The organism is Butyrivibrio hungatei (genome assembly GCF_001858005.1).
GTDB lineage: Bacteria > Bacillota > Clostridia > Lachnospirales > Lachnospiraceae > Butyrivibrio > Butyrivibrio hungatei.
Window position 1 is genome coordinate 745,344 of sequence record NZ_CP017831.1, and the last position, 230,686, is coordinate 976,029.

Consider the following 230,686-nt stretch of genomic DNA (forward strand, 5'->3'; position numbering starts at 1 on the left):
GACCTTGTAAAAGAAGCTTTTTTACAAGAAGAAGGTATGTTTATTACGAACATCGATGGGAAAAGTAAGCTTGTCTTTTGCGATAGGGTAAATAATGAGTGGTGCTCAATGATCATATTAGATCAAAGGGCTACCTTCAGAAATGCCAAGTATATCTACATGTCATCGGCCATAGCACTTATAGTCATTTTCCTTGCTTATTTTACAATAATCAATATTTATGATAGTAAGCAAAAAGAAGCAGGCCAGCTTCAAAGAGAGATAAGTGCCATAGGCGACATCTATACTTCTTTAAGCTTAGTTGATCTTGATAATCACACTATCAGAAAGCTCAGGGTCAGCGAGGCCTTGGATAAGGCCCTGGGCGGAAAGTATGAACTTCTTCTTGATCGTAATAGTGAATATATCAAAAAGCTTGTAGCAGAGCCTTTCCAGAATACCCTTATTGATTTCGCAGATCTTTCTACTCTTGAAGAGAGATTAAAAGACATCAAGGCTATAACCTGTGAATTTGCAGATATTCATGGCAAATGGAACAGAATGCAGTTCGTTGTTGCTCAAAGAGATGAAGAAGGAAAACTTCATCAGGTTTTATGGGCTATAGAGTCTATAGATGAAGCAAAAAAGAGACAGGAGCACTTTAAGAAGCTTGCTGAGACTGATGCACTTACAGGAATCCTTAATCGAAACGGTGGCGAGACCAGGATTTATGAGGCTATAGAAAAAGATAAGGTAGGAATGGTACTCCTACTGGATGCAGATCACTTCAAATTTGTAAATGATACCTATGGTCATGACATGGGAGATCAGGTAATCATAGCTCTTGCAAGATGCCTTACAGAGACCTTTAGAGATTCTGACGTAGTATTCAGACTTGGCGGAGACGAATTTGCAGTATTTGCAGAAGGAGTAGATGATAAAGAAATAGGAAGGCTAGTAGTAGACAGACTTTTTAAGAATATTGATAATATAGACTTCCCGGAAATGCCAGATTGGAGACTACAGGTAAGTATCGGAGCTGTATTTAGTAATGACTCTGAAAATGCATGTTTTAGCGACTTATATCAAAAAGCAGATAAAGCCATGTACGAGAGTAAACAGCACAAAGGCTCATATGTGACTTTCCATGAAGGATAAATAAAAGAATTTAATATAATAAGAAAAGCTTCCTACATGTTATAAGTAGGAAGCTTGTTTTTATATTATAGGAAATTGCTTCCTATTTTGAAATAGTATATTGTCTGATTATGGATCTGACAGTTGCCTCTAAGTGTGGCTTGAGGCTGTCCAGAGAAACCGGGTCATTGTACATGATGGAACTATAACCAGTAGAACCAACAAGCTCTATTATAAGGAAGAGCATGACCTCAGGATCTGAGAATTTAACTTCTGATTCCTCTACCATCTTTCTATAGATCTCAGCAAAATCAACGTCTTCATTTGTGAGCGGCGAAATGAGAGCTTTTTTGAATACTGCCCAGGAAAGATCTTTGTATATGAATGCTAGTAGACCTTTATTGGCTTCAAGCTCATCTAAAACGTGATTGACTAAAAAGACGATTCTATCTTCAAAATTATGGATATCTGACTCTTCTAGGGCTGTGTAAGCCTGCATAAAGAGCTGACTGGACTTGTGAGCAATGAGTCTGTTCCTTATATCATACTTGTCCTTAAAGTACAGATAAAAAGTTCCCTTAGCCACTCCAGCTTTATTTACTATATCCTGAATGGATGTCTTATTAATACCCTGAGAAGTAAATAATTCAAAGGAGGTATTAAGAAGATTTTCCATCTTCATTTTTTTATTTTCGGCTGCTTTTCCCATTGATTCACCTCTTATTTATAACATACCACAGATTGTTTGACCGGTGAGAAAAATTTTTAAATAAAAATATTGACCAACGGTCAGAAAAGTGATATACCATATTTAGAAAATGACTAACGGTCATAAATCAATTTCATAATTCATTATACGTTATTGAAAAAAATAATCAAGAAGCGTTTGAAACACTAGATTACAAGAGGAGGAACGATTATGAACAAGCTTTCACATTTAATCGTAAAGCTAAGGTATGTTATACTGATTGTGGCAATAGCACTTCTAATTCCTGCTGCAGCCGGATATTTTAATACAAGAGTCAACTACGATATCCTTACATACCTGCCAAAAGAAATTGAGACCATGCAAGGACAGGATATCCTGCTTGATCAGTTTGGTACCGGCTCTTTTGTCCTATATGTAGTTGAGGGCATGGAGGAAAAGGATGTTGCTAATCTTAAATCACAGATAGAAAAAGTGGACCACGTTGCAGACGTTGTCTGGTACGACTCAGTAATGGACCTTTCGGTTCCAATGGAGATGCTTCCAACAGAGGTCTACGATGCATTCAATTCTGATGACGCCACAATGATGTTCATCGTATTCGATGAAGGAACATCAGCGGACGCCACAATGGATGCCATCGAGAATATCAGAAAGATCTCTAACAAGCAGTGCTTCATGAGTGGCATGAGTGCCATCGTAACAGACACCAAGAATATGGCAATGGCAGAGACTCCTATATATGTAGGAATCGCCGTACTTCTTGCAGTGATCGTTCTTTCACTTACAATGGATTCTTACCTTATACCGGTATTTTTCCTGTTAAGTATTGGAATGGCAATTGTTTACAACATGGGTACCAACGTCTTCAAGGGAGAGATTTCTTTCATAACCCAGTCACTGAGCGCAGTACTTCAGCTCGGCGTTACCTTGGACTATTCAATATTCCTGTGGCACAGCTATCAGGAAGAGCTTGATAAGAATGATAACAAAATGGATGCCATGGCAAATGCGATATCAGCCACATTCCAGTCAGTTATCGGAAGCTCAATAACAACAGTTGCCGGTTTCGTAGCTCTTTGTTTCATGAGCTTTACACTTGGTCTTGACCTTGGCGTAGTAATGGCTAAGGGTGTTATCTTCGGTGTAATTGGTTGCGTAACAATTCTTCCAAGTATGATTCTTATATTCGACAACCTCATTGAGAAGACCAAGCACAAACCACTTATGCCAGAGTTCAATAGAATTCCCAAGTTTGTAGCAAGGCATTACGGAATCTTCTTTGCAATATTCCTTGTGCTCCTGTTCCCGGCAATCTATGGTAACAACCACACAAGCGTTTATTATGACCTTACACAGACACTTCCTGACAAGCTTGAATCTGTACAGGGTGCCAAAAAGGTTGATGAAGAGTTTGAGATGAACTCAGCATACATGCTTCTTGTAGACAAGAATCTTGATTCAGCCAGCATGAATCAGATGATAAAAGAACTTAAGAACACAGATGGTATTCTTTCAGTCCTTAGCACAGATTCACTTATAGGACCTGCATTCCCAAGATCATTTATTCCAGATGATCTTTTGTCAGATCTGGAAAGTGACCAGTGGAAATTAGTTCTTTTGACAACTGATTACAAGATAGCATCTGACGAGATCAACAACCAGATCGGGACAGTAAACACTATCGTAAAGAGCTATGATCCAAAGGCTATGGTAGTTGGTGAAGCTCCTTGTACAAAGGACCTTATCAATATTACAAATCACGATTTCCAGGTAGTTAATACAGTTTCAATCGGACTTGTATTCCTGATCATTGCATTCGTACTTAAGTCCGTATCACTGCCATTTATCCTGGTTGCAGTTATAGAGTTTGCTATTTTTGTAAATATGGGACTTCCATTTTATACACATACAACAATACCTTTCATCTCATCAGTAGTTATCGGAACTATACAGCTTGGTGCCACTGTTGACTATGCAATCCTTATGACAACAAGGTACTTAAGTGAGAGAAAGGCAGGACATGACAAGAAAGAGGCTACACTCATAGCTCTTTCAACAAGCATGAAGTCAGTAGTAGTAAGTGCCCTTTCATTCTTTGCAGCTACATTTGGCGTTGGACTTATTTCCAGCATTGATATGATCGGATCGCTTTGCAACTTAATGGCTAGAGGCGCCATCATCAGTATGTTCACAGTTCTTTTGGTGCTTCCTGCTATGTACATGATCTTTGACAAGCTGATCATGAGAACAACATTTGGCATGAACGTAGATACAGACCACAGACCTCATCTTGGAGACAGATTACACAGACATAAGGCTGCATGAGCAGAGTGTGAGAGTCCCATGAGCATATATATATTTAGGAGGAAAGAGAAATGATCAAGAAGAATTTGATGAAAACATTTTCAGTAATTATGGCCGCAATGCTTGCAATGATGACAGTTGCCTGCGGAGCAAATACAACAACAAGCGAATCAACTCAGGCTGTTGAAGAGACTCAGGAAGAACAGGATCTTGAAAACAGCATGATGGCTAGCAGCGCAATTGCTTCTTCTGAGGGAGAGGCTGGCAAGGTCGAGACAGTATATGTTAAGGCTGATGCAAACGGCGCAGTAAACGACGTAGTAGTTAGCGAATGGCTCAAGAATTCAGATGCTTCTACAGAACTTACAGATACAACAGACCTTAAGGACATCGTAAACGTTAAGGGTTCTGAGACATTCACAGATAACGGTGATGGAACACTTACATGGAATGCAAGCGGCGCTGATATCTACTATCAGGGCACAACAGACAAAGAGCTTCCTGTTAAGATGAAGATCACATATACTCTTAATGGAAAAGAGATCACTCCAGAGGAGCTTGCAGGTAAGAGCGGAAGAGTTACGATACGTTTCGAGTATGAGAACACAGAAAAGCAGACAGTAGAAGTTGATGGCAAGCAGATCGAAGTTTACACACCATTTGCAATGGTTTCAGGTATGATGCTTGATTCAGACAAGTTCACAAACGTTGAGATCTCAAATGGTAAGGTTATCTCAGACGGTGGCAATTACATCGTAATGGGTGTTGCAGTTCCTGGACTCAAGGAAAGCCTTAACATCGATGAAGACAAGTGGGAAGAGCTTGATACTGATGGAGAGCTTGAGAACAAGCTTTCAAACTACTTCGAAGTAACAGCTGATACAACAAATTTCGAACTTGGCATGACAATCACAATGGCAAGCTCAGATATCCTTTCAGATTTCGGCCTTTCAGATCTTTCAGATTCATCCAAGATTGATGATCTCAAGGATGACATGGGAGAACTCAATGATGGTTCAACTCAGCTCGTTGATGGAACACAGACACTCAAGAATGGTACTTCAGATCTAAAAGATGGTGTTTCACAGCTCTATGATGGAACAAAAGAGTTAAAGGATGGTACACAGAGCCTTTATGAGGGCGTTGTAAAATATACAGACGGTGTCAGCCAGGTAAATGATGGCGCAGCTAAGCTTGCACAGGGCGCAGCTACAGCAAAGGATGGTTCTGGCCAGCTCGTTAACGGTATGAAGGATGCAGATATCGTTGAAAAAGCTCAGAAGCTTGCAGATGGTGCCAAGCAGGTAAGTGATGGTGTCAATGTTCTTAGCGCAAAGCTTACAGGTATGTCAGATATGATGACTAAGCTTGAGGAGTATCAGACAATGCTTGGACAGATTCAGGCAGCTGAATCTTACCTTAAGGGTTCAGGTTCTTGGAGCGCAGATACAGCAACAGGATTTGGAATCATTTCTGATGGTAAGATTACAGATAAGGCTACAGCAGATGCTATTATCCAGGGTGCAAGTGCTACATCAACTGGTGTAACAACTCTTACTGGCGGCATCTCACAACTTGATGGTGGAATGACTCAGCTTAATCAGGGAATGACTACATTGACAACTACTGTTAATGGTCTTGCTAATTTTGAAGAAAATACTCTTGATTATGATTATGATGAGCTTAATAAAGATGATGATCCAGATAAGGTAACTACGCCAGTACCAGATCCAAATCCAGATCCAAATCCAAATCCAGATCCAAATCCTAATCCAGATCCAAATCCAAATCCAGATGGTGGCAATGGCGATGGTGATGACGACGATAACAATGGTGGAAATTCAGATGACCTAGACCTCTTCAATTCATTAAGACCGGGAAATGGTAACACTGATGCAACTGGTGATGACGATGAAGAAGTTTCTACAGCAGATCTTCTTGGTACATCACTTTTTCAGACTAATGATGATGGATCAGTAACACTTACTAAGGATGAGTATGATAAACTGCTTAAGCAGGCTAATGATAACGCTGAAAAAGCCGGAAAATATGATGTTCTTCATGAAAAACTTGGAGAACTTAACACAAGTGTATCAACAATGAGCAAAAGCGTTTCAGACATGAGCAAAAGCGTTACAACAATGAAGGATAAATCAGCTGTTCTTCCAGAAGGTATGATGAAAGCGGTTCAGCCATATTATCAGTTACTTGGCGCAGCACAGTCAGCAGAGAAAGTACTTACACAGGCTTTAGGAAGTGCAAGCGCACTTGCTGGAACTGGTTCATCATCAAATGGTGATTCAATGGCTGCTCTCAAGCAGCTCTCAGATGGTGCTAAGCAGGTTGCAGATGGTAACGCACAGCTTGCATCTGGCGTATCAACAATCTACAACGGAGCAGTTGCTCTTGATGAAGGTCTTGGACAGCTCAGCTCAGGTGCATCAGAGCTTTCAAACGGAACAAGCACACTTGCTTCTAATAATGCAGAGCTTGTAGATGGAACTAAGAAGTTAAATGATGGTGCAGGTGAATTAAATAACGGTGTAAGCGAACTCAACGATGGCGCTATCAAGCTTGATGATGGCGTTCAGGAACTCCTTGATGGTATGACAAAGCTTGATGAAGAAGGTATCAAGAAGCTCTACGAAGCATTCGACGGAGATCTTTCAGAGTTCTCAGACAAGATGCAGGCAATCCAGATTGCAGGTGAGAACTACACATCCTTCGGTGGTGCAAACACAGATGAAGACAGCAGCGTTAAGTTCATCATCAAGACAGACAGCATTAAATCTCTTTGATCCTATTTTATGGATGGAATAAAAAAACGCGGTAGCGAGAGCTACCGCGTTTTTTACTTTATTTTTATTGTAACAGTGTCATAACTCCTTGTTTTGTCTGGTTAGCCTGGGCTAGTACCATCTGACCTGATTCCATAAGGAGGTTATGAGTTGAAAGCCTTGATGACTCAGAAGCCATCTCGGTGTCACGAATTCTTGTTTCAGAAGCCTGAACATTTTCTCTTGTATTAGCAACGTTGTTGTAAGCGTGCTCTAGTCTATTCTGGTAACTTCCGAAGGTTGAGCGCTCTTTTGATACAGCATTAAGTGCGGTCTTGGCTTGTGTAATGGCTGATAGAGACGCGCTTGTAGTAAGGGTATTGGTTCCTGAAAGGCCAATAACACCAAGATTCATAGGACTCCACTGCATGATGACCTGCTGTACATCTGCTTCATTAGGAGAAGCCTGAATTACAATACCCTTTACAGGTGGAACAACAACTATATTGTTGAAATCGTGCTCTAGTACAGACTTACCGGAAGGCTGAGGGGTAAGTTCCCTGTAGGCACGACCGTTGAAATTAAGGTTTATAGCCACGCTGCCAGTTGATGCGCTATCAAGGTTTGAATAACTGATATTGTGTCTAAAGGTAAAGGCACTGTCAGCAGTGTAGTTTTCATCCATGTATTGCTGTGAGTGGCTTAGAACACCGCCTCCATTTGAAAGGTAAGTATTGCTGGATGAACTGTGACCTGAGTCAGCGGTAGTGTCTGTCTTAAAATTCTCATTAAAACTGGTTCCGGCAGCAGTAAGGTCTGCTATTTCTTCAGCAGTAAGGGCAGTTGCGTTTGTATATTCATATTCTGTATTTGTTCTGGTAAAGGTAGTTACAGTATCTTTATCATATCTAAGTCTTACAGGTTCAGCAGCGGTCTGTTGCATAGTGCTGTTTCCAAGAGAGCCGGAATACTTTACTTCATAATCCTTTGTCCAGCGATACTTGTCATCGGTACGCATGTTAAGATTTGTTACAGTTGTAGCCTGAGTGTATTTGTAATAGGTATCAGTAGCTGCGTCATGATAGTAATAATCAGCGTATGTTGTATTGCTAGATGATGAAACCGTACTAGTTACGGACGAAATAGGCGAGCTGTGATCAGTTTCTGAACCGTCAACATAGGTCTTTGTCCATGTGATATTTCCTGTCATGGGAGAAGAACCATCAAAATTTCTGCCATATTCCTTCTGCATGAGAAAAGAGTCTTTTCCATCCACTGCGATATTAGCATTAGTGATTGATAAGGATGAGCCATCACTTGGAGAAGTTGAAAAATAACCGCTATTATGTATCTCACCATCAAGCTTAGTGTTATCCATAGCCTCTATAACTTGAGACTGGCTGGATACGTCTGCCAGCTGAAAACTAAAGCCTACAGCCAGCGAGGAATCGGGGCTATCATAGCGGTAAACAGCTTCTGTATCAAAGGTGGTATCGGACTGACCATTAGAATCGTTGTCGATACCCCAGTCTACGATAGGATAGTTTGTATTGTGGGTATCAGATTCAAGGTGCGGGCCTTGGTGACTAAAGCTGCTCCATGGAGTAACACTTGTGGAGGTACCGGTAGTAGTATTTTTAACAGAGATACCTGTTGTATTGGTGCTTATTACGTAGTCATCCATGAAGGCATTTTTATTACTGTTAGTAGCATATACCTTATTGCTGGCTGGATAGCTGACAACGTCTCTTGAGCGTAAGTTTGAAACGGAAGTTGTCCAGTATGTTGGCTCCAGAAGTCCTTCACCTCGGATGCCTTTTATGATATCACTGCGGTCATCACCTTCTTCAACGTAAAAAGAGATATCCATACCGTGGAATTTAAAGCCATAGGTTCCGGCTGTAATTGCGCCACTGATACCCATATCCGTCCAGGTTGTTGCAAGGACCTCATTTACATATATGCCGGTTTCGTTGGCATTCCAGTTGTAGATTCTCTGGACCTTATCCAGCGTATCGCCTTTATTTAACTTGAGATGCACATTTTCGCCATCCCACAGCTTGAATTCGACGTCTATATCTGATTTTGCTTCGCCGGTTGGATCAAGGTCCAAGCCTTTAGTATTTAATTCTGAGATATTGTACCTTACATTGTTGAATTCAAGGCCGCCAAGAACACCTTCGCTGCTGTAAAAGATCTGCATATCATAAGGCTCAGGATCTCCACCAACTGAAGGAATATAAGGCGTATTAAAGATAGGTATTTCGTTGAAGGTAGCAACATGGAAAACACGTTCGATCTCGTTTTTTATCTGTTGTACTTCAGAATCAATATAAGAACGATCCTGGTCTGTCAGAGTATCGTTAGAGCCTTTGACAGCAAGTTCGTTAATTCTCTGGATCATATCATGGACTTCATTAAGATAGCCATCAGCAACCTGGCACAGACTTATGCCATCCTGGATATTGTCCATGTTTTGGGTAAGTCCTCGTATTTCACGGCGCATTTTTTCACTGATAGCAAGCCCTGCAGCGTCGTCTGCTGCACGGTTGATACGGTATCCAGAAGAAAGCTTTTCTGTAGATTTCTTTCTGTTATCAGTATTTATTTTTATCTGGCGCTGTGCGGAAATAGCGGCTATGTTGTGCTGTATTACCATTTTTTTACCCAAGAAAAATAATCAGTAAGTTACACTTTGTTTATCGTCACTTTTTGCTCAAGAAATAATAACTTTTTGAAATAATATATTATAATAAATAGGAAACATGAAATTAACTTGTCTATGCCTTGGTGGGGGTGTTAATATGGCTAGAAATCACGAAGTTACTAATTCTCATGCACTGTTAAATGGTCAGGGTGAACTGATAGAGCCTGGCTGGTCTAGATCTCTTTTGCAGATCTATGACAGGAACAAGATCAAGGCGCCAAAATGGCGTATCAAAGAGTGGGACTACTATCTTGTCCTTTCAGAAAAGTTTGCAGGAGCCTTCACAATCTCAGATGATGGTTATATTGGCCTTCAGTCCGTATCTCTTTTGGAATTCGGAGATGATCCACATGAACATACAGAAAGTGTTATAAATCTGCTTCCTATGGGCAAATTGGGATTGCCTTCAAGTTCAGCTAGCGGCGTGACAGCCTATGCTGATGACAGGCTTCAGATGCGCTTTGAAGCCCTTAATGGCAAGCGTCACATTGTCTGCCATTTTGATAGATTTAATGGGAAAAAGAGCTTTGACTGCGATATAGTCTTGGAGCAGCCACCGATGGAATCCATGGTCATCGCAACTCCATGGGATAAAAAGCATGCATTTTACTATAACCAGAAGATCAACTGCATGAGAGCTTCAGGCTACATGGAGTATGATGGCAAAAAATATGAGTTTGATCCAAAGACTGATTTTGGAACCCTGGATTGGGGCCGAGGCGTCTGGACCTATGATAATACCTGGCATTGGGGATCAGGTAACTGTGATATAAATGGCAAGTCTTTTGGCTTTAATATAGGTTATGGCTTTGGTAATACCACTGCAGCAACGGAAAATGTGATATTCTATGACGGAAAGGTCCATAAATTGGATGATGTCACCTTCCATATTCCTGCAAATTCATACATGGAGCCATGGAAGTTCACATCATCTGATGGAAGGTTTGAAATGGACTTTGTTCCTGTGCTTGATAGAGCGGCATGCCTTGATTTTAAGGTGATAGTATCTGATCAGCATCAGGTATTTGGTAAGGTGAGCGGAACTGCAATACTTGACGATGGTACCAAGATAGAGATAAGAGATGTTATGTGCTTTGCAGAGAAGGTGCATAACAGATATTAATAAGATTGTTAAAAAACGGGTAAAGAAATGTACAACAAGGAAGAAATTGAAAAAATAGTTGATGCACAAAGAGAGTTCTTTTTGAGAGGCGAGACTCTTGATGTTAACTGGAGGATCCAGCAGCTTAAGAAATTAAAAAAGGCTGTTATTGATAATGAAAAAGAGCTTGAAAAGGCTCTAGCTGATGACCTTGGAAGAGCTCCGTTAGAGGCATATTTTTGTGATATTGGAAGCCTTATTTTGGAACTCAATGAGACCATTAGAGGACTAAAGCGCTGGGCTAGACCGGAGACCCATTTTAGCGGTCTTCACTGCTTTCCAAGTATTGTCACAAAGGTTTACAAGATGCCTTACGGCGTTTCACTTATAATAAGCCCTTTTAATTTTCCGGTTCTTTTATCCCTTGGTGTCCTGGCAGCAAGCCTTGCAGGTGGAAATACAGCTGTGATCAAGACAAGTTCCAAGTCAGTTCATTGTACTGAGGTAGTTAAGAGGATAGTAGCAGATACATTTTCGCCAGAATACGTAACTGTCATAGATGGTGGACACGATGTTGCTGATATGTGCCTTCAGCAGCGTTTTGACAAGATCTTTTACACAGGATCTCCCAAGGTTGGCGTCCATGTACTAGAAGAAGCTGCCAAGAACCTTACATCTACAGCTCTTGAGCTTGGGGGCGAGACTGGAAACTGGGCAATAGTCAGGAAGGATGCTGATCTTAAGGATGCCGCCAGGAAGATTGCTTTTTTCAAGATACTTAACAGCGGCCAGATCTGCATTAACGTCAATCAGGTGGCTGTGGCTGAGGAAGTTAGCGAAGAGTTTGTAAAAGAGCTTAAAAATGCCTTTAATACTCAGATTGGTGAAAAGCCTACGACAAATCCGGAGTATCCACGGCTTATAAACGAAGGTGCTTACAAGAAGTGTTCTGATACTGCAGATAGATATAGAGACAGGATAGTTCTCGGTGGATATGGAGATGAAAAGACGCTTCGCTATGCGCCAACTGTCATATTCCCTGTGGATAAGGATGAAGAGGTCGTTCAAAGAGAGCTCTTTTGCCCGCTTCTTCCTGTGGTTACCTACAAGGATGCAGAGATTGACGGCCTTCTTGATACTATTTCAAGAAGAGAAAAGGGGCTTTCGTTATATCTTTTCACTAGGGATATTAAATGGGCCAAGAAAACCATGCAGCGCATGCAATTTGGCGGAGGTTGTATCAACGAAGTATGCCTTCATATGATGGTTAAAGGCGTGCCATTTAATGGTGTTGGTCATTCCGGAATGGGCGCATATCATGGAAAATGGGGATTCATGGAATTTACTCATCCTCAGACAGTGCTCATTGGCTCAAACAAGTTTAATCTGTCTATGAGAGAGCACCCTTATAACGCCGGATTAAAGGGTAAGTTTATCAGATTATTTGAAAAATAAAGAAAACATGCGGTTCTATAGGAGTTTTTGGTGATGGTAGTTAAAAACGGTCTGGTTTTTGTGGAAAACCTTGGATTTCAGAAAAAAAATGTGGAAATAAAGGATGGATTATTTACGAGGATCGTGGATGAGGATATATCTGGTGATGAGGTAATAGATGCCTCTGGATGCTATGTTATTCCCGGACTTGTGGACGTTCACCTTCATGCGGCTGTTGGACATGATTTTTGCGATGAGGATGACAAGGGACTTTCAGAGATCCTTAAATATGAGCTTAAGAGCGGAATCACAAGTCTTTGCCCGACTTCGATGACTTTTCCTGAGGATAAGCTCTCTGGAGTTTTTGAAACTATTGCTTGTCACAAGGGAGCTGATGATGAAGCTGATATCATCGGTATCAACATGGAGGGACCTTTTATTGCTGAGAAAAAGAAGGGCGCTCAAAAGGCTGATTATATCAGAAATCCTGATGTAGACATGTTTTTAAGACTTCAGGACAAAGCAAAGGGACTTATAAAGCTCTGCGATATTGCTCCTGAAAATCCTGGAGGAATGGAGTTTATAAAGGCTCTTAAAGACAAGGTTGTTATATCAATTGCTCACACTGATGCAGATTATGAGACTGCCATGGAAGCCTTCAAAAATGGCGCATGGCACGTTACACATTTATATAATGCCATGAACGGCTTCACCCACAGGGCTCCTGGAGTTGTGGGAGCAGTTAGTGACTGTGATGGCGTGTACGCTGAGCTTATCTGCGACGGCGTTCATATAAATCCTGCTTCTGTAAGAGCAACCTTCAAGATGCTTGGGGATGATAGAATCGTTCTTATCAGTGATTCTATGATGGCAGCAGGCCTTGAGGATGGCCAATATGAGCTGGGAGGCCAGGAGGTCTTTGTACATGGCAACAAGGCTACCCTTGCTGATGGCACTATTGCAGGCTCAGTTACTAACCTTATGAACTGTATGAAGACTTTGGTAAAAGAGATGGATATTCCCCTGGAGTCAGCTGTTAAGTGCGCTACGATCAATCCTGCAAGGTCTATTGGGGTAGAAGACAAGGTTGGCAGCATTGAGGCTGGTAAGAAGGGTGATCTTGTAATACTTGATAAGGATCTTGAGATCGTAAGAGTTATCAAATCTTGAGAGCTTGGATGTTCTTATTTTTGCTATGGAATGATATATATGTAGATTGCTAAAAATTGGAAAATTTGGGGAATTGTTTGGAGGAAAATATGCCGATACTGGGAGCGTTTATGGTGCCGCATCCGCCACTTATCGTGCCGGAAGTTGGAAAGGGCGGAGAAGCGCAGATAGCAGAGACTACAAATTCATATGAGAGAGTTGCAGAGGCTATTGCTGAGCTTGAGCCGGAGACAATAGTTATAACAAGCCCTCACGCCACTATGTATGCTGACTATTTTCATATTTCACCTGGAAATGCGGCCACAGGCTCTTTTGCAAGATTTGGAGCAGGGGGCGTCAAGTTCCTTGAGGAATACGACAGGCCTTTGATCAAAGAAATATGCAAGATTGCCGATAGCTTTTCTTTTCCCGCAGGAACAGATGGTGAGATAGATAGAGACCTTGACCATGGAACCATGGTACCCCTGTGGTTTATCAGAAAGAAATACAAGGGCGGCAAGATCGTGCGCATTGGCCTTTCTGGACTTCCATTGACTGATCACTACAGGCTTGGCCAGATCATCAAAGATGCCGCAGACAAGACTGGCAGAAAGGTAGTAGTTGTAGCAAGTGGAGACCTTTCGCACAAGTTAAAGGACTACGGTCCATACGGCTATGCCCCAGAGGGACCGGTATACGACCAGAAGATCATGGATGTGTGCGGAAGAGGGGCTTTTGGAGAACTATTTGACTTTGATGAGTCTTTTTGCGAGAAGGCAGCTGAGTGCGGCCACAGGTCTTTTGTCATAATGGCAGGAACCTTGGATGGCGTAAAGGTAAGTGCAAAGAGACTGTCCCATCAGGATATTACAGGCGTAGGCTATGGAATTTGCATGTTCTACCCTGTGGAGCCTGACAAAAAGAGGCGTTTTCTTGATTCTTTTTTTAAGAGAAAGGAAGAGGAAGTGGAGCAGAGTAGGAAAAAGGCAGATCCTTATGTAAAACTTGCTATAAAGTCTCTTGAAAGCTATATCCTAAGGCGTGAAGTCATCTCTATTCCAGACGACCTTCCTGAGGAGCTTTTGACCAGAAAGGCAGGAGCCTTCGTTTCAATTCATGAACACGGGCGCCTCAGGGGGTGCATCGGAACTATTGGCCCAACTCAGGACAATCTCGCCCTTGAGATCATCAATAATGCTATCAGTGCGTCCACAAGAGATCCTAGGTTCAGGCCTATTACTGCAGATGAGCTGGGCTTTTTGGAAGTAAATGTGGATGTTTTGTCTGAACCAGAATATATCAGTTCTATCGATCAGCTTGATGTTAAGCGCTACGGCGTTATCGTATCAAGTGGCAGGAAGAGAGGACTTCTTTTACCTGACCTTGACGGCGTAGATACTATCGAAGAGCAGATCACTATAGCAATGCAAAAGGGCGGAATCACCGAGGACGAAGAGGTTCAGCTCCAGAGATTCGAAGTTATTCGACATGTATGATGCCGAAGTGGACCTAGGGGACGGGGTTAGTGGTCCATTTTTGAAATGAACATAGGTATCGCAGGTTGTTGATGAGCCCTAGGGAGGTCGGTTAGGGCTCATTTTGGGGGAAATGTGATATGGCTAAGTGCGGAGTATGTTACAGGCAGTGCGAAATACCAGAGGACGGTAGAGGCTTTTGCGGTGTTAGAGGCTGTATAAACGGTACCATTAGGCCACTTAACTACGGCAAGATTACCAGCATAGCTCTTGATCCTATAGAAAAGAAGCCGCTTTCCATGTATATGCCTGGAAGCCTGATTCTATCTGTGGGTAGCTACGGTTGTAACCTTAGATGCCCATTTTGCCAGAACTACGACATTTCCTGGTCAGATTATGCTTACAAGCTTGAGGACGACGCAAGATTCATGTCTCCAGAAGAGCTTGCCGGCATGGCACGCATGTACAAAAATCAAGGCAACATCGGTGTTGCATTTACTTATAATGAGCCCCTGATTGGCTATGAGTATGTTCGCGATACCGCAAGGCTCGTTCATGACCGCAGTATGAAAAACGTCCTTGTAACTAATGGTATGGCTAGTCTTGATGTTCTAAAAGAGCTTATTCCACACATTGACGCTATGAATATTGATCTAAAGAGTTTTACTGATTACTTCTACGACGAGCTCATCCTTGGAAACCGCAAGATGGTCATGAATTTCATCAAGGAAGCTGTAAAGCATTGCCATGTTGAGCTTACAACGCTCATTATTCCTAGGGAGAATGACACAGTCCGCGAGATGGAGCTTTTATCTTCCTGGATCGCGTCCCTTGAGGATGTCTATGGCGGCAAGTCTGGCAAGGACATTCCGCTTCATATATCTCGCTTTTTCCCTAGATTTAACATGACTGACAGAGAGCCTACTTCTGTGGACCTAGTTTATAAGCTCGCTGACGTGGCAAGAAAAGAGCTTACGAACGTGTTCACGGGGAATTGCTAAAAATGAGCCCCAGGGACGGAGGTTGTGGCTCATTTTTGATGCTTGGGACGGCTGTTTGTGGCTTTTGGCCCGCCTCAGCCATGCAAGAATAGCTGATTTTACCTGCATTCGCTGGATATTGGTGATTGCAGGTATTATTTTGGGCATTTTTGCTGGGATATCCGGTAGTTTTTTACCTGCATTTACGCTGAGATTGAATTTGCAGGTATATAATTGCGCCTTAAGGTATTCTCAGATAAGAAATTCATTACCTGCATCAAGATAAAAACAAAACTTGCAGGTAATTATTTGAAAATGAGCCACAAACCCCGTCCCTATGGCTCATTTATTTTATTACAACAAATGTCTGAGCATCCATCTTGAGCTCTTCTCTGTCAAAAGACACATTACCAATCTTGTGGATGATCTCACCCTTTACAGGAAGCTTAAGTGATACAGCCTTATCTGAAGGATTGATTCCTATGATCAAATCTCCTCGCTTAAATACAAATGGGAACTGATCTTTCTGAGCAAATACAACTTCAAATGAGCCATCTGCCTGAAGGTCTGCATATTCATGACGGAGAGCGATAAGTCTTTTAACCTCTGATAAAAGAGATGTCTCGTCAGATAGCTGTGCCTCAACAGTTGGAGCATCTACGCTCTTATCCTGTGGGAGATAGAGCTTATCTTCAGAAGCATCTGAGAAGCCATAGTTCTTAGAACTATCCCACTGCATTGGAGTTCTGGTGCCGGTTCTGGTGTAACCGCCCTCCTTAGTAGGGATATCAAGATACTTCATTCCAATTTCATCACCGTAGTAAATAAATGGAACACCAGGAAGTGTCAAAAACATAGCATATGCTATCTTAAGCTCTGCAGGAGAAAGAGTTCTTGCAGGTCTTGGTGTGTCGTGGTTACAGGTAATGAAGCTGATGTAACCGTCGTCCTTGGTATCATTGTACTTTGGAAGATAGTCGTTCAAGAAGCGTATGATGTCGCCCTGACCATCTTTTTTGAGGAAGCTATGATCACCACCCTCTGTCTCGTAGTCGCGCAGAAGAGTATTGTAGCCATTTCCCTGATGATCAAGATAAAAGTCTGAGTGGAAGCCGTTTTTAAGAGCCTGCCAAGGATTTGACCACTCTGAAATAATGGCTGCTTCTGGATATTCCTTATCAAGCATCTCTCTGATGTTTCTCCAGATCTTTCCAGTAGCTGACTTGTTCTCATCATCGTCTTTTACCAGAGAATCAGCCATATCCACGCGGAAACCGTCGCATCCGTGGTCCAGCCAGAATCTCATGATGTCCTTCATGGCCTCTCTAGTCGCAATACATGCTGGGTGATCAGGTGGAAGCTGCCATTCCTCAGTTCTATTGAGAAAACCGTAGTTAAGAGCGGGCTGGCATTTAAAGAAATTGAGCATGTAGCAGCCATCTCTATCGGCCTCACCGCCAACATATGGGTGACCAGCTATTCCGTGGAACCAGCATTTTGTCCACACATAGCGGTCTGTATATTCATTTTCCTCAGCTTTTTTGCTCTCCTGAAACCATGGATGTTCCTCTGAAGTGTGTCCAGGAACAAGGTCAAGGAGCACATGAATGCCCTTCTTGTGAGCGACCTCAAAGAGTCTGTACGCGTCTTCATTAGTTCCATAGCGCTCTGCAACCTTCTTGTAATCCCTAATGTCGTAGCCACCGTCCTTAAAAGGAGAGTCGTAGATAGGATTGATCCAAAGTGCATTGCAGCCAAGATCCTTTACATAATCAAGTTTCTCAATGATGCCGGCGATATCACCGATACCATCGCCATTTGTATCTTTGAATGATTGAGGATAAATCTCGTAGAATACTGCATCTTTTAACCAGTTAGGCATAATTGTCCTCCCAAATACATTAAGTGCGGAATTTCTGCTATAATTGTGTTAAAAGAAATTCCGGTAACGTTTCCATTATAGAATATTACAGATGTTAGCAAAAATCAATCTATAATAGATCAGGGGATAAACAGGAAAAAAAGCAAGTGAAAAAGGACCTTGGCTTCTGGAGGTTGTTACCTGCAAATAAAGAAATCGGCGCCATGCAGGTAATAAAAACAAGTAAAAAAGGGTATTGGCTTCTGGAGGCTGTTACCTACAAATAAAGAAATCGGCGCAATGCAGGTAACAAAAACAAGTTAAACATTGTCTTACGACTTAAAAACATTACCTGAAATGCATTAAATTAGCGCAATGCAGGTAATAACAAGAGTTTACGCGCGACTAAGACCGTGACCAAGAGCGCAGGCATTAGTAAAATCAAGAGAAAAACAAGCACAAGGAGAATTACATCATGAGGAAAACGAGCAGAAGACTTACTATTAGGGCGGTATCAGCCATACTTGCGGGAATGCTGGCGATTACGGCTTGCGGAAGTGCTGGGAACAGTGCAGCAGCAGAACAAACTGAAAGTACCGATGAGAGCAAGCAGGAAGCCTCAAGCACCGCTTCATCCACTGAGCCTCAAGAACCCACACACCTCCCAATTCCCCAGGACTTTATAATGGGCATGGATGCTTCATCAGTTCTAGCCGAGGATTATAGCAACGTGGCTTATTTTAACTTTGACGGCATTTTATGTGACCCTTTTTATGTTCTTGCAGACGCAGGAATCAATTACATTCGAATCCGTGTGTGGAACGATCCTTACGACGAGAATGGCAATGGCTACGGCGGAGGCAATAACGACGTTGAGACAGCTATAGCCCTTGGTAAAAGAGCTACTGCAGCAGGCATGAAGGTTTGCATAGATTTCCACTATTCAGACTTCTGGGCTGATCCTAAGAGACAGCACGCACCAAAGGCTTGGGAAGGCAAGAGTGTAGATGAAAAGTGCAATCTGCTATCCGAATTTACTGAGGATGCCCTTAGCAAAATGCTTGATGAGGGCATAGACATAGGAATGGTGCAGGTTGGCAACGAGATCAACTACGGAATGAGTGGCGAGAGCAATATCAGAGACGTATTAAAGCTTCTTGATTCAGGCTGTAACGCTGTTCGCGGTGTGTCTGAAAAATATGACCAGGACATCAAGATAGCCATTCACTATACAAATATCAAGAAAAAAGGCGAAGTTGATAACCTTGTTCACAATCTGGTGGAAGCAAACATCGACTTTGACGCCATAGGACTTTCTTACTATCCTTTCTGGGACGGCTCTTTTGACAACATGAAATCTATGGTGTCCGCGATCCAGAAGCGCCACGGCAAAGAGGTATTTATTGCAGAAACATCCTATCCATACACCTTGGAAGATGGTGATGGCTTCCCTAACTCAGTTTCTAGCCCCAAAGACCTGATGGAAGGATATCCAGCTACAGTTGAAGGACAGAAAAGTATGATAGCAGATGTTATTCAAAATGCAAACGATGCAGGTGCTTTTGGGGTCTTTTACTGGGAAGGAACCTGGATTCCAGTAGGAAGTGACAGAAAAAGTAACGAAGAAATATGGGAAAAATATGGAAGCGGCTGGGCATCTAGCTATTCAAAAGATTATGATCCAGAGGATGCAGGTCTTTATTATGGAGGTTGCTCCTGGGATAATCAGGCCCTGTTTGACTTTAAGGGCAATCCCCTTGATTCACTTAAGGTATTTGGGGAACTAAAAAAGTGATAACAAAAATCCAGTGTAACCCCCTTGAAAAAATCTTCCGGAAAGTGTATGTTATACATGTCCATACAACTGGCGGATAAGTGGGTAACCACATGGGAGTATGGATGAATATATGTTGAGTCGACCGCCTGGGCAACCGCTTGATCAGTGGGATGCTCAGGCTTTTTATATTCCACAAACACTTTTTAAAAAGTTTCTAAGCATTCCCCAAGCACATCAAGCGAGAAATCATTTTTCGACCATAAAGGAGACGAATATGAAGGATTATCGTGCAGAGATTGGAAGTACATCTTACCCAGGTAGAGGTATTGTGATCGGTACTTCAACAGACGGAAAATACGCTGTTTGCGCATATTTCATCATGGGAAGAAGCGAGAACTCAAGAAACCGCGTATTTGTAGAGGAAGGAGAGGGCATTCGCACACAGGCTTTTGACCCATCCAAAATGGAGGATCCAAGCCTTATCATCTATGCTCCAGTTAGAGTTCTTGGCAACTCAACAATCGTAACAAACGGCGACCAGACAGACACAATCTACGACCTTATGAAGGCTGGCCAGACTTTTGAGCAGTCTCTTAGAACAAGAGAGTTTGAGCCTGACGCACCTAACTATACACCTAGAATTTCAGGAATCATGAATGTTGCTGATGGCAAGTATGATTTTGCTATGTCAATCTTAAAGAGTGACCACGGCGACGCAAGTCAGTGCATCAGAAACACATTCACATACGACAACCCTAAGGCAGGCCAGGGCTACTTTATCCACACATACATGGGAGATGGTAATCCACTTCCTAGCTATGAGGGAGAGCCTACACTTGTCAGCATCGAAGACGATATCGATACATTTACCAAGAATGTATGGGAAGCTTTGAACGCAGATAATAAGGTATCTCTTTTCACAAGATACATCGACATCGCAACAGGCAAGTACGAGAGTCGCATTATCAACAAGAACGCATGAAAAGAGCTATGGAGTAAGTAAAGGAGATTAAAATGAACGAGATTCAGCTTAAATACGGATGTAACCCTAATCAGAAGCCTTCACGTGTTTACATGGAGAACGGCGCAGATCTTCCAATCGAGGTATTAAATGGAAGACCTGGATATATCAACCTTTTAGATGCTCTTAATGGATGGCAGCTTGTTTCTGAGCTCAAAAAAGCTACAGGACTCCCAGCAGCTACATCATTCAAGCACGTATCACCTGCAGGTGCAGCAGTAGGCACACCTCTTACAGATATTGAGAAAAAGATCTACTGGGTAGAGGATCTTGGTGAGCTTAGCCCACTTGCTAATGCTTATGCAAGGGCAAGAGGCGCAGACAGAATGTCATCATTTGGAGATTTCATCTCACTTTCAGATGTTTGCGACGCGGATACAGCAAGACTTGTTAAAAGAGAAGTTTCTGACGGAATCATTGCTCCAGGCTATACAGATGAAGCTCTTGAGATCTTAAAGGCTAAGAAAAATGGAAACTATGCTGTTATCAAGATTGATGAGAACTATGTTCCTGAAGAGATTGAAAAGAAGCAGGTATTTGGCGTAACATTCGAGCAGGGCCACAACTTCATCGAGATCGGTGAGGACATGCTCACAAATATCGTAACTGACAACAAGGACCTTCCTGAGTCAGCCAAGATCGACCTTATCATCGCGCTTATCACACTTAAATATACACAGTCAAATTCAGTTTGCTACGTAAAGGGCGGACAGGCAATCGGTATCGGTGCTGGTCAGCAGAGCCGTATCCACTGCACAAGACTTGCTGGTTCTAAGGCAGATAACTGGTTCCTTAGACAGGCTCCACAGGTACTTAACCTTCCATTCCTTGATACAATAAAGCGTCCAGATAGAGATAACGCAATTGACCTCTACATCGGCGCTGATTACATGGATGTACTTGCTGATGGCAAGTGGGAGCACATCTTCAAAGAGAAACCACCTGTATTTACAGAGGCTGAAAAGAGAGCCTGGCTTGATAAGAACACTGACGTAGCCCTTGGTTCAGATGCATTCTTCCCATTTGGAGATAACATCGAGAGAGCTTATAAGAGCGGTGTTAAGTACGTAGCTCAGCCTGGCGGATCAGTTCGTGATGACAACGTTATCGAAGCTGCAAATAGCCACGATATGGTAATGGCATTCACAGGACTTCGCCTTTTCCATCACTAATTTAGTTTATTGTCTAGTTTTTGTTCTTGTTCATGTTTTGGCATATACAGTATGCTATAAAATAAAAAGCTTGTAACCCTGTTGTTACAAGCCTTTTATTTTATGGAACAAATCCAAGTAACACGTGGATGAATGGAAACTAAGCTACAAGAAACTAAGCTACAAGAAACTAAGCTACAATAATTTGCTGTAGTAGAGTTTGCTATGCACAAATTACCTGCTTTCATTCGTAAGTGGGCAATGCAGGTAAAAAATCTAAGCACGAGTTCGAGAAACTAAAGGTATGGTTACCTGCAATGCTCATAATGATGCTTATTCAGGTAACAAAAATGGATTTCAGAATCCAAAAGGATAGAATAAATTACCTGCATCTATGCAAAAAATTAGAATGCAGGTAACAAATCAAGAGAAAACTTGCTTTAGGGAAAGAAAACATTACCTGCATTCAAGTGCAAGAAAGGAATGCAGGTAACAAATCAAAAACTAGATTACTTTTGGTAAATAAAAAATTACCTGCATTCGACTTAAACTATCAAATGCAGGTAAAAAGCAAAACAAGTGACATCACTCAATATTCTAAAATAAAAAATCACATCAGATCTTCATCATATATCGCTCTCTGGCCGCCTACGTACTTAGGACGGTGACGAGCACATATTATAGGAGCTTCGCCAATCTTGCGAAGTGAGATTCTCATAGGAACTACTACGCTGTGCATGTGCATTCCGATCATTGTGCCTCCAATGTCGATACCTGCATCTGCTTTCTGATTTATTGATTCAACAAGTACGGGATCATCAAAACGCTCATAAGCTACTGTAGCAAGGGCTCCTCCTGCGTGATTTGGCTGAGGAATAGCGTTAACCTGCTCAAATCCGTACTTTTCCAAAACTTCTCTCTCAACTACAAGAGCTCTGTTTAAATGCTCGCAGCACTGAACTGCAGCATAGATGCCGTTTTCACGTAGTACAGGGATAATGCCGTCGTATACTGCATTTGCAGAGTCAAGATTAGTTGCAGTACCGATCTGGTCGCCCAAGATCTCGCTAGATGAACAGCCAATTACGAAGATATCACCCTTTTTAAGACGGGCCTTCTCCAAGATCTCGCAAACAGCCTGCTTGCTTTGGTTAGTTATTTCTTTACAATCCATTTTTGTAACTCCTTAAATATATGTCTGATATTATGAATTTAATCCCATTCTCTTATAGATATTGCCAAGTCCTGCCTTGAAATACAGGAAAAGTGAACCAAATACTCCAAGAAGAGCCTGAGCTATCTCATATGGGAGCTTGACCATAGCGTATTCAAAAGTGCTGTACACAAAAGTCTTACCAAGCGTGTAGCCAACAACCATTATAATACCACCGATCAAAGTTCCAATGAGCGAAAAAGTAAAATGCTTCTTTTTGTCTCCAAGGCCTTTACTTGCTATAACTGATACAACAACAGCCTGAAGTCCATGTGTTACAAGCGATACAAACATTGGAGCTGGATAAAAAAGGAAATCTCCAAGAAATGAACCGATTCCTCCAACTATAAATGCAGCAAGTGGATCAAGTAAAAGAGCAGCAGTACAAATGATGACATCACATAAATACAGGTGTCCTCCAGGAACAGGAATTCCAACGCTGGACATTATTATATTAAATGCCATAAAAAGAGCTGTGATAGCGATCCATTTTACTTTGTCAGTCTTACGTAGTGCGCTTATTGATGTGGTATCCATATTTTCTCCTCCGGTACGATGTTTTGTACAACTTTAGGTATGAATATACGCTTGTTTTGGTATTATTATAATACCCAATTCTATTATTTTTTTAAATACCAGTTTGCAACACTATCTTTTAAGACAACAATTTTTTTATCTCTTTTAACGCATCAGGTAAAAGAGCTATGTTCATATTTGAATAATCTATAATAAATTTACCCTGTGAAGCTGCATCCAATTTAGCATCAAAAGCATCCATATAGAAGTCAGAGATTGCAGAGATCTTGATACTTTTAGATAACAGTTGTTTTTCTATCTCGGCATCTTTATACCTGGTCTTTAGCTCCAAGATAAAGTGAAGACCAGAGTCATTTTCAACTATTTTATAACCTGAAGACTTCGATTCACTTCCCAGTACTTCTTCAAATATGCCAAGAACCTGTTCTCTTTTTCTGCCATATTGAAGTCTCATACGATTTATATGTTTTTCAAAATAGCCCTTTTCAATAAAAGATGCCAGTGTGAACTGATCGAATGTTGAGACTGTGCATGAATAAAATGACAGCTTGTCGTAAAAGAACTGCGCCAGGTGGGGAGGCAGTACCATATATGCGATTCTTATGGTAGAAGCAAGGGATTTTGAGAAGGTATTGATATAGATAACCTTGTCAAAAGAGTCCATTGTTTGGAGAGGCGGAATAGGAGTGCCCTTATGCCTGAATTCACTGTCGTAATCATCTTCTATGATGTACCTTGAGGAATCCTTTGAAGCCCAGGACAGTAGTTCTAGTCGCCTTGGAACAGGCATGGTAATACCTGTGGGAAAGTGGTGAGTAGGGCTAATATGTGCGATATCTGCTCCTGACCTATCTAGCTCTGAGACCAATAAACCATATTCGTCCATGCTTCCAAGGTAGTAGCTTACGCCTTCTGTTTCATATATCTGACTGATCTTTTTATAACCAGGATTTTCTATGCAGTATTTTTTATCTTTACCCAAAAGCTTTATCAGTAGTCCGTAAAGGTATTCTGTTCCAGCGCCAACAATGATCTGGTCAGGGTCAACACTCATTCCTCTGAAGGAAGATAAATGAGCTGCGATTGCAGATCTAAGCTCATAGATTCCGCTGTAATCAGATACTTTTAAAAGCTCATCACTATGTCCAGACACAGCCTCTCTGGTGAGTTTTGCCCAAACAGAAAACGGGAAACTATCAGCATCTGGCTTATTAGATGAGAAATCAAACGTTATGTTATTCCTAGTTTTTTCTTGAAATTTAGTTTGGATGAAGATTTCTTTTTACCTTTCACTTCAGGAAAAAGAATGCTTCCGGAAATCTGCGACACAAAATAGCCCTTTTTAGGAAGGGCATAGATGTAGCCTTCTTCAAGGAGCTGACCATAGGCATTATCAACAGTTACAGTACTTACTCCCATGTTTTCAGCAAGAGCCCTTCTTGATGGGAGCTTCTCGCCAGGAGTAAGCTTTCCATTTGAGATATCGCGTTTTATGTGCTGATAAAGCCTTGTATAAAGGGGACCTTCCCCGTTAGAGAGATTGTAAGTAAGCATAAGTTAAAGTTACCATATTGAAAAAATAAATCAAGTAAATATGAAAATTTGATAAAGCGTCAGAATAGTGTCAAAAATGCGGTAAAATAATGATACAATAAACTATGCGATATTGTGCATTTTCGTGTGTTTGACATGTTAGGTAAGTACGATGGATGAATGTGAGATCAATGAGATAGTAGAAAGTCGCCACCTTGATGAGTTGACTGGGCTTCATAATCTTACTGGGATTTTAGATCATCTTCAAGGACATGGGGAATTTTCTGCATCAGAAAAGTCAATAATCGTATATCTTAATGTGATGAATTTTAAGGCCTTTAACCAAAGATATGGCTTTCTTGGGGGAAATCAATATCTTAAGGGCTTGGCAGAAGAGATTCAAAGCATTTTTAAAGAAGAACTGGTAGCCAGAACTAGTGGAGATCAGTTTATTATCCTTGCGAATTCACTCGATGAAAAAAAGATATTGAAAAAACTTTCAGATCTGAGAGCTGGCGCGGTTAAGTACCAGAAGGGCCTTGTTATGCGCATAAAAGCCGGTATTTATAAGGCTGATGGCACAGAAAAAGACCCTGTTGTTATGGTGGACAGAGCCAAGATTGCCTGCGACGACATCATAAGAGTCTATGATAAGGATGACAATATCTATTCAGAAGAGTTAAATAAAAAGAATGAACTAAGGCAGTATGTGATCGATAACTTTGAAATTGCATTCAAGAAAAAATACTTCAAGGTTTATTACCAGAAAGAAGTTAGAGCACTTACAGGAAAAGTCTGCGGCTATGAGGCCCTTGCAAGGTGGAATGATCCTAAGTATGGAATAATATCACCTGGTATCTTTGTTGAGGTGTTGGAAAATGTACGCCTCATTCACAAACTTGATATCTATATGATAGAGCAGGTGTGCTCAGATCTAAGAGATGATATCGATAGCGGTTTTGCTGTGGAGCCTATTTCAATAAACCTTTCCAGACTTGATTTTGAATTATGTGACATAAAAGCTGAAATAGACAGATGTAGAAAGATATACAACATACCAAAGAATCTTTTGAATATTGAGATTACAGAAAGTGCCCTTACATCAGAAGATAATTTCCTTGGAGAGCAAATAAAAAAGCTTAGGAGATCGGGCTACCAGATCTGGATGGATGACTTTGGAACGGGATATAGTTCTTTTGGAAATCTTAAGTCTTATGACTTTGATATGATCAAGATTGACATGAGTTTTATCCGTGAATACGAGAAAAATAAGAAAACAAGAGTTATTCTAGCAGCTATCATCAGCATGGCAAAGGAACTTGGAATACACACTCTTGCAGAAGGTGTTGAGACCAAAGAACAGTACGAATTCTTAAGAAGAATTGGCTGTGAAAAGCTTCAAGGATATCTTTTTGGTACGCCAAAGCCTGTAGAAAGCTTTGTAAGGGAAGAAGATTGTAGCTTTGAAAACTGCGAAGATTTCGCATATCACTTGTATTATGACTCCATGGGTGATATTAACTTCCTTGGATCTACGCCACTTCGCCCCAAGAAAATGCAGGTGTTTAATAATGTGCCTATTGGAATATATGAGATGGAAGGTGATCATATCACATTCATCTATATTAACGATGCCTACAAGAATTTCCTCTCAAGTATCGGTGTTGCCAGCATGAAGCAGGCCAATAAGCGCAATAGAAATGCGGAAATCCCTGAAGTCAGAAAAATAGTTGAAGCGTCGCATAAAGCTGAGAAAGCAAGGGATAAACGTGGAGAGATCGATGTTATTGTTAATGGCTGCGTCATCAACTCCAAGGTAAGATTCTTGTCACGTCAGGGTAATAAGTCCGCATTTGCCATAGTATCCAGAAACGTCACGCTACATTCAGATGACAAGAAATCTGAAAATATTCAGGTTGCAATGGCGCATGTATTTAACCAGTACTTCAGAGTTGATCTTTATGACCAGGATGGTACTGTGGAGAATATCTTCCTTAACGGTGACCAGCTTGCAATCGCGGATAAAGAGATGGATGCCAAGGAAGCAGTTAAGATATATTCTGATAAGTATCTCATTAAGAAAGATAGAGCGAGATTTAGAAAATTCTATGATATCTCAACAGTACACGACAGACTTAAAGCTACAGGTGGCGATTATCTTGTAGATTATTATCATTCCGCTGTATCAACTGACAAAGGTAGAATGCAGATGTACATGATACTGCCTTTTTATTATAATGGTAGATGGAAATATATCTCATGCTGTAGATTTGCAGATGAGATAGATGACGAACATCTCTATTGATAATAGGTGGTATAGCATACACATGTTAAGGTTTTGTTTTGGGGCGTCTGGTTCGGGGAAAAGTACCAGACTTTACAATGAAGTAATCGAAAGAAGTATGAAGGATCTTGGAACGAATTATATCATCATAGTTCCAGATCAGTTCACGATGCAGACTCAGAAGGATGTAGTAAGGATGCACCCTTCCCATGCAATAATGAATATCGATGTTCTGAGCTTTGGCAGGCTTTCACATAGAATCTTTGAAGAGGCAGGCCTTAGCTCTTTTTCTGTGCTTGATGATCTGGGAAAGAGCCTTGTTCTAAGGCGCGTATCAGACATCCTGGGCGATAAACTCCCTATAATTGGCAAAAATATGCATAAACCCGGTTATATAGATGAGGTTAAGTCCACAATCTCTGAATTCATGCAGTATGGCATTGGAGATGAGGGACTGGCTATCCTTGAGGAAAAGAGCTCTAAAAAGGGCGCACTTAATGCCAAGATAAAGGATTTGAGGCTTCTCTATAGCGAGTTTTTGGCATATATAAAGGATAAATACATTACCACTGAGGAAACTCTGGATGTATTGTGCGGCGCCATACCATCATCCAAGATCCTAAAGGATAGTGTTATCGTGTTTGATGGTTTTACAGGCTTTACGCCTATCCAGTACAGAGTTATCAAGATGCTTCTTGCTGTCAGCAAAGAGGTAGTTGTTTCTTTGACTATAAGCCCAGAGGATGACCCATATACAGGCTTTTTTGAAGAGCAGGAGCTCTTTATGCTCAGTAAAAAAACTGTCTATGACCTTGAAAAGCTTGAATACAGCCTTCTTCAGGAACAGGGAGCCATCGGCGTTCCTTCATTTGAAGCATACAGAAATGCAAGAAATGAAGAAATGTCCAAAAACCCTAAGTCTGGGGATATATTCATAACAGACAAAACCGTTAAAAGACTTGAGAATAACCCTTCACTTGCTTTTCTTGAGCAAAATCTCTTTAGATATAATGCCAACAAGTTCACAGCTGATACCAGCGGAATAGAGATCTTCAGGGCTCAGACCATAAATGAAGAAGTAAGACAGGCTCTTATTAAGATTTCTGATCTTATAAGAGATGGTGGCTATGCCTATAGAGATATTGCCCTTGTATGTGGAAGCCTTGATAGCTATGCAGATATTATCAGTAATCAGGCACGTAAATTCGATATTCCAGTTTACATTGATAAGAATAGCAGTCTGCTTCTTAATCCTATTATCGAATATATTACAAGTGCTATAAATATCGTAATCTTAGGCTATAGATATGAAGACGTCTTCCATTTTATGCGAAGTGGAATGTCTGATTTTAGTCCGGAAGATACAGATCTTTTGGAAAACTATGTAAGGGCTCTTGGCATCAAAGGCAGAAAACAATGGGAAGACCGTTTTATGAGGCGTATGCCAAAGCGCTTTGCTACGGCTAGGAAGTCTGAGAAGGCTTCAGAAAAAGAACTAGAGCTTCTTCAAAAGCTTGACCAAATGCGAGATGCGATCAGTTCGTCGCTTAAACCACTTGCTGACTCCAAAAAGGGAACAGTAAAGGACATTACAAAGGCTCTTTTAACTGTAATTGAGAGTAATAATTCCAAAGAAAAGCTTGATGCTTACAGAGATAAGTTTAAGGCAGAGGGTGATCTTAAAAAGGCAAGAGAGTACGACCAGATCTACGACAAGATCATGACACTTCTATGTCAGATGGATGGACTTCTTGGTGATGAAAAGATAGATCTTTCTGAGTATAAAGAGATCCTATCCACAGGCTTTGCAGATATTGAGGTTGGAACCATACCTCAGGATGTCGACAGGATAATCGTGGGTGATATCGAAAGAACAAGACTTTGCGAAGTTAAGGTTTTATTCTTCCTTGGTGTCAATGACGGAAATATTCCTTCAAATGCTGGTGGCGGCGGAATCCTTTCAGATATCGATAGACAGTTCCTTGCTGATGCCACCTCAAATGTTGAGCTTGCACCAACTCCGAGGCAGCAAATGTACATCCAAAGGCTCTATCTGTACATGAACCTCACCAAGCCTACAGACAAGCTATATCTTTCCTTTGCAGAACTTACTTCTGATGGAAAGAGCTTGAGACCGGCGTATCTTATATCCAAGATAACGACAATGTTTCCTAATATCCATATCTCAAGACCTGAAGATGGAGATTTTGAAAGTCAGTCAGTTAAGCTTTTAGATAGCAGAGATAAGCTTTCGGATATGATGAGGGAATATGCAAATGGCTTCCTTCGCGGCCAAGATAAAAAGAACTTTTTGACACTTTATAAGACCATAAAAGATCTCCTTGCAGAAAATGGTGATAACAGCTTTATTGATAAGATCACAGATGCGGCCTTCAAGCAATATGAAAACAGACCCCTTGCCAAGGCTATAGCTCTTACTCTTTATGGAGCAACCCTTGAAAATTCAGTCAGCAGACTTGAGCAGTTTGCATCATGCTGCTATGCACACTTTATTCGCTATGGTCTTCACCTTGAAGAGAGAAAAGAATACGAGTTTGATGTTTCGGATCTGGGTAATGTTTTCCACGCTGTACTTGAGAAGTATACCTCAGAGATCATGAGCGGAGATATAAAGTGGAGAGACTTGCCAAAAGAGAAGTCTGAGGAAATATTAAATCGTGCTTTAACAGAGTGCGTTGATGGCTACGGAGAGACAATCCTTTTAAGTAACGCCCGTAATCAATTCATGATCGAGAGGATCAGAAGGATACTTTTAAGGACAGTAGACACCCTTCAATATCAGATTTCTAAAGGAAAATTCGAGCCTGCATTTGTGGAGATGGATTTCAGAGAAGCTGGTAATATTGATGAGATCAATATAGCTCTTTCAGAAGATGAGCAAAAGAATATCACTGAGAAGATGAAACTTCGTGGAAGGATTGACCGAGTTGATCTATATGAGGATTCGGATCATGTTTATGTGAAGGTAATAGATTTCAAATCCGGTAATCATAAATTCAATGTGGCATCTTTATATTATGGTATTCAGCTACAGCTGGTCATGTATATGAATGTTGCAACAGCTGCAAGCAGGAAAATGTCTAATGGAAAAGAAGTGCTACCTGCTGCAATCCTCTATTATCATGTAGATGATCCTATGGCTGAAGGAAAAAATGATTTACAACCAGATGTTATCAATGAAGAGATAAAGCAAAAGCTTAAAATGACTGGTGTGGTCAGTGAAAAAACAGATGTCATACAGATGCTTGATGACAGCATAAATGGTAAGTCTGACATCATTCCAGTTGAGTTTAAAAAGGACGGCAGCTTATCTTCCAGATCTTCAACATTAAGTGATGCTGACTATGGAGCAATCTCCAGATTCACAGAAAAGAAGATAAGAGAGTTCGGAAAGAGCATTCTAAACGGTAATATCGAGGTTAACCCTTATGAGATGGGAGACCGGTCATCCTGCACGTACTGCTCATACCGCTCTATATGTGGATATGATGAATCTATAAAGGGATATTCCAAGAGAAATCTTGATATTTCAAGTAGCGATGCAATGGAAATCATTAAATCTGAGGATAATTAATTCTAGATTTTAGAATTGGAAAAGAGACTATGGGAGTAAATTTTACTGAAGAACAACAGGCTGTTATTGATGCAAGAGACGCCAATATACTAGTATCTGCCGCAGCTGGCTCAGGTAAGACAGCTGTACTTGTAGAGAGAATAATTCAGATGATCAGCAGCGATATGGATATTGATCATCTGCTTGTTGTGACTTTTACAAAGGCAGCTGCTGCACAGATGAAGGAAAAGATCACTCTTGCAATTCAAGAAAAATTGTTGACTGATCCGGATAATAAGCACCTTCAAAAACAGGAGACACTTATTCACAATGCTCAGATCACAACTATAGATGCCTTTTGCCAGTATGTTCTTAGAAACAATTTTAATGTAATAGGACTTGACCCTTCATTCCATGTGGGAGATGACGGAGAACTGCGTCTTCTTCAGGAAGAAGTTATGAAACAGCTCTTTGAAGATGAGTATGCTCTTGCAAAAGAAAACGGCAATGAGGATTTCCTTTATTGCATGGACTATTTTAGTACAGGAAGTAACGATAAGAAGGTTGAAGAATACATTGGAGAGCTGTATCGCTTTTCTATGAGTATGCCCTGGCCGGAAGACTGGATCGCAAGTAGAGCATCAGACTATGACCTTGGAGATAGATCTTTTGACCAGGAAGAGTGGGTAAAAGACTGCGTTACATATATTAAGAGGTCATTAAAAGAGGCTTCTCAGAAGCTTGATACAGCCATCAGAATTACCAATGAGCCAGACGGTCCATATTACTATGGTGACAGGTTCCAAATTGAAAAAGACAGTATTGATGCGGTTTTACAATATGATACCTACGATGAGCTATTTGACAGGGTTCGCGGGATTACCTTCGACAGACTTCCAGGAAAAAAGGACCCTTCCGTATCTGAGGATAAGAAGGAATATGCTAAGAGCCTTAGAGACGAAGTAAAAGAGATCGTAAAAAAACTTGTGGAGAATTATCTTGCACTTCCATCAGAAACTGTAGTTTCTCAGATGAAACTCTGTGACAGGGCAGTAAAAGAGCTGTGTAGACTTACACTTGAATACAAGAAGCGTTACGATGCCAAAAAGCGTGAGGATCAGCTCATAGACTTTTCAGATATGGAGCACTTTGCTCTGCAGATATTAGTTGAGCATCCGGGAGACACTCCATCTGCTGTAGCCCTTGAATACAGGGACTATTTCAAGGAAGTTCTTATTGATGAGTATCAGGACAGTAATAACGTACAGGAATTGATCCTTAAGTCTATTGCAGGCGAAGAGGCTGCAAAGTCTGAGAGGTTCATGGTAGGCGATGTCAAGCAGAGTATTTATAAGTTCAGGCTTGCAAGACCTGAGATCTTCATGGATAAGCTCTCATCCTATGACAAGGAAAAGGGAGCCAAGAACCATAGAATCGACCTGCACAAGAACTTTAGAAGCAGAAAAGAGGTTCTTGAGATCACAAACTATATATTCAAGAAGATAATGGGCACTGACCTTGGAGGAGTAGCTTACGACAAGGACGCAGAGCTTGTTACTGGTGCTGATTACCCGGCTGAGACCTATGGTGTAACCCCGGAACTTATGCTGATCGATGGGGAAGAGGTCTATGACGGCTCAGTAGATATGACAGCTTATGATGCCAAAGAAAAAGAGGCTCTAGCAATTGCCGGCAGGATTCATGAGCTTATGAAGGAAGACCCTGATCTAAGCTTTAAGGATATGGTTATCCTTCTTAGAAGTAATGCTGGCTGGGATGATGTGTTTAAAAATACCCTTGAATCCCAGGGAATTCCAACATATATAGAGTCAAAAAGTGGATATTTTGATGCCTGGGAGGTATCTATACTTCTAAATCTCATTTCAATTGTGGATAACCCGCTTCAAGACATTCCACTTGTAAGTGTCATGCATTCTTGCATAGGTGGTTTTTCTGATGAGGAGCTTGCAAGCATCAGGATTGCCATAGATGGGGATGAAGAACTTAGTGATGGCGACTCTTTTTACAGAGGAATCAAGGGACTTGTGGAAAAGTCTGAGGATTCATATCCAAAATTAAAAACTTTTGTGGATATGATCGAAGATTTCAGGGAAAGATCTGTCTACACTCCTGTTCATGAGCTTTTGCAGTATATAGTGGATAAGACAGGATTTGACAGCTATATCACAGCTATGCCTGCAGGAGAAAAGAGAAGAGCTAATTTGAAGCTTCTTTTGACAAATGCAGCAAATTTCGAAAAGACAAGCTTTAGAGGATTATTTCACTTTGTAAGATATATCGAGCATCTTAAGGTTGTTCAGGTGGATTACGGCGAAGCTGGCATAATAGATGAAAATGCTAATGTAGTTCGCATTATGAGTATTCATAAGAGTAAAGGTCTTGAGTTCCCTGTTGTATTCGTTGCCGGCCTTTCCAAGAACTTTAACAGAATGGATACCAAGGGCGATATCGTAACAGACCTTGACCTTGGCATAGGCGTAAAGTGCGTAGATACTGAGCTTAGAGTAAAATACGATACTCTAAAGAGAATAATGATAGCAGATAAAATGAATACAGATAGCCTTGGAGAAGAGCTTAGAGTCTTATATGTTGCCCTTACAAGAGCCAAGGAAAAGCTGATCATGACAGCATATGTCAAGAAGCTTGCAGATACTCTTATAAAGGCTGCCCGTAATCTTCCGGTAATTGCTGAAAGCGGAGAGCTACTGCCATATTCAATGAGGCTTTCCTTTTCAAGCTATTTTGATTTTATTTTGGCTGCCCTTATCAGACATCCTCAGGTAAAAGAGCTGCTTTCAAAATATGAGATATCCTTTGACAGCGTGAACGCACATTTTGACGATGAAAAACAGGTTCCGGCACTTACTTTTAAGAGCCTTTCAGATAGTGATCTTGCTGCGATAATCGAAAGTCAAGGGGTAACAGGTGTTATCAGAAGAGCAGAGCTTGAATCAGATGCTGACTTGGAATTCGATAAAGATCTTTCAGACAGACTAAAGGAAAAATTCAGCGCCATGTACGCCTTCGAAAACCTTAAGGGTCTTTTCACCAAGACAACTGTTACAGAACTTAAAAAACACATGTTAGAGCAGGAAGGTGAGGTATTTACAAAGGATATAAGTCAGGAGAATGCCCCTGTATATGAAACTGTAGAAGGTAAGCTTTCTGGAGCAGAAAGAGGTACTGCATACCATAGGATCATGGAACTTTTGGATGAGGATATTTATGGAAATGCGACATTAGCTGATCTTTCCAGAAAAGAAATAGCACAGGAAGTTGAAAAATGGCTTACTAAGAAGACTACAGAAAAGGTGATCCCTTCAGAATATGAAAGCGCGGTCAATGAATGGGACGTAGCCACATTTCTTTTGACAGACCTTGGAAAAAGGATGGGTAGAGCCTATAGAAACAATGCTCTTATGAGAGAAAGACCATTTATGATGGGAATTGACGCAGGTAGGCTTGATGAGAAGTTTCCTGATGGAGAGATGGTGCTCATACAGGGTATCATTGATGCTTTCTTTGTTGAAGATGGTGAAATAGTACTGCTGGACTATAAGACAGACAAGGTCAGCGATGAAACTGAGCTTGTGAGTCGTTATAGGATCCAGCTGGACTATTACAAAGAAGCTTTGGAAGCTTCGACAAATATGAAGGTTAAAGAAATATATATTTATTCCTTCTCTTTGGGAAAAGAGATTCCGCTTAGCTTACAGTAACTGATCTTTTAAGTGTCTTTTCATTGAGCTCGAATTTCAGGCGGTTAAGACCTGTGTGCACTGCAGGGATTGCGACAACTGCAATTGTGATGATTGCTTCAACTGCAATATATGAGCCATTGTAAAGAACTGAGTAAAGAAGTGGTGACATACCTTCTGGTGCGTAATCTGCAAAGAAGATGACACCTGAAAGTGTTGAAAATACGAATCTGCCAAAGATTCCGACAAGGTAACCAATGTACATGCCGTGCTTCTTGTTATAAAAGAAACCAGCAAGTCCCAATGCTGTAAAAGCAAGGAAGTAATCACATACAAGCTGAGGAGCACTGATGATATAAGGATCAACGATAAGCTGGAGAAGTCCATAGGCAAAGGCTGCTGACAAGCTGATCCTTGCTCCGTAGAGATATCCGATATATGTGATAAAGAACATGCTAAGAAGTGTGACTGAACCGCCCATTGGTGCCTTGAAGAGCTTTACATTAGATAAAACAAATGCAAGAGCAAGGCAAAGAGCTGATGTTGTGAGCTGCTTGATGCTGATAGAACTTTTGCCATCTTTGTTAATGAAGAAACTTACAGATAGAAGCAGCAGAACACCGAGAACTACTCCGACGATATAGCCGGCTGTTGTAAAACCGTATGTTACATAGCCGTCATCAACAATTTTTTCAAATAATAGATTCATAAAAATACCTCCCTTTACCGCATAAAGGGAGGTTATTTGTACTCACATCTAATAAAAGATGTTATAATCAATCGTGCTTCCCTACGCTGGTACTAACCAGATCAGGTAATAAGGGTTAGACGTGCATTGCACGTACACTCTCAGCATTGCTCCCCTAGCGGTTAATATGTTTTTTTTCTAGTCTTATTAAACGCTTAGCCCAGGGGTTTGTCAATAGCTCCACGGAGGTAAAAAAGTGAAAAATACTATATATGAAAACATAAAACAAACTGCAAATCCAAGGGCTATCTTGGTTGGTCTTAATGTTAATAGAAGTGAATCAGACTTTGAGAGGTCTATGGATGAGTTAAAAGAGCTCACTAAGGCTATAGATATAGACGCGGTCTGTACTGTTACACAGGCTCTTCCAAGTCCAGACAGAAGTACCTACATTGGAAGCGGTAAGGTTGAGGAAGTAAGATCCTCTCTTGATGTATTTGATGCAAATATCATCATCTTTAATGATACTCTTTCACCAATGCAGCTAAGAAACCTTGAAAAGGCGCTGGATACAGAGGTTATAGACAGAACAGGACTGATCCTTCAGATATTTGCAAGACGCGCCAAAACAAGAGAAGCTAGACTTCAGGTTGAGTATGCGCAGCTCCAATACATGCTGCCTAGACTTGCTCATATGCGAAAAGCTCTTTCAAGGCAGGGGGGCGGTAGCGGAAGATTATCCAACAAAGGTTCTGGTGAGAAACAGCTTGAACTTGATAGACGTAGGATCGAGCATCGTATGGCTGAGCTTAGAAGGGAACTTGATGCTGTTGAAAAAGAGCGTGTGACCCAGAGAGGAAAGCGCATAAATTCAGGCATGCCGCGTATATCCCTGGTTGGATACACCAATGCCGGCAAATCAACGATCATGAACAATCTTTTAAGGCTCTATGGCGGTGATGCCTATGATGAGAAGCAGGTTCTTGAAAAAGACATGCTTTTTGCAACACTTGATACTTCAGTTAGAAAGATAGCAGCTCCGGGCCGTAGACCATTTCTTTTGGCAGATACAGTAGGATTTATAAGCGAACTTCCACATTCACTTGTTAAGGCCTTTAGATCTACCCTTGATGAAGCTAAGTTTGCGGACATTCTTTTGGAAGTGATCGACTTTAGTGATCCTGAGTACCGCTACCATATGGATGTGACAAAAGAGACTCTTACAGAGATAGGTGCTGGTGACATCCCAGTTCTTTATGTATTTAATAAGTCAGACGTGGTTCAGGAGCAGCAAAAAGATAATAGTCAGCTTGTTATGGATGTTCCAAGAATGATGGATGACAGGATATACATATCAGCCAAGGCTGACGACAGCTTGGATACACTTATTGAATTTATAGAAAAGAAACTTTCAGAAAGCGAAGCAGAGTATGAACTCATCCTTCCATATTCTGAAGGGGCTGTCCTTAGCTCTTTTAACGAGAGAGGAATAGTAAAGAGTACGGAATATCTTCCTGAAGGGATCAAGATAGTAGCTACGTTGAGCGCTTCAGATGCCACTAAATATCAAGAATTTTTTTCTTGCAATCTAGGCTAAAAAGATATTTAATTGAATATGAATATTTTAGTAAAGGAAAGCGTTAAAGAATATGGAAAACCTTAAAATTCCCAAGAACTACAAATCAGCTCTAGATCTGCATGATACTCAGGTAGGAATCAAGACTGTTAAAGATTTCTTTCAGGGTATGCTTTCAACAAGACTTAATCTTCAGAGAGTTACAGCACCACTTTTTGTAATTCCTGAGTCAGGACTTAATGACAATCTTAATGGCGTTGAGAGACCAGTTTCTTTCGATATCCTCAACGAGGGTGGTCGCGAGGCTGAGATCGTACATTCTCTTGCCAAGTGGAAGAGATATGCCCTCAAGAAGTACGGCTTTAATGTTGGGGAAGGTCTTTATACAGATATGAATGCCATCCGCCGTGATGAGGTTCCTGATAATATCCACTCAATCTTTGTAGACCAGTGGGACTGGGAAAAGGTTATAGATAAAAAGGACAGAAACATCGATTTCCTCAAGGAAACAGTTCAGAACGTATACAAGGTTCTCAGAAAGACTGAGAAGTTCATGTCCATTCAGTATGATTACATCGAAGAGATCCTTCCAGATGAGATCTTCTTTATTACAACACAGGAACTTGAAGATATGTTCCCTGAGTATTCACCAAGAGAGCGTGAGTACTATATTGCCAAGGCTAAGGGCGCTGTCTGCATTATGAAGATCGGAGATCTTCTTGCATCAGGTGAGAAGCACGACGGAAGAGCTCCAGACTATGATGATTGGGAACTCAACGCTGATATCATTGTTTATTATCCGGTTCTTGACATTGCTCTTGAACTTTCAAGTATGGGTATCCGAGTAGATGCCAAGTCTTTGGAGTCTCAGCTTGAGAAGGCTGGCTGCACAGAAAGAGCTAAGCTTCCATTCCAGAAAGCTATCCTTGATGGCGAGCTTCCATACACAATTGGCGGCGGAATCGGACAGTCAAGAATCTGTATGTTCTTCCTTAGAAAGGCCCATATAGGCGAAGTTCAGTGCTCTATCTGGCCTGACGAGATGGTAGAAGAAGCAACTAAAAAAGGTATACAATTGTTATAAAAAAATCCACATTCTTTTCACATAATGGACACAATTTCAAGATATATTGTTATGAGTCCTAAATGGAGAAAGGAAGTGGCTATTATGTTTGGCAAAAAGACAATTATGCTTAAACCTAGTCAGGTTCAGGACTTTGTTAATGCAGCTACTAAATGCGACTTTGATATAGACATTTATTACAATAGATATGTAGTTGATGCTAAGTCGATTCTTGGAGTTTTCGGACTCGACCTGACAAAAGCTCTCACAGTAGAGTACAACGGATATAACGAGGAATTCGAGCAGTATCTTCAGTCTCTCGCAATTGCTTGCTGATATCATTTAATTGAATGTTCATTGTAGTACGAATAAGCTCCATGGTATACAATATACCATGGAGCTTTTCTATTGCTCCAAATGCCTTGTTTATGAGGAAGATAGATGACTATAGAGATTTCAGTCCGCGGACTTGTGGAGTTTATCCTAAGAAGCGGAAGCTTAGACAATAGAATACAGGCTTCACCTGCAGATGCTATGCAGGAAGGCAGCAGGATACACCGCATGATCCAAAAGAGCATGGGGGCTGATTATCATGCGGAAGTACCACTTAAATATGTATATAGCACTGACAAGTATGACCTTGTAATCTCAGGAAGAGCAGACGGAATCCTCGATAAATACTTTGGTGAAACAGATGTATATGATGGCCAGGAGAACTTTATTGAGGGCAAAAAAGCCAATCCTTTGATAGATGAGATAAAAGGAACCTACAGAGACCTTAAAAAAATGCAGGATCCTGTTCCAACCCACCTTGCGCAGGCAAAGTGCTATGGCGCTATATATGCCAGAGAGACAGGCTGCCCTGAGATCAATATCAGGATGAGCTATTGCAACATAGAAACAGAGGAGATGAAGTATTTTGACTACAATTTCTCAGCAAAAGAGATCATTTCCTGGTTTGATGACCTTATAGGCAGATACAAGAAATGGGCTGACTTTGAATGCGACTGGCAGGACATCAGGACCGCCTCTATTAAGGCTGTTCAATTTCCATTCCCATATAGAGATGGACAAAAAGACCTGGCAGCAGGTGTATACAGAACTATCATCCACGGCAAAAAGCTCTTTTTGGAGGCTCCAACTGGAACCGGTAAGACCATTACTACTGTGTTCCCTAGTGTCAAAGCCATGGGCGAAGGAAAGATAACTAAGCTCTTTTACCTGACAGCCAAGACCATCACAAGGACAGTGGCAGAAGAGGCCTTTAATACACTTAGACAGTTCCAGGATCTCAAGATGAAGACTGTGACCATTACTGCTAGGGACAAGATATGCTTCCTTGGAGAAGAGGAAAGAAACTGTAATCCTGAGGCTTGTCCATATGCAAATGGCCACTACGACAGAATAAATGATGCAATCTATGACATGCTGACCCATGAAGACTCTTTTGACAGGGAAAAGATATTGGAATACGCGCAGAAGCACAAGGTATGCCCATTTGAAATGTCTCTGGACATGAGCCTTTGGGCAGATGCGGTAGTCTGCGACTATAATTATGTTTTTGATCCATTTGTCTATCTTAGGAGATTCTTTGCAGAGGGCACCAAGGGAGATTATGTCTTCCTTGTGGATGAGACCCACAATCTCCTTGATCGCGGCAGAGATATGTACAGTGCTGTCCTTAGAAAAGAGAGCTTTCTGGAATTGAAAAATAGCATCAAGGAGTTCCATCCTAGCATTGCCGGGCACCTTGATAAGTGCAATAAAGCTATGCTGGAGATGAAAAGAGAATGTGATGATTGCAGGATACTGACATCTATAGATAAGCTTATAAATCCGTTAAACAGACTTTCTGGCATTATTTCAGAATATCTTGAAAATCATTCAGAAGGCCCTGGAAGAGATGAAATACTGGAGTTTTACTTTGATCTGTCCAGATTTCTTACCATATATGACAAGGTGGATGATCACTATGTGATGTATAGCGAATTTGCAGATGATGGAAGCTTTTTGGTAAGGCTTAGTTGCATTGATCCATCAAGAAATCTTGCTGAGTGCATGGACAGAGGAAGAGCGTCAATATTGTTTTCAGCAACGCTCCTTCCTATCCAATATTATAAAAAACTTCTTGGTGGAACTGATGAGGACTTCGAGATCTATGCCAAGTCCATATTTGACCCGAATAAGCTGGGACTTTTTATAGGAACTGATGTTAGTAGCAGATATTCTATGCGAAGCGATGAGCAGTATTTCAGGATCGCAGAGTACATCAATAATGTTATCAGCACCAGGGGCGGCAATTATCTTATCTTTTTCCCGTCCCATCAGTTCCTTGATGAGGTACATGAGGCCTTTATAGATAACTTTTATGATGAAACTTCAACTGAGATCCTTGTGCAAAAGAGCTTTATGAGTGAGGAAGCAAGAGAGTCATTCCTTGACAGGTTTTCTATTGGAAACAATGTGGATCTTAATGAAGTTATCCACATGGACATAGAAGTTGTGGAAGACAAGAATATACTGGGATTTTGCGTAATGGGCGGCATATTTAGTGAGGGCATAGACCTTAAGTATGACAGCCTTATTGGTGTTATCGTTGTGGGACCTGGTATTCCCATGGTCTGCAACGAGAGAGAGATAATCAGGGCTTACTTTGATGATAAGGGCGTTGATGGCTACGATTATGCCTACAGATATCCTGGTATGAACAAGGTTCTTCAGGCAGCAGGCAGGGTTATCAGAACCGAGGAAGATACTGGTGTTGTAGCACTTTTGGATGACAGATTCATGCAGGGATCCTACAGATCACTTTTTCCACGAGAGTGGAAAAACTATAAGGTGGTTTCGACTAATACGGTCAAAAACGCTGTAAGCCAGTTTTGGAGCGAAATATAGAGGATTTTCACCTTATTTTGGAATGATGATAATAAAGATTCTCAATAATGGTTTACATAAAACTAAATTCTGCGATTTTATGTAATCCGAACAACCGTTCAAATTGTAGCAATTGAATGTTCAATTTGACGTTTTTACAAAAAAATGATGTAAAAGTTTTCGATAAATGACTAATGTGTCATGTGGATAACTCTGTGGAAATTGGGGATTAGTCGAAAAACAGTTTTAAAAATACCGCTAAAATAGGGCATTTAAAAAGGGTGACAAAAATATACGAATCCCGGTGTAAAAATATATCAATGACTGATTTAGTCAATAAATATATGTAAACCAAAGATATTAGTGACGCATGTGTCATATCGACTATTTGATTGCCATAGTGTACGTTATATTGTAAAATAGCTTTAATTCAACTGTTGTCTTTGTTTGGCTTAACCATGGGGCGAGTGCATGAACATTGAAAAGTACGACTATGAAGTTCAGACTTTGAATAATGAATTGCTCACCAATAGAGGGAGTATGTCCAACAGCTATATCAATGCCTGCAACCGTTTCCTTCGCAAGGCTAAGAGTGTTGATGATCCTTCTTTGCTTGGTTATGCCTATTATCATCTTGCAGATGCGTACTATCTTGTCAGTACGGATTATCGTAAATTCAACACCAATTTACTTAAGGCAATTGAATATTTGCAGTATTCTGGGGATAAAGAGTATCTTGCCAGATGCTACAATCTTCTTGGAATAGATTCTTTAAATCATGGAAGTCCTGACCTTGCGCTTGATTACTTCCTGACAGGAATCAAGTTTTGTGACGGCCTTGAGAATAGTGGAGTTCCGGGATTTTTGGAATTTAATATAGGACAGATCTACTATGAGAGCGGCAATATCAAACAGGCTCTTAAATCTATTCAGTCAGCGTACAAGAATATCAGAAGAAACGAAAAGGAAAGTCTCTATTATAGAAACATTCTCTATTGTTATTGCTTTGAAGCTGATTGCTATATGCAGCTTAATAAACCTGACTCTGTTAAGAAGTGCCTTATGGCAATAGACCGCCTTGAGCAAAATCCTAAGGTAAACCAGGAATATATAAGCGGTGATAGTGCTATAACTGCAGCAGATATCAGGGCAAGAGGCTATTATTTTATCGGAGATATGGTGAATTTCCAGAAATATGTCTCCAAGCTTCTTAAGATGATACAAAACAACAAGTATCCCCTTGATAACATGGAAGATATCTTTGGTATGTGCAGATTCCTTATCAGGATAGGCTGGGTAGATGAGGTAGTCCGCATAGTAAAAAATACAGAGAGATCTTTAAATGATTTAAATATCCACAATCTAAAGAAAGAGCATGCAAAATTAAAATGTGAGCTCTATGAGAGCATTGGAAACAAAGCGGAGAGAGTAAAGGCGCTGGAAGAGTTCTACAGATATTCTATTGAGCAGGAAAAAGAGAGACAGGCAAATTATAAGTTCTTTACAGAATTGCGATATAAGCTCAGCAACATGGAGAAGGAGAATATAACCCTTCAGAAGCAGGCTACCACAGATTCTCTTACAGGTCTTGGTAATAGATATGGGCTTAATAAGTATGCAGACTGCGCCTTTGAAAAAGCTTATTCAGAGGGAAAATCTCTCGCTGTTGAGATCATGGATGTGGATAACTTCAAGAATTTTAACGATACTTATGGACATCAGGCAGGAGATGACTGTCTTACTCATATTGCAGGTGTCATAAAAGAGCTTAGTGACAAAAACAAGAGTATTCATGGCTTTAGATATGGTGGTGATGAGTTTGTTATCATCTATGAAGATATGACAGATGATGAAGTAATGAATTATGCCAGGGTCATTAGAGAAAAGGTTATAGAGAAGCATATTGATAATAAGGATTCTGATCTTGGAATAGTGACTGTCTCTCAGGGTATCCGTAATTCCATACCCAGAAAGGCTAATAAGCTTTGGGATTACATGTATGCTGCGGATAATGCTCTTTATGAAGTAAAAAGAAATTCCAAGGGCGAAGTAGTCCTTCTTCATAAGGCTGTTATTTCCCAGAAATCACTTGATGATGCAACTCATATTTGACAATATCTTTTTTTGCTAATATTATATTTACTATTATAAGAATAAAGGTTATGAGAAAGAGGAGTACATATCATAACACTATTTAAAGAGAAAGTGTCTGTTGCCGTTGGCTTCGCTGAGAGGATGCTGGTAGTGATGATATGGAAGGTAGCTTTTGAACCGGACACTCAGAAATGATGGCTTTTATAGCAATTTATCAATAAGTGTCCCCGCGTTATCTGCGTTATCGGATAGAGTATTTAAGTTTATCTTAGATGCTTAATGAGGCAAAGAGTATATCTTTGTGAACTAAGGTGGTACCACGTTAATTACGTCCTTAGCAGCTAATAGCTGCTAGGGACTTTTTTATTTACATTTTAACCAGTCAAAAAACACATTTTTATAAAGGAGCGGATTATGAAGAAAGAACTTGCTAAGACCTATGATCCCAAGGGTATTGAAAGCCGTCTTTACTCAAAATGGGAAGAAAAGAAGTACTTCCACGCAGAAGTAGATGAAACAAAGAAACCTTTTACAATTGTGATCCCACCACCAAACATTACTGGTAAGCTTCACATGGGACATGCCCTTGATAACACAATGCAGGACATTCTTATCAGATATAAGAGAATGCAGGGCTACAATGCACTTTGGCAGCCAGGAACAGACCATGCTTCTATTGCTACTGAGGTCAAGATCATTGACGCTCTTAAGGCAGAAGGCATCGACAAGAGAGATCTTGGACGTGAGAAGTTCCTTGAGAGAGCATGGGAGTGGAAAAAGGAATATGGCGGAACTATCATCCAGCAGCTCAAGAAAATGGGCTCATCCTGTGACTGGGATAGAGAGCGCTTCACAATGGATGAGGGCTGTAACGAAGCTGTTACAGAGGTATTCTGCAAGATGCACGAGAAAGGCTATATCTACAAGGGAAGCCGTATCGTAAACTGGTGTCCTATTTGTAAGACATCTATTTCAGATGCTGAGGTTGAGTACGAGGAGCAGGCTGGACATCTTTGGCACATCAAGTATCCTATCATCAATGAGGATGGATCTGTTTCTAAGACAGAGTTCATCGAGTTTGCTACAACTCGTCCTGAGACAATGCTTGGTGATACTGCAGTTGCAGTTAACCCTGATGATGACAGATACAAGAGCTTCAAGGGTAAGAAGGTTCTTTTACCTATAGTAAACAGAGAACTTCCAATCGTAGAAGATTCTTATGTTGATATGGAATTTGGTACTGGTGTAGTTAAGATCACTCCAGGTCACGACCCTAACGACTTTGAGGTTGGTAAGCGTCATGGTCTCGAGGAGATCAATATCTTAAATGATGATGCTACTATCAATGCTAATGGCGGTAAGTTCGAGGGCATGGATCGCTATGCTGCAAGAGAGGCCATTGTAAAAGAGCTTGATGAGATGGGACTTTTAGTTGAGATTGAAGACTATTCTCACAACGTTGGTACACATGACAGATGTCACACAACTGTTGAGCCTATGATCAAGGCGCAGTGGTTTGTTAAGATGGACGAGCTCATCAAACCAGCAGTTAAGGCTGTTAAGGAAGGCGAGATCAAGCTTATTCCACCTAGAATGGAAAAGACATACTTCAACTGGACAGATAATATCCGTGACTGGTGTATTTCAAGACAGCTCTGGTGGGGACACAGAATTCCTGCTTACTACTGCGACAAGTGCGGAGAAGTTGTTGTTTCCAAGACAGCTCCTACAATTTGTCCTAAGTGCGGAGAAACTCACTTTACACAGGATCCGGATACACTTGATACATGGTTCTCTTCAGCTCTCTGGCCATTTGAGACACTTGGCTGGCCACATGACACCAAGGAACTTAAGTATTTCTTCCCTACAGATGTCCTTGTAACTGGTTATGACATTATCTTCTTCTGGGTAATCAGAATGATCTTCTCAAGTTACGAGAACATGGGAACATACCCATTCCACACAGTTCTTTTCCATGGACTTGTTAGAGATTCTCAGGGACGTAAGATGAGTAAATCTCTTGGAAATGGTATCGATCCTCTTGATATTATTGAGAATTACGGAGCAGATGCTCTTAGACTTACTCTTATTACAGGTAATGCACCAGGAAACGATATGCGTTTCTATAATGAAAGAGTGGAGAATAGTCGTAACTTTGCAAATAAGGTATGGAATGCTTCAAGATTCATTATGATGAACATGGCTGACGATGCTAAGAGTGCTATCCACCAGGATATGCCTGCAGGACTTGAGCCAGTTGATAAGTGGATCCTTTCTAAGCTCAACAACACTATCAAAGATGTTACAGAGAACATGGATAAGTACGAGCTGGGTATCGCAGTTCAGAAGGTTTATGACTTTATCTGGGATGAGTTCTGTGACTGGTACATTGAGATGGTTAAGCCTCGTCTCTACAATTCAGATGACAAGGCATCTCATGAGGCAGCTCTTTGGACACTCCAGACTGTTCTTATCAATGCGCTTAAGCTTCTTCATCCTTATATGCCATTCATCACAGAAGAGATCTTCTGCACTATGCAGGATGAAGAAGAGTCAATCATGATCTCTGACTGGCCTGTTTACAAGGATGAGTGGAACTTCGCTTCTGACGAAAAGGCTATTGAGACTATCAAGGAAGCGGTTCGTGGAATCCGTAACGTTCGTACACAGATGAATGTTGCTCCATCACGTAAGGCTAAAGTATTTGTAGTAAGTGATAAGGAAGACGTTCTTGATATCTTTAGAACTGGTAAGCTCTTCTTCGAATCACTTGCTTATGCATCTGAGTCTGCTTGCCAGAATGACAAGTCAGGAATCGCAGATGACGCTGTATCTGTAGTACTTGCTGATGCTACAGTATATATTCCATTCTCTGATCTTGTAGATCTTAGCGCAGAAATTGAGCGTTTAACAAAAGAGCAGAAGAAACTTGAGGGTGAGCTTAAGAGATCTCAGAACATGCTCAGCAACGAGAAATTCTTATCTAAAGCTCCTGCTGAGAAGATTGCTGAAGAAAAAGAGAAGCAGCAGAAGTATCAGCAGACTTACGATCAGATCACAGAAAGACTTAGCCAGCTTAAAGGCTGAGATAGATTTGATATGTCAAAGAATTTAGGCTGAGATAGATTTTGATTATTTCATAAGCACTTTATGCACGCTTTCGCTTCTTAAAAAACGTAGCAGTACTAATGCCATAAAAAACATGGCATAAGTACTGACGTTTTTTAAGAGCATAAAGATGTCTTATGAAATAACACAAAATCTTTTTTCTGCTACTTAACTTTTTACATTAGAAAATCTGTATATTTTTTTGTGATAAAATAAAACATAACTAGTATTTTAGTATTAAAGTTGTGTTGGGTTGAGGGGCTTAACTACGACGTATAGTAGGGATGGCTATGGAAGATATTGTTAGAGGGAAAGTGGAGGAGTTCATTTCACGCTTTGACAACGGAGAAAGTATCTCGTTGGATGAGTGTGAGTCTTTTCTCAATGAAATTCCCGGATTTACAGATAAACATACAATTGAAGATACCAGAGATTTTCTAGCATTTCTTGGAAATCCTGATGAGAATATGAAGATCATCCATGTGGCTGGTACAAATGGTAAAGGATCAGTATGCTGCTATGTGACTAATATCTTAAATGCAGCAGGATACAGCGTTGGAACCTTTACTTCACCGCATCTTGTCAGTATCACTGAGAGATTTAGCGTGGATGGCAAGAATATTTCCGATAAGATATTTCTGGAAGTATTTATCGAGCTTTTGAACAGGGTGCTTGAATATGATAAGGAAGATTATTTCCCTACATATTTTGAGTTTCTCTTTTTTATGGCTATGATCTTATACGATGTATATCCAGTGGATTACCTCGTTTTAGAGACAGGGCTTGGAGGCAGACTTGATGCTACCAATTCTATCAGCAGTCCTGTACTTAGCATCATCACTGAGATTGGCTTTGATCATATGCAGTATCTTGGTAATACCATTGAGGCTATTGCAGGTGAGAAGGCAGGAATCATCAAAAGAGGCGTTCCAGTAGTCTTTTTTGACAAACAAAAAGAAAGCTCAGAGACGATCAAAAACAAGGCTCTTGAACTGGATACAAGAGCAATAATGGTAGAAGATAAAAACATTGAAAATGTAAGCACTATCAGAGACGAATCAGGAAACAAATACATTGCTTTTTCATATAATTCCCTTTATGATAAATATGTTGACCTGAAATTATCAACAGAGGCTAGATATCAGGCTGAAAATGCGGCTTTAGCCGTGACAGCTGCTGAGCTTTTAAGGGATAGTGGTGCTAAGATCTCTGAACTTGATATCCGCGAGGGACTGCTAAGTGCCAAGTGGGAAGGCAGAATGGAAGAGATCCATCCAGGTATCTACGTTGATGGTGCTCATAATATAGATGGTATGGAGGCTTTCCTTGATACTGTCAAAGAGATTCCATCCGAAGGCAGAAAGCTCCTTTTATTTGGAATAGTTGGTGACAAGCAATACAGGGACATCATATGCAAAATACTCTTAAGTGGTGAATTTGATGCCATCTATGTGGCGGTCTTAGAGACTTCCAGATCAGTTTCAGTTGCTGATCTTAAGACAGCCTTCGAAGACTGCAAGGAGGAACATCATATCTTTGGCGTTCCGATCAAATATTATACCAATGTAAGAGATGCAATTACCGATATAGTAACAATGAGGAAATCAGGAGACATCGTGTTTGGCGCTGGATCACTGTATCTTGCAGGACAGATTAAAGCCATAATGTGATGCAGAGGATTTATCTATGCTTAATTTTGAAGAAGAATTAAAAAAATTCAAACCAAGTCTTGAGATAGAGGATGCTGAGGATATTATTTATAATCAGGATCTTGATGATATGTCTGATGTTTTGGTCAGACTCCTTAAGGACGCAGGACAGGGAACTGACAATCAAAGAAGGACAAAGTAATAATGAAATGTAATCGTTGTGGGACAGAGCTTAATAAGGGGGATATCTGCCCAGGATGTGGAGCAAATGTCAGGACTTATAGGAGACTTGTGAGTCTTTCTAACGTTTATTACAATGACGGTCTTGAAAGAGCCGGAGTTAGGGATTTAACAGGTGCTACAGAAGCTCTCAAGCAGAGCCTTAAGCTCGATAAGAATAATATAGATGCCAGAAACCTTCTGGGCCTTATTTATTATGAGACCGGGGAGGTTGTTGCTGCGCTTTCAGAATGGGTTATCAGCAAGAACTTAAAGGCAGAGGATAATATTGCTGATTATTACATGGATACTGTAAGAAACAGCCCATCCAAGTTAGATGATATCAACCAGACAATCAAGAAGTTTAATATTGCGCTTAATTATTGCCATCAGGACAGTCTTGACCTTGCTGTTATACAGCTCAAGAAAGTGCTGTCTCTTAATTCTGGCTTTATTAAGGCGCATCTTTTGTTGTGCCTTTTATACTTAAAGGGTGGTAACTGGGATAGAGCCAAGATTGAGGCTCAGAAATCACTTAAGCTTGATACAGGCAATGTTCTTGCCAAGAAATATCTTAAGGAAGCAGATAGTATGTTGCTTCCAGGTGAAAGTGGCAAGCTTGTTTCAGACATTGCCGCAGCTGATAGTGATGATGTTATCAGATACAATAGTGGCAATGAGATGATCATTCAGCCAGTCAAGAAGTCTGCCATTACCAGAACAGGCTCTATTTGGGGTATCGTTCTTGGAATAGTTCTTGGTCTTGCTGCTGCATGCTTTTTGATCCTCCCACAGAGAATCGTCAGCATTAACTCCAGCAACCAGCAAAAGATCACACAGATCAGTGAAGAATCAGATGCCAAGTCAGCCAAGATCAATGAGTATGAGCAGCAGATAGCTACTCTTCAGACTCAGATCGACACTCTTCAGACTCAGGTCACTGATTATGAGGGTGTTGACTCAACATCAGCAGCTATGAACAGTCTTATGAAGGCTGTAAGCATATATCTTGCAAATCCTTCAGATGTAGAAGGAATGGCAAAGGCCCTTTCTAAAGTAGACCTTGATGCCATTGGAGATGATGTATCTCCTGAGTTTAAGAGTCTTTATGACAGCTTAATGTCACTGGTAGGACCACAGCTTGCGACATCTTACTATAATACAGGATATGAAGCTTATAAGTTAGATGACTATGCGACTGCTATCGCCAACCTTTCTAAGGCATATCAGTACAACAGTGGTGATGTTAATACACTGTATTATCTGGCTAATTCGTACTATGCAAATGGGGATATTGACAAGGCAAAGGAATCTTATGACCTTGTAGTCAATAACTTCCCTAACACTCAGAGTGCTCAGGCAGCACAGACCAAACTTGCGGAGATCAACAACTCCGGTAATTGATGTAGTTTTTGATTTATATATAGGATTGATAGTGGGGAAATGATAAATTTTTCGGATTTAACTTTTATTTTTAGGTTTTTACCGGTTTTTCTTATAGCTTATTATCTGACTCCCATTACATATAGAACGTGGACACTCTTAATTGGTAGCCTTGCTTTCTATGCAGTAGGGGATATCAGATTATTTCCAGCTCTCTTGGGAGCTGTACTTGTTAACTATTTATTTGGCAGAGCAAATTTTGGTGAGAAGAAAAAGCTTCTTCTTGCCTTTGCTGTGTGTCTTGATGCATTGATGCTGATCGAGTTTAAGCTTATCGGTCAGTTCATCAATAATTCTTTTCTTCCAATAGGAATCAGCTTTTATACTTTCAAGATGATTTCTTATCAGGTGGATATTTACAAAGGCAAAATTGAAAAGGAGCCAAAGTTTGTAGACGTTGCGGCCTATTTCACCATGTTTCCACAGGTGACATCAGGTCCTATTATGCGTTATTCAGATTTTGAGGCATTAGAGCTCAAAGAGAAGTTTGGCGACATTTTAGAGCAGATTGAAGATGGCCTTAAATTCTTTGTTCTTGGATGTGGCTTTAAGGTTCTCCTTGCAGATCACTTTGCTATGCTCTGGAAGGATATCGGAACTATCGGCTATGAGAGTATCTCTACACCTCTTGCCTGGATTGGTGCCGTTACTTATTCACTTCAGCTTTATTACGATTTCTGGGGATATTCACTTATGGCAGCCGGATTAGGCGTTATGCTTGGATTCCCATTTATCACAAACTTTGACCAGCCTTATAGTTCAGGCAGTATTTCTGAGTTTTATCGCAGATGGCATGCTACTTTAGGTTCATGGTTTAAGGATTATATCTATATTCCTCTTGGAGGCAGCAGGAAAGGAACAGGAAGAACATTCCTTAATCTCCTTGTTGTTTGGCTTATTACGGGCTTTTGGCATGGAGTTACACTTAACTTCATTTTGTGGGGACTTATCCTTTTTGTTTTTATCGCTCTTGAGCATTTCGTGATAATGCCAAAGCTTCCCAAAACTCTTGGCAAGATCATAGGTAAGGTAAATGTATTAGTATTTATCCCACTTACATGGGTAATATTTGCAATAGCCAATCCTATGCAACTTCTTGAGTATTTCAAGAGACTGTTCCCATTCTTTGGAGAGGGAATCTCAGTCAACCAGAATGACTTTATCAAGAATCTTGGTATCTATGGCGGTTTCCTTACTGTAGGTATCATACTTCTTTTACCTGGTCTGTATAGATTTTTTGTAAAAAATAGAAAACACCCTGTTATAAATGTGTTTTTATTTATACTGTTCTGGGCATGCATATTTAGCTTGTCCAATGCAGCTGGCAATCCATTCATGTATTTTAAATTTTAGATAGGAAAGAAAAAATGTGGTTTAAAAAGAGCCCGCTTCTCATTGGAGTAGTGGTATTTACAATCTTAATATCGGGCATCTCTTTTGGACTTAAAGATACTGTGTATCAGGAGTACAGCATCAGCATGGGAGCTGACACGCCAATCCTTAGCCTTTTCTTTAAGGGACTTAGTGAGGGCGTATACCCATGGAGTAGCGCTCCTATAGAGGAACCTATTGAATTAGTAGAAGACGATGTTGAAACTGAGGACATTGCAGAGGTTGTAGAGGAACCTGTAGAAGAGCCTGTTACCGATGTTTCTGCTAATGATGTTTCAGGTAATGACGTATCTGGCAATTCAGAGGATGAAACATATGAATTTACAGAAGTAACAGATGACTATTTCTGTGATGCACTATTTATTGGAGATTCCAGAACTGTAGGTCTTTCAGAGTATTGCGAGGAGCTTGATTCTAGGGCAACTTTCTATGCTAAGGTTTCACTTACTATATTTACTGCAATGAACAAGGAATTTGTTAAGACAGAAGATGGCAGAAAGATCACAGTTGATCAGGCACTTTCAGAGCATCAGTTTGCCAAGATCTATATTATGCTGGGACTTAATGAGATTGGTACTGGTAATACAGAGTATTTCTGCAATAAATATAAAGAAGTTCTTGATAGGATCAGGGAACTTCAGCCAGATGCCATCATCTATATCCAGGGCATCATGCATGTAACAGCCCATAAGAGTGATAATGACAAGCATTTTAACAATACAAACATCAATGAGAGAAACGAAGCATTATCTCAGTTTGCTGATAACAAGACAATATTCTATATTGATATGAATGAAGCGGTTGACGATGAAAATGGAAATCTCTTGTCAGAACTGTCCTTTGATGATGTTCATTTAAAGGCTTCTTCTTACGAGAGATGGCACCAGTATTTGCTACAACACGCTATTGTTAAGTAATAAGAGAAGGTGATAAAATGGCTAGAGAAATGACATTTAAGATGGAACGACCGGGACTTTTACATGAAGGTGATCATGTAACTGTGACAGAAGGCGTTCTTCCCAGTAACTATTACTATACTATTGACCCTTCCCTTGCAATGTCAGGAAACTTCCCTTTCCGCGAGCGTATGCTGGAAAGAGAAGGTGTAGTGACCAAGGTTGAAGAAAACGCAAGAGGATTCTATGTAACTGCTTTGTTTGGTGAAAATCAGGCAGAGTAGAACGTATTATAAGGAGGAGACAAAATGGAGTACATTTCAACAGACAAAGCACCAGCAGCAATCGGACCATATTCTCAGGCTATCAAGGCAGGAGATTTCTTATATGCTTCAGGACAGATCCCTATCAATCCTGAATCAGGTGAGATTGATACTACGACTATTGCAGATCAGGCTGACAGAGTTTGCCGTAATATTGGTGAGATCCTTAAGGCTGCAGGAACTGATTATGAGCATGTAGTCAAGACAACTTGTTTCCTTGCTGAGATGAGTGATTTTGCAGCATTCAACGCTGTATATGAGAAGTATTTTACTGGCAAGCCAGCTAGAAGCTGTGTTGCAGTCAAGCAGCTTCCTAGAAACGTTCTTTGCGAAGTGGAGATCATCGCATATTTAGGAAAATAATAGGGGACATTTATGAAGCTTAAAACAGCGATCTGCGCTTTAGCTTTAACAATGATTCTTTCTGGTTGTGGAAGTTTGTCAGGGGGACACAATATCGATTCAGGTTTTGCATACATCGAGAGTCATCAGTATGATAATGCTCTCGAGAGTTTTAGTGTTGCCGAAGAGAAGGGTGAAGACGCCTGCCTTATCCACAGAGGAAGAGGTATAGCTTATCTTTATAAAAATGAATACGAGCTGGCAGTTAATGAGCTGCTGGCTTCTTTGGCTACTGACGAGGGAATAGTTGATGATATGGACTTTGACACCAATTATTACCTGGCAGAAGCCTATTACAAGCTTGGTGAATACAACAAGGCAAAAGAGGTTTATGATGCCATCATTGGTCTTCGCAGCAAGGATAGTAATGCTTACTATCTTAGAGGAACTGCGGAACTTGCAGCCGGTGACCATGACCTTGGGTATGCTGATTTTACCAAAGCAATCTCTTTGAATCCCAAAGATTATTCAATGATGATAATGATATGCAAATCTCTTGATGAGCAGGGCTATGGAGAAGAGGGCAGATCCATTTTGAGTAAAGCCATGGAAAATGGAAGCGACTTCATGTCCAACTATGAGAGAGGACAGATCTATTTTTATCTTGGGGACTATCAGAGTGCGGTCCAGTATCTTGAGACTGCCAGCAATGAAAGAGACCAGGATAAAGAACCTGTTATACTGATGCTTGGACATACTCTTGAGACTATGGGAGACTATTCAACTGCCTGCAGCAAATATTCTAATTATTTAAGGGATAATCCAAGTAGCGCAGTAGTCTACAATAGACTTGGCATGTGCCAGATAAAGCTTGCAGATTATGAGTCGGCGGTGGCTTCTTTTGAGGCAGGCATTGCAATAGATGATAAGGCTATGAATCAGGCTCTTACTCTTAATCAGATCACTGCATATGAATATATGGGCGAGTTTAATCTTGCTTCTTCACTTATGACCACTTATCTTGAGACATATCCTGAAGATGAGACTGCCATAAGAGAAAATATCTTTTTATCTACAAGGTAACAGACTTAGGGGAGAATATTATGAAAATATCTGTATATAACGATTGGGATCATGTGCCAAAGGCTGAGAGCGAAGGTCAGGACAATGTGGTACTTGCCTGGGATGGTGAATACAGAAAGGGCGATATCATCGAGTTTTCCGGCATTGAACCTGACAATTTTTATGTAGTCAAGGTTGACGCTGCCATTGATCCGGCACTTGTGTATATAACAGAGGAGACTGTGCTTTTTACAGTTCCCTTTTATGAGAAAAAGACCAGCTACAATCCTTTAGCTTTCTTTGGTAACAGACATTATGTCAGCATCAGAGCAGCTTTTTCTTTTGAAGTAGAAGGATATCGCAATGTAGCAGCTAATCCATTTGATCAGCACGAGGTATCAGGAGTTTATCCTCATGCCAGTGCCAATGTAGAAACAAGAGGGGAGGCAGTATTTGCAGCTAGAAATGCTATTGATGGCTGTATAGCAACTCTTTCTCATGGAGAATGGCCTTATGAATCCTGGGGCATCAACAGACAGGATGATGCAGAGTTTACCCTTGACTTTGGAAGAGAAGTAGACTTTGACCAGATAGTTCTTTATACAAGAGCTGATTTTCCACACGATAACTGGTGGGTAGAGGCTACATTTACCTTCTCTGATGGAACAACAGAAGTTGTTCAGATGGATAAAAAGGTGGCAGAACCACATGTTTTCCATATTGAGAGAAAGGGTATCACTTGGATCAAACTTGGCAAGCTTATCAAGGCTGATGATCCAAGCCCGTTCCCGGCTCTTACACAGATTGAAGTTTATGGAAGCGAATCCGCCGGGAGGTAATGGATTATGGAACACAGGTCCATAGTAGAGGAATATTTAAAAAAGACAAAGGGTGCAGGTCTTTATGACGTCTATCCTGATATATCAGATAGAGACAGGTGGGATGCACTTTCTGATACTCTTAAGACGAGTCTTATAAATGCTGGAGAAGAGGCTTTAAATGAGCCTTGGACCCAGCTTCTTATTTCTGACTTCAGAGAATTCACCAAAACTGGAAACAGAGTTCAGTTCGAGGATAAGTATTTTCCACGAAGAAGAAAACTAAATAAGCTTGTAATGGCTGAGTGTGTCGAGAATAAAGGAAGATTTCTTGATGCCATTCTGGATGGTCTGTATCTTATTCTTGAAGAGACCACCTGGTGTCTTCCACCTCATACAAGTTATGAGCGTGACGCTTCTCAGGAGACTATGCCGGACCCAACAAGACCTATCATAGATCTTTTTGATGCCGAGTCTGGTGCTGAGATAGCTGTTTGTGAGTATCTCTTAAGACCAGTTTTCCAGAAGATAAGCCCATATATCAGTCTCTATGTCAATGAGAGATTGAAGGAGCGCATCTTTGAGCCATATCTTAACCAGCACTTCTGGTGGATGGGCAATGGCAAGGAGCCAATGTGCAACTGGACTGTATGGTGTACTCAAAACGTACTTTTTTGTGCATTTACAAGACCTGAAGGCTTCTTTTCACAGGAGGTTATGAGAACTTTTCTTGATAAAGCAGCTCTTTCCTGTGACTATTTCCTTGATGAATACGGAGATGATGGTGGATGCGATGAGGGAGCACAGTATTACACTCACGCAGGACTTTGCCTTTATGGATGCCTTGAGGTTATGAGCGGTGTACTTGGAAAAGAGAGTCCTTTTACCGGAGTGTTTGCTGATAAGCTCATCAGAAATGTGGCAAATTACATCGTTAAGATGTATGTAGGAAACGGCTACTATGTCAATTTTGCTGATTGCAGCGCCCTTCCTGGAAAAAGGACTGCAAGGGAATTCCTTTTTGGAAAGGCAACAGGCGATGAAGTACTTTCAAGCTTTGCTGCGGAGGATTTTAAGACCGAGACTGCAGATCAAAAACTTATATCAGATGAGATAAATCTCTTTTACCATGTGTGGCAGGCTTTTGCCTATGATGAAATGGCAACTTATAAGAAAACTGAGGGCCTGGCTGAGGATACTTTCTTTGAAAGCGTGGGACTTTTAGTGGCAAGAGATGATACCTATGTACTTGCAGCCAAAGCTGGAGATAATGCAGACAGTCACAATCATAATGACGTAGGTTCTTTTACCGTGTATAAGGGAGGAAAGCCTTTCCTCATAGATCTGGGAGTTGGAACCTATACCAAGAAGACCTTCTCAGACCGAAGGTATGAGCTGTGGACCATGCAGTCTCAGTTTCACAATCTTCCAACATTTATCGACAGCGATGCTTTTGATGACAAGGTGGCCGGACTTGGAAGAGATTCGGAGTCTGACAGCCATGATGAGCACGTATATATGCAGCATGACGGGGAAAAGTATGCCGCAAGGGTTGTGAAATGTCTTTTATCAAAAAATACAAATAGTGGGATATCTTCACTTTCTATGGACATCGCAGATGCATACGAGAGCTGCAGGATAAAGAGCTACAAGCGAGATATCAGCCTTAATAAGGGCGCGAATATTGTGGTTAAAGATGAGTTTGAAGCTGACGCTGGCTGTATCTTGAGTCTTATGACCTATGAAAAGCCGGTTGTTTCTGGTGACAGATCAGTTATTTCTGTGGAAAACACAGGTAAGATCTCGATTGATGGTGGAAAAGTATTAGAAATTCAGGAATATCCAATAACGGATGAAAGACTTGCGCTTGCCTGGAAGCATGAGGTTTACAGAGTTTTAGTAAAGCCTTATGACAGAAAGCTTAAGCTTACAATAGAATAAGTCAAATTAATGCAAAAAGAGGTATGAGTAATGGGTTTATTAAATGCAGAAGATGAAAAGTGGGTCAAAGAAACCCTTAAAAAGATTGAAGATAAGATGGTTCCTGTAACTGAGAGAAACAGAAACAAGATTCCATATACAACCGATGAGAATGGCAGATTTGACGACAGAGCCGGCAAAAACGACATCTGCTGGTGGACAAATGGATTCTGGGGCGGCGAGATGTGGCAGCTCTATAAGCTTACAGGAAATGAGATGTTTAAAAAAGAGGCTCTCCAGGTAGAAGACAAGATGGATGCAGCTTTCCTTAACTACAACGGAATGGATCATGACGCTGGATTTAGGTGGCTTCCTACAGCTGTTATAAACTATAAGCTTTATGGCGGCGAAGAGTCCAAGAATAGAGGCCTTTTGGCAGCAGCTTCTCTTGCAGGCCGTTTTAACTTAAACGGTAACTTTATAAGAGCCTGGAACGACTGGGGAGATGGCAGAGATACCACAGGCTGGGCAATCATTGACTGCATGATGAATCTGCCTCTTCTATACTGGGCATCTGAGGAGCTTAAGGATCCTAGATTTAAAGAGATTGCCATAGCTCATGCCAATACAGCCATGAAGAACTTTGTAAGGGAAGACGGTTCCGTTAGACATATTGTGGGCTTTGATCCATTTACTGGTAAGTTTGACAGAGAGTACGCAGGACAGGGATATTCAGAAGGCTCATCCTGGACAAGAGGCCAGAGCTGGGGAATCTACGGCTTTACTCTTAGCTATATCTACACAGGTGATGAGAAGTATCTTGAAACTGCACAGAAGATCGCAGATTACATTCTTTCTGCAATGCCAGAGACCTTCCTTGTGCCTATCGATTACAGACAGCCAAAGGAAGATGATCTTGAGGATTCAACAGCTGCAGCCATTACTGCAGGCGGCTTTATAGAGCTTTCAAAGTGTCTTGATAAGCTTGGTGAGACTAACAAGGCAAAAGAGTACCTTGAGGCAGCAGTTAAGCTTCTTAAGGCTCTTGATGGACATAGCTGCGACTATACATTAGATAGAGACAACATCCTTACAAGAGGATCAGTTGATTACCATGGAAATGGCCACCACATTGCTATCATCTACGGTGACTACTACTATATCGAAGCACTTATGAAGCTTACAGATACTGCACTTACAGTATTTTGATGCAATTGGAGGAGATCATGAAATTCACACCAAGTCATACTAACTTTGAACTTAGCCCATATACAGGACTTGATAGAGATAGCTGGATAGAAGCTGCCCAGTACCTTTTAGCAGGTATCTTTAACAACATCAAGGATAGCGAAGCACCAGTAGTTATGCCAAGATATGAGACAGAGGTTACTTATCCTTCCAAGGATGCGCCTCTTTGGAGAATCAAGGCAGAGGTTTTTGAAGGACTTTGCAGATCATTTTTTATTTCTGCGCCACTTATTCATATTAAGCCGGATCTTGAGCTCAATGGCATAGGTGTCCGCGAATATTACAAGAAGCAGGTTCTTTACGCAGTTACTAAGGGCGAAAAGAACTATGTTCTCAATTACTCGGACATGAGAGAACTTGATAAGAGCGGTAATCCTGTGGCTGTTTATCAGCAGACCGTTGAGACAGCGGCACTTGTGATCTGCCTTTGGCTTTCTAAGGATGAGATCTGGGAGACCTATACCCAGGAAGAAAAAGATAGGATAGCAGCCTTTTTAACTGACTTTGCTCATGCCAATACAGTTCCTCAGAACTGGCGTCTTTTCAATATGCTTGATATGGCGTTTCTCTATATGAACGGCTACGACATCGATGAAGACATCATGAGAGACCACGCTCAGAACATCCTTGCTTATTATGCAGGTGATGGCTGGTATAGAGACGGTCAGTCTTTTGACTACTACTCATGTTGGGCATTTAACATGTACACAGCTATCTGGAATGAATGGTATGGCTATGAAAAAGAGCCTTATATTGCCCAGAAATTTGAAGATAACTCCAATGAACTTATGAAGACCTATCCTATGTTCTTTGACAGGGACGGCTTTACAAACATGTGGGGCAGAAGCGGTATTTACAGAAATGCTGCTACAAGTGCCTTTGACGGCAACCTTATGATGAAGAATTCCAGCATCAATCCTGGACTTGCAAGACGTATATGCTCAGGCTCACTTCTTCAGTTCTTTAGCAGGGATGATTTCCTTTGGAATGGAGTGCCAACTCTTGGCTTCTATGGTCCATTTGTGCCTCTGGTTCAGGGATATTCCTGCGCAGAATCACCTCTTTGGCTTGCTAAGGCTCTTTTATGCCTACATTTACCAGCTGACCACCCATTCTGGACTGCCAGGGAAGAGAACGGTATCTGGGATCAGTTAAAAGAAAGAGAGACTTTAGTTACAACTCTTAATGGGCCTGCCCTTTGCATGGCAAACCATGAAGCTAACGGGATCACAGAGCTTAGAACCGGTAAGATCGTTAAGCATAAAGAAGATGCCCACGGCATGTGGAATTACAGTAAGCTTGTGTTTAATTCAAAATTCCCTTGGGAATCAAGACCTTGCGAGGGAGTCGAATCTCAGCAGTATGTGATTACTTATCTTGACGAAGAGGGGGCAAAGGGACTTGCAGCTAATGCTACATTTTGGCATGGGGAGAAGGCTGATGTCCTTTACAGAAGACAGTTCTTTGAATATGAGACAGAGACAGAAACTCATTGGAGAACAGCACTTAATATTGCAGACTTTGCTGTTCCTTATGGTATTTTCCGCGCGGACAAGATACGTCTTTTCAGAAGACCTGTCCGCATAACTCTTGGAGCGTTTGGCTTTCCTGACAATGGAACAGAGGTCATAGAGAAGGAAAAAGACGGCTACAAGGCTGTGATACTGAAGGGGCACGATCATACAGGAAAAGAAAAACAACTTGCCTTTACAATTATGGACGGATGGGATAATATCCAAATAATAAAAAGTACTGATACAAATCCTGACAGTAAAAATTCCATAGTTCTTTTTGCAGATACCAGAAGAAACAAGCAGTATGGTTATGAGCCATATTTCCTGATCTCGCAGGTTATTACCAAGGAGAGCCTGGATGATTTTGACGAGAATGATATTTTCCCAGTTAAGGCTATTGAATATACAGACCCTCAGAAATGCGGAGGATACGGTCCAGTAACCATAACACTCAAAGATGGAACTGTAAGGACTATTGACTTTGACTTGATGGAGGGTAATTTGCAACTATGACATACCAGATCAGAATTGCTACACCTGAGGATGCTAAAGAACTTCTTGATATTTACAGGTATTATGTTGAAAACACAGCTATAACTTTTGAATATGATGTTCCTTCTGTGGAGGAATTCAGAGGCAGAATAGAACGTGTACTAAAAAAGTTCCCTTATTTAGTAGTAGAGGGAGAGGGCAAGATCTACGGATATGCCTATGTTAGTCCATTCAAGGAAAGAGCTGCTTATCAGTGGGCAGTTGAGACTTCTATCTATGTGGCAAAGGATGCCAGAAGAGATGGAATTGGACGCATGCTCTATGAGGAACTTGAAAAGCGCCTTAAAGAGATGGGAATTCTTAATCTTAATGCTTGTATCGGTTACCCAAACGGGGCTGAAGATGAGCACTTGAATTATGATAGTGTAAGATTCCATGAGAAGATGGGATATTCTATGGTTGGCGAGTTCCACCAGTGCGGCTACAAGTTTGGCAGATGGTACAACATGGTCTGGATGGAGAAGTTAATAGGAGAACATGTGAATGATCCAGCTTGCGATCGTTGAAGATGAAAATTCATATGCTGATCAGCTGATAGAGTTTGTAAAAAAATATCAGTCAGAGAGCGGAAAAACTTTCAAGATAACCAGATTTAAGGATGGTGATGAGATTACCAATGGATATCGTGGACAGTTTGATATTATCCTTATGGATATTGAGATGAAGCTCATGGACGGTATGACGGCAGCAGAGGAGATCAGAAAACTCGATCAGGACGTTATCATTATGTTTATTACTAACATGACTAATTACGCTATCAGGGGTTATCAGGTTGATGCCCTTGATTACGTACTTAAGCCAGTTAGTTATTTTGCTTTTTCTCAGAAGCTTGGAAGAGCTATATCCAAGATGAAGAATAAGAGTACCAAGACTATATCAATAGAGATGCAGTCTGGCGTAAAAAAACTCGATATAGACAATGTCTTTTACATTGAAAGTGAAGGACATAATCTTAACTTTTATACCAGTGGAGGGGAGTTTTCTATAAGGGGGAAGTTAAAAGACTTTGAAGAACAGCTTGTCCCCTACAATTTCTTTAGGAGTAACAAGGGATATCTTGTTAATCTTAAATATGTGGATGGCGTGGAAAATGGCAGTTGTCTCATTGCTGGCAAGCAGCTTCTTATCAGCAGAGCCAGAAAAAATGATTTTATGACTGCCCTGACTGAGTATATGGCTCAGTAATTTAAAGGAATTCACATGGAAAATATTTATCAGGATATACCACGATTATATACAGCCCTTGCCGAATGGCTGGCTTGTATGATCTATTGTCTGGTATTAAAAAGAAAAATTGGAAACAAGACCTTTATTATCTTTTCTGTGCTTGCTTTGATAGTACAGAGTGTATTTCTTGTATTTACCAAGAATCTACCGGTTATATTTTGGATCCCCTGTATGCTTATTGCGGTGGGATTTATGTACCTTTTCTTATATCTTACTTGTGACACCAGTAGAAATGTTGTTGGTTACTATTGCGCAAGAGCATTTCTTCTTGCAGAGCTTGCGGCTTCTCTTGAGTGGCAGCTTGCCTGCTTTTTCCTTACCAAGAATGATTCTTATGCCATTCAGATCCTTATCTTGGTATCTGTGTATGTGCTTGTGTTTACATGGGCTCATTACATGGAAGTCAGCATCACAAGAGGAATCTTTCAGCTTGAGATTAATTATCATGAGTTGTGGGCGGCTATTGCTATTGCAGCAGCCATCTTTGCTTTTAGTAATCTTAGCTTCATTGTTCAGAACACTCCTTTTTCAGCAGGAGTCACTGCGGATGTTTTTTATATCAGGACACTTGTTGATATTGCCGGAATAATGATATTATATGTTTATCAGAGTAGAATCTGTGAGCTTCTTGCAGAAAAAGAGCTTAGAAACATCCATTCCATGTTGAAGGCTCAGTATGATAAGTACAGAGGTTATCAGACGACTTTTGACATGATCAATATGAAGTATCATGACTTAAAGCATCAGATAGCTGGTCTTCGTTCTGAAATGAGTGATGAAGAGCGAAAGAAGTGGATCGATACTCTTGAACAGGAACTAGAGTCCTACAGTCCTGAGCTTCAGACAGGCAATAGTGTTCTTGATACTCTTATTGCAGGTAAAATGATGAACTGCAGAGCCAATAATATCAAGATCACCTGCGTAGCTGATGGCAATATCCTTGATTTCATGCATGTTGCAGATATCTGTACTGTATTTGGAAACGCTTTGGATAATGCTATCGAGAGTGTATCTCTTATAGAAGATCCAGAGAAAAGACTTATTCACATGGCGATTTCTCCTAAGAAAAACTTTGTTCTTATACAGATCAATAACTACTGCGAGAACCACATTACTATGAAAAACGGCTATCCTGTAACTACTAAGGCTGACAAAGGAAATCATGGTTTCGGCCTTAAGAGTATCAGATATACCCTGGAGAAATATCACGGAACAGTTAACTTTGACATCAAAGATAATTGGTTTGAGCTTAAAATGCTCATTCCTAAAGGAGGAGTTTCTTGAACATATTAGCAGTCGCAATTGCTGATTGTATGGGTTTTATATTACTGATTGCATTGCTGGTGAGCAGTCGTGTAAGGCGTGCGAAAAGAGACCTTGAACTCAAGATATTTACATATATAACTATTTTGACAATGGTTTCCTGTGTAGTAGATTTCTTCTCTTTTTACTCAGACGGGAAGCCTGGGAAGCTGTGGCATTTTATAAATGTTTTTGCCAATACCTTTTGTTTCATGTCAAATCCGGTCTTTATATCATGCTGGTGTCTTTATGAGGACATCAAGCTTTACAACAGCAAGGCAAGAGTAAAGAGAATCTATACCAAGGCCTTTATACCAGCAGTGATAATGGTGATCGTGGCATTTTTAAACATCTTTTTCCCTATTATCTTTTATATCGATGAGGCAAATGTGTATCACAGATTAAATGCAAACTATGCGTTTTATGTTGTTGATCTGGGATATCTTGTAATGAGCATAGTGATACTTATCTGCTATGAAAAGAGATATGGAAAAGCAAAGTTTTTCCCATTATATCTGATGATGGGACCGATCGTACTTGGTACTGGTATTCAGGCTATGTTCTATGGCGTTTCACTTATCTGGGTGTCTCTTGCCATAGGTCTTACTGCTATCTATATGTCTCTTCAGAATGAATTTTCTTATCTTGATACTTTGACAGGCTTGTATAATAGAGCTTATCTTGATTATCAGATGGACAATTTTCTTAAAGATAAGAATGCGGTTATCGGTGCGATAATGATAGACGTAGATTACTTCAAGAGTATCAATGATACCCTTGGCCATTCAGCAGGTGATGAGGCACTGGTAGATGTTGCCAGAGTTATTATTTTAAGTAAGCCTGATAAGGCAATCGCTACGAGATTTGCAGGCGATGAATTTATTGTACTTGTAAATAACACAAGTCATTATGAAATGCAAAATATTATCAGAAATATCAGGGAAGAGCTTAAGATCTTTAATGAGAATGAAGGTAGACATTACAAGCTTTCACTTTCTCTTGGTTATGCGATTTACGATGTGGCCAAGGATGATCGAGATGGATTCTTCCGCCGCATGGATGATAATATGTACGAAGAGAAAAAGCTCAAGCATAGTTGAGTGGCACCGGGGGGGGATTGGCCACCTGGAACTTTCTTGGCCTACGGACGTGTGAAGGCGCGGATGCTCCACTTTCGCTCTATAGTATTTTTAGCAGGATACAGAAGACATTCATAATCCCCAAATAGATTCATGTTATTCATAACATAAATCTATTTGGGGATTTTTCATGCCATTTACCTTCTTTAACAAAATTGCTCCAGTTAACCAGCTACACTCATGACATTGTTCAAGAAGGCGTAGATTACCTGCATCTGAAGGAAATATCAGAATGCAGGTAACAAAAAACTTGCATTAATAGGGTGTTGGAAGGTGTAGGTTACCTGCATCTGAAGGAAATATCAGAATGCAGGTAATAAAAAACTTGCATTAATGGGGTGTTGGAAGGCGTAGATTACCTGCATCTGAAGAAAATATCAGAATGCAGGTAATAAAAATTTGCATTAAAGGGGTATTGGAAGGTGTAGGTTACCTGCATCTGAAAGAAATATCAGAATGCAGTTAATAAAAAACTTGCATTAAAGGGGTATTGGAAGGTGTAGGTTACCTGCATCTGGAGAAAACAGCAGCTTGCAGGTAACAAAAACTTGCATTAAAGGGGTGTTGGAAGGCGTAGATTACCTGCATCTGGAGAGAACAGCAGCATGCAGGTAATCAGTGGTGGCAATCGCTACACCCCTATCCTTCCTTGGCTTAACTACTAACTATCGAAAAGGAAATGCTAGTCAACCATGCGCATCGCAGCATTGTGGTTGACTAGCCTTTTCTTTTTGATAGCGTAGTTAAAAGCCAAGGAAGGATATCCGGGAAATCAACACCCTTCCGGTATCACCCCCTCACAGTTCACAATTTTTTAATTTGTTTTTACTCCCGTTATCTGCTATGTTTGTTTTTATGAAAAAGAAGAAACTTGTTACTAACTTAATAATAGCTGTAGCCCTCATTTTACTGGCTATAGGAAGCTTGAATTTCTCATCATCTGCATCTACCAAGGCTTCCACCAAGAAATACCCTTACGGAGTCTTTATTGGTGCGGATTCAGATGCCATTAGCAAGATGAAAAGCTACGAAATCGTAGTCATTGATGCTCAGTACTTTACCAAGAAGGAGATTAGGCAACTTAAGGATAGCGGCTGCACAGTCTATAGCTATATTAACGTAGGCTCGATAGAGGATTTTAGACCATATTATGAAGATTACAAGCATCTGTCTCTTGGAGCTTATGAGAATTGGGAAGAGGAGAGCTGGATTGACGTTTCAGATAAGTCTTGGCAGAAGTTCATCACAGATAAGCTTGCAAAAGAGCTTGTAGCAAAGGAAATTGATGGCTTTTTTGTGGATAACACTGATGTTTACTACAATTATAAGACAAAGAAAATTTTTGACGGACTCACAACTATTCTCAAAGGTCTTAAGAAAACTGGTAAATATGTCTGCATAAACGGTGGAGATACTTACATCACAGAGTTTATTACCAAGAATGGATCAGCTGATGATGTAGCTGATGCAGTTAATCAAGAATCAGTCTTTAGTGAGATAGATTGGGACAATGATTCTTTTACCAAGAAATCGGCAGAAGATAGCAAGTACTTCAAGGAATATGTAGAACTTGCTGCTGGAAAGGGACTTGATATCTATCTTCTGGAATATACTACTGATAATAAGTTAATTGGACAGATCAAGAAGTACTGCTCAGATAATGATTTCAAGTATTACATATCTGATAGTTTAGAGCTTAAGTAATTAACAGGTCTGACATCAGATAGATATAAAACATAAAAGAGGAGAAAGGTTATGAAAGCACATTTTGCCGGGGGATGTTTTTGGTGTGTGACACCAATTTACAAGATGTATGGAGTTGACAAGGTTATCTGTGGCTATTCAGGCGGGGATGAGGTTAATCCCACCTATGAAGATGTAAAAGCTCAGAAAACCGGACATCGTGAGACTATAGAGCTTGTATATGATCCTGAAAAAGTGTCATATGATAAGCTCTTGGATATCTATTTTGCCAATGTGGATCCATTTGATCCTGAGGGACAGTTTATCGATAAAGGTTTCTCATATACACTGGCTATCTATTACAGCACAGAAGAGGAAAAACTTCGTGCCCAGAGCCACATTCACAAGCTTGAAGAGGAATCTGGCAAGAAGACTTATGTAGCTGTCGAAAAGTTCAAGAATTTCTACGAGGCTGAGGAGTATCATCAGGACTATTACCTTAAAAACCCTGAAGCTTTTGAAAAAGAAATGATAGAATCAGGAAGACGAACTAAATAACCATTAAAAAAGTATTAAAAAACCGTACATTCCTTTTTTTCTCAGACAATAAAAATATAATTAATATATGAGTATATGCGTTTTAAAGCCACTTTTTATGGAGGTAAAACTATGTCTGCAGAAAATAAGAATGCAAACGGAATAAAATTTGCTGACAGTATTAAGACTAAGCTTATTGGTATCATGATTCTTGTTGCGGCAGTTCCACTGGCTGTAGCAGTTATCGTAAGTTACAATACTTCAACCAGTAAGGCACTTCTTGATGCTGAAGATGCTGCTGAATGGCAGGTTTGGTATGTAGAATCCCAGTTTGAGAATGCTTGTAATACTAACCTGACGACCATCAAAAACATTGCTTCTAACCCAACGGTAGTGGCATATGTTAGTGGTGATACCAGCATACCATACGAAGAGGTTCAGGATATCGTCAGAAGAGCTGATGATGTCATGAATGATGGCGTCATTACATCTATTGCTGGTCCATCTGGAATGCAGGTAGTCAGGACAGAGGGTGACTTTATAGATGTATCAGAGAGAGAATATTTCCAGGAAGCTATCAAAGGTAATACCTATATTTCTAACGTAATGGTCAGCAAGACAACTGGAAAGAGAATGATCACATTCTCGACACCTGTCATGGATGGCAACAAGATAGTTGGTGTTGCACACAGAAACTACGACCTCAATAATTTTCACGAGCTTTTGGCAAAAGATACTACTAATGCATTTATGGTAGACAGAGAAGGTACTCTATGTGCTCATGCAGCTTATGTAGTAGGTGAAGGTGACAATACTAACGAAGACTTTTCTTATATGCAGTTCTTTTCTAATACCGAAGAAGAAGGCTTCTACCTAGAAAAAGCTTATGATGATTCTTACATAGCTTTTGCAAGGGATCCCAATTCAGGATTTGTCATTGCAACAGCTACAGCTAAATCAGAAGTGCTTGGAGCTGCTAGAAAATCAGCAATTATTGTCATTGCTGTTGGAGTGGGACTTCTTATTGTAGCGATGATCATTTCGATTCTCATGGCAAAGAGTTTTACAGAGCCTATAAAGGCAGTCCAGAGGTCGCTTGAAGCTCTTTCTGATGGAAGATTTAAAATGGTTGAAAAGCATGATGCCAGAAAAGACGAATTTGGACTTATTTCCAAAGCCACTAACTCCTTAATTGAAACATTAGATGGTATTGTTACCAATATAAAGAGATCTGCAGATAATGTGGGAAAATCATCTGAGGAACTTTCAGATATGGCTAATCAGATATCACAGACTGCAGAAGATGTTTCTAATGCAGTTCAGGAGATCGCATCAGGTGCAACACAGCAGGCTGATGAGATTCAGAGTGCTTCTGAGAATGTTGGTCGAATTGGTGATGCTGTAGGAAGTGTACAGAATTCTTCCGGAGATCTTACAAACCTTGCTGGTAAGATGAAAGAAGCTTCAGAGGTTTCAAGTAAATCTCTTCAGTCTCTTCAGGATTCATCCTCAGAGATGACAGCTAAGATTGATGATATTGCTAATACCATCCAGGCAACTAAGGATGCTGTTAATACTATAAGTGAAAAGGTAGAAGGCATCACCTCAATTGCAACTCAGACCAATCTCCTTTCACTCAATGCTTCGATTGAGGCTGCAAGAGCTGGTGAGGCAGGTAAGGGATTTGCGGTAGTTGCTGAAGAGATCGGTAAGCTTGCTGATGACTCTAAGGATATGGCAGATGACATCAGAAAAGAGATGGAGGTTCTGCTGGAACAGTCTGAAGCGGCCGTTCTTGCTGCAGAAGAGGTCAAGAAAGGAAACAGCGATCAGCAGATTGCTCTTGGAGAAACCCTTGAGGCAGTTAATGGCATGCTTGATGATATCGGAAGTACAGTTGGAGGCGTTCAGCTCATTTCTGAAGGAGCTGATACCTGCGAAACATCCAAGAATGCGGTTGTTGATACAATGAGTGCTCTATCAGCTATTTCAGAGGAAAATGCAGCTTCCTCAGAAGAGACAGGGGCATCGATGCAGGAACTTTCTGCTACCGTTACTACACTTGCTGGATCTGCTAATGGTCTTAAGGACATAGCAGAAAAGCTCAACGAAGAAATGAAGTTCTTTAAAGGTAGCACAGAGGTTGAAATATCGGAAGAAACTGCAGAGTAACGTAATTTAATAGGACAAAAAAGCTTTAATGCATTTCATGACAAAAATCGTGCAGTTTGTGACAAAAACGGCACGATTTTTTGTTTGTGATAATCTGAAAATGTAGTTACCTGCCAGTGACTCAAAATGGCAGGAAAACGTAGAAAGTAACTGCAGCCTGAACACCTGCAGTGCTAAATAAAAAGGGAGGTTCAAAATATGTTATCTATTAATATGGATGACGTCCTTAACGTCTTAACATCAATCAGATCATATTTGATCGCTATTGGTGTTATCATCGCTATCGCAGTCGTATTAATGATTGCAGTTATGAAACTTAATAAGCCTGTTAAAAAGCTTGTTAGGGGCACAGCTTTAGTAGCTATGCTGACTGGTATTGTGGTTTGTGTAAATATGATCTGTTCAGGTCCTATGAGTACAATGCTCGATCTTGTAAGTGGAAGTGGAACTATTTCCAAGACTACTTCTGACGAGACTACAGTTCTTGCACAGAATATCGCAAGAGAGGGTATTGTTCTTCTTGAAAACAATGACAATACACTTCCTGTTGCTTCTGGCAGCAAGTTAAATGTATTTGGATGGGCTTCAACAAATCCTATCCTTGGTGGAGCTGGTTCAGGTGCTCTTAACGATGCATATGATCAGATTTCACTTCTTCAGTCTCTTTCAGACGCTGGTATTGAAACTAACTCAGAACTTACACAGTTCTATACAGACTACAAGGCTGACAGACCTGTAGTTGGAATGTGGAATCAGGATTGGACACTTCCTGAACCTAACGTATCTCTTTATACTGATGAGCTTATGGCAAATGCAAAGAGCTTCTCAGATACAGCAATGATCGTTATCAGCCGTTCAGGTGGTGAGGGTGCTGACCTTCCTACAGATATGAATGCTGTAGTTGATGGTTCATATATGGACGGAACTACATACACAGCTGGTACATATGATGATACATTAAATGAAGGCAATGACTGGGATGCAGGTGATCACTATCTTCAGCTTACAAACAGAGAAGAAGAGATGATCGATCTTGTTTGCTCTAACTTCGACAAGGTAGTTCTTGTTTACAACGGTGCAAACGCATTTGAGCTTGGCTTTATAAAAGATCACCCACAGATCAAGTCAGTGCTTTGGGTTGCAGGCATGGGCCACGTTGGTATGGAGGCACTTGGTGAGATCGTAACAGGTGAGGTTAACCCATCTGGTAAGACAATCGATACTTATGTTTATGATATGGAAAAGACACCTTGGTGGAACAACTTCGGTGACTTCAACTATACAAACATGGATGAGTTTGCTTATACATCTACTGGATTCACAGGAAATGAATCTACAGCAGAGGTATCATTCATCAACTACGTAGAGGGTATCTATGTAGGTTATAAGTTCTACGAGACAGCAGCTCTTGAAGGACTTATCAATTATGATGAGATGGTTCAGTACCCATTCGGTTATGGACTTTCTTATACAACATTTGAGCAGACAATGGGTGACATCACAGAGGCAGATGGTAAGATCAGCTTCGATGTTACTGTTACTAACACAGGTTCTGTAGCTGGTAAGGATGTTGTAGAGGTTTACTACAATCCTCCTTATGAAAACGGTGGAATTGAGAAGGCTTCAACAAACCTCGTTCAGTTTGAAAAGACACAGCTTCTTGAGCCAGGTGCATCAGAGACTATCAATATCTCTTTTGCAGTAGAAGATATGGCATCATATGATTACCAGAACGCAAAGGCTTACGTTCTTGATGCTGGTGACTATGTGATCTCAATCAACTCAGATTCACACAATGTTATTGATTCTAAGACATACACTGTAGATTCTACAGTAACTTATAGCGGATCAAACTCAAGACAGAGCGATCTTGTTACAGCTACAAACGCTTTTGATTATGCAGAAGGTAATATTGAATACCTTTCAAGAGCAGATGGATTTGCTAACTACGCAGCAGCCACAGCAGCTCCAAAGAGCTATGAGATGGCAGCAGATGCTAAGGCATCTTTCTACAACATCAGCAACTATTTATCAGCAGAAGCTACAGCAGCTGATGAAGATGCAAATGCTGAGGCAGTTACAACTGGTGCTGAGACAACACTTAAGCTTGCAGACCTTAGAGGTCTTGATAAGAACGATCCTAAGTGGGATGAGCTTCTTAACAGCATGTCACTTGATGATATGAATGCTCTTATCTCTCTTGGTGGATATCAGACAAACTCAGTTGATTCAATTGGTAAGGTTCGTACAAATGACTGTGACGGTCCTGCTTCTATCAACAACAACTTCACAGGTGTTGGATCACTTGGATTCCCTGTTGGAGTAACAATTGCAGCTACTTACAACAAAGAGCTTGCTTATTCATTTGGTGATTACATCGGCAAGATGGCTGATGAGATGGATGTTTCAGGTTGGTATGCACCAGCTATGAATATTCACAGAACAGCATTTGCTGGACGTAACTTCGAGTACTATTCAGAAGATCCTATCCTTTCAGGATATGTTGCTTCTGAAGCTTGTAAGGGTTCATGGGCTAACGGAGTATATGCTTATATCAAGCACTTCGCTATGAACGATCAGGAAGAGAATAGATGTGATATGCTCTGCACATGGTCAAATGAGCAGGCTATCCGTGAGACTTACCTTAGACCTTTCGAGATCTGCGTAAAGAACGTTGATATGTGTGCTGTAATGTCATCATTCAACTACATTGGTAACCGTTGGGCAGGTGGTTCTGCATCACTCCTTAAGACAGTACTTAGAGATGAGTGGGGCTTTAATGGCTTCGTTCTTACTGACTACTTCGGAGTATATGGCTACATGTCATCTGACCAGGCCATCAGAAACGGTACAGACTGTATGCTTGTTAACTATCCAACAGCTACAAACAATGTACAGTTCAGAGATACAAACGGCGCTCAGCAGGCTATGAGAGAAGCTACAAAGAATATTCTTTATACTGTAGTCAACAGCCGTGCTTATGCACCTGAAAACCTCACAATGGGAATGGCTTCCTGGAAGAAGCTCATGATCGTACTTGATGTTATCTTTGGTGCTCTTATGGTTTGCCTCATGGCAATCTTCATCAAGAACTTCTTAAAGAGAAAGAAAGAAGAAGCACCTGCAGCAACATCAGCAGAGGAATAATTTTTTATGTGAGTCGGTGCCTGCTTTAATCAGCGGGCACCAGACTTACTTATTTAGTAAAGGGGAAAATAATGAAACATCAAGATATCATTGAGAAGATGACAATCGAAGAGAAGGCAGCTTTTTTAAGCGGCAAGGGGGAATGGCAGACCAGAGATTTTGAGAGGCTTGGAATTCCTTCTATTTTCTGTTCTGACGGACCTCACGGTATCAGGAAACAGGCAGGTGCAGGAGATCATCTTGGACTTAACGCATCATTGCCTGCAACATGTTTCCCTACAGCAGCAACTATAGCAAACAGCTGGGATGAAGAACTTGGAGAGACTCTCGGCGAAACTCTTGGTGAAGAGGCTATGTCAGAAGGGGTTAACGTTTTATTGGGACCTGGCCTTAACATCAAAAGAAGTCCACTTTGTGGCAGAAACTTTGAGTATTTTTCAGAGGATCCTTATCTTGCAGGTAAAATGGCGGCTTCCTATGTCAGAGGAATACAGTCACGAGGCGTTTATGCATGTCCAAAGCACTTTGCGGTAAACTCTCAGGAGCTTCGCAGAATGGCTATGAATGCAGTAATAGATGAGAGAACTTTAAGAGAGATATATCTTACAGGTTTTGAGATTGCTGTAAAAGAGGGAAAGGCAAAGACTATAATGTCTGCCTACAATGAGGTTAATGGTGTTTATGCCAACGAGAACAAGCATCTTTTGAATGATATTTTGAGAGATGAATGGGGCTTTGATGGAATTGTAATTACGGACTGGGGCGCTTCAAACGACCATGCTCTTGGAGTTGCAGCAGGTTCAAACCTTGAAATGCCAAATCCTGGTCTTGATTCAGCAAGAGAGCTCATTGCAGCAGTAGAGAGCGGCAAGATCAAAATGGAAGACCTGGACGCCAGAGTAGATGAGCTTTTAGATGCAGTTTTGACTCTTCATGCTAATGCTAAGGGCAAGAGTGATGAGTTTGACAAGAACGCACATCATCAGATTGCCAGAAGAGCAGCATCAGAGAGTGCAGTTCTTTTGAAAAACGAAGGAAATACACTTCCTCTTAAGGCTGGAACAAAGGTTGCTGTTATTGGTGATTTCGCATTTGTTCCTAGATATCAGGGTGCTGGATCTTCACTTGTTAATCCTACTAAGATCGAGACAATATCTGAGATGATCAGTTCCTATGACCTTCAGGTCGTTGGTATGAGCAGAGGCTATTCCAGAAACGGCGAAGAGGATGCAGTTACCAAAAAAGAAGCTCTTGATATAGCGGCTAAGGCAGATGTGGTTCTTTACTTCTTTGGACTTAATGAAGACAGTGAGTCAGAGGGAATGGACAGAACTCATATGAGGATTCCTCAGAATCAGATCAATCTTCTTCAGGAGCTTGGACAGGTTAATCCTAACCTTGTTGGCGTTATCAGTGCTGGTTCAGCTATTGAAATGCCATGGCATCACTATCTTAAGGCTATGCTTCACTGCTACCTTAATGGACAGGCAGGCGCTGGCGCAGTTCTCGATATCCTTATGGGCAAGGTAAACCCTTCCGGTAAGATTTCTGAGACTATTCCTAGAAGATTAGAGGATACACCTGCATATCGCTATTATCCTAGTCAGGAGAGAACTTCTGAGTATAGAGAGAGCCTTTATGTTGGTTATAGATACTATGACACAGCAAAGGTTCCAGTTCTTTATCCATTTGGATTTGGACTTTCTTACACAAGTTTTGAATATAGTGACATCAAGGTTACTGATGACAAAGTATCTTTTACTATCAAGAATACAGGAAACTGCGATGGAGCAGAGGTCGCTCAGCTTTACGTGGGACTACCAGATGCCAAGGTCTTCAGACCGGAAAAAGAGCTTAAGGGCTTTGCAAAGGTTTATTTGAAAGTCGGCGAGAGCAAGGAAGTTTCAATTGCTTTTGACGACAAGACTTTCCGCTACTTTAATGTAAAGACAAATAAGTGGGAAGTAGAAGATGGAAATTATCAGATCATGATCGGTGCAAGCAGTGCTGACATAAAGCTTACAGCCAGCATCATGAAGGCTAAGACAACAGATACTATGCCTTATGATAAGGCAGAGCTTCCTTCATACTATACAGGCAAGATCGAGTCAGTAGAGGCTTCTGAGTATGAGAAACTTCTTGGAAGAAGCATTCCTGATGGAAAGTGGAGCGGCAAGCTTGGACCAAACGATGCCATATGCCAGATGTATTATGCAAGGAGCGGACTTGCAAGATTTGCTTATGATCGTCTCACAGCCATGAAGAAAAAAGCTGATGAGAGCGGCAAGCCTGATCTTAACATTCTCTTTATCTACAACATGCCATTTAGAGCCATGGCCAAGATGACTGCAGGTGCTGTCAGCATGGAGATGGTCGACGGAATTGTAGAGCTTGTGAATGGTCGTTTCTTTGGTGGACTTGGCAAGATCATAGGTGGCTACTTTAGAAACAGTAAGAAAAACAAAGCCTATGAGGCGAAAATAAAAGAAGCTAAATAAGCTTATGTTTGATTGGAGGATTTATTATTATGAAGTGGTGGAATGATTTTGCAGAAAAACACCCAAAGGCAGCCCAGTGGATCAGAGAAGGCGGACTTTTCGTGATCGTATCTAACGTGATCACAGTGTTCAAATATCTTATCCTGCAGTTCCTGCCTTATGCATTTAGAGGACTTGGAGATAGAGCCTTTGGATGGCCAGGCATTCCAGTGAATTTATTTGGAGTTGGTTTTAAGTGGAACATTCTTGGTTATGATACAGCTCAGGGCGGCCTTGCTTATTTTGCAGCATACATGGTAGCTATGGTTATTGGTGAGGTTGTAAACTTCCCTATCCAGCGTAACTTCGTATTCCGCAGTAAGGGTAAGGTATGGTATCAGGCTATGTGGTACTTCCTTGCATTTTGTGTGATCACATGCATCGTTAATTCTATCAACTGCGTGTGGGTAGCTGTTGCAGGTCAGTTTGTACCTGACTTTGTTTACAATATCGGTACAACAGTCCTTAACGGCGGCGTAAGTATGGTGATCTTCTTCTTTGTTAACAAGATCATCTTCCCAGAAGGCGAAGCTAAAAAAGAGGCATAAAAATAAACTTTAGGCTGGCGGTCCCAACCGCAGGCTGTTAGGCAAAAAATCCTTGTATCTACGGGCTATTCCGTATGGTACAAGGATTTTGCATTAACAGGAAAAATCATATAAAATTGTAGGAACTAAAAATATGAAGGCGAGTTTTTGTTTATGGAATATAAGGCAAATATCAATGGTATAGATATTGAAGTTACTTATAGTCAGGAATCTATAGACAATATTTTTGTCCCTCTTTTGCATGAGCTTTCCAAGATGCATGATGACAAAAAGAGAAGGATACTGGTGATGCTTGCTGCTCCTCCAGGAGCTGGTAAGAGTACGCTGGTGAGCTTTTTAGAAGAGTTGTCAAAAGAGATAATTCCGGGCAAAAAGGTACAGGCCATAGGTATGGATGGCTTTCACAGGAGGCAGGAATATCTTTTGACACACAAGACCACCGTGAATGGCAGGATGATTCCTATGGTTGATATCAAGGGGGCACCTGTAACCTTTGACAGTGACGCACTTAGGAGCAAGATCCAGGAGGTCTGCAGGGAAAAGAGCTGCAAATGGCCGATCTATGACAGGCTCCTTCATAACCCTGTTGAAGATGCTATAACAGTTGATGGTGATATTGTACTTCTGGAAGGAAATTACCTTTTAGCTGATATTGATGGATTTAGGAATCTATCAGAGTTTGCTGATTATACCATTTCAATTTCTGCTGAGGAAGAGCTTCTGAGGAAAAGACTTATAGATAGGAAAGAGGCTAGTGGCAACACTAGGCAGAAGGCTGAAAAGTTCGTTGATTTTAGTGATATGGCCAATGTAAGACTTTGCCTTACTAAGACAAGGAAAGCAGATCTTGAGCTCCTGATTGACACTGATACCTGTGAATATAAGCTAAAATGATTTATAGAAAGATAGTTTATGAAGTTAAGAGATTTACTTGCGTTTAATGATATTGTGATCCAGTGCCATGATAACCCTGATGCAGATGCACTTGCTTCGGGATATGGACTGTATTTGTATTTTAAAGATCAAGGCAAAAATATTAGATTCATCTACAGAGGAAATAACAGGATAAAAAAGAGTAACCTGATGATTATGGTGGACGAGCTTCAGATTCCTGTTGAGTACGCCCCTTCTTTTGATGAAGAGGTGGAACTTCTTCTGACAGTGGACTGCCAATATGGTCAGCGAAATGTCACTATGACCAGGGCACAGACTATAGCAGTTATTGATCATCATCAAAAGACTGTGGAGCTTCCAGAACTTTCAGAAGTCAGAAGCAGTGTAGGAAGTGCTTCAACCATAGTGTGGGACATGCTTATGGATGAGGGCTATGAGATCGATATGAAGCTTTCCACAGCTCTTTATTACGGATTATACTGTGATACAAATAAGTTTTCTGAGGTTTCCCATCCTCTTGACAGGGATATGATGGATGAACTTGTGGTAAACAGAAGTCTCATTGTGAAGATGCGAAATTCCAATATGTCTCTGGATGAGCTCAAGATCACTGGAAAGGCCATACTCGGATATGAGTTTTTTGCCGAAAAGAAGTATCTTATCATAGAATCTGAGCCCTGCGACCCGAATATTTTAGGGGTCATGAGCGATTTTTCCCTTGAAACAGAAGGAGTTGACGTGTGCATTGCCTACTATGTAGGAAAGGATGAGATCAAGTTTTCAGTCAGAAGCTGCGCAAAAGAAGTGCATGCAAACGAGCTTGCATTCTTTCTTGCTGAAGGTGTTGGCGGTGGCGGAGGACATATCTACAAAGCAGGTGGCACCATGAGACCTGAGCTGGTGGCAGGCAAACAAACACAGGTCCAAGGCTCTTTTCAAGATGGTGCTGAATGGTACATAAAGCACAAGATGGAAGAGTACTTTGATAGCTATGATGTGATCATTGCAAGGAATACTTTGCTTGATACATCCTCCATGGACAGATATGTTAAGATCCCTTGTAAAAGAGGCTGTGCCAAGCTTACGGATATTTTCCCAGAGAATACCAGGGTTTCTATCAGAACCCTTGAGGGTGACATAGACATCACAGTTAATGATCAGCTTTATGTGATGATAGGAATAGAAGGCGAGATATATCCTATCGATGCCAGGAAGCTTAAGAGAAGCTATTCTTTGGCCAATGAGGGGTATGATGTGAATCTTGAGTACAATCCGACTATTAAGGATTGTGCTTCCGGTGAAAAGAAACAGATTTTGGCTTATGCCAGGACCATAATCCCAAGGGATGATCATTCTGTGATATTTGCTTCTCGGATAAAAAAGACTGTGAAGATCTTTACTATGTGGGATGAGGAAAAATATTATCTGGGAAATCCCGGAGATTATATTGCTTGTCGCGAAGACGACCTTCATGACATATATATCATCAAAGAAAGACTTTTTGATCAGCTCTATACTCGTAAAAAATAATATAGGGACGGCTTTTTGCCGTCCCTTTTGGTTTATCTTTTTATTTTATCCTATACCATACATAGCTTTCTTGTTTGCAGGCATTTCTGTATCTTGAATAATATTCTGGGCCTTATTTATAAGGTCCTCAGTTGTATAGTGCTTGAAGTATCCTATATATCTTTCCTTTGAATCAGAATAAGACGAAGTGATAAAGGTATCTGTAGGAATGTGGTGTCCAAGACAAGCCTCTATAACCGTTGTCTCATACCAGGAATTTAGATCTATGATATCTACGAGCTTATCCATTGTTACATAGAGGCAACCATTTTCCTGATCAAACTTGAAAGTCGCTTCAGATGAGTCATTTGCGTAGGTTGAGAGATCACTGGTTGCTATATAAGTACAGTCATTTGACATATATCTTGCAAGGGATCCGTTTGAGTACGCCACGAGGAGTGTTTCGCCCTGGTTGGGGTCATCATAGAATGTCATTCCAAGTGGTGGTACATGTTCACAGTCTATTTCTCCAAGGAGCTCGCCTTCGATACTTTTAACAATGATTACTTCATCATTAGAAAATGCTATCTTGTCCCCTTTGCTGGTTACAGCTATGCTTGTAGTTCCGCTCCATTCCTCAGGAAGAGTTATTTCAAAGCTCTTTTTATTTTCAAGATCGATTATGTAGTTCTTGTCGTCAGTATCGCCAATGAAATAAGCAAGGTGTGAGTTATCAAAGAACTGAAGCGATTTGCAGTAAGTTAGTTCTAGTCCCTCGATCGGGATCACTTCCTCTTTTCCTGTATCAAGGTCAAGTAAGTAAATTCCACATGACTTGTAATCTTCTGTCAAAAAGTACGCTATCTTATTGTCTACAAGACCACAGCAGATATCCATTGGAGTGTAATTATCTGTAAGCTCTTTTTCTTCTGTTTCCTTGGTCACAAGGTTATAACTTACTAACTTAAGATAATCTGCAGTGTTTCCTGAAATGTACTCATTATATACAACATAAAGAACCTTGTTATAAGTGCCTAATATCTTGAATCTGTATGGGGCTACGGTGTCGCTAAGTGTAATGGTGGTTTTGTAGGTCTTATCGTTTGGATCTAATATAGCAAGATCTGTTCCATCGCCGTTGTCATAGAGAAGGGCCAGCACATCATCATCTAAATAATGAGAAGAGCTAGGCGAATCAGTAGCCTCACAATTAGTAAATTTAGTCCAGTCCTCGTCGCAGACGTTTACACCATAGCTGATAATATCGTGGCTATAAGTCTGATGAGTGTAGTAAGCACCATTTACATGGACTTCATCAAGCTTGTCGGTAAATCTGTCTATTGAGGCTACACCCTTTGAACCTGATCCCAAAGTAGTTGGCATTACAGTAGCACCTGAGCGGACAACATAAAGAGGTACGCCATCTCCGTCGTTATCACTTGCATCAATGATAGAGTCTGTAAGATGGTGATTTTCGATCACTTCTCCTGTTTCACAGTCATAGATGCTTCCGGCATTACCAGCGTGATAGAGAACTGTGCCATTCGCAAGTGGGAGGAAAGAGCTGTCATATTCTACATCATCACAGACAAATTCCTGAGTCCATTTCTGAGTAAGGTCCTCAGAGGAGTAGCAATATATCTCAGAAAAGTCATCGGTAGTAAAGGTGTAATAATTGTATCTTGTGCTTCCATCACCAAAGTTACCTGTATGGCAGGCAAAGAAAATATTGTTATTACCATCGAAGGTGATACTTGTCAGACTACAATCTCCTATGAGTTCAGATTTTAGCTCTTTAGTCTCCATATCATATACACAGAGATAGTAATTATTGTTTTTAAAGACGTCATCCGATTTCTCTTCTTTTGGGGCACTCATGGAAAAGGCCAGTTTGGTCTTGTCATCAGAAAGAGTCAGCGATGAAGCATATTCTAATATATCTCTGTTCTCAAGAAAGGTTGAAGTGCTTATTTCTGAGCCGTCATCTATAGAACACTCCATTAATTCACCGCTTTTGAAAGCAATGAGGAGTGAGTTGTCAGTATATTTAAATACGGAAGGACCGTAGGAATCCTGGAGGTCTTTTTTCCACAGAAGTTCTCCAGAATTAAGGTCATAGAAATAGAATGCCTTGTCTGAATATATCGAGATCTTATCAGAGTTAAAAAACTCATAGGTAACATCATAATCGTCAAAGTTCAGTGAAAGTATCTGCTTGTGAGATGCTGTATCCCAGACTGTAATGCAACAGGCATCATCTACCGCTGCCAGCTTAGTTCCATCACGTGAGATCTTAAAGGATCTTACGATGTTAGGCATTGTGTAGTTCCAGTTGGCACTGATGCTTGATCCTGAAAGTGAAACGTAGGCATAGGATGCCTTGGTTATTGCCTTAACAGCTTCAGGAGTTACAGGCATTTCACTGTTTTCTTCTGTTGGAAGAGCAGCAAGTGCAAGATGTATAGCGTCGATTCTGTTGGCGTCACTGAATACAGTCGTGGACTGGGTTGCCAAGAATCTGGACTGGCTACGCAGAGACTCGATGTAGTTCTGGTGGATCAAAGTTCTGCTATAGAGCATATATCCTGAAAAACCGATCGTAAGTGCCATTGCGCCTGCAAAGATGGCTGTCATCCTGCGCATCTTGTACTGACGATGTCTGTTCATAAGTTCGTCATATGAGCAGCCGATAAGAGCAGCAGCCAGACGAGGAAGTTCTTCTGCTCTTGCTTTTTTAAGCGGAAGTCTGAAGTCGCAGGAAAGGGGCTCTAATGGAACTTCGATGGTTTTTGTCTCACCATTTTCGTCTACGACATTTCTTTTACCGGTTAAAAGCATTTTGGGAATAACGTCGTAAGGCTCACCATCTGCAAGTACAGTAAGGACCTGGTTCATTGTATGGTTTTGCAGGAAGGTCTCAATTTCTTTTTCTACCCAGGTTGATTTGCAGGTATTGGTTGAACAGATGACAATAAGATAATCAGCGTTTTTTAGAGCTTCTGAAATAGTGTCATTAAGGTCGTTTGTAATAGGAAGCTCATCCTTATCTCTGAAGATTCTGTCGATCTTTTTGATACCAGTCGATTTCTGGATCTTCTTTGGAATGTGATAATGCTCAAGACCACGTACGATCTCGGCGGCTACTTTGTTGTCGAGATCAGCGTGCTTGTAAGAAATAAAAGCGTTATAATAGTTGATCATGTTACTCCTCCCATAGGAATTTTGATGAAATTAATTGCAAAATTCCTTAAAGCGTTAGCTCGGAATATGATAGCATAAAGAGGAAAGTAATGAAAGAATTGTTATGCTAATTTAACATATGCAAATTTGCTATATTTTGCAAAATAAGGAATGGTCTATGACAAAGAAAAAACTGGCACTGGAAGTAATAGAGAGATTGAAAAAAGAATACCCTGATGCAGTGTGTACACTGGCTTATGACAAGGCCTGGCAGCTTCTTGTAAGCGTGAGACTTGCTGCTCAATGTACTGATGCCAGAGTTGATATGATAACACCTCTTTTATATAAAGAGTTTCCAACTGTTGAGGCTCTGGCAAAAGCTGATGTGGCTGATATAGAGAGGATCGTGCGCCCATGTGGTCTTGGCAATTCCAAGGCAAGAGATATATCAGCCTGTATGAAGATCATTCATGAGAAATATGGCGGAAATGTACCAGACAATATGGAGGAACTGCTGGCTCTTCCTGGAGTTGGAAGAAAGAGTGCCAACCTTGTTTTGGGAGATGTGTATGGTAAGCCTGCTATCGTTACAGATACTCATTGCATCAGGCTTAGCAATCTGATCGGACTTGTTGATAATATAAAGGATCCTGCCAAGGTGGAAAAAGAGCTTTGGAAGATCATTCCTCCAGAAGAGGGGAATGCGCTATGTCACAGATTTGTTACTCATGGAAGAGCTGTGTGCGTCGCCAGGAGACCTGACTGCGAAAAGTGTTGCCTTAAGGACATTTGCAAATATGGGAAAAATTTATAAATTTGTTTATAAAAAGGTTAGTTGACGTATCTACCCTCACTATTTACAATAATTGTAAGTATGGAACTATGTGTATTGTCCTTTTTCACAGGATTGCACAAGAAAGGTGCATTGCTTATGGATTCAAATGGACTTAGTGCTGAACAGCAAGCTTTATTAGCGAGCATCATGGGAAAGTCATCTCAGGCAGGTGGAGGTGGCGGTTTTTCTCCTGCGAATGTTCCTCCTGCAGGTGGAGCAGCTCCGGCAGCACCTTCTGGCGGTGATCCTGGCAAGATGCTCAGCCAGGCAGAGATCGATGCTCTTATAGCTTCTATGGGAAAGTGATCACACGGTATTATTTATAGTCAAAATGTATGCCCCCTTTACTATCCGGTAAAGGGGACTTTTGTGTGTGGGGCGTGGAGGGGGACGCCATGAACGGCCCCGTGGGTGTGGGAGGGGCGTGACGCTTATTTCAAGAGGGTGTGGGGACTCGTGGCATGTGATTAGGCGGTTTTGAGAATTTTACATGTCATTTTAGTTGATTTGAAAATAAAATAGCATGTCTTTTGATAAAAATATCAAAATAGACATGCTAATATAACAAATTATCTCAAAAAATGACATGTAAAAAAGAAAGTTCCACAAGTTTACATGCCGAAGCCTGGGCAAGAAAAGAAATAAATCATGCCGAAGCCCAGGTAATAAAAGAAATAGAACAAGTTCAAGTACAGAGCGTGGATAATTATCACATGGGCACGATTACAAGTTTTTGTGGATCGACATGTCTTGATTCACCCTTGCGTCCTCGGCATACTATGCCCTGTTCTATATTGATCAGTTCCGCATGAGCTTTCATTGCTTCCATGATTTGGCTTGCAGCTGCTTCGTAATCCTTGGCTTCCATTGGAATTACGTAATCATGATTAAGGTGTTCAGTTGATATGACAGCTGATTTATATCTTGTATCATATCTGATTCCCTGAAATGTGCATATTTCAGTATTCAACATTCCGTTACTATCAGCGCATTGCATGGCAATATACATAATTCACCTCATTTCTACAAAAGAAAAAAGTGTCTCTACTTATTAATGATAATACATCCGCGCTTAATTGACAAACACAATATCTTGCATTTTTGTAAAAAAATAATCCGGAAAAATACTAAATGATGAAAAATCTGAAGAGAAAGTAAGAGATTATTGAGCAATTTATTATAGGAGATAATTTTTGATCGTTGCCTGTATTATCCTTGAATCCAGAGGCTGTTTTGCTGTCTCAAAGGTGACGATCAGCTTTTTGCCAGGCATATATCCTTTAAGCTCATAATCTTGCAGCTTTGCGTAGTTCTTTCTAAGATATCCAATATCATCCATCATTCCAAAATGTTCCCATATAAATTGCTCGCGGGTGCGCTTGTTAAGGCACAGAAAGTCAGGGTATATAGTCTCATTGCGGATTAGCTGCATAGGAACTTCGTATTTGTAGGGGATATCATACTTATCAAGCATGTTCGCAATATTGACTTCACTTTTAGAGCGCACTCTTTCATTTTTATTTGTTAAAAAAACTGTCTCTTCAATAATACTTTTTTTTTCATAAGGGATTTCATTCCACATTTTGAAGTAATCAGAATCAGGTATTGCGTAGGGGTTGACCAATATTTTGCGGAAGCTGGGTAGTTTATCATAGATTGATTCTAGTGGAGTTTGATCAAGCTTTATAAGAGGATATAAAAGTTTTAATTCACGCTTTATCGTGGTTGATAATTTTTTTAGATAGCTCTTTTGAGCAAGAGATTTTGCAATGTCAATTTCACTTTCCTTAATATATTTGCGAATGACAGGCGAGCATTCATCGGCACTTTCAGGCTGATTCCAGTAATACTGATATTTGGAACCGTGCTTGGTTGAGCCAAGTGTACCTGCTGGCATTTTCTTCATGTGTACATTGCAATCATTCAGGATCGCTTCTAAATATTTGATACGCTCTCTCGCAAGTGCCTGTAATTGAGGCATGCTTTCCTTTGGAACAAGATTCTTGCCATTAAAAGAGCCGTAGTTAAAAGGCTGTTTGTTGGTTACTTTATTAGAATGGTATTTTCTATCCATTGATTCTCCTTTTTGTTGATAAGTTTGTGTTTTTCATTATCTTCTCCTTTTCGTTGATGAGTTTATGTTTTTCATTATTTTCTTTTTCATTGGGGCTTACTTTTTCAGTATTTGTTGTGACTTAGCTATCCTGTTTTGAGCATAGGATAGCAAGCTTTAGGATTATATGAAAACATGCAAACTAGCCTATATTCAAGTACCTACATGCCATTAGAGAGCACTAAATGCGCCAGATGGCATGTCTTTTCTCAAAAAAGAAAAAGACTACATGCTAGTTATAAAAAAATAAGTGGAAAATGGCATGTGTATGAGTGGAATTCATGAAAAATACATGCCCCAAGCTGTGAAAAGCCGTAAGATAAAATAGCAAGTCCCAAGCTGTGAAAAGCCGTAAGATAAAATAGCATATCCAAAGCTGCGAAAACCGCAAGATGAAATCGCAGGTCGCTAAAATATAAGAAACAAAATCCGAGCATTAACAAGAAGCGAAACCTCGCTGAGAAGTAAGTATACTTCATAGAATAAAAATAGTAAATCACTAAAAGTGTAATCCTCCTCATTTTGTTTGACATCAATTTCACTTGTGGTAAAATTTTGTAGTATATATGCTAACAAGAAAGAAGGATTAGGTTTATGTCAGAAGTTTATAACCATCATGCGATTGAGAAAAAGTGGCAGAAGTATTGGGAGGATCACGAAACATTTAAGACAGATGTTTGGGATTTTAGTAAGCCCAAGTATTATGCCCTAGATATGTTCCCATATCCATCAGGAGTAGGACTTCATGCTGGACATCCAGAAGGATACACCGCTACTGATATAATGTCTCGTATGAAGCGTATGCAGGGTTATAACGTTCTGCATCCTATGGGATACGATTCTTTTGGTCTTCCTGCAGAGCAGTATGCTGTTACAACAGGTAATCACCCTGCCGGATTCACACAGAAGAATATAGAGACATTCTCTAAGCAGCTTAGAGAACTTGGATTCGATTATGATTGGTCCAAGATGATAGCGACAAGTGATCCAAAGTTCTACAAGTGGACACAGTGGATCTTCAAGAAGTTATATGAGGCTGGATATGCCAAGCACATTGATATGCCAGTTAACTGGTGTGAGGAACTTGGAACAGTTCTTTCAAACGATGAGGTTATTGATGGTAAGTCAGAGCGTGGTGGATATCCTGTTGTTAAGAAGATGATGAAGCAGTGGGTTATCGATCAGCAGGCTTTTGCTGAGGAACTTCTTGATGGTCTTAACGAGATCGACTGGCCAGAGTCAACTAAGGAGATTCAGCGTAACTGGATTGGTAAGTCAACTGGTGTAGAAGTTGATTTCAAGATTGTAGGTGGCGGAGATTTCTCGATTTTTACTACATGTATTGAGACTATCTATGGTATTACATTCATGGTACTTGCTCCAGACGGAGATATCGTTAAAGGACTCATGGACCGTGTTGAGAATAAAGAAGAGGTTCAGGCTTATATCGATGAAACTCTCAAGAAGAATGATCTTGATCGTACAGACCTTAACAAGACTAAGTCAGGATGCCCACTTAAGGGAATCTATGCTATCAATCCAGTAAATGGTAAGGAAGTGCCAGTATTTATCGGTGACTTCGTACTTGCAAGCTATGGTTCAGGTGCGGTTATGGCTGTTCCTACTCATGACCAGAGAGACTTTGAGTATGCACAGGTTCACAACCTTCCACTTATTCAGGTTATTAATAACGCTGAGGGAACAGTTGATGTTTCTGAGCATGCATTCGAGAAGCAGGATTACCTTGGAAAGGGCTATATCCTTGAAAATTCTGAGGAGTTCAACGGCCTCACTGTTGAGGAAGCCAAGAAGGCTATCACAAAGAAACTCGTTGATATGGGCGTTGCAAGAGAAAAGGTTAACTACCACTTCCGTGAGTGGATCTTTGCTAGACAGCGTTATTGGGGTGAGCCAGTTCCTTGCGTATACAAGGAAGACGGCAGCATTGCATTCCTTGATGACAGCGAGCTTCCAGTAGTATTGCCTGAGCTTGAGGACTATAAGGGACGTAATGGTCAGGCTCCACTTGAGAATGCAACTGAGTGGAAGGCTTATAACAAGAACGGACTTAAGGGCACAAGAGAAACATCTACAATGCCTGGTTCAGCTGGATCATCATGGTATTACATGAGATATATCGATCCTGATAACGACAACGAGTTTGCAAATCAGGAGCTTTTAAAGCACTGGATGCCTGTTGACCTTTATGTTGGTGGCCCAGAGCATGCAGTAGGACACCTGTTATATTCACGTATTTGGAATCGCTTCCTTTACAACAATGGCCTTTCTCCAGTAAAAGAGCCATTTAAAAAGCTCGTTCATCAGGGAATGATCCTTGGTGAGAATGGAATCAAGATGGGTAAGCGTTTCCCAGAGTTCGTTGTTAACCCAAGTGATATCGTTCGTGATTATGGTGCTGATACTCTTAGACTTTATGAGATGTTCATGGGACCTTTGGAAGTTTCCAAGCCATGGAACTCTAACAACGTAGTTGGTGCTAGAAAGTTCATCAACCGTGTATACACATTCTTTACAGAACCTGCCAATATCACAGATGACAATAATGGCAACCTTGAGAAGGTTTACCATCAGACAGTCAAGAAGGTTACAAGTGATTTCGAATCTCTTGGTTTCAACACAGCTATTGCGCAGATGATGATATTTGTAAACGCTGTTTATAAGGAAGGCAGCTGCCCAAGAGAGTATGCTGAGAATTTCATCAAGATGCTTTCATGTATCTGCCCACACGTTGGAGAAGAAATATGGCAGATCCTTGGACATGACAATACTATTGCCTTTGAGCCATGGCCTACATATGATGAGTCCAAGTGCGTAGAGGATACAGTTGAGATTGCAGTTCAGATCAACGGTAAGGTTAAGGCTACTTTGAATATTGGCAAGGAAGATCCTAAGGATGAAGTAATTGCTAAAGGAAAAGAGCTCATTGCAGATAAGCTTGATGGCAAGACTATTGTAAAAGAAATCTATGTTCCAGGCAGAATCGTAAATATTGTTGTTAAGTAATAAGCATAGTTACTATGATAAAGATTAATTGTTAACTATATTTTAACAAACTTACTGCTACATATAGTAATCCAAATAATTAGCACACCAGATGAAGCTACATCTGGTGTGCTTTTGTGTATATATATGAAATATTAACAAATTAAAATCAAGATAAATCGTGTAATTACGACTAAAATTATTGCAGTACTTGTAACAATACGATATAATACAAATGTTTTATTTGGCAATTAAATTTCAATTTATATAGATTTCTTTGCAACATTTACAGAAGAGGGGACTGTATTAAGTGTAGAGAACTTGCTTTGTAGGAGGAGAACTACAGTGAACCGGGGACATAGGTCGCCTTTTTGTAAAGGTTTTATTTTGGTATGCGCTATACCAATCATATTATGGAGCAATTTTGCTACTGTCTTTGTATTGGCAGGAGAAAATGGCGGAGATCCAAATAATAATCCACCAATTGAAGAACCTGCTGATGACAAAAAAATAGAAAACCCAGAAGAAAAACCGGTAGAAAAACCAGTGGAAAAGCCTGTTGAGAAAACAGGAAAAGAAGAAAAAAAGGTAGAAGAACTGGAAGAACCAGAAAAAAAGCCTGAAGAAGAACCTGTTGTTGAGGATAAAGCTGCTCCAGTTATTTCTGATGTAAATTTTGGGAATGCCAGCTCTTTTACAGACTCACAGAGCCAGACAGTTTATTATGCCGATTCAAAATGCCCACTTGAGATTTTAGCCAAGGTAGAGGACCTTGAACCAGAAGATGAGTCTTATGATGCATCTGGGGTTGATGCAAACCAAGTTTATGTTGTCTTTGCTGATGACTCTGTTGCCCTAATGGAGGCAGAGGAAAATATAGAAGATACATATTCATGGGTTCCTGAAGAAAATGCATATCGTAACTACGAGATCAAAGGAATCCGTGCAACTGATAATGCTGGTAATACCTCAGAAATAACAGTAAATAGAAGAATCTGTTATTATAATGCGGAAGAGGATGCGGGTAATATAACTATTTCTGTTACATCGGACGGAGACTGGTATTCTGTGTCTGCTAATGGAGGAGCTGTTCCGGAGATCACTGTAACAGCGCAGACGGTAAGAGAACTGGATTCAGTTTGCATTTCAGACATAGATTCAAATGCGATAGATGTTCAGAAGTCTTATGAAAACGGAATCTATAAGCTCACAGCAAAAGCAAATGTTAAAAACATTGAAGGCAAATCTGATTATGTGGTAGCCTACAAGTTTTGCGGAGATGAAGCATCGCAGCAGATTGGAACTCTTAGCTGCAGTATTGATAACACCGCCCCAACAGCTGTTGTTACAGTTGAAGCAGAAACTGTAGAGAATGAAAAAAATCTACTCAAAAAACTGAGTAAAAAGGTAGTGAGCTTTTTTAACAGAAAAGTAGACGTTCTTATTTTTGTTCCTGCAAACTGCGATGATAAAGATGCTAACGGCGATTGTGCTACTCTTAGCGGCCTCAAATCTGTGACCTATACAGTAAATGGAACAGAAAAAGAGAAGTCTGTTAGCGAAGATGACCTTAGAACAGTTGATAATAAAAATGCAAAAGGATCCAGTCAGTACTATGTAATTACAGAGACACTGGATACCAGTGCAGAAACTGTATATGAATTGGAAGTCACAGCTCTTACTGATAATGCCGGCAATGTAGCCTACAGTTCAGAGGGCAAGATTGAAGATGGCAAAGGCGAATTTGTTATTGATAAGACAGGGCCTGTGATCGCAATCGACAATATCAAGAACCCGGACGCAGGTGAAGATTATGCGTTTTTCCAGGATGGAATTCAGGGAACAGTTACTATAACTGATTTTGACATAGATGAAGATTCTGTTTCTTTTGATAAGCCAGAAGGCGAAGAGCTTCTTTATGATGCTAAGATACTGGTTCCAACTATGACTGCAGAGTCTGAGGAATATCTTGCAAACCTAGGCAGCATGGATCTTGTTACTCGTTTGGAATACAGCTATAGCACTGATGAAGACGGCGTTTATGTTATTTATGCTTCAGCAAAAGACCTGATGGGACATGGAAATTCATGCAGGACAAAATATCTGGTGATAGATAGGACAGCCCCTGAAGTAAATGTAGAGTATAGTTTTGGTGATCCTGCAGGTGAAAATGAGACTTACGTTAATTCAAATGCAACTATCACAGTAAATATCAAGGACAGATGGCTTGATACTGAAAGTTCAGTAGTTAAGGTTAAAAAGATAAGCATTGACGGCAGCGAACAGACAACTGAACTTAAAGAGTTTGAGGGCGAACTGGGACAGGAAGATTGGAAACTTTCTTTTGTAACAGAGGGTGATGGCATATATCAGGTATCTGTAGAAGCTGTAGACCTTTGCGGAAATGGACCATCTACTGTAGAAGACCCGGGATTTACTGTTGATACAACAGCTCCAGATGTTGAGATGGAGATCGATAACAACGAGCCAATGAATGAGAAGTACTATAACAAGGCAAGAACAGCCAGGATTACAGTTACGGATCTTTCATTTGATCAGGAGGCTTCTAAACCTAAATTAGAGCAGAAGTATGGCACTGCCAACGAGAGCGAATGGGCACAGACTGGTACTTTTACTTATGAAAAGACAATTGAATTTAATAAAGACGGTGTCTACACCTTTGATATTGGATGTAGTGACAAGGCTGGCAATAGCTCAGAAGTTCTCCATGAAGATGAGTTTGTAGTAGATACGACAGCCCCAGAAATTAAGGTTACCTATGACAAGGAAGAAGGACATAACGAGAAGTACTTCAAAGACACCAGAATTGCTACAGTTGGAGTAAAAGATCTTTCATTTGACGGAAAGCTTGTAGAAGTGGGCATTCAGCCGGTTGAAGATGGCGGAACACTTCCAAAGATCACAGGATTTGCTACTACAGAAGATCTAAGCACTGGTTATATGACCTTTGACCAGGATGGAACATACGGATACACTATCAAGTGTACAGACCTTGCAGGAAACGTATCTGAGACTTATATGTCAGATGTTTTTGTGATCGATAAGACTGCTCCAGAAGTTTCTTTTGAAGGAGTAGCTAATTTCTCAGCTAATAATGGGACAGTTGCGCCTACAGTATCCTATGTAGACAAGTACATGGATATGGAAGCAACAAAGGTCACATTGACAGGTGCAAACAACGGACCGGTTCAGACAGGAAGTGTGGTAAAGCCTACAGAGAATGGATTTGTCGCATCATTTAGTGACTTTGCTCACGAAAAACAAATGGATGATCTCTACGTTCTTGAGGCAACTGTTGTAGATATGGCTGGAAATGAGACCAAAGAGGAACTTGTGTTTTCTGTAAACCGCTTTGGTTCTGTATTTGTTCTTGGTGATGGAACAAAAGTCCTCAATGATCAATACTACATTAATGATCCAAAGGATGTGACCATAACTGAGATCAATGTAGATACTCTTACATACAAAGATGTTAACTTAACTCGCGATGGAGATATCATCGAGCTTGCCAAGGATAGAGATTATACAGTTAGTCAGCAGGGTTCAGATACTACCTGGAAGACTTATACATACACAATTCCTAAGGAAAACTTTGAAGTTGATGGCGTTTATTCAGTAACAGTTTACACAGAGGATAGAGCTACCAATACTCAGGATAATAAGTCAAAAGATGCAGAGATAACCTTTGCTGTAGATAGAACAGCACCAAGTATTGTAACTGTTGGCCTTAAGGAAGGCGAGCAGTATAAAGAATCAGCTCATGAATTTTTAGTTGATGTAACTGATAATATGGGTGTTAAATCGCTGACGGTCTATATTGATGGACAGATTGTTCAGAATTATTCTGGCGAAGAGCTTGCTCAGGCAGGTTCAACAGTAAGCGCGACAATTAATGAATCAGATGAGACACATACTGTTACTATCATTTCTGAGGATATGGCAGGAAACAAGGAAACTCTTGTTTACAATGGAATTTTAGTTTCAACCAAGGAAACTATTGGCTCAGGAGATGACGGCAATGGTGGTCTGCCAGAAGTGCTGGGAGTGACCAAGGGTGCATATGTAGCATTGATTATTGTTCTTAGTACTACAGGCGCAGGACTTGCGACAGGCGCCGGAATATTGATGTTTAGAAAAAGATGACATCGGAAGGCTTTATGGATACAAAAATAAGCATCACAACAGATAAAGGCACAACTAAAGAGGTTAACCAGGATTCTACTATGGTTAAGGTGGCAAGTACTGCACAGTACGGCAAGATAGTTATGGGTGTTCTTTGCGACGGAATGGGTGGACTTACCCAGGGAGAAGTTGCAAGCGCAAAAGCCGTAGAACTCATGGGAAAATGGTTTGTTGAAGGGCTGCCTATGACCCTGTATCATAAAAATGTTACAGAAAGACTTGATAGAACAGAAACTCTTGATATAATATCTGAGATAATTCGTGGATGGCAAACTTTGGCGTTAGATATTAATGCCGAGATATTGGACTATGGCAATCAGCATAGATGCATGCTTGGAACTACCATGGTCGCCCTATTGGTCATTGGTGATGAATATGTCATCATGAACATCGGAGACTCCAGAGTTTATGGCTCTTCTAATGGAGAAACAGTTCTTTTAACCCATGATCAGAGCGTTGTTCAGGATATGATAGACAAAGGCATGATGACTGCTAAGGAAGCAGAGAATAGTCCACAAAAGAGTGTGCTTCTCCAGTGCCTTGGAGTATCAGAGAATGTAAAACCTCAGATGGTAAGAGGCAAGATAGAACGAGGACAGGAATTTGTTCTATGTTCAGACGGCTTTTGGAGAGGACTTACGCAAGGCGAACTTAACAGTTGCCTTTCTCATCCAGGTAGTGCCACAGAAGATGATATGAAAAAAAACCTCGATCGTTTAGTTGAGATACTCAAAAAAAGAGGCGAAAAAGATAATATTTCAGTTATAAACATTTGTATAGAATAAAGGAATGCTATGTTAGAGATTGGAAGTATAGTAGGCGGCAAGTACAAAGTGCTTAGTGTCATCGGGCAAGGTGGCATGAGTACAGTGTACCTGGCTATGAATGAAAGGGCTAATAAGCCCTGGGCTATAAAGGAAGTTAGGAAGGATGCAGTAGCTAATTACCAGACTGTCAGACAGAGTCTTATTACTGAGACAGATCTGTTAAAAGAGCTATCACATCCTTTTTTGCCCAGTATTGTGGATGTTATTGATGAGGATGGCGGATTTCTTATCGTAATGGATTATATTGAGGGTAATACTCTTGAAAAAGCGCTCAAACACATGGGTGCGCAACCACAGGAGTATGTAATCGAGTGGGGTATCCAGCTCTGCGAGGTTTTAGAGTACCTTCATACCAGAAAGACTCCTATCATCTACAGAGATCTTAAGCCTGGAAATATTATGCTCAGACCAAACGGTACTATCACGCTTATTGATTTTGGTATCGCAAGAGAGTATAAAGAGGCCAAGGCTGGAGATACATCATACCTTGGAACTCGTGGATATGCTGCTCCAGAGCAGTTTGGCGGAATGGGACAGACTGATGCAAGGACAGATATCTTTTGCCTGGGCGCAACACTGTATCATCTGGTAACAGGACACAACCCAAGTGAACCACCTTATGAGTTCTATCCAATCAGATACTGGAATCAGCAGCTCTCACCAGGACTTGAGTACATCATCAGCAAGTGCGTTCAGAGTAATCCTGATGACAGGTACAATTCCTGCGCTGAAGTCATGTATGATCTTCAGAACTACAGGGAACTTGAAAAAGGATATAAAAAGGAAGCTAAGATAAGTGTTCTCATATTTGCTGCAATTATTGTGCTTTCTCTTTTCACTGCAACACTTAGCGTTAATTTCCAGATAAAGAGCAGAAAGCTTGCTAACGCTTATTATCAGCATTATATTGCTGAGGCAAAGGGTACTGCTGATGAAAGCGAGGCGGCGAACCTGTATGCCAAGGCTATAGCAGAAAAACCAACGGATGTGGATGGCTATTTTGAGCTGATCGATAACCTTCTTTTGGCTGATGATATCCTTTCAAAGGAAGAGGATGAAGAGCTTAGAAAGATACTTATTTCACCTGTAGGCAAGACTACAGTAGAGGGTGCGCTATCAACAAACAAGCAGGCTTATTCTGAGGTGGCCTACAGACTTGGTATCGCATATTTCTATTGCTATGACGATGTTGGCAACAAGCAGCTTGCTGCAAAGTGGTTTCAGATCGTAAATGACAATGGTGGACTTTCAAAAGACAAGCAGGAAAGAGCTTTTAGACTTGGCAAGATCTGTCAGTACTATTCATCGATCGGTACTGAGTTCAAAAGTGGAGACAAGGTTATAAGTTACAGAGAATACTGGGATGATCTTGTGGCTATTTCTGATGGAAATATTGCAGAAGTGGATAACCCCACAACAGCCCTTGTGATCTATAGGGAGGTTGCTGCTCAGATATATAATAATGCTGCTAAGTTTATAGAAGCAGGTGTAACTTATGATGAGATGTCAAAAGAGATGGATACTCTTTTAGCACATATTGATGAGGATATTCTGACCAGATATGACCTGACTAATAGTACGAAGGAACTTGTAAGCAAGACACAGAGAAACTTCACGGCTGCAAAGCAGGCGCTGGATCAGGTAGGAAAGTGATCAGATAAGGAAAAAATATGAGTAATATTGAGTTTTACAATCTCATGTCAATTATAATGGCTGCAATGTCTCTTATTATGCTGGTATTGGCTATCGTTATGTGGATCAAGCTGGATATCAAGCACTATATCTCTGTCCTTACAGGATCAGAGGCCAGAAAATCCATTGAAAAGATAAGAGAGAATGCGCAAAACGGCGGAGTTCATGCAGATCTTTTTGGCAAGGATAACAAAGCAAAGATTTCATGGAATACTTCTGAAGGTCTGAGTGGTACCACAACTGAGACTCTTTTTAAGAACCTTGAGGATCAGGCACTTAAGGACAAAAGCTATGCAACTACTGCGCTTTTAAGTAGTTCCGATTATGCCACAACAGTGCTTGAAGCTATCAAGGATTCTGAATTTGTAGTTGAAAGAGAAATAGTAAATAAGGGCTGAGTTTTAATTACCTGTAATTATGGTATAATTAATTACGTTGAATCGTTTTATCATGGAGGAAATGATGTCAAAAAAGCGTAGTATAACAATTGGTCTTGTGACCTTTGTATTAGCTCTTATTGCCACAACTGTTATTGGTGTTATCTATCTGAGCTCAGTTGCTTCAACCAGAAGAGAAAGAGCTGCTTTTATGGCAGGAAATATTGCTAATCGTATAGAAGCTGAGATCAAGAATAGAGATTACATAACAAGACTCCTTGAGATTGAAGTTAAAAATGCTAACGGAGCCCTGACGCAGGAGAGATTCTACAAGGTTGGAGAAGCTTTATTTGACGATTATCTTGATGTTGTAGATATTTCCATTGCTCCTGGTGGAATCGTAACTTATGTATACCCACTTCAGAGTGCTTATACGGAGAGAAAGAATCTTTTCGATGATAATTTTGAAGGGGTGTATTTAGACAATAGCAAACAGACAGGTGTTGGAATAATACTGGCGCCTGTAAAACTTCCTGATGGCAGCTATGGCATCATCATCAGGAGGCCTATTTATCTTGGGGATGGCAGAAATAATGGGGACTTTTGGGGATTTGCCTCAGTTACCATTAGTCTTTCGTCCTTTCTTTCTGATGTGAATATTAGCGGAATAGCTGATGAAGGCTATGAGTACAAGCTGATCGGCAACGATGTCATCACAGGCGACAGCAGGATCATCATGGAGTATTCAGAAAAAGCTCTTGCGACCCCTGTTGAAGCTATGATCAGCACAGTAGGCGGTGGATATTGGACTCTTGAGCTGTCTCCTTTGGGTAACTGGATGGAGGCTTATGAGATATTGTCTGCCTTTGGAATCATTTTGATCATCAGCATTTTGTTTGCTCTTAATATGGCAGCATTCTCTTCACTTAAGGCTAATACCAAGGAACTTGAGGTTATGTCTTATAGAGATGCTCTTACTAATCTTTATAACCCTAGAAGTTATCAGGAGCACATGGAGGAATTATCCAAAAAGAAGCTTCCATATGGCCTGATCTTTATAGATCTGAATGATTTCAAAAAAGTTAATGATACCTACGGACATGAGACTGGCGATGCACTACTTAATATTGTAGCCAAGAGACTTCAGAACAGCATTAGAGAAAAGGACAGAGCATTTAGAATTGGCGGCGATGAATTTGTAGTAGTTATTCATGGAACCCATGACAAGAGATTTTATGAGAATGTTATTTCTCGTATGAGACAGAATGTGGCAAGAAATGTAGTAATAGGGGATATTACACTTCGTGGTTCCATAAGTGCGGGCTATGCACGCTGTCCAGAGGATGGAACAAAGTTTGAGGATGTAGTGAAAAAAGCTGATGATGCTATGTACAACAACAAACGACTAATAAAAGCATCAAGAAACGGGGCAGCTAATGGGCGGAACCTATGAAACCATCAACAGAATCTTTGATACCTTTGCTGTAACTTCAAGAAGTAGATATGTCTACGTTTTTGATATGGAAAAGAATATCTCCAGGTGGTCACAGAATGCAGTGGACTACTTTGGACTTACTGGAGAGTACATATACAATGCAGCTTCTGTGTGGGAAAACAGGATTCATCCTGATGACAGAGACAAGTATGCTGAGTATATAAAAGAGTTCTACTCAGGGGTTAAGACAGATCCAAATATCGAGTACAGAGCCAAGAACAAAAATGGCGAGTATGTGATCTGTGCCTGCAGAGGAGTTGTTATCAAGGATTATGCGGGCAAACCGGTTTTTTATGCATGTTCAATAATCAATAAGGGTATTGTGGACAATAATGATCCAATTACTCTTTTACCAAATCAATATGAAATGCTAAATGAGATGAGACAGTATAAGGCAGCAGGAACGCCTTATTCTATCCTTCTCATAAACTTTATAGATTTTAGTGATGTCAACAGACGATATGGATACATGATAGGTAACAGTATCCTTCGAGCTATGGCTACTAAGCTTACCCAGGAGGGAAATGGACGTGGTAAGGCTTACAGAGGCGAGGGTACTATAATTGCTTATGTCACCAGGCAGATGGACATCGAGGAGCTGAAAAAACTCTATGGCAGAATGAGGTCCTTTACCAGAGATTCTCTGAAGATAAATGGCAAGAAGGTTGGAGCTGAGATCGGCGGCGGAATAATATGCGCCACAGATACTACCGTTGATGAACATGCCATATACACCAGTGCTAAATATGCCCTTGACTATTCCAAGACGCAAAAACATGGCAATCTTATCATTTACAACAATGACCAGCTTGATACCAACAGGGGCAATATAGAGCTTGTTGATGCTATCAGAAATAGCGTGCTTAACGGTTTTGGAGGCTTTTTCCTTGAATATCAGCCCATTTTTTCAGCTGCAGGTAAGAATCTGGTTGGTATGGAAGTATTTGTCAGATGGGAAAGAGAGCCCTTCGGAGAAGTGGCACCTTCAGAATTTGTGCCATGGCTTGAGCAGGATCCGGTGTTCTTTTTACTTGGAAACTGGATATTGGAAAACGCACTTAAGGATGCACTCGAGATCAGACGAGGTAAAAGAGATTTTTTCCTAAGTGTAAACCTGGCCTTCATGCAGCTTGAAAGGTCAGAATTTAGAACTACACTGATCGACATTTTAAGAAAAATAGGATATCCGGCAACCGGCTTATATCTGCAGCTGACTCAGAGCAGCAGGCAGCTTGGAATGGAACATTTAAAGAGCCAGGTAGAATTTTTGAAGTCCTGTGGACTCAAGATCGGGCTGGATGTCTCGGATTTTGGAACTCTTGATCTTGTAAGGCATTTGCCTATTGACCTGATAAATATTGCACCTTCCCTTACAGGAGGAATGGAGGATAATCCTACCACCAAATACATGGTAGAGACTATTACAGGTTTCACTCACAGGCTTAATATCAGAACCTGCTTTTCTGGAATTGAGGATGAAGAGACGGAGAAGATGGCCAGTGCATATCCAATATCAGATGTGATGGGATATTACTTTGGCAGGCCTTGTAGAATACAAGAATTTATGGAGAAGTATCTTAAGTAATGAGCAGGACATTTCGCTACATTCAGAATGATGACGTGCTTAAGTCTTTCAAAGAGTTTAGAGATTCTATTCTTTCTGAAAGGCCTGTTGTTATTGCGCGTCATGGAGATTACTCTCTGTATTTGAGAAGCTTGTCTCATGACACATTGGGACTTACTATCGAAAATACAGCCAAGAAGATTGTAGTTGAAAGCCGCAATTACGAAGTCAAGAATACTACAGATGCGCTAGTTTCAAGAGGCGTCAGACATGCTATTCAGAAGATGGCTGAACTTAGCGACGAAGAGACCAACAGGAAGCGCTTGCAGATCTGGAAATGGTACATTATGGACTGGCAGCAAAAGAATCCTGAAAAGAGACAGGAAATGATGAACAAGGAAATGGAATGGAAGGATGATGATGCTGAAGCAAACGAAGAAATGCTTGATTTTGAGACCTTCCTTCACAGAGAGTATCTGAATCTTGGAAATACACTTGCACTGATAAATGAATATCTCAAGGAAGAGAAGTATAGAGAGATGTTCACTAAATTCGCTATCGAAGACATTATGGAGATGACAAGCGAAGATACTAGGGATAAGTCTATTGCAGAGGCTGAAAGGCTTGAACAGGCTGGCGGTCACAAGAAACATACCTATCAATTTACCGTTAGCGTTGAGGCAACCGACAAAGAACACGCAAGACAGGCGCTTTTAAACTACCTTGCTGGAGATGAGCGAATTAGAGTGCAAAAATAAACAATTAGAAATTAATTTTCAATAAATCAATTAATAAAAATTTAATAATTTAACTCGATAAAGTATCTACCATTTCATAGGGGTTAGGTATATAATGTACCCATTAAATGATTTTTTGGTTTCAGGACACAATAGGTTGAGGGGCCGTTATAAATTGTTCCTGGTTCGTCAGTTCATTTAATGAAAAAATATTTCTTATGAGATGGAGGAATTAAATAATGAGACGTTCCGCAAAGACTAAAACAGGCATGAGTCAGAGCTGCATAGAGATCATGACTGATGCTATCAAGGCAAAGGAGCAGAACTTATCATACGGCAAATTTAAAGCTCTTGATTTGCTCGGAGCTGATGGCCTGCGTGATGACGAGTATCAGTCAGAGTATACAGTTCATACAACTGACCTGGTACGCAGAAAAGAGCAAACAGAAGAAAAGAAAGCTGTTGCCTTTGTTAAGGTAAGAGTGTGAGATAAAAACTACAACTGAATATGGATAATAAGCTGTTAAGGATTAATTCTTTAACAGCTTTTCTTTGCTATTTTTTGATAAAAATATGGACTATTTTTTTGGAATATTTATGGTATACTAACTCATTGGCAAGAAGACAAGAAAGGAAATGTTATGAACATTCATTTATGTAAAGGTGATGAGACACTTGATCAGGCACTTGAATATATCAATGAGCATGATAGTGAAGGCAGGAGATACACCTTCGATAAAGAAGCTGACAGATGTTATATCGGCGATGAAGCTTTTGTAAATGCTCCAGTCATCATCAATTACAAAAACAATTACTGGGCACTGCATATAGCAGAGTAATTGATCATAAATTATTTAAGTAGAGGTTATATGAACAAAGTTAAAAAATTTTTGCGTGAGTATTTTGAGACTCCTGACTTTATGAAACGTCTTGTTGTTATGCTTATAGGCGTTTTTCTTATGGGATTCTTTCTTTCATTCCTTATTAAGGTTGACCTTGGAACAGATCCTTGTACTTTCATGAATCTTACTATTTCAAGAAAACTTGGAATCTTGTTTGGAACATGGCAGCTTGCATTAAATGCAGTATTATTTGTTATTGTTATTCTTTTTGGCAAGAAATGTATCGGATTCGGAACCATTGCAAACATGGTATTTATTGGATATATCGCCGACTTTTTTGGATGGCTTTGGGATAAGACTATACCAGAGCGTTATTTTACAGAATTTCCTTCAAGAGCAGTGATCTTTGCCCTGGCATTGCTTTTGTTTATCATTTCTGTTTCCTTTTATATCAATGCAGACATGGGAGTATCTCCTTACGATGCCATGCCACAGATCATTTCTGATCGTGTACTTACTAAAGTGCCTTATTACATTATCAGAATTGGTTATGATTTCCTTGTAATTGTTATTGGAATCATGTTTGGCGGAACACCAAATATCGGAATCATACTTATGGCATTGTTCCTGGGACCTATCATTTCAGTTGTAGGAAAATTCCTTGGAAAGCATGTGTTCCATTTGAATTAAAGATAGCTGTTGAGCTGATTGAAGCCCCTTGTGCTAGCGCGCAGGGGGCTTTTTTGTTGCACAAGACCGGCAAGCGAATGGATGCTTGCATACAAATTCATTTGCCGGTCGTAAGAACATGGAGCACTAAGTGCGGAATGTTCGTGTGCGAAATCGAGTAGGAGTCAGCCTACTCGATTTAGGGGTGAGGGCAGAAGTGTGTTTGTTTCGCGGTGGTCCTTGTTCTGCGTCAACTACTTTATCAGCCCTCCGGTGCTAGTCAACCCTGCGCTAGGCGCACCGCTTCGCGGCTTTGGGGCTGACAAGCCCCTCCCGGCTGATATGCAGTAGTTAAGCAGAACAAGGAGGCACTCTGCCGAGGGGCAGAGAGGGGATTTTAGGGCATGGGTTACCTGCAAGCAAGTATTATGAGAGGTTGCAGGTAAAGAAAGAGAGCCGGGGAGTGGTGGAGTAGCGGTAGTTGTTACCTGCAAACAAGTATTATGAGAGATTGCAGGTAAAGAAAGAGGACCGGGGCGTGGTGGAGTGGCGGTAGTTGTTACCTGCAAACAAGTATTATGAGAGATTGCAGGTAAAGAAAGAGGACCGGGGAGTGGTGGAGTAGCGGTAGTTGTTACCTGCAAACAAGTTTTTTGGAGAAGTGCAGGTAATAAAGGAGTGCAGGGAGGAAAAAGAAACTCGGGGGGAGGGACTGACGGCATGCTTATAGGGTTAAAAGTAGAAAAAGGCATGCCCAAAATTGACGTTTGAAGAAAAGAAAGCATGTGTATTTGTGAAATATGAGGATAAGGCATGCTGATAAGAAGAAAAAAACAAGATAATGGCATGTCTAAATGTGGAAATACGGAAAATGACATGCCGTGAGAGAAAACAAGAGGGAAAACAAGAGGGAAAACACCGCGGAAGCATACCGCAAAATAACAATAATGTGGATGTTTTTGTGTTCTCTATTATGATAAAATATTATTAGTGGAAACTTTGCGGTAAAAAGGAATTAGGTTAATGGTAGAGAAAGATATTGAGCAGCTTTTATGCGAAGTAAAGAACGGAGAAACTAGCATAGAAGAGGCTGTTCTCAAGTTAAAAGAAGCGCCATTTGAAGATATGGGATTTGCCAGACCGGATTTTCACAGGAGTCTTCGTCAGGGACAGGGTGAAGTGATCTATGGTCAGGGTAAGACTAATGAGCAAATAGTTGAGATTGCAAAAAAGCTCTTAGCTCATGGTCAGGAAAGAGTACTTATCACTCGCATGAGTAAGGAAGCTTCTGAATATTTCAAAGAGAATATGACAAGTGAAATAGAAGACTTCTCATATGACGAGCTTAGTAAGGTGGCCGTTGCAGGTAAGCAGGTAAATACAGCTGAAGGCATTGGCAGGATAGTTGTAGCAACGGGTGGAACAAGCGATATTCCTGTTGCAGAAGAGGCTGCAAAGACAGCTGAGTTTTTAGGAAATAAAGTAGTCAGGCTCTATGATGTTGGTGTAGCTGGCATTCATAGACTAATCAACAAAAAAGCTATGGATGAGATCATGAGCGCCAACGTGATCATAGCTATTGCAGGAATGGAAGGAGCTCTTGCAAGTGTGATCGGCGGACTTGCGGATTGCCCGGTTATTGCTGTCCCGACAAGTGTAGGTTATGGCGCAGCTTTTGGAGGACTTGCAGCTCTTTTATCAATGCTTAATTCCTGCGCAAGCGGAGTAAGCGTGGTGAACATCGATAATGGTTTTGGCGCCGGATATCTTGCAAGCATGATAAATCATAAGTAAGCATTGGAGCCAATAAGGCTAGAAATATAAAACATAACAAAAGAAACGAGTACATCAGGGTGAAAAAACTAATCAAAAAGGCTTTGCCAGTATTATTTTGGATCGTTATCTGGCAGCTGGTGGCAATTATCATACATAATAAGATCCTTATGGCAGGTCCGATTGAGACATTGCAAAAGTTAATTGAACTATCAGGAAGCGAAAACTTCTGGGCGTCTGTAGGCAGCAGCCTTGGACACATATTATTGGGATTTGTGATAGGAACAGTTCTTGGAATTGTATTTTCATTCCTTGCTTACAAGGAGGAGCTTGTAAGAGATTTTGCAAGACCAATCGTGGGGCTTTTAAAGACAGTGCCTGTAGCAAGCTTTGTTATACTTCTTCTCATTTGGCTTGGAAGCAGCAATATTTCTATCTTTATAAGTGCTATGGTGGTCTTTCCGATCATTTATGTCAGTACGCTTGAGGGATTTGATGCAACAGACCACAAGTTGCTTGAAATGGCACACACCTTCAGAATGCCTGAGGGGAATGTTATCAGATATATCTACTTGCCACAGCTCATACCGTTTTTTAAGAGTTCTTTTAAACTGGCAATTGGAATGGCGTTCAAGAGCGGAATTGCCGCTGAAGTCATCGGGCAGCCCCTTGAAACAATAGGAAATGGGCTTTACAACGCCAAGATATACCTTGAGACAGGTGAGCTCTTTGCCTGGACCATTGCGATAGTAGTTATCTCTTTTATCTGTGAAAAGATATTGCTACTGTTATTACATGTTATGGGAGGGCGCAAGGCATGACTATTGAGGTAAAAGACGTTACAAAGACCTTTGATGGCAGAAAGGTCCTGGATAACTTTAGTCTCGATATTGAATCAGAGCACAGCTACATTATCACGGGTCCTTCGGGTTGCGGTAAGACAACACTTATCAGGATAATCCTTGGACTTGATAAGCCGGATGAAGGAAGCGTGAAGCTCCTTGGTGATTACAAGTATCCTTATATCGTGTCAGGAACTGTATTTCAGGAAGACAGGCTTTGCGATGATTTTACGGCAGTTGAAAATGTGACAATGGTAAGTCACAAGATATTTAAGGAAACAGCAAGAGAAGAGCTTGAAAAACTTCTGCCGGCAGAGGTTTTGGACAAGCCAGTAAGAGAGCTTTCTGGGGGGCAAAGAAGGAAAGTAGCCATTGTAAGAGCTTGCTGTATTCCAAATGACATATTGATAATGGATGAGCCGCTTACAGGACTTGATGAAAAGAGTAAAGAAGAGGCCATCAGATATATAAGAGATAAACAGGGCTCTGGCCCTTTGGTTATTACGTCACATAGCGGCGAAGGCTTTGATTTTGGCAGAGTAGTTAATTTGTAAGAGAGCAGGGGGGTTCTTATGGTAACAAATGACGTAAGTATGAACAGGTTCAAGCATAATATCATGGAGCAGGTGTGCAGACTGGAGTGGGAAGGCAAAAACGATCCGGAGCACATCGAGGAACTTATCTTAAAGATAATTCCCGGACCTAAGCCTTCATACAGGTGCTGTATTTACAAAGAAAGAGAGATTGTACGGCAGAGGATCAGACTGGCTATGGCCAAAAGCCCGTCTTACAATCCGGATTCCACTAATATAGTGCAGGTTATAGATCCAGCTTGTGATGAATGCCCTATTGCAGCTTATTCAGTTACTGATAACTGCAGGTTCTGTATGGGTAAGGCTTGTCTTAACTCCTGTAAGTTTGGAGCCATCACTCCAGGTGATACCCATATGCACATTGATCCGGCTAAGTGTAAGGAATGTGGAATGTGTGCCAATGCTTGTCCTTACAGTGCTATTGTTCATTTGGAGAGACCTTGTAAGAAGGCATGCCCTGTTGGAGCTATTACTTACGACGAATATGGTTACTGTAAGATAGATGAAGAAAAATGTATTCAGTGTGGTCACTGCATTCACAGTTGTCCATTTGCGGCCATTGGAAGTAAGACATTCCTGGTTGATATCATAAAAGAGATAAAGGCAGGCAAGGAAGTAATTGCAATGTGTGCACCAGCTACGGAAGGTCAGTTTGGTGAAGATATCTCCATGGCTTCAATAAAGGTAGGACTTCAAAAGCTTGGCTTTGCTGATATGGTCGAGGTTGGACTTGGCGGAGATATGACGGCGGCCTATGAAGCTGAAGAGTGGAGCGAAGCATACAACAGCGGCCGCAAGATGACGACATCCTGCTGCCCAGCATTTATCAATATGCTAAAAAAGCATTTCCCAGAGCAGTACAGAGACAACATGTCCACAACAGTTTCACCAATGTGCGCTATTTCTAGATATCTAAAGGCTACAAGGCCAGGATGCGTAACAGTATTTATAGGACCTTGTATCGCTAAAAAGTCAGAGGCTCAGGATAAGTCAGTTCCTGGAAATGCAGATTATGTTGTGACCTACGGCGAACTTAGAGCACTGATGAGATCAAAAGATATCTCTTTTGAACCGATCACTGATGAATATCAGGAATCATCTATATGGGGTAAGCGCTTTGCCACAAGCGGCGGCGTTGCAAATGCTGTAATAGAGTGCATGCAGGAGAGAGGGGAAGATACTTCCGGAATAAAACTTCTTCGCGCAGCGGGAGGAGCTGAGTGTAAGAAGGCACTCACATTATTAAAGGTTGGCAAATTGCCTGAAGACTTTATAGAAGGTATGGTTTGCCCGGGAGGATGTGTAGGAGGACCATCAAAGCATAAAGATATTTCAGAAATAAATAAGGCAAGAGAAACGCTTCTTGCTAAGGCAGATGAAAGAAAAGTGTTAGATAACCTGAAAAATTACCCAATGGACAAGTTTTCAATGCACAGGGATGGACATTAAATGAGAAGAATGAAGAAAGTACCATTATCGGTTTATGTTCAGATATGCATGATAGGTGTCTCGTCTATTCTTACTATCTTTTATAGTAAGCACATTTTTCATGTAGAAGACATGAACCAGGCTTTTGCTGGTATATTCTATGCTTTCAAATACATACCGATCATAACGGTGACAGCTCTAGGCGGAGCTGTTCCCGGTATGGTCAGCGTGCTGCTGGTCTTTTTGTACAGATCGATCGTATACAGTAGCTTTTCATATCTTGTGTTCGTTTACCTTATTATGGCCTGTGTTGTGGATTTTTTGGCCAGAAAAAGATTCTTTTCAAATATTTATAAAACTCTATTGGTGTCTGTTATCTTGCAGCTCATCAGTGGAGATTTCTGGGGCATCCTCCTGTTTCTTTTATCGGGAATTGATGTGCCATCAGTTCCATTCCGTTATTATGTAACATACTTTTTTAATGAGGCACCAGGCTGTCTTATTGGCTGCATTATTGTTTATCTGACATTCAAAAAGCTTTCTCCGGAAAAGAAACTCCTTTTGGGAAATGGAAAGTTTTATGTTAGACCGGAGTTATTAAGTGAAGATGAAAGATACGAAGTTGAGCGCAGGTCCAAGATTGGATCAGTAGTGATGAGGATCATCGTTTTTGAGGCAATCATTCTTGGAATCTCAGCTGAACTTGCTTCTAATACACTTATTCCCACTATGAAGGTTGCTAATTCGACCATTAACAATTCTTTGGAAAAAAGATCCTGGGAACATGCTACAAACGCCGAAAAGCTCGAAAGTCTGGTCAGCATCGAGGTTCTGGAAGGCGGTACTGCCGATTCTGATGGCTTTGTTGAGCAGTTGGGAGATAGTGTTAATTATCAAGTCCTTAGCTCGGAATTTAGTGTAAAACTTGCTATGCTCATATCCATAATCGTTATACCTCTGGCGGTATTTGTAAATGGATATGCCCAGAGACGAATAGCAAAGCCTATAAGAACACTGTCTAAGGCAGTTTCTGATATCTATAATTCAAAAGATATAGATATTGATAAAAAAGTGCGTGAAGTACATGAACTTCAAATTGATACCAATGATGAGATCGAGGATTTGTATCATGCAGTAGATCTGACCTTTTACAGACTTATTGAATATATTGAACTTGTTAAAACAAGGCAGAACATTGAAGACCAGCTCAATATGGAAAAGAGCGCAAATGAGGCTAAGTCTAGATTTCTTTCTAACATCTCCCATGAGATCAGAACGCCTATCAACGCAGTTCTTGGCTTCGACGAGATGATCCTTAGAGAGAGCACCAATGAAAAGGTCCTTGAATACGCCAATGATATCCAAAGCTCTGGTAAGACTCTTTTGGCACTTATAAACGATATCCTTGATTTCTCCAAGATCGAAGCGGGCAAGATGGAGATCATACCTGTAGAGTATGATATAAGGTCTCTTATCAACGATATAATCAATATGGCCAGCATCAAAGCCAGCGAAAAGCACCTTGAACTCAAGCTCATTGTTGATGAGAATATTCCTCACATCCTGTTTGGAGATGAAGTCAGGATCAAACAGTGTATCATAAACCTTATAACAAACGCTATCAAGTACACTGAGCGAGGATCAGTTACCCTGGATATGAAGTATGAAAGAGTATTAGCTGAAAATCCTGAAGACTCCTATGAAGAGAAGATAGCTCTTGCTGTGAGCGTCACTGATACAGGCATAGGAATCAGAGAAGAGGATATGAAAAAGCTTGATCAGGCCTTTGAGAGGATTGATGAAAAGAGAAACAGGACAATTGAAGGTACCGGACTTGGAATAAACATTGTGAACAGCCTTCTTAACCTTATGGATTCAAAGCTTTCGGTTAAGAGTGAATATGGAATAGGTTCGGAATTTTCTTTTACCATAATACAGACAGTGGTGGATGCGGAGCCGGTTGGCGATATAGTAAAAGCCTTTGAAAATGCAGCAAAGAGCACCCATGAGTACCACGAGACCTTCCATGCACCGGATGCAAGAATACTGGTAGTAGACGATACTAGAACAAACCTTACAGTTGTTGAGGGACTCTTAAAACAGACACAGATAGTGGTGGATACAGCTACCAGCGGTATGGAGGCTCTTGAACTTGTCAAAAAGAATAAATACGACGTCATATTCCTTGATCACAGAATGCCTGAGATGGACGGAATCCAGACATTCCACACCATGGAAGAGATGCCGGAGAATTTAAACAAAAAGGTTCCAGTCATTGCCCTTACTGCAAATGCAGTATCTGGATCCAGAGAAATGTACTATAAAGAAGGCTTTACAAATTATTTGTCCAAGCCGGTAGAACCGATTAAGCTTGAAGAGATGATAATGAGCTATCTGCCTTCCTATAAGGTTACAAAACCTGGAGACAAGGATTACGTAGAAGATACAGCACCAAAGCAGGAAACAGAAAAAGAGGCAATGCAGGACATCCTTAAGATAAATGGCATTGATATTGAAACTGCTATTTCACGATGCGGTTCTCCTGAGGTGGCAAAAGAGGTAATGAAGGACTTCAGACTTGCCATAGACGAAAGATCCGGTCTTATTGAAAAATATTTTAATGAAAAGAACTACAAAAACTATACAATATATGTGCATGGCCTTAAGAGCTCTGCAAGAGCCATAGGAGCTTTGGATCTTGCCGATAAAGCAGAGTATCTGGAGGAATGCGGAAATAAAGAAGATGTAGAAATGATCGAGAAACTGACACCTTCGCTTCTCGAACAATACAGAAGTTATATCAATAAGCTTGACTCTTTGTTTGAAGAGGATAATAGCGATAAACCACTGATCGATCCTAAGGAGCTTGAGGGAGCATTCCTTTCTATGAAGGAATTTGTTGCTGCTTCTTATTTTGATAGTGCAGATGACATTATGAATATGCTTGATGAGTACCAGATACCTAAGGAATATGCCGACAAATACCACGATGTAAAACGTCTTTTGGCAGCAGTTGACAGGGATGGACTTTTAAGGATATTGTAATAATAAGTTCGGATTGTGAGGGATACCTAATGGAAAAAAGCGTACTTCTTATTGGTAAAGAAAAAAGCTTTATGGTAGGTGCTATAGTAAAGGGGCTAGAAAAGGAGAACTTTTCTGTAGTATGTGCTAGTCCACTGCCACAGTATGTTCAACAGATTGAAAATAAACCCAGGATCTATCTGCTTTATTTGGGCGATCTGACAAAAGATTATGTAGATCTTTTTAAATATCTTAATGAAGCTATAGACTCAGAACGTTTTATGCTATATCTTATAGGTAATAATGAAGAGCTCGAATTAGCTCAGACCTATATTGCCAAAGAAAAGGTTCAGGAGACGTACCTTCGTCCTCTAGATGTGCAGCTTCTTGCAGCACAGCTTGATTCTGTCATGGAATTTAGCGAAGTCGATGAAAATCTCAAAAAAAAGATTTTGATTGTTGATGATGATGGTGCTATGCTCAGAATGATGAGAACATGGTTGTCAGTTAAATACCATGTTTATATGGCTAGTTCCGGTAAGATCGCATTATCCTTTTTAGCACAAAATCCTGTTGATCTGGTGCTTCTTGATTACGAGATGCCAGTAATGAACGGACCTGAAGTGCTCAAGGAGATCCGCGAGAGCGAAAAACTTAAACACCTGCCGGTTATCTTTCTTACAGCCAAGGATGATAAGGAAAGTGTTATGAAGGTTGTCAGACTCAAGCCTGAAAAATACCTTCTTAAGTCCATGCCAAAGGAAAAGCTGACTACGGCAATAGATGATTTCTTCAGGAGCAGATCGAGCCAAGTAACATAAGGAAGGATACGTTTTAATGATCTCTAAGTTAGTAGACAAGATAGTTAATACAGGCGCACCTATTGTGGTGGGCTTAGACCCAAAGCTGGATTTCATTCCAGAAGCAGTTAAGACCAAGTGTTTCCAGGAAAAAGGAGAGAATTTAGAGGGAGCTGCAGAGGCGTTTTGGCAGTTCAACAAAGAGATTATCGATAATATTTATGACCTGGTGCCAGCAGTTAAGCCACAGATTGCAATGTACGAAGAACTTGGCATCCCAGGACTTATTACCTTCAAAAAGACTGTTGATTACTGTAAAGAGAAAGGGCTTTTAGTAATTGGTGATATCAAAAGAGGAGATATTGGCTCCACTTCAGAGGCGTATGCTGTTGGTCATCTTGGTAGTACCAAGATTGGTGACAAGGTTTACAGAGGATTTGACGAAGATTTTGCTACAGTTAATCCTTACCTTGGTTCTGACGGTGTAAAGCCTTTTATTTCTGTCTGCAACAAGGAAGACAGAGGTATTTTTGTACTGGTTAAGACATCAAATCCATCAAGTGGTGAATTTCAGGATAGAATAATAGATGGTCGCCCACTTTACGAGCACGTTGGTGAACAGGTTGAAAAGTGGGGACTTGAGTCTATGGACGGCGCATACAGTAATGTAGGAGCCGTTGTTGGGGCAACATATCCTGAGATGGGTAAAGTCCTTCGTGACATCATGCCACATGCGTACATCCTGGTACCTGGCTATGGCGCTCAGGGTGGAAAGGGCAAAGACCTGGTACACTTCTTCAATAAAGATGGACTTGGCGCTATCGTTAATTCTTCAAGAGGCATCATCGCAGCCTGGAAGAGTGAGAATTATAAAGAGTTTAATGACGGCAGAGTCGGTGAAGCAGCCAGATGTGCTGTTCTTGATATGAAAAAAGATATTGCAGATGCGCTTGCATCTAAGTAATGGGAGGGAGATAAAATGGAAAGATACAAGGAAGAATTTATTGAATTTATGGTGGACAGCAATGTCCTTAAGTTTGGAGAGTTCACTCTTAAGAGTGGACGTAAGTCACCATTTTTCATGAACGCTGGAGCTTATGTAACAGGCTCTCAGCTCAAGAAACTTGGCAACTACTATGCAAGAGCTATCCACGATACATTTGGCCTTGAGTTTGATGTTCTCTTTGGACCAGCCTACAAGGGAATTCCTCTTGCAGTAGCAACGTCAATGGCTATCAGCGAGCTCTATGGCCGTGAGATCAGATATTGCTCCAACAGAAAAGAGATCAAGGATCATGGCGATAAGGGTATTCTTTTAGGATCAAAGCTTAGAGATGGTGACAGAGTTCTTATCATTGAGGATGTTACAACATCAGGTAAGTCTATCGAAGAGACAGTGCCTATCATTCAGGAACAGGCAGATTGCGATATCGTAGGACTTATGGTATCACTTAACAGACAGGAAAAGGGTCAGGACAGTGATATGAGCGCTCTTGACGAGATCAAAGAAAGATATGGCTTTAGTGCTCATGCTATTGTTACAATGGATGATGTAGTAAGCTATCTTTATAACAGACCAATTGATGGTGAAGTTCTTTTGAACAAGGACATCAAGAAGGCTATTGACGAGTACTATGCTGAGTACGGTGCCAAGAACTGATATCAGGATAAGTAGGAGGTTTACGAATGGACGAGCATACATACAAAGTATTAGGTAGCACAGGCGCAGTTAATATCGCATTTGGTGTTATTTCAATAGTAGCAGGTATTGCTGCTGGAGTTCTTCTTATTATCAGCGGAGCAAAGCTCCTTGGAAGCAGGAAAAAGATTATTATATAATGAGCAAATTTAGATCTATTAAGTTGAAAATTAAAAAACTTGAGCCAGTACGTGACAGATATATGTTCACTGATAACAGGCACCCTGAAAAGGGTATCATGTCTACTGTATTGGGGATACTGTCTGTATTTGCACTGGCTCTGTCTGTTTTCTTTTCTTATCAGAATGGAGGACAGGCTAATATGAGATACGCCGCAGCGGCTTTTGTTGCGGCGATATTTTCGTGTATAGGATTAGTTTTAGGAATAATGGCAAGAACAGAGAAGGATATCTTCAAACTTTTCCCAAATCTTGGGATCATCCTTAACCTGATTGCCTTTCTTTTTGTGATCTTTATTATTTTATTAGGAATAGGTGTTTTATGAATAATGAATTGATGTTTGAATTTGAAACAGGCGGAGAGATACTCGATGAGAGATACGCTCTTGCCATAGAAAGAATAGCTGAGATAGCAAAAGAAGATCTTTCAAATGAAGTCTTTAGAGATTACTTTAACTTCGTGGCAAGATTTCTTTTAATGATAGATGATACCCTTGTGTGGGCAGCAAATGGAGGCAAGGAGAAAGACTCTCTATCAGACCTTCAAAAGAGAAATAAAGAGCTTTACAGTGATATTCTTCCAGAAAATTATCATAAGAGCTACGGTAATCCTAGCTTTGCAAAAGAAAAACTCGGTCAGGAATTTGGCCAGATTCTATCAACTCTCTATTTTGAAGAGAGATCCCTTATACCATGTGCATTTGAACAAGATAAGTTCAACATGGTGATCCGAATGGAACTTTTCCTTGAGATATACGGAGCATTTAGCGGCGCTCTTTCAGAAGATAAACTTCCAACCTATGAAGAAATCAAACAGATAATGTATTGGTTCTACAGTGACTATGCCGAAGATGAGCGTGTTATCCGCTTCGGACAGCTAGTTGATCCGGATAAGAGCTACTACAGAGACATTATCATGAACAGTGATCTTTCAGACCTTAGATATCTCTACAGATTTGGAGAGTATATAACAGATAATGAGCTAAAGGCAGCAGAGCATCTTAATTCTCTTTCTGAAGAAGAGATCGATAAGCTGGCAACAACCTTCACAGAGGGCTATCGCATTGGCTTTGAGATGACCGGCAAGGATATTTCCAAGAAAAAGACAGCTTCTATTCTTTATCAGCTTGGCTTTGAGAGGATTGTTCAAAAGGCAGTTAAGAACTTTGAAAGCATTGGACTTAAGTCCACGATATATGGCGCAATGATGTCCGCTTTTTACATGGGTGGAAGTGCAAGAAGAGGTGGATGCTACGGTGCTGTACCAAACAAGCAGTTTGACTATGATCACAAGGATGATGACGGACTTTTCCTCGATCCACAGCTTGTGAACAGACGACTTGAGGCAGTAAGGGCAGCAGGTGAAAAGTTTAAAGAAAAAGCTTATGTATATGGAGGACCTGCAGTCATCGAGGTTTTTGGCGAGAAGCCTTTTTCTCCAGAACCTAATAAGGATGCGGTTCATCTGGACAAGAATCAGCAAAAGCTCCTTAGTGAGTACAAGATCCAGTCAAGTATTATCGTAAATGATTACATCATCGGAAAAGAGAGAAGCTTTACTATAATAGCATTCCCTGTTCCTGAGATAGGTGATAATTTCAAGGAGATCTTTGACAGAGTAGTTGAGATCAATACCCTTGATTACAAGCTTTATCAGACTATTCAGCAGAAACTTATTGATGCACTTGATGAAGCTGAATATGTAGAAGTGACCGGTATGGGCGACAATCATACCAATATGAAGGTTGTGCTTCATGAACTCAAAGATCCAGCTCATGAAACAAACTTTGAAAATTGCGTGGCAGACGTTAACATCCCTGTTGGTGAAGTGTTCACATCACCTGTTTTAAAAGGAACAGAAGGTGTTCTCCATGTTACAGGTGTTTATCTTGAAGGACTGTTTTTCAAGAACCTTGAGATCACATTCAAAGATGGCTGCATCACAGATTACAAGTGTTCAAACTTTGATTCAGAAGAGGAGAATCGCAAGTACATAAACGATAACATCCTCTTTAACCACAAGACACTTCCTATTGGTGAATTTGCCATAGGAACTAATACAACTGCATATCAGGTTGCAAGGGATTATGGAATTGCTGATAAGCTTCCAATCCTTATTGCGGAAAAGACCGGACCACATTTTGCAGTGGGCGATACATGTTATTCATATGAAGAGGATAACGTGACTTACAATCCAGATGGTAAGAGCATTATTGCCAGAGAAAACGAGATCTCTGCAAAGCGTAAAGAAGATCCTGACAAGGCATATTTTAGCTGCCATACAGATATAACTATTCCTTATGATGAACTTGGACAGATCAAGGCTGTAAGGAAGGATGGTTCCAGCATCGTGATCATTGAAAACGGCAGGTTTGTACTGCCTGGAACCGAGGAGCTAAATAAGCCCATGAAGGGATAAAAAAGTGGCACAATATGTTGTGCTGTGCTATTATACAATGGACTAGAAGTTGTAATTGCAAAATGGAGGAATGAAATGGCTAAAGTTGGAATTGTAATGGGTAGTGACTCAGACATGCCCGTAATGTCGAAGGCAGCAGATATTCTGGAAGAACTTGGAATATCTTACGAGATGCGCATCATCTCAGCCCACAGAGAACCGGATGAGTTCTTTGAATATGCAAATACTGCAGAAGAAAAGGGCTTTAAGGTTATCATAGCAGGAGCAGGAATGGCAGCACATTTACCAGGCATGTGCGCAGCGATCTTTCCAATGCCTGTTATCGGAATACCCATGCATACAACTTCACTGGGAGGCCGTGATTCTTTATATAGTATTGTTCAGATGCCTACAGGTATCCCTGTAGCTACAGTAGCGATCAATGGTGGTGCCAACGCAGGAATACTGGCAGCCAAGATCCTTGCAACAAGTGACCCGGAGCTTCTTAAAAAGCTCAAAGACTATAAAGCATCTCTCAAAGACAGCGTTGTCAAAAAAGATGAGAAGCTTCAGGAAGTTGGATACAAGAACTACTAATTCGTAAACATTACAGGGTATTACTCTGGATAGTGAAAATATAAGAAATGAGGAGTTTATTATGGCACTGGATTACAAGAAGGCTGGCGTTGACATCGAGGCTGGTTACAAGTCTGTAGAACTTATGAAGGCTTATGTTAAGGAGACAATGAGACCTGAGGTTTTAGGTGGTCTTGGAGGATTCTCCGGAGCTTTTTCTCTTAGTAAGATCAAAGAAATGGAAGATCCTGTTCTTTTGTCTGGAACAGATGGTGTAGGAACCAAGATCAAACTTGCATTCCTTATGGACAAGCATGACACAATTGGTATAGATGCAGTTGCTATGTGTGTTAATGACGTTGCATGTGCTGGTGGCGATATGCTCTTTTTCCTGGATTACATCGCATGTGGCAAGAACATTCCTGAGAAGATCGCAGCAATCGTCAAGGGTGTAGCTGAAGGCTGCAAACAGTCGGGTGCAGCTCTCATCGGTGGTGAGACAGCAGAGCATCCTGATCTTATGCCAGAAGATGAGTACGATGTAGCTGGTTTTGCAGTTGGCGTCGTTGATCGCAAGAACATGATCGATGGAAGCACGATCAAGGCTGGTGATACACTTATTGGTGTTGCATCAAGCGGTGTTCACAGCAATGGTTTTTCACTTGTAAGAAAAGTATTTGATATGACAGCTGAAAATCTCAACACTTATGTTGATGAACTTGGTGCTACTCTTGGCGAGACTTTATTAACTCCTACCAGAATATATTGCAATATGATGAAATCCCTTAGAGACGCAGGCGTAACAGTTAAGGGCTGCAGCCACATTACAGGAGGAGGCTTCTATGAGAATATTCCTAGAATGCTTCCTGAGGGAATCACAGCAGTAGTCAAGAAAGACAGCTATGACATCCCACCTATCTTTAAGCTCATGCAAAAGAAAGGCCAGATTGAGGAACAGATGATGTACAACACATTCAACATGGGACTTGGTATGGTTCTTGCTGTTGACCCTTCACAGGTTGATGCAGCTCTTAAGGCAATCGAGGCAGCTGGAGACAAAGCCTTTATTGTAGGTGAGACAAAGTCTGGTGAAAAGAAAGTTGAGCTTATCTGATGAAGATTGCAGTTATGGTGTCTGGAGGCGGAACAAACCTCCAGGCAATTATTGATGGAATTGCAGGTGGACAGATCACCAATACTGAGATCTGCCTGGTATATAGTAACAATCCTAACGCTTATGCTATAGAGAGAGCCAAGAAGGCAGGCATTCCTTATGCCGTTAAGAGTCCCAAAGAATTTGAAAAAAGAGAAGATTTTAACGAAGCTCTTTTGAAGATCCTTACTGACGCTGCGCCTGATCTCATCGTGCTCGCCGGATGCCTTGTAGTGATTCCGGAAGCAGTTGTTAAGGCTTTCCATAACAGGATAATAAATATTCACCCATCTTTGATACCATCATTTTGCGGAACTGGATTCTATGGACTTAAGGTTCATGAGAAGGTTCTTGAAAGGGGAGCAAGGGTATCAGGAGCTACAGTTCATTTTGTTGATGAAGGAACAGATACAGGTCCTATCATACTTCAGAAGGCTGTCTATGTGAGACAGGATGATACTCCAGAAGTATTACAGCGCCGTATCATGGAGGAAGCCGAGTGGAAGATCATGCCAAAAGCTATTGACCTTATTGCCAATGGTAAGGTAGAGGTCGTTGACCACAAGGTAGTTATAAAAGATTACGAATCACTTGGATTATTCTGATATTAGAGGAGAAAAGTTTGATGAAGGTTTTGATCGTTGGAGGAGGCGGCCGTGAGCACGCCATAGCAGAAGCTGTATCAAGAAGCTCTCAGGTTGATAAGATCTATTGTGCACCAGGAAATGGTGGAATCGCAGAACTTTGTGAGTGTGTTCCTATAACACCTATGGAGTTCGATAAGCTAGTGGCATTTGCCAAGGAAAAAGAGATCGATCTTACAATTATCGGAATGGATGATCCTCTGGTTGGAGGTATCGTTGATGCTTTTGAAAAAGAGGGACTTAGAGTATTTGGACCTCGTAAGAACGCAGCAATTCTTGAAGGAAGTAAGGCTTTTTCAAAGGACCTTATGAAGAAATATGGAATTCCAACAGCTGCCTATGAAACTTTTGATAATGCTGATGACGCACTTTCTTATCTTGAAACAGCCAAGTTCCCTATCGTTTTAAAGGCCGATGGACTTGCGCTTGGTAAGGGCGTTTTGATCTGCCAGGATCTTGATGAGGCCAAGGCAGGAGTAAAAGAGATCATGCAGGACAAGAAATTTGGAGATGCCGGAAATCACATGGTAATCGAAGAATTCATGACTGGCCGAGAGGTTTCAGTATTGTCCTTTGTTGATGGTAAGACTTATAAGCTTATGTCATCTGCTCAGGATCACAAGAGAGCAGGAGACGGAGACACAGGTCTTAACACAGGTGGAATGGGTAATTTCTCACCTAGTCCATTCTATACAGAAGAGGTAGACAAGTTCTGCCGTGAACATATTTATGGAAAGACTGTAGAGGCTATGGCGGCTGAAGGCAGAGAGTTCAAGGGCGTTATCTTTTTCGGACTCATGCTTACACCAGAGGGACCAAAGGTACTTGAGTACAATGCCAGATTTGGTGATCCAGAAGCTCAGGTGGTGCTTCCTAGACTCAAAACTGATATAATTGATGTGATGAATGCCTGCATCGACGGAAAGCTTGCAGAGACAGACTTGGAGTTTGAGGATAAGGCAGCAGTTTGTGTTGTTCTTGCCAGTGAGGGGTATCCTGTTAGCTACGAAAAGGGCAAGCTTATTTCCGGTTTAGATAAATTTAACGGCAAAGATGGATACTATTGTTTCCATGCAGGAACCAAAAAGACCTCTGAGGGAATAGTTACAAACGGTGGTAGAGTATTAGGAATTACTGCCAAGGGAGATACTCTTGAGGAGGCCAGAGCTAAAGCCTACGAAGCAACAGAGTGGGTTAGCTTTGACAATAAGTACATGCGTCATGATATTGGAAAGGCTATCGATGACGCGAAGGAGGTAAAATGAGAAAAACACTGGGAGTTAGAATTGGGGCTATACTTCTTTCCTTGATGGTTAGTATGACAGTTTTTGTAGGAGTAGGCTTTACATCATACGCCTATACAGAGACTACAGGTACAGTCAATACTGACAATGTAAAGGTTAGAGAATCAGCCAGCACAACAGCTACACAGGTTTCTAGTTTAAAGAACGGAGACAAGGTTGACATTGTTGACGAGACAACAGATGCTTCAGGCTATGTGTGGTACAAGATCCGTGTTAATAAGAGTGAATATGGTTATGTTAGAAGTGATCTTTTAACTAAGTCAGGTTCTTCTAGCAGTTCAAGTTCTACAGGAACTAATTCTAGTAGCACAACTACAACAACAACATCATCATCAACAGATTCTAATGCTTCAACAGCAACTCTTCCTGAGACTTCTGTAACAGCAGTTGATCAGAAGAACGCAACAGCAATTGATAACTGTAATGTTCGTTCGGGGGCTGGCAAGGCTTATGATTCAGTTGGTAAGCTCACAAAGGGTGATTCAGTAACAATTACTGGTGAAGCTACAGGAACAGACAGCAAGAAGTGGTATCAGGTCACTATGAGCAATGGCAAGACAGGCTTTGTCAGAAGTGATCTTGTTAATATCTCTGAGGCAGCAGTTGAAGTACAGACAGAAGAAGCTCCTGCAGAGGGAGAAAATGCTGAAGTTGTTGAAGGCGAAGGAGAGGGCGAAGGAGAAACTCCTGAAGCTACAGAGCCTGCAGAAGAGACTCAGCAGGAAACAGTTCAGCAGCAGGGCGATGGCAAGTATGCACTTGCTTATGAGAACGATACCTGGTATCTCTATGACTACGAAAAAGAACAGAGAGTACAGGTTCAGCAGCTTGTACAGGTTGCAGAGCAGGTTCCTTCACTTAACAAGAAGGCAAACAACTACAAGACAGTTATCATTATTCTTGCGATCGTAATAGCTATTTTACTTGCAGGACTTGTGATCCTTGCTCTTAAACTTAGAGATTCACTTTATTATGAAGATGATGACGATGAAGAAGAGTTCGATCGTTATTCAGATAACAGAAGAAGATCAAGGGATTCTGAAGAAGAGGAAGATCGTCCTAGAAGAAGAGTTCGTCCAGAAGAGGATGAGGAAGCGTCAGAGCGCAGACCATCCAGAAGACCTTCAGAGGATAGACCTGAGCGTCCATCAAGAAGACCTTCAGAGGATGACAGACCATCCAGAAGAGCAGTTGCTGATGATGAGAGAACAGTAAGACCTTCAAGACCATCCAGAAGACCTGCTGAGGAAGAAGAGCCAGAGGCTCGTCCATCAAGAAGAAATCCTGAGGATAGACCTTCAAGACCTTCTAGAAGACCAGTAGAAGATGCTTATGCAGATGAGCGTCCATCCAGAAGACCATCAAGAGCAGAAGAGCCAGAAGAAGCTCCACGCCGTCGTGCCAAGAATTTCATCGGTGATGACGATGATTTTGAGTTCGAGTTCCTTGATCTTGATGATGACAAGTAATTTGATAATTAGATAGTTTGATAGTATTTAGAGCCCACCAGAGTATTCTGGTGGGCTTTGTAGCATAATGAAAGAAAAAGAATGTCCTGAGGTATTAGGAGAGTGATATATTGAACAAAGTTAGTTTTTATGGGGATATGATCTATGCTGATGGCTGGTTTGCATATATTGAAAAAAATGGGAAGAATTCACCTCTTACAAGAGAAGATGCAAGAAAAGTAGAGCTTGAATATAGATCATATAATGCCAGCATGGATATAGATCGCGGAGGAATGCCTCCACAAATTGCTTATGAAGCCCGTGGTCTTATCTGGAATGATGCCAAAAATGCTCTGGAGGTCAGAGGTTCATATTGGGTTGATGGATTGGCTCCAGCGGCGCAGGATGCGGTGATCAGAGATGAACTGGTAATTCCTGAAAGTGTTGGTGGATACAAGATGAATCATATCTATAGGGATTCATTTCAGAGCCTGTCTATAGAAAAACTCGTTATTCCAGAGTCAGTTACATCAGTAGCATCTGGTGCATTTAGTGAGTGCTATTATCTAAAGGATGTCCAGTTTGGAAGTCATCTTGATATAGCTAGTAACGCTTTCTATAATTGTCCATTTATATCCTTTGAAAGCGGAATCTGCTATATCGGTAATACTCTGTTTAAGGCTACAGATAGCGTTAATAAGAACCTTGTTATTCCAAGTAATGTGACTTCCATAAGTGATCGTGCTTTTGAGAATAATAAGACTATTGAATCAGTTAGGATTCCTGAAGACTGCAAGCATATAGGATTCAAAGCTTTTTGTGGTTGCTTACTGCTAAAAGAGGTTACTTTTGCAGGAACAGTTGATGAAATTGGCGAAAGTGCATTTGAAAATTGTCCTCAGCTTGAAAAGGTGGAGCTACATGAGGGATTAAAGGTGGTTCCAAGATGTCTTTTCAAGGATTGTAAAAAGCTGGCGGAGGCTACTATACCAGCATCTGTAATAAAGGTAGGCCTAAGGGCATTCCTTGGAACAGAGATAGAAAAGAGATTTGTTGATTCTGAAGATGATTGTTTGTATGTCTCTGACTGGCTTATAGATATTAAAGATAATTGCAGGCCTGAACTTGTAGTAAGAGAGGGGACAGTGGGAATTGCAGAGAGTTCCTGCTATCACAGTAATAGGCAAAGAAACTTTAGAAAGGTTATCTTGCCACAGTCAGTTAAGTACCTAAATGCCTGGGCTCTGACACATTCAAAGCTTGAAGAACTTTCCCTTGGCGCTGTAGAGGATATAGATCTTGATGCCATACGTGGTAACAAGTGCAGTGAGGTACACATTCCTGAAACCTGCAAGAGACTAACCTATTGGAATTTTATGGATTGTCCAAATATTAAGGACATCTATTTCCACGGAGAATACCTTTATCGAATGGCCTGCCATCACAGATAGAAGGGATAAGGCTTCTATCAGAGTGCATGGATATTTGGGTTCTACGGCGGAAGCTTATTGTAAGGAATATGGAGAAAAGTACAATCTTATATTTAAAGTGATCGAGTGAGGAATATAGAGAAAACTGGTAGTTGTTCAAGTAATCAGCTGTTGTCCTTGCTCTGCGGCAACTACTTTATCAGTCGAAAAGTCTTGTAAACCCTGCGCAAATGCGCACCGCTAAGCGGCTACAGGGTTGACAAGACTTTTCTTTCTGATAAAGGGTAGTTAAGCAGAGCAAGGATGATTGAGCGTCTACGCCGCCACGGAGGATGGGGCGAAGAAAACAGAGGAAGTTAGCCGAAGGCCCGGAAATATTGAGGATCAGGCTAAAGAAAAAGTGGGTGGGAAAGAGAAGGAAGTGGAGAAGATTAGCCGAAGGCCTGGAAGTATTGAGGATCAGGCTAAAGAAAAAGTGGGTGGGAAAGAGAAGGAAGTGGAGAAGATTAGCCGAAGGCCTGGAAGTATTGAGGATCAGGCTAAAGAAAAAGTGGGTGGGAAAGAGAAGGAAGTGGAGAAGATTAGCCGAAGGCCAGGAAGTATTGAAGATTAGGCTAAAGAAAAAGTGGGTGAGAAAGAGAAAGAAGTGGAGAAGATTAGCTGAAGTCTTGCAAATATATGTGATTAGACTAAAGGTGGAGTGTAAAGGATGTGTGACTGCTGGTGCTAGCATGCCTTTGGACGAAAAGTGAAGAAAAGGCATGCTAATATTTGTGAATCTGTAGTTTTGCGGCATGTTTCTTTTCAAATTTACTTGAAAAAGGCATGCTGATAAAGTAGAAAATGCAAATAAATGGCATGTATATTTGAAAATATAGAGGCTTTGACATGCTTTTTGAGGTGACAGGAAGTGAAATATGACAATAGGGAGTAGCATAAAAAGACGAGCGCAAGAGACAGCATACAATCAGAATATGAACAATCACACTTATTTGACTAAACTGTATTATTTGTTATACTAAATATATCACAGAAAATAGGAGGCGTTTATGATCATAGAGATTGATTTTAATAGTGACGAAGCAATCTATATGCAGCTGTGCAATCAGATCATCTTGGGCATTGCTACGTCTCAATTTCGTGAAGGTGAGCAACTTCCAAGTGTCAGACAGCTTGCTGAGACCATAGGGATCAATATGCATACTGTTAACAAGGCATATTCTATTTTGCAGCAGGATGGCTTTGTTAAGATTGATAGAAGGCGCGGAGCCATTATAGCTATCGATATCAATAAACTTAAAGCCTTATCTGAAGCTCAGTCTGAACTGGCAGTTGTACTGGCAAGAGCTATCTGTAAAGGCCTTGACAGACAAGATATTCACGGACTTGTAGATAAGCTATACGACAATTACGAAAGAAATTCGTAAGAAAGGAAGGATAATACATGGATTCTAAGTTTACTGTAATGGCGGCGGATGCTCTTAAACTTGCCAGGAAGACAGCTAGAAGTCTCAAACTTAATTATATTGGTACAGAGCATATCTTGATGGGACTTATTCTGGAAGATGGCAGCGTGGCATCCAGAATCCTTATTGATAATGGAATTGATGAGAACCGCATGATGGACATGATCAGAGATCTCATCGTTCCAGAGAGTAATGTTAAGACTCTTGATAAAGACGGATTTTCACCAAGAGCTGAGAAGGTATTAGAAGAAGCTCATAGAATGGCAGAGAGATTTCATGCTGACAAGACAGGAACAGAGCACATTTTGCTTGCTCTTATCAAAGAGGGTGAGAATGTTGCTGTGAGACTTATCAGTACACTCAATGTTCCTGCTCAGAAGATATATGCAGAGACTCTTGCAGCAATGGGTGAGGACCCTAATATCGTAAAAGAGGATCTTGGCAAAAAAATGGCACCAAAGGCTGGCAAGAAGGCTTCTATTCTCGCGCAGTACAGTCGTGACATGACAGCTCTTGCTCTTGAAAATAAGCTCGATCCTGTAGTTGGAAGAGAAAGAGAGATCAAGAGAGTTATCCAGATCCTTAGTAGAAGGACCAAGAATAACCCATGTCTTATTGGTGAGCCTGGTGTTGGTAAGACAGCAGTTGTAGAGGGACTTGCACAGCGTATTGCTGCTGGTGAAGTACCACTTACAGTTCAGAATAAGAGACTTGTAACTTTGGATCTTTCAGGCATGATCGCTGGATCCAAATACAGAGGTGAATTTGAAGAGAGGATCAAAAAAGTCATCAAGGAAGTATCAGAAGATGGCAATATCATCCTCTTTGTAGATGAGATGCATACACTTATCGGTGCAGGCGGCGCAGAAGGTGCTATTGATGCTTCCAATATCCTGAAGCCATCACTTGCACGAGGAGAGATTCAGATGATCGGTGCAACTACCATCTCTGAATACCGCAAATATGTAGAAAAAGACGCTGCTCTTGAGAGACGTTTCCAGCCTGTTAACGTTGATGAACCTACCAAAGATGAAGCTATGGATATCCTCAAAGGTATTGTCAGCAAGTATGAGGAACATCACAAGGTTACTATTACTCCAGAGGCAATTAAGGCAGCTGTAGACCTTTCCGAAAGATATATCAATGATAGAAATCTTCCTGACAAGGCAATCGACCTTATTGATGAAGCTGCATCAGCAGTAAGACTCCGCACTATGGGAGTTTCACCAAAGGTAAAAGAAGTTGAGGACGCAATTAAGGAACTTGATTCCAAGATTGAGGAAGCCCTTAGAAATTCAGATTTTGATGCTGCGGGCAAGTTCAACAAAGAGCAGACAAGCCTTATTACTAAGCTCAACAGAGTTAAGAGTGCTGAGAAGAGAAAAGAACTCTCTTCAGGATATATCGTTAATGAGAATGATATTGCAGAGGTTGTGGCTGAGTGGACCAGGATCCCTGTTAAGAAGATCGCAGAAAAAGAATCTGAGAAGCTCCTTAAGCTTGAATCAGTGCTTCATAAGAGAGTTATCGGACAGGAAGATGCTGTCAAGGCAGTGTCTAAGGCTATCAGACGAGGAAGAGTTGGACTTCAGGATCCTAACAGACCTATCGGTTCATTCCTGTTCCTTGGTCCTACGGGTGTAGGTAAGACAGAGCTTTCAAAGGCTCTCGCAGAAGCAATGTTTGGCGATGAGAATGCTCTTATAAGAGTTGATATGTCTGAGTACATGGAAGGCCATTCCGTTTCAAAGATGATCGGATCACCTCCAGGATATGTTGGATTTGATGATGGTGGCCAGCTCAGCGAGAAGGTTAGAAGACATCCTTACTCAGTAATTCTTTTTGATGAGATTGAGAAGGCGCATCCAGATATCTTTAATGTGCTGTTGCAGGTCCTTGACGATGGACACATCACTGATTCTAAGGGCAGAAAGGTCAGCTTCAAGAATACGATCCTTATCATGACTTCAAACGTTGGAGCTCAGAAGATCGTAGATCCTAAGAAACTCGGTTTTGGCGCTGGCAGTGATGCCAAGAAGGATTATGAAGATATGAAGTCTGGCGTTATGGAAGAGGTAAAGAAACTCTTTAAGCCGGAGTTCATCAACAGAATTGATGAGATAATGGTATTCCATACTCTTACAGAAAAAGAGATGATGGATATTGTGACTCTTTTATCTCAGAATCTTAGTAAGAGATGCAAGGCACAGATGGATATTAACCTTACAATATCTCCAGCTGTTAAGAAGTACCTTGTGACCAAGCATTCTGATGCCAAGATGGGTGCAAGACCGCTTAAGAGAGCTATTCAGCAGACTATTGAGGATGCAATGGCTGAAGAACTCTTAAAGGGCAATATCAAGCCCGGTTCAGATGTAACTGTAGGGCTCAAGGACAACAAGATTGTCTTTACAACCGCAGACGGCAAGAAGACTTCCGTTAAAAAAGTTACTGTAAAGACCACAAAACCAGCTAAAGTTGCCAAGACTAAAAGCAGTGTCACTACCAAAAAGCCTTCTGCTAAAACAAAGGCAAAAAAGACTGTGAATACGGGAAAAAAGCCAGCAAAAAAGACACCAAAGAATAAATAAAAAGTCACAAAATTTTAATTTTACATTAAGGTGTCATGACTTATAATGTTATTAACTAAAAAACTCTTTTAATATTTAGGAGGAAAGATATGGCTGTCGTAGAGCAGTTATTACGTGCTGAAAAGGATGGAAGCATCAGCTTTGGTAACTACCAGCTTCCAGAAAAAAAGAAACTCGAAAACTTTGAACATAATGGAGATGTACTCAAGGTTAAGACTTTTAAGGACATCACAAAGCTTGAGAGTAACGAGAATTTCGTTTACGAGTCAGTTCCAGGAACTGCAGTAACAAACTTCAAAGAAACAGAAAACGGCGTAAGCTTCGGTGTAGAAGGTGAAAACGACGCGCAGATCACACTTGGTCTATTAGAGAATACTGAATATAGTGTTTTTATAAATGGAACAAGCATCGGAAAGATGAGTACAAACGTTGGTGGCAAGCTCAATCTTAGCGTTGAACTTTCAGGGAAAGGCCTTTGCGAAGTTAGAGTCGAGAAATAATTAAATATCAGATCAATGATCAAAGGCATGCTTTATTTAACAGAAAGCGCTCGCTCTGTGAATATGGCATGCCTTTTATGTTAGAGTAACGTTGGGGGAAGGGAAAATGGCGACAAAGATCAAGACAGTTTTCTATTGCCAGAGCTGCGGATATGAATCTTCAAAGTGGATGGGACAGTGTCCAGGCTGTAAAGAATGGAACACCTTTGTGGAAGAGACAGTAAAACCAGTGTCAAAATCTTCAAGAGCTGGCATCAGCAATACTTCTGCAAATGGAGAATATACAAAGCCTCAGTCACTTTCTGAGATCGTCATGAATGACGAAGAAAGAGCTGATACACATATTGGGGAGCTTAACAGGGTTTTGGGTGGAGGACTTGTAAGAGGTTCACTTATCCTTGTTGGCGGAGATCCTGGAATAGGTAAGTCTACAATTCTTTTGCAGGTGGCAGGCAATCTGTCAGCTGATCAAAAAGAAGTTCTTTATATTTCTGGTGAGGAATCCCTTCGTCAGATCAAGCTTAGAGCTAACAGAATAGGCAATTTTTCAGATTCTCTTAAGTTCATGTGCGAGACAAATCTTGCAAACATCGAAGAGGCTATTCAGAGAACCAAGCCTGAAGTCATAGTTATTGACTCGATTCAGACTATGTACAATGAGGCAGTATCATCTGCGCCTGGAAGTGTGTCACAGGTAAGAGAATCAACTTCTGTGCTACTTAGAATTGCTAAGAGCATGAATATTACTGTGTTTATCGTAGGTCACGTTACCAAAGAAGGACAAGTTGCAGGTCCTAGAGTCTTGGAACACATGGTAGATACAGTTCTTTATTTTGAAGGTGATAGACATGCGTCCTACAGAATCTTAAGAGCAGTCAAGAATCGTTTCGGATCAACAAATGAGATCGGTGTCTTTGAGATGCAGGAAAAAGGTCTTGTGGAAGTTACTAATCCGTCTGAGTTTATGTTAGATGGAAGACCGGAAAATGCCAGCGGTTCTATCGTTACCTGTTCTGTAGAAGGTACAAGACCGATCCTTATTGAGATTCAGGCTCTTGTATGCAGGACTAATTTTGGTTTCCCAAGAAGACAGGCAAATGGAACAGACTATAACAGAGTCAATCTCCTTATGGCAGTTCTTGAAAAGAGACTTGGACTTCAGATGGCAGATTATGATGCCTATGTAAATCTTGCTGGTGGTATGAAAGTTGCAGAGCCATCACTTGATCTAGGAATCTGTCTTGCTATCATCTCAAGTTTCAAGAACAAACCAATAAGCGATGATGTGATCGCATTTGGCGAAGTAGGTCTTTCTGGTGAAGTAAGATCTGTGAATATGGCAGAAGCTAGAGTAATGGAAGCCAAGAAACTGGGCTTTAAGACATGCATTGTTCCTAAGGCACTGGCAGGCAAGCTAAAAAGTATAAAAGGAATTGAAATTATCGGTGTTTCCTCAGTTGCAGATGCAATGCAATTGGTCTGAGAAAAAATGAGCCCTAACCTCCGTCCCTAGGGCTCATTTTTGGCTTATATTGTTACAAAATGAATAAAGGTGTACAATATATGGTGTGTTGGTTAATATAATACCGCTGAGCGTCCTGCTGACGTTCATTATGACATTATCTTTATCGAGGGGGCAAAGATGAGTAGTAATGAAAAGACCGGCAATAGTTTTATGCTCAAGATCTGTACATTTATTGTAGATAAACGTAATCTTTTTTTCCTTATATATGCAATTGTCTGCATATTTTCAGTTATCGCACGAGGCTGGGTAGGAGTAGAAAACCAGCTTTCTAAGTATCTTCCCAAAACTTCAGAAACCTATCAGGGACTAGAACTTATGGAGGAGCAGTTTACGACTTATGGCTCTGCTAAGGTCATGGTTGCTAATATTTCCTATGATCAGGCTCTTCTCATACAAAAGGATATAGAAAAGATGGAAGGCGTATTTTCAGCAGAGATGGATGATACAGATGCTCATTACGCCAATGGTTCTGCACTTTTTAACATCACTTTTGACTATGACGAGACAGATGATCAGTGCCTAATTCTCTTAGATGAGGTAAAAGAGTATTTTGATAGCTATGATTATTACCTGACAACAACTCTTGGTGATACACAGTCTGAGCTTATTGATCAGGAAATGAATGTTATCTCAGTGATAGTAGTTATCGTAGTTGTTCTGGTACTTATTCTTACGTCTCAGGCCTATGCTGAAGTGCCGGTGCTTCTTTTGACATTTGGAAGTGCTGCTCTTGTTCAGATGGGCACGAATTTCCTTCTTGGAACAATATCTTTTGTCTCTAATTCAGTAACGATCGTGCTGCAGCTAGCGCTTTCCGTTGATTATGCAGTAATTTTCCTAAATAGATACAAAGAAGAACATGCAACGCTTAATCCTCGTGAAGCATGTATTATAGCTCTTTCCAAATCAATTCCTGAGATTACAGGAAGCTCCCTTACTACGATAGGTGGCCTTGTAGCCATGCTTTTCATGCAGTTTGGTATTGGCGCAGATATGGGAATAGTTCTGATCAAGGCTATTTTACTGAGCCTTTTGTCAGTATTTCTTTTGATGCCTGGAATTATCATGGTCTTTGCAAACCTTATGGAAAAGACCAAGCACAAAAACTTTATTCCACAGATTCCATTTGTTGGAAAATTCGCCTACAAGACAAGATATATCATTGCACCACTGTTTGTTGTAGTGATAATCATAGCCAACAGGATTTCTTCCAACACACCATACGTGTACGGCTACTCTCAGATTACTCCGCCCCTTACCAATGCAGTACAGGAGGCACAGAATCTGCAGGATGACAACTTTGCGTCTGACAATATGATGGCGCTTGTATTTCCTTCAGGGGATTATGACAAGGAAAAGAGGCTTATTGATGAGATTTTGTCTAATGGCAATGTGACATCCATAACTGGACTTGCAAATACAGAGGCTATAAACGGATATACGCTTACAGAGAAGCTATCTCCAAGGCAGTTTTCGGAGCTTTTAAATATTGACTATGAAGTAGCTGAGCTGATCTACGCAGCGTATGCTGTTAATGATGAGGAGTACGCCAAGGCTGTCAATGGCCTTGCCAACTACAAGGTTCCGCTTATCGATATGTTCATGTTCGTTTATGAAGAGGTAAAAGAGGGATATGTCACCCTGGACGACAATCTCATGAAGAAGCTAGAAGACGCCAACAGGATGATGAATTTTGCCAAGAAACAGCTTCAAGGCGAGGAATATTCAAGAATCCTGGTCTACGTAAACCTTCCTCAGGAATCTCCTGAGACCTTTAATTTTATCGGAACGCTCCACAAGATTACAGAGAAGTACTATGATGCAGACAAGATATACGTTGTTGGCGAATCCGTCAGCCAGTTTGATCTTAAGAAGTGCTTTGCCAGAGATAACACTGTAACTGGCGTCATTTCAATACTTGCGGTTCTTGTGGTGCTTCTTTTTACATTTAAATCGGCAGGTATGCCAGTACTCCTGATCGCAGTAATTCAGGGCTGTATCTGGATCAACTTTTCTATTCCTGCAATCCAGCATGACAACTTGTTCTTCCTGGGATACCTTATCGTAAGTTCAATCCAGATGGGTGCTAACATCGATTATGCCATCGTTATAGCAGGCAGATATACGGAGCTTAGAGGAACTATGGGTAAAAGAGATGCTATCATCGATACTATGAATCTTTCGTTTCCTACGATCATAACCTCAGGTACCATGTTGGCTGTTGCTGGCACTCTCATTGGTAAGATGACCTCTGATTGCGCTATTTATGGTATTGGAAAGTGTCTTGGAAGAGGAACTATTATATCAATCTTTGTCACCATGTTTGTTTTGCCACAGATATTGCTTGTGGGCGATAAAGTCATTGAACTTACAGCCTTTGTCATGAATATGCCGCTTCAAATTAAGCAGAGGACCGGAACAATGCGAATTGACGGCTTTGTAAGAGGTCGAATTGAAGGTAATGTAACGGGTATCGTTCATGGCGTCGTTAAAGGAAAGGTAAGTGCCTATATAGAAAATGGTGATATTACGTCCATGGAAGATGATACAGTGGATGTTGAAAACGGTGAATTCTACTACACAGAAGGGGAGGATATCTGATATGAAAAAGAGATTATGTATGCTCCTTTTGGGAATAGTTCTTTTTACTGAGTCGGTATTATCAGTATGCGCAGAGGAAAATGACGAAAAGCCCAGGACTTCAGGTGTATCAACAGGAACACAAACGGGAGCACTAGAAGAACAGAAAGATGTCGATGAAGACATAAGAGAAGAATTAAATGCTCTCATTCCCGAAGAAATAGAAGAAATAAAGATTGGAACAACCGAGGAATTCCTAGATTTTGCAGAAAAATGTAAGCTTGATACCTGGTCAGTTAACAAAAAGGTGATCTTAACAGAAGACATTTCACTTCTTGGAGTGTCTTTTAATGGAGTGCCAACTTTTGGCGGAGTGTTTGATGGACAAGGTCATAGCATAAGCGATATGGCTATTAAGAGCGATATGTCTTATGTAGCTCTTTTCTCAAATGTGCAATCTACGGGCGTCATCTCTGACCTTAATGTAAAGGGCACGGTAATTCCAGCAGGAAGCCAGATCATTGTAGGCGGAATCGTTGCAGACAACTATGGCCTTTTGAATAACCTTACATTTGAAGGCGTAGTTTCTGGCGATGACTATGTTGGTGGTATTGCCGGAATGAATGAGCTGACTGGTAATATAACAAACTGCTCAGTTACAGGATATATCAAAGGCGTTCACTTTGCTGGTGGTGTAGCTGGCGAAAATATGGGCAATATCTCTAAATGCATCAATGAAAGCGCGGTAAATACCACAAATGTAGATACTCAGATCACTATTGACAGCATGAACACGCTGAACAAAGTTCTTTCTATGATCAAAAACGGTGAAAGTAGCAGTGAAGAAGCAAGGGCTGACATTACAACCTCTGATATTGGAGGAATTGCGGGACTTTCTATCGGTATAATATCTGACTGCATCAATCAGGGACTGGTCGGATACGAGCATGTGGGCTACAACATCGGAGGAATTGCAGGAAGACAGTCTGGCTATGTCTATAGATGCACCAATAATGCAGTTATTCACGGAAGAAAAGATGTGGGTGGCATTGTAGGTCAGGCGGAGCCCTATGTTACTGTGGATCTTAGTACTGATGTGGCCTATCAGCTAAATGTGGCTATAAGTGAACTCCATGACAGAGTTACAACAACCCTTCAGGATACCAAGAAACAGTCAAATACCATTACCAACAGATTAAACGTAATTCAACAGTTTACGTCCAGTGCTATTGAAGATGTGAGATTTATAGCAAATGAGACTACAGACTTTGCAAATGGAGTATCTGGTGCTACTTCTGAAGCTTTTTCCAGAGTCCAGTACGTGATGGAAGAGTCATCCAAGGATGATGGACTTATGGATCAGACCAATGCTGCAATAGGCAATGCATCCGATGCAGCATCAAGTCTCAAGGACACTGTAAATGACCTAGGGCTTGAGCAGTATATGTCAGATCCTGATAAAAAGAAATATCAAGATGCCAAGGATACTCTGGAAATCTTGGCAAGTCAGTATGCAAATCTTTCTAGAGATGCAGGAACAGCATACTATAACCGCTATGTGGAACAGCATAGAGGTGATTATGGTGATACTACTGACCTGCAATATAGTATGCCTTTTGGAACGGATGTATCGACTGCTGAGAAGCTTGTTGAGTCCTATAATGTGACAGGAACCTGGAGACATAGTACTGATGACAGGCTTTTCCCAGATAATAATTCTACAGATGATAAAGATCTTAATTCTGCTGCACTTGCAGATGCAGAACCTAAGGCAGATGCCTATGCCAAAGCAAAATATAGAAGTCCTGTGGATGATCAGGAAGGTGCTCTTGCTTATACAAGAGATCTTAACGACGCTACAGAACAGGTAAGGAGCCTTACTATCTACTACCTTCCTTTTATGGCAGATGCAGCAAGAGGAGATGCCTTAAAGGCTATGGGGGCTATTGAGAGTGCAGCTGATAATCTTGAGTCTGCAGGAGATAGTGCACGTGGAATTGTTAAAAACCTTGCAGGACGTGGCGCTATCTCTTTTCCTCAGTTCAGCGCGCAGTACAAGGCTCATACAACCTCTCTTGCAGATAACATGCAGGGAATGAACGATAATTTTGGGCTTCTTAATAATGAGATGAATAGCGCTACAGGCGTCATCGTAGATGATCTGCAGGACATAGCAGACCAGTTTAATGTCATAATGAATCTTTATACTGACGCTATCGATGGCGTCTTGGAGATGGATTATTCCAACACCTTTGAAGATGTATCCCTTGAGGAAGCCCTTATCTGTACTGATGCAACCGTAGATAAGTGTATAAATTATGGCACAGTTTATGGAGATATTGATACTTCTGGTATAGCAGGTACCATGGCTATCGAGTATGACTTTGATGCAGAGAGCGATGTCACAGGAATTAATGATTCCAAGCTTAACACCTCTTTTATCTCCAAGTGTGTTCTTAGAGATAACAGGAATTATAGCACTTCTGAGGGTGAAAAGAGCTATATAGGTGGCATCTGCGGACTCCAGGAGATGGGAACTATCATAGGCTGTGCAAACTATGGTAATTTAAAATCCAATTCCGGTGAGTATGTAGGTGGCGTCTGCGGTAGCTCTTTGTCATACATTGTAAATTCAAGGTCCAAGGGAATCTTAAGCGGTGCTAGTTATGTAGGTGGAATTGTTGGAGACGGAACCAATATTCGTGACTGCGTATCCTTGGTAGATATCGAGGACACAGAGAGCTGGTATGGTGCTATCGCTGGTCATGTCAGTGATGAAGGTGAAGTAAGGAACAATTTCTTTGTCAGCGACGAGCTGGCTGGTATCGACAGAATCAGCTACTCGCTCAAGGCAGAACCGGTGTCCTACAACGACAATGGAATTCCATATGACATCACCAATCTTACAGTTACTTATGTAGTTGAGGATGATGATCTGGAAGAGGGCAAAGAGGTCATAAAGAAGGAAAGCAAGAAATTTGGCGATGGCCTTGATGAAGCAAATTACCCAAAGACCAACCCTAAAGAAGGCTTTTATGTCACATGGGATAAGCCTTTTGTTGATTCTCTTCGAACTGATCAGGTGATAACTGCTACATATCATAGATTTAGAACAACTATATCTGAAGCAAATGTGGGAGTTAGTGACGACTCTGTTTTTCAGAGTGAGCTTCTTGTGGATGGAAGCTTTAAGGCTGACGATAAGCTTGTAGTTGAAAGACAGAATTCTTTTGATGTAAAGAATTTCACAACAATCAAGGATTATGACGCAGATACTCTCAAAAACTACACCACGCTTAAGGTTACAATTCCTGATGATGGCGCCAAGGAGCATCAGATCAGATATAGGCCAAACAGCAAGGTCGTAGAAGAACTTGGTGAGTATGAAGTATATCTGGTCACAGCAGATGGCGAAGAACTTCTAGAAAAGACTGGTGAGATAGGTGACTACAGCACCTATGATATCGCTGGTAATGAGTTCACACTTAAAGTAAGATTTCCCAGAGCCAAGCTTGCGGTATCTTTGATTAAGTATGTCATTATCGCTATAGTTATTGCATGCGTTTTGCTTGTTTTACTTATTATATTTGCAATTATCCGAGGCGGCAAAAAAGCTCCTAAAATATTCAGATTCCTGGCTAAGAAATTGTCAAAGAAGATTGAGGATAAAGAGCAGATTTTCTATGATGATAGCGGGGATGACAAGTAACAAAAATTATCAAGTTTTGATTGAAAGTTTAGCCCCTTATTTGGTATTATATTAACAGTATTTATACTTGGATTGGGAGAGAGTAATGAAAAGGATTAGGGGCACAGCGCTTAAGCTTATAGTTGCAGCTATGCTGGCACTTTTTGTTTTGGGGAACGAAAGTGCGAGTTTATTCGTATTTGCTGAAGATGATGAGGCAGTTCTTGCTTCAACTGCAGCAAGTTCACGACCTGATGATGCATCAAATATAGGTTCTACAGAAACTGTCAAAAATGATGATGCGTCAAATTCAGGATCTACAGAGAATACCAAAAAAGATGATGCGTCAAATTCAGGATCTACAGAGAATACCAAAAAAGATGATGCGTCAAATCTAGGATCTACTGAAATAGTCAAAGATCAGAATCCAGACGATAATGTTAAAGATAATGAAAAAGAACCTGGTACAAATGGTGACGAGGGTAAAGTCCCTAATAAAGGTTGCAAACCTTCTAGCCCTGATAAGAGGGGGTATGATGTCTTCTTTTATCTGAAGAAGGATTCCTCTATTCCACAGGATTTTTATTCGCTGGATTATAGTGGCTTCGCAGATGGAATATATATATCCGGCGCATCAAAAAATAATATTAACTACGATTCTTTTATCTATGGCAGTGATGACGAGTCAACTATGGAAGAGGTAGATATTACAGTTAGGAATGCTGTTTATGATGCACTTTACAAAGTTCCTTCATTAGCTGAAATTGAGAGCGTATATCCAGAGTTTGATCCCAAGACTCAGTATATACAGTGGTATGTTATTAAATACGCAGGCTATGGAATTCAAGTTGATGGTGTTGTTAGAAGTAGAGTTAACTCTGTTTATCATGGCCCTGAGGGCTATGATCCTTCAACCAATCAGGGTATAACAACAGATCCGGTGGTAGAGCTGGAGCCTGATCTGGTATTTGAATTCCAGACACTTCCTGGAGATCCAGCAGACTATGAATTTGAATGTGATGGTGAAGAGCATATCATTGGTGGCGGATTCACTATTAATGTAATTGACAAGAACAACCCAAAGTCATTTTTTAAAAATGTTTATGATAAATTTGGAAATTATAAGATGACGGTCAGTGCCGGCAGTAACGGCGAAGGTACTACATTTGCTTATGGTGGCAAAGAGTACTGGGTTAACATTGATGCAGCTTACGCAGTTGTTAAGGCAACAACCCTTGATGATTTCAATGTATCTATTCCATTTGTTTACAATGGCAAGCCAATTGATGCCAGTCAGATAAGCGTTTTTAAGATAGATGACAATGGCGAAAAGGTTGCGCTTGGTACAGAGATCGTGACTAAGGTAGATGCTGGTAACAGTATTGTTACTGCAAGCCCTAAGAGGAGCATCACTATTGAAGCTGGATCTACAGTACAGAATGACAATGGTACAACACTTACAAATGATACTTATGAGATTGTTTCCGGATCACTTCAGCCAGGACACAAGATTACTAACATAGTGTTTAACGGAAGCCAGACAGGTGCCGGTGAATCTTCAAACGAGATCACATCCTGCACTATTCTTGATGAAGATGGCAATGATGTTACTTCCAAGTACAGAATATCATACAAGAAAGGTAAGCTGGTCTTGGTTGATCCAAATGCTACCATCAGTACTGGAACAGTTCAAAAGGAAGAGGTTGAAGCTAAGGAAACTGCTAAGAGTAAGGTTAATAGTACTGGAAATTATACATCTTCAGTTGTAGATGATAATGGCCAGACAATTGTCATCAACAAGCAGATCAGCTACGGTAATGATGGCAAAAAGGTTACGATTCCAGTAGTTCTCGGAGCTAGAAAAGGCGATACATCTGATAAGAGTATCAATAACATGAAAGCAGTATTCGTAATATTCTTAAGTTTAGCTATCATGTGCCTTACATTCAGAATAGATAAGAAAACAAAAAAACACTAAGAAATCATCCCATATCCCATGGATATGGGATTTTTTTGCATAAAAATATCAAAAAAGGTTAAATATTGCGGATTAATGCCGATATGTTTAGTAGGTGTATGTAGGTACATTATGCGCATTTTTAAATGCGGGATGGAGATAGATGTTATGAAAGCTATGTTAAAGAAAGTATTATGTGTGATCTTATCAGTATTGTTCGTAAGTTTACTTACAATCTGTGATTTCAAAGCTGTGACAGTACATGCTGCTGATGATCCTTACACAGCTCTTTCCAAGGCCACAAGAAAATATAATGGCGTAGATTATAGTGCTGAGTATAATCCGCTTTTTTATTACCTCAATTATCAGGATCTTCGTGATGCCTATGGAGCAGATGGTAACAAGTTGATCGAACATTATGCTGTTTTTGGTAAAAAAGAAAAGAGAGTTGCCAACAGACTTATTGGTGACAGTACAGAGTATGTAGTTCCTACAGGCGATCAGTCTGTGGTGGTTATTCCTAAGGCTAAGCACGGAAATGGTGGAATGACTTATGAACAGGAAGTTATAGCAAGAAGCTATGCCAAGCAGATCGCTGATGGAATAAATGCAGCGATAGAAGCTCAGGACTCTGCTAAGAGTTCTAAATCAAGCTCAAAATCAGACTCAAAGTCTAATTCCAAATCAAGTAAGAATAAGATAAAAGATGTTGAGAAGGTAGCTTATGCTGCTGGTGTTATCAAAGCATACTGCGATCTTGGAACATATACTACAGAAGGTAAGATCTATAGGACAGCATATGGCGTATTTGTAGGCGGTGAGTATTCTTGTGCAGGCGCAACAAGAGCACTGGGACTTGTTCTTGATTATCTCGGGATCACATGGGTTCACAAGAATGCAAATACATGGAATGATCAGTGGTGTCAGGTAATCGTTGATGGCAAGGAAGGTTATGCTGATGCTATCACAGCTACAGCTGGTTATGGCAAGCATCCAAACGAAGGCGGAAGTGAAAAAGATGCTGTATCCTATGCAAAGGTTAGAAAGCTCTTTGAAGTGGCTTCACAGAGACCGGTAACAAGAGATTAACGATATGAGAAAAAAACTATTAGCTTTAATAATTGTCTTTTTACTGACTATAGCTGCATTTCCTGTAGATGCGTGTGCAAGCGGAACTACTACGATCGATGCTACTACATTCAGAGGAAATACCAAGATAACACAGATCCACATTGGAAGCGACGTTACGGAAATATCATCAAGCGCTTTCAGGGGACTTGGACATCTTCAGTCTATAACAGTCAGTGAAAAAAATAACTTCTATTCTTCCTATAGTAATTGCCTCTATAACAAGAACATGACAGAGCTTATTTGTTTTCCGGCAGCTCTTAAGAGCGCTTATATCCCAGAGACAGTTACATCAATAGGAGATTATGCTCTAAATGGCGTAGCTGAGGACTTAAAAAATGAAATCAGAGCCGTCGTAGAAGCACAGGCAGCAAACAACCTCATGGAATGGGAAGTTCCGGGAGATCATTTTATCCACACGGAATATGGCGTTAAGTGGCGTACGGCAGACGGAACACTATATGAGCCAGATACAGACATCAAGAAGCTGGTGGCTTCAATACTTGAAGTAAGCTGTGACAGCGGCATGACTCAGGTCCAGCAGCTTGAAAAGAGCTTTAACTACGTAGTAAATGCACTTGTTTACGAGAGAAAGCTTGATGTGCCTGTAGGTTTGTGGACAGAGAGCTATGCGAAAGAAGCTCTTTTGACAGGAAAAGCAAATTGCTACGGCTATGCAGCAACCTTCGCCTATGTGGCAAAAGGGCTTGGCTTTGAAGCCAGAGTCTGCACTGGAACTGTTCAGTCAGCACTTGGTGGCAAGACTCCGCACGCATGGACAGAAGTTAAACTTGGTGATAAATGGTATATCTTTGATACTGAGATGCAGGATGCCAAGGGAAGCGGCTATTACAAGCAGACCTACGATACATATCCTGCAAAGCCAATTGAAAAGCAGGCAAGTATCACAGTATTTTATTAAGGGGAAGTTTTCATGAGGAAATTCACAAAAATAGCCATGATCATTGTGGGTACGGCGCTTGGTATCTTCATCTTTAATCTGGTGCTGTACGCAAATAACCCAGGCTATAGGCGTGCGCTTGGCGGCATGGTTGAGGAAAAGAGCTATGACCAAGGCGTAGCAGCAAGTGATGCCACGGCGCAGACTGCTGAAAACAGTGTAAATGCAGAGGAGAGTGTAAGCGAAGCTGCTCCTGTTGCAAGCTCTAAAGTAGAAGATATGGTACCTGACGCTAGGGCAGAGGAGAGAACTTTAGAACCTGAGTCGGAAGAAAAGGTAATAGTGGATAAAACATATCATGAGGATTGCGGTACCGGAAAAGGGTACTGGGTGATCACATATTCTGATGGATCTGTAGGGCTTGAATGAGCCCTACTTTTTTTGCGGTCAATTTCAAATTCAATGATCTGTTGACGATTTATGATATAATATTTCCGGTGTTCAATTGTGGGAGGAAAATTATGAAAAGATCATTGGTTAGTTTACTGGCCGTATTTGTTTTGTCGGCCACGGTACTAGCTGGTTGTGATAAAGGATACGATCAGAATGGGGTTGAAAGATCAGCCACAGAAGAGAGCGTAAATTTAGCTGAAAAAAAAGTTGGCGTATGCATATATCAGTTTTCGGATACATTCATGAGTCTTTATCGTGAGGAACTTGGAAAGGCGCTGGTGGATTCAGGCTTTTCAAAGGATAACATAATGTTTTTTGATGGCTTCAATGATCCTGATCTTCAGATATCCCAGGTTCGAAGGATGATAGATGAAGGGGTAGATGTGCTGATAGTTAATCCTGTCAGCAGTGCATCAGCAGAGGCTATTACTGATATAGCTGTTGAGGCTGATGTGCCACTGATCTATATCAACCGTGAACCAGCTGCAACAGATGAAGCCAGATGGGAAGAGAATGAATGGAATGTGACCTATATCGGATGTGATGCCAGACAGTCTGGAATGTATCAGGGTGAGATCATTTCTGACCTTGGGATGAGCATAGTTGATACAAATGGCGACGGTGTGATCCAGTATATGATGATTGAGGGCGATCCGGAAAACATAGATTCACAGTTCCGCACGAAGTATTCAGTTGAGATGCTCTCAGATGCAGGATTCAAAATGGAATGTGTCAGTGATGAGATTGGCTATTTTCATAGAGATACAGCTAATCAGATAATGGGAAAAGCTCTTGCAGAAGGAAGTCATCTGGAAGTTGTTTTTTGTAATAATGATGCTATGGCCCTTGGAGTAATGGATGCACTGGGGAACTCTGACAAAAAGGCTGGCAAGGACATTTTTATTGTTGGCGTAGATGGCCTCGAGGAAGCATTGCAGAGAATCATTGATGGTGGACTTGCAGGAACAGTCTTTAATGATTATGCTCAGCAGGCTATATCTACAGCTGAGGCGGCTAAGAAGTTTGTGTCTGGTGAAAGTAATGATCACTATATCGCCTGCCGTTATATAAAAGTTACAGCAGAAAATGCTGATAAGATCTTAGAAGAAATAAAGGAATGATCATGGAAAATAGTTTAAACAAAAGCGTATATATCAAGTCAGTTATTGCCATTTTCATAATGGCTATCATAACTGCTATATTACAGGGAAATCCCTACACATCAGTAGAGGTAGGAGCGGACAGACAGCTTCAGATAGTTTTGTTTTTTGCCCTTGCACTCGGGTCAGTTGGACTTTGTTATAGAGAGTACCTTGCAGGAATCCTTACTACTGAAAAGAAGATTGTTTGGATCGTGTCCTTTGGTACACTTGTAAGGATGTTCTATGTTCTTTTTATGAATATATGGACCCTTCAGAATGACGGAGGAGTATTTACCGGATTTGGAACTCCTGACATCAATAATGGGCATATTGGTTATATCGAGTACATTTACAAGTTCTTCCATTTGCCAGACATGGATCCATACGAGCACTTTGGATACTATCATCCACCGCTTCACCACATTATAGAAGCTGTGTGGCTTACTATTCAGAGAGTTATCGGAGTTCCTGAAGCACTTGCTTTTGAAAATCTTCAGGTTCCAACACTTATCTATTCAGCTCTTTGCATGGTCGTTATGCTCCATATCCTTGAAGAAAGCGGCGTCAAAGAAAAGTATCTTTTATATGGACTTATGCTCTTTGCTTTCCATCCTAGAATGATGGTACTTGCTGGATCAGTCAACAATGATATCCTGGCTCTTTTGCTTCTCCTTACAACTATCTGGAGAACTCTTGCATGGATCAGGAAAAAGAGCTACTTAAACATTATATTGATCGCACTTTCTCTTGGCTTTGGAATGCTCAGTAAGCTTAATACAGCTATCTGTGCTTTTTCAATAGCGCTTGTTTTCCTGTGCTACCTTATCTACTGCATCAAGGATGGAAACCTTATAGAGCTTAGAGATTGTCTCATTCAGTATGTGATATTTGCAGTAATCGCAATCCCTATTGGACTTGCTTATATTGTTAGAAATATTCTGCTTTTTGGTGAGAAGCCTGGAATCCCATCACCAGCTCTTATTCCTAATGAGTCTGTGATGTTTACAGGTGATTACTCAGTTTGGTCAATTATCGGAATCCCATCTATATGGGATCTCCACGTGGAATTCCCATTCCACCCTTTAAGTGCCAAGGCTATTCATAACACGTGGGTAATCCTTTTCCAGACAGGTCTTTTTGCTGAAGCATTTCCAACTGAAATAAATGACTATCTTCTTTCATTTGCTCAGATAGCCTATGTTGCATCAATTCTGCTTGCAACAGTTACAACTGTAGTCTTTATTGTCAGCTATTTTATTAAGCTCAAGCAGAATCAGAGCATGAGACTTAAGACGACATTTTTACTTTTTACATATATCTTTATGCTTGTTAGCTTTAGCTTGTATGTGTTCAAGTACCCATATACCTGCAGCAGTGATTTTAGGTACATGACTGCTTCGCTGGTATTTACATCACTTGGATTTGTAGTAGTTAACGAAGGCTTTGATGGCATGTTCACCCGCTGGGTAAAATATATCACAAACTTCGCTATGGCCATGACGCTTGGTTGCTCCATGATCGTGTACATGTTCTGGGATCTGCACTAAGAATATACAGGGGCGTAAAGTTTTGCTTTGGACTTATCAAAAATGGGATTTTTGAAGGCGTCCAAATTCAAAACTTTACGCCTCTTTTTTATTTTAGTAGGAGATTTTCTGCCTCGGCCAGTAATACTTATTGATTTTATAACGCCTGCGTTATATAATGGAGAACGTCGTCGGGGTGTGGCTCAGTTGGTAGAGCACTATCTTAGGGAGGTAGGGGCCGCGTGTTCGAATCACGTCACTCCGATTGTCTGAAAGCCGCTTGTTTAGCGGCTTTTTCTTTGCCCTTTTTTAGAAAATGTTTGACCAAATGTTTGACTTGATCAGATTATCCAAGTAATTCTTCAAGATTTTGCTTGGACAAGGTATTATTGTTCTGTCTGTTGTAGTACCGTGTCATTGTACTATCAGAGTGACCAGCCGTAACTCTTATCTGATCTTCAACCATTTGTTTAGAATATGCTTCTTGTATTGCTCCGCGTCTCTGTGCGTGAGTTGACATGGGTTCTATGCCAGCATCTTTGCAATAATCTCTGATGTGTTCATTAACGCGGTTTGTGGCTATCGGAAGATTACCTTTACTGTTAAAAACATATTTCTTTTGACCATTGATAAGATAAAGCTCTTTGAGTATTCCTATTGCCTTATCTGTTAATGGTATTTCTCTTGCCACTTCATCAGCCTTAAGATGCTCATCATCTACTACAATGAGTTTTCCATCTACTTCTCTTTTTGATAATGAGTGCTTTATAGTAAGTGTCTCATTCTGAAAATCTACATCTTCCCAAGTAATAGCAAGCCATTCGCCGACTCTTTGCATGGAAGTCAGCCAAAATCTGATAGCAAGAGAATATACAGTCTGATTAGGTAGTGCTTTCAGATGCTTTTCAAGTTGCATGCGCCATTCCCTCGAAGTTGCCTTCTTTTTATCTATACTTTTAGCTTTTTTAGGGCACATGTTGTTAGGAAGAGCAACTACTGGATTGACAGTAATAAGCTTTTGCCATATGGCATAATCAAAAGTCTGTTTCAGGATACTTTTTGCCTGATCAATCTGTCTGGCAGTATACTTCCTGCTGGCTGTTAATCTTTTGAATGCATCAATAATATCACCTGTGATAACTGTTTGAACTGGAAATGTAGAAATAACATCCATTGCCCAGTATTTATTCCAGTACTGGTCTTTGCGTCTTGCAGTACTTGTTGGATAAGTAATTGAGCCTTCGTTATCAACTATAGGGGCATGATTATGCGCTGAAAAGATATTAAACACTTCCTGAACTGTTATAGTGCTTGTGCATTCCTTGGATGATGGAAGCATTCTTCCTAATACTTTTTTGTACAGTTCTTCGACAGACTTAGCAGAGATTTGCTTTCTTTTGCCATCTACTGTAATAGACACTAAATATAAAGTTTTATTAGGCTTAGTGACAGTGGTTATCTTTTTACCAAGTTCTTTTTCAATGGCTTGGATTTTGAGTTGTAATATTTGTTTATCCAAATCTTCGATAACAGCACCGACTGAGATTATATTAGCATAGTCGGAATCTGTTTCCAATCGAAGCTTTTTTGATGTCAGATTTGTGATCTGTTGGAATATATCATTAGAGCAATTGTGTTGATGATTTGCATTTATTGGCAATTGAAGATTAAAGGAAGTGCTGACAATATCATATTTAGTTTTCATATGTTCAGCACCTCCTTTCTGCTGTCATTAAGAATTATTCAAATGGAATATCGTTGTAATTAATATCTGACCATTCATTTCCACGAGCAAGCTTCTTTAATTCTTCATATCCTTTATATTGCTCACTAGGTAATTCGTAGGTTTTATATTCATCACCATTTTTGTAATGATATATGTATTTATTGATTCTCCTTAAAAGCTGGGATATTGGATCTTTTTCTTGATTATCTTTATCCACCATCCCACAATATATTTCTTCAGGAGAATATATACTTGTGATATGGATTTCTGTCCATAATGCGTAGCTATTAGCATACCTGCAATGCAATTGTGCTCGATAACCTTGAGTAATAGTTAAAAGAAGCTCAAACGGTAAAGAATGTTGTTTTAATTCATCTATGAACAGATATTTTTCTCCACAATACGAATCGAATCCACCAATGCCATGATTGGCGTAATCTGAGAAAAAGAAAATGTTTTCATCACCGACCTCTTCACATAATTTGACGTATGAAAATGATTTTCCACTACCACTTTCTCCACAATGCCATATGACGTCAACATTCCTTATGGGTGGTGTCTCTTTATATCTTTTATCAAAATAGCATTTTCTTATAAGGCTTTCTTCACGGCGAAATCGTATGTCTTCTCGCATTATTTGAGCTGGTGTATACCCTTCATCTATAAGAAGTTCGATAGATGAAAGCAATTCATTAGTATTAGATGCAGAGTACTTTTTATGCCCTTCAATGTTTCCAAAAGAAGTAAAGGCTATTACTTTTTCGCCTTTTTCATCAAAGGGAGGTTGCTTATTAATGTAAGCCAGCACCTGTTTTTTATTGCCTTTAGTTGCCTCCAAGTGGGCCTTAGGATACGCACGTTTCACCTTTGAAAATCTGCAAGAACCAGAATCTTCCAGAATCATATGAACGTGATGTAAACCTTCTGAAGATATACAGTATCCCCACCATCCTTTACGAAGTGAATTATCATTTATCCATTCAAATTTTAATTGCTCAATTATTTCTTCTGGAGTGCCTGAATAACCATGTTCCTTAGGGTTATTTAAAACTGCAAACCATGAGCGACTTATTGTATCATTCACTTGATTCCTCCTTTGTAACAGACGTCATTTCTGTTACGGATTTAATTACAGGGTGCTGCGCTGATGTAACAGATTCCCTAGGCGGGGGTAATACTACCGCCGCCTAGGGTCGAGTCATAGCTTACGCCAGAGGCGTGCTCTGACTCGAATCTCTATTGTGTTCCAAATTTCTCATTAAAATGTCATATATATGCCATTTCCAGTCATTTATGTCTGATATTAGCGGAAATTTTACTTTCCTTAGCTTGTGTCCATCTGATAAAAGATGGCCCTCACCACGTTTCATTGGTTCGTTTGGTATTTCTTCGCCCGTAAAGATCATGCCTTTTTGCTCCTTGCTGAGTCTACCTAGTCCTATTATTATTTGGAAATTGTCTCTTGATCCATTGGCAAAGAGGCTGGATTCAGCTCTCTGAGTAACGAGCCATGCAGCATGACTTATTCCTCGGCCAAGCATAAGTGTTGTTGCTATAGCATTCGTGACGTCTGAAACGAGCTTTGTTTTATTATCCTTATCCATCATTGACTGATAGAAGATATATGAAGGATACTCGTCAAAAATCAAGACTCTACGTTTGAATGATTTACCATTTTCTCTAGCATCATTGAATCTACGAAAAAACTCCATTACACCTTCATAACAATGTTGTCCTGCGTAGTACAGAGGATAATCATTCAAAAAACGGAAATCTTCAGAATTTTTAAAATCACATATAAATACCTCTGTCTCAGGAGAATCCTTTAATAGGCAACCAATAAGGTATAAGAGTGCATAGCTCTTTCCGCTTCCAGTTGAGCCTGTGAGCAATATATGGCAGTAATCCTGAATATTTAGTTTTATTGGAGCTGATGGTTTCCCATCAGCTCCTGTAGCATATCCGTAGATCATAGTTGGTCATCCCAAGAAGTACTAAAATCGCTTTTTGCATCAGAACGCATAAGGGCTCTTTGCTTTTGATTTCGAAGTAACAGTGCGTATTGGGGCGTCATAGGTACTACAGTTAACTTTATGTATGTACCCATATCTTCGACGGAATCTAAGCAAACACCATTGTAAAAAGTACCATTTTCGTCCTTATATGATTCAAGTATCATTGAAGAATTTGCTTGGCTTTTTAGCTTCCTGCTAATAGCACTTGTAATTTGCCGCTCCATTATTTCTATTTCATTATCATCAAGCAATTCTATTGTTTTTTTATAGCAGACAAAATAATAATAGGTGATGCCATTAATTACATCGTATTTGTTAACTGGCATTTCGATATCTCCAATTAGGGCAGGAAGTTTCAGGTTGGCTTCTTCAGCTACTTCACGTAAAACTTGAAACATAAAAGTACAGATTGGCTCATAACCACGGCTGGCATTGTCCTCTAATGCTAATTGATCTGCCTCTTCAATTATGACTTGCTGCTGCTTATTATGCTCCTGATTTGCAATAGATTGAGATTTGCCATAAGAATAAAGCAGGTAAATTAAAAATCCTACAAATATCCACTCGGGATGAGATATCAAGTAAGTTACAGGTATGGATAACAAGTAAGCTAGAGCAACTACAATTGATAATAACGAGCCCACAGATATGGAAAATAGGCCAATTATCTTTAAGTAGTTTTCGTTCTTTTTGTACTTGTTATATTGTTCCCAAAACCAATTTACAGGGCAGAGTATTATATTTTTTATTCTTTCCATTAACCATTTAAGCATTAGCTATTACCTCCAATGAATCTGCACTTGCACTAAGAATGTATTCGCCATTGTTATTTCGCCAAAACTTACCAGTCAGGTTCTTGAACTTTACTTTCTTTTGACCGCCAGATTGCTGCAAAAGCTCAGAAGTAAGGGGGATTTTCAAATCCTTAACTTTAACTGTTACAGACTTATACTGATTATCAGGACAAACTACGCTTACTTTCTTGCAAATTACTTCACCTGTAGGCTTACCGTCAGCATAGCCTTCGCCGTCAGTGATATTTAATGCAATTGCTGTTCCATCTGGGTTACCTGTAATTTGATTTGTATTAAGTTGTATGTTATTTGGGGTTATCATATTATTCATATATTATTTTTCCTTTCTTTGTTGCCAGTGTGATTTTCTACTTCGTTTATGTCCATAGTTGGTCTCCTAGTTATGATAATAAGTCTGCAACATCTACTTGCATTGGAATATCATATTTTTTTAAAATATTAATGAGAGATTGATTTTCAGCCTCGATATAGCAAAATTCATGATAATAACTGCTGATCATTTGCTGCCGATCAAGATTCTCTTTTATGCGATTACATATTACATCGCTAAGTAATTGCTTTTCATCCATATGGCATTCTCCTTTATTGTTAGTTTATATGTGAAAAAACAGCTGCTTTGTGATTTTAGTATATGGAATTTGGCATGCCCGATATAAGGTAGCAAACGAAAAAAAAACAGCCGTCTCAAAAGAAGTGGTAAAAGACATGAAAGATATTGAAATGCAAAAGAAAAAGATCATTGGTAGTATATTAGAGCATTATAATTACGATATGTATATAAAAACAGTGAATGCTTTAAAGTACTTAAGTCATCCGCCGAAAACGAGAGACGAATTTAAACAGATAGCTAAAGAATATGAAACTTCGCTCAAAAAAATATCGTTTGATTATGCTAAATCTATTGAAAACGAGGACACAAAAGAGAGAAACAATTCTTTGGCAGAAATTTATAGATGTTCTTTATATAGGGATCGAAAACCTCCGAAGAAGGTTATTGACTATTTCTTTGACAGATATAAATCTGTAAAGGGACTTAGAGATATATATAGCTTTGAAGTCACGCGCATAGTAGTCTCAACCTTAAAACAAAATGGTTACGATGCTGAAAAAGGATTCGATTGTAATTCTGTTAGTGGGGAATTGCAGAATTACTCTATTGAAAAGCTTGAAGCATTAAATGAAAGCATTGGGTGTATGCCTGAAGATTTTGAAGCGGAAATTGCTGATAATTGTCCTACAAGTATTGAATTATGGGAGGAGTACACTACTAACCTCTCAGATGCAGCACTATTATTCTTTTACAATAATTTTGATACGCTAAATGAATATATTGGTGATCTTAGGGGAATAATAGATGGAATATTTCATTTTGAAGCTGATGATTTTAGAAATATCATTAACGAATTAAAACATAAAAAAGCACATGCTAAAGACAGTAGGCTTTTTAAGCATTTTTCCGAATGCGAGTTTGATAATAATGTACATTTAACGAATAAAGATAGGGAGAAAATGTTAGAGAGCTTAAAGTCATATATTGAAAAGGTTCCAGATTATAGAGATCTAGATTCATTTGTCTCGCTTTGCTTTAAGATGCGCTATAATTACCAGCTGGTTTGGAAAACAATACTAGTAATTCTCAAACACTATGGCAATAAGCCAGCAGGGAAAAGAGTAAATGATTTGTTTGATCATTATTACAAGAAAAAAGCCACCATTTCGGTAGCTCAAATTGATCAATCACTTTTTAGACCTTGAATGGCATATTCCAAGCACTGAATGATTACTTTGTTTAAAGACGTATTATTATCTTCGGCTTCTTTTTCGAGGCGATTGATTATTTCCTCAGGAAGCCTGAATGTCTTGTTTACATAGGATGAATACTCTTTTTTTATTTCTAACATGTCTGCACCTCTAATATATAATTTTATATACATTGATGCACAGAATATAGAAGAGAAATACAAGATAAACATCTTGTATTTACACGATATGTGAATTAAAATCGTCATAGTATTGATTTTTTATCAAGGAGTAAATTAGGATGATGAAGAAGAATTTAGTAGCAATGATGGTAACTGTAGTTATGGTAGCTGGAGCACTTGTTGGTTGTGGTTCCAAGGAAGTTGCACAGGAGACAACTCCTGTAGCTGAAGCATCTGTTGCAGAAGCAACTGTAGAGGAGAATGCAGTGGACGCCGCTGCATCAACAGAGGAAAGTATTGTTGAGGAAACTGTAGTTGAGAAAGTAGAGCCTCAGACAAAAGAGATGAAGGTTCTTGCTGGTTCAACTAGGAAAGTAAATGGTAGTTATACGGATATATACTCATATATCTATGATGAAAATGGCGAAGTTGTAAAGGCAGTATGGTCTGATCCTAAAGATGAAGAAGTTGCAGAAATTCTTTCAAAAGAAGTTTTATCAGTAGAAGACTTTACGAACTTTAGTGAGAAGTATACAGTAGATTATATGCTTCCAACAAAAACAGAAAATGGTAGAATACTTGAGGGTCAGTGGTACGCAGCTGATGGTACAGATGAAAATGATAGAGTTGTATATACATACAATGATGCAGGTTCTGAGTTGACTAAGGATGAGTATGGTACTGACTGGGAAACACATGTAGTGTATACATATGATGAAAATGGATATCGTATATCTGAGGAAACAGTAGATGTAGATGGTGCAACTTACAATGTTGATGCAGAAGATATAGTATCAGGAATTGATGAAGATGGCACAATGATATATGTAACCTATAGTAATGGTGCAGAGGTAACTTTCTATTATACAACAATTGAAGTTGCAGTACAGTAACCTTAACTTTTGACAACTGAATATTGAATAGAGGGTTAATGGTCTATTGACCCTCTTCGTAGGAGTTGGAGAAAAGAAACTTAAGCGATAATAATATCACAATTATTTTACTTTTTTTGTGAAATAGTTGCATTGATTTTTGATTTGTAGTCGATATAATGAAAGTAGAAACAGAAATGTTTCCGATGTAAGAGCATCGTAAAAAGTTGTGCTGCGGATGGAGCAGGGTAATTATTCCATCTCATAAGATACCATTTGCAGGTATCGAGCCCGGCAACAGGGATAAATGTTGTAGTCCAGGCAGGGGACTTAATTATTTCTGCACCTTTAAGGCATCTTAACTGGGTGCCGAGGCTGACAACCAGCAGAAAACTCTTAACAAAAATAGTCTGAGGAGTGTGTTTAACCGCACACTCCTCTTTATGTATACGGAGAATCAATGCTAACTAAGGCTGAAAAGAAAAACATAATACGTCAAGATATATTGGATGCCGCTATTGTGTACAGTCAGAATCTTGCAGGACGGTCTTTTTTATATGTGTATGGGGAGGAATATTTTGAATTATACTTTCCAACAAACAGATTTCTGCATCTGACTGGTGTTGCAACTTATTTGTCTGGTAAAGAATTTTATAAAAATGCTAAGAATGCAACTTTAACATGTGATCAGTTCTTTTTTAATTCTGAACACCCTTATAACTCGGCTCGAAAGAAACTGCCGTGCTTAAAAAGAGCTCCTGAGCTTACAAATACTATGGTATGTGTATTGAAAGATATGCAAACGCTTTCTATAACATATAAGCTGAGTGTTACTAATTTGGAGTTTACTTTGGGATTAGTACAGCAGACTGATAATAATGGTAACGCAATGCCTAACAGGTTTATTCCAATGACTCTACGTGTGGAAGATTCATCTGTTAACAAAAGTGGCGGTGGAGAGGTAATCGATTTTATCTTTTCTAAAGATGCAAGTAAAGCAATCTATGATACTTTGACGATTAAGGACGAACGCAAAGAGATACCTGAAAGCGTACGAATGCTCATAACCAAAGAGCTTTGTGAATCAGAAGTAAGCAATCAGGAATGATTAATACATATGTATAGAAAAGTGTTTGACCAGTTGTTTGACCAAAGGCCAAGTCGGTGCCGTCAAACCTCCCTTCTATGCTGGTTTCAAAGTTTTGTAATTCGTGTTCGAATCACGTCACTCCGATTGATTTAGGCCTGCTTTTATGTGGGCCTGTTTTATTTTCTTGTTTTTTCTAAACAGACGTAAGCTGAGTCTAGTATTTACGTCGGAAATCCAAGTTTTTGGTGTTAGAAGTAGCTTCTTGAAAGCAGGTACGTCTTGATGGACGGTTTGCACTTTATTGACGTAATGTAGAGACAGAGATTACGTCTAGTTAAGAAGCAATTGCCAGCAGACGTAACACAGTGGGATAATTTTACGTCTATTAAGCAAGTATTGGATAAGAGAAGTAAATTTGAGTTATTACACTACGTCAGTATATATAAATTTGCGTATTTGTGCGTAACACAAGCCTAAATATAAGCACAAATCCAGCATAATCCCACCCCCAAGCAGAGACTACAAGAAAAAATACAAGTCAATGAAGAAAGGAAAACAATTGATAGATTACGGAAAAGAGCATAGGTCATTGTCTTAATATTTATACTTATTTAAGATAATTACTTAACTATAAATGGTAATATAAAAGTGATAAAAAATGATAATTGTAGGCCTTCCGTATATATCATTACAGGAGGAATTATATGAATAAAAGAGCAAAGAACCATTTATTATGCGAAAAGAAGCCCTATATCGCAGTTGTACTCAGCATCATTATTCCGTCGGCTTTTATAGCTGTAGGAGGATCGTTAGGTCAAAAGATTTCTGAAGAAGGCGGAAATATAGGAATTTGCATTGCTGCGGCAATAATGATGATCCTCTTTAAGGTTTGGTTTTCTCCAGAATTTAAAGGATTTGTGAAAGCGGAAACTTCGGCAAAAGATATTTGCATAATAATACTTCCGTTCATTGCTCTTCTTATATTTACATTGATCACGCCTTTGTGTATGGGAGTACCATTTTATTTCAATCCATCATTTAAAGCGATCACTATGGGGCTTTCTGCTGGATTCGGAGAAGAGACAATGTTCAGATTATTGGCTCTGGCACTTATCATGAGATATGTTAAGAGATCAAAAAGACTTGTTGCAGTGATCTTATTATCTGTAATCTTCGGATTGATGCATTTAGGTAACATCTTAGAGGGGGCAGATATGCTTATGAGCCTGATACAGGTGATTCATGCTACTTTTTTGGGGCTTTTGTTTTCTGAATTGTTCTTAATGACTGGTAGCGTAATATTTCCAATATTTGCACACGGTTTGTTCGACTATATTTGTTTTGTAACGGATCCATACCTTTCCGCGGAAGGCATACTTACACAGCAGTATAACACGGGACGACTGGTGTATGACATTATAGTGGCTGCAATCATTGGTATATTCGCACTTTATTTGTTAAGCAAAAACAAGATGGCAAAAGCTGGTGAAATATGGGATAAGAAGTGGAACCAAGTATGAATGATACATTATACAAGCCCCAAAATCAGGGAATACAGATTCAGCTTCGTCGTTATAGGGATAGTTTGGCTATAAGTGGCGGGATGGTGATCATCATGTCAATATGGGATGTCATCAAGCTATTTATCGTTTTTTTTCTGGGGGAAGATACAATTGCAAAACATATTGAAATAGCAATGAATCAAGGCGGCATCATAGCTATTGGCACTGAATTTGAGAAGTTTGTGAAGATCATTTCGTGGATAGTAGTTCTTCTGATACTCTTTCTTTTTTGTGCTGTAGCTTTTTTGTACCATCTGTACATTGGGTTAAATGCTTATAGAGTGGGACGACAGACTGCCAAAAAGTGTAACAGGCTTTATCTTGTGTTTTCTTTCCTTAGCGCAATATTTACTGGAATGTTGATAATATCGAATATTTTCTATTTTTTTAACGCCGCAGATTCAAGCGGAAATATAGACTTGGCCTTTTTTATCATGGAAGTTACAGCGCTTGTTAATTACATATTGATTTTGTATGCGGCTTATAAAATCAGAAAACTTGAAAAGATAGAGTGGGGAACTAGATGACGATCTGGAAAAAAATAGAAAACATCATTTCGGCTGTTTCAATGATCCTCATAGGCATTGCATTGCTTGTTTTTGGTGAAAAAGCATATATGGCTATTATTGGGGTGTTTTCTTTAAGCTTGGAGATAAGGGGCATTCGTAAGCTTTGGTATTATTTCAGCATGGCTCGTTACATGGTAGGTGGACGGAATATTCTGTTTCTTGGAATCTTATACTTTGATTTTGGAGTATTAACCGGATCTCTTGTGTGGGTACCAAAAGTATATGTCCTTATGTACTTAGCAGGAACACTTGCATTTTCAGGCATAGTGAACCTCATTGGTGCAAATGAGGCCAGAAGAATACAAAGCTCTTGGAAAATTAAGACTTTCCAGGGGCTGGTTAAGATCCTGGTTGCTGCTAGCTGCCTGATCTTTATGAGAAGTGGAGCGAGAGTTGTGAGTATTTGTGCAATAGGCTTTATTCTTTCAGCAGTCATAAGTATAGCTAATACTTTCCGCCGTCAACAGGTTATAACTATTGGTTAAACAGGAGAAAAAATGCAGGGAGATTTTCATTATTATGCTACATACTGCGCTGCATTGCTGGCTGGATACGATCATAAAAGCAGCCTTGATATATGTTATGGGGCCCAGTTGGTTGATCACTGTTCAAGGACTTGGCTGAAAAAGTCAGGGGGACCATCAGCGGCAGCCACCACCCAGTTACAGGCAGAGCTATTACAGGCAAGAACAGACCAGATAGGTTTGTGCGATATAACAAGAATCTGGGCAGCTTTTCATTTTTTGCCTAAGGATCTATATGCAGATGTAGATAAGGGCTCAAAGAATTATAAAGATAAATACCGATTGATATGCGGGCCGAATGGCAACCTATTGGTGGATACAGTGAAAAATGCAAAGGGTAGGGGCTTGGAAGCTGCTGGAATTGCCATGCATGTTCTAGCTGATACCTGGGCTCATACATTTTTTGCAGGAACTCCTTCATTGGTAATAAATAACACAAACTGGTACTTTTATGAACTTTTTCCAGGGAATGGCTCAGAGCCAGAACGTAGACGGATCGAGTTTTCTCATAATCCAACTGCATCGGAGGACGTGGATAAACCAGTATACGTTGGTAGTGTATATCAGTCATATGAGAATTCAATCATGAATCTGGGACATGGACGTGCCGGACATTTGCCCGATTATAGTTACATCAGATATGTTTATCTGCCTGCATGGGGAGACTACAAAGAAATTATCAAAGATAATCCACATGATTATGAGCATGCTTTTGCTCAGATGGTATATGCTCTGAGTTACCTCAATGGGGAGATAGATGTGTTTGAAAAAGATACTTATGCCTGGGATAAAATTCAGCCACATCTTGATAGGATTCGCGGGATAATTGCAAAAAGACAGGTTGATGCTTCAGCTGACTGGAAGGCCCTGGGGAAAAGCATTTCCGGGGAAAAAATTCCGGATTTTGATATGGACGCATATGTCGATCTGTATCTGCTAGCCGGGGATAAGTCAGACACATATCTTGGTCGTTTCTATGAAGCAGCTCTTTCACATAAAAAGATGATAGCTGGAAAGATAATGGAATCAGGCAATAGGCTTGTGGGTGTTTTATAGATGAGATAGGAGAAGGTAGTCAATGAGAGAAAACAAATGGAATATATTCAGAAGAACTACATCAGTATTTCTTATGACCGCTCTGATACTCGTGTCTGTAGGATGTGGAGATGGCAGTGACGAGACAGAAGATGTTTCCGGAACACCTGGAGGAGGAAAGTGGGTTGATTCTGATGTGATCGGCGTGGTTGGGGCTAAAGACAACATACGGCTTCAGGATGACTTTGCTGCGGCTGCAAATAAAGACTATATTTTGTCTGCAGTTATAGATCCTGCTTATGAAGAGGCCAGTATAGTCCTTGATGCATCCAAGCTGATATACGAAAGATGTATGGCGATTGCCTCTGATGATACTATGACAGGTGCCAATGCAGAAAAGTACAAGTCTTTGGTAAAGCTATACTCTGATTGGGATGAGAGAAATAAGCTTGGAGTAGAACCGCTTAAAAAATATATTTCAGACATACAAAGCATATCTTCTATAAGTGAACTTACAGATTATCAGGGAAGCCTTGAGAAAAATCCCTTTGGCCTTGGGTTATTGATACCGGATTCCATAGGACCGCAACTGCAGTTTCCGGACAAGAGTACACTAAACCTCAAGGCACCAGCTCTTTCTCTCGGATCTGCCTCTTCATACGTGGAATATACAAGTAACACATTAGCAGCCAAGGAAAGATGCGATGATGTAATTGGCTATTATCTTGGACGACTTGGTTTTTCAGAAAAAGAGATCAAAGACATCATAAAAGGCAATTACAGAATAGAGACATATATCGCCAGAAACAGTAATATGGATTATTTCGGCGTAAGAGAAATGATTACACAGGCTCAAAATAACAGAGAAGGGATAGATGCCTTACAAGGGGGCTACCCGCTCTTACAGATATTAGATAGCAGAGGCTACTTAGGATGCGATAGTTTTTACGTGGATTACACATATCTTAAGTCTCTATCCGGGATTTATAGCGAAAAGAATCTTAAGGATATTAAGGCATTTCTTATAGTACATACCATTGATTCGATCAAGTATCTTCTTGATCGCGAATCATATGAAAAGATGGTTGCCCTTTATAACCCAAGCACCGGTAGCCAGGAGGGATTATCAGATGGCCAGTGCAGCGTCCTCTTTAGAAATGATATGAAAATCTGCGGATTTCTTCCATTGTTAGATACTTTATACCTGGAAAAATATTTTAAGGACAGCAAAAAGACAGATCGGGTAGAGGAATTTACTGACGCGCTGATAAAAGTTTATTCACAAATACTTGATGAAGAAGACTGGATGTCAGAGGATACCAAAACTGCTGCAAAAGAAAAATTGCAAAATATGGCTCTGCACCTCGTAAAGCCTGATAATGTTGCTGATTATTCAGCAGCGGAAATAAGATCCTACGAGGAAGGAGGCAACCTTGTTGAGGCTGCAGCTGAGGGCAGGCGCATGTTGGAAGCTCACAGGGCTGCTATAAGTAAGAATCCAGACTGGGACAGATTTAAGTGGGATATCTATGATACAGGTAAAACTACTACCGAGGTTAACTGCGTATATTATACAGGAGAAAACGGCATCTATATAATGGCAGGTTACTTAGCCATGTGTGATGCGGCATTCGGAGAGGATGCATCACTTGAGCAGTTTGCTGGAATCGTAGGAACTACTATTGGCCATGAGATAACTCATGGATTTGATTCTAACGGAACAAAGTTTGATCTGTACGGACGTCAGTTCGATGAAAATATAATCCCTATCGACTGGATGGCGGTACAGGACAGGTCAAAGATGGATGAAAAAGCATCAAAGCTTGCCGGTTATTTTTCACTGGCAAGACCTATTCCTGGTATGCAGAAAGTAAATGGAAACAATATAAAAGATGAAGCCATAGCTGATATGGGAGGCATCAAGTCAGTTCTATATGTGGCAAGGGATTTACCTGATTTTGATTATGACGAGTTTTTCAGGGCCTTTGCAAGGCAATATGCACAGCAGACAACTAAGGAAAGCGAGCTTGGCACAATGAGAGGTGACGTACATCCTCTTCCTTTCCTCAGAATAAACATTATGCTCCAACAATATGATGAATTCATTGAAACCTATGATATTAAGCCGGGAGATGGAATGTACTTAAACCCGGAAAAAAGAGTCAATGTCTGGTGATGGCTTATCCAGATATATCCAGATAATAAACTTTCGTTTTTAAAGGAGACTAATTATGGGATCAGAGATTTCAAATGCAGCAATAAGGCTTGATAACATAATCAAAAGCTATGGTAAGCATGATGTACTAAAAGGTGTCACCATGCAGGTTAATAAAGGCAATATATACGGCCTGATAGGTAAAAATGGTGCAGGAAAAACCACCATATTCAAGATGATTCTTGGATTGTCGGAATACACTTCCGGCACTGTTTCCATAGATGGCTCAAAGAATCGAAAAGAGCTGTTTGAAGGCAGGTCAAAGGTTGGATTTTTTGTGGGATCCAATTTCTACGGATACCTTTCAGGACGAGCAAATCTTGAATACTATGCAGCTGCAAAGGGACTCAAAGGAAAAGCTCTAAAGCAGGAAGTGGACCGCGTTCTCAAGGTTGTAGGTCTTACAGACGGCAAGGAGAATCAGAAAGCCAAGGGATATTCCCTTGGAATGAAACAGCGTCTTGGAATAGGAAATGCGATCCTTGGAAATCCTGACATTCTGATTCTTGACGAACCGACCAACGGCCTGGATCCTCAGGGCATAGCCGATATCCGGCATATGATACGCAGGTTCAGGGATGAGTTTGGTATGACAGTCATAGTGTCAAGCCATATTCTTGGTGAACTGGAGAATACTGCAGATCGCTTCGGTATAGTACACAACGGAGTTATAGCAAAAGAGATAACACAGGATGACCTTTCTGCAAAGCGCCCTGAAGTAGAACTGACAGTTTCTGCAGGTAATCTGGAAAGAGCCAAAAGTATTCTTAAAGAAAATGGTATTGATATCCTGAAAGAAGGAAAAGAAAAAGTTACTTTGGAAGACTATTACTTTGAACTCATTGGAGGATCAGCAGAATGAGAAATTTGTTAAGAGCAGATTTGAAACGTATCTTTCGAGTTGGCCTTATCTATGCAGGTCTTTTGCTTGCGCTGATCTATATCTCATATACAGTACTTGAAGGCGTTGTAAATGATGGCTCGATCGGACTGATAAATGGTGTGCAAAAATCACTTAGCGGAGCGCCTATGGCTCTTTTTATAGTCTTTCCCACATTCTATGCTGTTTTTGCACATGAGTTGTCTTCAAAATCCATGCAGACTGTGCTTGGTCATGGCATAACCAGGGATAAGCTCATAATCGCCAAGCTCCTTGATGCCGCCATCGTACTTCTTTGCCTGTATCTGGTCATAATTACAGTGGCTCTTATTGTAATAAATACAGGATCAGCAATCGTACTAAGCCCGCAGCAACAGGTGAATCTTATTATATTTATCCTTCTGAGGTGGCTTAGACATTTTGGATACATTGTCTTTTCTGCAATGATCATGTACATCTCTGGCTCGACAGTCCTTGGTATCATCGCATGTATCGCATTTACGGTTGTGTTTAAACTGGTGTTTAACATAGTAGAATTTTTTTCTTCGCTTTCGTTATATGACTATACCTTTGACGGTATGCTTGATTGGGCATATACCGGAATAGAAGTGGGAGCAGCCCCCTGGCAGCTTCTGCCTGCAGCCTGTTATCTTTTGGCAGCCTTGGCGATCACCACTTATTTTTTCCGGAGAAAGGAGTTTGACTTTTGAAAAATCTAATTTTTGCAGATGTTAAAAGAATCCTGAGAAAACCGTCATTTTGGATTGTGCTTGGAATTTGCCTCCTTATTTCACTCTTATGGACTATTCAATCAAAGGGCGATGGGCTCAGCGGACTTTCATTTGCTTCTAATCAGGGAACAGCTATAAAAACAATGAATCTGTTTATTGGAATTGCCATATATGTGAGTGTATATGCTGATGAGTTCACGTCAAATTCTATGCAGTGCCTCATTGGAAGAGGAATTTCCAGAAGGAGGCTTCTGATTGCTAAGTTCATTAATTGCGTGATCGTGACCTTTATTTCATATGGAATCTATACTCTTTTCATCACCATTGTAGGTCTGGGAATGGGCGCAAAGATGAATGCCTCAGAAAGCAGCTTTTTATATAGTTCAATACTGGTCAATGCTTTTACAGTTCTGGGCTATGCAACAATATCCATGATCATTCTTTTCTGGAGCAAGAATGTTGCCTATGCAACACTGGTGGATGCATTCCTGCTTTTTGCAGGAGATACGCTGTTGAGCGGTCTGAATGCTATTCCAGTGATCAACCTTTTGCATATAGACAGGCATATTTTTGCACATGCCCTGGAGTGTGCAAAGGCAGACTTGCTGCTTACCGGTGGCACGGCAATCTTTACACTGCTTTGGCATGTCGCAAAGATATGCACTATTTCCATTATTTTGGCATATCTGCTCTTTAGGAAAAAAGAGCTGGATTTTTGATATGATTCATTCAGGAGAATACCAATGTTAAAAAAGTATATTGAATTCATGAAAAGATCTCCGCTGATAACTGCTGCGCTCTGCATAGTATATGTGGTTGTGTGTTTTAAAGCGGTGCCTGGAGAGTCGAATTTTCAGTTCTTTATAATAAGGACCATGCTTTGCGGAGCAGTGTGCTTTTTCTTGTACCAGATATCTGGAGATAAGACACTGACATCCTGCTATGTTTCCACTGGATATGTTATTGTGAATTCCATAGGATTTCTGGTGATGTCCCTGATCATGGGTTCAGTTTTGCTGATCTCTGGTATAGAAGATCAGGTTCCACTGAAAGATAACCCGGTATTGGAAATTATCATCGTGTTTCTTATGTTCATGTCTGTGGGCCTTTTTGAAGAACTGGCTTTCAGGGCAGTTATAAACGATGCGATAATCTATAAGTTCAGGGAAAAGAAATATGTCTTTGTCCTAAGTGCTGTAGTATCTTCAGTAGTATTCGGGGCAGCACATATTGTGGGAGAATTCGATGTCACGTCCTCTATCGCATGGGGACAGGCTGTAGCCAAAACCTTGGAATCAGGCGTTTTTGGACTGGCCCTTCTTATACTGTATTGGAAGACCAGAAATATATGGGCCTGCGGTGTGACACATGGATTGTTTGACTTTTTTGCTGGTTATACAGAAGGATTATTTGTTCCGGTGAATAATTCAGGTTCATCGTATATCAATACCGGTGAAGACGGAGTACGGATCCTTATTACATACTTTGTGGTCGCTGCAATAAATACAGTCCTGACGTTTATTGTATGGAAGAAGGTTGGTAAGACTATTGACTTTGAAAAAATAAGGCGAGAGTGGTAGGGAATATCCAAAGATAATGTCTTTTAAAGAATAAGACCGCAGATATGCGGTCTTTTTTATATCCTACTATGCACTCTGTCTACGAAGAACCACGTACCCACTAGTATCAAGATCGATACTATGAAGAGATGCGATGAGGTTATCTGGAATTTGGAGGTAGATTCAGATTTTGGAACACCGTCCTGGTAGAGGATGAGGCAATTTGCGATGGAATTGGCTTCAATGGTTATGGTGTCAGCTTCTTTATCTATGTCATTAAGTAGTGTACAAACGCCTTTGTTATTGGCAAGTACGTAGTACTCTCTGTTTTCTTTTCTAAGATATAATGGAACATCAAACTGGAACTCCACTGGTTCTTTTAACGAATCAACGCTGCTGTCTGAGTCTCCAATAGCCTTGGTGGAACGGGCATCAAAGAAAACTCCTTCACTTACCTTTCCAATCTCTTTTTCTATATTGGCGATAGCGATTTCATATTGTGAAGAAATTTCAGATGATGGGATTTCATCTGACATAACAAAAGTAAAGCTGACTTCTGCGTTTGAACCTTCATCGATGTAAGAAAGCTCTTTTGCCGTGAAACAGGAGTCAACTAATTGTGTATAGTCGCCAGCTCGTATGGCTGGGGGAGAAATTTCGGTTGTGCTTGCGGTGTTAAAGATGACTGTAACGGTACCTTCACCGCGTGAGATCTGAGTAGACTCGTGCATGAGACCTCCCGAAAATACTGAGTAAGACGCTCTTTTTTGTAAATTAATGATACTATAAAAGCTCATTTTCTTTGCTAAAAAAAGTGTAAAGAAAAAATAAGTTTTCTTTTTATAATTTGGTGATTTAGTGTACAATAAGATTAGTGTGGTAGTATAACGTAACCAATAGACTAGAAAATAGGAATACAACATGAATCCCGACTTTATCTTTGGTAAAAACGCTTATTATTACAATCGAGAGGTAGAGGCAGAAAAAATCTTACGCCTCGTCAACTATGGAGCCCAGTATGAAGACAATGGGCTTATCATTCTGACTCAGGACAAGCACTGTGTCTATGCCAATAAACGTGCATTTTCCATGTTACACTCAGAAGATGATCTTGATATGCTTTACGAGAGTTTTTTGAATTGGATGAAAGATATTGGCGTTGCCTGGGATACTCCTGCGTGGAGCAGAATCTATAAGGTTGATGATAAGGAGAGACTCTTTAGAGTAAGGTATCGTCAGCTCTTGGATGACGAGAGTATGCCTGCAGGCCATGTTTATATAATCCAGAATCTTTCTGATGTTATAGAAAATGGAATGGGCGAACAGTACAGACTCACTCATGATGAGCTTACCCATCTTTACAACAAAGAGGGATTTTTCCAGGAGACCAGAAAGCTACTTAATGCTAATCCTGACAAAGACTTCCTTCTTATCTATTCCAATATCAAGGATTTCAAGCTCATAAATCAGCTTTTTGGCCTTGAAAAAGGTAACGCCATCCTGATGCACATTGGTGAACTTCTTGCACAGCGAGTTATGGACGATGACGTCTATGGCAGGATCAATGGAGATCACTTTGCGCTTGTTATGCCAAAGGAAAGGTTCAGTGAAAAAGATTTTTCACTTGCTGTAAATGAGCTTGCAGGGCGAATCATCAGTACATCTTATTCTATTCACATTCAGATCGGTATCTATGAGATCGTTGATCCGGGGATGGATATTTCTTTTATGTGCGACAGAGCCTACATGGCATGTAAGTCTATCAAAAGAGATAACGCCTGCGAGATAGCGTGGTATAGCGATGATATGCTTGTTAATGCTCTTTTGGAAAAAGAGATCCTTTCAAGCTTTGATTTTGCACTCTTTGATCAGCAGTTTGGAATATACCTGCAGCCTCAGATAAGAGCAAATGGGGAAGTGTATGGAGCAGAGGCCCTTGCAAGGTGGCTTCATCCAGAAAATGGAGTAATAGAGCCGGAAGTCTTTATCAAGGTTCTTGAAAAGGCAGATCTTATCTATAAGCTTGATAAGTATGTATGGGAACTTGCGGCAAGGCAGCTTGCGGCCTGGAAGGGAACTGAATGGAGTAAGATGTCTCTTTCAGTTAATGTCTCTCCAAAGGATCTTTATTATCTGGATATCAAAAAAGAATTTACAAGTCTCATTGAGAAATACAAGATAGATCCACTACATCTTAACATCGAGCTTACAGAGACAGCTGTAACATCTGATGTCAACAAGTGTGCAAAGCTTATAGCAGAACTTAGACAGAGCGGCTTTATTGTTGAGATCGATGATTTTGGAAGCGGATATTCATCTCTTAATATGTTAAAAGATATAAATGCAGATGTCCTCAAGATCGATATGGGATTCTTAAGAAGGACTGACAACCATGAGAGAGCTATGGTCATTCTCAGATATACTATAGATATGGCCTATGAACTTGGCATGGGAGTTATCACTGAAGGCGTAGAAACTAAGGAACAGTTTGAGAAGCTTATCGAGATGGGATGCGAGATGTTCCAGGGCTTTTATTTTGATGAGCCAATGCCTGTAGAAATGTTTGAAAAGAAATATAAAAGATAGTACTATAAGTACGTTGCTAACAATATATTCACGTGGAGGAAAAGTGATGGATAAAAAGTTTGGGATTAAAGAAGTTGTTGCTATGGGTATAGGAACTGCCCTGTTTGTAGTACTTACAAATGTTCAGATTCCAGTTTTTTTCGTTCCTAACACATCTCTTCAGCCTAGAATGGCAGTTCTTGCATTCTTCGCAGCTGTATTTGGCCCTATCGTTGGTGGTGTAGTTGGTCTTCTTGGTCACGCACTTGGCGATGCTCTCTTTTATGGCGGAGTATGGTGGAGCTGGGTATTCCCAGAAGGTGTTGTAGGAATTGCTGTTGGTTTCTTTGCAGCTAAGTATGCTGTTAAAGAAGGCGGCTTCAACACAAAGAGCTGTATTCTTTTCAATGTCATTCAGGTTGTTGCAAATGCAGTAGCTTGGATCGTTGTAGCTCCAGTTCTTGATATTCTCGTATATTCAGAACCAGCCAACAAGGTATTTGCACAGGGTGCAGTTGCATTCGTTTGCAATATCGTTATAATTGGTATTCTCGGATCAATTCTTCTTACGGTTTACTCAAAGGTAGCTGGTAAATCATCTGATCTGAAGGCGGAGGATTAATAGGTTGGTTAGTAGTGCCCCAATCATTGAGTTTTCAGACGTTACATTTAAGTATAGGTCCCAGCAGGAACCTACGCTGAAAAATATCAATTTAAAAATTTACCCAGGCGAGAAGATCCTGATTGCAGGACAGTCTGGTTCAGGTAAATCTACATTGGCACATTGCTTAAACGCTCTTATCCCTTGTTCTTATGCAGGGGATATGAGCGGAACACTCCGAGTTGATGGGCAGGAGCCCAAGAAGCTCGGAGTTTTTGGCATGTCCCAAATTGTTGGTACTGTTCTTCAGGACACAGACGGACAGTTTATTGCCCTAAGCGTTGCAGAAGATATAGCGTTTGCTCTTGAAAATGACAATATGCCTCAGGAGCAGATGTTTAAAAAAGTAGCAGATGTAGCACAGCAACTTGAACTTACAAACTTTTTAGGAAATGCCCCAGGAGCTCTTTCCGGCGGTCAGAAGCAGAGAGTATCCCTTGGCGGCGTTATGGCATGTGATGTTAAGGTTTTGCTTTTTGATGAACCGCTTGCAAACCTTGATCCAGCCACTGGTAAAAGAACTATCGCACTTATTGACGATATTCTTAAACAGGAAGATCTGACTGTTATCATCATTGAGCACAGACTTGAAGATGTACTCTACAAGGATATAGACAGAGTAATATTGATGGGAGGCGGACAGATAGTTGCAGATATGCATCCAGATGAACTCCTTTCATCGAATCTTTTGCTGGAGAATGGTATCAGAGAGCCATTGTATGTGGCAGCTCTGAAGGCAGCAGGAGCCAAGATAGATCCAGCTGATCATCCTCAGCATATTGAGACTATGAATATTGAGCCATACAAGAAGACAGTCAAAGACTGGTTTCACAGTATTTCTATGGACAGAAAAGAGACTACTTCTGATGTGCTTTTGAAAGTAGATGGACTTAAGTTCAGATATGATGAAGCAAGGACTATCATAAATGACGTCAGCTTTGAGATAAAACGGGGCGAGATGATTTCTCTTGTGGGCAAAAATGGTGCAGGTAAATCAACACTTGCTTCTCTTATCTGCGGATTTGTTGATCCTGATGAAGGTCATATTTATTTTGATGGCGAAGATCTCTCTCAGTATTCCATCAAGGAAAGAGGAGAGAAGATAGGTTATTGCCTCCAAAGTCCAAATCAGATGATCTCTAAGCCTATGATCTATGACGAAGTGGCTTTGGGACTTACAGTGCGTGGTGTTCCAGAAGACAAGGTCAAGGAAAAGGTAAACGAGATTCTTAAGATCTGCGGTCTTTACCCATTCAGAAACTGGCCTGTATCAGCTCTTTCTTTTGGACAGAAAAAGAGAGTGTCTATTGCTTCGATACTTGTACTTGATCCACAGCTCATTATCCTTGATGAGCCTACTGCTGGTCAGGACTATGAACACTATACTGAGATCATGGAATTTTTACATGATTTAAAAGAAAAGCTTGGGATCACTATTGTGATGATCACTCACGATATGCATCTGATGCTGGAGTACACAGACAGAGCTCTTGTACTTACAGATGGTCAGCTCCTTATGGATGCTGCTCCAGAAGAAGTGCTTACCAATGACGAGGTTTGCAACAGAGCATATCTTAAGAGAACATCTCTTTATGACCTTGCACAGAAATGTGATATCAGCGATGCTGGAGAATTTGTGGCGCGCTTTATTGACAGTGAGAAATCCAAATAATTATTTATAGATTGGTTTTGTTTTATGAGTAGAATGATTTCGTACGAAAAAAAGGATACGCCGATACATAAGCTAAGTGGCTTTACCAAGCTTGTGTTCTTTTTGCTGTGGTGCCTTACCAGTGCACTTACTTTTGATACCAGAATACTTCTTTTGATGATCCTGATGGGAGGTATCATCTATGTGATATCTGGAACTAAGTGGAAGCAGGTAAGCGGCGTTTTTATTGCTATCATGTTCTTTATGGTGATAAATCTCACATGTATCTTTTTCTTTGCACCATACCAGGGATGCGAGATATATGGCACAAGGCATGAGATAGCTCACCTCTTTGGACCATATACACTTACCAAGGAACAGCTCTTTTATGAGTTCAATGTATTTATCAAGTACTTCACAGTAATACCTGCTGTGTTCATCTTCCTTGTTACTACAGATCCAAGTGAGCTGGCATCATCTCTTAATGGAGTTGGCGTTCCATATATGATCGCGTATTCTCTTGAGATTGCCCTTAGGTACATTCCTGATGTTCAGGATGAATTCCACAGGATCAGAAATGCCCAGGAAGCAAGAGGCATTGAGATGAGTTCCAAGGGCAAGATGTTGTCAAGGATCAAGAATACAGCTGTTATCATCTTTCCACTTCTTTTTTCAACAATGGAGAGAATTGACGTTGTCAGCAACGCCATGGAGCTAAGAGGCTTTGGCAAAAAGAAAAAGAGAAGCTGGTATTCACGTAGAAAGCTCATGACACCTGATTATGTTGTTATCGCATTTGTCATAGTTTTCTTTGTGGCAACTATGATCATTACTTTCCATGATGGAAATCGTTTCTATAATCCATTCGCTTGAGTTTTAGGAGGAACATGGCTTTTTATTATGCGCCAATGGAGGGTATAACTCTTTATCCTCTTCGAAATATTCATAAAGACATGTTTGGCAAAGAAATGGACAAGTATTTTACACCATTTCTTACAGCTGCCAAGAATTATCATTTCAAAAAACGTGAACAAAGAGACGTGCTTCCTGAGTACAGCACGTCTTTTTGTGATGTATCAAATGAGATAGTGCCTCAGCTTATGGCTAATCAGGCGGAAATCTTCATATGGGCTGCCAAGAAGATCAGTGCTCTTGGGTACAATGAGATAAATCTCAATATGGGATGCCCTGCTGCTACAGTTGTAAATAGGCATAAAGGTTCGGGACTTTTGGAAAATCCTGACATTTTGGACAGGATGCTCTTTGACATATTTGATACAGTGGATAAAGAAAATCTCGGATTCAAGGTATCGTTAAAGACAAGACTTGGTCTTATGGATGTTTCTGAAACTCCAAGGCTTATGGAGGTTTTGGCTTCTTATCCGGCAAGTGAACTTACTATTCACGCAAGAGTCAGAAGCGATTTTTACAAAGGCGAGCCAAGGCTTGATACATTTTGTGAGGCGGTCAAGATCTACAGAGAAAATGGCGGTAAGGCTGACATCTGCTACAACGGCAGTATTTCTACAGTTTCAGATTACAACAGGATAAAAGAGTATCTGGATATAGAACTTACTGATGTGGATATTTCCTACATGATAGGCAGAGGTCTTGTGGAAAACCCTGCTCTTGTCAGAGAAATTTGTGGAGGAGAACCCCTTGGTTCAAAAGAACTAAAAGAGTATCTTGATAAATTGTATGTTGGATATGAAGGATATATTCCGGAAGAGAGAAATGTGATCTTTAAGATGCTTGAACACTGGGCATTTTTGCATGTTCATTTTAAAGATTGTGATAAGCAGCTAAAGGCTGTCCGTAAGGCTCGCAGCAAAGGAGAATATTTGGCTGCGGTCAATAATATTTTTTCTTGCTGTGAGTTTACATAATGGACCTTGTGTATTAAAATTTTCTTTGTTCAGTTCTATGTGGTATGGCATAAATATATGGACAGGAGTGAGGAAAGAGGCATGAGTCAGGAAAAGATTGATGCATACAAAAAAGAGAAAGCTGGCAGAAAACAGAGACTTGCCAAGCAGAAGATCAGAAGAAAGATTGCAAAGGTTGTTTGTGCACTTGTCGTAGTGGCACTGATCGCAGCATTTGCAGGTAAGGCAATCTGGAAAAAAAGTGGGGATACACCAGAGGCAGTCGATGCAGCAGTAGCAGCATCTTCTGAAGCATCTGTTGATACAGCAGCCACCGCATCTTCTGAGGCATCTGTTGACACAGCAGCTGAGGCAACATCAGAAGCATCAGTATCTGAGTCTGTAGAGGCAGCATCAGAAACATCTGCACAGTGATCATTGTGAAATATGAGAAGTATATAAAAGCGCATCTGCTTTATGCAGATGCGCTTGTTTGTTATATTTAAGGTTTTATTTGTCACATGGATTCTTCATGCTGATGCGGCTTCCGGGTTCAACTGATGATGTGATGAATGCGTTAGCGCCGATAACGGTGTCTGCGCCAATAACTGTTTCACCACCAAGAATTGACGCACCGGAATAGATGGTAACGTTGTCTTCGATAGTAGGATGTCTTTTAACACCTTTAAGAGCCTGACCTCCACGAGTTGAAAGACCACCGATAGTAACACCCTGATAGATCTTGACGTGTTCTCCGATAATAGAAGTTTCGCCGATAACAATACCTGTACCATGGTCTATCATAAAGTATTTTCCAATAGTCGCACCTGGGTGAATATCGATTCCGGTCTTGGAATGCGCATACTCAGTCATCATTCTTGGAATGAGCGGCACCTTTAAGAGATAGAGCTCGTGTGCGATCCTGTTGATAGTTGTTGCCAAAAGACCTGGATAAGAAAGGATGATCTCTCCTTTGCTGTATGCTGCAGGGTCTCCATCGTAGCATGCCTGAAGGTCTGTATCTAAGTATTCACGGATCTTAGGAAGCTGCTTAAAGAACTCGTGGGTGATGCATCTTGCTCCGCAATCTAAAGTCTCATCAGTAGCATTCTTGTAATCAGGACTGTGATGGAATGCTATTGCTATCTGTTTTTGCATATTGTAAATGACATCTTCGATAACAACAGCGATCCTGTTGTTGTCATTGTAGCTTTTGTAGACCTTGTCTCTGTAGTATCCAGGGTAGATGATGCGGATAAGCTTTATCACGATATCTTTTACCGCGTCTCTGTCTGGCTGATTGTAGACGTCCATCTGATCTATGTCTCTGCCAGTTTCATAGTCAGTAAGGATCAGGTCAACAATGCTTTTGATCTCATCTTTTAAAGTATCTTTACTGTTATCTGTATTAAAGTCCATAAGGCGTTATCTCCATTTTTCCTCGAATATAGGAACTTCTGACTCCCATTATATATAAAGAATTCGCATGTTTAAAGTGATAAAGAAATTTTTTTTCAAAAAACACTAAATAAATCTTAAGGTGCGACCGATAAATGATATGACAAGTAATATCATTGTATTCTTTTGGCAAAGGACTGCCGCTTATCACAGAGAACAAGGACGTGCGATAGTGATAATTTTTGGAGGAAGTGCTCTATGATGAGATCGTTGTGGTCTGGCGTTGCCGGTCTTAAAACTCACCAGCTTGAAATGGATGTAATTGGTAATAACATTGCCAATGTAAATACAACTTCATATAAATCACAGGCAACAGGTTTCGCTGATGTCTTATATCAGACTGTAAAAAATGGAACAGGCGCAGGTGACAATACAGCAACTACAAATGTTTCTCAGGTGGGTCTTGGCTCAAAGGTCAGCTCGATCTATACCAACGTTACAAAGTCTGGATCAATGCAGACAACAGGCAATGTAATGGACCTCATGATCACAGGCGATTCATTCTTTTGCGTTACACCTGATGTCAGAGAAGGAATTGTAAATTTCACAAGAGATGGTTCTTTTACTATAGATGCCGAAGGTAACCTTGTTACACAGAATAATGGTTACTATGTAATGGGACAGATGGGAGAGGGCCAGGTTGGCGGAACTGTCCAGGCTCCTTTAAATGTCATTAATAGGACCAACATCGACTACAACGAGGATGGTCAGGTTGATTCTGTAGATTATCTCCCAGGCCAGGCTACAAGCGCCGGATATTTCAAAGGAAATATTGATAAGTTTGATCCTTCGTTAAAAGAAGGAAAGACAATGAGAATAGAAGTTTTTGGTACAGACGGCAAGAACTATACTATCAAGTTCAAGCTCACAGATGCCGGAGATACTCAGGACAATACATACAAACTTTCAGTAGAGTCTGTGCTTGATACCAAGGGAAATACAGTTAGCACTGGGGATCAGGAATCATGGGATCTTCTCTTTGATAAACATGATGGAACACTGATTTCACCTACATCAGTTAATTTTACAGCATCAACAGAAGGTGGCGTAGTTGGAGCTCTTAATCTTGATCTTTCATACGTAACAAACTATGCTGGATCATCAGCAACTCATTCTTCTACAATGTACGGATATAAAGGAAATACAGAAGGCCTTCAGCAGGGCTTTGCAAATGGCGTTCTTACAGGCATTTCCTTTGGAACAGATGGATCTATCTATGGTAAGTATTCAAATGGACAGACCATCAAGAAAGGTCAGATCGTAGTAGCAGAGTTTAATAATGCTATGGGACTTGAGAAGGTTGGAGATAATCTTTACTCAGCTTCTCTCAATTCAGGAAACCCGATCTATATGGACATCACAGAGGATGGCGGTTACATGTCATCTGGAGTATTGGAATCCAGTAACGTAGATCTTGCAAAAGAGTTTACTGATATGATCACTACACAGCGTGGTTTCCAGGCAAACAGTAAGGTTATCACTACATCTGATGAGATGTTACAGGTGCTCAGAGGTTTAAAAAGATAATTAAAAAATAACGTTTTTTCATTCACAAAATGGAAACTGTATCATTTTTTAGACTTTTATGAAAATTTATTTTTATCAGGCCGAGACTAAGTCTCGGCTATTTTTCGTGAAGAAACTGTGAAAAATTTATGAAAAAAATGTTGATTTTATTTTAGCTATGGTTTATATTCAATTACATAAAAGACAACTTTATGTATTACTTAAATGAACATTACAAAGAAACTGAGTAGTATTGAAAGGCAAAGCCGTTGAAAGACGGTGACGCAAAGCTAGAGGGTCTCACTCACATAGGTATGTGACAGATAGCCAGCTGCTGGTGCCAGTTCGTGGCATCATAAGATGGCCGAGCTGTGACACGCAGTCGGTCTTTTTATTTGCAAAAATACGTACGTTAGAGTTCATGGATGAACGGGAAGCACAGGTGGTGCTTTCGTGTACAGGGAGAGTTATTTTTTAGCAGTTGGATAATTCAGCTTTGCAAATGCCTTTCGTTTCGATTGTTTTTAGTGAGGTATTTTGCAGGGGCATTGCGAAATACCTTATTTTTGTGTTACGAAATCGATTAACTGGAGTTTAGGTGAGGTATTATGGCTGAGATCAATTTAAAGAAGCTTTCAAGAGCTGAGTTATTGGAGATGATGATTCAATACTCCGAAGAGGCTGAAGCTGCCAAGGAACACGAAAGGTTATACAAGGAAGAGCTGGAAAAAGAAAAGGCTCAGATGCAACATGAGATGGCCGAAGAAAGAGCCAGAATGCTGGCAGCCTTTGATGAAGAAAAGGCTCAGATGAGAGCAAAGTTTGGCGAACAGAAAGCTGAACAGAAAGCAAAATTTGACAAGGATATCGCAGGACTTAAGGCGAGACTTACTAGAGAAAAAGAAGAAATGCAGCAGCAAGTTGATGATGCACTTATGAAGATTGAAAACTCACAATCACTTGCAGAAGCTTCTATAAAACTTGGCGGTATCATGGAGTCAGCTCAGAAGGCAGCAGATCTTTATCTTGAGACACTCAAAAAGAGTGCACAGAAAGAATACCAGCAGTTAATGCAGGAGATTCAGGAAACAAGAGCTAAGCTTCAGGATGAAGAGACAAGGAAAACCGAAGAGACTGCGGAAGTAAAGCCTAAGACAACAAGAAAGCGTAGGACCACCAAGAAGGAAACGGAATAAGAAACTGATGGGTGAAAAGGAATTTGAAAAGCCAACTCTTGAACAGCTAAAAAAAGAGCTCAAGAGAGAGAACAACAAAAAAGAATATCGTAGAGTTCTCAGAAACACATTGATAGTAGTGGTTGTTGTGGCAGCCTTTGCAGTTTTAGTTTCCAGTTTTTTTATCACAGTACTTAAAGTTACCGGAGACAGCATGACTCCAACTCTGGAAACTGGGCAGATTGTAATAGCTCAAAATAGTTCATCATTTGAACCAGGTGAACTGATCGCTTTCTATTATAATAATAAGGTTTTGGTCAAAAGGGTGCTTGGATCACCTGGAGACAAGATCAATATCGACAGCGATGGTAATGTGACAGTAAATGGAATAGCTCTTGATGAACCTTATGCATCAGAAAAGAGCTTGGAACCTACAGATATTTCATTTCCTTATCAGGTTCCAGAAAACAGGTACTTTGTTCTTGGGGATCACAGAAGTGCATCGATTGATTCAAGATCAAGCGTTGTAGGCTGCGTAACTAAGGAGCAGTTAATAGGTAAAGTTATTTTTAGAGTGTTCCCATTTGATTCGTTTGGAACCATTAAGTAATGAGGTAAAAACATGCGAGGTAATGCAGAGAATCGCGCAGAAAAGTACATAAAGAAGCATGAGAACTACAAGAAGTGGCTCGCTTTTGCACTGTGTGTTTCCATTCTTACTGGAACTATCACATTATACATTCTCAACAAGCCAGCTACGGCTATGACAGAGGATGGAGCCAAGCAGGTTGGTCTTGTTCTTGAAACTGCTGACAGTGAATTCGAGCAGGGACTTATTAATGAGATGAACAATAACGAGAACAACGGCGGTGATCAGAGTGGTGATGTTCAGAACGATGATGATCAGGACGGTGATGACCAGAATGATGATCAAGTTGATCCATCAGATGGCGACGATGATCAGAATGACGATGACGATAATGATGATGCAAATGGTGATGACGATGATGCAGCAGATGAGGCTACTTCAGAAGATTCAGAAGAAGCTGAAGAAGGTGCAAGCGATGCATCATCAAGCAAGAGCAGTGATGCAGCAGATGAAGCTTCAACAGCTAAGTCATCAGATAAGATTGAAGATGTTGTTATTACTGTTCTTTATCTCAATGCTGAAGGTGAAGAATTTGAAGATTCAAAAGAGCTTAATATAGAAGATTCATTTGATCTCAAAGAAGAAGCAAAGGAATTTGAGGGATATATCTTCTATAAGGGCGAGATTGATGGCGAAGAAGTAACAAAGATCGAGAAGAAGGACGGCGAAGCAAAGGTTAAGTCAAAGAAGACCAAAGCTGATGAAGAAGATGATGCCGTAGCTTCATATCTTTATGAAGACGAAGATGAAACTGTAGAGTATTCATATTATGAAGCAACAACAGTTTCTGGTGATGAAATAGAGATCAAAAAAGATACAGATTTAGAGCTTTATTATAATGAAGTAAATACTCAGGAAGAATTTGAGTATGAAGCTGATGGAATCAAGGTATCAGTTAAGCTTTCTAATCCAGAGGTTCTTCCAGCTGGTGTGGAGCTTAAGGTAGCTAAGCTTGATTCTGAGACAGAAGGTTATAACTACAGCGCATATATCGATGCTCTTAACAAGAACTCAGATACAATTGCAGCAGCTAATGGTACAGAAGAAGCTGAAGTATATGATAAGACAAACGTTGTTCTCTTCGATATTGGTTTCTTCTTTGAGGAAAAAGAGTATCAGTTAGCAGATGGAACAGCAGAAGTTTCTATCACATTCCCTGAAAAGCCAATTTCTGAAGGACTTGGTGCAACTGAGGCAGAGGAAGTTACAGTAGTGCATCTTCCTGTTAGTGGGGATGTTCTTGAAAATGTAGATGCTACAAGCGAAGCTACAGATATTACAGCTGATGATATTTCAGTAGAAGTATTGTCTAATAGTAAAGTTACTCTTGAAGAAGAGGCAGATACAATTTCATTCGCTACAGATTCATTTTCAATTTATGGTGCTATTACTAAGACTGGTGAGCATACTTGGGAAGGAAGCGAATCATATTCAGCGGCTGAGATTGTAGGTATGTTTGGGGATGCAACTTACTTTGGTGTAGTTGCAAATGACTACGATGGTGGTAATTGCCATAGTGAAGCAAATATAGCTGTTGGTACTATCAAGAATATTCAGCAGTATACAATTGGTAACTCAACAGTAGTATATCAGCATCTTAACAGCTATAACGTTACTATCAACAAGGTGGTTCAGGGATCACCAAAGGCAGGAACATTCAACTTTGCTCTTTTCTATGATGTAAATGGAACAGACAAAGTAGAAGGTTCAGATTTCACCATAACAACCGGTGCTGATGGAGAAGGTTCATACACAGTTGATGTTGCTCAGTATATTAAGGGACATGCCAGCCTTTATGTATATGAGCTTGATGGACCAAATGGTAAGCCAGTATTAAATGAGGAGACATGTGGTAGCTACACTGTTACATACAAGGGAGATCTTATTGAAGGTGATAGTGATATCGTAAGCTACTTCTCTGATAACTATATTGAGAACCTGAATGGTTACATGGTAACTGGTGATGCTGGAATCTTACAGAAGGTTGAAGGAGCTACAGTTTATTACAAGACTTCAGATTCTACTTATGTAGGAGTTCAGTACACTAACAAGAATTCTCAGGGATACAACGTTAAGACATATGATGGTCAGTTCCCTGTAAGTGTCAGCGATATGCGTTCTCAGGCTGAGACAGCATCAAGTAGACTTGCTTATGCTAAGGATACTAACAATGTAAAAGTTATCAATATTATTGGTACAACAGAAAATGGTTACTTACAGACAGATCTTACAAAGTATTATTTTACAGGTCAGCAGGACAATTACGCTGTAAATAAAGGATTATATTTAGATAAGGATACACTTCTTGTAATAAACGTTGATCTTACAGGTGCCGAGTCTTATACCTATGATAAGTTCCTTCTTAATAACGAAGGTACTGGTGATTGGCATGACATTGCCAACCAGATAGTTGTTAACTTTGTTCAGAAGGATGCCAATGGCGACTTTGTTCCTTATACTGGAAAGATTAACTGTAACATTGCATCAGGACTTTTAGTTGCTCCAGATGCAGAGGTAAGTCTTGCAGGATCATATGCAGGAACGATCATTGCTGATTCTGTATATAAGGGATGTGAGATCCATAAGATAACAGTTAGACGTTTCCTTAATGAAAATGCACAGGCTACAGTTACTAATACTGTAGAGGGAACAGTGGCTAACTTCCATCTTTATAAGTACCTCAATAATGAAGATCCTGGTGACTTGCAGTTTTCATTTACTGTAAGAGTCATGAAAAAGGATGGAACATTAGAGACACTTACCAAAGAACTAACAAATGTAGGTAAGGATATCAGCTATACATTTGATGTTTATCCTGATTATTACTACACAGATGGAAAAATATATCTGATCATTAACGAAAATGATATCAAAGATGACCAGTGTGTAGAAAAAGATACTGATTATATCTATGTCAGAATAGAGAATCTTGGTACTGAAAAAGAAGACATAAGATATTATAAGGCTCCATATGACAACATAAATGTAAAAGATAGATTAGAAAGTAATGATCCTAGATACACAAATAAATCTATCTATGTAACTGCTATTGCAAAGGGTGATAATTTCCGGATCAAGACAGAAGATGGTGTAGAACCAGCTTTCTATAATAAGGGAAATGGCTATCTTAGAATTCACAAGATGGTCATCAATGATTTCGGATCAGCCTTTGTAAGAGATGGATTAAAAGAAAATGATGCTCTCTTAAAACAAGTTAAGTTCCGTATTACTAATAAATCAAATGGGAATTACATTGTATTCCAGGGATTTGTTGGTGAAGCAGGAACAGAGGGAATAGCTACAGAATATCCAACAGGAAAGACCTACAAGGTTGTATATAACCAAAGTGCTCAGTGGACAGTTGTTGGTCTACCAGCTGGAACTTACACAGTAGATGAGGTAGCAGACGGATTTACATTTGAATACGATGAGAGCTCTAACACAAGCAGACCAATATATGACTCACCATATTCACGTGTTACAAAGTACGACCTTACAGTAGACGCCGAAGATCCAAATGAAAAAGGCTATGGAATAGGTGGAGAAAACTATAGACAGGTTTACTCATGTGATATGAGTAATCTTAGCGACAAGGGACCAAGCAATGTTAAGGTTGGAAGCCCTGATGTAAACAATAATTCACATACCCAGACAGTTCAGGTATGTAACTACTATAGTAATCCTATTGGACCAATTCAGGTTACAAAGAACTTTGCAGGTGCTGAATGGACCGAAGATATGCAGTTTGAGTTTGTTCTTGAGCCTATAGGATTTACTATCAAGACATCAGAAGGTGAAAAACTTTCAACAGATAATCTTAAGCAGCCAATGCCTTACGGTTCAAATAAGGTTATCTTAACTGGAGCAAATGCTACTAAGAATGAGAATGGAACATACTCAGCAGTTGCTAAGTTTGATCCAATACCATTTAGATTTGAAGGAACATATTACTACAAGATCACAGAGACCAATACACGAATTGGTGGTGTTAAGTATGACTCTACTATTTACTATGTGGAGATGGTTGTTGAAAAAGATTACACAACATTCCCTAAGAGTTATACATCAAAGAATATGACCCATCCGGATGGTGAGAAATATCCTAAGGTTGCTGATAAGGTATATACTCAGGACGCAGAAGATTTCTACTATCTTGGTGCTACTGTAAGATATTGTGCTGATCCTGAATACAAGACAACTCTTGCTAGATGTAAGTTGTATCTTGGAATCAATCCAAATACTAATAAGCCAGAGACTAACACATATCTTGTACAGTATGATGAAGGTCAGTCAGTTGCTGATGTAGCATTCAACAATGCTAAGACTGGATATCTTGAGATCAGCAAGAAGTGGATTGCATCTGACGGAAGCGATGATGCTAAGAATCACACCACACTTAATGTAGATATCTGGCAGAGACCAGTTGGAACATCAGATTGGACACTTTACAGATCAGAAGTTCTTTCAAGTACTAATGGGTGGAGAGTAGAGATCTACGATCTTCCAATAGTCGATGCCAACGGCAACAAGGTTGAATATACTGTAAAAGAAGCTGAGGAATATCTCGCTACTTACACAGTAACTTATAAATACTCAGGCCTTTCTGAGGCAGTAACAGGAAATGGTCAGAGTAAGACTAAGGTTGATGGCAAAGATGTATATGATACGGGTTATGTGATCACTCTTGGAAGTGATGGCAGAAACTTCGGATCAGTAGAGATCACCAACAAGACAGTATATTCAAACAAGCTTCCACGTACTGGTGGAAATGGAAAAGCTCCATTTGCCGCAGCTGGAATCGCATTTATGCTTATCGCTTTTGCTGGAATGTATATTTCACGCAAGAGAAACGCAGCTATGTAACTATTAACGGTTTTAAAATCTGAAATGATTTTGAACATACACAATCAAAAAACAAGATTCAAAAAGGAGAAGACAATGAAAGGTATTAAGAAAATCTTAACCGGTATCATTGCTGGTGCTATGGCACTTTCAATGGTATTCTCAGCAGGAAATGCCTTAGATGTTAAGGCAGCTGGAAGCGGAAGCATCACAGTAAGCAACACAACAGAGGGAAAGACTTATAATCTTTATAAAGTGTTTGATGCAACATACGAGGGAGACAAGGTAGCATATACATATGATGGATCAAACGCTACTTTCCTTGCAGCACTTCAGGCTTCAACAAGCCCATTTACAGTAAACGAGTATAATGGTGTTTATAGCGTAGTTAGAAAAGATGGCGCAGAAGATTCTGCTGTTCTCAAATTCATCGAGGATAATACAGATAAAGATCATCCAGATGTGAACAACTTTGGTTCAGTAGTTCAGACACTTACAGGTAACGGCGGCGAGATTACATTCACAGGTCTTGATTTTGGTTATTATTTCATTACATCATCACTTGGAACAGTAGTTACAGTTGACAGTGCAGTTCCAAACGCAACTGTAATCGATAAGAACCAGACAACAACAGTTGATAAGCAGGAATCAGTTGATAATGAAGTTAACTGGCTCTATGTTGGAATGGGTGAGACAGAGAAACCAGTTCCTACACAGATGGTTGGTATGAAGGTCAACTACAAGGTTACAGGTACAGTTACTCAGTACATCGGTAAGGACCAGGTTACATACCTTCTTTTCACTGATACATTATCAGAAGGTCTTACAGCTAATAAGGATGTAAAGGTAACAGTTGATGGTGCAGAGGTTAAAGCTGAAGTTAACTATAACGGACAGACAACAACAATCAAGCTTGTAACAGCTGATGCAAACTTAAAGCCACTCTATCCTTCAAATGCTCAGTATGAGATCACATACTCAGCTACAGTAAATGAGAAGGCTGTAGATATGGTTCAGAACAACGAAGTTAAGCTTACAGATAATAACGGTAATGAAATTGGAAAAGATAGAACAGATGTAGTTAACTACAACATCTTCCTTGTAAAGAAGGATGCTAAGACTGGAAAAGAGCTTGCAGGTGCAGAGTTCAAGCTCTTCACAACAGAGAAAGGTGATGTTGAGATCCCTGTAGTTCTTGTTTCAGGAACAGGCGATGCTACATCAACAGAGAAAAACGTATACCGCGTAGCAACAGCTGACGAGATCACAAAGGGCGAGACTGTAGAGACTATGGTAACAGGTACAACAGGTGTTATCGAAGTTAAGGGATTTGCTAACGGCACATACTACTTCGAAGAGACTAAGGCTCCAGCAGGTTACAACCGTCTTGAGGGTCGTACACCAGCTACAGTTAACGGTAAAAACACAGCAGAGATTCCTGTACTTAACAACTCAGGATCACTTCTTCCTTCAACAGGTGGAATTGGTACAACAATCTTCTACATCCTTGGTGGAATCCTTATTGTAGCAGGTATTGCATACTTCATCGTTCGCAGAAAAGCAGACGCTGAATAATTAGTTTGGTATTAAATTTGGGGTATGAAAAAGTTCATTATATAATTATTTGAATCTTGTAAAAGATATGTATTCTTTGGGGAATCAGGGGATTCCCCAGAGAATACTAAAGATTCATCTTGGTTTAGGAAATAATTAAATGGCAACTAAAAAAGGCATCAAGAAGCAGTTACCTAATTTCATATTTGCAGCTATATTTATAGCAGGAATATGTATATTTTTATACCCTTCTGTTAGTAATTACATTAACTCCAAGCATCAGAGCCGTGCGATCTCCAATTACGAAGATGCCATGGCAAATATTTCAGAAGAAGATTATACAAAGTTTTGGCAAGAGGCTTACGCCTACAATGAAGCACTTGTAGAAAAGCCTATGAGCTTTGACCTTACAGAAGAAGAGCTTGCAGAATACAACAAAATACTTGATCCAACAGGAACAGGTATTATCGGATACATTGAAATAGAGAATATTGGAGTAAATCTTCCAATATATCACGGAACATCAGAATCAGTTTTACAGACAGGAATCGGACACTTAGAAGGAACCTCTTTTCCTACAGGAACAAAGTCAACACATGCGGTTCTTTCCGGACACAGAGGACTTCCATCCTCTAAACTTTTTTCGGATCTTGATCAGATGATCGTGGGAGACACATTTCTTTTACACATCATGGATCAGACCTTCGCTTATCAGGTAGATCAGATAAGCATTGTATTGCCAGAAGAAACAACTGGTCTTTCAATTTTTAATGACGAAGAATATGTCACGCTGGTGACTTGTACACCTTACGGTGTCAATACTCACAGGCTCCTTGTAAGAGCAAGGCGTGTTGATTATAATGAAGAAACAAAATTAATCGTGCCTGCGGATGCAACGAGATATGGCACTATGATAATTGCTCCTTTTGTTGGAGCGCCAGTTTTACTTATAGCATTTATTGGTTTCCTGTTTAGGACCAGAAAGCCAAAGAAGAAAAATGCTAAAGCTAAATGAGGAATCATTCATGAAGAGATTTAGTAAGATTCTAAAAAGAATAACGATGGCTGCATGCGTTATTTCCCTTATGTTTTCAGGTAAGACTATGACCACGCAGGCCAGAGGCCTTATTGATACCAGCAAAAAAGGCTCACTTACCATAGAGTACAAATATGGTGACAGACATTTTGATGGTGTTGAGGTTAATATTTATAAGATCGGAAGTGTAAGCTCAGATGGAAGTTTCTTTGAGCTTGATAGTCAGTATAAAGCTATATCACCTGTAACAGACCTTAAGAGCATTACAGATAAGGCAACAGTTGATGAACAGTGGAAGAAGATCTTGGATGCTGTTGAGCCATATGCAGTAAATACAGTTGGACCTACAGCTACTACCACAAGCAATGGCGGATATGCTAAGTTCACAGGTCTTGACCTTGGAATTTACCTTGTTAGAAGTAGCACAGTAGTTGATGAGTCAGAGGAATGTACATATGTATTTTCATCATTCCTTATCTCAGTTCCACAGCTTGATTCATCAGATAACTGGATTTATGAAGGCGGCGTTTACTCAGCAAGTGCTACATGTAAATGTGAAAAAGAATCACTTAATGAAGAGTTTGAGTTATTAAAGAGATGGAATGACGCAGGATATGAAAATCTTCGTCCTTCATCGATCGAAGTAGTTATCAAGAGAGATGGTGAGGAGTATGCTACAGTTACTCTTAGTGAAGAGAACAGCTGGCATTATTCTTGGAGTGATAAATCTGGGTATATGTGGACTTTCGAAGAGAGAGTTGGCGGAGATATCAATTATTCAGTATCTCTTTCAGATACCAGATCAAATGCCAACGGTAAGGTGAAGATCACATATGTACTTACTAATACATACAATCCACCTGATAATCCACCACCACCAGACAACCCACCACCAGATAATCCACCAGATAATCCACCAGATAACCCACCTGATAATCCTCCGGACAATCCACCTGAGAATCCTGAGACACCTGGATTCCCAAGTCTTCCAGAAGTACTTGGTGCTATCAGAAATCTTCCAGAGGTACTTGGTGCCAGAAGACTTCCTCAGACAGGTCTTTTGTGGTGGCCAATTCCTATCCTTGTTATTGTAGGAGTAGTCCTTATAGTAAAGGGAATCAGGAAGAACAGCAAAGCATAAAATTCTTTTGAAAAAATACCCTGCGAAGCTACTTCGCGGGGTATAATATTACTAGAGGATAATATATGAAGAAGATATCAGGTTATATCTACATCGCCCTTGGCGTACTTTGTATACTGCTGGCGGTTGTGATAATCAGAAACAATTTCATAGAGTCTGCTCAGGCTGGAAGCGCATCAGATGCATTCCTTAGCGGAGTTATCAATCAGATGCCTGACACTGTACTTGAAGATACTTCTACAGATATGCCAGTAGTTGATGTTGATGGACATAGCTTTGTTGGAACCGTTGAGATTCCTTCACTTGGACTTCTTTTACCAGTTCAGAGCAGATGGAGCAAGGAAGATGCCAAGTATGCGGTCTGCAGATACAGAGGTTCTATAGCTTCTAACGACCTTATCATAGCAGGGCACAACTATGTAGAGCATTTCGGAAATCTTAATCAGCTAACAACCGGTGATGAAGTTATTGTAACTGATATGAATGGTAAGAGTTACAAATACGAAGTAGCCAATATCGAGACTTTGGGAGCCTATGATGTTATAGATATGGTAGCTGGTGAGTGGGATCTGACTCTTTTTACATGTACTATAGGTGGAGCTAACAGAGTTACGGTTCGATGCGAAGCCACAGGAGAAATGAGTGCTACAGGTTCTACGCCTGATGTATTAGAAGCAGCTGAAAAGAGTAAACATATCAGAAAACAGCAGTAATCTATTGCCCTTGCGACAAATGATCGCAGGGGCTTTTTAAATGTCTTTAAACATCCGATATATATGTATATACAAAAGATAAGATTTAAGACTTTTAATAGAATTTTTAGCACTCTTTCATAGACAGTGCTAATTGGTGGATATATAATAACAGTACAATAGGAGCAGGCTATTCGCCATTATTTGGCGGATGATCCAAGGAGAGGAGTTGATGCTTAGTGATTATTGTAAAAATGAATGACACAACTGTAGAATGCAACATAGCAGCATCAGAACTTCATGAGATAGGTCTTACTCCGGAAGCAGTAATAAGTGGCGCAGAGAATACAACGTCGTTTTTTGCCCAGCTCAACAAGGAAGTAGGAGCTCAGCTCGACTATGACCCTGAGACAGAGGTCATGATGATGAGCAAGAATATGATGATGGATGGTAGTGTGCGCATCTTCGCTGTGAAGATGACCAATGAAGATATTCAGAAGGCAACAGACCGTATCCGCGGAGCAGCAGAGACTATTTTGAAGACACTGACTCAGGAAAAAGTTCAGGAAATAAAGGAAAAAACTGGTAGAGACAAGGGTATAGCTTTAAACGAAGTCATTACCAATGTTACGGATACGATCAATAGAATTTATGGAAGAGGCCTTGATGATAAGCCGGTACTTGATCAGAGCAATACCAGCTATCAGCCGCTTACAGATTATGCAAAGTATATGATGGAGTTCGAAGGTATGGATGAGGCCAAGCGTTTTGCTAAAGTTGTCCAGAGGCTCCCTATTGTTGATTCTCATCTGTACAAGTATGAAGGCAGATATTATCTCATTACAGGTCTTATGTCTGCAGAAGAGAGCATTATATACGATATGAGAAGAGCAGGTGTTGAGTATTCAGAGATGATGACTGTCAATTCACCTGAGGCTATGTTTATTGAAGAGCACGGCGATGCTCTTATTAAGGAAGATGCCATAGTGCATTTGGCTGATCTTGCTAGATGATAAAGAGGACTAAATATGAAGCCATTTTTTACAGTTGTTAATTTTTCAGGAATCTATGAGAAGGAGAGCTTTTATCAATTAGATAAAGGCTCTTCATTTTGTGGTGAGGTCTTGGACCTTAAAGGTGTTTCCGGGACTAATTGCATGTGCGATGATGAAGCGAAAAAGGAAATAAAGGCAAGGATAAAAGCTTACATTAATAAAGAAGATGTTCCTTTTGTTGATCTTAAAGACTTTGCAGGCTCTGTGCATTTTATTGACTCAGGCAACTATCATTATATGTCAGCTCTTTTGCTGGATATGGTAAAAGAGCCGTTTTCACTGGTTGTACTTGATCATCATCCTGATATGCAGCCCCCAATGTTCGGAGATATCTTATCCTGCGGCGGATGGGTGCTTAATGTTTTGGAAAATAATCCATATGTAAGGGATGTGCATGTAATTGGCGCAGACAGGGAGCTTATCAGTAAGCTGGATAAAGAGATTCAGAGTAAGGCTAAGTTCTATGACCTTGAGGATGTATTTGATGCTGAAACAGGAGATATAAAGCTTCCAGAAACTGAGCATCCTGTTTATCTTTCAATTGATAAGGATGTTATTGCAAGGGATGAACTTGTGACTAACTGGGATCAGGGACAGGCCCGCTGGGAAGATGTCACCTCTTTTACCAGAAGGATATTATCTGACAGGAAAGTAATAGGTGTAGATATCTGCGGGGAATGTGCACCTGACCAGGAAGACTGCGATGTGGCTCTAGAGACTGAGGGTAATGACGAGTTTAACAAAGATATCCTTGAGTATATTTATATGTAAAATGTTGTCGTTATAGCGTATAATATAAAATGTTAGACGGGTTGGTAGTACAAATGGAGGAAATATGGAAAAGAGATTTAGGGATTATATCAGACATCTTGAAAAGCTTGATTTTGAAGTTCTTTCCGATGAAGAGATCATTACAGAAAGAGAAGGAATCCTTCTTCAGATAACTGTTCTTCATCAGGATATGCTTAGAAGCCTTGTTGCAGCTATTGGTATGCTTGTTTGTGCATGCATTTTTCTTGCTGCTGGTTTTGTTCATTTCTTTGTTGTGAGCTACGTGCTTGCAGCAGTCTTTACAATCTGCGCAGTGTGCTTTGGCATGAGGTTTAAGAGCGCAGCATTTGTTATGAATACTCTCTACACATTTGTGGATAAGTTATCCAGACTATAACATTTGACACATATTTGTATTAGTGTTAATGTTTTTGAGGCGAAAAGGTGTGACCAGGATTGATTCTCCGGTGCCACTTAATAGGGAATGAAGTGCGATTCTTCAGCAGTGCCGCTACTGTAATGGACATAGTGTCCGAGCCAGATACCTGCCTTTAGCTAGTAACCAATTTTCTTCGGGTCAAAGAAAGTGAGGAATATTATGAAGAAAAAGTTTTTATCTATGGTCATGGCTGTAGCCATGATGTCTTGTTTTGTCTGCGGATGTGGCGCAAATGAAGATCAGAGCGTTGCAACACAGGAGGCTTCAGTAGAAGCTAGCTCAGAAGTTGTAGAAGCTGCTACAACACAGGAGAGCACATCTGATGTAGTTACCGACAGAAGTGGTAACGAGATCACACTTCCAACAGAAGTAAATTCAATCATTTCAATGGCACCATCAACAACACAGGTTCTTATCGACCTTGGTCTTGCAGACAAGATCGTAGCATGCGATACATATTCATATGCTAGCTATGCTGATTCTCTTAATGCAGATATCCCACAGTTTGATATGATGACACCAGATCAGGAGCAGATCGTAGCTCTTAATGCTGATATCGTATTCACAACAGGCATGAGCGCTAGCCATGGTGAGGATGTTTTTGCATCTGTAAAAGAAGCTGGTGTTTGCGTATTTGATATCCCAAGTAGCGCAAGCCTTGCTGATATCCAGGAGGATATCCTTGCAATTGGTAACGCTGTAGGTAAGGCTACAGAGGCTCAGGCAATTGTTGATGATATGGTAGCTGATATCGAGGCTATTAAGACTATCGCTGCAACAATCCCAGAAGATGAGAAGAAGACAGTTCTTTTTGAACTCTTCACTCCATCAGGTGATTCACCAGTTATCTATACATGCGGTGCTAACACATACATCGATGAGATGATCACACTTGTAGGCGCTACAAACGTTGCAGGACAGGAAGCTGATCAGTGGCCAGCTCTTACAGAAGAAGCTGCAGTAGCTATGGATCCTCAGGTTATTCTTACAGCTGATATGTACACAGATGACGTTATCAACGTTCTTCTTACAATGAAGGGCTGGGAGAATGTTGCTGCTGTAAAGGATCAGGCTATTTACCAGATCGATGGAGATACTGTTAACCGTCCAAATCATCATGTAGTTGATGCTATGATCGAGATGGCGCAGGATATCTATCCTGAGTACTATGCTGATTTCGATGCAGAACAGCCTGCTGCATAAATAAATCATAAAGAATGAATAATAAAAAACTGTCAGTAAGAATAATCGCATCTTGTATTGTAGCTGTTGTCGCTATTGTGCTGAGTATTGGAGTTGGCAGCGTCTACGTGCCTGTAATGGACACTTTGTCCATTATCTGGCACAAGATAGTTGGAACTCCTGTGCCGGATAATATCGATCCATCCCTTGTTTCTATATTATGGGAAATAAGGATGCCAAGAGCACTCACTGCATTTATTGTAGGAGCAGCTCTGTCGGTCAGCGGCGCTATTATGCAGGCTATACTTCAGAATCCTTTAGCTTCTTCCTATACAATGGGAGTTTCTGCTGGAGCATCTCTTGGTGCAGCCATTGTCATAATAACAGGAGTTACAAGTTCGGTATTAGGATTTTTCCTTTTACCTGTCACAGGATTTGCGTCTGGTCTTCTGACAGTTTTTTTGGTTATTGCATTTGCATCTCGCCTTGACAAAAATATGCATAACCACACCATTATCCTGTTTGGCATGGTGTTTTCGCTTTTTGTTAATGCTATTTTGACGTTTCTTAGCTCAATGGCTGGCGAACATATGCAGAGACTTATTTTGTGGCAAATGGGATCATTTTCTGGCAGAAGATGGATACATGTTGGTATTCTTCTTGGTTGCACTGTGATCGGTTCATTTGCTGTTATGTTTTATCATAGAGAGCTCGATATTATGACTTTTGGTGAGGAACAGGCTCTTAGTATTGGCGTAGATACCAGAAAAGTAAAGATCATTCTTCTTGCACTTGCGTCATTTTTGACAGGAGCTGCTGTATGCTTTTCAGGTATCATTGGCTTTGTGGATCTTGCAGTTCCACACATGGTACGCAGAGTCTTTGGCTCAAGACACAAGATCGTACTTCCTATGTCTATGGTCCTTGGCGGCGCGTTTATGGCAATAGCTGATCTTGCAGCAAGAACTCTTTTATCTCCAAGAGAGATTCCTGTTGGCGCAGTAACAGCACTTGTTGGAGCTCCATTCTTTATGTGGGTTTACTTTAGGGACAGGAGGTGACAAGGGTGCTATTAGAAGTCAAAAATTTAAGTTGTGGATATGGTAAAACACCTCTGGATAATCCTGTCGTTAAGAATATTTCTTTTACCCTGGATGAGGGGAAGAGCCTGGCAATCCTCGGGGCAAACGGTAGTGGAAAAACTACGCTGCTTCGTGCCATTGGAGGAGTTATTGAATATGATGGCTCTATTTCTATGCTGGGGCGTGAGATAGGAAGCCTTAAGAGAAAAGAGATTGCGGCTATGCAGGCCACATTTTCTCAGTTATCCACATTGTACTTTTCATATACTATAGAAGAAACTGTTATGCTGGGACGATACCTGTATTCCACCAGGTTTATGGGGATTTTGTCTGAAAAAGATAAAGAGATTGTGGATAAGTGTCTTAAACAGAACGGATTGTATCAGATAAAAGACAAGCAGATAGGCGAACTTTCCGGAGGACAGCTTCAAAGGGTGTTCCTAGCAAGGACTCTTGCCCAGGAGACACCTGTTCTGATGCTTGATGAACCAACAAATCATCTGGATCTTAAGTATCAGGATGAGCTTATGAGCTTTCTTAATGAATGGAAAACGCAAAGCACTACATTATCAGATGGAACTGTGGTAAAGAACACGCTTATAGGTGTTTTCCACGATATAAACCTTGCGCTTGGCATTGCAGATGAGGTTTTATTTGTAAGAGAGGGAGAGATACTTGCTAAGGGCTCAGTCGAGGAAGTTTTGACAGATGAAAACCTTAAACTTGCCTATGATATGGATGTCTCCTCTTACATGAAGAAACAGCTTAATTATTGGAAATAATGCGGCAAACTCTTGACATGATGCGTTAAAATCGGTATTATAAATTTTGTCGCTTGCAGGAGTGGCGGAATGGCAGACGCGCATGGTTCAGGTCCATGTGTTGGCAACAACATGAGGGTTCAAGTCCCTTCTCCTGCACTATGAATCTTTTCGTAGTGTAGCGACGAGGTTCTATATATTTTTAAATGCGGAAGTGTCGGAATTGGCAGACGAGCAAGACTAAGGATCTTGTGATGCTTACATCGTGTGGGTTCAAGTCCCATCTTCCGCACGAACAAAAGGAATCAGTTCATTGAACTGGTTCCTTTTTTGTTGTGCGGAAGGGGACTCTCACCCAGCAGCTTTGCTGCGTGGGTTCTGGGATTCACACTAGACTCGCTCGTTGTCACGGCTCGTCAAGTGTTCACCCATGGCTCGCACTAGGCTCGCTTAACGAAGTTCTGCCCTCGCTTTGCTCGCCAGAACACGCGACTACTAAGCTCGGAAATACCTCGCTAAGTAGTCACAGCTCGCCAAGTGCTCTGCTCAAAGTCCCATTATTCTTGCGGGAGGCCTCTCGCACCCAGCAGCATAGTGAGTGTTTCTAATACGAAAAGCTTGAGAAAAGTTAGAAACATTGGTAGAATTGGGCTCATACGATGAAAAGGCAGGGGCCTTGCGTTAAGGGGGATAAATGAAACTATTATTTAAGCAGAGATTTTTCTCATGGTTTGATAGTTATGATATTTATGATGAATCTGAAAGAGTGGTCTATGTTGTTAAGGGACAATTATCCTGGGGACACAAGCTTGTAATATATGATGCTAATGGAAATGAAGTAGGGATGGTTGTTCAAAAGATTTTTACATTCCTGCCAAAATTTGAAATTCACAAGAATGGACAATTTATAGGATGCCTAAACAAGGAATTATCCTTATTTGTGCCTCATTATAACCTTGATTATAACGGCTGGCACATCGACGGCTCGATCATGGAATGGGATTATCAGATCCTTGATAGTAACGGGAATCATATAGCAAGCGTAAGCAAGGAACTTTTTAATTTCACTGATACATATGTATTAGATATTGAGAATCCTCAGGATGCATTGGATGTTCTAATGTTTGTACTGGCTATTGATGCTGAGAAATGTTCCAGAAATTAGTCGATCGCTTCCTGAAGATGTTTTTCTTTTTTTGCGGATAATATTTTTTTGTGCTATATTTATGTGGAAAAGGCGGTATTTTAATGAACTACAAGGCAGTAATTTTTGACATGGACGGAACTGTTCTTAATACAATTGAGGACCTGACAGATTCCGTAAACTATATTATGAGAAAGTTTGATCTTCCTGAGAAAACACTGGATAAAGTTAAGCATAGTGTAGGAAGTGGAGCAGCAGTCCTGATGGAGAGGATTCTTCCTGAGGGAATGGACAAAGAAAGATTTAATGAGATATTAGAGGCATACAAAGCTTATTATTTTGACCATTGCAATATTAAGACTGGTCCTTATAAGCATATCCCAGAGCTTCTTGCAGAGCTCAAGAAGCGCGGCTACAAGATGGCTATCGTATCTAATAAGTCTATGGGTGCAGTAAAAGAGCTTCGTGATCTGTATTTTAAAGACTATGTAGATGTTGCAATTGGTGTAGCTGAAGGCCTTGAGAGAAAGCCAGCTCCTGATGAGTGCTTAGAAGCTATAAAGCAGCTTGGAGTTAGCAAGGAGGAATGCATTTATGTTGGAGACTCAGAGATTGATCATCTGACTGCAGTTAATACAGGACTTAAATGTATATCATGCCTTTGGGGATTTAGAACAAAAGAGGAACTTTTAAAAGTCGGCGCTGGAGATAATTACTTTGTAAATGATCCTCTTGAAATACTGGAAATATTGAAATAGACAATTTTGAATGATAAGACTGGCATATAGATGAGGCAAATCCATGAGAAAGAGCTTATTTAACATTTTCATTTTGATATGTGTTGGTATAGGTTTGATTTTGACGCTAGTCTTATGGTTTGATCCAAAGAGAACAAATAAAAGCGGTGAAGAACAGGTTAAGGAATTCACTGCTTTTTTTGCTGTTCATGGAACAGAGATAGATGATCACAATGATATCAGCAAGGTCATAGCAGAGAAGACTAATTGTAAGGTAAAAGAGACCTGGCTTCAGGATGAGAGCGTTGAAAGAGCTATAGGCAGGATGATAGAAGATGATGAGTATCCTGACTTTATTGACGCGGGTGAGATGAGCTCCGTTTTGTATGAAAAAGGGGCATTGATGCCGCTTGATGAATATATCGAAAAATATCCTAATATCAAAAACTATCTTAGTGAAGATCAGTGGAATGAGCTAAGACAGTCTGATGGGCATATTTACTGGATCCCACAGTTTTCTAGTTTCTATGGTGAGGAAAAAGGCTGTGTTCATACGGAGGAAGCTTTTTGGATACAGACTAAGGTCCTTAAATGGGCGGGGTATCCGCAAATCAGGACAATGGACCAGTATTTTGACCTTATAGATGATTATTACAACGCTAACCCAACGCTTTCAGATGGTACTCCTGTTATTCCCTATACTATTCTTTGTGATGACTGGAAGTATTACTGTTTGGAGAATGCGCCAGCTTTTCTTGATGGTTATCCAAATGATGGCTCGGTCATAGTTGATCCTACAACCAATACCATAATAGATTACAATACCACGGAAACAGCCAAGAAATACTTTAAGAGACTTAACGAGGAGTACAAAAAGGGTATTGTGGATCCTGATTCTTTTACACAGTCCTATGATCAGTACATAGAAAAATTATCATCTGGACGAGTGCTTGGAATGATCGATCAGTGGTGGGATTTTGCCTACGTTGCTGAAGACGCATTCAAGGCTAAAGGACTTGATAAAGAGGGATGCCAGTATGTGCCTCTTCCTGTTACTATCAGTGAAGATGTCAAGAATCAGTGGCACTGCTCTGCACATGTTCTTCATAGCAGTAGCGGACTTGCCATTACAAAGAGCTGCGAAGATATTGATGGTGCTATGAAATTTGTTAACGATCTTCTTGGCCAGGAGGTTCACAATCTCAGGTTCTGGGGAATCGAAGGAGTGGACTACAAGGTAGATAATAAGGGCATGTTCTATAGAACACCGGAGATGAGAGTAAATGCATATGATGCATCTTACAAAAAAGCACATTTCTGCGATTACTCATATTTCCCTCGTTGGAATGGAACAAGCAGAGATGGCAGAAATGCTATGCAGCCAGAGGATCAGGAGAGCGAATTCTATGATACTCTTTCTGATGATCTTAAAGAATGTTTTGATGCTTATGGAGCTCAGACCTATGTTGATATGCTGGGTGTAAACGATGCTCCAGGCCCATGGTATCCTATGTATACCTACTCTCAGACCATGACAAATGCAACTGATGGAGGAAAAGCGTGGAGGCTTATGGAAAATTGTAAGCATCAATATCTTCCTCGTGTCGTAATGGCAGATAACTTCGAAATGGCTTGGAATATATATCTTGAGGCTTATTCCTACTGCAAGCCCGAGGACTTCATTAATGAAATGCAGATAGAACTTGATCGGAGAATCAATAAGTAGAAAAAAACTTAAAAAAATTTGAAATTTTCTGTTGACGTTTTAGAATTACAATGCTATTATAATCAAGTCGCCACGAGAGAGCGGCGACGGGAAATGCGGAAGTGTCGGAATTGGCAGACGAGCAAGACTAAGGATCTTGTGATGCTTACATCGTGTGGGTTCAAGTCCCATCTTCCGCACGATTGAAAAGGACTAGTTCGAAAGAACTAGTCCTTTTTTGTCATGTGGAAGAGGACTCTCACCCAGTAGCTACGCTGCGAGGGTTCTGCTCAAAGTCCCATCGGGGTATCTTCTTGCGGAAGTCTTTGTCCTTGCTTTTTTTAATTCTTTACAGGGTGTATACTGTTCTTAGTGTTCTTTACATTGTGTTCTATAAATCATTGTTAGAGGGGTAAAAAATGGAAGAGAATATTAACGAGAAGGAACAGGTGGTTGCAAAAGAGGGAGAAAATAATTCGGAGACAGCTCTTTTAACGCAGATGCGAGATCTCCACAAAAAACAGCTCTTTTGGCAAAAGATATCCACATGCTGCATTGCAGTTATGGCGGCAACAGTAGTCATCGTAGCGATAGCTGTGGTTCCAAAGGCGGTGGGCACCATTCATAACGTGAATCAGGTTGCCATCAAGGCCCAGACATCTCTTGAAGACATGGATGAGATGATATCTAACATCACAGAAGCCAGCAGTGGCATGAATGAGCTTGTTAAGGAAAATGGCGAAGGTCTTACAAGTGCAGTCAAGAACCTGTCAGAGATTGACTTTGAGGGACTTAATACTGCGATCAAGGACTTACAGGACGCCATTGGACCTATGGCTCAGTTTATGAACAGATTTAAATAATTATCACGTAGAGTAGACAGGAGGACGCAGATATGGGAAAAAAATCACCAGTAGATGAGATAAAAAAGGTTGCAGAGCCTATCATCAGAGATGTTAAGGTCGCTGCGAAGCCTGTTACAGACAAGGCTGAACCCTATATAAATGAGATAAAGAGTAAGGCAGAGCCTGTAGTTAAGGATATAAAGAGCAAGGCAGAGCCTGTTATGAATGACCTTAAGACAAAGGCAGAGCCTGTTTATGAGGATGTTTTGGAAAAAGCAGAGCCAGTAGTCAATGATATTAAGAATAAGGCAGTTCCTTATCTTAACAAGGCAAAGGAAAAGACAGCTCCTGCGGCAAAGGCTGTAAAGAAGCAGTCAGAGAAGGCAGCTAAGGTTGCCAAGACTGTTGGTAATGATCTTTCTCTTAAGGCTGCCAAGTACACCTGCAAAGAGGAAGTATTCATTCAGTACAGTCACCATGAGCTCAGAGCAGCTGATATTATTGAAAGAGCCAAGAAGGACTATGTAAATAATGGTCATAAGCTTACAAGCATCAAGGAGATCCAGGTATATATTAAGCCATCTGATAATGCAGCATATTATGTTGTTAATCATGAGGATACAGGTAAGGTAACCTTCTAATACCTATAATTTTTTGTTAAGGATGGTTTTTATATTAAATGGCAATAGAAGTAAGCAGTTTTTTTAACCTGATGCATTATGAGTATGGAGAGGCATATTTTGGAAGCTACAAGGGAATGCGTTACAGGCTTGCAAGAGAGCCCCTTGAGAACGTAAAGTTCGTTCCTGTGGACCAAAGAGGTCCCGCAACACTTATGGCTACAGTGTGGCCTGAGCCTAATTCATATGCTCATACAGACAAGTCTTTAATGACATCAGAGAATTTTGAAGTATCCCAGGAAGGCCTTGAACAGGCAGTTCAGTGGATAAACGATCAATATACTTCAAGAGAGTCAGAATGGACTAAATAAATTTGTTACCATTCACAGTTTGGGGATAGCCGCTGGCTGGTTCACTGGGGCCGCGCCCTGCCTCTGCCTAGTCTAGCTAAGTGGGGCCGCCAGCCTGAAGTTTATTTTTGTTTATCCTTCGGATTTTTATTTTCATGGCATTATATTTCTTACTTTAAATTCTTTGAAACAAACTCGCCTTTGATTGCCATTTTTTGCATGTAAAGTTTTGGGTTTGAACAATTGTCAAAAAAACGCCATTTTCTTATGCTCATAAGCAGCTTTTGAAACGCATGCGGTTTGCGTTGTTTGAAGCAGGGCGTTAAGAATTTATAATAAGTGGTCACGCCCGCTTTAGGCGGGCTTTGTAAACAGGAATAAGAGGTGACTCTGCAAGCTGGCTTGCGAGATCACCTCTTTTCCTGTTATTGGAGCGTAGCTCCTATGACCACTTATTATAAATTCCGCCCTGCAAGTCTGTAGCAAGAGCATGCGTATTAAAACAAAAGCTGCCATGAGCACATAGAAAAGTATCGTTTTTTTGATGAGGGCAAAACAAAACTTTACAGCAAAAATGGCATCAAAGACTCAGACAGTGTTTCAAAACAGAATTTAAAGTAAGAAATATAACGCTCATGAACATAGAAAAATCCTCAGAGATTCTCAAAAACAAACTTTAGGCTGGCGGCCCCCTTTAGCTGAACTAGGCAGAGGCAGGGCGCGGCCCCAGTGAACCAGCCAGCGGCTATCCCATACTGTGAATGGTAACATAAATTTTTTTAAAATAAAAAAAGGATTTTGAGAACTCACACAGAATATTTAAGTGTGGGTTCTTTTTTTAGCTTTTACAAATGAAAACCACAGAAGGAAGATTAAACATTTGATAATTCGTACTCAGTTAGAAGAAAGAGAAACACGGATCTTAAGTAAGCATGCAACTCTTAGCATGAATTCCAAAGGAAGAGAAAAAGAAGAAAAGCAGTGTGATATCAGGCCTTGCTTTCAGAGAGACCGCGACAGGATCTTGTATTCCAAATCCTTTAGGCGTCTGAAGGACAAGACTCAGGTCTTTTTGTCTCCGGAAGGAGATCATTATAGGACTCGAATGACTCATACCCTTGAGGTATCACAGAATGCAAGGACTATTGCCAAGGCTCTTATGTTAAATGAGGATCTCACAGAGGCCATTGCTCTTGGACATGATCTTGGTCATACTCCTTTTGGACATGCGGGAGAGAGGGCACTTAATGCTATGTGCCCTGATGGATTCAGACACAATGAGCAGAGCCTTAGAATAGTTGAGAAGCTTGAAAACTATGGACAGGGCATGAATCTTACTTGGGAAGTCAGAGACGGTATCCTCAATCATGAGATGAATCTGACACCTAGCACTCTTGAGGGCAAGGTTGTGAGACTTTCTGACAAGATCGCCTATATGCACCATGATATGGATGATGCAGTACGAGGCGGGATCATCACAGAAGAGGAAGTTCCTGACGACATCAGCAGAGTTCTTGGCCATACCAGTGGAGAGTGGCTTGATACCTTTATTCATGATATCGTAGCCAACAGCCTTGACCAGGATGATATCAAGATGTCACCAGAAGTTAATGATGCTTTCTTTAAGCTGAGAACATTTATGTTTGACAGAGTCTACACCAATCCTATAGCCAAGGGACAGGAGGGTAAGGTAGAGGAGATGATCAAGATCCTTTACCAGTATTATCTTGAACATATTGAGAAGCTTCCTGATTATCTTCAGAATATGCTAGAAGAAGGAGAGACCAGGGAGAGGATTGTCTGTGACTATGTAAGTTCTATGACAGACAGATATTCAATCGCAGTTTTTGAAGAGGTTTATATACCTCATACATGGGGAGTTTTATAATTTATGCGTTATTCGGAGGAGCTCATCGAGGAAGTTCGCTCTAGTAATGACATTGTGGATGTGATCGGGCAGTATGTCCACATTCAGAAGAAGGGTTCCAATTACATGGGACTTTGTCCTTTCCACAATGAAAAGTCCGGTTCTTTTTCAGTATCGCCTAGCAAGCAGCTTTATCACTGCTTTGGTTGCGGGGCCGGAGGCAACGTTATTACTTTCTTGATGAAATATGACAATTTAACATTCCAGGAAGCGGTCAAACAGCTGGCTGACAGAGCCGGTATCAAGCTTCCTGATGAGGACAATTCTCCGCAGGCCAAGGCTCTGCGAGATAAAAAACAGATCCTTTACGATATCAATAAAGAGGCAGCCAAGTATTACTACTACCAGCTTAGGGGTAAGAGTGGGCAAAAGGGCATGGAATATTTCAGAGAAAGAAAGCTTTCTGATGAGACCATGCAGCACTTTGGACTTGGATATGCCAATATTTCAAGTAATGATCTTGTCAAATACCTTAAGGACAAGGGGTACACTGATGCTCAGATCATTGAAGCAGGTCTTGCTTCTCATGATGAGAAGATGGGAACCCATGATAAGTTCTGGAACAGGGTAATGTTCCCGATTCAGGATGCATCCCAAAAGGTTATAGGCTTTGGCGGACGAGTTATGGGAGATGGCAAGCCCAAATACCTTAATTCACCTGAAACACCGATATTTGACAAGAGCAGAAATCTGTTTGGCCTTAATTATGCCAAGAATTCCAGAGCAGGATACATGATCATCTGCGAGGGCTACATGGATGTCATAGCTATGCATCAGGCAGGCTTTGATATGGCAGTAGCTTCCCTTGGTACAGCTTTTACGACGGGACAGGCTATGATCCTTAAGAGATACACTGACGAAGTCATCTTGTCCTACGATAGTGATGAAGCGGGAACCAAGGCAGCTCTTAGAGGAATCGGCATATTAAAAGAGGCTGGAATTAAAGGCAAAGTCTTAGACCTTAGACCATACAAGGATCCAGATGAGTTTATCAAGAACCTTGGAAAAGAGGCCTTCGAAGAAAGAATCAGAAATGCAGAGAATACTTTCTTCTTTGAAGTAAGGATCATGGAATCAAGGCATGACATGTCAGATCCGGAGTCCAAGACAGAATTCCACAGAGAGCTTGCTAAAAAGCTATGTGAATTCGAAGAGGCCCTTGAAAGAGAGAACTATATTGAGGCTGTTGCTGCCAAATATAATATAGCAGTTGATGACCTTAGAAGACTTGTAGCATCCTTTGCTGCAAAAGGCGGACTGGTCAAACCTGCAGAGAGACCAAAGTCAGGTATTCAAAAGAAGAATACTCCAGAGGATGGAGCAAGAAAGAACCAAAGGCTGCTCCTGACATGGCTTACAGATGAGCCGAAGCTCTTTTCCAAAGTCAGCAGGTATGTAACGCCAGAGGATTTCTCAGATGAACTCTATAGGAGTGTCGCAAGAGAACTGTTTATGGGAATGCAAAATGGCAACTTTTCACCGGCTGCGATCCTGGACAGATTCACTGAGGAAGAGGAGCACAGGCAGGTTGCTGAGATGTTCAATACCAACCTGGTTGAGATAGAGACCAAGGATCAGAGGCGAAAGGCCTTTCATGATATCATCTACGGAGTTAAGCTTGCAGGATATGAGAGGCAAAAGAGTGAACTAAAGCCGGATGATCCGGATTTTTTGACCAAGACTATTCAAGGCAAAAAAGAACTTGAGAAACTAGCACATGCAGAGATATCGCCAGACGATTAAAAAATAAAAAGAAGGAATGGAACTTAAAATGGCAAAGAAAGAGATAGAAACAAAAGAGACAAAGAAGGCTACAAAGGCTGCTAAAGCCGAGGTTTCCAAGAAGGAAACCACTAAGAAGACTACTGCGAAGAAGGCAGAGGAAAAGAAGCCAGTTAAGGCAGCAAAGGCTGAGAAGGAAGAAAAGCCAGCAAAGAAGGCAGCTGCAAAGAAGACAGCAGAAGTTAAGGAAGAAGCTCCAAAGGCTTCTAAGACATCCAAGAAAAAGGAAGAGGTAGCAGAGGAAAAGCCAGCAAAGAAGACAGCTGCAAAGAAGGCTGCAGAAGCTAAGGAAGAGGCGCCAAAGACTGCTAAGACTTCTAAGAAAAAGGAAGAGGTAGCCGAGGAAAAGCCAGCAAAGAAGACAGCTGCAAAGAAGGCTGCAGAAGTTAAAGAAGAGGCACCAATGCCTGCTAAGGCAACCAAGGCTACAAAGAGTAAGAAGTCTGCTAAATCTGAGTCAGAAACAAATGGTTCAGATGATGAAGAGCTTGATGAGGCTACAAAAGAGCTCTTTACACAGAAGATGAAAGAGCTTCTTGTTATTGCCAAGAAGAAAAAGAATACTCTTGAATATGCAGAAGTTAGTGATTTCTTTGCTGATATCAATCTTTCTGAAGAACAGCTTGGCAATGTTTTAGATGTTCTTGAGAATTCAGGAATCGACGTTCTTAGAGCAACAGATAATGATGAAGACCTTCTTGAAGTTGAAGATGACGATATGATCCTTTCTGATGAGGATGAGGTGGATATGGAAAATATCGACCTTTCAGTGCCTGATGGAATCAGCATTGAGGACCCTGTCAGAATGTACTTAAAAGAGATCGGTAAGGTTCCACTTCTTACAGCTGACCAGGAAATCGAGTTTGCAAAAGCTATGGAAGCTGGTATTGATGCTCAGGCTCAGCTTGATGAGGATAAAGACAAGAACAAGCTTTCAGATGCTAAGAAGAAAGAACTTAATGCCATCATTTACGAAGGTGAAGAGGCAAAGAAGCGCCTTGCAGAAGCTAACCTTCGACTTGTTGTAAGTATTGCCAAGAGATATGTAGGTAGAGGTATGCTCTTCCTTGATCTTATCCAGGAGGGCAACCTTGGTCTTATCAAAGCGGTAGAGAAGTTTGATTTCCGTAAGGGATTCAAGTTCTCAACATATGCTACATGGTGGATCAGACAGGCTATCACAAGAGCTATCGCTGACCAGGCTAGAACAATCCGTATCCCTGTTCACATGGTTGAGACTATCAACAAGCTCATCCGTGTAAGTCGTCAGCTCCTTCAGGAACTTGGACGTGAGCCACTTCCAGAAGAGGTTGCAAAGGAAATGAACATGCCTGTTGAGCGTGTACGTGAGATCTTAAAGATCTCTCAGGAGCCGGTATCACTTGAAACACCTATCGGTGAAGAGGAAGATTCACATCTTGGTGATTTCATTCAGGATGATAACGTTCCTGTACCTGCAGATGCTGCAGCATTTACACTATTAAAGGAACAGCTTGTTGAGGTTCTCGGAACTCTTACAGAGCGTGAGCAGAAGGTTCTTAGACTTCGTTTCGGTCTTGATGATGGAAGAGCTAGAACTCTTGAAGAAGTAGGTAAGGAGTTTAACGTAACTCGTGAGCGTATTCGTCAGATCGAAGCAAAGGCCCTTAGAAAGCTTCGTCACCCTAGCCGTAGCCGCAAGCTCAAGGATTACTTAGACTAATATGACAGATATGGGAAATGCACCTATTTTATCGAAAATGTCCCAAAGGCTCGTGACCGTTGCCGAAATGCTCAGGGATGATAGTGGCAAAAAGCTCGCAGTAGCTGATGTTGGCTGTGATCACGGCTATGTCTCTATCTATCTTATTCAGAGCGGCATCGCGTCAAGTGCAGTAGCTATGGATGTTAGACAGGGACCGCTTTCAGGAGCCAGTGATAACATCGGAGAATATGGGCTTTTAGATGTTATTACCACCAGACTTTCAGACGGGTTAAAAGAGCTGAAAAAAGGCGAAGCAGATTCTCTTATCATCGCAGGAATGGGCGGCAAGCTCATGATGAGACTTGTAAAAGAAGGAAATCTGAAAGAGCTTGGTATCAGGACAGCAGTACTTCAGCCTCAGTCAGACATATCTGAGTTCAGGGCATTTTTGCGAGATGAAGGCTTTTTTATCACAGATGAAAAGATGATCCTGGAAGATGGCAAGTACTACTTCCCGATGAAAGTAGTGACCGACATGTCTCAGGATGAAAAAGAGGATATATTAAACAAGAATATAAAGAGCTTTCTGGATTTGGATAACTCTTTATCCAGGGAAGATGTAATTAGACTCTTTGACCGATATGGAGCACATAATCTTCTTAGAAAAGATCCTCTTTTAAAGAGCTTTTTAGAACATGGTAAAGAAGTCTGCGAGAGCATATTAAAGAGTTTGGATGATAGTCATTTAGGGCGGATCACAGAAATAAAAGAAGAGCTTTCTGATATTTCTTTTGCCCTAAAATATATGGACGAATAGGAGAATAACATGCCTGTAATTACTATTAATGGAGTATCGAAGGAATATCCCAAGGGAACATCTTTTGAAGATATTGCCAAAGAGTACCAGCCAGAGCATAAGTATAGGATCGCTGCAGTTATATTTAATGGCAAGATTCGTGAGCTCATGAAGACTGTCAAAAAGGACGGAGAACTATCTTTTGTAACCTACGCTGATGATATTGGTCACAAGACCATGCGCAGAACAGCTATCATGATGCTGATAAAGGCTATTAAGGACATCTGTGGTGCAAAAGATCAGGCAAAGACCAAGATAGAATTTACAATAGGTAACGGATATTATGTGACAATGAGAGGCGGAGCAGAGATCACAGATGAACTTGTAAAAAAGATCTCTGACAGATTCCAGCAGCTTATTGATGAAAAGCTTCCTATCATCAAGAAGGTTTATCCACTTGATGAGGCGGTAGAGCTTTTTAGAAAGCAGGGAATGACTGATAAAGTGGCACTTTTAAAGTACCGCAGAAGCTCTCAGATAAACATTTATAAATTGGAGGACGTGTACGACTATTTCTATGGCTATATGCTTCCAAATACCTCTTATATTGAGCATTTTCAGCTTGATAAGTATCATGATGGAATGCTTCTGACACTTCCTATGAAGATCGATCCAAATCTCTTAAAGGTTTCAGAGCCAAGAGAGAAGCTTTTTGAGACCATGAGACTGGCAAGTGATTGGGGCTCAATGATGGGAATTGATAATGTCGGCGACCTGAACAATAAGATCTGTGGCGGACTTATCAATGAGATGATACTTGTGCAGGAGGCTCTTCAGGAGCGCAGGATCGGTGAGATTGCCAAAAAGATCCATGACCGCAAAGATATCAAGTTTGTTATGATCGCAGGACCAAGTTCATCAGGTAAGACAAGCTTTGCCAACAGACTTTCTATCCAGCTTCGAACCTATGGAATGGTTCCACATCCTATAAGTCTTGATAATTACTTTGTTAATAGAGAGATGACTCCAAAGCATTTAGATGGAAGTTATGACTTTGAATGCCTTGGTGCGATGGATATAGAGCAGTTCAACACTGACATGACAAAACTCTTAAATGGCGAGAGAGTTGAGATGCCGGAGTTTAACTTCGTTACTGGTAAAAGAGAAATGAATGGAGATTTCCTTCAGCTTGGACCAAATGATGTTCTCGTAATCGAGGGTATCCATGGACTTAATGAGGAAATGAGTTATTCACTTCCAGCTTCATCCAAGTTCAAGATCTATATAAGTGCTCTTACAACTCTTAATATCGATTCTCACAACAGAATCCCTACTACGGATTCAAGACTTTTAAGGAGAATCGTAAGAGACGCCAGAACAAGAGGAGCATCTGCCAAGAATACCATCAGTATGTGGCCTTCAGTTCGTGCTGGTGAAGAGGCTAATATCTTCCCATTTCAGGAAGAGGCTGACGAGATGTTCAACTCAGCTCAGATCTATGAGCTTGCAGTTATCAAGCAGTACGCAGAACCGCTTCTTTTCTCTATTGGCAAGGATGAACCAGAGTATTACGAAGCAAAGAGACTTCTTAAGTTCCTTGATTATTTTGTAAGTGTAGACAGTTCCTTCCTTCCACATAATTCAATCTGCAGAGAGTTCGTTGGTGGAAGCTGCTTTAAGGTATGATCATGAAATATAATAAAGATTATTTTGATGATGTCAGGCTGGCTATTGAGGCTGTGCCTGACATCACAGCGTTATTTAATAAAAAGATATTTATAACAGGCTCTACAGGTATGATCTGTTCAGCAGTGGTAGAGATCTTAGCACTTTTGAATAAAGAAAAAAATGCCGGTATGAAGATTATCCTTGCAGGCAGAAATAAAGAAAGAATTGCTGAGAGATTCAAAGGACTTCTTGAAGAGGACGACTTTGAGTTTTGTGAGTATGACATGACTAAGACCATGGGTATCGCAGCTGATGCTGACTATATCATCCATGGCGCTGGAAACGCAGACCCTGCCAAGATCACAGGCTTTCCTGTTGAGACTGTTAAGGGCAATATAGAGGGACTTATGAGCCTTTTAGAGCTTGCAAGGAATAACAATGGCAGCAGACTGCTCTTTTTGTCCAGCGGCGAGATCTACGGTAATAAGGACTTTGAAGATGGCAAGAACAGATTTAGCGAAGAGGATTACGGCTATGTTGATATCCTTAATCCCAGAGCCTGCTATCCTATGAGTAAAAGAGCCGCAGAAAACCTCTGCATTTCTTATAACAAAGAGTATGGCGTAGATACGGTTATTGCAAGGTCTTGTCATATCTACGGCCCAAGTATCACAGCGTCTGACTCAAGAGCCACAGCTTCTTTTACAAGAGATGCTGCGGCAGGAAAAGATATAGTTATGAAGAGCAAAGGAGATCAGCTTAGATCCTATTGCTATACCTTAGACTGTGCTTCAGCTCTTTTGACAATACTGATAAAGGGTGTGTCTGCAAATGCCTACAACATCTCTAATAAAGACAGCGTAGTGACTATAAGAGACATGGCAGATGCCTTGGCCAGGGCTGGTGGAGTGAAGGTTGTATTTGAAAATCCTTCAGATGCTGAGCTTAAGAGCTATAACATGATGAATAGCTCTGCTCTTGATGCTACGAAGCTCGAGGGACTTGGCTGGAGAGCATGTTTTGAACCGGAAAGGGGAGCGGAGGCTACTCTAAAATATGTATAACGACTGGAAAAAGACATATTACAAAAGGGCTATACCTATAGGAATCATGGTATGGGTACTCTTTGTTATTATGATGATAGGTACAACGGGCCCTTTTAAAAGCTATGATATTAGTTATGGTGAAGCTATCGAGGATGCGCGACTATCAGAAGTTCTGGTAGAAAGCGGGAATCTTCGGGGAACTGGGTGTATATGGGATGGCGATGGCAGTAATCTGATCATAATAACAGCGGCCCATGTGATAGATGATCCTGAAGATATAGACATAATCTATGATTCTCAGACAGTAGAAAAGGCACGGCTGCTTGAAATGGATGAAGAGCTTGATATTGCCTATGTTGAGGCTACTGGCCGCGGACCATACAAAATTGTTAAGCGTAAAGATAAGCTTCCTAAGGAATCAGAGAGCGTTATCATAGTAGATGCGGCTTCTCCTGACGCTTCTATAGGAGTTGTGGCTGAGCCTGATATATACGTTGAGGATTTTGACCATAACATGATCTATTGCCGCATTGAAGTTAATGAAGGAATGTCTGGAAGTGGGCTTTACGACAAGAAAGGTAACTTTATAGGAATCCTTCTTGGTGGCTCAGATAGCGCAGAAGCAGTCTGTCTTTCAACTATCTATATCAAATAATTTCGACTACACAATTTGAACACATTTTTTTCAAAAAATATTCTAATAAAAACCATTTTTTTTTATGAAGTTTACATTACAATATCTCTTGGTAAAAAAGATTGGGAGAAGAGATAAAAGTAATGGCAAGTTATAATAGAGCGGATACAATTAATTCACTAGCTATGGCAATGGGGGTTAAGCCGGTGTTAGATTACAAAAAGAACAAATATAATACAGCAACAGGTACTATTTACTGCAATGGTACGCAGTATAGTCCAGAGCTTTTGAGTCAAGCTATTGCTTATTTTGAGACTATGAGGAGCAAAGCTCGTAGCTCACTTGCAGCCAATTCAGAGATGATCGTTGCATATTGTGAAGTCGCAGTATCAGCGCTCAAAGAGCTTCAGGATAAGCGAGTTGAAGAAATGGGTAATACTAAATAATTGGGTAATAAAAAAACTGGCATTGTTGCCAGCTTTTTTTATGCAACATTCTGATTTACTCCAATGTGTATATATTAGGACAGTGTAATCTGTCAATTGGAGGGAAAATTATGAAGAAGCAAAGAAAGGTATTGTCACTATTGTTAGGCATGTCTGTATTTGCCGGGGCGATCACTGGATGTGGAGGATCCAGAGTATACGAAGCTACATCATCTGACACGTATACGGAAGCAGCCTACGAAACGGCAGAATACGAATACTACACCGTGCCTGAAAACACTGAGTCTTACGAAAAGCCTGATGAAAATGGTTTCTTTGTAACTCAGGTTCAGCCGCTTTCAACTTTTGCAGCTGATGTGGATACAGCATCCTATGCAAATATCCGTAGAATGATTGAAAGCAAATACAGCTTATCTGACATTAACGCAGATGCTGTAAGACCAGAAGAATTCATCAATTATTTCAACTATGATCTTAACTCACCTGAAGGAAATGACAAATTTGGAGTAACTACAGAAATTGCTCCTTGCCCATGGAACGATGATCACAAGCTTATGTTCGTGGGAGTTAAGGCGCAGGAACTTGAATCTGACGAAGAGATCGTAAATAATCTTGTATTTCTCATTGATGTATCAGGTTCAATGTTTGACGATGATAAGCTTCCTCTTTTACAGAAGGCATTTACTGAACTTGTAAAAAATCTTCCTGATGAAGGAACAGTATCTATTGTAACTTACGCTGGTGATGACAGAGTAGTCCTTGAGGGAGAAAGCCTTGCGAATAAGGATACTATCATCAAAGCCATAAATGATCTTGAAGCTGGTGGTTCAACAAACGGAGAAGCTGGAATCAAGAAGGCTTATCAGATCGCAGAAGCTAACTTTGTAAAGGGAGGTAATAACAGAGTTATCATTGCATCTGATGGCGATATGAATGTTGGTATCTCAAGCCCTGATGATCTTGAAAAGCTCATCGAGGAAAAGAAGGAAAGTGGGGTATTCCTTTCAGTTCTTGGATTTGGCACAGGTAACTACAAGGACGACAGGATGGAAAGACTTGCTGACTGTGGTAATGGTAATTACTCATATATAGATTCAATGCTTGAAGCCAAGAAGGTTCTCGTGGAGGAGATGAATTCTACATTATATACAGTAGCCAAGGATGCTAAGTTCCAGGTAGAGTTTAATCCAAACAAGGTCAATGCTTACAGACTTATTGGTTATGAGAACAGGATCATGGACGCAACAGACTTTAATGATGATACCAAGGACGGTGGTGAGATCGGATCTGGTCATACTGTAATAGCTCTTTATGAGATCATTGAAGATGGGGCTGAGTCTGCAGTTGAACTCAAGTATCAGAATAATGATGAGTCTGAAAAGAAGGATGATAGCCAGTACGCAGATGAATTTGCTACAGTAAATATCCGTTACAAAGAGCCTGATGCTGATACTTCTGAGCTCATCAGTGTTGTAGTAAATGACGAGGCTGTATCTGAAGAGCCAAGTGAGAACCTTAAGTTTGCCGGTATGGTTGCTGAGTTTGCTATGATCCTTAGTGACAGTGAACACAAGGGCAATTCTTCTTTTGAATACATCATGGATACATACAAGACATTAGAAAATAAAGATGAGTACAAAGAAGAGTTCAACCAGCTGGTACGCATGGTTTCAAAGAACAGTTAATAATATTTGGCCGATATGATATAATTTTTCCAATGATTACAAGAATTGGAGATTTATATTATGAAGGCTCAGCCTGAAATGGTTTTAGATAAATACGGAAATATGATCTTGAGGGTTGCTTACTCATATTTGCAGAATATGAGCGACGCTGAAGATATATTGCAGGATACTGTGATCAAATATATTAAGTCCGCACCTGAATTTGAAAATGAGAACCATGAAAAGGCGTGGCTTATAACTGTTGCATCAAACCTTAGTAAAAACAAGATCAGATATAACAAGATTAGAGAAGCCGACGAGCTTGATGAGGGACTTGTAGCCAAGAAGGAAGAGGATCTTTCTTTTGTCTGGGAAGCTGTTAAAGGCCTTCCTGTTACTCAAAGAGAAGTAGTCCACTTGTTTTACCAGGAAGGATATTCTACTAGAGATATTGCAAATATGCTTGAAAGAAATGAATCCACTGTGCGTTCTGATCTATTAAGAGCCAGAAAGCGGCTTAAACAAATCTTGAAGGAGGAATACGACTTTGAATAAATATAATGAAGTAATGGACAATATAAAAGTAACAGAAGATATGCGTAGCAGAATCCTTCAAAATATTGAAGCAGAGATTGGAAAAGATAGCTCAGAGGAAACAGTAACAGAACCGGTTAAGAAGGCTAAAGTAGTAGATTTTAAAAGGATCACCAGAATAGCGTCTACTGCGGCAGCAGTTATTGTGGGTGCTGTTATTCTTTCGAATGTAATGCTCAATAATTCTTCTGATAGCACCAAATATTCAGATAAGGCTTCTGATACTCAGTTTTTTGCACCACAGGAATCTGAAGCATCTTTTGAAGCAGCAGAAACCGAGGGGGCATATGCTCCTATAGATGAATGCGAGACTGTAAATATTGATGGTGTAGATGTTAAATTTTTTGGTAGCGAAGGACTATACTATGCAGCAGAATGGGAGATTGACGGAGAATCCTACAGTGCTGTATCAGACAATGTAGATGGAATCAGCTTGGAAGAAATGAGAGATCTTGTTACCAAGAACATGGAAAAAGTCAAAAACAATTGACAAATATTTATTTCATGTTAAAGTTATTTTACTGTAGACAAAAAGAGCAGGATGGATGATCGCTGCCATGCAGACGAAAGGGCATGGGAGAGGAAAGTCCGGGCTTCGCAGGGCAGGATGCCAGATAACGTCTGGTGGAGGTGACTCCCAGGATAGTGCAACAGAGAGATACCGCCTGACTTATGTCAGGTAAGGGTGGAAAGGCAGTGTAAGAGACTACCGTGCTGGTGGTAACATCAGTAGCCATGTAAACCCCATCCGAAGCAAGACCGAATAGAGAGCAATGAACCGGCCCGGTTCGCTTTCAGGTGGGTCGCTTGAAACTGTCGGTGACGGCAGTTCTAGATAGATGATCATCTTAGAAGACATAACCCGGCTTATAGTCCTGCTCATTTTAGACTAAAACATATGTAAGTCCTTGGATATTCCAAGGACTTATTTTTTTGTCTTTAAGAACAACTTTTGCAATGTCAATCATTTATGAACGTGGTACAATTTAGGCAAATTGAAAGCTCTTTCATAAGTTCAAGATTTGCAACTTTTTGACTTAAATATGAACTGACAAAGAATAAGTAATACTCTATGATGATAATTAAATACGAATAATATCATTATGGATATTCAGATTGGAGGGCATATGGAACTTAGAACAGCATGTTCACCTAGAGACGAGAAGCATTATGATACTGCTAGACTGAGAGAAGAGTTTCTTATAGACGATCTTTTCCAGCCTGATACTATCAAGCTCGTTTATAGCCATATCGACAGAATCATTACTGGTTCAGCAGTTCCTGTCAAAGAGGAGCTTAAACTTACAGCAGGAGATGAACTTAGGGCAGAGTATTTCTTGCAGAGACGAGAGATGGGTGTTATCAACATCGGTGGCGCCGGTGTCATCACAATTGATGGCAAGAAGTATGACGTGGATTACAAGCAGGGTATGTATATCGGAATGGGAGCAAAGGATGTTTCTTTTGCAAGCTGCGATGCATCTAAGCCTGCAAAGTTCTACATCAACAGCGCACCAGCTCACAAGACATATCCTACAGTTCTCATTAAGAGAGAAGGTACACCATCAGAAGATGTAGTCATCATCAAAGATGAAAACAAAAAAGAACTCGGAAGCCTTGAACAGGCTAATCACAGAGTTATCAACAAGTACATTCTTCCAGGACAGGTTGAGACTTGTCAGCTCGAGATGGGTATGACAGAACTTAAGCCAGGCAGCGTATGGAATACAATGCCTTGTCATACACACGACCGCAGAATGGAAGTATATCTTTACTTTGATATTCCAGAAGATGCACTTGTTATGCACTTTATGGGTGAACCTACAGAGACAAGACATATCATCATGAGAAATGAGCAGGCTGTTATCAGTCCTAGCTGGTCAATTCACTCAGGATGTGGCACACAGGCTTATACATTTATCTGGGGAATGGTTGGTGAAAATCAGGATTTCGATGATATGGACGATTGTGCTATGACTGATCTTAAGTAATCGCTTAGCGAGGTTTTTTCGAGCTTAGTGATTACTTAGTTCTGGCGAGTACATAGTACGAGAGCAGAACTTCATTTTGTTTTATGTTCAAATTAAGGAGGATATAATCATGCAGGATTTTTTAAAGAATTTTTCACTTGAAGGTAAGATCGCTTGGGTTACAGGTGCTTCTTACGGACTTGGACTTGCTTATGCAGTAGCTTTTGCACAGAGCGGAGCAAAAGTTGTATTTAACGATATCAACCAGGAACTTGTAGATAAGGGAATGGCTGAGTACAAAAAGCTTGGTATCGAAGCATTCGGTAGAGTATGCGACGTTACTAAGGAAGATCAGGTACTTAACTTTGTATCTGAAGTTGAGAAGAATGTTGGAACAATCGACATCCTTGTTAACAATGCTGGTATCATCAAGAGAATCCCTATGATTGAGATGACTGTAGATCAGTGGCAGCAGGTTATCGATGTAGACCTTACAGGTCCATTCATCTGCTCAAAGGCTGTTCTTCCAGCTATGATCAAGAAGGGAAGCGGTAAGATCATTAACGCTTGCTCAATGATGTCAGAGTTCGGACGTGAGACAGTATCTGCTTACGCTGCTGCTAAGGGCGGACTTAAGATGCTTACAAGAAATATCTGTTCAGAGTATGGTCAGTACAATATCCAGTGTAATGCTATTGGACCTGGTTACATTGCTACTCCTCAGACAGCACCTCTTCGTGAGAAGCAGGCTGATGGATCAATGCATCCATTCGACAGATTCATTCGTTCTAAGACACCAGCTCAGAGATGGGGCAAGACAGAAGACCTTATGGGACTTGCAGTATTCCTCGCTTCTCCAGCTTCTGATTTCATCAATGGTCAGGTAGTTTACATTGATGGTGGTATCTCCGCTTATATTGGTCAGGATCCTAATAACCTCGATCCTTCAAAATTCCAGGATGTAGAGGAAGATTAATTTATTACTTGAAAGGAAATAGAAATGGATAAGATTTGTGAAGAACTTTACAAAATTGGTATTGTACCAGTAATTGCAATTGACGACGCCAAGGACGCAGAGCCACTTGCAGAGGCACTTATTAAAGGCGGTCTTCCAGCTGCAGAAGTTACTTTCCGTACAGAAGCTGCTGAAGAAGCTATCAGAATTATTTCTCAGAAATTCCCTGAGATGATCGTTGGTGCCGGAACTGTTCTCAATGCAGAGCAGGCAGATCGTGCTAAGGCTGCTGGAGCTAAGTTTATCGTAAGCCCAGGATTCAACAGATCAAACGTTGAGTACATTCAGTCAATCGGAGTACCAGTAGTACCTGGAACAGCAACTCCTGGCGAAGTTGAGCAGGCAATTGAACTTGGTCTTGATTGCGTAAAATTCTTCCCAGCAGAGCAGAATGGTGGCATTGCCAAGATCAAAGCTATGGCTGCACCATACACCAAGATGCACTTCATGCCTACAGGTGGTGTAAATAAGAACAACTTAAATGATTACCTTGGATTTAATAAGGTATTCTGCTGCGGTGGTAGCTGGATGGTTAAAAAAGACCTTATTTCAGCAGGCAAGTTTGATGAGATCGAAGCAATGACAAGAGATGCAGTTAATGCAATGCTTGGTTTCACAATGAAGCATGTTGGAATTAACCAGACAGACGCTTCTTCTGCAGAGGCTGTTGCTGATAAGTTTGATTCACTCTTTGGCTTTGCCAAGAAGGTTGGTAACTCTTCAGTATTTGCTGGAAACGTTGTAGAAGTTATGAAAGCTCAGGGCCGTGGAACATGTGGTCATATCGCTATCGGAACAAACAACGTAGATAGAGCTGTTTATCACCTTGGTAAGCAGGGCGTTAAGTTTGATGAGACATCATTTGCATATGATGCTGATAATCATCTCAAAGTTGCTTATCTTGCTGATGACTTCGGCGGATTCGCTGTACATTTAGTAAAGAACTGATAGACAGTTAAATATTTTAGAGTTTTGGAGGACTAGATAAATGGCAAAGAAAGTTGTTACATTTGGTGAGATCATGCTGCGTCTGCAGCCAGACAATTACTTAAGATTCGTTCAGGTTGATCACCTTGAGGCTACATTTGGTGGCGGAGAGGCTAACGTTTCTGTTTCACTTGCAAACTATGGACTTGATTCAGTTTACGTTACAAAGCTTCCTAAGCATGAGATCGGACAGGCAGCTGTTAACTCTCTTAGAAAGTATGGCGTTGACACTTCTAAGATCACAAGAGGTGGAGACAGAGTTGGTATCTACTTCAATGAGAAAGGTGCTTCTCAGAGAGGTTCAAAGTGTATCTACGACCGTGCACATTCTGCAATCGCAGAGGCTGTTCCAGCTGATTTCAACTGGGATGAGATCTTTGAGGGAGCTGAATGGTTCCACTTCACAGGTATTACTCCAGCTGTAAGCGATAGCCTTGCAGAGATCACACTTGAGGCTGCTAAGAAGGCTAAGGAGCATGGACTTATGGTATCATGCGACCTTAACTACAGAGGAAAACTCTGGAGCAAGGAAAAGGCTGGTAAGGTAATGGCTGAGATCTGCCAGTACGTAGATGTTTGTATCGCAAACGAAGAGGATGCTTCTGATGTATTTGGAATTGCAGCTTCTTCTACAGACGTTACAACAGGTAAGCTCAACAGAGAAGGCTACATCGAGGTTGCTCAGAAGCTTACAGAGAGATTTGGTTTCAAGAAAGTTGCTATTACACTTCGTGAATCTATCTCTGCTAATGATAATAACTGGAGTGCAATGCTCTACACAGACGGACAGGCTTACTTCTCAAAGAAGTATGCGCTTCGTATCGTTGACCGTGTTGGCGGCGGAGATTCATTTGGCGGTGGACTTATCTATAGCTGTGTAAATGGCTTTGATCCACAGGCTACTATTGAGTTTGCTGTTGCAGCATCAGCTCTCAAGCACACGATCGAAGGAGACTTCAACCTTGTTACTGTTGATGAAGTAAACAAGCTTGCAGGCGGCGACGGATCAGGTCGTATCCAGAGATAATCAAAATCTTATAATTATTCATGTAGACCTGTAAAAGAAAATTTCTTTTATGGGTCTATTTTTTGAAATTTTTGTTTAAAACTAACCCAAAAAAGGCATAAAACGTTGTTTAAAATTGATGGCACTAATGTATAATGAAATAGAATATTTGTGTATATTCTGTGAAATCTAAACTTAGGGAGCGAGAGTTTTGGCTATTTCGGGGTGGGTTATAGTAAATTTTTATACAGCACTACTTCTTATCTTACTCATGATCTTTCAGAGTAAGACTGTCCGTACCAAAGCAGGAACTAACTTTGTTTGCCTTTTGGGCATGACGTTAGTGCTGGTATTTGCTGAAACTGTAGGACATATAGGCGAACTTTATCCTGATCGATTCATGATCTGGATGAAATTTGGCTACTATGTTATCTATGCTCTTGATCCGGCAGACTATTTGTTTGCTTTAGTCTATATCAATTGCTGGTTGATCCCTGAAAAAGCAAAATGTCAAAAGCTCTTTTCGGCTTTATATCGCGGTTTTATGGCAACCAACTTCATTCTGGTCACAATTTCTGTACTGTTTAATTTGAAATGGTTTTATTATTTCGAAGGATTTGAGTATCATAGAGGATCTCTGTTCTATTACAGAGGAGCTTTGATCCTTTTATTCTGCCTTTTAATGTCTGTATATGCTCTTATTAACAGAAAGAGCATAGCACCAGGATATGTTTTGCCTATTTTTATTTTGCCTATAATTTCGCTCTTTGGAGCATTTTTGCAGATCTTTATATCTGATCTGAACATGACGTATGCATCTATATCTATAGGTCTTCTTATTGTCTTTTTCTACCTGCAGACCAAGAACCTGGATGTGGATTATCTTACGGGCGCACTTAACAGGCGTGGAATCGACATTAGTGTAGAAGAAAAGATACAGTATTCATTGGCAACAGGTCAGAAATTTGCTGCTATTATGATGGATCTTGATAGATTTAAAGAAATAAACGACAATTATGGACACCATGAGGGTGACTATGCTCTTATGGTAGTTTCTAATATATTGTTTAAGGTCTTTCCTCCAAAGTCTTCCATAGGAAGATTTGGAGGCGATGAGTTCTGCGTGGTTTGTGATATTGACGCCTTAGAGGAACTCAGGGCCAAAGTTGATATGATCGAAGATGAACTTGATCTTTGGAATTATAAGAGTGAGAAGCCTTATAAGCTTCAGGCTAGTATTGGATCTATGATATATGATCCAGCTAATAACATGACAACCAAGCAGTTCCAGATTGCTATTGACGAGCTCATGTATAAGGAAAAAAGAAAGCATCACTTAGCTGATAACAGAAGGGCATGATTTATGAAATTTGATAGAACTTTTAGAACTGTCATAGTTCTATTTATAATACTTGTTATACTTATATCTTCATATTTTGTTCAGGACATAATTTCCAAAAATAATGTGGCTTCAGTAGAAGAAACAGATCTAAGCCTCACTGGTGCCAAGCTTTCAGACAGCACTTACGCCAAGATGGTGGTATCTGGTACATGGGATTCAGCAGTTGGTGTAGCCAATCAGTTCGATTTTACTATCTTTAATGCTGATAAGTATGATCTTGCTAACTGGACTATTAGTATTCAGGTTCCTGCAGGATCAGTTCTTGATAATTACTGGGGATCAGAAGCAGAGCTTGATAAGAGCACTGGTCTTTTAGTTATCAAACCTACAAGCTATAACAATACCATTTTATCTGATGGCAATATTACTTTTGGTATCATTGTTTCAGCAAAAGAGGCATTTTCTCCAACAAGCCTTCACTTACAGGGCTACAAGATCCTAAATAATAACACTAGCCTGGCAAGAAGAATAGTAGAGGTATTCATTGGTATCTGGGCTATTGTATTCATTGGCTTTTTGGTTACAAGACTTAATTTCAGAAATTACCGTGAAAAGCAAAAGAATGACATCAAGATCATCCTTCAGTCTATGAATACCTTCATCAATTTCATTGATGCCAAGGATCCATATACCAGGGGCCATTCAAAGAGAGTTGCCATGTATGCAGCAGAGATTGCAAAGAGAATGAGACTTCCTGAGGATGACATTCAGAATATCTATTATGCAGGTCTTTTACATGATGCTGGTAAGATCAGTGTTCCAGACGCAGTGCTCAATAAACCTGGAGTCCTTACCAAAGAAGAGAGAACTATGATCCAGAACCATACCGTGGCAGGCGGTAAGATGCTTGTTCAGCTTTCTTCCCTTAAGGGGGTAAGAGAGACAGCTCTTTACCATCATGAGAGATATGATGGTTCAGGATATCCGGATGGATTAAAAGGGGAGATGATTCCTCTTTTTGCAAGAATTGTTGGCGTAGCTGATGCTTATGATGCTATGTCAAGTAACCGTGTATACAGAAGGCATCTTAACAAGGACGAGATAATAGAGGAGATCCAAAAGGGGGCAGGAACTCAGTTTGACCCTAGGATCGTTACTTATATGGTTGATATGATCAACGATGGTTATGTTAACGTTGTTAAGATGGAGACAGCAGATAACGACGAAAGCTATGGCAAGTTCAACCTTACAGAAGAAGATATTCCTGGCGTGTATATGGGATTTTAATAAAAAACGATTTTTTTATTGACAAGTGTTTTTTGATTGCGTAATATTGAATTGAAATCGGTTTCAGACAGTCCCCAAGACGGAGCCTTTATGGAAAAAGAGAGACTGAACACCGCCAGGACAATCACTATATATGATATAGCAGCGGAGGCAGGGGTATCTGCGTCCACTGTATCTCGAGTACTTACTGGAAGTGCGTCTGTTCGTAAAGAGAAAAAAGAAAAAATCCAAAAAATAATTGAAAAGTACAACTTTAAGCCTAACGCGCTGGCTAAAGGTTTGTCAGATACTGCAACCAAGAACATTGGCATCATTGCAGCAGATGTGAGAAACCCATATTATTCAGCGCTGTTTGTGTCATGTGAGATTGCTGCTGAAAAAGCTGGATACAGCGTAGGTCTTGTTAATTCTCTTGGCTTTAGCGAGCGGGAAAAGAACGAGCTTGATGTGCTGCTTCAGCAAAGAGTTGATGCGATCATACAGATGGGCGGAAGCGTTGATGATCTTATAACAGATGACTCCTATGCAGAAAAGATAAGGGGGATTTGTGATAATACGCCTGTGATCGTAACTGGTAAGCTTGATAAGACACCAGCACATAGCGTTGTTATTGATGAGTCACGTGCTATGAACCTGGTAATGGAGCATCTTATCGGACTTGGCCACAAGAAGATAGCACTTGTTGGCGGAGAGATGAGAGTTGCTTCTACCTTCAACAAGTATAAAATGTATCAGGAGATACTTAGAAAATATGGCATAGAAGAACGTGGAGAGTACGTTGTAAACGGTACCTATGACCCAGAGACGGGATATGATGCTACTAACAAGATCCTTTCTCTTGATGATAGACCTACTGCGATCATTGCTATCAACGACTTTGCAGCCAGTGGAGCACTTAGAAGTATCAGAGAGCATAAGCTTTATATTCCAGAAGATATTTCGGTTGTGAGTTTCGATAACACATACATTGCTGATCTTACAGTTCCAAAGCTTACAAGTGTTGACTATGATTATGTTGCATATGGCGAATTGCTCATAGATACTGCTATCAGAGCAGCTGAAGGAAAAGAGGTAGAAAAGATACAGAAGATAGATCCAAGGCTTGTTTTGAGAGAGAGCAGTGGACCATGTAAAGAATGAACTGGATTATTGTATACAATCTTTGGCATAATTCACAAAAAACAGGGGAAGTTTCATAAAGAACTTCCCCTGTTTTGTTGCATAATGACAAATTTGCAATCGGTTTCAAAAAATCAATTGACTATATCTTGGCAAATGTGATTAAATAATAATATGAAATCGGTTGCAAAAAGTAATAATGCACAATATGGGGACTGTGATTAGTACACAACTGATAGCAAGTAGGAGGAAATTATGAGTAAAAGTAACAAAACACCCTCTACTACAGGAGTAAAAAAGCGCACTGTTTGGGAAACACTCTGGAGATACAGAGTACTTGAGCTTATGTGCTTGCCTGCAGTAGTATTTTTCTTTTTATTTAGTTATATGCCAATGCCGGGTATTTGGGTAGCATTTGTAAAATATAACTATCGTGACGGTATCTTCGGAAGTAAGTTCGTAGGAATTGACAATTTTAGATTCCTTGCTGAGTCTGGTAAATTGTTTGAGCTTACCAAGAATACTATCCTTTATAATATCGCATTTATTATCTTGGGTAACTTCCTTGCTATCTTCGTAGCTATTCTTCTTAATGAGATGCAGGGCAAGCTTTTCAAAAAAGTATCACAGACAATGATGTTCCTTCCATATTTCATTTCACAGGTTCTTGTAGGAATTCTTGTTTATAACCTTTTGAACTATGACTACGGTTTTGTAAATGAGATCCTTACATCACTTGGAAGAGAAAAATGGGGTCCATACTCAGATGCTTCTGTTTGGCCAGTGATTCTTGTAATCGTTCACTTATGGCAGCAGACAGGTTACAACTCAGTTGTTTATTTCGCAGCTATCTGTGGTATTGATGCAGAGATCATTGAGGCTGCCAAGGTTGACGGAGCTAATGCATTCCAGAAGATCAGATACATCATTCTTCCAGGACTTAAGCCAACAATCGTAATTCTTCTTTTGTTTGCTCTTGGTGGAATTGTTAAAGGTAACTTTGGTCTGTTCTACAACATTATTGGAACAAACTCACTTCTTTATCCAACAACAGATATTATTGAGACATTCGTATATAGAGCTACTATTACAGACTTCAACTTCTCTACGGCTTCAGCAGTAGGACTTTATCAGTCAATCATTGGTTTTGTAATGGTTATGGCTGTTAACTTCATTGTTAAGAAGATTGACCCAGATTATTCATTATTCTAAGAAAGGAGGAGGTCAGAAGAAATGTCTAAAAAGAATGAACAAGTAGAAATGACTGGTGTAAAAGTTAAACTTGGAGCATCAGATATTATTATTAGAACTGTAGGATATGTACTGATCACCTTTTACGCACTTGCCTGCGTATTTCCTTTCCTAATCATTGTTGGTACATCTTTTACTAATGAAGCAGTTATCAGAGCTGAAGGTGTTAAGCTCATTCCTAAGGATTTCACACTTAAGGCTTATGAGATGGTTGTAAGAGGAGGAATGATCTGGAAGTCATATGGTCTTACAATTACTCTTACACTTTTCGGTACAGTATGTGGACTTCTTATTATTGCAATGACAGGATATGCGCTTCAGAGAAAGGATTTCCCTCTCAGAAATGCAATTTCCTTCTATATTTACTTTACATCACTGTTTTCAGCAGGTCTTGCACCATATTACCTTCTGATGACACAGACATATAAGCTTAATGACAGCTATTTAGCAGTATTTTTCCCACTTCTTATGTCACCATGGCTTATCATTCTTATGAAGAACTTCGTTAAAGCTATTCCTCATGAGATCACAGAGTCAGGTAAGATCGATGGAGCTGGAGACCTTACAATTTTTGTAAAGCTCATCCTTCCAATGCTTAAGCCTGCACTTGCTACAATAGGTCTTTTCCTTGCACTTGGTTACTGGAATGAGTGGTATCAGTCATCACTTTTCCTTAGCTCAAGAGTTGCAGTTAAGCCTCTTCAGTTCCAGCTTTACAAGGTAGTAAATGAAACACAGGCTCTTAAGAACTCAATCGCAGGACAGTACATCACACTTACAGATGTTCCTACAGAGTCACTTAAGATGGCTACAGCGGTAATGGCTACAGGTCCTATCGTATTTCTTTACCCATTCGTTCAGAAATACTTTATTGGTGGTATTACAGTTGGTGCAGTAAAAGGCTGAGAGCACTTAATGAGCCTTTGGCGAATTTAGTGCGAACGTGTTCTGGTGAGCGAAGCGAGAGCAGAACTTCCTTGTTCTATCAAGCAAGAGCAGAACTTTCTTATACATCAACGGGGCAAATATTTAAACGGGATACAAAAAACAATATAATGTATGTAACTCACAATGTGAGTTCAGATATTTTCTTACTAAAGGAGGAAAGAAATGAAGAAAAAGTTATTAGCAGCATTACTTAGCGTAAGCATGGTAATGGGAATCGCAGCTTGCGGCTCATCTAACACTGGTAGTGAGACAGCAGGAGATCAGACTGCAACAGATGGTACTGCAACATCAGCAGATGCATCAGCAGCTGACATCGACACATCAGAGCATGTAGTAATCACATACATGACAACTGGTGGTGCTCCAGAAGGAAACCAGACAGATGCAATGCTTGAGCAGCTTAACAAGATCCTTACAGAGAAGGTTAACGCTGAGCTCGAAGTTTACTACATCGACTGGACAGATTATCTTTCAAACTACAACCTTACACTTGCACGTATGGACGGAACTGTAGACCTTGTTGGTACAGCTTCTGACTGGCTTGATGCTTGGCCAAATGCAAAGAATGGTGCTTTCCTTGAGCTTTCAGAGGATATGCTTAAGACATATGCTCCTAAGACATGGGAATCAGTATCACCTGAGCACTGGGATCTTTGTAAATACAATGGCAACATCTACCTTATACCGGAAGATAACTATGCACAGTGGACTAACCACGGTTTCGCTTATCGTCTTGACTGGGCTAAAGAAGCTGGTCTTGCAGATGGTGTAAAGAGCTGGGAAGATCTTACAACATACTTCAAGTATGTAAAAGAAACATATCCAGACGTTATTCCTTGGGATTCAGACGGAACACAGTACGCTACAATGGTTGGTGGATGGATCCAATCTCACTCTAACTATGTACCTATCGATGGTATCAACAGTGGCGCTATGTGGGGTGGTACAAAGGATGACCTTTACACAGTATACTCACCTTATGTAACAGATACAGATTCACTTGTTGAGTTTGCTAAGATGATGAAGGAGTGGGATGAGATCGGCGTTTGGAAGACAGACGTACTTAACAACACAACTTCAGATAACAGAGAAGATTACAAGATCGGTCGTGTAGCAGCTGAGCAGCACCACACACAGACTTGGACAGATCTTTGCTCACACAAAGATGGTTACACAATCTATGATGATCCTAAGGCAGAGACAGGCTTCTTCTACTTTGGTGAAGAGTCTCAGAACCTTGTAGCTCTTTCAATCACACACGGTGCTATGGCTGTATCAGCAGCTTCTAAGAACCCTGAGAGAGCACTTATGGTTTATGACCTTATCAGAAATGATCCAGAGTGCTACAGACTTTTCAACTATGGTGTTGAAGGCGTATCATACGAGATCACAGAAGATGGCATGAGAAAGACTCCAGACGGATACAACTCAGCTACAGACGGAATCTCAGTTAACTACTGGTGGGGACGTAACGATGATCTCGAAGTTAAGGATGCAACTCTTAACTGGGATGCTATCGAGAAGCTCTATTCAGAGTATGACAAGATCAAGATCGACTATCCATATGGACAGTTCGTTCCTGATGTAGATGACATTCAGTCAAAGATTGATAACATCAATGATATCCACACAACTTACATGAAGCAGATTGCATTCGGTAAGTACACAGGAACAGCAGAAGAGATCGTTGCTGAATATCAGGACGCTCTTAAGAAGGCTGGTATTGATGATGTAACTGCAGCTCTTCAGGCACAGTTTGATGCACTTTATAAGTAATCACTTAGCGAGGTCCTATCGAGCTTAGTGTACTACTTAGTTCTGCCGAGCGAAGCGAGAGCAGAACATCCTTAGAAGGATAAGTATAAAGGTAAAAAGGGAATACTGTTTCTATTGGAGCAGTATTCCCTTTATTAATGAAAAGGAAACTTTTGACATCAAAATAGTTTACATAAATTTTGTTTTTATCTATGGGTTTCAACGGATGCTGGAGCAAATAAATAAGAACAAATCGTTAAAGAGGATATATAAAGGGGAAATCTATTATGAGCAGATTTGAAATCAAAGACACTTTTTATTTAGATGGCAAGCCATTTAAGGTAATCTCAGGCTCTTTTCACTACTTCAGAACAGTACCTGAATATTGGGTAGACAGACTTGAGAAATTAAAGGCTCTTGGCTGCAATACTGTAGAAACATATATTCCATGGAATCTCTGCGAGCCAAAGAGAGGAACATTCGTATTTGACGGAATGCTTGATATTGAGAAGTTCATTCAGACAGCTACAGAGCTTGGACTTTATATCATCATCAGGCCTTCTCCATATATCTGCGCAGAGTGGGAATTTGGTGGACTTCCAGCATGGCTTTTAAAAGACAGAAATATGAGACTTCGTGTAAGCTACAAGCCATTCCTTGATGCAGTAGAAGAGTATTACAACGTTCTTATGCCAAAGCTTACAAAGTATCAGGTAGACAACGGTGGAAACATCATCCTCATGCAGGTTGAGAACGAATATGGCTACTATGCAAATGACCATGAATACATGAAATTCATGAGAGATCTTATGAAGAAAAATGGTGTTACAGTACCACTTATTTCTTCAGATGGTCCATACCATGAGAGCTTCCGCGGTGGTTCTGTAGATGGTGTACATCCTACAGGAAACTTCGGCTCCAAGACAGAAGAGAGATTTGATGTGATCAAGGATTATGCAAATGGCGGACCACTTATGTGCGCTGAATTCTGGGTTGGCTGGTTTGATCACTGGGGCAATGGCGGACACATGAAGGGCAATCTTGTACAGAGTACAGAAGACCTTGATAAGATGCTTGAGCTTGGAAACGTGAGCATTTATATGTTCCAGGGTGGCACAAACTTTGGATTTACAAATGGTTCAAACTATTACAATGAACTTACTCCGGATGTTACAAGCTATGATTATGATGGTATTCTCACAGAGGATGGACAGATCACAGAAAAGTATCTAAAATACAAAGAGGTTATCTCTAAGTATGCTCCTATACCTGAGGTTAAGTTCAGTACACAGATCAAGAGAAGGAGCTACGGTAAGCTTACATGCACGGACAAAGTCAGCTTATTCTCTGTAATCGATGACCTTAGTACTCCTGTACATCTTCCATATACAGTTAACATGGAAGAACTTGACCAAAGCTACGGATATATCCTTTATAGAAGCAGACTTCATTCAGAAGCAGGAATTGCTAAGCTTCGTCTTTGGGAGACAGCAGATAGAGCAAATGTATTTGTGGATGAGAATCCACTTATCACACTCTATGATCGTGAACTCGAGGAAGAACACAATATTCCTATGGAAAAGTATCTTGCATGCAGTGAGGCTGCACGTAATCTCGCAGGCAAGTTTATGATGGAGAAGGGCTTAAGTCCTGAAAACGCAGCAGAAGCTATAGGTGAAGCAGGCCTTTCTACAGGCTCTTTTGCTGGACTTAATGAGAAGTTTGACGTTCTCGTTGAAAATATGGGAAGAGTTAACTTCGGACCTAGAATGGAGACTCAGAGAAAGGGCATTGGAAGATGTGTACAGATCAACGGTCATATTCATAATGATTGGGATATCTATACGCTGCCACTTGACAATACTGATAAAATAGATTTCGCGAAGGAATACAAAGAGAATACTCCTGCCTTCTACAAATTCACATTTGAAGCAGATGAAAAATGTGATACTTTCCTTGATTTTGAAGGATGGGGCAAGGGTGTGATCTTCATCAACGGCTTTAATCTTGGTAGATTCTGGGAAATCGGACCTCAGAAGAGACTTTACATTCCAGGACCACTTCTCAAAGAAGGTACAAACGAAATTATCGTATTTGAGACTGATGGTAAGGTTCGTGACACTATCGAATTAAAAGATACACACGATATAGGCTGAGAGCAGTAATTCCTTGTGAATATAATATTAGCAAAAAATATGAGGGAACATGGATACAAAACGAATTACACTCACTAATAACTGGAAATTCCACTATGGGGAATGCGAGGATGCCTGGTACAAGGGCTATGATGACAGTAGCTGGGAGGATGTTACTATTCCTCATGACTTTTCAGTGTCTGCACCATTTTCTAAGGAATACTCCAGTGGTACGGGATACCTGCGCGGGGGAATAGCTTGGTATAGACTATTTGTACGTATTCCGGAAGAGTACCGTGACAAGAGACTTACTCTTGTTTTTGATGGAATTTACAAGAATAGCATGGTGTGGGTCAACAGTTATTACATGGGTAAAAGACCTTACGGCTATTCAGAGATTTCCTATGACATTTCTCAGCAGGCAAGCTTTGGCGATGAGCTTACTGAGATAAGTGTCAAGGTTATCCACACAGATATAGCAGATTCCAGATGGTTTACAGGAAGTGGTATTACCAGAAAAGTATCACTTGTTGTATCCGAGAAGGTTGCACCTGTGAATAATGGCATTTTCTTTTCCTGCAAAGCTGTTGAGAAGCAGGGGAAAAAGAATGTTGCCAAGGTTATGGTGCAGAATGAGATCTTCTGCGGAATACCTGGAGCAGGCAAGAAAAAGAAGACAAAGATCATATCACAGAGTACTCTCCTTGATAACAATGGCAAAAATGTTCTTGTAATGCAGGGAGAATTAAATGCTCTTGAGGGAAGCACAGAGACAGTAACTTTGGAGGGCAATCTTAATTCTCCAAAGCTATGGTCACCTGATTCACCATATCTTTATACTTTGGAAACCAGACTTTCTGTTGATGGCAAGAGCTATCTCGTTGACACCAGAAAAGTCGGTGTCCGCACTTTTTCTTTTGACCCAAATAAGGGATTCTTCCTCAATGAGAAGAGCACGAAATTTAAGGGAGTGTGTGTACACCACGACGGCGGATGTCTCGGTGCTGCCATGAAAAAAGAGGTATGGAGAAGGAGACTAGAGCTTCTCAAAAAGTCGGGCTGTAATGCCATCAGATGCAGTCACAATCCTCATATGCCAGAGCTCTATGACCTGTGCGACGAGATGGGCTTTATGATGATGGATGAAGCTTTTGATGAGTGGGAGAACCCCAAAAATAAATGGTCAACAGGCCACAATGTCTACCCACCAAAGCATCAGGGCTATTACGAAGACTTCCCAATGTGGCATGAGATCGATCTTCGCACAATGGTAAGGAGAGATAGGAATCATCCTTCAGTTATCATCTACAGCGTTGGTAACGAGATAGATTATCCAAATGATCCATATTGCCATCCAATGTTCACTGAGATGACAGGCAATAACGACAATAATAAGCCAGCCAAGGAGAGACAGTACGATCCAAACAAGCCAAATATGGAGAGACTTGCCATTCTTGTAAAAGAGCTTGCAAATATAGTCAAGGATGAAGACAGCACAAGACCAGTTACTGTGGCTGCTGCTTTTCCAGAGCTTTCAACCAAGATTGGCTTTATCGATGAGCTGGATGTTGTTGGTTACAACTATAAAGAACATCTTTATGCGCAGGACCACAAGCGCTTCCCTAAGAAGACATTCCTTGGAAGCGAGAATAGTCACAGTCTGGAAGCTTGGAATGCTGTAAAAGACAATGATTATATCTGTGGACAGTTCCTTTGGACTGGAATAGATTATTTGGGCGAGGCCCTTGGATGGCCTGTAAGAGGTGCATCTTCAGGATTTATCACAACAGCTGGTTTCCCTAAGCCAGAGTTCAATGTTAGAGCTGAGCTTTGGGGCGGAACAAGGATTAAAGAGAAAAAGACTGACGAAGTTAAGGTAGAGCTCTGGAAACCAGAAATGTGCCTTGATATGAACTTTAAGGACGAATTTATCGAAAACCACAAGGAAATCGGATATTTATTCCAGGTGATCGTAAAGGTTCCTGAAGGCATGGAAGAAAAGGATATCATGGTTCAGGTTACTGGTGCTGGAGAACTTGCAGGAATCGATAACGGAGACCTTTCAGATCTTACACCTTATACAGCCAATTACCGTAAGACACTCAATGGAGAGCTTGTAGTCTACATCAGAAGACTTGCTACAGGCAAGATAAACGTTGTAGTCAGAGAAGTAAATGGCGAAAAGTCCAGCATTATCTCAAAGGTAAATATTTAATATTGTTGAATCAGTGCGCAGATGATATCATTTTCATCTGCGTTTCTTTTACAACTGTTTAGCAGTTACCATTCACAGTTTGGGGTAGCCGCTGGCTGGCTGGTTCACTGGGGCCGCGCCCTGCCTCTGCCTAGGCTACCCCAAACTGTGAATGGTAACGTTTAACACATTGAAAGAATTTTATTACTACGCTATAATTTATTATTGAAGCAGGTCTTTCTGCAGGAAAAAAAGTTTTGTGAGGTTTTTATGTCATCAATTATCCAGAATAGTCAGGTTTTTAATAACGAGGTTCCTTTTTGCAGAGTATACAGTGTTGAGAGCAAAAAGCAGTTAGAAGAGCGTTTCCTTGCTCATCGTATTTCATATTTTATTGAGTGGCAGGACAGATCTTTTTTACAGAGATTATTTGATAGAAGCGGAAGCAAGATCGTATGCACCTTCAAGATCAATAAGGGTGAGCTTGCAAGAGCCAAGGCGCTTGCTCAGGGAATCGAAGGTATCAAGTTTAAGGACTACGGTGAAGAGGTCAAAACAGAGCGCATCCGCAAGAGAAGCGATTCAGCGTTCAAAGATAGTGAAGATATGGAGATGCCTTCACTTAAGTTCGAAAACAGTACTGATGATTATGAGGAAGAAAAGAAGTAAGATTTCACTAGGGGATTTAGATAAATCCCCTATTTTTGCGTTTTATTTGAGGTAGGAATTTATGGCAGAGAAAAGAAATTATGGTCCAAAGAAAGATACAAAAAGAGGACCTAAAAAAGAAAATAATGGTGGGAAAAAGTATCCGTCTAAGGTTGCATCTAAGGCAGTAGTAAAGGGAAACTCAAGATTTGCTAAGAAGCAGGAAGCAAATGCTGATAGCAAGAAGAGTCGCTGCCCATACTTTAAGAAGTGTGGGGCTTGCCAGATGATAGATACCCCTTATGACAAGCAGCTTCGTCAGAAGCATGCTCATGTTCAGGAACTCCTAGAACCTTATACAAGAGTTGCTTCATTTGTTGGAATGGAAGAGCCAGAGCATTATAGATGTAAAGTTCATGCAGTATTTACCCATGACAAGAAGGGTAATCCTTTATCTGGTATATACAGAGAAGGCACCCATGAAGTTGTGCCTATAGATTCATGTCTTTTGGAAGATAAGAAGGCAGATGCCATCATTGCTTCTATCCGTGGAATGCTCAAGTCATTTAAGATTAAGACATATGATGAAGACAATGGCTTTGGACTCCTTCGCCATGTTCTTATCAGAATAGGCAAGCATACAGGGGAAATCATGGTTGTTCTGGTTACAGTTTCACCTATTTTCCCTTCCAAGAACAATTTTGTTAAGGCGCTTAGAAAAGAGCATCCTGAGATCACAACGATCGTTCAGAATATCAATGACAAGCAGACCAGCATGGTACTTGGCGACAGGGAAAAGCCTATGTATGGCCCAGGTTTTATCTATGACATTTGCTGTGGCATGAAGTTCAAGATCAGTCCTAAGTCTTTTTATCAGGTAAATCCTATACAGACTGAGATTCTCTACAATACAGCAATTGAGATGGCAGATCTAAAGGGAGATGAAGTAGCCCTTGACTGCTATAGCGGTGTTGGTACCATCGGTATCATCGCAAGTCCTCATGTAAAAGAGGTTATTTCTGTTGAGCTCAACAAGGATGCCGTTAAGGATGCCAAGCTCAACGCCAAGATAAATGAAGTAAAGAATATTACTTTCTATGAGAATGATGCAACAAGATTCATGCAGCAGATGGCTGAGTCAGGTGATAAGGTAGATCTCGTATTCATGGATCCTCCAAGATCAGGCTCTACACCAGAGTTCATTGAGTCTCTAAGGATTCTTGGACCAAAGAAGGTAGTATATATCTCCTGTAGCCCGGATTCACTGGCAAGAGATCTTGGAATAATGACCAAGAAAGGATTTAAGGTTGAGAAGGCAGTTCCGGTTGATATGTTCCCATTTACCAGGTCAATCGAAACAGTATGTCTGTTAACGAAATCAAGCTGAAAGCGCAGATTGAGTTTACAGCATACTGTTGTTCTGGCTCGTACGAAGTACGAGAGCAGAACTTCCTTGTGAAAAACTGTAGGGAGAATGCAGCGCAACGATATGGAGCGCTGCATTTTTTATTGTGGAGCTTGTAATATTTGTAGCAGCGCATAATACTTATAGTATCATCCTGCGCAGATGAAAAAAATTTGAAGGGGACAGGTTTATTTATGGTCGAATTTGGCGAACAGCTCAGAAAAGCAAGAGAAGAAAAAGGACTAACACAACAAACACTGGCTGAGAAGTTATATGTCAGCAGGCAATCGGTTTCCCATTGGGAATGCGGCGACCGTTACCCTGATATTGTTACTGCCAAGAAAATATCTCAGATTCTGGATGTGAGCCTTGACGACCTTTTATCTGGAAAGGAGATGATGAAAGTAGTGGAAAAGACTCCAGTAGTTGAGAATAAAACAATTAATAATCTGACGATCATGCTATATGCATTTGTAGTCATATCTTTTTTGTTACAGGCTTCAGAAAGGGTGCTGTACTTCTATGTTCAGGCTGATACCATATATTCCCATGATAATCCAAAGTTCTTTTATCAGTATTGGATTGAGTGTTTTAAGGGAATATTTTTTGTTCTGATCTTTGCTTATGGACTATATCATGCCATTAGAGACACGCTTACTCCAAAGAAAATAGGAATTATCTTTATCGCCTATTTATCTGTTGTTTTAGCGCTAGATGGCATTCCTGATATACCATATTGGTTTAGATCATTTGGAAATACAATGAAAAATGTAAGGTCAGTCGATAGAGCCTATAACCTTATGACACTGTTTTCGCTAATTGCTAGGCAGATGTGGTCTGTGATCTTGCCATGTATATTGGGAATAATCGGTTCAATCTTTCATTTCCTGCGGGGAGCAGAGAGAAAGCTTTGGAGAAATATGATAGCAATTGCGGCAATCCTTCGAATACTTTATGTAGCTATCTTTTTTGTCAGGAGAATAATGATCCAAAGATTTGAAGTTTTAAATAGTTCTACGGTAGACCTACTGTATACGGATCTCACTACCCAGTATTTAGTAGCAGACTTTGTTCTTGAGATCGCAATTTACGTGCTGATCATACATCAGGCAGTTACCTTGTACAGAAAAAGAAAGAATGCTATTGAACTATGTGAAGCCTAACTATGGTAAGATATAGACATGTGTTTCGTAATGAAGCGCATGTCTTTTTTGAGCCATGGGGACGGGGTTAGTGGCTCATTAAAATTACTTGACTATACGAAAATATCGATGATATACTTCAGGCATAAGAACATTTGACGAGCAGGAAAGGCACCCTGCACTCCCTTAGTGGAACCTGATATGATGGATACGCCGCCCATCCAAATGTTTTTTATAAAACACAGCTATGTGTTTATACAGCGGATAATGTCAAGATCCTGATAGATGCTGCTGAATAAGAATAGATTCTTTGGGAACGGGTTTTTACCGCGGATCATGTTACAGTGTGCGGGTTGCTCGTTCTTTTTCTTTATCATTTTAGAAGGGATGAACCGTTTGGTTTAGAAGATTAGATATCTCTATGGACTTGTGATAGATGTTTAGCCATCTGCAATTGAGAAGTGCCTCAAAGGCTTGACTATGGTAAGATATAGACATGTGTTTCGTAATGAAGCACATGTCTTTTTATTTTGTTGAAAATGGGGAGAATACTAGAATGGAAAGACTATTACAAGAATTCATAATAAAATCCCAAGAAATAATAAAAGATAATCTGACAGGTATTTACCTGCACGGTTCAGCCGTTATGGGTTGCTTTAATCCAGAAAAAAGCGACCTAGACCTGATAGTTGTAGTAAATGAGCCAATGACTGATGGTACTAAGCGCAGTTTTATGGATATGATAGTGGAGCTTAATAAGATGGCTCCAGCAAAGGGCATTGAAATGAGCATTGTTACAAAAGCTATTTGCAAACCTTTTGTATATCCAACGCCATTTGAACTACACTTCTCTGTAGCACATCTTGGCTGGTACAATGATAATCCAGAGGATTACATTCAGAAGATGAAGGGCGAAGACACAGATATTGCGGCACATTTTACAATAATAACTAAAAGAGGTAAGTGCCTCTGGGGACTTCCAATTGAGGAAGTTTTTGCTGAAGTTCCAAAGGCTGATTATATGGCTTCAATATGGGACGATATAGCAGAAGCTGGGGAAGATATTGTGGATAACACCATGTACATCACGCTCAATCTAGCTAGGGTACTAGCTTATAAGAAAGAAGAACTGATCCTTTCCAAGAAGGAAGGTGGAGAGTGGGCTTTGGATAATGTTCCCACAGAGTATCATACACTGATTAAATCTGCGCTGAGTGAGTATGCAGAGAATAGCAAAGAAAAATACGACTTTGAACTAGCTAAGAGCTACGCAGAATATATGCTTAATGAAATAAAATGAGCCACAAACCCCGTCCCTATGGCTCATTGATGAAGAGAGAGGATTTAAGGCATAAAAGACTTATGAAAAAGACACCTTGGGGCAAGATAATACTTGCATTATCTATAGTTTTATTTGGTTTATTCATGGTATTTGGAGTTCCATATTTAAGGGACTATGTGAAATTAAAGAAATTCGTTTACGTGACAGACACTACATATCCAGAGAAATTTCAGAGACTAGCTACGTGGGAAAAGAAGTCTTGTGCAATCAACAAGCTTGGATTTACTAAAGTTCCAACTATTGAAGAAAATGGATATCAGGATTTATCTTACTACTGCGAAAACATCTGCGATTGGATAGAGGAGTGCTTAGAACAAGTACCATACAATGAGGCACCGTGGCTATATCAGGTGTTCAAAGTGGAGATGCCATCACTCACAGAAGAATTCCCGCTGGTTTCCTACGTTAGCGCTGATTATGACAGAGACACCCTTTATGAAGCTCTTTATACATTCATTGATGAAAGGTTATCAACAGCAGATTATAACCAGAATTATGATGAGTATGGTTCTATGCAGTATGTTGAAGAGCCTACAGAAGATGAGATACTTACATTTGATAATGAGCCAGATTGCACTTATGAGGCAAAAGATGGCACCATCTATTGTATGATGCCGATTGACAGGGCAGCAGGCAGTAGCTATTACATGCTGGTCAAGACTACAGATGGCGGGGAGACATACACATTGGTCAATTCAGATCCATATCGTGGATCAGGAGGACAGGCTGCGTGGATAGAGTTTATTGATGATTCAGATCTGGGATTTGCCTGCCTTACCTATAGCGGTGGTGACGAGGGAATGCTTTATAGAACCGATGATAGAGGCAAGACTTTCACCATAGTAAATTACCCATCAGCCCAGATAAAGCTTTCAGATGGAACCATTTATAATCCATTTGTGATTCCTGAGAAGGTCTGGAAAGAAGATGGTAAGCTTTATTTACTTGCTGGTCAGAGTCCGTGGTCTGGAGATTATTATAGCGAAGAACTTGATAAATACCCGTCGGGACGATATGTATCACAGGATGACGGAATAAGCTTTGAATACTTAGGAGAACAGTAACATGGCACTTCAGATGGTACATATGGAAATAGCCTATAGGTTAATAGACAAACTCGATATAACTGAAGGTAAAGAGCAATTTATCTTAGGCTCAGTAGCTCCGGACTCGGTGCATTTTAGAGATCCTTATCTTGTAGAAGAAAAGATTCACACTCATCTCTTTGAAGGTTGCGGGACCTGGAGTGATACTGATGATTATGACAGGTGGAAGAGTAATATTGCAGAGTTTCGTGACAAATATGCTATAAAAGAACCTGACCCTGTGAAAAGAGCTTTTTTACTAGGAATCTGCGTGCACTGCTGGACTGATTACTGCAATGATGTTCTGGTGTGGAGAGCGCTTCAAAAGAAGTACATTCCCCAAATGACTACCCAAGAGTTTAGGGAAAACTATTATCCAGAGGCAAGGCTCCTTGATCAGTGGCTTCATCAAAACAGCGAAAATACTAAAGAGATAATGAGCCTTCTAGAACAGTCAAAACCAGTAGACTTTGAAGATTACCTAAGGGCAGAAGACATAGAAAAGACCAAGCAGCATCTTCTCCATGTTCAGTATGATGTTCCAAAGGCAGATATTTCGGGCAATAAGTTCTATCCAAAGGAAATGATGACAGAGCTTATAGATGCAGTTGTTACAGACCCTATGTTATGATATTTACTAGGACTTAAGATAAAAGACACGAGACAAAAGTTGGAGGGAAATGGTATGGCAAAAGTATTACTTAATCAGGTGGGATTTATTAAGAATTCAGCAAAGAAAGCAGTCCTTGATTTTAAGGCAGCTGACTTTCAGATCAAAAATGATAAAGGCGAGAGCGTCTTTTCTGGAAAAGTTCAGCACTTTGGTACAGATGAGATCTCTGGTGAAGATGTATCAGTAGCAGATTTTAGCGAGCTTACAAAAGAGGGTACATACAAGCTCTTTTCAGGAGACGCTGAGTCTGTGACATTCGCTATTGGCGATAATGTATATGACAAGCTTATGAAGGATATCTGCAAATGCTTTTATTTCCTTCGCTGCGGCGATGCCCTTACCAAAGAATACGCTGGTGAATATTATCACAAGCCATGCCATATGACCAAGGCAACAGTTTACGGCGAGGATGTAGATCCTGTTGATGTTACAGGAGGCTGGCATGATGCTGGTGATTACGGAAGATATTCAACAGCAGGGGCTGTGGCTGTAGCACATATTCTTTATGGCGTTAGATTTTACAAAAATCTTTTGGATGTTAAATTCAACATTCCTGAAGTTAAGTGTGATAATGGCACACTCCCTGACATCCTTGCAGAAGTTAAGGTGGAGCTTGATTTCCTTAAAAAGATGCAAAGGGAAAACGGCTCAGTTTGGCACAAAGTAACTACATTTTGTCACGCTCCATTTTTGATGCCAGAAGATGATAAGGGCGAGCTTTTCTTATTCCCTGTTTCATCCATGGCTACAGCAGATATTGCAGCTGTATTTGCCCTTGCCAGCAGCATTTACAAGGACTATGACAAGGCATATGCAGAAACTCTTTTATCAGATGCCAAAAGAGCTTACAACTGGCTAAAAGAAAACCCGGAAGAGAAACTCTTTAAGAACGCTGAAGGCTCAAACACTGGTGAGTACGGAGAGGCGGAGGATATCTCAAATAGATTCTGGGCAGCAGCTTCTCTTTACGAAGTGACTGGTGAAAAAGATTATTACGAAGACGCACTCACTCAGAAGGAAAGGCTTGAAGCCTTTGACAAGAATGCTACATCCAAGGGCTATCAGGGTGATGTATTTACATGCCTTGGCTGGGCAGAGGTAGCAGGCCTTGGCTCATTATCAGTTCTTTTAAAGAATGAAGATAATGCCCTTACAGATGAGATCAAAAAGAGATTTGCAGGCGAGGCAGACAGACTTGTTGCCAATGGCAAAAAGAATGGCTTTGGCCTTTGCATGGAAGCTAAGGACTTTATCTGGGGCAGTAACATGGAGCTACTTAAGTATCTCATGATACTGACTGTTACAGATACAGAGATCACATCAAAAGAAGAATATAAAAATGCTGTCACAGCAGGTATTGACTACCTTCTTGGCTGCAACAGCATGGATGTTAGTTATGTGACCGGAAATGGTGAGAAAGCCTTTAGGAACCCTCATTTGCGCCCAACAGCAGTGGATGACATCGAAGAGCCATGGCCTGGCCTTGTTTCAGGAGGGCCTAACGTTGGCCTTCAGGATGAGAGGGCCAAAGAGGTTCCGGCTGGTTCAGCGCCTATGAAGTGCTACTACGATCACGTTGACTGCTATTCACTTAATGAGATCACTATCTACTGGAATTCACCACTTGTATTTGTAATGGCAGGCTTACTTAAATAATTTCTTTTCAAATCTAAAAAGATAGGGATAAGCGCCAACGCATACAAATATAACGATACCATACCTGACAAACCTTACCATTCCTGCAACGAAAGTACCTGAGGTAAGGAAGTCAGGGTTAAATGGAAGCTTTAACAGGGAGTTGAGAGCAAGATAGAGAATTCCCCCTCCCAATACTCTTGTAAGGCAAAGAATGGGATTTCTTGTTTCTTCAAAGTTTACAAATTTCTTTTCATATTCTACGGCAACAAAGAAGCCCCCCATAAGTCCAAGGCCTGTAAAGTAATCAGAAGTCTTGCAGTAAAAAAGTCCGATACAGCAGAAAAGGAAAATGAAAAGAAAAACGATCCATCGGTTCTTTTCACCAGCTTTTTTGAGGATCTTTGGAACTATGAATATGATAGCAAGACCAAGGAGCCATCCGCAAAGGACATCAGTCGGGTAGTGGACGCCTACAACAATTCTTGAAAAGCCTACAACAAGAGGGAAGATAAATGCCAGAGTAGTAAGTATCTTATTCTTTTTGTATCTTGCAAGAGAACCGTAGGAAGTTACTGAGTTTGTGGAATGTCCACTTGGAAAAGAAAAGCCCTGTCCTGCGATATCGTAGATGTCAGATTCAGAATCAACCGGTCTTAGGCATTTGATACCAGAGTTGTCGAAATATGGTCTGCGTCTCCAAAAGATATTTTTGATCATAGGATTTAAAACGATACCGATCATGACGTTTGTGCCTACATAGATGCCGAATTTTTTGTCATAGCACCAGTATACAAAGCCTAGGATCAAGATCAAAAGGAGTTCTTCGCCAAAGGCTGAGAAAAAGGATATGAAGGAAATAAACCTTTCTCCAAGGGCATTTTGCAAAAACTCCATAAGTCGTACTTCAAAATCAAAATAAAAAGAATTACCGCTTAATGCTTCCACTTTTGCGCCTCCTAAAACTGAGTTATTCTAAATATAAGTTTACTATAATTATACTGTGAGTTGGAACTATAATTCAAAAGCTGGTTTATTAGATGGAGAGATCTATGAATGTTCGAGAAAAATACAATCAGATAACCCTTAAGCTGATTGAGAGAGGGCTTACTATCACTACCATGGAAAGCTGCACCTCCGGTCAGATAGCTTCCCTACTTACCGACACAGAAGGATCCTCTGCCGTTATGAAGGGGGCTTTTGTTACATACAGTAATGAAGCCAAGATAAAGCAAGGGGTTCCAAAAGAGATAATAGAAAAATATGGCGTATATTCAGAAGAAACTGCGGTCTCTATGGCAAAAGAGGCTAGAAAAGCCTATGATGCAGATATAGCGATAGGAGTTACAGGAACTATGGGAAACGTAGATCCTGCCAATAACGACAGTGTTCCCGGAACAGTATTTTTTGCTATCTGTACCACAAAGGACATATATTTTAAGCGCTTTGAAGTAGCACCTAAAGAAAACAGGTTGGAGTATAAATTGGCTGCTTGTGATGTCATCGCAGATTGCTTGTTGGATCTGTTAAAAGACATTTGAAAAAGAGGTGAATGATCATGAATATGACAGTTTTACAGGGACTACTTATCCCTTTCCTGGGTACAACACTTGGATCTGCCGGCGTGTTCTTTATGAAAAAAGAAATGAACAAACAGCTGGAAAAATCTCTCACAGGCTTTGCAAGTGGTGTCATGGTGGCAGCTTCCATCTGGAGCCTTATAATTCCTGCAATGGAGGAAAGTTCAGGCATGGGACGACTGGCATTTCTTCCGTCATTTATAGGTTTCTGGATAGGTATATTGTTCCTGTTATGCCTCGACTGCCTGATTCCTCATCTTCATATGCATGCTGATAAGGCAGAAGGTGTTCACAGCAAATTTAAAAGGATCACAATGATGGTTCTTGCTGTCACGCTTCACAATATTCCAGAGGGAATGGCAGTAGGTGTTGTATATGCAGGATTTGTTACAGGTAAAGCCGAGATCACAGCAGGAGGAGCCCTTGCCCTTGCTCTTGGTATAGCAATCCAGAATTTCCCTGAAGGAGCTATTATCTCAATGCCACTTAGAGCGGAAGGTGCCAGCAAAGGAAAGGCATTTTTGTATGGTATGTTATCAGGTGCAGTTGAGCCTGTTGGAGCTCTTTTGACAATAATTGCAGCACCGCTTCTTGTACCATATATGCCTTATTTCCTGAGTTTTGCCGCTGGAGCTATGATGTATGTGGTTGTTGAGGAACTTATTCCAGAAATGTCAGAAGGCGAACATTCTAACATTGGAGTTATCATGTTCGCCCTCGGATTTACAGTAATGATGGCTCTTGATGTGGCCCTTGGATGATAAATTATAGTGTCTGTCTGAAAACAGCGTATTTTCTAGGCTCTAAAGCAAAGATAAGAAGCATTCCAAGTACAAAGCATGAGAAAAATTCTCCAGCGCCTACTGTAAGAGTGAAATAAAGAAGTGTTCCAGGGAATTCATATACATGAATGAGAACCTGAGGAACAACGATCATATTTGCTACGATTGGAGGAATAGGTGCAAGCCATTTGATGGCGCAGTTTCCCTTGTAGAAACCGACATCGGATGGCTCTTTAAAACCATGGGCAATAAAGTAAGTAACCATTGCTCCGATCAAAGTAGCTATTGAACCAAATACAGTATCTAAAAGCATGCATCCGGTAAGTGTGTTACTGATGATGCAGCCAAGGAAAAGCCCTGGGATAGCTGCTGGTGTGAAATAAGGCAGAATAGTAAGTGCCTCTGAGAAACGCACCTGAATAGCATAGTTTGCAAGTCCAAGTGAGTTTGCGAGTAATGTCAATACGACATAAAGAGCTGCTATTACTGCAGCCTGAGTGATGAAAATAACCTTTGTGTTGCGCATAAAATCTCCTTTAGTTTTGTTTAGCGTCAGGAAGGTTTCGAACTGACGTTATTTCTTTTGAACAACGTGTCCTAGTTTATCATCAGAATAAATATTTGTCTACCCTAATGCCGTTAAATATGTTATATATATAGCTAGCGTTATTACGCTACTCTTGAAAGGAAATCCATGAAAAGAAATTATAAATTGCAGATAAGCTATGACGGAACCAGGTTCTATGGATGGGAACGTCAACCAAATAAAGAAATGACAATTCAGGGGAAGCTTGAAAGTGTCCTCACTAAGATGACAAATGCTCCGGATGATGATCCGGTAAACGTGAATGGCTCAGGCAGGACAGATGCAGGAGTCCACGCAAGAGGCATGGTAGCAAGCGTTGTTCTTGACACAGACATGACTGAGGATGAGATTCAGGAATATATGAACAAATATCTTCCTGAAGACATCAGTGTCAATGAGGTAAGGGCTTGTTCAGAGAGATTCCATGCCAGATATAATGCCCTTGGTAAGACCTACCGATATACATGTTGGTATGGTACTTCCAAGCCAGTGTTTGACAGGAAATATGTTCTTGTTCTTGAAGAAAAGCCTGATGTAGATAAGATGCGTGAAGCAGCTCTTTTGCTTATTGGCACTCATGATTTTAAGAGCTTTTGCGGGAACAAGAAAATGAAGAAGTCAACGGTAAGATGCGTTGATGCTATCAACATAGAAGAGAGCGGTAACTATATCAGATTCTATTTCCATGGAAATGGCTTTTTGCAGAACATGGTCAGAATCCTGACAGGTACTTTGTTGGAAGTTGGTTATGGCAACATCCCTGTTTCAGATATCAAGGGCATCCTGGAAGCCTGTGACAGGCAGAAAGCTGGACCAACAGCACCGCCAGAAGGCCTTTGTTTAATGAAGGTTGACTACTGATTTTTCAGCAGATATTATTAATATTACTATCAAATCTTTGATAAATTTTTTATGCGGGGTTACTTATGACAAAGAAAATCTTTTCAGCACTTTCTTACGCACTTATTGGTGCAATTGTAGTTCTAAGTGTCTTTTCTCTAACAGGTACTACAAGCTATGCAGCAGGAACAGGAGCTGTCTCTATTGGATCAGCTTCAATTGCAGGAGAGAACGTAGTAGTTACAGTATCTGCTTCTGACATACCAGCCAGTGATGATGGCAAGTATTATCTTTTTGCAGAAAAAGTCTATCAGGGAACCGTTGCAGGTGCGCCGGTAGCATCAGTGCCACTTGGGGCCAATGCCACATTCTCAATTCCACTTGGAAACAAGACAACTTCATGTCATCTCTATGACAAGTTTCAGGTAGCTGTCCTTCAGGGTGGAGCTTACGTTCCTGTAACTGGAGCTCGCTATATCACCAACCCTGAGGCTCTTGCTTCTAATTCACCAGCTCGTAAGAACAATGGTAAAAAAGGCCTTATCCTTGACGGCGCCAAGATCGGTAACGGCAACACAGAGGCTTCGCAGCTTGGTGTTCAGCAGGCTGCTTACAACATCAACCTGGAAGATGTTATCGGCGGTAACGGACAGGTTATCTATGAATACAATGGTAAGACCTATTATTTTGATTCATCTTACCTTAGCCAGTATGACCACTGCGTCAGAACATGCACTCAGCAGGGCATGGGCGTTACGATGGTTCTTTTAAACCCAAGAGCAGCAGGAGAAGAGTTTATGATCTCACCTAGCTCAAGAGGTGGAAGAGCTACATACTATATGATGAACACTTCAGAGGATAAGGGACTTGAGTACTTAGAAGCAGTTGTTTCTTATCTTGCCTTTAGATATAACGGAGCAAATGGCCAGGGACAGGTTGATAACTGGGTAATTGGTAATGAGGTCAATGCCAAGAATATCTGGAATTATTCAGGAGTTTCAGATCTTATGACTTATGCTCAGCTCTACGCAGATGAACTCAGAGTATGCTACAATGCTATTAAGAGCAGAAATGCCAATGCCTATGTATGTGTGAGTCTTGATCAGAACTGGACACATATCCACAATCCAGGAAGCTACTACTCAGCAAGAGCTACCCTTGAAGCGATCAACTCCTGTATTACAGCGCAGGGTAACATTGACTGGGCCCTTGCAGAGCATCCATACAACTATCCAATGACATGGACAAGCTTCTGGACACCAAAGAATGCAACAACAGCGGCTATGACTACTCATAGTATTGACACTCCATATCTTTCAATGGAGAATATTGAGCAGCTGACAGATTACATGTGCCAGCCGGCTATGAGAAATTCGAAGGGTGCTGTCAGACCTATTCTCTTAACAGAGGTTGGTTACTCATCAACTCAGGGAGAAGAGGCTCAGGCTGCAGCAATCGTATATGCTTATCAGAGAGTTGCAACCAACCAATACATCAAGCTCATTGCATTTAACAGACAGACCGATTATCCTTTGGAAGTATCCCAGGGACTTGCAGTAGGTCTTACAAGGCAGGATGGCTCAAGAAAGCTTGCTTTTGAATATTATCAGCAGATGAATGGACCAAACGCAGGTGCTTATATTCAGAAATCTGCTGCACTTATGGGGATTGCTGATTGGAACGCAGCAATGAATGCGAGATAAAACATGAGAATAATTGATTACTACAATTATATAGCTACAGCTGCATGCATCTTTACCGGTGCAGCAGCTGTAATTATTTGCAAAAAAAACAATATGAAGGATCTTTCTGCCAGGGCAACGACGATCATCTTAGCAGTGATCATGTTTGTTGCTGCTTTTTTAAGACTCTACAGATTGGGAGCTATTCCATATGGCCTTCATCAGGACGAAGCATCACTTGGCTATGAGGCTTATAGCCTTGCAACATACGGAATAGACAGAAATGGATATCCTTTTCCTGTTTATCCTATTACCTGGGGGTGCGGCGGTGGAAGTCCGCTTATGATCTACCTTAATGCCATTAGTATCAGGCTTTTTGGAAGCGGAGTTGTTAAACTCAGGCTGCTTCCTGTTATTTCAGGTATCATCACTGTGTTTTTGTTTTATCTCGTGGTAAAAGAGCTGACAGATAATGCGAAAGCTACCCACAAGAATATGATCTCACTTTTTGCAGCATTTTTCCTCGCTGTATGTCCGTGGCATGTGATCCTTTCAAGGTGGAGCCTTGATGCTAATATCATGCCACTTAATATGTGCATTGCAATGTATCTTTTCATGCTTGGTATCAGGACCAAAAAGACCTATGTCTATGTGCTGAGCGCTATAGCCTACGCTATCTGTATGTATAGCTATGGATCAGCTACTATCGTTGTGCCAGTTCACCTGCTTCTTCTTTGTATCTTTTGCCTAAAGAATAAGCTTTTGAACCTTAAGCAGCTCATAGCTTCTGGAACTGTATTTTTAGTGGTGTTCCTGCCACTTCTTATTTTTTACATGGTCAATTATCTGGGACTTCCAGAAGTGTTTGCAGAGCATTTTACCATCAATAGATTTACAGCATCCAGAAGCGGAGAGGTGTTTATTGCACTTGATTCCTCACTTCCAGCAAATCTGTTTGATAATCTCAAGGTGTTTTTCAAGGTTATTACTATCGGAGATGACACAGATATGCTGTGCCACTTTATTCCAGGCTATGCAACGCTCTTTGAGTTCACATTTCCTATCACATTCATTGGGATATATGTGACTTTTAAGGATGTCTTTTCAAAGAAAAGCAAGGACTCTGCAGAGAAAAGAGCTATCGACTTTGTTTGGCTTTCAATGCTGATCGCGTGCTTTATCATGGCGCTAGTGATAGTGACTGATATCAGCAGGATGGTAATGATGTTCCTTCCGCTTATCTACTTCTTTGTTAAGGGCTTTGGTTTTGTTCTTGAGAGGACTGCCAGGGTGTTTGTGGTTATCCCGGTTCTTTTGCTGTTTGCTGCCATATCTTTTTCTAAGGACTACTTCCTTGACTACAACAATGTGACTGGCAATCTCTTCATGCCAGGTTACGGTGAAGCCATTGAAAGAGCCTATGAGATAGCAGGAGATGAAAGACCTATATATTCAACCTATGACGGCTTATCAGCTCCATTTATGCTGGCCCTTTATTACAATGATTACGATGTTAACAGGTTCTATAAGACAGTTAATTACAAGGATCCCTATGGAGAATTCAGAGTCGCAGATAGCTTTGGAAACTTCATTTTTGGGCTACCACAAGATATAGATAATGCAGATGCAGATAATGCGGTTTTTGTTTTGACTGAGTCAGAATTTGAGGCATTTCATAACGCAGATTCGTACTCAAGCGAGCACCTTGGAGGGTACTGTATCCTGCATAAACACTGAGGTTAATTCTTTTTTTAGAAAGCTTAAAAAAGGATTAAATATACTCCTGACCTATCGAAAAAAATCGTTATTTCTAAGATAATATTCTTACACACAAAAAATCTTTTGTTGGTGGAGGAATATTTATGAGAAAACAATTTCTTTCTTTAGCTGTCACATTGGGAATGTCTATAGCATTTCTTTTAAATGTGAATCATTGTGTGACTCCATCTGCAGTTGTATATGCTGCCGAAGAAAAGGCAGAAGGAATAAGAATTGATGAAGAGTATCTTGTACCTGATATTTACGGCTGGTGTACTTACTATATTTTAGTTGCTACTAACGAAACTGGTGAAGATATCGCTATTTCATCGGATTTTGTAGCAATCGATGGAAATGGAAATGTTCTTTCCAAGGTTCATGATTATTTAGATGCTGTCAGAAACGGTCAGCAGTTTATATTATATGGCCAGTTCCTAAACGAAGATATTGACGCAGCCTCAGACTATGACTATTCATTTGATGTAAGAACGACCGACAAATGCTCATATTCTATGATATCTGTAGATGCCAGCAGGAATGACAGGTACCTGGAAGTTAGTGCTACAAACTATTCTGAGAGTGATATTCAGGGAGTTGGCGTCAGGACTGTTTTTATGAAGAACGGAAGAGCAGTCGGTTTTGATGCAGTCAACATCGCTGATTATGGCTATACCTTCTACGGAGGCAGTACCAATTCTCAGATCTTGGGGTACAATACCAAGGACTATGATAATTACATTTTAACGTATGCTTCAGCTAGAAATTAACGAGCTTTTTAGTGAAAAAAAGTTAAGGCCAATCCTTCTGGATTGGCTTTTATAATGAGAAAAACTATGCTATACTATACACTGGTTATACACTATTTTTGAAAGAGATTTGTAGTAATGGCGTCAGGAACTGGAGAGAGAAAGCAAAAGAAAGTTTACAGTAAAAAGATACAAAAGTTACGAAGAGCGATTGTTTTTACTGTAGTTGCTGCTTGCCTGATTCCTACGTGCATTTGTTTGATATTAGCTGTCAGATACGACAGACTTAGGACCAAATACGAGAAAAGTGAAGCTGACCTTAATTGGTACAGAGACAGATATGGCGA

The 230,686-nt window shown here is 40.4% G+C and carries 183 protein-coding genes, 4 tRNA genes, 1 other RNA gene, 1 pseudogene, 4 riboswitches and 1 other annotated feature (2 of these 194 only partly in view); of the genes and pseudogenes, 167 read left to right on the forward strand and 22 right to left on the reverse strand.

The window, feature by feature from the left end; genetic code table 11:
* Window positions 1–1,137, forward strand: the 3' portion of a protein-coding gene (locus tag bhn_RS03835; RefSeq protein WP_071175443.1) for a sensor domain-containing diguanylate cyclase. It extends 711 nt beyond the left edge of the window; the window shows 1,137 of its 1,848 coding nt (coding positions 712–1,848); its start codon lies beyond the left edge, outside the window; it ends in the stop codon at window positions 1,135–1,137.
* 82 nt (window positions 1,138–1,219) lie between these two features.
* Here bhn_RS03835 and bhn_RS03840 read toward each other — a convergent pair whose 3' ends face one another.
* Window positions 1,220–1,825, reverse strand: coding sequence for a TetR/AcrR family transcriptional regulator (locus bhn_RS03840; RefSeq protein ID WP_071175444.1), 606 nt, complete (start codon window positions 1,823–1,825; stop codon window positions 1,220–1,222).
* Between the two features lie 210 nt (window positions 1,826–2,035).
* On the opposite strand from bhn_RS03840, the gene bhn_RS03845 reads away from it, so the two are divergent.
* Window positions 2,036–4,150 (forward strand): efflux RND transporter permease subunit, encoded by a 2,115-nt coding sequence (locus bhn_RS03845; protein ID WP_083385692.1) that lies wholly within the window; start codon window positions 2,036–2,038, stop codon window positions 4,148–4,150.
* A 50-nt stretch (window positions 4,151–4,200) separates the two neighbouring features.
* Complete coding sequence (locus tag bhn_RS03850) at window positions 4,201–6,927, forward strand: hypothetical protein (RefSeq protein WP_071175446.1); 2,727 nt, start codon at window positions 4,201–4,203, stop codon at window positions 6,925–6,927.
* A gap of 64 nt (window positions 6,928–6,991) precedes the next feature.
* Here bhn_RS03850 and bhn_RS03855 read toward each other — a convergent pair whose 3' ends face one another.
* Window positions 6,992–9,565 (reverse strand): flagellin N-terminal helical domain-containing protein, encoded by a 2,574-nt coding sequence (locus tag bhn_RS03855; RefSeq protein ID WP_071175447.1) that lies wholly within the window; start codon window positions 9,563–9,565, stop codon window positions 6,992–6,994.
* A gap of 145 nt (window positions 9,566–9,710) precedes the next feature.
* On the opposite strand from bhn_RS03855, the gene bhn_RS03860 reads away from it, so the two are divergent.
* From bhn_RS03860 to amrS, 5 genes and pseudogenes are all read left to right on the forward strand, one after another.
* Entirely contained in the window at window positions 9,711–10,736 is a 1,026-nt protein-coding gene (locus bhn_RS03860) for a DUF2804 domain-containing protein (RefSeq protein WP_071175448.1), read from the forward strand.
* A gap of 27 nt (window positions 10,737–10,763) precedes the next feature.
* Window positions 10,764–12,170 carry an aldehyde dehydrogenase family protein gene (locus bhn_RS03865; protein ID WP_071175449.1) on the forward strand — a complete coding sequence of 469 codons (1,407 nt, stop codon included), beginning with the start codon at window positions 10,764–10,766 and terminating at the stop codon, window positions 12,168–12,170.
* A 33-nt stretch (window positions 12,171–12,203) separates the two neighbouring features.
* Complete coding sequence (nagA, locus tag bhn_RS03870) at window positions 12,204–13,319, forward strand: N-acetylglucosamine-6-phosphate deacetylase (RefSeq protein ID WP_071175450.1); 1,116 nt, start codon at window positions 12,204–12,206, stop codon at window positions 13,317–13,319.
* Window positions 13,320–13,408: 89 nt separating this feature from the next.
* A complete protein-coding gene (amrA, locus tag bhn_RS03875; RefSeq protein WP_071175451.1) occupies window positions 13,409–14,794 on the forward strand; it encodes an AmmeMemoRadiSam system protein A in 1,386 nt (461 codons plus the stop codon).
* Window positions 14,795–14,910: 116 nt separating this feature from the next.
* Window positions 14,911–15,774: pseudogene (gene amrS / locus bhn_RS03880) on the forward strand (AmmeMemoRadiSam system radical SAM enzyme); the annotation flags it as partial.
* Between the two features lie 325 nt (window positions 15,775–16,099).
* On the opposite strand, the gene bhn_RS03885 reads toward amrS, so the two are convergent.
* A complete protein-coding gene (locus tag bhn_RS03885; RefSeq protein ID WP_071175453.1) occupies window positions 16,100–17,635 on the reverse strand; it encodes an alpha-amylase family glycosyl hydrolase in 1,536 nt (511 codons plus the stop codon).
* 454 nt (window positions 17,636–18,089) lie between these two features.
* Between bhn_RS03885 and bhn_RS03890 the strand changes: the two genes are divergently transcribed.
* From bhn_RS03890 to bhn_RS03900, 3 genes are all read left to right on the forward strand, one after another.
* Window positions 18,090–19,409: a glycoside hydrolase family 53 protein gene (locus tag bhn_RS03890; protein ID WP_071175454.1), complete on the forward strand. Its 1,320-nt coding sequence runs from the start codon at window positions 18,090–18,092 to the stop codon at window positions 19,407–19,409.
* Window positions 19,410–19,464: 55 nt separating this feature from the next.
* Window positions 19,465–19,550, forward strand: a riboswitch (ZMP/ZTP riboswitch).
* 115 nt (window positions 19,551–19,665) lie between these two features.
* Window positions 19,666–20,373, forward strand: a complete 708-nt coding sequence (locus bhn_RS03895; RefSeq protein WP_071175455.1) for an IMP cyclohydrolase — start codon at window positions 19,666–19,668, stop codon at window positions 20,371–20,373.
* 32 nt (window positions 20,374–20,405) lie between these two features.
* Window positions 20,406–21,584, forward strand: a complete 1,179-nt coding sequence (locus tag bhn_RS03900; RefSeq protein WP_071175456.1) for a phosphoribosylaminoimidazolecarboxamide formyltransferase — start codon at window positions 20,406–20,408, stop codon at window positions 21,582–21,584.
* A gap of 589 nt (window positions 21,585–22,173) precedes the next feature.
* On the opposite strand, the gene bhn_RS03905 is transcribed toward bhn_RS03900, so the two are convergent.
* From bhn_RS03905 to bhn_RS15915, 4 genes are all read right to left on the reverse strand, one after another.
* Window positions 22,174–22,737 (reverse strand): TIGR01440 family protein, encoded by a 564-nt coding sequence (locus bhn_RS03905; RefSeq protein WP_071175457.1) that lies wholly within the window; start codon window positions 22,735–22,737, stop codon window positions 22,174–22,176.
* A gap of 30 nt (window positions 22,738–22,767) precedes the next feature.
* The gene (locus bhn_RS03910; protein ID WP_071175458.1) at window positions 22,768–23,313 is read right to left on the reverse strand and encodes an ECF transporter S component; all 546 of its coding nucleotides are present in this window, start codon (window positions 23,311–23,313) and stop codon (window positions 22,768–22,770) included.
* 118 nt (window positions 23,314–23,431) lie between these two features.
* Entirely contained in the window at window positions 23,432–24,589 is a 1,158-nt protein-coding gene (pdxR, locus tag bhn_RS03915; protein ID WP_330393264.1) for a MocR-like pyridoxine biosynthesis transcription factor PdxR, read from the reverse strand.
* A complete protein-coding gene (locus bhn_RS15915) occupies window positions 24,544–24,867 on the reverse strand; it encodes a GntR family transcriptional regulator (RefSeq protein ID WP_236845960.1) in 324 nt (107 codons plus the stop codon). The genes pdxR and bhn_RS15915 overlap by 46 nt, the downstream gene beginning before the upstream one ends.
* Before the next feature lie 151 nt (window positions 24,868–25,018).
* On the opposite strand from bhn_RS15915, the gene bhn_RS03920 reads away from it, so the two are divergent.
* From bhn_RS03920 to addA, 3 genes are read left to right on the forward strand one after another with little or no spacing between them, the layout of a single operon-like run.
* Complete coding sequence (locus bhn_RS03920; RefSeq protein WP_071175459.1) at window positions 25,019–27,151, forward strand: GGDEF domain-containing phosphodiesterase; 2,133 nt, start codon at window positions 25,019–25,021, stop codon at window positions 27,149–27,151.
* 22 nt (window positions 27,152–27,173) lie between these two features.
* The gene (locus tag bhn_RS03925) at window positions 27,174–30,725 is read left to right on the forward strand and encodes a PD-(D/E)XK nuclease family protein (RefSeq protein WP_071175460.1); all 3,552 of its coding nucleotides are present in this window, start codon (window positions 27,174–27,176) and stop codon (window positions 30,723–30,725) included.
* A 29-nt stretch (window positions 30,726–30,754) separates the two neighbouring features.
* A complete protein-coding gene (gene addA, locus bhn_RS03930; RefSeq protein WP_071175461.1) occupies window positions 30,755–34,444 on the forward strand; it encodes a helicase-exonuclease AddAB subunit AddA in 3,690 nt (1,229 codons plus the stop codon).
* On the opposite strand, the gene thiT is transcribed toward addA, so the two are convergent.
* Entirely contained in the window at window positions 34,431–35,132 is a 702-nt protein-coding gene (gene thiT, locus bhn_RS03935) for an energy-coupled thiamine transporter ThiT (protein WP_071175462.1), read from the reverse strand. The two genes, addA and thiT, sit on opposite strands and share 14 nt — an antisense overlap.
* A gap of 61 nt (window positions 35,133–35,193) precedes the next feature.
* A riboswitch (TPP riboswitch) is annotated at window positions 35,194–35,298 on the reverse strand.
* 69 nt (window positions 35,299–35,367) lie between these two features.
* On the opposite strand from thiT, the gene hflX reads away from it, so the two are divergent.
* The 30 genes from hflX (at window position 35,368) to bhn_RS04080 (ending at window position 75,920) form a co-directional block, all read left to right on the forward strand.
* Window positions 35,368–36,708: a GTPase HflX gene (gene hflX, locus bhn_RS03940; RefSeq protein ID WP_083385695.1), complete on the forward strand. Its 1,341-nt coding sequence runs from the start codon at window positions 35,368–35,370 to the stop codon at window positions 36,706–36,708.
* A 52-nt stretch (window positions 36,709–36,760) separates the two neighbouring features.
* Window positions 36,761–37,771, forward strand: coding sequence for an aspartate--ammonia ligase (gene asnA / locus bhn_RS03945; RefSeq protein WP_071175463.1), 1,011 nt, complete (start codon window positions 36,761–36,763; stop codon window positions 37,769–37,771).
* Between the two features lie 84 nt (window positions 37,772–37,855).
* Window positions 37,856–38,086, forward strand: a complete 231-nt coding sequence (locus tag bhn_RS03950) for an HPr family phosphocarrier protein (RefSeq protein WP_071175464.1) — start codon at window positions 37,856–37,858, stop codon at window positions 38,084–38,086.
* 105 nt (window positions 38,087–38,191) lie between these two features.
* A complete protein-coding gene (locus bhn_RS03955) occupies window positions 38,192–40,645 on the forward strand; it encodes an ATP-dependent DNA helicase (RefSeq protein ID WP_071175465.1) in 2,454 nt (817 codons plus the stop codon).
* A gap of 450 nt (window positions 40,646–41,095) precedes the next feature.
* On the forward strand, window positions 41,096–42,736 hold the full coding sequence (locus bhn_RS03960; protein ID WP_083385697.1) for a tetratricopeptide repeat-containing diguanylate cyclase: 1,641 nt from the start codon (window positions 41,096–41,098) through the stop codon (window positions 42,734–42,736).
* A gap of 41 nt (window positions 42,737–42,777) precedes the next feature.
* Window positions 42,778–43,057: a binding site (T-box leader), on the forward strand.
* A 75-nt stretch (window positions 43,058–43,132) separates the two neighbouring features.
* Window positions 43,133–45,805, forward strand: coding sequence for a valine--tRNA ligase (locus bhn_RS03965; RefSeq protein WP_071175467.1), 2,673 nt, complete (start codon window positions 43,133–43,135; stop codon window positions 45,803–45,805).
* A 311-nt stretch (window positions 45,806–46,116) separates the two neighbouring features.
* Window positions 46,117–47,496 carry a bifunctional folylpolyglutamate synthase/dihydrofolate synthase gene (locus bhn_RS03970; RefSeq protein WP_161487291.1) on the forward strand — a complete coding sequence of 460 codons (1,380 nt, stop codon included), beginning with the start codon at window positions 46,117–46,119 and terminating at the stop codon, window positions 47,494–47,496.
* A gap of 16 nt (window positions 47,497–47,512) precedes the next feature.
* Window positions 47,513–47,677, forward strand: coding sequence for a hypothetical protein (locus bhn_RS15790; RefSeq protein WP_176764346.1), 165 nt, complete (start codon window positions 47,513–47,515; stop codon window positions 47,675–47,677).
* Between the two features lie 2 nt (window positions 47,678–47,679).
* Window positions 47,680–49,098 carry a tetratricopeptide repeat protein gene (locus bhn_RS03975; RefSeq protein ID WP_071175468.1) on the forward strand — a complete coding sequence of 473 codons (1,419 nt, stop codon included), beginning with the start codon at window positions 47,680–47,682 and terminating at the stop codon, window positions 49,096–49,098.
* Between the two features lie 195 nt (window positions 49,099–49,293).
* The gene (locus tag bhn_RS03980) at window positions 49,294–50,490 is read left to right on the forward strand and encodes an MBOAT family O-acyltransferase (RefSeq protein ID WP_236845961.1); all 1,197 of its coding nucleotides are present in this window, start codon (window positions 49,294–49,296) and stop codon (window positions 50,488–50,490) included.
* Window positions 50,491–50,504: 14 nt separating this feature from the next.
* Window positions 50,505–51,446: a GDSL-type esterase/lipase family protein gene (locus bhn_RS03985; RefSeq protein ID WP_071175469.1), complete on the forward strand. Its 942-nt coding sequence runs from the start codon at window positions 50,505–50,507 to the stop codon at window positions 51,444–51,446.
* 17 nt (window positions 51,447–51,463) lie between these two features.
* On the forward strand, window positions 51,464–51,709 hold the full coding sequence (locus bhn_RS03990) for a hypothetical protein (RefSeq protein WP_071175470.1): 246 nt from the start codon (window positions 51,464–51,466) through the stop codon (window positions 51,707–51,709).
* Window positions 51,710–51,733: 24 nt separating this feature from the next.
* The gene (locus tag bhn_RS03995) at window positions 51,734–52,111 is read left to right on the forward strand and encodes a RidA family protein (RefSeq protein WP_071175471.1); all 378 of its coding nucleotides are present in this window, start codon (window positions 51,734–51,736) and stop codon (window positions 52,109–52,111) included.
* Window positions 52,112–52,123: 12 nt separating this feature from the next.
* Window positions 52,124–53,173 carry a tetratricopeptide repeat protein gene (locus bhn_RS04000; protein ID WP_071175472.1) on the forward strand — a complete coding sequence of 350 codons (1,050 nt, stop codon included), beginning with the start codon at window positions 52,124–52,126 and terminating at the stop codon, window positions 53,171–53,173.
* Window positions 53,174–53,193: 20 nt separating this feature from the next.
* On the forward strand, window positions 53,194–53,991 hold the full coding sequence (locus tag bhn_RS04005) for a DUF7402 domain-containing protein (protein WP_071175473.1): 798 nt from the start codon (window positions 53,194–53,196) through the stop codon (window positions 53,989–53,991).
* A 6-nt stretch (window positions 53,992–53,997) separates the two neighbouring features.
* Window positions 53,998–55,911 (forward strand): heparinase II/III domain-containing protein, encoded by a 1,914-nt coding sequence (locus bhn_RS04010; protein WP_083385703.1) that lies wholly within the window; start codon window positions 53,998–54,000, stop codon window positions 55,909–55,911.
* 30 nt (window positions 55,912–55,941) lie between these two features.
* Complete coding sequence (locus bhn_RS04015; protein WP_071175474.1) at window positions 55,942–57,099, forward strand: glycoside hydrolase family protein; 1,158 nt, start codon at window positions 55,942–55,944, stop codon at window positions 57,097–57,099.
* Between the two features lie 17 nt (window positions 57,100–57,116).
* Entirely contained in the window at window positions 57,117–59,165 is a 2,049-nt protein-coding gene (locus bhn_RS04020; protein WP_071175475.1) for a DUF2264 domain-containing protein, read from the forward strand.
* On the forward strand, window positions 59,162–59,710 hold the full coding sequence (locus bhn_RS04025; RefSeq protein ID WP_071175476.1) for a GNAT family N-acetyltransferase: 549 nt from the start codon (window positions 59,162–59,164) through the stop codon (window positions 59,708–59,710). The genes bhn_RS04020 and bhn_RS04025 overlap by 4 nt, the downstream gene beginning before the upstream one ends.
* The gene (locus tag bhn_RS04030) at window positions 59,688–60,389 is read left to right on the forward strand and encodes a LytR/AlgR family response regulator transcription factor (protein ID WP_071175477.1); all 702 of its coding nucleotides are present in this window, start codon (window positions 59,688–59,690) and stop codon (window positions 60,387–60,389) included. Before bhn_RS04025 ends, bhn_RS04030 begins: the two co-directional genes overlap by 23 nt.
* Window positions 60,390–60,404: 15 nt before the next feature.
* Window positions 60,405–61,715 (forward strand): ATP-binding protein, encoded by a 1,311-nt coding sequence (locus tag bhn_RS04035; protein WP_071175478.1) that lies wholly within the window; start codon window positions 60,405–60,407, stop codon window positions 61,713–61,715.
* A complete protein-coding gene (locus tag bhn_RS04040) occupies window positions 61,712–62,833 on the forward strand; it encodes a GGDEF domain-containing protein (protein ID WP_071175479.1) in 1,122 nt (373 codons plus the stop codon). The genes bhn_RS04035 and bhn_RS04040 overlap by 4 nt, the downstream gene beginning before the upstream one ends.
* 894 nt (window positions 62,834–63,727) lie before the next feature.
* A complete protein-coding gene (locus bhn_RS04045) occupies window positions 63,728–64,576 on the forward strand; it encodes an endo alpha-1,4 polygalactosaminidase (RefSeq protein WP_083385705.1) in 849 nt (282 codons plus the stop codon).
* A 51-nt stretch (window positions 64,577–64,627) separates the two neighbouring features.
* The gene (gene msrA / locus bhn_RS04050; RefSeq protein ID WP_071175480.1) at window positions 64,628–65,113 is read left to right on the forward strand and encodes a peptide-methionine (S)-S-oxide reductase MsrA; all 486 of its coding nucleotides are present in this window, start codon (window positions 64,628–64,630) and stop codon (window positions 65,111–65,113) included.
* A gap of 111 nt (window positions 65,114–65,224) precedes the next feature.
* A complete protein-coding gene (locus bhn_RS04055; RefSeq protein ID WP_071175481.1) occupies window positions 65,225–67,264 on the forward strand; it encodes a methyl-accepting chemotaxis protein in 2,040 nt (679 codons plus the stop codon).
* A 198-nt stretch (window positions 67,265–67,462) separates the two neighbouring features.
* A complete protein-coding gene (locus bhn_RS04060; protein ID WP_071175482.1) occupies window positions 67,463–70,411 on the forward strand; it encodes a glycoside hydrolase family 3 N-terminal domain-containing protein in 2,949 nt (982 codons plus the stop codon).
* A gap of 71 nt (window positions 70,412–70,482) precedes the next feature.
* A complete protein-coding gene (locus bhn_RS04065) occupies window positions 70,483–72,909 on the forward strand; it encodes a glycoside hydrolase family 3 C-terminal domain-containing protein (protein WP_071175483.1) in 2,427 nt (808 codons plus the stop codon).
* A 29-nt stretch (window positions 72,910–72,938) separates the two neighbouring features.
* On the forward strand, window positions 72,939–73,496 hold the full coding sequence (locus tag bhn_RS04070) for a GtrA family protein (RefSeq protein WP_071175484.1): 558 nt from the start codon (window positions 72,939–72,941) through the stop codon (window positions 73,494–73,496).
* A gap of 153 nt (window positions 73,497–73,649) precedes the next feature.
* A complete protein-coding gene (locus bhn_RS04075; RefSeq protein ID WP_071175485.1) occupies window positions 73,650–74,390 on the forward strand; it encodes a nucleoside/nucleotide kinase family protein in 741 nt (246 codons plus the stop codon).
* A gap of 18 nt (window positions 74,391–74,408) precedes the next feature.
* On the forward strand, window positions 74,409–75,920 hold the full coding sequence (locus bhn_RS04080) for a DHH family phosphoesterase (RefSeq protein ID WP_071175486.1): 1,512 nt from the start codon (window positions 74,409–74,411) through the stop codon (window positions 75,918–75,920).
* Between the two features lie 45 nt (window positions 75,921–75,965).
* Here bhn_RS04080 and bhn_RS04085 read toward each other — a convergent pair whose 3' ends face one another.
* Window positions 75,966–79,100 (reverse strand): toll/interleukin-1 receptor domain-containing protein, encoded by a 3,135-nt coding sequence (locus bhn_RS04085; RefSeq protein ID WP_071175487.1) that lies wholly within the window; start codon window positions 79,098–79,100, stop codon window positions 75,966–75,968.
* Between the two features lie 157 nt (window positions 79,101–79,257).
* Between bhn_RS04085 and bhn_RS04090 the strand changes: the two genes are divergently transcribed.
* Both bhn_RS04090 and bhn_RS04095 read left to right on the forward strand, forming a co-directional pair.
* Entirely contained in the window at window positions 79,258–79,893 is a 636-nt protein-coding gene (locus bhn_RS04090) for an endonuclease III domain-containing protein (RefSeq protein WP_071175488.1), read from the forward strand.
* Between the two features lie 60 nt (window positions 79,894–79,953).
* The gene (locus tag bhn_RS04095) at window positions 79,954–80,220 is read left to right on the forward strand and encodes a hypothetical protein (RefSeq protein WP_148661910.1); all 267 of its coding nucleotides are present in this window, start codon (window positions 79,954–79,956) and stop codon (window positions 80,218–80,220) included.
* A gap of 403 nt (window positions 80,221–80,623) precedes the next feature.
* On the opposite strand, the gene bhn_RS04100 is transcribed toward bhn_RS04095, so the two are convergent.
* Window positions 80,624–80,923 carry a hypothetical protein gene (locus tag bhn_RS04100; protein ID WP_071175490.1) on the reverse strand — a complete coding sequence of 100 codons (300 nt, stop codon included), beginning with the start codon at window positions 80,921–80,923 and terminating at the stop codon, window positions 80,624–80,626.
* A 168-nt stretch (window positions 80,924–81,091) separates the two neighbouring features.
* A complete protein-coding gene (locus bhn_RS04105) occupies window positions 81,092–81,988 on the reverse strand; it encodes a PDDEXK family nuclease (protein ID WP_071175491.1) in 897 nt (298 codons plus the stop codon).
* Window positions 81,989–82,621: 633 nt separating this feature from the next.
* On the opposite strand from bhn_RS04105, the gene leuS reads away from it, so the two are divergent.
* From leuS to bhn_RS04310, 42 genes are all read left to right on the forward strand, one after another.
* Window positions 82,622–85,051: a leucine--tRNA ligase gene (gene leuS, locus bhn_RS04110; protein ID WP_071175492.1), complete on the forward strand. Its 2,430-nt coding sequence runs from the start codon at window positions 82,622–82,624 to the stop codon at window positions 85,049–85,051.
* Between the two features lie 324 nt (window positions 85,052–85,375).
* Window positions 85,376–89,194: a hypothetical protein gene (locus bhn_RS04115; RefSeq protein WP_161487292.1), complete on the forward strand. Its 3,819-nt coding sequence runs from the start codon at window positions 85,376–85,378 to the stop codon at window positions 89,192–89,194.
* A gap of 14 nt (window positions 89,195–89,208) precedes the next feature.
* A complete protein-coding gene (locus tag bhn_RS04120) occupies window positions 89,209–90,018 on the forward strand; it encodes a PP2C family protein-serine/threonine phosphatase (RefSeq protein ID WP_071175494.1) in 810 nt (269 codons plus the stop codon).
* A gap of 9 nt (window positions 90,019–90,027) precedes the next feature.
* Window positions 90,028–91,713, forward strand: coding sequence for a serine/threonine protein kinase (locus bhn_RS04125; protein ID WP_071175495.1), 1,686 nt, complete (start codon window positions 90,028–90,030; stop codon window positions 91,711–91,713).
* A 17-nt stretch (window positions 91,714–91,730) separates the two neighbouring features.
* Complete coding sequence (locus bhn_RS04130) at window positions 91,731–92,150, forward strand: hypothetical protein (protein ID WP_071175496.1); 420 nt, start codon at window positions 91,731–91,733, stop codon at window positions 92,148–92,150.
* A gap of 61 nt (window positions 92,151–92,211) precedes the next feature.
* Window positions 92,212–93,582, forward strand: a complete 1,371-nt coding sequence (locus bhn_RS04135) for a diguanylate cyclase domain-containing protein (RefSeq protein ID WP_161487293.1) — start codon at window positions 92,212–92,214, stop codon at window positions 93,580–93,582.
* Entirely contained in the window at window positions 93,566–95,209 is a 1,644-nt protein-coding gene (locus bhn_RS04140; protein WP_071175498.1) for a sensor domain-containing phosphodiesterase, read from the forward strand. The genes bhn_RS04135 and bhn_RS04140 overlap by 17 nt, the downstream gene beginning before the upstream one ends.
* Complete coding sequence (locus tag bhn_RS04145; protein WP_071175499.1) at window positions 95,209–95,946, forward strand: hypothetical protein; 738 nt, start codon at window positions 95,209–95,211, stop codon at window positions 95,944–95,946. Before bhn_RS04140 ends, bhn_RS04145 begins: the two co-directional genes overlap by 1 nt.
* A gap of 218 nt (window positions 95,947–96,164) precedes the next feature.
* Entirely contained in the window at window positions 96,165–96,413 is a 249-nt protein-coding gene (locus tag bhn_RS04150; protein WP_071175500.1) for a hypothetical protein, read from the forward strand.
* Between the two features lie 153 nt (window positions 96,414–96,566).
* Window positions 96,567–96,764: a hypothetical protein gene (locus tag bhn_RS04155; RefSeq protein WP_071175501.1), complete on the forward strand. Its 198-nt coding sequence runs from the start codon at window positions 96,567–96,569 to the stop codon at window positions 96,762–96,764.
* Between the two features lie 30 nt (window positions 96,765–96,794).
* Entirely contained in the window at window positions 96,795–97,457 is a 663-nt protein-coding gene (locus bhn_RS04160; protein WP_071175502.1) for a YczE/YyaS/YitT family protein, read from the forward strand.
* A 1,002-nt stretch (window positions 97,458–98,459) separates the two neighbouring features.
* Complete coding sequence (larB, locus tag bhn_RS04165; RefSeq protein ID WP_071175503.1) at window positions 98,460–99,230, forward strand: nickel pincer cofactor biosynthesis protein LarB; 771 nt, start codon at window positions 98,460–98,462, stop codon at window positions 99,228–99,230.
* Window positions 99,231–99,313: 83 nt separating this feature from the next.
* A complete protein-coding gene (locus bhn_RS04170) occupies window positions 99,314–100,030 on the forward strand; it encodes an ABC transporter permease (protein WP_083386059.1) in 717 nt (238 codons plus the stop codon).
* Window positions 100,027–100,605: an ABC transporter ATP-binding protein gene (locus bhn_RS04175; RefSeq protein WP_071175505.1), complete on the forward strand. Its 579-nt coding sequence runs from the start codon at window positions 100,027–100,029 to the stop codon at window positions 100,603–100,605. The genes bhn_RS04170 and bhn_RS04175 overlap by 4 nt, the downstream gene beginning before the upstream one ends.
* 18 nt (window positions 100,606–100,623) lie before the next feature.
* Entirely contained in the window at window positions 100,624–102,093 is a 1,470-nt protein-coding gene (locus bhn_RS04180) for a 4Fe-4S dicluster domain-containing protein (protein ID WP_071175506.1), read from the forward strand.
* Window positions 102,094–105,117 (forward strand): response regulator, encoded by a 3,024-nt coding sequence (locus tag bhn_RS04185; protein WP_071175507.1) that lies wholly within the window; start codon window positions 102,094–102,096, stop codon window positions 105,115–105,117.
* Between the two features lie 29 nt (window positions 105,118–105,146).
* A complete protein-coding gene (locus tag bhn_RS04190; RefSeq protein ID WP_071175508.1) occupies window positions 105,147–105,917 on the forward strand; it encodes a response regulator in 771 nt (256 codons plus the stop codon).
* A 16-nt stretch (window positions 105,918–105,933) separates the two neighbouring features.
* Window positions 105,934–106,860, forward strand: coding sequence for an orotidine-5'-phosphate decarboxylase (gene pyrF, locus bhn_RS04195; RefSeq protein WP_071175509.1), 927 nt, complete (start codon window positions 105,934–105,936; stop codon window positions 106,858–106,860).
* A 15-nt stretch (window positions 106,861–106,875) separates the two neighbouring features.
* Window positions 106,876–107,556, forward strand: a complete 681-nt coding sequence (gene pyrE, locus bhn_RS04200; RefSeq protein WP_071175510.1) for an orotate phosphoribosyltransferase — start codon at window positions 106,876–106,878, stop codon at window positions 107,554–107,556.
* 26 nt (window positions 107,557–107,582) lie between these two features.
* The gene (locus tag bhn_RS15795) at window positions 107,583–107,735 is read left to right on the forward strand and encodes a hypothetical protein (protein ID WP_176764343.1); all 153 of its coding nucleotides are present in this window, start codon (window positions 107,583–107,585) and stop codon (window positions 107,733–107,735) included.
* A 23-nt stretch (window positions 107,736–107,758) separates the two neighbouring features.
* On the forward strand, window positions 107,759–108,100 hold the full coding sequence (locus bhn_RS04205) for a DUF6142 family protein (protein WP_236845962.1): 342 nt from the start codon (window positions 107,759–107,761) through the stop codon (window positions 108,098–108,100).
* Entirely contained in the window at window positions 108,097–110,193 is a 2,097-nt protein-coding gene (locus bhn_RS04210; protein ID WP_071175512.1) for an aminopeptidase, read from the forward strand. Before bhn_RS04205 ends, bhn_RS04210 begins: the two co-directional genes overlap by 4 nt.
* Window positions 110,194–110,268: 75 nt before the next feature.
* A complete protein-coding gene (gene purE / locus bhn_RS04215) occupies window positions 110,269–110,769 on the forward strand; it encodes a 5-(carboxyamino)imidazole ribonucleotide mutase (RefSeq protein WP_071175513.1) in 501 nt (166 codons plus the stop codon).
* Between the two features lie 67 nt (window positions 110,770–110,836).
* Window positions 110,837–111,862 (forward strand): phosphoribosylformylglycinamidine cyclo-ligase, encoded by a 1,026-nt coding sequence (purM, locus tag bhn_RS04220; RefSeq protein ID WP_071177429.1) that lies wholly within the window; start codon window positions 110,837–110,839, stop codon window positions 111,860–111,862.
* The gene (gene purN / locus bhn_RS04225; protein WP_071175514.1) at window positions 111,859–112,506 is read left to right on the forward strand and encodes a phosphoribosylglycinamide formyltransferase; all 648 of its coding nucleotides are present in this window, start codon (window positions 111,859–111,861) and stop codon (window positions 112,504–112,506) included. The genes purM and purN overlap by 4 nt, the downstream gene beginning before the upstream one ends.
* A gap of 20 nt (window positions 112,507–112,526) precedes the next feature.
* The gene (gene purD, locus bhn_RS04230) at window positions 112,527–113,810 is read left to right on the forward strand and encodes a phosphoribosylamine--glycine ligase (protein WP_071175515.1); all 1,284 of its coding nucleotides are present in this window, start codon (window positions 112,527–112,529) and stop codon (window positions 113,808–113,810) included.
* Window positions 113,807–115,318 carry an SH3 domain-containing protein gene (locus bhn_RS04235; protein ID WP_071175516.1) on the forward strand — a complete coding sequence of 504 codons (1,512 nt, stop codon included), beginning with the start codon at window positions 113,807–113,809 and terminating at the stop codon, window positions 115,316–115,318. The genes purD and bhn_RS04235 overlap by 4 nt, the downstream gene beginning before the upstream one ends.
* A gap of 110 nt (window positions 115,319–115,428) precedes the next feature.
* Window positions 115,429–116,748 (forward strand): leucine-rich repeat domain-containing protein, encoded by a 1,320-nt coding sequence (locus bhn_RS04240; protein WP_071175517.1) that lies wholly within the window; start codon window positions 115,429–115,431, stop codon window positions 116,746–116,748.
* A 311-nt stretch (window positions 116,749–117,059) separates the two neighbouring features.
* Window positions 117,060–117,479, forward strand: a complete 420-nt coding sequence (locus bhn_RS04245; protein ID WP_148661913.1) for a hypothetical protein — start codon at window positions 117,060–117,062, stop codon at window positions 117,477–117,479.
* 297 nt (window positions 117,480–117,776) lie between these two features.
* Window positions 117,777–118,154 carry a GntR family transcriptional regulator gene (locus bhn_RS04250; RefSeq protein ID WP_071175519.1) on the forward strand — a complete coding sequence of 126 codons (378 nt, stop codon included), beginning with the start codon at window positions 117,777–117,779 and terminating at the stop codon, window positions 118,152–118,154.
* A gap of 17 nt (window positions 118,155–118,171) precedes the next feature.
* Window positions 118,172–120,784, forward strand: a complete 2,613-nt coding sequence (locus tag bhn_RS04255; RefSeq protein ID WP_071175520.1) for an ATP-dependent Clp protease ATP-binding subunit — start codon at window positions 118,172–118,174, stop codon at window positions 120,782–120,784.
* Between the two features lie 89 nt (window positions 120,785–120,873).
* Entirely contained in the window at window positions 120,874–121,284 is a 411-nt protein-coding gene (locus tag bhn_RS04260; protein ID WP_071175521.1) for an endosialidase, read from the forward strand.
* Between the two features lie 106 nt (window positions 121,285–121,390).
* The gene (radA, locus tag bhn_RS04265; RefSeq protein WP_071175522.1) at window positions 121,391–122,767 is read left to right on the forward strand and encodes a DNA repair protein RadA; all 1,377 of its coding nucleotides are present in this window, start codon (window positions 121,391–121,393) and stop codon (window positions 122,765–122,767) included.
* A 159-nt stretch (window positions 122,768–122,926) separates the two neighbouring features.
* Entirely contained in the window at window positions 122,927–125,410 is a 2,484-nt protein-coding gene (locus tag bhn_RS04270; RefSeq protein ID WP_071175523.1) for an MMPL family transporter, read from the forward strand.
* Window position 125,411: 1 nt separating this feature from the next.
* Window positions 125,412–129,098 (forward strand): hypothetical protein, encoded by a 3,687-nt coding sequence (locus bhn_RS04275; RefSeq protein WP_071175524.1) that lies wholly within the window; start codon window positions 125,412–125,414, stop codon window positions 129,096–129,098.
* A gap of 85 nt (window positions 129,099–129,183) precedes the next feature.
* Window positions 129,184–131,055, forward strand: a complete 1,872-nt coding sequence (locus tag bhn_RS04280; RefSeq protein ID WP_071175525.1) for a hypothetical protein — start codon at window positions 129,184–129,186, stop codon at window positions 131,053–131,055.
* 147 nt (window positions 131,056–131,202) lie between these two features.
* Window positions 131,203–132,123, forward strand: coding sequence for a hypothetical protein (locus bhn_RS04285; RefSeq protein WP_071175526.1), 921 nt, complete (start codon window positions 131,203–131,205; stop codon window positions 132,121–132,123).
* Between the two features lie 4 nt (window positions 132,124–132,127).
* The gene (locus bhn_RS04290; protein ID WP_071175527.1) at window positions 132,128–133,084 is read left to right on the forward strand and encodes a transglutaminase domain-containing protein; all 957 of its coding nucleotides are present in this window, start codon (window positions 132,128–132,130) and stop codon (window positions 133,082–133,084) included.
* 12 nt (window positions 133,085–133,096) lie between these two features.
* Window positions 133,097–133,492 carry a hypothetical protein gene (locus tag bhn_RS04295; RefSeq protein ID WP_071175528.1) on the forward strand — a complete coding sequence of 132 codons (396 nt, stop codon included), beginning with the start codon at window positions 133,097–133,099 and terminating at the stop codon, window positions 133,490–133,492.
* Between the two features lie 92 nt (window positions 133,493–133,584).
* Window positions 133,585–134,637 carry a substrate-binding domain-containing protein gene (locus bhn_RS04300; RefSeq protein ID WP_071175529.1) on the forward strand — a complete coding sequence of 351 codons (1,053 nt, stop codon included), beginning with the start codon at window positions 133,585–133,587 and terminating at the stop codon, window positions 134,635–134,637.
* A gap of 2 nt (window positions 134,638–134,639) precedes the next feature.
* On the forward strand, window positions 134,640–136,205 hold the full coding sequence (locus bhn_RS04305) for a glycosyltransferase family 39 protein (protein WP_161487294.1): 1,566 nt from the start codon (window positions 134,640–134,642) through the stop codon (window positions 136,203–136,205).
* A gap of 171 nt (window positions 136,206–136,376) precedes the next feature.
* A tRNA-Pro gene (locus tag bhn_RS04310) sits at window positions 136,377–136,449 on the forward strand.
* Window positions 136,450–136,530: 81 nt separating this feature from the next.
* Here bhn_RS04310 and bhn_RS04315 read toward each other — a convergent pair.
* The 6 genes from bhn_RS04315 to bhn_RS04340 all read right to left on the reverse strand — a co-directional run bounded on the left by bhn_RS04315 (window position 136,531) and on the right by bhn_RS04340 (window position 141,309).
* Complete coding sequence (locus bhn_RS04315; protein WP_071175531.1) at window positions 136,531–137,889, reverse strand: tyrosine-type recombinase/integrase; 1,359 nt, start codon at window positions 137,887–137,889, stop codon at window positions 136,531–136,533.
* A gap of 34 nt (window positions 137,890–137,923) precedes the next feature.
* Window positions 137,924–138,994, reverse strand: a complete 1,071-nt coding sequence (locus bhn_RS04320) for a hypothetical protein (RefSeq protein ID WP_071175532.1) — start codon at window positions 138,992–138,994, stop codon at window positions 137,924–137,926.
* Window positions 138,995–139,115: 121 nt separating this feature from the next.
* A complete protein-coding gene (locus bhn_RS04325) occupies window positions 139,116–139,883 on the reverse strand; it encodes an ATP-binding protein (protein ID WP_071175533.1) in 768 nt (255 codons plus the stop codon).
* Window positions 139,880–140,698, reverse strand: coding sequence for a hypothetical protein (locus tag bhn_RS04330; RefSeq protein WP_071175534.1), 819 nt, complete (start codon window positions 140,696–140,698; stop codon window positions 139,880–139,882). The genes bhn_RS04325 and bhn_RS04330 overlap by 4 nt, the downstream gene beginning before the upstream one ends.
* Window positions 140,691–141,050 (reverse strand): hypothetical protein, encoded by a 360-nt coding sequence (locus bhn_RS04335; protein WP_071175535.1) that lies wholly within the window; start codon window positions 141,048–141,050, stop codon window positions 140,691–140,693. The genes bhn_RS04330 and bhn_RS04335 overlap by 8 nt, the downstream gene beginning before the upstream one ends.
* Window positions 141,051–141,120: 70 nt before the next feature.
* Complete coding sequence (locus tag bhn_RS04340) at window positions 141,121–141,309, reverse strand: hypothetical protein (RefSeq protein ID WP_071175536.1); 189 nt, start codon at window positions 141,307–141,309, stop codon at window positions 141,121–141,123.
* 136 nt (window positions 141,310–141,445) lie between these two features.
* On the opposite strand from bhn_RS04340, the gene bhn_RS04345 reads away from it, so the two are divergent.
* The gene (locus bhn_RS04345) at window positions 141,446–142,495 is read left to right on the forward strand and encodes a hypothetical protein (protein ID WP_148661914.1); all 1,050 of its coding nucleotides are present in this window, start codon (window positions 141,446–141,448) and stop codon (window positions 142,493–142,495) included.
* On the opposite strand, the gene bhn_RS16095 is transcribed toward bhn_RS04345, so the two are convergent.
* Window positions 142,474–142,749 (reverse strand): Arc family DNA-binding protein, encoded by a 276-nt coding sequence (locus tag bhn_RS16095; protein ID WP_334293125.1) that lies wholly within the window; start codon window positions 142,747–142,749, stop codon window positions 142,474–142,476. The two genes, bhn_RS04345 and bhn_RS16095, sit on opposite strands and share 22 nt — an antisense overlap.
* Window positions 142,750–142,781: 32 nt before the next feature.
* Here bhn_RS16095 and bhn_RS04350 point away from each other — a divergent pair, with 32 nt between their 5' ends.
* From bhn_RS04350 to bhn_RS04400, 11 genes are all read left to right on the forward strand, one after another.
* Window positions 142,782–143,555: a hypothetical protein gene (locus tag bhn_RS04350; RefSeq protein WP_071175538.1), complete on the forward strand. Its 774-nt coding sequence runs from the start codon at window positions 142,782–142,784 to the stop codon at window positions 143,553–143,555.
* A gap of 439 nt (window positions 143,556–143,994) precedes the next feature.
* A complete protein-coding gene (locus bhn_RS15675) occupies window positions 143,995–144,642 on the forward strand; it encodes a PBECR4 domain-containing protein (protein WP_071175539.1) in 648 nt (215 codons plus the stop codon).
* Window positions 144,643–145,328: 686 nt separating this feature from the next.
* The gene (locus bhn_RS04360; protein WP_071175540.1) at window positions 145,329–146,144 is read left to right on the forward strand and encodes a CPBP family intramembrane glutamic endopeptidase; all 816 of its coding nucleotides are present in this window, start codon (window positions 145,329–145,331) and stop codon (window positions 146,142–146,144) included.
* Window positions 146,141–146,713 (forward strand): hypothetical protein, encoded by a 573-nt coding sequence (locus tag bhn_RS04365; RefSeq protein WP_071175541.1) that lies wholly within the window; start codon window positions 146,141–146,143, stop codon window positions 146,711–146,713. The genes bhn_RS04360 and bhn_RS04365 overlap by 4 nt, the downstream gene beginning before the upstream one ends.
* Entirely contained in the window at window positions 146,710–147,240 is a 531-nt protein-coding gene (locus bhn_RS04370) for a DUF308 domain-containing protein (RefSeq protein ID WP_071175542.1), read from the forward strand. Before bhn_RS04365 ends, bhn_RS04370 begins: the two co-directional genes overlap by 4 nt.
* A 12-nt stretch (window positions 147,241–147,252) precedes the next feature.
* On the forward strand, window positions 147,253–148,335 hold the full coding sequence (locus bhn_RS04375) for a DUF6765 family protein (RefSeq protein WP_071175543.1): 1,083 nt from the start codon (window positions 147,253–147,255) through the stop codon (window positions 148,333–148,335).
* Window positions 148,336–148,357: 22 nt separating this feature from the next.
* Window positions 148,358–150,490: a M13 family metallopeptidase gene (locus tag bhn_RS04380; RefSeq protein WP_071175544.1), complete on the forward strand. Its 2,133-nt coding sequence runs from the start codon at window positions 148,358–148,360 to the stop codon at window positions 150,488–150,490.
* A 55-nt stretch (window positions 150,491–150,545) separates the two neighbouring features.
* Window positions 150,546–151,391, forward strand: a complete 846-nt coding sequence (locus bhn_RS04385; protein ID WP_071175545.1) for an ABC transporter ATP-binding protein — start codon at window positions 150,546–150,548, stop codon at window positions 151,389–151,391.
* The gene (locus bhn_RS04390; RefSeq protein WP_071175546.1) at window positions 151,388–152,119 is read left to right on the forward strand and encodes a hypothetical protein; all 732 of its coding nucleotides are present in this window, start codon (window positions 151,388–151,390) and stop codon (window positions 152,117–152,119) included. Before bhn_RS04385 ends, bhn_RS04390 begins: the two co-directional genes overlap by 4 nt.
* Complete coding sequence (locus bhn_RS04395; RefSeq protein WP_071175547.1) at window positions 152,116–152,859, forward strand: ABC transporter permease; 744 nt, start codon at window positions 152,116–152,118, stop codon at window positions 152,857–152,859. Before bhn_RS04390 ends, bhn_RS04395 begins: the two co-directional genes overlap by 4 nt.
* 24 nt (window positions 152,860–152,883) lie before the next feature.
* Window positions 152,884–153,720, forward strand: a complete 837-nt coding sequence (locus tag bhn_RS04400; RefSeq protein ID WP_071175548.1) for a CPBP family intramembrane glutamic endopeptidase — start codon at window positions 152,884–152,886, stop codon at window positions 153,718–153,720.
* Window positions 153,721–153,776: 56 nt separating this feature from the next.
* Here the strand turns inward: bhn_RS04400 and bhn_RS04405 are convergent, their stop codons facing one another.
* Window positions 153,777–154,430, reverse strand: coding sequence for a hypothetical protein (locus tag bhn_RS04405; protein WP_071175549.1), 654 nt, complete (start codon window positions 154,428–154,430; stop codon window positions 153,777–153,779).
* Between the two features lie 190 nt (window positions 154,431–154,620).
* Between bhn_RS04405 and bhn_RS04410 the strand changes: the two genes are divergently transcribed.
* The 6 genes from bhn_RS04410 (at window position 154,621) to bhn_RS04435 (ending at window position 160,876) form a co-directional block, all read left to right on the forward strand.
* Entirely contained in the window at window positions 154,621–156,285 is a 1,665-nt protein-coding gene (locus bhn_RS04410; protein ID WP_071175550.1) for a bifunctional diguanylate cyclase/phosphodiesterase, read from the forward strand.
* Window positions 156,286–156,331: 46 nt separating this feature from the next.
* The gene (locus bhn_RS04415; RefSeq protein ID WP_071175551.1) at window positions 156,332–156,886 is read left to right on the forward strand and encodes an ECF-type riboflavin transporter substrate-binding protein; all 555 of its coding nucleotides are present in this window, start codon (window positions 156,332–156,334) and stop codon (window positions 156,884–156,886) included.
* Between the two features lie 4 nt (window positions 156,887–156,890).
* Window positions 156,891–158,597, forward strand: coding sequence for an ABC transporter ATP-binding protein (locus bhn_RS04420; RefSeq protein WP_071175552.1), 1,707 nt, complete (start codon window positions 156,891–156,893; stop codon window positions 158,595–158,597).
* A gap of 33 nt (window positions 158,598–158,630) precedes the next feature.
* Entirely contained in the window at window positions 158,631–159,449 is an 819-nt protein-coding gene (locus bhn_RS04425) for an energy-coupling factor transporter transmembrane component T family protein (protein WP_330393241.1), read from the forward strand.
* Window positions 159,450–159,463: 14 nt separating this feature from the next.
* On the forward strand, window positions 159,464–160,462 hold the full coding sequence (locus bhn_RS04430) for a tRNA dihydrouridine synthase (protein WP_071175554.1): 999 nt from the start codon (window positions 159,464–159,466) through the stop codon (window positions 160,460–160,462).
* Between the two features lie 81 nt (window positions 160,463–160,543).
* Window positions 160,544–160,876 (forward strand): hypothetical protein, encoded by a 333-nt coding sequence (locus bhn_RS04435; protein WP_071175555.1) that lies wholly within the window; start codon window positions 160,544–160,546, stop codon window positions 160,874–160,876.
* Window positions 160,877–160,951: 75 nt separating this feature from the next.
* On the opposite strand, the gene epsC is transcribed toward bhn_RS04435, so the two are convergent.
* A complete protein-coding gene (epsC, locus tag bhn_RS04440) occupies window positions 160,952–161,860 on the reverse strand; it encodes a serine O-acetyltransferase EpsC (protein ID WP_071175556.1) in 909 nt (302 codons plus the stop codon).
* A gap of 237 nt (window positions 161,861–162,097) precedes the next feature.
* Here epsC and bhn_RS04445 point away from each other — a divergent pair, with 237 nt between their 5' ends.
* From bhn_RS04445 to bhn_RS04710, 54 genes are all read left to right on the forward strand, one after another.
* Complete coding sequence (locus bhn_RS04445) at window positions 162,098–163,426, forward strand: flagellar hook protein FlgE (protein ID WP_083385712.1); 1,329 nt, start codon at window positions 162,098–162,100, stop codon at window positions 163,424–163,426.
* A gap of 228 nt (window positions 163,427–163,654) precedes the next feature.
* A riboswitch (cyclic di-GMP riboswitch) is annotated at window positions 163,655–163,744 on the forward strand.
* A 269-nt stretch (window positions 163,745–164,013) separates the two neighbouring features.
* On the forward strand, window positions 164,014–164,601 hold the full coding sequence (locus tag bhn_RS15800) for a hypothetical protein (RefSeq protein ID WP_071175558.1): 588 nt from the start codon (window positions 164,014–164,016) through the stop codon (window positions 164,599–164,601).
* A 7-nt stretch (window positions 164,602–164,608) separates the two neighbouring features.
* Window positions 164,609–165,190, forward strand: a complete 582-nt coding sequence (gene lepB / locus bhn_RS04455; RefSeq protein WP_071175559.1) for a signal peptidase I — start codon at window positions 164,609–164,611, stop codon at window positions 165,188–165,190.
* A 12-nt stretch (window positions 165,191–165,202) separates the two neighbouring features.
* Entirely contained in the window at window positions 165,203–170,092 is a 4,890-nt protein-coding gene (locus bhn_RS04460) for a Cna B-type domain-containing protein (RefSeq protein WP_071175560.1), read from the forward strand.
* A 75-nt stretch (window positions 170,093–170,167) separates the two neighbouring features.
* Window positions 170,168–171,646 carry a SpaA isopeptide-forming pilin-related protein gene (locus tag bhn_RS04465; protein WP_071175561.1) on the forward strand — a complete coding sequence of 493 codons (1,479 nt, stop codon included), beginning with the start codon at window positions 170,168–170,170 and terminating at the stop codon, window positions 171,644–171,646.
* Window positions 171,647–171,785: 139 nt separating this feature from the next.
* The gene (locus bhn_RS04470) at window positions 171,786–172,640 is read left to right on the forward strand and encodes a class C sortase (protein ID WP_071175562.1); all 855 of its coding nucleotides are present in this window, start codon (window positions 171,786–171,788) and stop codon (window positions 172,638–172,640) included.
* A gap of 10 nt (window positions 172,641–172,650) precedes the next feature.
* Window positions 172,651–173,802, forward strand: a complete 1,152-nt coding sequence (locus bhn_RS04475; protein ID WP_071175563.1) for a Cna B-type domain-containing protein — start codon at window positions 172,651–172,653, stop codon at window positions 173,800–173,802.
* Between the two features lie 65 nt (window positions 173,803–173,867).
* Window positions 173,868–174,515: a sortase gene (locus bhn_RS04480; RefSeq protein WP_071175564.1), complete on the forward strand. Its 648-nt coding sequence runs from the start codon at window positions 173,868–173,870 to the stop codon at window positions 174,513–174,515.
* A gap of 218 nt (window positions 174,516–174,733) precedes the next feature.
* Complete coding sequence (locus tag bhn_RS04485) at window positions 174,734–175,507, forward strand: adaptor protein MecA (RefSeq protein WP_148661916.1); 774 nt, start codon at window positions 174,734–174,736, stop codon at window positions 175,505–175,507.
* A gap of 15 nt (window positions 175,508–175,522) precedes the next feature.
* Window positions 175,523–176,320 (forward strand): arginase family protein, encoded by a 798-nt coding sequence (locus bhn_RS04490; RefSeq protein ID WP_071175566.1) that lies wholly within the window; start codon window positions 175,523–175,525, stop codon window positions 176,318–176,320.
* Between the two features lie 64 nt (window positions 176,321–176,384).
* Window positions 176,385–176,717 carry a hypothetical protein gene (locus bhn_RS04495; RefSeq protein WP_071175567.1) on the forward strand — a complete coding sequence of 111 codons (333 nt, stop codon included), beginning with the start codon at window positions 176,385–176,387 and terminating at the stop codon, window positions 176,715–176,717.
* A 28-nt stretch (window positions 176,718–176,745) separates the two neighbouring features.
* A riboswitch (cobalamin riboswitch) is annotated at window positions 176,746–176,887 on the forward strand.
* A 31-nt stretch (window positions 176,888–176,918) separates the two neighbouring features.
* Window positions 176,919–177,962 carry an ABC transporter substrate-binding protein gene (locus bhn_RS04500; protein WP_083385719.1) on the forward strand — a complete coding sequence of 348 codons (1,044 nt, stop codon included), beginning with the start codon at window positions 176,919–176,921 and terminating at the stop codon, window positions 177,960–177,962.
* A 14-nt stretch (window positions 177,963–177,976) separates the two neighbouring features.
* A complete protein-coding gene (locus bhn_RS04505; protein ID WP_071175568.1) occupies window positions 177,977–179,002 on the forward strand; it encodes a FecCD family ABC transporter permease in 1,026 nt (341 codons plus the stop codon).
* Between the two features lie 5 nt (window positions 179,003–179,007).
* On the forward strand, window positions 179,008–179,805 hold the full coding sequence (locus tag bhn_RS04510; RefSeq protein ID WP_202816792.1) for an ABC transporter ATP-binding protein: 798 nt from the start codon (window positions 179,008–179,010) through the stop codon (window positions 179,803–179,805).
* A 55-nt stretch (window positions 179,806–179,860) separates the two neighbouring features.
* Window positions 179,861–179,943: transfer RNA gene (locus bhn_RS04515), tRNA-Leu, on the forward strand.
* A gap of 49 nt (window positions 179,944–179,992) precedes the next feature.
* A tRNA-Leu gene (locus tag bhn_RS04520) sits at window positions 179,993–180,076 on the forward strand.
* A gap of 402 nt (window positions 180,077–180,478) precedes the next feature.
* Entirely contained in the window at window positions 180,479–180,949 is a 471-nt protein-coding gene (locus bhn_RS04525) for an LURP-one-related/scramblase family protein (RefSeq protein WP_071175570.1), read from the forward strand.
* An 83-nt stretch (window positions 180,950–181,032) separates the two neighbouring features.
* Entirely contained in the window at window positions 181,033–181,686 is a 654-nt protein-coding gene (locus tag bhn_RS04530) for an HAD family hydrolase (RefSeq protein WP_071175571.1), read from the forward strand.
* 43 nt (window positions 181,687–181,729) lie between these two features.
* Entirely contained in the window at window positions 181,730–183,391 is a 1,662-nt protein-coding gene (locus bhn_RS04535; RefSeq protein ID WP_071175572.1) for a type 2 periplasmic-binding domain-containing protein, read from the forward strand.
* Window positions 183,392–183,486: 95 nt separating this feature from the next.
* Window positions 183,487–183,570, forward strand: a tRNA-Leu gene (locus tag bhn_RS04540).
* Window positions 183,571–183,789: 219 nt separating this feature from the next.
* Entirely contained in the window at window positions 183,790–184,233 is a 444-nt protein-coding gene (locus bhn_RS04545; protein WP_071175573.1) for a hypothetical protein, read from the forward strand.
* 32 nt (window positions 184,234–184,265) lie between these two features.
* Window positions 184,266–184,856: a DUF6465 family protein gene (locus bhn_RS04550; protein ID WP_071175574.1), complete on the forward strand. Its 591-nt coding sequence runs from the start codon at window positions 184,266–184,268 to the stop codon at window positions 184,854–184,856.
* Window positions 184,857–184,894: 38 nt separating this feature from the next.
* A complete protein-coding gene (locus bhn_RS04555; protein ID WP_071175575.1) occupies window positions 184,895–185,206 on the forward strand; it encodes a hypothetical protein in 312 nt (103 codons plus the stop codon).
* 859 nt (window positions 185,207–186,065) lie between these two features.
* The gene (locus tag bhn_RS04560) at window positions 186,066–187,073 is read left to right on the forward strand and encodes a deoxyguanosinetriphosphate triphosphohydrolase (protein WP_071177431.1); all 1,008 of its coding nucleotides are present in this window, start codon (window positions 186,066–186,068) and stop codon (window positions 187,071–187,073) included.
* A 3-nt stretch (window positions 187,074–187,076) separates the two neighbouring features.
* A complete protein-coding gene (gene dnaG / locus bhn_RS04565) occupies window positions 187,077–188,855 on the forward strand; it encodes a DNA primase (RefSeq protein ID WP_071175576.1) in 1,779 nt (592 codons plus the stop codon).
* A gap of 562 nt (window positions 188,856–189,417) precedes the next feature.
* The gene (gene rpoD / locus bhn_RS04570; RefSeq protein ID WP_236845985.1) at window positions 189,418–190,596 is read left to right on the forward strand and encodes an RNA polymerase sigma factor RpoD; all 1,179 of its coding nucleotides are present in this window, start codon (window positions 189,418–189,420) and stop codon (window positions 190,594–190,596) included.
* Window positions 190,597–190,633: 37 nt separating this feature from the next.
* On the forward strand, window positions 190,634–191,395 hold the full coding sequence (locus bhn_RS04575) for a class I SAM-dependent methyltransferase (protein ID WP_161487295.1): 762 nt from the start codon (window positions 190,634–190,636) through the stop codon (window positions 191,393–191,395).
* Window positions 191,396–191,404: 9 nt separating this feature from the next.
* On the forward strand, window positions 191,405–193,060 hold the full coding sequence (locus tag bhn_RS04580) for a nucleoside kinase (RefSeq protein ID WP_071175578.1): 1,656 nt from the start codon (window positions 191,405–191,407) through the stop codon (window positions 193,058–193,060).
* Between the two features lie 2 nt (window positions 193,061–193,062).
* On the forward strand, window positions 193,063–194,106 hold the full coding sequence (locus bhn_RS04585; RefSeq protein WP_071175579.1) for an NAD-dependent epimerase/dehydratase family protein: 1,044 nt from the start codon (window positions 193,063–193,065) through the stop codon (window positions 194,104–194,106).
* A complete protein-coding gene (locus bhn_RS04590; protein WP_071175580.1) occupies window positions 194,099–194,743 on the forward strand; it encodes a S1 family peptidase in 645 nt (214 codons plus the stop codon). The genes bhn_RS04585 and bhn_RS04590 overlap by 8 nt, the downstream gene beginning before the upstream one ends.
* A 122-nt stretch (window positions 194,744–194,865) precedes the next feature.
* Complete coding sequence (locus tag bhn_RS04595) at window positions 194,866–195,168, forward strand: hypothetical protein (RefSeq protein ID WP_071175581.1); 303 nt, start codon at window positions 194,866–194,868, stop codon at window positions 195,166–195,168.
* A 110-nt stretch (window positions 195,169–195,278) separates the two neighbouring features.
* On the forward strand, window positions 195,279–196,853 hold the full coding sequence (locus bhn_RS04600) for a vWA domain-containing protein (RefSeq protein ID WP_071175582.1): 1,575 nt from the start codon (window positions 195,279–195,281) through the stop codon (window positions 196,851–196,853).
* Between the two features lie 45 nt (window positions 196,854–196,898).
* On the forward strand, window positions 196,899–197,387 hold the full coding sequence (locus bhn_RS04605) for an RNA polymerase sigma factor (protein ID WP_330393244.1): 489 nt from the start codon (window positions 196,899–196,901) through the stop codon (window positions 197,385–197,387).
* Window positions 197,380–197,916: a hypothetical protein gene (locus tag bhn_RS04610; protein ID WP_071175584.1), complete on the forward strand. Its 537-nt coding sequence runs from the start codon at window positions 197,380–197,382 to the stop codon at window positions 197,914–197,916. The genes bhn_RS04605 and bhn_RS04610 overlap by 8 nt, the downstream gene beginning before the upstream one ends.
* Window positions 197,917–197,959: 43 nt before the next feature.
* Window positions 197,960–198,312: RNase P RNA component class A (rnpB, locus tag bhn_RS04615), an RNA gene on the forward strand.
* Between the two features lie 241 nt (window positions 198,313–198,553).
* Window positions 198,554–199,417, forward strand: coding sequence for a 5-dehydro-4-deoxy-D-glucuronate isomerase (gene kduI, locus bhn_RS04620; RefSeq protein ID WP_071175585.1), 864 nt, complete (start codon window positions 198,554–198,556; stop codon window positions 199,415–199,417).
* A 109-nt stretch (window positions 199,418–199,526) separates the two neighbouring features.
* Entirely contained in the window at window positions 199,527–200,372 is an 846-nt protein-coding gene (locus bhn_RS04625; protein ID WP_071175586.1) for a gluconate 5-dehydrogenase, read from the forward strand.
* A gap of 24 nt (window positions 200,373–200,396) precedes the next feature.
* Window positions 200,397–201,359 (forward strand): bifunctional 4-hydroxy-2-oxoglutarate aldolase/2-dehydro-3-deoxy-phosphogluconate aldolase, encoded by a 963-nt coding sequence (locus bhn_RS04630; protein WP_071175587.1) that lies wholly within the window; start codon window positions 200,397–200,399, stop codon window positions 201,357–201,359.
* 40 nt (window positions 201,360–201,399) lie between these two features.
* Window positions 201,400–202,425: a sugar kinase gene (locus bhn_RS04635; RefSeq protein WP_071175588.1), complete on the forward strand. Its 1,026-nt coding sequence runs from the start codon at window positions 201,400–201,402 to the stop codon at window positions 202,423–202,425.
* A gap of 190 nt (window positions 202,426–202,615) precedes the next feature.
* Complete coding sequence (locus tag bhn_RS04640) at window positions 202,616–203,764, forward strand: GGDEF domain-containing protein (protein ID WP_071175589.1); 1,149 nt, start codon at window positions 202,616–202,618, stop codon at window positions 203,762–203,764.
* Between the two features lie 3 nt (window positions 203,765–203,767).
* Entirely contained in the window at window positions 203,768–205,033 is a 1,266-nt protein-coding gene (locus bhn_RS04645) for an HD domain-containing phosphohydrolase (protein ID WP_071175590.1), read from the forward strand.
* Window positions 205,034–205,123: 90 nt separating this feature from the next.
* The gene (locus tag bhn_RS04650; RefSeq protein ID WP_071175591.1) at window positions 205,124–206,173 is read left to right on the forward strand and encodes a LacI family DNA-binding transcriptional regulator; all 1,050 of its coding nucleotides are present in this window, start codon (window positions 205,124–205,126) and stop codon (window positions 206,171–206,173) included.
* Window positions 206,174–206,407: 234 nt separating this feature from the next.
* Window positions 206,408–207,364, forward strand: a complete 957-nt coding sequence (locus bhn_RS04655; protein WP_071175592.1) for an ABC transporter permease — start codon at window positions 206,408–206,410, stop codon at window positions 207,362–207,364.
* A 21-nt stretch (window positions 207,365–207,385) separates the two neighbouring features.
* On the forward strand, window positions 207,386–208,309 hold the full coding sequence (locus bhn_RS04660) for a carbohydrate ABC transporter permease (protein ID WP_083385721.1): 924 nt from the start codon (window positions 207,386–207,388) through the stop codon (window positions 208,307–208,309).
* Window positions 208,310–208,513: 204 nt separating this feature from the next.
* On the forward strand, window positions 208,514–210,127 hold the full coding sequence (locus bhn_RS04665) for an ABC transporter substrate-binding protein (protein WP_071175593.1): 1,614 nt from the start codon (window positions 208,514–208,516) through the stop codon (window positions 210,125–210,127).
* 266 nt (window positions 210,128–210,393) lie between these two features.
* Complete coding sequence (locus tag bhn_RS04670) at window positions 210,394–212,262, forward strand: glycoside hydrolase family 35 protein (RefSeq protein ID WP_071175594.1); 1,869 nt, start codon at window positions 210,394–210,396, stop codon at window positions 212,260–212,262.
* A gap of 49 nt (window positions 212,263–212,311) precedes the next feature.
* Complete coding sequence (locus bhn_RS04675; protein ID WP_071175595.1) at window positions 212,312–214,456, forward strand: glycoside hydrolase family 2; 2,145 nt, start codon at window positions 212,312–212,314, stop codon at window positions 214,454–214,456.
* A gap of 249 nt (window positions 214,457–214,705) precedes the next feature.
* Window positions 214,706–215,104, forward strand: coding sequence for a hypothetical protein (locus bhn_RS04680; RefSeq protein WP_071175596.1), 399 nt, complete (start codon window positions 214,706–214,708; stop codon window positions 215,102–215,104).
* Between the two features lie 61 nt (window positions 215,105–215,165).
* Entirely contained in the window at window positions 215,166–216,470 is a 1,305-nt protein-coding gene (gene rlmD / locus bhn_RS04685) for a 23S rRNA (uracil(1939)-C(5))-methyltransferase RlmD (RefSeq protein ID WP_071175597.1), read from the forward strand.
* Between the two features lie 212 nt (window positions 216,471–216,682).
* The gene (locus bhn_RS04690; RefSeq protein ID WP_071175598.1) at window positions 216,683–217,651 is read left to right on the forward strand and encodes a helix-turn-helix domain-containing protein; all 969 of its coding nucleotides are present in this window, start codon (window positions 216,683–216,685) and stop codon (window positions 217,649–217,651) included.
* 535 nt (window positions 217,652–218,186) lie between these two features.
* Entirely contained in the window at window positions 218,187–218,930 is a 744-nt protein-coding gene (locus bhn_RS04695) for an aminoglycoside adenylyltransferase domain-containing protein (RefSeq protein WP_071175599.1), read from the forward strand.
* A gap of 29 nt (window positions 218,931–218,959) precedes the next feature.
* Window positions 218,960–220,036 carry a WD40/YVTN/BNR-like repeat-containing protein gene (locus bhn_RS04700; RefSeq protein ID WP_148661917.1) on the forward strand — a complete coding sequence of 359 codons (1,077 nt, stop codon included), beginning with the start codon at window positions 218,960–218,962 and terminating at the stop codon, window positions 220,034–220,036.
* Between the two features lies 1 nt (window position 220,037).
* The gene (locus tag bhn_RS04705) at window positions 220,038–220,688 is read left to right on the forward strand and encodes a zinc dependent phospholipase C family protein (RefSeq protein ID WP_071175601.1); all 651 of its coding nucleotides are present in this window, start codon (window positions 220,038–220,040) and stop codon (window positions 220,686–220,688) included.
* Between the two features lie 54 nt (window positions 220,689–220,742).
* The gene (locus bhn_RS04710) at window positions 220,743–222,386 is read left to right on the forward strand and encodes a glycoside hydrolase family 9 protein (protein ID WP_071175602.1); all 1,644 of its coding nucleotides are present in this window, start codon (window positions 220,743–220,745) and stop codon (window positions 222,384–222,386) included.
* On the opposite strand, the gene bhn_RS04715 is transcribed toward bhn_RS04710, so the two are convergent.
* On the reverse strand, window positions 222,375–223,313 hold the full coding sequence (locus bhn_RS04715; protein ID WP_071175603.1) for a phosphatase PAP2 family protein: 939 nt from the start codon (window positions 223,311–223,313) through the stop codon (window positions 222,375–222,377). The two genes, bhn_RS04710 and bhn_RS04715, sit on opposite strands and share 12 nt — an antisense overlap.
* Window positions 223,314–223,417: 104 nt before the next feature.
* Between bhn_RS04715 and bhn_RS04720 the strand changes: the two genes are divergently transcribed.
* The gene (locus bhn_RS04720; RefSeq protein ID WP_236845963.1) at window positions 223,418–223,906 is read left to right on the forward strand and encodes a CinA family protein; all 489 of its coding nucleotides are present in this window, start codon (window positions 223,418–223,420) and stop codon (window positions 223,904–223,906) included.
* A gap of 17 nt (window positions 223,907–223,923) precedes the next feature.
* Entirely contained in the window at window positions 223,924–224,706 is a 783-nt protein-coding gene (locus bhn_RS04725; protein WP_071175605.1) for a ZIP family metal transporter, read from the forward strand.
* Between the two features lie 4 nt (window positions 224,707–224,710).
* Here the strand turns inward: bhn_RS04725 and bhn_RS04730 are convergent, their stop codons facing one another.
* The gene (locus bhn_RS04730) at window positions 224,711–225,253 is read right to left on the reverse strand and encodes a QueT transporter family protein (protein WP_071175606.1); all 543 of its coding nucleotides are present in this window, start codon (window positions 225,251–225,253) and stop codon (window positions 224,711–224,713) included.
* Window positions 225,254–225,421: 168 nt separating this feature from the next.
* On the opposite strand from bhn_RS04730, the gene truA reads away from it, so the two are divergent.
* From truA to bhn_RS04755, 5 genes are all read left to right on the forward strand, one after another.
* Window positions 225,422–226,174, forward strand: coding sequence for a tRNA pseudouridine(38-40) synthase TruA (gene truA / locus bhn_RS04735; protein WP_071175607.1), 753 nt, complete (start codon window positions 225,422–225,424; stop codon window positions 226,172–226,174).
* 65 nt (window positions 226,175–226,239) lie between these two features.
* Window positions 226,240–227,856: a DUF5722 domain-containing protein gene (locus bhn_RS04740; protein ID WP_071175608.1), complete on the forward strand. Its 1,617-nt coding sequence runs from the start codon at window positions 226,240–226,242 to the stop codon at window positions 227,854–227,856.
* Window positions 227,857–227,859: 3 nt separating this feature from the next.
* Entirely contained in the window at window positions 227,860–229,572 is a 1,713-nt protein-coding gene (locus bhn_RS04745) for an ArnT family glycosyltransferase (protein ID WP_071175609.1), read from the forward strand.
* 125 nt (window positions 229,573–229,697) lie between these two features.
* A complete protein-coding gene (locus bhn_RS04750; RefSeq protein ID WP_071175610.1) occupies window positions 229,698–230,360 on the forward strand; it encodes a hypothetical protein in 663 nt (220 codons plus the stop codon).
* Window positions 230,361–230,477: 117 nt separating this feature from the next.
* Window positions 230,478–230,686, forward strand: the beginning of a protein-coding gene (locus tag bhn_RS04755) for a polysaccharide deacetylase family protein (protein ID WP_071175611.1). The gene runs 754 nt beyond the window's last position; the window shows 209 of its 963 coding nt (coding positions 1–209); it begins with the start codon at window positions 230,478–230,480; its stop codon lies beyond the right edge, outside the window.

Bases quoted from the DNA above. Each gene is read 5' to 3' on its own strand.
- bhn_RS03840 (WP_071175444.1), bottom strand. From the start codon at position 1,825: ATGGGAAAAGCAGCCGAAAATAAAAAAATGAAGATGGAAAATCTTCTT.
- bhn_RS03845 (WP_083385692.1), top strand. From the start codon at position 2,036: ATGAACAAGCTTTCACATTTAATCGTAAAGCTAAGGTATGTTATACTG.
- bhn_RS03850 (WP_071175446.1), top strand. From the start codon at position 4,201: ATGATCAAGAAGAATTTGATGAAAACATTTTCAGTAATTATGGCCGCA.
- bhn_RS03855 (WP_071175447.1), bottom strand. From the start codon at position 9,565: ATGGTAATACAGCACAACATAGCCGCTATTTCCGCACAGCGCCAGATA.
- bhn_RS03860 (WP_071175448.1), top strand. From the start codon at position 9,711: ATGGCTAGAAATCACGAAGTTACTAATTCTCATGCACTGTTAAATGGT.
- bhn_RS03865 (WP_071175449.1), top strand. From the start codon at position 10,764: ATGTACAACAAGGAAGAAATTGAAAAAATAGTTGATGCACAAAGAGAG.
- nagA (WP_071175450.1), top strand. From the start codon at position 12,204: ATGGTAGTTAAAAACGGTCTGGTTTTTGTGGAAAACCTTGGATTTCAG.
- amrA (WP_071175451.1), top strand. From the start codon at position 13,409: ATGCCGATACTGGGAGCGTTTATGGTGCCGCATCCGCCACTTATCGTG.
- bhn_RS03885 (WP_071175453.1), bottom strand. From the start codon at position 17,635: ATGCCTAACTGGTTAAAAGATGCAGTATTCTACGAGATTTATCCTCAA.
- bhn_RS03890 (WP_071175454.1), top strand. From the start codon at position 18,090: ATGAGGAAAACGAGCAGAAGACTTACTATTAGGGCGGTATCAGCCATA.
- bhn_RS03895 (WP_071175455.1), top strand. From the start codon at position 19,666: ATGAAGGATTATCGTGCAGAGATTGGAAGTACATCTTACCCAGGTAGA.
- bhn_RS03900 (WP_071175456.1), top strand. From the start codon at position 20,406: ATGAACGAGATTCAGCTTAAATACGGATGTAACCCTAATCAGAAGCCT.
- bhn_RS03905 (WP_071175457.1), bottom strand. From the start codon at position 22,737: ATGGATTGTAAAGAAATAACTAACCAAAGCAAGCAGGCTGTTTGCGAG.
- bhn_RS03910 (WP_071175458.1), bottom strand. From the start codon at position 23,313: ATGGATACCACATCAATAAGCGCACTACGTAAGACTGACAAAGTAAAA.
- bhn_RS15915 (WP_236845960.1), bottom strand. From the start codon at position 24,867: ATGCTTACTTACAATCTCTCTAACGGGGAAGGTCCCCTTTATACAAGG.
- bhn_RS03920 (WP_071175459.1), top strand. From the start codon at position 25,019: ATGGATGAATGTGAGATCAATGAGATAGTAGAAAGTCGCCACCTTGAT.
- bhn_RS03925 (WP_071175460.1), top strand. From the start codon at position 27,174: ATGTTAAGGTTTTGTTTTGGGGCGTCTGGTTCGGGGAAAAGTACCAGA.
- addA (WP_071175461.1), top strand. From the start codon at position 30,755: ATGGGAGTAAATTTTACTGAAGAACAACAGGCTGTTATTGATGCAAGA.
- thiT (WP_071175462.1), bottom strand. From the start codon at position 35,132: ATGAATCTATTATTTGAAAAAATTGTTGATGACGGCTATGTAACATAC.
- asnA (WP_071175463.1), top strand. From the start codon at position 36,761: ATGGAAAACCTTAAAATTCCCAAGAACTACAAATCAGCTCTAGATCTG.
- bhn_RS03950 (WP_071175464.1), top strand. From the start codon at position 37,856: ATGTTTGGCAAAAAGACAATTATGCTTAAACCTAGTCAGGTTCAGGAC.
- bhn_RS03955 (WP_071175465.1), top strand. From the start codon at position 38,192: ATGACTATAGAGATTTCAGTCCGCGGACTTGTGGAGTTTATCCTAAGA.
- bhn_RS03960 (WP_083385697.1), top strand. From the start codon at position 41,096: ATGAACATTGAAAAGTACGACTATGAAGTTCAGACTTTGAATAATGAA.
- bhn_RS03965 (WP_071175467.1), top strand. From the start codon at position 43,133: ATGAAGAAAGAACTTGCTAAGACCTATGATCCCAAGGGTATTGAAAGC.
- bhn_RS03970 (WP_161487291.1), top strand. From the start codon at position 46,117: ATGGAAGATATTGTTAGAGGGAAAGTGGAGGAGTTCATTTCACGCTTT.
- bhn_RS15790 (WP_176764346.1), top strand. From the start codon at position 47,513: ATGCTTAATTTTGAAGAAGAATTAAAAAAATTCAAACCAAGTCTTGAG.
- bhn_RS03975 (WP_071175468.1), top strand. From the start codon at position 47,680: ATGAAATGTAATCGTTGTGGGACAGAGCTTAATAAGGGGGATATCTGC.
- bhn_RS03985 (WP_071175469.1), top strand. From the start codon at position 50,505: ATGTGGTTTAAAAAGAGCCCGCTTCTCATTGGAGTAGTGGTATTTACA.
- bhn_RS03990 (WP_071175470.1), top strand. From the start codon at position 51,464: ATGGCTAGAGAAATGACATTTAAGATGGAACGACCGGGACTTTTACAT.
- bhn_RS03995 (WP_071175471.1), top strand. From the start codon at position 51,734: ATGGAGTACATTTCAACAGACAAAGCACCAGCAGCAATCGGACCATAT.
- bhn_RS04000 (WP_071175472.1), top strand. From the start codon at position 52,124: ATGAAGCTTAAAACAGCGATCTGCGCTTTAGCTTTAACAATGATTCTT.
- bhn_RS04005 (WP_071175473.1), top strand. From the start codon at position 53,194: ATGAAAATATCTGTATATAACGATTGGGATCATGTGCCAAAGGCTGAG.
- bhn_RS04010 (WP_083385703.1), top strand. From the start codon at position 53,998: ATGGAACACAGGTCCATAGTAGAGGAATATTTAAAAAAGACAAAGGGT.
- bhn_RS04015 (WP_071175474.1), top strand. From the start codon at position 55,942: ATGGGTTTATTAAATGCAGAAGATGAAAAGTGGGTCAAAGAAACCCTT.
- bhn_RS04020 (WP_071175475.1), top strand. From the start codon at position 57,117: ATGAAATTCACACCAAGTCATACTAACTTTGAACTTAGCCCATATACA.
- bhn_RS04025 (WP_071175476.1), top strand. From the start codon at position 59,162: ATGACATACCAGATCAGAATTGCTACACCTGAGGATGCTAAAGAACTT.
- bhn_RS04030 (WP_071175477.1), top strand. From the start codon at position 59,688: ATGATCCAGCTTGCGATCGTTGAAGATGAAAATTCATATGCTGATCAG.
- bhn_RS04035 (WP_071175478.1), top strand. From the start codon at position 60,405: ATGGAAAATATTTATCAGGATATACCACGATTATATACAGCCCTTGCC.
- bhn_RS04045 (WP_083385705.1), top strand. From the start codon at position 63,728: ATGAAAAAGAAGAAACTTGTTACTAACTTAATAATAGCTGTAGCCCTC.
- msrA (WP_071175480.1), top strand. From the start codon at position 64,628: ATGAAAGCACATTTTGCCGGGGGATGTTTTTGGTGTGTGACACCAATT.
- bhn_RS04055 (WP_071175481.1), top strand. From the start codon at position 65,225: ATGTCTGCAGAAAATAAGAATGCAAACGGAATAAAATTTGCTGACAGT.
- bhn_RS04060 (WP_071175482.1), top strand. From the start codon at position 67,463: ATGTTATCTATTAATATGGATGACGTCCTTAACGTCTTAACATCAATC.
- bhn_RS04065 (WP_071175483.1), top strand. From the start codon at position 70,483: ATGAAACATCAAGATATCATTGAGAAGATGACAATCGAAGAGAAGGCA.
- bhn_RS04070 (WP_071175484.1), top strand. From the start codon at position 72,939: ATGAAGTGGTGGAATGATTTTGCAGAAAAACACCCAAAGGCAGCCCAG.
- bhn_RS04075 (WP_071175485.1), top strand. From the start codon at position 73,650: ATGGAATATAAGGCAAATATCAATGGTATAGATATTGAAGTTACTTAT.
- bhn_RS04080 (WP_071175486.1), top strand. From the start codon at position 74,409: ATGAAGTTAAGAGATTTACTTGCGTTTAATGATATTGTGATCCAGTGC.
- bhn_RS04085 (WP_071175487.1), bottom strand. From the start codon at position 79,100: ATGATCAACTATTATAACGCTTTTATTTCTTACAAGCACGCTGATCTC.
- bhn_RS04090 (WP_071175488.1), top strand. From the start codon at position 79,258: ATGACAAAGAAAAAACTGGCACTGGAAGTAATAGAGAGATTGAAAAAA.
- bhn_RS04095 (WP_148661910.1), top strand. From the start codon at position 79,954: ATGGAACTATGTGTATTGTCCTTTTTCACAGGATTGCACAAGAAAGGT.
- bhn_RS04100 (WP_071175490.1), bottom strand. From the start codon at position 80,923: ATGTATATTGCCATGCAATGCGCTGATAGTAACGGAATGTTGAATACT.
- bhn_RS04105 (WP_071175491.1), bottom strand. From the start codon at position 81,988: ATGGATAGAAAATACCATTCTAATAAAGTAACCAACAAACAGCCTTTT.
- leuS (WP_071175492.1), top strand. From the start codon at position 82,622: ATGTCAGAAGTTTATAACCATCATGCGATTGAGAAAAAGTGGCAGAAG.
- bhn_RS04120 (WP_071175494.1), top strand. From the start codon at position 89,209: ATGGATACAAAAATAAGCATCACAACAGATAAAGGCACAACTAAAGAG.
- bhn_RS04125 (WP_071175495.1), top strand. From the start codon at position 90,028: ATGTTAGAGATTGGAAGTATAGTAGGCGGCAAGTACAAAGTGCTTAGT.
- bhn_RS04130 (WP_071175496.1), top strand. From the start codon at position 91,731: ATGAGTAATATTGAGTTTTACAATCTCATGTCAATTATAATGGCTGCA.
- bhn_RS04135 (WP_161487293.1), top strand. From the start codon at position 92,212: ATGATGTCAAAAAAGCGTAGTATAACAATTGGTCTTGTGACCTTTGTA.
- bhn_RS04140 (WP_071175498.1), top strand. From the start codon at position 93,566: ATGGGCGGAACCTATGAAACCATCAACAGAATCTTTGATACCTTTGCT.
- bhn_RS04145 (WP_071175499.1), top strand. From the start codon at position 95,209: ATGAGCAGGACATTTCGCTACATTCAGAATGATGACGTGCTTAAGTCT.
- bhn_RS04150 (WP_071175500.1), top strand. From the start codon at position 96,165: ATGAGACGTTCCGCAAAGACTAAAACAGGCATGAGTCAGAGCTGCATA.
- bhn_RS04155 (WP_071175501.1), top strand. From the start codon at position 96,567: ATGAACATTCATTTATGTAAAGGTGATGAGACACTTGATCAGGCACTT.
- bhn_RS04160 (WP_071175502.1), top strand. From the start codon at position 96,795: ATGAACAAAGTTAAAAAATTTTTGCGTGAGTATTTTGAGACTCCTGAC.
- larB (WP_071175503.1), top strand. From the start codon at position 98,460: ATGGTAGAGAAAGATATTGAGCAGCTTTTATGCGAAGTAAAGAACGGA.
- bhn_RS04175 (WP_071175505.1), top strand. From the start codon at position 100,027: ATGACTATTGAGGTAAAAGACGTTACAAAGACCTTTGATGGCAGAAAG.
- bhn_RS04180 (WP_071175506.1), top strand. From the start codon at position 100,624: ATGGTAACAAATGACGTAAGTATGAACAGGTTCAAGCATAATATCATG.
- bhn_RS04185 (WP_071175507.1), top strand. From the start codon at position 102,094: ATGAGAAGAATGAAGAAAGTACCATTATCGGTTTATGTTCAGATATGC.
- bhn_RS04190 (WP_071175508.1), top strand. From the start codon at position 105,147: ATGGAAAAAAGCGTACTTCTTATTGGTAAAGAAAAAAGCTTTATGGTA.
- pyrF (WP_071175509.1), top strand. From the start codon at position 105,934: ATGATCTCTAAGTTAGTAGACAAGATAGTTAATACAGGCGCACCTATT.
- pyrE (WP_071175510.1), top strand. From the start codon at position 106,876: ATGGAAAGATACAAGGAAGAATTTATTGAATTTATGGTGGACAGCAAT.
- bhn_RS15795 (WP_176764343.1), top strand. From the start codon at position 107,583: ATGGACGAGCATACATACAAAGTATTAGGTAGCACAGGCGCAGTTAAT.
- bhn_RS04210 (WP_071175512.1), top strand. From the start codon at position 108,097: ATGAATAATGAATTGATGTTTGAATTTGAAACAGGCGGAGAGATACTC.
- purE (WP_071175513.1), top strand. From the start codon at position 110,269: ATGGCTAAAGTTGGAATTGTAATGGGTAGTGACTCAGACATGCCCGTA.
- purD (WP_071175515.1), top strand. From the start codon at position 112,527: ATGAAGGTTTTGATCGTTGGAGGAGGCGGCCGTGAGCACGCCATAGCA.
- bhn_RS04235 (WP_071175516.1), top strand. From the start codon at position 113,807: ATGAGAAAAACACTGGGAGTTAGAATTGGGGCTATACTTCTTTCCTTG.
- bhn_RS04245 (WP_148661913.1), top strand. From the start codon at position 117,060: ATGGGGCGAAGAAAACAGAGGAAGTTAGCCGAAGGCCCGGAAATATTG.
- bhn_RS04250 (WP_071175519.1), top strand. From the start codon at position 117,777: ATGATCATAGAGATTGATTTTAATAGTGACGAAGCAATCTATATGCAG.
- bhn_RS04255 (WP_071175520.1), top strand. From the start codon at position 118,172: ATGGATTCTAAGTTTACTGTAATGGCGGCGGATGCTCTTAAACTTGCC.
- bhn_RS04260 (WP_071175521.1), top strand. From the start codon at position 120,874: ATGGCTGTCGTAGAGCAGTTATTACGTGCTGAAAAGGATGGAAGCATC.
- radA (WP_071175522.1), top strand. From the start codon at position 121,391: ATGGCGACAAAGATCAAGACAGTTTTCTATTGCCAGAGCTGCGGATAT.
- bhn_RS04270 (WP_071175523.1), top strand. From the start codon at position 122,927: ATGAGTAGTAATGAAAAGACCGGCAATAGTTTTATGCTCAAGATCTGT.
- bhn_RS04275 (WP_071175524.1), top strand. From the start codon at position 125,412: ATGAAAAAGAGATTATGTATGCTCCTTTTGGGAATAGTTCTTTTTACT.
- bhn_RS04280 (WP_071175525.1), top strand. From the start codon at position 129,184: ATGAAAAGGATTAGGGGCACAGCGCTTAAGCTTATAGTTGCAGCTATG.
- bhn_RS04285 (WP_071175526.1), top strand. From the start codon at position 131,203: ATGAAAGCTATGTTAAAGAAAGTATTATGTGTGATCTTATCAGTATTG.
- bhn_RS04290 (WP_071175527.1), top strand. From the start codon at position 132,128: ATGAGAAAAAAACTATTAGCTTTAATAATTGTCTTTTTACTGACTATA.
- bhn_RS04295 (WP_071175528.1), top strand. From the start codon at position 133,097: ATGAGGAAATTCACAAAAATAGCCATGATCATTGTGGGTACGGCGCTT.
- bhn_RS04300 (WP_071175529.1), top strand. From the start codon at position 133,585: ATGAAAAGATCATTGGTTAGTTTACTGGCCGTATTTGTTTTGTCGGCC.
- bhn_RS04305 (WP_161487294.1), top strand. From the start codon at position 134,640: ATGGAAAATAGTTTAAACAAAAGCGTATATATCAAGTCAGTTATTGCC.
- bhn_RS04315 (WP_071175531.1), bottom strand. From the start codon at position 137,889: ATGAAAACTAAATATGATATTGTCAGCACTTCCTTTAATCTTCAATTG.
- bhn_RS04325 (WP_071175533.1), bottom strand. From the start codon at position 139,883: ATGATCTACGGATATGCTACAGGAGCTGATGGGAAACCATCAGCTCCA.
- bhn_RS04330 (WP_071175534.1), bottom strand. From the start codon at position 140,698: ATGCTTAAATGGTTAATGGAAAGAATAAAAAATATAATACTCTGCCCT.
- bhn_RS04335 (WP_071175535.1), bottom strand. From the start codon at position 141,050: ATGAATAATATGATAACCCCAAATAACATACAACTTAATACAAATCAA.
- bhn_RS04340 (WP_071175536.1), bottom strand. From the start codon at position 141,309: ATGGATGAAAAGCAATTACTTAGCGATGTAATATGTAATCGCATAAAA.
- bhn_RS04345 (WP_148661914.1), top strand. From the start codon at position 141,446: ATGAAAGATATTGAAATGCAAAAGAAAAAGATCATTGGTAGTATATTA.
- bhn_RS16095 (WP_334293125.1), bottom strand. From the start codon at position 142,749: ATGACGATTTTAATTCACATATCGTGTAAATACAAGATGTTTATCTTG.
- bhn_RS04350 (WP_071175538.1), top strand. From the start codon at position 142,782: ATGATGAAGAAGAATTTAGTAGCAATGATGGTAACTGTAGTTATGGTA.
- bhn_RS15675 (WP_071175539.1), top strand. From the start codon at position 143,995: ATGCTAACTAAGGCTGAAAAGAAAAACATAATACGTCAAGATATATTG.
- bhn_RS04360 (WP_071175540.1), top strand. From the start codon at position 145,329: ATGAATAAAAGAGCAAAGAACCATTTATTATGCGAAAAGAAGCCCTAT.
- bhn_RS04365 (WP_071175541.1), top strand. From the start codon at position 146,141: ATGAATGATACATTATACAAGCCCCAAAATCAGGGAATACAGATTCAG.
- bhn_RS04370 (WP_071175542.1), top strand. From the start codon at position 146,710: ATGACGATCTGGAAAAAAATAGAAAACATCATTTCGGCTGTTTCAATG.
- bhn_RS04375 (WP_071175543.1), top strand. From the start codon at position 147,253: ATGCAGGGAGATTTTCATTATTATGCTACATACTGCGCTGCATTGCTG.
- bhn_RS04380 (WP_071175544.1), top strand. From the start codon at position 148,358: ATGAGAGAAAACAAATGGAATATATTCAGAAGAACTACATCAGTATTT.
- bhn_RS04385 (WP_071175545.1), top strand. From the start codon at position 150,546: ATGGGATCAGAGATTTCAAATGCAGCAATAAGGCTTGATAACATAATC.
- bhn_RS04390 (WP_071175546.1), top strand. From the start codon at position 151,388: ATGAGAAATTTGTTAAGAGCAGATTTGAAACGTATCTTTCGAGTTGGC.
- bhn_RS04400 (WP_071175548.1), top strand. From the start codon at position 152,884: ATGTTAAAAAAGTATATTGAATTCATGAAAAGATCTCCGCTGATAACT.
- bhn_RS04405 (WP_071175549.1), bottom strand. From the start codon at position 154,430: ATGCACGAGTCTACTCAGATCTCACGCGGTGAAGGTACCGTTACAGTC.
- bhn_RS04410 (WP_071175550.1), top strand. From the start codon at position 154,621: ATGAATCCCGACTTTATCTTTGGTAAAAACGCTTATTATTACAATCGA.
- bhn_RS04415 (WP_071175551.1), top strand. From the start codon at position 156,332: ATGGATAAAAAGTTTGGGATTAAAGAAGTTGTTGCTATGGGTATAGGA.
- bhn_RS04425 (WP_330393241.1), top strand. From the start codon at position 158,631: ATGATTTCGTACGAAAAAAAGGATACGCCGATACATAAGCTAAGTGGC.
- bhn_RS04430 (WP_071175554.1), top strand. From the start codon at position 159,464: ATGGCTTTTTATTATGCGCCAATGGAGGGTATAACTCTTTATCCTCTT.
- bhn_RS04435 (WP_071175555.1), top strand. From the start codon at position 160,544: ATGAGTCAGGAAAAGATTGATGCATACAAAAAAGAGAAAGCTGGCAGA.
- epsC (WP_071175556.1), bottom strand. From the start codon at position 161,860: ATGGACTTTAATACAGATAACAGTAAAGATACTTTAAAAGATGAGATC.
- bhn_RS04445 (WP_083385712.1), top strand. From the start codon at position 162,098: ATGATGAGATCGTTGTGGTCTGGCGTTGCCGGTCTTAAAACTCACCAG.
- bhn_RS15800 (WP_071175558.1), top strand. From the start codon at position 164,014: ATGGCTGAGATCAATTTAAAGAAGCTTTCAAGAGCTGAGTTATTGGAG.
- lepB (WP_071175559.1), top strand. From the start codon at position 164,609: ATGGGTGAAAAGGAATTTGAAAAGCCAACTCTTGAACAGCTAAAAAAA.
- bhn_RS04460 (WP_071175560.1), top strand. From the start codon at position 165,203: ATGCGAGGTAATGCAGAGAATCGCGCAGAAAAGTACATAAAGAAGCAT.
- bhn_RS04465 (WP_071175561.1), top strand. From the start codon at position 170,168: ATGAAAGGTATTAAGAAAATCTTAACCGGTATCATTGCTGGTGCTATG.
- bhn_RS04470 (WP_071175562.1), top strand. From the start codon at position 171,786: ATGGCAACTAAAAAAGGCATCAAGAAGCAGTTACCTAATTTCATATTT.
- bhn_RS04475 (WP_071175563.1), top strand. From the start codon at position 172,651: ATGAAGAGATTTAGTAAGATTCTAAAAAGAATAACGATGGCTGCATGC.
- bhn_RS04480 (WP_071175564.1), top strand. From the start codon at position 173,868: ATGAAGAAGATATCAGGTTATATCTACATCGCCCTTGGCGTACTTTGT.
- bhn_RS04490 (WP_071175566.1), top strand. From the start codon at position 175,523: ATGAAGCCATTTTTTACAGTTGTTAATTTTTCAGGAATCTATGAGAAG.
- bhn_RS04495 (WP_071175567.1), top strand. From the start codon at position 176,385: ATGGAAAAGAGATTTAGGGATTATATCAGACATCTTGAAAAGCTTGAT.
- bhn_RS04500 (WP_083385719.1), top strand. From the start codon at position 176,919: ATGAAGAAAAAGTTTTTATCTATGGTCATGGCTGTAGCCATGATGTCT.
- bhn_RS04505 (WP_071175568.1), top strand. From the start codon at position 177,977: ATGAATAATAAAAAACTGTCAGTAAGAATAATCGCATCTTGTATTGTA.
- bhn_RS04525 (WP_071175570.1), top strand. From the start codon at position 180,479: ATGAAACTATTATTTAAGCAGAGATTTTTCTCATGGTTTGATAGTTAT.
- bhn_RS04530 (WP_071175571.1), top strand. From the start codon at position 181,033: ATGAACTACAAGGCAGTAATTTTTGACATGGACGGAACTGTTCTTAAT.
- bhn_RS04535 (WP_071175572.1), top strand. From the start codon at position 181,730: ATGAGAAAGAGCTTATTTAACATTTTCATTTTGATATGTGTTGGTATA.
- bhn_RS04545 (WP_071175573.1), top strand. From the start codon at position 183,790: ATGGAAGAGAATATTAACGAGAAGGAACAGGTGGTTGCAAAAGAGGGA.
- bhn_RS04550 (WP_071175574.1), top strand. From the start codon at position 184,266: ATGGGAAAAAAATCACCAGTAGATGAGATAAAAAAGGTTGCAGAGCCT.
- bhn_RS04555 (WP_071175575.1), top strand. From the start codon at position 184,895: ATGGCAATAGAAGTAAGCAGTTTTTTTAACCTGATGCATTATGAGTAT.
- dnaG (WP_071175576.1), top strand. From the start codon at position 187,077: ATGCGTTATTCGGAGGAGCTCATCGAGGAAGTTCGCTCTAGTAATGAC.
- rpoD (WP_236845985.1), top strand. From the start codon at position 189,418: ATGAAAGAGCTTCTTGTTATTGCCAAGAAGAAAAAGAATACTCTTGAA.
- bhn_RS04575 (WP_161487295.1), top strand. From the start codon at position 190,634: ATGTCCCAAAGGCTCGTGACCGTTGCCGAAATGCTCAGGGATGATAGT.
- bhn_RS04580 (WP_071175578.1), top strand. From the start codon at position 191,405: ATGCCTGTAATTACTATTAATGGAGTATCGAAGGAATATCCCAAGGGA.
- bhn_RS04585 (WP_071175579.1), top strand. From the start codon at position 193,063: ATGAAATATAATAAAGATTATTTTGATGATGTCAGGCTGGCTATTGAG.
- bhn_RS04590 (WP_071175580.1), top strand. From the start codon at position 194,099: ATGTATAACGACTGGAAAAAGACATATTACAAAAGGGCTATACCTATA.
- bhn_RS04595 (WP_071175581.1), top strand. From the start codon at position 194,866: ATGGCAAGTTATAATAGAGCGGATACAATTAATTCACTAGCTATGGCA.
- bhn_RS04600 (WP_071175582.1), top strand. From the start codon at position 195,279: ATGAAGAAGCAAAGAAAGGTATTGTCACTATTGTTAGGCATGTCTGTA.
- kduI (WP_071175585.1), top strand. From the start codon at position 198,554: ATGGAACTTAGAACAGCATGTTCACCTAGAGACGAGAAGCATTATGAT.
- bhn_RS04625 (WP_071175586.1), top strand. From the start codon at position 199,527: ATGCAGGATTTTTTAAAGAATTTTTCACTTGAAGGTAAGATCGCTTGG.
- bhn_RS04630 (WP_071175587.1), top strand. From the start codon at position 200,397: ATGGATAAGATTTGTGAAGAACTTTACAAAATTGGTATTGTACCAGTA.
- bhn_RS04635 (WP_071175588.1), top strand. From the start codon at position 201,400: ATGGCAAAGAAAGTTGTTACATTTGGTGAGATCATGCTGCGTCTGCAG.
- bhn_RS04645 (WP_071175590.1), top strand. From the start codon at position 203,768: ATGAAATTTGATAGAACTTTTAGAACTGTCATAGTTCTATTTATAATA.
- bhn_RS04650 (WP_071175591.1), top strand. From the start codon at position 205,124: ATGGAAAAAGAGAGACTGAACACCGCCAGGACAATCACTATATATGAT.
- bhn_RS04655 (WP_071175592.1), top strand. From the start codon at position 206,408: ATGAGTAAAAGTAACAAAACACCCTCTACTACAGGAGTAAAAAAGCGC.
- bhn_RS04660 (WP_083385721.1), top strand. From the start codon at position 207,386: ATGTCTAAAAAGAATGAACAAGTAGAAATGACTGGTGTAAAAGTTAAA.
- bhn_RS04665 (WP_071175593.1), top strand. From the start codon at position 208,514: ATGAAGAAAAAGTTATTAGCAGCATTACTTAGCGTAAGCATGGTAATG.
- bhn_RS04670 (WP_071175594.1), top strand. From the start codon at position 210,394: ATGAGCAGATTTGAAATCAAAGACACTTTTTATTTAGATGGCAAGCCA.
- bhn_RS04675 (WP_071175595.1), top strand. From the start codon at position 212,312: ATGGATACAAAACGAATTACACTCACTAATAACTGGAAATTCCACTAT.
- bhn_RS04680 (WP_071175596.1), top strand. From the start codon at position 214,706: ATGTCATCAATTATCCAGAATAGTCAGGTTTTTAATAACGAGGTTCCT.
- rlmD (WP_071175597.1), top strand. From the start codon at position 215,166: ATGGCAGAGAAAAGAAATTATGGTCCAAAGAAAGATACAAAAAGAGGA.
- bhn_RS04690 (WP_071175598.1), top strand. From the start codon at position 216,683: ATGGTCGAATTTGGCGAACAGCTCAGAAAAGCAAGAGAAGAAAAAGGA.
- bhn_RS04695 (WP_071175599.1), top strand. From the start codon at position 218,187: ATGGAAAGACTATTACAAGAATTCATAATAAAATCCCAAGAAATAATA.
- bhn_RS04700 (WP_148661917.1), top strand. From the start codon at position 218,960: ATGAAGAGAGAGGATTTAAGGCATAAAAGACTTATGAAAAAGACACCT.
- bhn_RS04705 (WP_071175601.1), top strand. From the start codon at position 220,038: ATGGCACTTCAGATGGTACATATGGAAATAGCCTATAGGTTAATAGAC.
- bhn_RS04710 (WP_071175602.1), top strand. From the start codon at position 220,743: ATGGCAAAAGTATTACTTAATCAGGTGGGATTTATTAAGAATTCAGCA.
- bhn_RS04720 (WP_236845963.1), top strand. From the start codon at position 223,418: ATGAATGTTCGAGAAAAATACAATCAGATAACCCTTAAGCTGATTGAG.
- bhn_RS04725 (WP_071175605.1), top strand. From the start codon at position 223,924: ATGAATATGACAGTTTTACAGGGACTACTTATCCCTTTCCTGGGTACA.
- bhn_RS04730 (WP_071175606.1), bottom strand. From the start codon at position 225,253: ATGCGCAACACAAAGGTTATTTTCATCACTCAGGCTGCAGTAATAGCA.
- truA (WP_071175607.1), top strand. From the start codon at position 225,422: ATGAAAAGAAATTATAAATTGCAGATAAGCTATGACGGAACCAGGTTC.
- bhn_RS04740 (WP_071175608.1), top strand. From the start codon at position 226,240: ATGACAAAGAAAATCTTTTCAGCACTTTCTTACGCACTTATTGGTGCA.
- bhn_RS04745 (WP_071175609.1), top strand. From the start codon at position 227,860: ATGAGAATAATTGATTACTACAATTATATAGCTACAGCTGCATGCATC.
- bhn_RS04750 (WP_071175610.1), top strand. From the start codon at position 229,698: ATGAGAAAACAATTTCTTTCTTTAGCTGTCACATTGGGAATGTCTATA.